The 229663-nt window shown below is 66.7% G+C and carries 220 protein-coding genes, 1 tRNA gene, 1 other RNA gene and 4 pseudogenes (2 of these 226 cut by a window edge); 136 read left to right on the forward strand and 90 right to left on the reverse strand.

Features of this window, described 5'->3' with window-relative positions; all coding sequences use genetic code 11:
* Positions 1-115, reverse strand: partial view of a hypothetical protein gene (locus QNM97_RS06075; RefSeq protein ID WP_283822001.1) — the 5' portion only. The gene continues 629 nt to the left of window position 1, outside the view; the window shows 115 of its 744 coding nt (coding positions 1-115); its start codon is at positions 113-115; its stop codon lies beyond the left edge, outside the window.
* 70 nt (positions 116-185) lie between these two features.
* Between QNM97_RS06075 and QNM97_RS06080 the strand changes: the two genes are divergently transcribed.
* The gene (locus QNM97_RS06080; protein WP_283822002.1) at positions 186-1493 is read left to right on the forward strand and encodes an MFS transporter; all 1308 of its coding nucleotides are present in this window, start codon (positions 186-188) and stop codon (positions 1491-1493) included.
* A 138-nt stretch (positions 1494-1631) separates the two neighbouring features.
* Here the strand turns inward: QNM97_RS06080 and QNM97_RS06085 are convergent, their stop codons facing one another.
* Together QNM97_RS06085 and QNM97_RS06090 are read right to left on the reverse strand one after the other, a co-directional pair.
* Entirely contained in the window at positions 1632-2852 is a 1221-nt protein-coding gene (locus tag QNM97_RS06085; RefSeq protein WP_283822003.1) for an acyl-CoA dehydrogenase family protein, read from the reverse strand.
* 27 nt (positions 2853-2879) lie between these two features.
* Positions 2880-4259, reverse strand: coding sequence for an acyl-CoA dehydrogenase family protein (locus tag QNM97_RS06090; protein WP_208791987.1), 1380 nt, complete (start codon positions 4257-4259; stop codon positions 2880-2882).
* 208 nt (positions 4260-4467) lie between these two features.
* Here QNM97_RS06090 and QNM97_RS06095 point away from each other — a divergent pair, with 208 nt between their 5' ends.
* Entirely contained in the window at positions 4468-5127 is a 660-nt protein-coding gene (locus QNM97_RS06095; protein WP_283822004.1) for an MBL fold metallo-hydrolase, read from the forward strand.
* A 504-nt stretch (positions 5128-5631) separates the two neighbouring features.
* A pseudogene (locus QNM97_RS06100) lies at positions 5632-7324 on the forward strand (HNH endonuclease signature motif containing protein).
* 450 nt (positions 7325-7774) lie between these two features.
* On the opposite strand, the gene QNM97_RS06105 reads toward QNM97_RS06100, so the two are convergent.
* Together QNM97_RS06105 and hisN are read right to left on the reverse strand one after the other, a co-directional pair.
* Positions 7775-8173 carry a VOC family protein gene (locus QNM97_RS06105; protein ID WP_283822005.1) on the reverse strand — a complete coding sequence of 133 codons (399 nt, stop codon included), beginning with the start codon at positions 8171-8173 and terminating at the stop codon, positions 7775-7777.
* A gap of 122 nt (positions 8174-8295) precedes the next feature.
* Entirely contained in the window at positions 8296-9099 is an 804-nt protein-coding gene (gene hisN, locus QNM97_RS06110; RefSeq protein ID WP_283822006.1) for a histidinol-phosphatase, read from the reverse strand.
* Between the two features lie 45 nt (positions 9100-9144).
* Here hisN and QNM97_RS06115 point away from each other — a divergent pair, with 45 nt between their 5' ends.
* The 9 genes from QNM97_RS06115 (at position 9145) to ssrA (ending at position 16542) form a co-directional block, all read left to right on the forward strand.
* Entirely contained in the window at positions 9145-9543 is a 399-nt protein-coding gene (locus tag QNM97_RS06115; protein ID WP_208791983.1) for a hypothetical protein, read from the forward strand.
* A 31-nt stretch (positions 9544-9574) separates the two neighbouring features.
* Entirely contained in the window at positions 9575-10690 is a 1116-nt protein-coding gene (gene prfB / locus QNM97_RS06120; protein ID WP_283822007.1) for a peptide chain release factor 2, read from the forward strand.
* Positions 10677-11687 (forward strand): mechanosensitive ion channel family protein, encoded by a 1011-nt coding sequence (locus QNM97_RS06125; RefSeq protein ID WP_283822008.1) that lies wholly within the window; start codon positions 10677-10679, stop codon positions 11685-11687. The genes prfB and QNM97_RS06125 overlap by 14 nt, the downstream gene beginning before the upstream one ends.
* Positions 11687-12451 carry a hypothetical protein gene (locus QNM97_RS06130; RefSeq protein ID WP_283822009.1) on the forward strand — a complete coding sequence of 255 codons (765 nt, stop codon included), beginning with the start codon at positions 11687-11689 and terminating at the stop codon, positions 12449-12451. The genes QNM97_RS06125 and QNM97_RS06130 overlap by 1 nt, the downstream gene beginning before the upstream one ends.
* 91 nt (positions 12452-12542) lie before the next feature.
* The gene (gene ftsE / locus QNM97_RS06135) at positions 12543-13229 is read left to right on the forward strand and encodes a cell division ATP-binding protein FtsE (protein ID WP_079930502.1); all 687 of its coding nucleotides are present in this window, start codon (positions 12543-12545) and stop codon (positions 13227-13229) included.
* A 97-nt stretch (positions 13230-13326) separates the two neighbouring features.
* Positions 13327-14241: a permease-like cell division protein FtsX gene (gene ftsX, locus QNM97_RS06140; RefSeq protein WP_283822010.1), complete on the forward strand. Its 915-nt coding sequence runs from the start codon at positions 13327-13329 to the stop codon at positions 14239-14241.
* Positions 14242-14260: 19 nt separating this feature from the next.
* On the forward strand, positions 14261-14734 hold the full coding sequence (smpB, locus tag QNM97_RS06145) for an SsrA-binding protein SmpB (RefSeq protein WP_283822011.1): 474 nt from the start codon (positions 14261-14263) through the stop codon (positions 14732-14734).
* 37 nt (positions 14735-14771) lie between these two features.
* The gene (locus QNM97_RS06150) at positions 14772-16049 is read left to right on the forward strand and encodes a glycoside hydrolase family 27 protein (protein WP_283822013.1); all 1278 of its coding nucleotides are present in this window, start codon (positions 14772-14774) and stop codon (positions 16047-16049) included.
* Between the two features lie 118 nt (positions 16050-16167).
* Positions 16168-16542: a transfer-messenger RNA gene (gene ssrA / locus QNM97_RS06155) on the forward strand.
* 68 nt (positions 16543-16610) lie between these two features.
* On the opposite strand, the gene eccA is transcribed toward ssrA, so the two are convergent.
* Both eccA and QNM97_RS06165 read right to left on the reverse strand, forming a co-directional pair.
* Positions 16611-18485 carry a type VII secretion AAA-ATPase EccA gene (gene eccA / locus QNM97_RS06160; protein WP_283822014.1) on the reverse strand — a complete coding sequence of 625 codons (1875 nt, stop codon included), beginning with the start codon at positions 18483-18485 and terminating at the stop codon, positions 16611-16613.
* On the reverse strand, positions 18482-21058 hold the full coding sequence (locus tag QNM97_RS06165; protein ID WP_283822015.1) for a MinD/ParA family ATP-binding protein: 2577 nt from the start codon (positions 21056-21058) through the stop codon (positions 18482-18484). Before QNM97_RS06165 ends, eccA begins: the two co-directional genes overlap by 4 nt.
* Positions 21059-21173: 115 nt before the next feature.
* Between QNM97_RS06165 and QNM97_RS06170 the strand changes: the two genes are divergently transcribed.
* The 9 genes from QNM97_RS06170 (at position 21174) to QNM97_RS06210 (ending at position 26841) form a co-directional block, all read left to right on the forward strand.
* Positions 21174-21512, forward strand: coding sequence for a DUF2694 family protein (locus tag QNM97_RS06170; RefSeq protein WP_079930498.1), 339 nt, complete (start codon positions 21174-21176; stop codon positions 21510-21512).
* On the forward strand, positions 21494-21925 hold the full coding sequence (locus tag QNM97_RS06175) for a YbaB/EbfC family nucleoid-associated protein (RefSeq protein ID WP_283822016.1): 432 nt from the start codon (positions 21494-21496) through the stop codon (positions 21923-21925). The genes QNM97_RS06170 and QNM97_RS06175 overlap by 19 nt, the downstream gene beginning before the upstream one ends.
* Positions 21926-22091: 166 nt before the next feature.
* Entirely contained in the window at positions 22092-22385 is a 294-nt protein-coding gene (locus QNM97_RS06180) for a hypothetical protein (protein ID WP_006372865.1), read from the forward strand.
* Between the two features lie 4 nt (positions 22386-22389).
* Complete coding sequence (locus QNM97_RS06185; RefSeq protein ID WP_283822017.1) at positions 22390-23793, forward strand: hypothetical protein; 1404 nt, start codon at positions 22390-22392, stop codon at positions 23791-23793.
* 50 nt (positions 23794-23843) lie between these two features.
* Positions 23844-24140, forward strand: a complete 297-nt coding sequence (locus tag QNM97_RS06190; protein WP_020170620.1) for a PE family protein — start codon at positions 23844-23846, stop codon at positions 24138-24140.
* A 94-nt stretch (positions 24141-24234) separates the two neighbouring features.
* A complete protein-coding gene (locus tag QNM97_RS06195) occupies positions 24235-25308 on the forward strand; it encodes a PPE domain-containing protein (protein ID WP_283822018.1) in 1074 nt (357 codons plus the stop codon).
* The gene (locus QNM97_RS06200) at positions 25305-26108 is read left to right on the forward strand and encodes an ESX secretion-associated protein EspG (protein WP_283822019.1); all 804 of its coding nucleotides are present in this window, start codon (positions 25305-25307) and stop codon (positions 26106-26108) included. The genes QNM97_RS06195 and QNM97_RS06200 overlap by 4 nt, the downstream gene beginning before the upstream one ends.
* A gap of 124 nt (positions 26109-26232) precedes the next feature.
* Entirely contained in the window at positions 26233-26502 is a 270-nt protein-coding gene (locus QNM97_RS06205; protein WP_006372860.1) for a hypothetical protein, read from the forward strand.
* A 48-nt stretch (positions 26503-26550) separates the two neighbouring features.
* Complete coding sequence (locus QNM97_RS06210) at positions 26551-26841, forward strand: hypothetical protein (protein WP_006372859.1); 291 nt, start codon at positions 26551-26553, stop codon at positions 26839-26841.
* 108 nt (positions 26842-26949) lie between these two features.
* On the opposite strand, the gene eccE (QNM97_RS06215) is transcribed toward QNM97_RS06210, so the two are convergent.
* Positions 26950-28674, reverse strand: coding sequence for a type VII secretion protein EccE (gene eccE / locus QNM97_RS06215; protein ID WP_283822020.1), 1725 nt, complete (start codon positions 28672-28674; stop codon positions 26950-26952).
* A gap of 134 nt (positions 28675-28808) precedes the next feature.
* Here eccE (QNM97_RS06215) and eccB (QNM97_RS06220) point away from each other — a divergent pair, with 134 nt between their 5' ends.
* Positions 28809-30314 (forward strand): type VII secretion protein EccB, encoded by a 1506-nt coding sequence (eccB, locus tag QNM97_RS06220; protein ID WP_283822021.1) that lies wholly within the window; start codon positions 28809-28811, stop codon positions 30312-30314.
* A 4-nt stretch (positions 30315-30318) separates the two neighbouring features.
* On the opposite strand, the gene eccD (QNM97_RS06225) is transcribed toward eccB (QNM97_RS06220), so the two are convergent.
* Positions 30319-31836 (reverse strand): type VII secretion integral membrane protein EccD, encoded by a 1518-nt coding sequence (eccD, locus tag QNM97_RS06225; protein ID WP_283822022.1) that lies wholly within the window; start codon positions 31834-31836, stop codon positions 30319-30321.
* Positions 31837-31959: 123 nt separating this feature from the next.
* Between eccD (QNM97_RS06225) and eccCa the strand changes: the two genes are divergently transcribed.
* From eccCa to QNM97_RS06245, 4 genes are read left to right on the forward strand one after another with little or no spacing between them, the layout of a single operon-like run.
* On the forward strand, positions 31960-36012 hold the full coding sequence (eccCa, locus tag QNM97_RS06230) for a type VII secretion protein EccCa (protein ID WP_283822023.1): 4053 nt from the start codon (positions 31960-31962) through the stop codon (positions 36010-36012).
* Between the two features lie 19 nt (positions 36013-36031).
* Positions 36032-36349, forward strand: coding sequence for a hypothetical protein (locus QNM97_RS06235; protein ID WP_014360752.1), 318 nt, complete (start codon positions 36032-36034; stop codon positions 36347-36349).
* A complete protein-coding gene (locus QNM97_RS06240) occupies positions 36349-37884 on the forward strand; it encodes a PPE domain-containing protein (RefSeq protein ID WP_283822024.1) in 1536 nt (511 codons plus the stop codon). The genes QNM97_RS06235 and QNM97_RS06240 overlap by 1 nt, the downstream gene beginning before the upstream one ends.
* Before the next feature lie 20 nt (positions 37885-37904).
* A complete protein-coding gene (locus QNM97_RS06245) occupies positions 37905-38606 on the forward strand; it encodes an ESX secretion-associated protein EspG (protein ID WP_253194027.1) in 702 nt (233 codons plus the stop codon).
* Between the two features lie 6 nt (positions 38607-38612).
* On the opposite strand, the gene QNM97_RS06250 is transcribed toward QNM97_RS06245, so the two are convergent.
* From QNM97_RS06250 to QNM97_RS06275, 6 genes are all read right to left on the reverse strand, one after another.
* Positions 38613-38942, reverse strand: coding sequence for a DUF4333 domain-containing protein (locus QNM97_RS06250; protein ID WP_231386633.1), 330 nt, complete (start codon positions 38940-38942; stop codon positions 38613-38615).
* Positions 38943-39262: 320 nt separating this feature from the next.
* Positions 39263-40306 carry a hypothetical protein gene (locus QNM97_RS06255; protein ID WP_079930485.1) on the reverse strand — a complete coding sequence of 348 codons (1044 nt, stop codon included), beginning with the start codon at positions 40304-40306 and terminating at the stop codon, positions 39263-39265.
* Positions 40303-40752: a hypothetical protein gene (locus QNM97_RS06260; RefSeq protein WP_283822025.1), complete on the reverse strand. Its 450-nt coding sequence runs from the start codon at positions 40750-40752 to the stop codon at positions 40303-40305. The genes QNM97_RS06255 and QNM97_RS06260 overlap by 4 nt, the downstream gene beginning before the upstream one ends.
* A 1-nt stretch (position 40753) precedes the next feature.
* Complete coding sequence (locus QNM97_RS06265) at positions 40754-41959, reverse strand: hypothetical protein (protein ID WP_283822026.1); 1206 nt, start codon at positions 41957-41959, stop codon at positions 40754-40756.
* Positions 41959-42399 (reverse strand): hypothetical protein, encoded by a 441-nt coding sequence (locus QNM97_RS06270; RefSeq protein WP_283822027.1) that lies wholly within the window; start codon positions 42397-42399, stop codon positions 41959-41961. The genes QNM97_RS06265 and QNM97_RS06270 overlap by 1 nt, the downstream gene beginning before the upstream one ends.
* 42 nt (positions 42400-42441) lie before the next feature.
* Positions 42442-43629: a hypothetical protein gene (locus tag QNM97_RS06275; RefSeq protein WP_283822028.1), complete on the reverse strand. Its 1188-nt coding sequence runs from the start codon at positions 43627-43629 to the stop codon at positions 42442-42444.
* 137 nt (positions 43630-43766) lie between these two features.
* On the opposite strand from QNM97_RS06275, the gene QNM97_RS06280 reads away from it, so the two are divergent.
* The 6 genes from QNM97_RS06280 (at position 43767) to QNM97_RS06305 (ending at position 52093) form a co-directional block, all read left to right on the forward strand.
* Positions 43767-44312: a YbaB/EbfC family nucleoid-associated protein gene (locus tag QNM97_RS06280; RefSeq protein WP_283822029.1), complete on the forward strand. Its 546-nt coding sequence runs from the start codon at positions 43767-43769 to the stop codon at positions 44310-44312.
* The gene (locus QNM97_RS06285) at positions 44300-44605 is read left to right on the forward strand and encodes a hypothetical protein (protein WP_283822030.1); all 306 of its coding nucleotides are present in this window, start codon (positions 44300-44302) and stop codon (positions 44603-44605) included. Before QNM97_RS06280 ends, QNM97_RS06285 begins: the two co-directional genes overlap by 13 nt.
* A 55-nt stretch (positions 44606-44660) precedes the next feature.
* On the forward strand, positions 44661-49343 hold the full coding sequence (locus QNM97_RS06290) for a WXG100-like domain-containing protein (protein WP_283822031.1): 4683 nt from the start codon (positions 44661-44663) through the stop codon (positions 49341-49343).
* Between the two features lie 236 nt (positions 49344-49579).
* Positions 49580-50224 (forward strand): immunity 49 family protein, encoded by a 645-nt coding sequence (locus tag QNM97_RS06295; protein WP_283822032.1) that lies wholly within the window; start codon positions 49580-49582, stop codon positions 50222-50224.
* Between the two features lie 238 nt (positions 50225-50462).
* Positions 50463-51188, forward strand: coding sequence for a hypothetical protein (locus QNM97_RS06300; RefSeq protein WP_283822033.1), 726 nt, complete (start codon positions 50463-50465; stop codon positions 51186-51188).
* Positions 51189-51208: 20 nt separating this feature from the next.
* Positions 51209-52093 carry an immunity 49 family protein gene (locus QNM97_RS06305; RefSeq protein WP_283822034.1) on the forward strand — a complete coding sequence of 295 codons (885 nt, stop codon included), beginning with the start codon at positions 51209-51211 and terminating at the stop codon, positions 52091-52093.
* Positions 52094-52397: 304 nt separating this feature from the next.
* Here QNM97_RS06305 and QNM97_RS06310 read toward each other — a convergent pair whose 3' ends face one another.
* Complete coding sequence (locus QNM97_RS06310) at positions 52398-53276, reverse strand: IS3 family transposase (protein WP_283822035.1); 879 nt, start codon at positions 53274-53276, stop codon at positions 52398-52400.
* Positions 53273-53566, reverse strand: a complete 294-nt coding sequence (locus QNM97_RS06315; RefSeq protein ID WP_283822036.1) for a transposase — start codon at positions 53564-53566, stop codon at positions 53273-53275. The genes QNM97_RS06310 and QNM97_RS06315 overlap by 4 nt, the downstream gene beginning before the upstream one ends.
* Before the next feature lie 117 nt (positions 53567-53683).
* On the opposite strand from QNM97_RS06315, the gene QNM97_RS06320 reads away from it, so the two are divergent.
* The 3 genes from QNM97_RS06320 to mycP all read left to right on the forward strand — a co-directional run bounded on the left by QNM97_RS06320 (position 53684) and on the right by mycP (position 57279).
* Positions 53684-54274 carry an immunity 49 family protein gene (locus QNM97_RS06320; protein WP_283823112.1) on the forward strand — a complete coding sequence of 197 codons (591 nt, stop codon included), beginning with the start codon at positions 53684-53686 and terminating at the stop codon, positions 54272-54274.
* A 141-nt stretch (positions 54275-54415) separates the two neighbouring features.
* The gene (eccD, locus tag QNM97_RS06325) at positions 54416-55876 is read left to right on the forward strand and encodes a type VII secretion integral membrane protein EccD (RefSeq protein ID WP_283822037.1); all 1461 of its coding nucleotides are present in this window, start codon (positions 54416-54418) and stop codon (positions 55874-55876) included.
* Positions 55873-57279: a type VII secretion-associated serine protease mycosin gene (mycP, locus tag QNM97_RS06330; protein WP_283822038.1), complete on the forward strand. Its 1407-nt coding sequence runs from the start codon at positions 55873-55875 to the stop codon at positions 57277-57279. The genes eccD (QNM97_RS06325) and mycP overlap by 4 nt, the downstream gene beginning before the upstream one ends.
* A 48-nt stretch (positions 57280-57327) precedes the next feature.
* Here mycP and QNM97_RS06335 read toward each other — a convergent pair whose 3' ends face one another.
* Positions 57328-58233: a hydroxymethylglutaryl-CoA lyase gene (locus tag QNM97_RS06335; RefSeq protein ID WP_283822039.1), complete on the reverse strand. Its 906-nt coding sequence runs from the start codon at positions 58231-58233 to the stop codon at positions 57328-57330.
* Complete coding sequence (locus tag QNM97_RS06340; RefSeq protein ID WP_283822040.1) at positions 58233-59477, reverse strand: CaiB/BaiF CoA transferase family protein; 1245 nt, start codon at positions 59475-59477, stop codon at positions 58233-58235. The genes QNM97_RS06335 and QNM97_RS06340 overlap by 1 nt, the downstream gene beginning before the upstream one ends.
* Before the next feature lie 162 nt (positions 59478-59639).
* Here QNM97_RS06340 and QNM97_RS06345 point away from each other — a divergent pair, with 162 nt between their 5' ends.
* From QNM97_RS06345 to QNM97_RS06390, 10 genes are all read left to right on the forward strand, one after another.
* Positions 59640-60503, forward strand: a complete 864-nt coding sequence (locus QNM97_RS06345) for an ABC transporter permease (RefSeq protein WP_283822041.1) — start codon at positions 59640-59642, stop codon at positions 60501-60503.
* Positions 60504-60509: 6 nt separating this feature from the next.
* Positions 60510-61376, forward strand: coding sequence for an MlaE family ABC transporter permease (locus QNM97_RS06350; RefSeq protein WP_283822042.1), 867 nt, complete (start codon positions 60510-60512; stop codon positions 61374-61376).
* Positions 61373-62425 (forward strand): MlaD family protein, encoded by a 1053-nt coding sequence (locus QNM97_RS06355; RefSeq protein ID WP_283822044.1) that lies wholly within the window; start codon positions 61373-61375, stop codon positions 62423-62425. Before QNM97_RS06350 ends, QNM97_RS06355 begins: the two co-directional genes overlap by 4 nt.
* Positions 62422-63456 (forward strand): MlaD family protein, encoded by a 1035-nt coding sequence (locus QNM97_RS06360; protein WP_283822045.1) that lies wholly within the window; start codon positions 62422-62424, stop codon positions 63454-63456. The genes QNM97_RS06355 and QNM97_RS06360 overlap by 4 nt, the downstream gene beginning before the upstream one ends.
* A complete protein-coding gene (locus QNM97_RS06365) occupies positions 63453-64487 on the forward strand; it encodes an MlaD family protein (RefSeq protein ID WP_283822046.1) in 1035 nt (344 codons plus the stop codon). Before QNM97_RS06360 ends, QNM97_RS06365 begins: the two co-directional genes overlap by 4 nt.
* Before the next feature lies 1 nt (position 64488).
* Entirely contained in the window at positions 64489-65595 is a 1107-nt protein-coding gene (locus QNM97_RS06370) for an MlaD family protein (RefSeq protein WP_283822047.1), read from the forward strand.
* A complete protein-coding gene (locus QNM97_RS06375; RefSeq protein WP_283822048.1) occupies positions 65595-66647 on the forward strand; it encodes an MlaD family protein in 1053 nt (350 codons plus the stop codon). The genes QNM97_RS06370 and QNM97_RS06375 overlap by 1 nt, the downstream gene beginning before the upstream one ends.
* The gene (locus QNM97_RS06380) at positions 66644-67603 is read left to right on the forward strand and encodes an MlaD family protein (protein ID WP_283822049.1); all 960 of its coding nucleotides are present in this window, start codon (positions 66644-66646) and stop codon (positions 67601-67603) included. Before QNM97_RS06375 ends, QNM97_RS06380 begins: the two co-directional genes overlap by 4 nt.
* A 92-nt stretch (positions 67604-67695) precedes the next feature.
* Complete coding sequence (locus QNM97_RS06385) at positions 67696-68412, forward strand: hypothetical protein (RefSeq protein ID WP_283822050.1); 717 nt, start codon at positions 67696-67698, stop codon at positions 68410-68412.
* Positions 68413-68447: 35 nt separating this feature from the next.
* Positions 68448-70235 carry a long-chain-acyl-CoA synthetase gene (locus QNM97_RS06390; protein WP_283822051.1) on the forward strand — a complete coding sequence of 596 codons (1788 nt, stop codon included), beginning with the start codon at positions 68448-68450 and terminating at the stop codon, positions 70233-70235.
* A 9-nt stretch (positions 70236-70244) separates the two neighbouring features.
* Here QNM97_RS06390 and QNM97_RS06395 read toward each other — a convergent pair whose 3' ends face one another.
* Entirely contained in the window at positions 70245-70865 is a 621-nt protein-coding gene (locus QNM97_RS06395) for an alpha/beta hydrolase (RefSeq protein WP_283822052.1), read from the reverse strand.
* A 98-nt stretch (positions 70866-70963) separates the two neighbouring features.
* Here QNM97_RS06395 and pgm point away from each other — a divergent pair, with 98 nt between their 5' ends.
* A complete protein-coding gene (gene pgm, locus QNM97_RS06400; protein WP_283822053.1) occupies positions 70964-72604 on the forward strand; it encodes a phosphoglucomutase (alpha-D-glucose-1,6-bisphosphate-dependent) in 1641 nt (546 codons plus the stop codon).
* Between the two features lie 10 nt (positions 72605-72614).
* Complete coding sequence (locus tag QNM97_RS06405) at positions 72615-73688, forward strand: PHP domain-containing protein (protein WP_283822054.1); 1074 nt, start codon at positions 72615-72617, stop codon at positions 73686-73688.
* 11 nt (positions 73689-73699) lie between these two features.
* On the opposite strand, the gene QNM97_RS06410 is transcribed toward QNM97_RS06405, so the two are convergent.
* On the reverse strand, positions 73700-74614 hold the full coding sequence (locus QNM97_RS06410; protein ID WP_123932044.1) for an alpha/beta hydrolase: 915 nt from the start codon (positions 74612-74614) through the stop codon (positions 73700-73702).
* Between the two features lie 104 nt (positions 74615-74718).
* On the opposite strand from QNM97_RS06410, the gene QNM97_RS06415 reads away from it, so the two are divergent.
* Positions 74719-75249: a methylated-DNA--[protein]-cysteine S-methyltransferase gene (locus QNM97_RS06415; protein WP_123932042.1), complete on the forward strand. Its 531-nt coding sequence runs from the start codon at positions 74719-74721 to the stop codon at positions 75247-75249.
* A 186-nt stretch (positions 75250-75435) separates the two neighbouring features.
* On the opposite strand, the pseudogene QNM97_RS06420 reads toward QNM97_RS06415, so the two are convergent.
* The 6 genes and pseudogenes from QNM97_RS06420 to QNM97_RS06445 all read right to left on the reverse strand — a co-directional run bounded on the left by QNM97_RS06420 (position 75436) and on the right by QNM97_RS06445 (position 82701).
* Positions 75436-77023: pseudogene (locus QNM97_RS06420) on the reverse strand (HNH endonuclease signature motif containing protein).
* A 491-nt stretch (positions 77024-77514) separates the two neighbouring features.
* Entirely contained in the window at positions 77515-78171 is a 657-nt protein-coding gene (locus tag QNM97_RS06425) for an NUDIX hydrolase (RefSeq protein ID WP_283822055.1), read from the reverse strand.
* The gene (locus QNM97_RS06430; RefSeq protein ID WP_283822056.1) at positions 78144-79544 is read right to left on the reverse strand and encodes an adenylosuccinate synthetase; all 1401 of its coding nucleotides are present in this window, start codon (positions 79542-79544) and stop codon (positions 78144-78146) included. The genes QNM97_RS06425 and QNM97_RS06430 overlap by 28 nt, the downstream gene beginning before the upstream one ends.
* Positions 79541-80494, reverse strand: coding sequence for a hypothetical protein (locus tag QNM97_RS06435; RefSeq protein WP_283822057.1), 954 nt, complete (start codon positions 80492-80494; stop codon positions 79541-79543). The genes QNM97_RS06430 and QNM97_RS06435 overlap by 4 nt, the downstream gene beginning before the upstream one ends.
* A gap of 40 nt (positions 80495-80534) precedes the next feature.
* Entirely contained in the window at positions 80535-81479 is a 945-nt protein-coding gene (locus QNM97_RS06440) for a hypothetical protein (protein WP_283822058.1), read from the reverse strand.
* A gap of 67 nt (positions 81480-81546) precedes the next feature.
* On the reverse strand, positions 81547-82701 hold the full coding sequence (locus QNM97_RS06445) for an aminotransferase-like domain-containing protein (protein WP_283822059.1): 1155 nt from the start codon (positions 82699-82701) through the stop codon (positions 81547-81549).
* Positions 82702-82912: 211 nt separating this feature from the next.
* On the opposite strand from QNM97_RS06445, the gene QNM97_RS06450 reads away from it, so the two are divergent.
* Positions 82913-83701: an alpha/beta fold hydrolase gene (locus QNM97_RS06450; protein WP_283822060.1), complete on the forward strand. Its 789-nt coding sequence runs from the start codon at positions 82913-82915 to the stop codon at positions 83699-83701.
* A gap of 42 nt (positions 83702-83743) precedes the next feature.
* Here QNM97_RS06450 and QNM97_RS06455 read toward each other — a convergent pair whose 3' ends face one another.
* Positions 83744-84328: a DUF1707 SHOCT-like domain-containing protein gene (locus QNM97_RS06455; RefSeq protein WP_283822061.1), complete on the reverse strand. Its 585-nt coding sequence runs from the start codon at positions 84326-84328 to the stop codon at positions 83744-83746.
* A 317-nt stretch (positions 84329-84645) separates the two neighbouring features.
* Between QNM97_RS06455 and erm the strand changes: the two genes are divergently transcribed.
* The 3 genes from erm to QNM97_RS06470 all read left to right on the forward strand — a co-directional run bounded on the left by erm (position 84646) and on the right by QNM97_RS06470 (position 87579).
* On the forward strand, positions 84646-85401 hold the full coding sequence (gene erm / locus QNM97_RS06460) for a 23S ribosomal RNA methyltransferase Erm (protein WP_283823113.1): 756 nt from the start codon (positions 84646-84648) through the stop codon (positions 85399-85401).
* Between the two features lie 216 nt (positions 85402-85617).
* The gene (locus QNM97_RS06465) at positions 85618-87054 is read left to right on the forward strand and encodes an LLM class flavin-dependent oxidoreductase (RefSeq protein ID WP_283822062.1); all 1437 of its coding nucleotides are present in this window, start codon (positions 85618-85620) and stop codon (positions 87052-87054) included.
* 69 nt (positions 87055-87123) lie between these two features.
* Positions 87124-87579 carry an SRPBCC family protein gene (locus QNM97_RS06470; RefSeq protein ID WP_283822063.1) on the forward strand — a complete coding sequence of 152 codons (456 nt, stop codon included), beginning with the start codon at positions 87124-87126 and terminating at the stop codon, positions 87577-87579.
* An 877-nt stretch (positions 87580-88456) separates the two neighbouring features.
* On the opposite strand, the gene QNM97_RS06475 is transcribed toward QNM97_RS06470, so the two are convergent.
* From QNM97_RS06475 to QNM97_RS06525, 11 genes are all read right to left on the reverse strand, one after another.
* A complete protein-coding gene (locus QNM97_RS06475) occupies positions 88457-88945 on the reverse strand; it encodes a hypothetical protein (RefSeq protein WP_283822064.1) in 489 nt (162 codons plus the stop codon).
* Positions 88946-89546: 601 nt separating this feature from the next.
* Complete coding sequence (locus QNM97_RS06480) at positions 89547-90077, reverse strand: hypothetical protein (RefSeq protein WP_283822065.1); 531 nt, start codon at positions 90075-90077, stop codon at positions 89547-89549.
* Positions 90078-90177: 100 nt separating this feature from the next.
* The gene (locus tag QNM97_RS06485; RefSeq protein WP_283822066.1) at positions 90178-90750 is read right to left on the reverse strand and encodes a hypothetical protein; all 573 of its coding nucleotides are present in this window, start codon (positions 90748-90750) and stop codon (positions 90178-90180) included.
* Positions 90747-91466 carry a hypothetical protein gene (locus tag QNM97_RS06490; RefSeq protein WP_283822067.1) on the reverse strand — a complete coding sequence of 240 codons (720 nt, stop codon included), beginning with the start codon at positions 91464-91466 and terminating at the stop codon, positions 90747-90749. Before QNM97_RS06490 ends, QNM97_RS06485 begins: the two co-directional genes overlap by 4 nt.
* 166 nt (positions 91467-91632) lie before the next feature.
* Positions 91633-91986 (reverse strand): Imm8 family immunity protein, encoded by a 354-nt coding sequence (locus QNM97_RS06495; RefSeq protein WP_283822068.1) that lies wholly within the window; start codon positions 91984-91986, stop codon positions 91633-91635.
* Between the two features lie 591 nt (positions 91987-92577).
* On the reverse strand, positions 92578-92949 hold the full coding sequence (locus QNM97_RS06500) for an SCO4402 family protein (protein WP_283822069.1): 372 nt from the start codon (positions 92947-92949) through the stop codon (positions 92578-92580).
* Between the two features lie 169 nt (positions 92950-93118).
* Positions 93119-93835 (reverse strand): hypothetical protein, encoded by a 717-nt coding sequence (locus QNM97_RS06505; RefSeq protein ID WP_283822070.1) that lies wholly within the window; start codon positions 93833-93835, stop codon positions 93119-93121.
* 788 nt (positions 93836-94623) lie between these two features.
* Positions 94624-94696, reverse strand: a tRNA-Ala gene (locus QNM97_RS06510).
* 106 nt (positions 94697-94802) lie between these two features.
* Entirely contained in the window at positions 94803-95603 is an 801-nt protein-coding gene (locus QNM97_RS06515; RefSeq protein ID WP_502874995.1) for a DsbA family protein, read from the reverse strand.
* A 101-nt stretch (positions 95604-95704) separates the two neighbouring features.
* Positions 95705-96049 carry a histone-like nucleoid-structuring protein Lsr2 gene (locus QNM97_RS06520; RefSeq protein ID WP_283823115.1) on the reverse strand — a complete coding sequence of 115 codons (345 nt, stop codon included), beginning with the start codon at positions 96047-96049 and terminating at the stop codon, positions 95705-95707.
* A gap of 185 nt (positions 96050-96234) precedes the next feature.
* On the reverse strand, positions 96235-96993 hold the full coding sequence (locus QNM97_RS06525) for a hypothetical protein (protein ID WP_283822071.1): 759 nt from the start codon (positions 96991-96993) through the stop codon (positions 96235-96237).
* A 34-nt stretch (positions 96994-97027) separates the two neighbouring features.
* Here QNM97_RS06525 and trhO point away from each other — a divergent pair, with 34 nt between their 5' ends.
* The 6 genes from trhO to QNM97_RS06555 all read left to right on the forward strand — a co-directional run bounded on the left by trhO (position 97028) and on the right by QNM97_RS06555 (position 102740).
* Entirely contained in the window at positions 97028-97924 is an 897-nt protein-coding gene (gene trhO, locus QNM97_RS06530; RefSeq protein WP_283822072.1) for an oxygen-dependent tRNA uridine(34) hydroxylase TrhO, read from the forward strand.
* Positions 97921-99063, forward strand: a complete 1143-nt coding sequence (locus QNM97_RS06535) for a CobW family GTP-binding protein (RefSeq protein ID WP_283822073.1) — start codon at positions 97921-97923, stop codon at positions 99061-99063. Before trhO ends, QNM97_RS06535 begins: the two co-directional genes overlap by 4 nt.
* Positions 99064-99286: 223 nt before the next feature.
* Complete coding sequence (locus QNM97_RS06540) at positions 99287-100393, forward strand: N-acetylmuramoyl-L-alanine amidase (protein ID WP_283822074.1); 1107 nt, start codon at positions 99287-99289, stop codon at positions 100391-100393.
* Between the two features lie 32 nt (positions 100394-100425).
* The gene (locus tag QNM97_RS06545; protein ID WP_283822075.1) at positions 100426-101358 is read left to right on the forward strand and encodes an SDR family oxidoreductase; all 933 of its coding nucleotides are present in this window, start codon (positions 100426-100428) and stop codon (positions 101356-101358) included.
* Between the two features lie 4 nt (positions 101359-101362).
* Entirely contained in the window at positions 101363-102130 is a 768-nt protein-coding gene (locus tag QNM97_RS06550) for a fructosamine kinase family protein (protein ID WP_283822076.1), read from the forward strand.
* A gap of 22 nt (positions 102131-102152) precedes the next feature.
* Positions 102153-102740 (forward strand): nucleosidase, encoded by a 588-nt coding sequence (locus QNM97_RS06555; protein WP_283822077.1) that lies wholly within the window; start codon positions 102153-102155, stop codon positions 102738-102740.
* Positions 102741-102768: 28 nt separating this feature from the next.
* Here the strand turns inward: QNM97_RS06555 and QNM97_RS06560 are convergent, their stop codons facing one another.
* The 4 genes from QNM97_RS06560 to QNM97_RS06575 form a co-directional block, all read right to left on the reverse strand.
* Positions 102769-103779, reverse strand: a complete 1011-nt coding sequence (locus QNM97_RS06560) for a DUF6542 domain-containing protein (protein ID WP_283822078.1) — start codon at positions 103777-103779, stop codon at positions 102769-102771.
* Between the two features lie 76 nt (positions 103780-103855).
* Complete coding sequence (locus tag QNM97_RS06565) at positions 103856-105091, reverse strand: DNA recombination protein RmuC (protein WP_283823116.1); 1236 nt, start codon at positions 105089-105091, stop codon at positions 103856-103858.
* Between the two features lie 59 nt (positions 105092-105150).
* Positions 105151-105750, reverse strand: coding sequence for a methylated-DNA--[protein]-cysteine S-methyltransferase (locus QNM97_RS06570; protein WP_283822079.1), 600 nt, complete (start codon positions 105748-105750; stop codon positions 105151-105153).
* Positions 105747-107399, reverse strand: coding sequence for a DNA-3-methyladenine glycosylase 2 family protein (locus QNM97_RS06575; RefSeq protein ID WP_283822080.1), 1653 nt, complete (start codon positions 107397-107399; stop codon positions 105747-105749). Before QNM97_RS06575 ends, QNM97_RS06570 begins: the two co-directional genes overlap by 4 nt.
* Positions 107400-107530: 131 nt before the next feature.
* On the opposite strand from QNM97_RS06575, the gene QNM97_RS06580 reads away from it, so the two are divergent.
* The 9 genes from QNM97_RS06580 (at position 107531) to QNM97_RS06620 (ending at position 115264) form a co-directional block, all read left to right on the forward strand.
* Positions 107531-107809 (forward strand): hypothetical protein, encoded by a 279-nt coding sequence (locus tag QNM97_RS06580; protein ID WP_014360687.1) that lies wholly within the window; start codon positions 107531-107533, stop codon positions 107807-107809.
* Positions 107810-107893: 84 nt separating this feature from the next.
* A complete protein-coding gene (locus QNM97_RS06585; RefSeq protein WP_502875047.1) occupies positions 107894-109171 on the forward strand; it encodes an AI-2E family transporter in 1278 nt (425 codons plus the stop codon).
* Between the two features lie 51 nt (positions 109172-109222).
* Entirely contained in the window at positions 109223-110323 is a 1101-nt protein-coding gene (ychF, locus tag QNM97_RS06590; RefSeq protein WP_283822082.1) for a redox-regulated ATPase YchF, read from the forward strand.
* 12 nt (positions 110324-110335) lie between these two features.
* Positions 110336-111106, forward strand: coding sequence for a TIGR02391 family protein (locus QNM97_RS06595; RefSeq protein WP_283822083.1), 771 nt, complete (start codon positions 110336-110338; stop codon positions 111104-111106).
* Positions 111107-111309: 203 nt separating this feature from the next.
* A complete protein-coding gene (locus QNM97_RS06600; RefSeq protein ID WP_283822084.1) occupies positions 111310-111894 on the forward strand; it encodes a hypothetical protein in 585 nt (194 codons plus the stop codon).
* A gap of 284 nt (positions 111895-112178) precedes the next feature.
* A complete protein-coding gene (locus QNM97_RS06605) occupies positions 112179-112952 on the forward strand; it encodes a hypothetical protein (RefSeq protein ID WP_283822085.1) in 774 nt (257 codons plus the stop codon).
* A gap of 151 nt (positions 112953-113103) precedes the next feature.
* Positions 113104-113364, forward strand: coding sequence for a hypothetical protein (locus tag QNM97_RS06610; RefSeq protein WP_283822086.1), 261 nt, complete (start codon positions 113104-113106; stop codon positions 113362-113364).
* The gene (locus QNM97_RS06615) at positions 113361-114899 is read left to right on the forward strand and encodes a terminase large subunit domain-containing protein (protein ID WP_283822087.1); all 1539 of its coding nucleotides are present in this window, start codon (positions 113361-113363) and stop codon (positions 114897-114899) included. The genes QNM97_RS06610 and QNM97_RS06615 overlap by 4 nt, the downstream gene beginning before the upstream one ends.
* A complete protein-coding gene (locus QNM97_RS06620) occupies positions 114896-115264 on the forward strand; it encodes a hypothetical protein (protein WP_283822088.1) in 369 nt (122 codons plus the stop codon). Before QNM97_RS06615 ends, QNM97_RS06620 begins: the two co-directional genes overlap by 4 nt.
* A gap of 434 nt (positions 115265-115698) precedes the next feature.
* Here the strand turns inward: QNM97_RS06620 and QNM97_RS06625 are convergent, their stop codons facing one another.
* From QNM97_RS06625 to QNM97_RS06655, 7 genes are all read right to left on the reverse strand, one after another.
* Positions 115699-116184, reverse strand: coding sequence for a hypothetical protein (locus QNM97_RS06625; protein WP_283822089.1), 486 nt, complete (start codon positions 116182-116184; stop codon positions 115699-115701).
* Positions 116185-116346: 162 nt separating this feature from the next.
* Positions 116347-117048, reverse strand: coding sequence for a hypothetical protein (locus tag QNM97_RS06630; protein WP_283822090.1), 702 nt, complete (start codon positions 117046-117048; stop codon positions 116347-116349).
* On the reverse strand, positions 117045-117287 hold the full coding sequence (locus QNM97_RS06635; protein ID WP_283822091.1) for a hypothetical protein: 243 nt from the start codon (positions 117285-117287) through the stop codon (positions 117045-117047). Before QNM97_RS06635 ends, QNM97_RS06630 begins: the two co-directional genes overlap by 4 nt.
* A 192-nt stretch (positions 117288-117479) precedes the next feature.
* Positions 117480-117674 (reverse strand): hypothetical protein, encoded by a 195-nt coding sequence (locus tag QNM97_RS06640; protein WP_283822092.1) that lies wholly within the window; start codon positions 117672-117674, stop codon positions 117480-117482.
* Positions 117671-118264 carry a recombinase family protein gene (locus tag QNM97_RS06645; RefSeq protein ID WP_283822093.1) on the reverse strand — a complete coding sequence of 198 codons (594 nt, stop codon included), beginning with the start codon at positions 118262-118264 and terminating at the stop codon, positions 117671-117673. The genes QNM97_RS06640 and QNM97_RS06645 overlap by 4 nt, the downstream gene beginning before the upstream one ends.
* Positions 118265-118386: 122 nt before the next feature.
* Complete coding sequence (locus QNM97_RS06650; protein WP_283822094.1) at positions 118387-118716, reverse strand: flagellar hook-length control protein; 330 nt, start codon at positions 118714-118716, stop codon at positions 118387-118389.
* Positions 118713-119174: a hypothetical protein gene (locus QNM97_RS06655; protein WP_283822095.1), complete on the reverse strand. Its 462-nt coding sequence runs from the start codon at positions 119172-119174 to the stop codon at positions 118713-118715. The genes QNM97_RS06650 and QNM97_RS06655 overlap by 4 nt, the downstream gene beginning before the upstream one ends.
* 1058 nt (positions 119175-120232) lie before the next feature.
* On the opposite strand from QNM97_RS06655, the gene QNM97_RS06660 reads away from it, so the two are divergent.
* Genes QNM97_RS06660 through QNM97_RS06670 form a run of 3 tightly spaced genes read left to right on the forward strand, consistent with a single transcriptional unit; the run spans position 120233 to position 122798 of the window.
* Positions 120233-120499 carry a helix-turn-helix domain-containing protein gene (locus QNM97_RS06660; protein ID WP_283822096.1) on the forward strand — a complete coding sequence of 89 codons (267 nt, stop codon included), beginning with the start codon at positions 120233-120235 and terminating at the stop codon, positions 120497-120499.
* 4 nt (positions 120500-120503) lie between these two features.
* Positions 120504-122438, forward strand: coding sequence for a DUF3987 domain-containing protein (locus QNM97_RS06665; RefSeq protein ID WP_283822097.1), 1935 nt, complete (start codon positions 120504-120506; stop codon positions 122436-122438).
* Positions 122439-122489: 51 nt separating this feature from the next.
* Positions 122490-122798 carry a hypothetical protein gene (locus tag QNM97_RS06670; protein WP_283822098.1) on the forward strand — a complete coding sequence of 103 codons (309 nt, stop codon included), beginning with the start codon at positions 122490-122492 and terminating at the stop codon, positions 122796-122798.
* Positions 122799-122803: 5 nt separating this feature from the next.
* Here QNM97_RS06670 and QNM97_RS06675 read toward each other — a convergent pair whose 3' ends face one another.
* A complete protein-coding gene (locus QNM97_RS06675) occupies positions 122804-124204 on the reverse strand; it encodes a recombinase family protein (protein WP_283822099.1) in 1401 nt (466 codons plus the stop codon).
* 231 nt (positions 124205-124435) lie between these two features.
* Here QNM97_RS06675 and QNM97_RS06680 point away from each other — a divergent pair, with 231 nt between their 5' ends.
* A complete protein-coding gene (locus QNM97_RS06680; protein WP_283822100.1) occupies positions 124436-125923 on the forward strand; it encodes an MFS transporter in 1488 nt (495 codons plus the stop codon).
* 39 nt (positions 125924-125962) lie between these two features.
* Here QNM97_RS06680 and QNM97_RS06685 read toward each other — a convergent pair whose 3' ends face one another.
* Positions 125963-126796: an RCC1 domain-containing protein gene (locus tag QNM97_RS06685; protein WP_283822101.1), complete on the reverse strand. Its 834-nt coding sequence runs from the start codon at positions 126794-126796 to the stop codon at positions 125963-125965.
* Between the two features lie 8 nt (positions 126797-126804).
* A complete protein-coding gene (locus QNM97_RS06690) occupies positions 126805-127383 on the reverse strand; it encodes a TetR/AcrR family transcriptional regulator (protein ID WP_283822102.1) in 579 nt (192 codons plus the stop codon).
* 85 nt (positions 127384-127468) lie between these two features.
* Here QNM97_RS06690 and QNM97_RS06695 point away from each other — a divergent pair.
* The 3 genes and pseudogenes from QNM97_RS06695 to QNM97_RS06705 all read left to right on the forward strand — a co-directional run bounded on the left by QNM97_RS06695 (position 127469) and on the right by QNM97_RS06705 (position 129957).
* A pseudogene (locus tag QNM97_RS06695) lies at positions 127469-128349 on the forward strand (SDR family oxidoreductase).
* 63 nt (positions 128350-128412) lie between these two features.
* Positions 128413-128928 carry a GNAT family N-acetyltransferase gene (locus QNM97_RS06700; RefSeq protein WP_283822103.1) on the forward strand — a complete coding sequence of 172 codons (516 nt, stop codon included), beginning with the start codon at positions 128413-128415 and terminating at the stop codon, positions 128926-128928.
* Positions 128929-129012: 84 nt separating this feature from the next.
* Positions 129013-129957 (forward strand): glycoside hydrolase family 43 protein, encoded by a 945-nt coding sequence (locus QNM97_RS06705; protein WP_283823117.1) that lies wholly within the window; start codon positions 129013-129015, stop codon positions 129955-129957.
* 10 nt (positions 129958-129967) lie between these two features.
* Here QNM97_RS06705 and QNM97_RS06710 read toward each other — a convergent pair whose 3' ends face one another.
* Positions 129968-130819 (reverse strand): LysR family transcriptional regulator, encoded by an 852-nt coding sequence (locus QNM97_RS06710; protein ID WP_502874996.1) that lies wholly within the window; start codon positions 130817-130819, stop codon positions 129968-129970.
* A 72-nt stretch (positions 130820-130891) separates the two neighbouring features.
* On the opposite strand from QNM97_RS06710, the gene QNM97_RS06715 reads away from it, so the two are divergent.
* From QNM97_RS06715 to QNM97_RS06730, 4 genes are all read left to right on the forward strand, one after another.
* Complete coding sequence (locus QNM97_RS06715; RefSeq protein WP_283822105.1) at positions 130892-131917, forward strand: bile acid:sodium symporter family protein; 1026 nt, start codon at positions 130892-130894, stop codon at positions 131915-131917.
* A 40-nt stretch (positions 131918-131957) separates the two neighbouring features.
* Positions 131958-132521 carry a dihydrofolate reductase family protein gene (locus tag QNM97_RS06720; protein ID WP_283822106.1) on the forward strand — a complete coding sequence of 188 codons (564 nt, stop codon included), beginning with the start codon at positions 131958-131960 and terminating at the stop codon, positions 132519-132521.
* A 338-nt stretch (positions 132522-132859) separates the two neighbouring features.
* Positions 132860-134434: an HNH endonuclease signature motif containing protein gene (locus QNM97_RS06725; protein ID WP_283822107.1), complete on the forward strand. Its 1575-nt coding sequence runs from the start codon at positions 132860-132862 to the stop codon at positions 134432-134434.
* Positions 134435-134681: 247 nt separating this feature from the next.
* On the forward strand, positions 134682-135191 hold the full coding sequence (locus tag QNM97_RS06730; RefSeq protein WP_283822108.1) for an HIT family protein: 510 nt from the start codon (positions 134682-134684) through the stop codon (positions 135189-135191).
* A 3-nt stretch (positions 135192-135194) separates the two neighbouring features.
* Here the strand turns inward: QNM97_RS06730 and QNM97_RS06735 are convergent, their stop codons facing one another.
* Genes QNM97_RS06735 through QNM97_RS06750 form a run of 4 tightly spaced genes read right to left on the reverse strand, consistent with a single transcriptional unit; the run spans position 135195 to position 139219 of the window.
* Complete coding sequence (locus QNM97_RS06735; protein WP_283822109.1) at positions 135195-136523, reverse strand: diacylglycerol/lipid kinase family protein; 1329 nt, start codon at positions 136521-136523, stop codon at positions 135195-135197.
* Entirely contained in the window at positions 136520-136876 is a 357-nt protein-coding gene (locus tag QNM97_RS06740; protein WP_283822110.1) for an HNH endonuclease, read from the reverse strand. The genes QNM97_RS06735 and QNM97_RS06740 overlap by 4 nt, the downstream gene beginning before the upstream one ends.
* Positions 136877-136904: 28 nt before the next feature.
* Entirely contained in the window at positions 136905-137969 is a 1065-nt protein-coding gene (locus QNM97_RS06745) for a 2Fe-2S iron-sulfur cluster-binding protein (protein ID WP_283822111.1), read from the reverse strand.
* Between the two features lie 5 nt (positions 137970-137974).
* A complete protein-coding gene (locus QNM97_RS06750; RefSeq protein ID WP_283822112.1) occupies positions 137975-139219 on the reverse strand; it encodes a cytochrome P450 in 1245 nt (414 codons plus the stop codon).
* 215 nt (positions 139220-139434) lie between these two features.
* On the opposite strand from QNM97_RS06750, the gene QNM97_RS06755 reads away from it, so the two are divergent.
* The 3 genes from QNM97_RS06755 (at position 139435) to QNM97_RS06765 (ending at position 142935) form a co-directional block, all read left to right on the forward strand.
* Positions 139435-140412 carry an AraC family transcriptional regulator gene (locus QNM97_RS06755; RefSeq protein ID WP_283822113.1) on the forward strand — a complete coding sequence of 326 codons (978 nt, stop codon included), beginning with the start codon at positions 139435-139437 and terminating at the stop codon, positions 140410-140412.
* 115 nt (positions 140413-140527) lie between these two features.
* Positions 140528-141769: an acyl-CoA dehydrogenase family protein gene (locus QNM97_RS06760; protein ID WP_283822114.1), complete on the forward strand. Its 1242-nt coding sequence runs from the start codon at positions 140528-140530 to the stop codon at positions 141767-141769.
* A 20-nt stretch (positions 141770-141789) separates the two neighbouring features.
* Positions 141790-142935: an acyl-CoA dehydrogenase family protein gene (locus tag QNM97_RS06765; RefSeq protein WP_283822115.1), complete on the forward strand. Its 1146-nt coding sequence runs from the start codon at positions 141790-141792 to the stop codon at positions 142933-142935.
* Here the strand turns inward: QNM97_RS06765 and QNM97_RS06770 are convergent.
* Both QNM97_RS06770 and QNM97_RS06775 read right to left on the reverse strand, forming a co-directional pair.
* Positions 142899-144006 (reverse strand): annotated as a pseudogene (locus tag QNM97_RS06770) (oxygenase MpaB family protein). The gene QNM97_RS06765 and the pseudogene QNM97_RS06770 sit on opposite strands and share 37 nt — an antisense overlap.
* A gap of 472 nt (positions 144007-144478) precedes the next feature.
* Positions 144479-145644 (reverse strand): IS3 family transposase gene (locus tag QNM97_RS06775; protein ID WP_283823118.1). Its coding sequence is split into 2 segments (ribosomal slippage): positions 144479-145357 and positions 145360-145644, totalling 1164 coding nucleotides; the frame shifts between segments, so codons are not numbered across the junction.
* A 1464-nt stretch (positions 145645-147108) separates the two neighbouring features.
* Between QNM97_RS06775 and QNM97_RS06780 the strand changes: the two genes are divergently transcribed.
* From QNM97_RS06780 to QNM97_RS06795, 4 genes are all read left to right on the forward strand, one after another.
* A complete protein-coding gene (locus QNM97_RS06780; RefSeq protein WP_283822116.1) occupies positions 147109-148809 on the forward strand; it encodes an ATP-dependent nuclease in 1701 nt (566 codons plus the stop codon).
* A gap of 80 nt (positions 148810-148889) precedes the next feature.
* A complete protein-coding gene (locus QNM97_RS06785; protein ID WP_283822117.1) occupies positions 148890-150557 on the forward strand; it encodes an ATP-dependent helicase in 1668 nt (555 codons plus the stop codon).
* Between the two features lie 142 nt (positions 150558-150699).
* Positions 150700-151527, forward strand: coding sequence for an abortive infection family protein (locus tag QNM97_RS06790; protein ID WP_283822118.1), 828 nt, complete (start codon positions 150700-150702; stop codon positions 151525-151527).
* A gap of 385 nt (positions 151528-151912) precedes the next feature.
* Entirely contained in the window at positions 151913-152545 is a 633-nt protein-coding gene (locus tag QNM97_RS06795) for a TetR/AcrR family transcriptional regulator (protein WP_283822119.1), read from the forward strand.
* Here QNM97_RS06795 and QNM97_RS06800 read toward each other — a convergent pair.
* From QNM97_RS06800 to QNM97_RS06815, 4 genes are all read right to left on the reverse strand, one after another.
* Entirely contained in the window at positions 152467-153216 is a 750-nt protein-coding gene (locus QNM97_RS06800; protein ID WP_283822120.1) for a hypothetical protein, read from the reverse strand. The two genes, QNM97_RS06795 and QNM97_RS06800, sit on opposite strands and share 79 nt — an antisense overlap.
* Positions 153217-153602: 386 nt before the next feature.
* The gene (locus tag QNM97_RS06805; RefSeq protein WP_283822121.1) at positions 153603-155105 is read right to left on the reverse strand and encodes a S1C family serine protease; all 1503 of its coding nucleotides are present in this window, start codon (positions 155103-155105) and stop codon (positions 153603-153605) included.
* Positions 155106-155251: 146 nt separating this feature from the next.
* Positions 155252-156052, reverse strand: a complete 801-nt coding sequence (locus QNM97_RS06810) for an ABC transporter permease (RefSeq protein ID WP_283822122.1) — start codon at positions 156050-156052, stop codon at positions 155252-155254.
* Positions 156052-156972, reverse strand: coding sequence for an ABC transporter ATP-binding protein (locus QNM97_RS06815; RefSeq protein ID WP_283822123.1), 921 nt, complete (start codon positions 156970-156972; stop codon positions 156052-156054). Before QNM97_RS06815 ends, QNM97_RS06810 begins: the two co-directional genes overlap by 1 nt.
* Positions 156973-157096: 124 nt before the next feature.
* Between QNM97_RS06815 and QNM97_RS06820 the strand changes: the two genes are divergently transcribed.
* Positions 157097-158302 (forward strand): sensor histidine kinase, encoded by a 1206-nt coding sequence (locus QNM97_RS06820; protein WP_283822124.1) that lies wholly within the window; start codon positions 157097-157099, stop codon positions 158300-158302.
* A gap of 27 nt (positions 158303-158329) precedes the next feature.
* The gene (locus QNM97_RS06825; RefSeq protein WP_283822125.1) at positions 158330-158983 is read left to right on the forward strand and encodes a response regulator; all 654 of its coding nucleotides are present in this window, start codon (positions 158330-158332) and stop codon (positions 158981-158983) included.
* Positions 158984-158991: 8 nt separating this feature from the next.
* Here QNM97_RS06825 and QNM97_RS06830 read toward each other — a convergent pair whose 3' ends face one another.
* The gene (locus QNM97_RS06830; RefSeq protein ID WP_283822126.1) at positions 158992-160239 is read right to left on the reverse strand and encodes a multidrug effflux MFS transporter; all 1248 of its coding nucleotides are present in this window, start codon (positions 160237-160239) and stop codon (positions 158992-158994) included.
* 22 nt (positions 160240-160261) lie between these two features.
* On the opposite strand from QNM97_RS06830, the gene QNM97_RS06835 reads away from it, so the two are divergent.
* Positions 160262-160750, forward strand: a complete 489-nt coding sequence (locus QNM97_RS06835) for a MarR family winged helix-turn-helix transcriptional regulator (RefSeq protein ID WP_283822127.1) — start codon at positions 160262-160264, stop codon at positions 160748-160750.
* Between the two features lie 113 nt (positions 160751-160863).
* The gene (locus QNM97_RS06840; protein WP_283822128.1) at positions 160864-161304 is read left to right on the forward strand and encodes an Rv0313 family protein; all 441 of its coding nucleotides are present in this window, start codon (positions 160864-160866) and stop codon (positions 161302-161304) included.
* An 8-nt stretch (positions 161305-161312) separates the two neighbouring features.
* On the opposite strand, the gene QNM97_RS06845 is transcribed toward QNM97_RS06840, so the two are convergent.
* On the reverse strand, positions 161313-161813 hold the full coding sequence (locus QNM97_RS06845; RefSeq protein ID WP_283822129.1) for an acyl-CoA thioesterase: 501 nt from the start codon (positions 161811-161813) through the stop codon (positions 161313-161315).
* 103 nt (positions 161814-161916) lie between these two features.
* Between QNM97_RS06845 and QNM97_RS06850 the strand changes: the two genes are divergently transcribed.
* On the forward strand, positions 161917-163134 hold the full coding sequence (locus QNM97_RS06850; RefSeq protein ID WP_283822130.1) for a cation:proton antiporter: 1218 nt from the start codon (positions 161917-161919) through the stop codon (positions 163132-163134).
* Positions 163135-163264: 130 nt separating this feature from the next.
* On the opposite strand, the gene QNM97_RS06855 is transcribed toward QNM97_RS06850, so the two are convergent.
* The gene (locus QNM97_RS06855; RefSeq protein ID WP_208791901.1) at positions 163265-163594 is read right to left on the reverse strand and encodes a transglycosylase family protein; all 330 of its coding nucleotides are present in this window, start codon (positions 163592-163594) and stop codon (positions 163265-163267) included.
* Between the two features lie 462 nt (positions 163595-164056).
* Between QNM97_RS06855 and QNM97_RS06860 the strand changes: the two genes are divergently transcribed.
* Both QNM97_RS06860 and QNM97_RS06865 read left to right on the forward strand, forming a co-directional pair.
* Positions 164057-165652 carry an LCP family protein gene (locus tag QNM97_RS06860; protein WP_283822131.1) on the forward strand — a complete coding sequence of 532 codons (1596 nt, stop codon included), beginning with the start codon at positions 164057-164059 and terminating at the stop codon, positions 165650-165652.
* Positions 165653-165780: 128 nt separating this feature from the next.
* On the forward strand, positions 165781-166602 hold the full coding sequence (locus tag QNM97_RS06865; protein ID WP_283822132.1) for an enoyl-CoA hydratase: 822 nt from the start codon (positions 165781-165783) through the stop codon (positions 166600-166602).
* A 17-nt stretch (positions 166603-166619) separates the two neighbouring features.
* Here QNM97_RS06865 and QNM97_RS06870 read toward each other — a convergent pair whose 3' ends face one another.
* A complete protein-coding gene (locus QNM97_RS06870) occupies positions 166620-167792 on the reverse strand; it encodes an AI-2E family transporter (RefSeq protein ID WP_502874997.1) in 1173 nt (390 codons plus the stop codon).
* A gap of 369 nt (positions 167793-168161) precedes the next feature.
* On the opposite strand from QNM97_RS06870, the gene QNM97_RS06875 reads away from it, so the two are divergent.
* A complete protein-coding gene (locus QNM97_RS06875; protein WP_283822133.1) occupies positions 168162-169439 on the forward strand; it encodes an acyl-CoA dehydrogenase family protein in 1278 nt (425 codons plus the stop codon).
* A 54-nt stretch (positions 169440-169493) separates the two neighbouring features.
* Here the strand turns inward: QNM97_RS06875 and QNM97_RS06880 are convergent, their stop codons facing one another.
* The gene (locus tag QNM97_RS06880; RefSeq protein ID WP_283822134.1) at positions 169494-169961 is read right to left on the reverse strand and encodes a hypothetical protein; all 468 of its coding nucleotides are present in this window, start codon (positions 169959-169961) and stop codon (positions 169494-169496) included.
* A complete protein-coding gene (locus QNM97_RS06885; protein WP_283822135.1) occupies positions 169958-170626 on the reverse strand; it encodes an RNA polymerase sigma factor in 669 nt (222 codons plus the stop codon). The genes QNM97_RS06880 and QNM97_RS06885 overlap by 4 nt, the downstream gene beginning before the upstream one ends.
* 163 nt (positions 170627-170789) lie before the next feature.
* Here QNM97_RS06885 and QNM97_RS06890 point away from each other — a divergent pair, with 163 nt between their 5' ends.
* From QNM97_RS06890 to QNM97_RS06925, 8 genes are all read left to right on the forward strand, one after another.
* Positions 170790-171290: an Asp23/Gls24 family envelope stress response protein gene (locus QNM97_RS06890; RefSeq protein ID WP_283822136.1), complete on the forward strand. Its 501-nt coding sequence runs from the start codon at positions 170790-170792 to the stop codon at positions 171288-171290.
* Positions 171291-171295: 5 nt separating this feature from the next.
* Positions 171296-171721, forward strand: a complete 426-nt coding sequence (locus tag QNM97_RS06895) for a hypothetical protein (protein ID WP_283822137.1) — start codon at positions 171296-171298, stop codon at positions 171719-171721.
* The gene (locus QNM97_RS06900) at positions 171714-171896 is read left to right on the forward strand and encodes a hypothetical protein (protein WP_006367671.1); all 183 of its coding nucleotides are present in this window, start codon (positions 171714-171716) and stop codon (positions 171894-171896) included. The genes QNM97_RS06895 and QNM97_RS06900 overlap by 8 nt, the downstream gene beginning before the upstream one ends.
* Complete coding sequence (locus tag QNM97_RS06905) at positions 171889-172482, forward strand: Asp23/Gls24 family envelope stress response protein (RefSeq protein WP_283822138.1); 594 nt, start codon at positions 171889-171891, stop codon at positions 172480-172482. Before QNM97_RS06900 ends, QNM97_RS06905 begins: the two co-directional genes overlap by 8 nt.
* Positions 172479-173087 (forward strand): DUF6286 domain-containing protein, encoded by a 609-nt coding sequence (locus QNM97_RS06910; RefSeq protein ID WP_283822139.1) that lies wholly within the window; start codon positions 172479-172481, stop codon positions 173085-173087. Before QNM97_RS06905 ends, QNM97_RS06910 begins: the two co-directional genes overlap by 4 nt.
* Positions 173084-173641, forward strand: a complete 558-nt coding sequence (locus tag QNM97_RS06915) for an Asp23/Gls24 family envelope stress response protein (RefSeq protein ID WP_283822140.1) — start codon at positions 173084-173086, stop codon at positions 173639-173641. The genes QNM97_RS06910 and QNM97_RS06915 overlap by 4 nt, the downstream gene beginning before the upstream one ends.
* 130 nt (positions 173642-173771) lie before the next feature.
* Positions 173772-173969 carry a CsbD family protein gene (locus QNM97_RS06920; RefSeq protein WP_006367667.1) on the forward strand — a complete coding sequence of 66 codons (198 nt, stop codon included), beginning with the start codon at positions 173772-173774 and terminating at the stop codon, positions 173967-173969.
* Positions 173970-174054: 85 nt separating this feature from the next.
* A complete protein-coding gene (locus QNM97_RS06925; RefSeq protein ID WP_283822141.1) occupies positions 174055-175413 on the forward strand; it encodes a hypothetical protein in 1359 nt (452 codons plus the stop codon).
* Between the two features lie 19 nt (positions 175414-175432).
* Here the strand turns inward: QNM97_RS06925 and QNM97_RS06930 are convergent, their stop codons facing one another.
* Both QNM97_RS06930 and QNM97_RS06935 read right to left on the reverse strand, forming a co-directional pair.
* Positions 175433-176395: a hypothetical protein gene (locus QNM97_RS06930; protein WP_006367665.1), complete on the reverse strand. Its 963-nt coding sequence runs from the start codon at positions 176393-176395 to the stop codon at positions 175433-175435.
* A 19-nt stretch (positions 176396-176414) separates the two neighbouring features.
* Entirely contained in the window at positions 176415-176993 is a 579-nt protein-coding gene (locus QNM97_RS06935; protein ID WP_283822142.1) for an HhH-GPD-type base excision DNA repair protein, read from the reverse strand.
* Between the two features lie 155 nt (positions 176994-177148).
* Between QNM97_RS06935 and QNM97_RS06940 the strand changes: the two genes are divergently transcribed.
* A complete protein-coding gene (locus tag QNM97_RS06940; protein ID WP_283823120.1) occupies positions 177149-177622 on the forward strand; it encodes a hypothetical protein in 474 nt (157 codons plus the stop codon).
* A gap of 195 nt (positions 177623-177817) precedes the next feature.
* Positions 177818-179305, forward strand: coding sequence for a sugar porter family MFS transporter (locus tag QNM97_RS06945; protein WP_283822143.1), 1488 nt, complete (start codon positions 177818-177820; stop codon positions 179303-179305).
* A 9-nt stretch (positions 179306-179314) separates the two neighbouring features.
* On the opposite strand, the gene QNM97_RS06950 is transcribed toward QNM97_RS06945, so the two are convergent.
* The 4 genes from QNM97_RS06950 to QNM97_RS06965 form a co-directional block, all read right to left on the reverse strand.
* Entirely contained in the window at positions 179315-180004 is a 690-nt protein-coding gene (locus tag QNM97_RS06950) for a lysoplasmalogenase family protein (protein WP_283822144.1), read from the reverse strand.
* Positions 180001-181272 (reverse strand): alpha/beta hydrolase family protein, encoded by a 1272-nt coding sequence (locus QNM97_RS06955; RefSeq protein WP_283822145.1) that lies wholly within the window; start codon positions 181270-181272, stop codon positions 180001-180003. Before QNM97_RS06955 ends, QNM97_RS06950 begins: the two co-directional genes overlap by 4 nt.
* Positions 181269-182276 carry a hypothetical protein gene (locus QNM97_RS06960; protein ID WP_283822146.1) on the reverse strand — a complete coding sequence of 336 codons (1008 nt, stop codon included), beginning with the start codon at positions 182274-182276 and terminating at the stop codon, positions 181269-181271. The genes QNM97_RS06955 and QNM97_RS06960 overlap by 4 nt, the downstream gene beginning before the upstream one ends.
* 202 nt (positions 182277-182478) lie before the next feature.
* Positions 182479-183294 (reverse strand): Rv1157c family protein, encoded by an 816-nt coding sequence (locus tag QNM97_RS06965; RefSeq protein ID WP_283823121.1) that lies wholly within the window; start codon positions 183292-183294, stop codon positions 182479-182481.
* Positions 183295-183739: 445 nt separating this feature from the next.
* On the opposite strand from QNM97_RS06965, the gene QNM97_RS06970 reads away from it, so the two are divergent.
* The 4 genes from QNM97_RS06970 to QNM97_RS06985 are packed head-to-tail and all read left to right on the forward strand — an operon-like array spanning position 183740 to position 187933.
* The gene (locus QNM97_RS06970) at positions 183740-184789 is read left to right on the forward strand and encodes a thiamine ABC transporter substrate-binding protein (protein WP_502874998.1); all 1050 of its coding nucleotides are present in this window, start codon (positions 183740-183742) and stop codon (positions 184787-184789) included.
* Positions 184765-186483: an ABC transporter permease gene (locus QNM97_RS06975; RefSeq protein WP_283823123.1), complete on the forward strand. Its 1719-nt coding sequence runs from the start codon at positions 184765-184767 to the stop codon at positions 186481-186483. The genes QNM97_RS06970 and QNM97_RS06975 overlap by 25 nt, the downstream gene beginning before the upstream one ends.
* Complete coding sequence (locus QNM97_RS06980) at positions 186483-187526, forward strand: ABC transporter ATP-binding protein (RefSeq protein ID WP_283822147.1); 1044 nt, start codon at positions 186483-186485, stop codon at positions 187524-187526. Before QNM97_RS06975 ends, QNM97_RS06980 begins: the two co-directional genes overlap by 1 nt.
* Complete coding sequence (locus tag QNM97_RS06985) at positions 187523-187933, forward strand: (deoxy)nucleoside triphosphate pyrophosphohydrolase (RefSeq protein ID WP_283822148.1); 411 nt, start codon at positions 187523-187525, stop codon at positions 187931-187933. Before QNM97_RS06980 ends, QNM97_RS06985 begins: the two co-directional genes overlap by 4 nt.
* Before the next feature lie 279 nt (positions 187934-188212).
* Here QNM97_RS06985 and QNM97_RS06990 read toward each other — a convergent pair whose 3' ends face one another.
* On the reverse strand, positions 188213-188389 hold the full coding sequence (locus tag QNM97_RS06990) for a hypothetical protein (protein ID WP_208791880.1): 177 nt from the start codon (positions 188387-188389) through the stop codon (positions 188213-188215).
* Between the two features lie 152 nt (positions 188390-188541).
* Between QNM97_RS06990 and typA the strand changes: the two genes are divergently transcribed.
* From typA to cofG, 7 genes are all read left to right on the forward strand, one after another.
* Positions 188542-190467: a translational GTPase TypA gene (gene typA, locus QNM97_RS06995; RefSeq protein ID WP_283822149.1), complete on the forward strand. Its 1926-nt coding sequence runs from the start codon at positions 188542-188544 to the stop codon at positions 190465-190467.
* A 91-nt stretch (positions 190468-190558) separates the two neighbouring features.
* Complete coding sequence (locus QNM97_RS07000) at positions 190559-192442, forward strand: ABC transporter family substrate-binding protein (protein ID WP_283822150.1); 1884 nt, start codon at positions 190559-190561, stop codon at positions 192440-192442.
* Positions 192439-193368 (forward strand): N-acetyl-1-D-myo-inositol-2-amino-2-deoxy-alpha-D-glucopyranoside deacetylase, encoded by a 930-nt coding sequence (gene mshB, locus QNM97_RS07005; RefSeq protein ID WP_283822151.1) that lies wholly within the window; start codon positions 192439-192441, stop codon positions 193366-193368. Before QNM97_RS07000 ends, mshB begins: the two co-directional genes overlap by 4 nt.
* Positions 193365-193739, forward strand: coding sequence for a facilitated glucose transporter (locus QNM97_RS07010; protein WP_208791876.1), 375 nt, complete (start codon positions 193365-193367; stop codon positions 193737-193739). The genes mshB and QNM97_RS07010 overlap by 4 nt, the downstream gene beginning before the upstream one ends.
* Positions 193740-193789: 50 nt before the next feature.
* Positions 193790-194917, forward strand: coding sequence for an FO synthase (locus QNM97_RS07015; protein WP_283822152.1), 1128 nt, complete (start codon positions 193790-193792; stop codon positions 194915-194917).
* Positions 194914-196419, forward strand: a complete 1506-nt coding sequence (locus tag QNM97_RS07020) for a flavin-containing monooxygenase (RefSeq protein ID WP_283822153.1) — start codon at positions 194914-194916, stop codon at positions 196417-196419. Before QNM97_RS07015 ends, QNM97_RS07020 begins: the two co-directional genes overlap by 4 nt.
* 6 nt (positions 196420-196425) lie before the next feature.
* Positions 196426-197670 carry a 7,8-didemethyl-8-hydroxy-5-deazariboflavin synthase CofG gene (gene cofG, locus QNM97_RS07025; RefSeq protein ID WP_502874999.1) on the forward strand — a complete coding sequence of 415 codons (1245 nt, stop codon included), beginning with the start codon at positions 196426-196428 and terminating at the stop codon, positions 197668-197670.
* 67 nt (positions 197671-197737) lie between these two features.
* On the opposite strand, the gene QNM97_RS07030 is transcribed toward cofG, so the two are convergent.
* The gene (locus QNM97_RS07030; RefSeq protein ID WP_208791872.1) at positions 197738-198112 is read right to left on the reverse strand and encodes a rhodanese-like domain-containing protein; all 375 of its coding nucleotides are present in this window, start codon (positions 198110-198112) and stop codon (positions 197738-197740) included.
* 18 nt (positions 198113-198130) lie between these two features.
* Complete coding sequence (locus QNM97_RS07035) at positions 198131-198736, reverse strand: cysteine dioxygenase (protein ID WP_283822154.1); 606 nt, start codon at positions 198734-198736, stop codon at positions 198131-198133.
* A 355-nt stretch (positions 198737-199091) separates the two neighbouring features.
* Between QNM97_RS07035 and fdxA the strand changes: the two genes are divergently transcribed.
* The 3 genes from fdxA to QNM97_RS07050 are packed head-to-tail and all read left to right on the forward strand — an operon-like array spanning position 199092 to position 201256.
* Positions 199092-199424, forward strand: coding sequence for a ferredoxin (gene fdxA / locus QNM97_RS07040; RefSeq protein WP_014360612.1), 333 nt, complete (start codon positions 199092-199094; stop codon positions 199422-199424).
* A 7-nt stretch (positions 199425-199431) separates the two neighbouring features.
* Positions 199432-200547 (forward strand): succinyldiaminopimelate transaminase, encoded by a 1116-nt coding sequence (gene dapC, locus QNM97_RS07045; protein ID WP_283822155.1) that lies wholly within the window; start codon positions 199432-199434, stop codon positions 200545-200547.
* A 13-nt stretch (positions 200548-200560) separates the two neighbouring features.
* Positions 200561-201256 carry a helix-turn-helix domain-containing protein gene (locus QNM97_RS07050; protein ID WP_283822156.1) on the forward strand — a complete coding sequence of 232 codons (696 nt, stop codon included), beginning with the start codon at positions 200561-200563 and terminating at the stop codon, positions 201254-201256.
* Here the strand turns inward: QNM97_RS07050 and QNM97_RS07055 are convergent.
* The 3 genes from QNM97_RS07055 to QNM97_RS07065 form a co-directional block, all read right to left on the reverse strand.
* Positions 201238-201648 (reverse strand): VOC family protein, encoded by a 411-nt coding sequence (locus QNM97_RS07055; RefSeq protein WP_283822157.1) that lies wholly within the window; start codon positions 201646-201648, stop codon positions 201238-201240. The genes QNM97_RS07050 and QNM97_RS07055 overlap by 19 nt on opposite strands.
* Positions 201649-201724: 76 nt before the next feature.
* Complete coding sequence (gene dapD, locus QNM97_RS07060; RefSeq protein WP_208791867.1) at positions 201725-202690, reverse strand: 2,3,4,5-tetrahydropyridine-2,6-dicarboxylate N-succinyltransferase; 966 nt, start codon at positions 202688-202690, stop codon at positions 201725-201727.
* A gap of 106 nt (positions 202691-202796) precedes the next feature.
* Positions 202797-203099, reverse strand: a complete 303-nt coding sequence (locus QNM97_RS07065) for a hypothetical protein (RefSeq protein WP_283822158.1) — start codon at positions 203097-203099, stop codon at positions 202797-202799.
* A gap of 250 nt (positions 203100-203349) precedes the next feature.
* Here QNM97_RS07065 and QNM97_RS07070 point away from each other — a divergent pair, with 250 nt between their 5' ends.
* The 10 genes from QNM97_RS07070 (at position 203350) to QNM97_RS07115 (ending at position 212296) form a co-directional block, all read left to right on the forward strand.
* Entirely contained in the window at positions 203350-203856 is a 507-nt protein-coding gene (locus tag QNM97_RS07070; protein ID WP_283823125.1) for a DM13 domain-containing protein, read from the forward strand.
* An 85-nt stretch (positions 203857-203941) separates the two neighbouring features.
* Positions 203942-205036, forward strand: a complete 1095-nt coding sequence (dapE, locus tag QNM97_RS07075; protein ID WP_283822159.1) for a succinyl-diaminopimelate desuccinylase — start codon at positions 203942-203944, stop codon at positions 205034-205036.
* A 66-nt stretch (positions 205037-205102) separates the two neighbouring features.
* Positions 205103-205951, forward strand: a complete 849-nt coding sequence (locus tag QNM97_RS07080; protein WP_283822160.1) for an LOG family protein — start codon at positions 205103-205105, stop codon at positions 205949-205951.
* A 123-nt stretch (positions 205952-206074) separates the two neighbouring features.
* Positions 206075-206614 (forward strand): LOG family protein, encoded by a 540-nt coding sequence (locus QNM97_RS07085; RefSeq protein WP_283823126.1) that lies wholly within the window; start codon positions 206075-206077, stop codon positions 206612-206614.
* Between the two features lie 80 nt (positions 206615-206694).
* The gene (locus tag QNM97_RS07090) at positions 206695-208464 is read left to right on the forward strand and encodes a long-chain-acyl-CoA synthetase (protein ID WP_283822161.1); all 1770 of its coding nucleotides are present in this window, start codon (positions 206695-206697) and stop codon (positions 208462-208464) included.
* A 31-nt stretch (positions 208465-208495) separates the two neighbouring features.
* A complete protein-coding gene (gene folP / locus QNM97_RS07095; RefSeq protein ID WP_283823127.1) occupies positions 208496-209395 on the forward strand; it encodes a dihydropteroate synthase in 900 nt (299 codons plus the stop codon).
* Complete coding sequence (locus tag QNM97_RS07100; protein WP_208791864.1) at positions 209392-210453, forward strand: glucosyl-3-phosphoglycerate synthase; 1062 nt, start codon at positions 209392-209394, stop codon at positions 210451-210453. The genes folP and QNM97_RS07100 overlap by 4 nt, the downstream gene beginning before the upstream one ends.
* Positions 210454-210553: 100 nt before the next feature.
* On the forward strand, positions 210554-211057 hold the full coding sequence (locus QNM97_RS07105; protein WP_283822162.1) for a DivIVA domain-containing protein: 504 nt from the start codon (positions 210554-210556) through the stop codon (positions 211055-211057).
* Positions 211058-211229: 172 nt separating this feature from the next.
* On the forward strand, positions 211230-211397 hold the full coding sequence (locus tag QNM97_RS07110) for a DUF3117 domain-containing protein (protein ID WP_007320197.1): 168 nt from the start codon (positions 211230-211232) through the stop codon (positions 211395-211397).
* A gap of 71 nt (positions 211398-211468) precedes the next feature.
* Entirely contained in the window at positions 211469-212296 is an 828-nt protein-coding gene (locus tag QNM97_RS07115; protein WP_338837848.1) for a putative RNA methyltransferase, read from the forward strand.
* A gap of 25 nt (positions 212297-212321) precedes the next feature.
* Here QNM97_RS07115 and glgA read toward each other — a convergent pair whose 3' ends face one another.
* Positions 212322-213488 carry a glycogen synthase gene (glgA, locus tag QNM97_RS07120; RefSeq protein ID WP_283822163.1) on the reverse strand — a complete coding sequence of 389 codons (1167 nt, stop codon included), beginning with the start codon at positions 213486-213488 and terminating at the stop codon, positions 212322-212324.
* Positions 213489-213644: 156 nt separating this feature from the next.
* On the opposite strand from glgA, the gene glgC reads away from it, so the two are divergent.
* Positions 213645-214859, forward strand: coding sequence for a glucose-1-phosphate adenylyltransferase (gene glgC, locus QNM97_RS07125; protein WP_283822164.1), 1215 nt, complete (start codon positions 213645-213647; stop codon positions 214857-214859).
* Positions 214860-214895: 36 nt separating this feature from the next.
* Here glgC and QNM97_RS07130 read toward each other — a convergent pair whose 3' ends face one another.
* Genes QNM97_RS07130 through cofD form a run of 3 tightly spaced genes read right to left on the reverse strand, consistent with a single transcriptional unit; the run spans position 214896 to position 217875 of the window.
* Entirely contained in the window at positions 214896-215477 is a 582-nt protein-coding gene (locus QNM97_RS07130; RefSeq protein ID WP_208791860.1) for an NUDIX hydrolase, read from the reverse strand.
* The gene (locus tag QNM97_RS07135; protein WP_208791859.1) at positions 215474-216838 is read right to left on the reverse strand and encodes a coenzyme F420-0:L-glutamate ligase; all 1365 of its coding nucleotides are present in this window, start codon (positions 216836-216838) and stop codon (positions 215474-215476) included. Before QNM97_RS07135 ends, QNM97_RS07130 begins: the two co-directional genes overlap by 4 nt.
* Positions 216835-217875 carry a 2-phospho-L-lactate transferase gene (gene cofD / locus QNM97_RS07140; protein ID WP_283822165.1) on the reverse strand — a complete coding sequence of 347 codons (1041 nt, stop codon included), beginning with the start codon at positions 217873-217875 and terminating at the stop codon, positions 216835-216837. Before cofD ends, QNM97_RS07135 begins: the two co-directional genes overlap by 4 nt.
* Before the next feature lie 760 nt (positions 217876-218635).
* Between cofD and QNM97_RS07145 the strand changes: the two genes are divergently transcribed.
* A complete protein-coding gene (locus QNM97_RS07145) occupies positions 218636-218857 on the forward strand; it encodes a WhiB family transcriptional regulator (RefSeq protein WP_208796232.1) in 222 nt (73 codons plus the stop codon).
* A 59-nt stretch (positions 218858-218916) separates the two neighbouring features.
* On the opposite strand, the gene QNM97_RS07150 is transcribed toward QNM97_RS07145, so the two are convergent.
* Entirely contained in the window at positions 218917-219420 is a 504-nt protein-coding gene (locus tag QNM97_RS07150; RefSeq protein WP_283822166.1) for a metallopeptidase family protein, read from the reverse strand.
* A gap of 162 nt (positions 219421-219582) precedes the next feature.
* Between QNM97_RS07150 and QNM97_RS07155 the strand changes: the two genes are divergently transcribed.
* From QNM97_RS07155 to manA, 3 genes are all read left to right on the forward strand, one after another.
* On the forward strand, positions 219583-220050 hold the full coding sequence (locus tag QNM97_RS07155) for a DUF3499 domain-containing protein (RefSeq protein WP_208791857.1): 468 nt from the start codon (positions 219583-219585) through the stop codon (positions 220048-220050).
* A gap of 124 nt (positions 220051-220174) precedes the next feature.
* Entirely contained in the window at positions 220175-221296 is a 1122-nt protein-coding gene (locus QNM97_RS07160; RefSeq protein ID WP_283822167.1) for a hypothetical protein, read from the forward strand.
* On the forward strand, positions 221293-222540 hold the full coding sequence (gene manA / locus QNM97_RS07165; protein WP_283822168.1) for a mannose-6-phosphate isomerase, class I: 1248 nt from the start codon (positions 221293-221295) through the stop codon (positions 222538-222540). Before QNM97_RS07160 ends, manA begins: the two co-directional genes overlap by 4 nt.
* A 5-nt stretch (positions 222541-222545) precedes the next feature.
* Here the strand turns inward: manA and eccE (QNM97_RS07170) are convergent, their stop codons facing one another.
* Positions 222546-224273, reverse strand: a complete 1728-nt coding sequence (gene eccE, locus QNM97_RS07170; protein ID WP_283822169.1) for a type VII secretion protein EccE — start codon at positions 224271-224273, stop codon at positions 222546-222548.
* A gap of 355 nt (positions 224274-224628) precedes the next feature.
* Between eccE (QNM97_RS07170) and eccB (QNM97_RS07175) the strand changes: the two genes are divergently transcribed.
* Positions 224629-226134 (forward strand): type VII secretion protein EccB, encoded by a 1506-nt coding sequence (gene eccB / locus QNM97_RS07175; RefSeq protein ID WP_283822170.1) that lies wholly within the window; start codon positions 224629-224631, stop codon positions 226132-226134.
* Positions 226135-226193: 59 nt separating this feature from the next.
* Here eccB (QNM97_RS07175) and hpxO read toward each other — a convergent pair whose 3' ends face one another.
* Complete coding sequence (hpxO, locus tag QNM97_RS07180) at positions 226194-227357, reverse strand: FAD-dependent urate hydroxylase HpxO (RefSeq protein WP_208791853.1); 1164 nt, start codon at positions 227355-227357, stop codon at positions 226194-226196.
* A 115-nt stretch (positions 227358-227472) separates the two neighbouring features.
* On the reverse strand, positions 227473-228099 hold the full coding sequence (locus QNM97_RS07185) for a TetR/AcrR family transcriptional regulator (RefSeq protein ID WP_283822171.1): 627 nt from the start codon (positions 228097-228099) through the stop codon (positions 227473-227475).
* Positions 228100-228193: 94 nt separating this feature from the next.
* On the opposite strand from QNM97_RS07185, the gene QNM97_RS07190 reads away from it, so the two are divergent.
* The 3 genes from QNM97_RS07190 to nrdI all read left to right on the forward strand — a co-directional run.
* Positions 228194-228763 carry an NAD(P)H-dependent oxidoreductase gene (locus tag QNM97_RS07190; RefSeq protein ID WP_283822172.1) on the forward strand — a complete coding sequence of 190 codons (570 nt, stop codon included), beginning with the start codon at positions 228194-228196 and terminating at the stop codon, positions 228761-228763.
* A 381-nt stretch (positions 228764-229144) separates the two neighbouring features.
* Positions 229145-229378 (forward strand): redoxin NrdH, encoded by a 234-nt coding sequence (locus QNM97_RS07195; protein ID WP_208791850.1) that lies wholly within the window; start codon positions 229145-229147, stop codon positions 229376-229378.
* Positions 229379-229599: 221 nt separating this feature from the next.
* Positions 229600-229663, forward strand: partial view of a class Ib ribonucleoside-diphosphate reductase assembly flavoprotein NrdI gene (nrdI, locus tag QNM97_RS07200; RefSeq protein ID WP_283822173.1) — the beginning only. 422 nt of this gene lie beyond the right edge of the window; 64 of the gene's 486 nt are visible here — the first part of the coding sequence; it begins with the start codon at positions 229600-229602; its stop codon lies beyond the right edge, outside the window.

Genomic DNA, 229663 nt, shown 5'->3' on the forward strand with positions numbered 1-229663 from the left:
CGATCGGGCGACGCCATCGTGACCTGCCGGCCGTCCTCGGTGTCCGCATCACCATCCCCCATTCCGGCGACACGGTCAGCGAATTCGGAGGTCGGGCGTCGTCGGTTCTCGACATCGTAGTGGTGGTCTGTCCCGGTCTGCGGCGATGTAGCACGATGTAGGCGCGACGAGAGGAGATCGGTCCGGTGAGCGCACCCGCCCGTGTCGGGCACCCGATGGTGGTGTGGACGGTCGCGGTGACCGTCTACTTCATCGCCGTTCTGCATCGGTCGTCGATGGCGGTCGCCGGTCTGCTCGCCGCCGACCGATTTCACATCTCGGCGTCGGCGTTGTCGACGTTCGTGGTGTTGCAGTTGCTGGTGTACGCGCTGATGCAGATCCCGGTCGGGCTCCTCGTCGACCGGTTCGGCCCGCGCCGGGTGCTGCTCACCGGCACCCTGATCCTGACGCTGGCGCAGCTGAGTTTCGCCTTCGCCGACACCTACGTGTGGGCGCTCGGCTCACGGTTCTTCGTCGGGGTCGGCGACGCCATGACCTTCGTGTGCGTGCTGCGGTTGGTGACCTCGTGGTTCCCGGTGCGGCGCATCCCGCTGATGACGCAGTTGACCGGAGTGCTCGGCCAACTCGGCGCGGTGGCGGCCGCGGTCCCGATGACCTGGGCGCTGTCGAATCTCGGGTGGACGCACGCCTACCTGGTGACCGCCGCCTGCGGTGCCGCGCTGCTGGTGATCGCGGCGATCGTGGTGCGCGACTCCCCACAGGCGCGCACCACCTCCGGGCCATTGCTCGGGTTCTCCGGCATCCGTGCCACCCTCGCCGCGGCCTGGGGTCATCCGGGTACCCGGCTGGGATTCTGGATGCACTTCTCCACGCAATTCAGTGCCACCGTTCTCGGATTGCTGTGGGGATTCCCGTTTTTCGTCGAGGGCGAGGGGCAGGGCGCGGGCGCGGCGGGCACCCTGTTGACGATCATGGTGTGCTCGATCATCGGCTTCGGACCGATCTTCGCCGCGCTGATCACGCGGCATCCCTGGCACCGGTCGACCCTGGTGCTGAGCGTCGTCGGCGCCATCGCCGGAATGTGGACGATCGTGCTCGCGTGGCCCGGTGCTGCGCCGTTCTGGCTGCTGATGCTGCTGGTCATCGTGTGCGGGATGGGTGGTCCGGCATCGATGATCGGCTTCGATCTCGGCCGCACCTCCAACCCCGTCTCACGCGTCGGCAGCGCGACCGGGATCATCAACCAGGGCGGCTTCTTCGCGAGCCTGCTGCTGATGGCGATGATCGGCATCATCCTCGACTGGCGCACCCCCGACGGCGCGTCCGGCTATCCGCCCGAGGCGTTCACCGCGGCGATGTCGGCGCAGTACCTGCTGTGGGGCGTCGGCGCCCTGCAGATCTGGCGATATCGCCGCAAGGGTCGGGCGCATCTGCTGCGCGAGGATCCGGTGGTGTGGTCGGAGCAATCCGGGCGGCCGCTGCCGGAGGCGTGAGCCGGGTCGCGTCCTCCCGGACCGACACCGCGACGGACACCGACAGATCCGCACCGACGGGAATCGCCCCGCGGACCTGGTGTCCGCGGGGCGATCTCGTGTTCAATGCCGGCCGGGGAGATCATCGGCCGGTGCGACTCACTTCAGTTCGGCGCTGCTCTTGCCGAGCACCCGGCGGGCGATGATGAGTTGCTGGATCTGCTGGGTGCCCTCGAAGATGTCGAGGATCTTCGAGTCGCGGGCCCACTTCTCGAGCAGCAGACGCTCGGAATAGCCTGGCGTACCGGCCAATTCGACGGCCTTGTTGGTGACGTCGGTACCCGTGCGGCCGGCCTTGGCCTTGGCCATCGAGGCCTCCAGCGAATTGGGCTGCTTGTTGTCGGCCATCCAGCACGCCCGCATGGTCAGCAGATACGCTGCTTCCCAATCGGATTCCATTCGGATGAATTCGGCTGCGGCGGCATGCTGATCGGCGGCGGGACGATCGTAATCGATCTCGATGCCCGCGTCTTCGAGGATGCGACGCAGCTCTTCGAGTGCGGCCCGCGCCACCCCGACGGCCATTCCCGCGACGAGGGGCCGCGTGTTGTCGAAGGTCTGCATGACCCCGCCGAAGCCCTTCTTGGTGTCGACCTCGGGGCTGCCGAGCAGGTTCTCCTTGGGGATGCGGCAGTTCTCGAACCGGATCACCGCGGTGTCGGAGACGCGGATGCCGAGCTTGTGCTCCAACCGGACCACCTCGACACCGGGATGCTCGCGCGGCACCACGAAGCTCTTGATCGCGGCGCGGCCGAGGCTCTTGTCGACGGTCGCCCACACCACGATGTGACTCGCGCGTGAGCCCGCGGTGACGAAGATCTTCTCGCCGTTGATGACGTACTCGTCGCCGTCGAGGGTGGCGGTGGTGGTGACCGCGGCCGAGTCCGAGCCGAAGCTGGGCTCGGTGATGGCCATCGCCGCCCACACCTTGCCGAAGCGCTCGAGCTGCTCGTCGGTCGCGACCGCGGCGATCGCCGAATTTCCCAGTCCCTGATAGGGAATCGACAACATGAGGCCGACGTCGCCCCAGGAGGTCTCCATCACGTTGACCACCGACTGCATGTTGCCGCCGTTGACCACGACGCCCTCGGGACGCTCCTTGCCCATGTCCTTGCTCCGGCCGGCATCGGCGCCTGCACCGGCCTGGCCGGTCTCGGCCAGACCGTCGTACAGGCTCGCCAGGGTGTCGAGCTCGACCGGGTAATCATGTTCGCGCAGATCGTATTTGCGCGAGATGGGACGGAAGATCTCCGCCGCGGCCTGATGGGCCTGATCGATGGTGACGCCGAGTTTCTTCGGCAGTTCCAGATTGATGCTCATGACTGTGTCCTCGATTCCCGGGTCGCCTTACAGGACGACGATGCCCTCGCCGATACCCGCGCCACGCAGGTCGCGGTACCAACGCTCGACCGGATGTTCCTTGGTGAAGCCGTGGCCGCCGAGCAGCTGGATGCCGTCGAGACCGATCTGTAGGCCCTTGTCGATGGTGAGCTTGCGCGCCAGGGCGGCCTCGCGGGCGAACGACAGGCCCTGTTCGGCGCGCGAGGCGCCGCGCAGGGTGACCAGACGGATGCCGTCGAGCTCGGTGGCGATGGTGGCGACCATGAAGGCCACCGCCTGGCGGTTGGAGATCGGCTCGCCGAACGCCTCACGCTCGTTGACGTAGGGGATGACGTAGTCGAGGACGGCCCGACCGGTTCCGGCGGCAAGTGCCGACCAGCCCAGCCGCGACAACCGCACCACGTCGCGATACGCCGCGAAGGCGGCATCGGAGGCTTCGGGCGAGCTTTCGCCGAGCAGCGCCGACTCCGGCACCGCGACGTCCTGCAGCAGCAGTCGACCCATGCCTGCGGCGCGCACACCCATGCCGGGGTCGGCCTCGACGATCAGGCCCTTGGAGTCCGATTCCACGATGAACAGTGCAGGGCGGCCGTCGAGTTGCGCGCCGACGATGAACAGTTCGGACGACCCCGCGGCCGGTACGAACGACTTCACGCCGTTGAGCCGGTAGCCGCTGGGCACGCGGGTTGCCTTGGTCTGCAACGAGAATGCGTCGAACAGCGGGCGCGGTTCGGCGATCACGACCGCCGACTGCGGGACGTTCTCACCGGCGAAGTCGGGCAGGTAGGTCTTCTGCTGGCCGTCGCTGCCGAAGTTCGTCAGCGTGGTGGCCACACCGCTCGGGGCGAGCAGCGGCAGCGCGAGACCCATGTCGCCGTAGGCCATCGCCTCGGCGACCAACGCGTTGGTCACGACCCCGCGCTCGGTGGCCGCGCCGTCGAGTTCCTCGGGGACGTTGATCATGGTGATGCCGAGTTCCGCGGAGCGCTTGACGATGCTCTCCGGCGCGGTGGCCGCGGCGTCGGCGTCGTAGGCTGCCGGACGCAGGATCTCGGTGGCGAACTCCTTGACCGTCTCGGCGATCATCTGCTGTTCGTCGTCGGGCGTGAGATTGAAGTAGCCCTTGGGTGTGGTCGTCAGCCGTTTGGCCGGAGCCGACCCGCCCTGCACCTTCGAGAAGGCGCGGTTGGCGGCGCCGAGGGTCTGGAACCCGGTCTTGGTCGCCTGGTACGCGATCCGGTTGATGGGTTCACGGATCTGGTACTTCTCGGCGAACTCCGAGCCCGTGACCGTGGTCAGCACGCGCATCGCGGTACCGATGAAGTTGCGGGGATGACGGGTCTTCCCGACGGCGGAGGTGTCGCGGGGTTCGGTGTGAGTAGACATGTTCACCATTTCTCGCAGTGGTTGACTGGGTGGGGCGGTACGGCTCCGGGATACCTTACCCGGCGGTAAGAACCGATCTTACTCATGGGTAAGAAGAATGTCACGTGTTTGTTCGCCGGGACTCGTTCGCCGGCCGTGCGTGCCGGGGCGACCAGGGGTTATGAAGCGGTTCGCTGACACATGAGGCCGCCGGGAGCACAGTGGAGGCATGCAACTCACGCACTTCGGTCATTCGTGTCTGCTGGTCGAACTCGATGGGGCGAAGATCCTGTTCGATCCGGGAAACTTCTCCCACGGTTTCGAGGGCATCACCGGACTCGACGCGATCCTGATCACCCACCAACATCCCGATCACTGTGACCCCGCGCGGCTGCCGGATCTCATCGCGGCCAATCCGCAGGCCCTCCGATACGCCGATCCGCAGACCGCCCGGCAACTCAATGACGCCGACTCGTCGGGGGAGTGGACCCCGGCGCACCCCGGGCAGCAGGTGGACATCGGCGCGGTCACCGCCCGGATGACCGGCGGCCGGCATGCGGTGATCCATCCGGAGATCCCGGTCATCGACAACGTCGCCTACGTCCTCGACTCGTCGCAGGGCGCCGGGCGGTTCATGCACCCGGGCGACTCGTTCTACATTCCGTTCGAGAATGTCGACGTCCTCGCGCTGCCGTCGGCGGCGCCGTGGATGAAACTCAGTGAGTCCGTGGATTACCTGCGTGCCATGGCGCCACGCGTCGCGGTGCCCATCCATCAGGCCATCCTGTCCGACGCGGGGACCGGCATCCACTACTCACGATTGAGCGAGATGAAGGACGCGGCAACCGAATTCGCCGTACTCGATCAGGAGTCCGCGGCCGACTTCTGAAAGATGTGCAGTTGACGGCACATCGTCGCGTTTCAGCCGGTCCCGCATGTCGGCGACCGACACCGCGGGGAAGTCGAGCCCCAAGGCGATCGTGGCGGCAAAGCGGGATGCACGGGCAACGCCCCGAGGGCGGCTGCAGCGCCGCTGCTGTAGCCTCCACCGAGAACGTAGCCGGAATCTGTTGCGCGAGAGGGTATTCGGTGCATCCCCGAGCGCATCCTCAACTGGCACAACCGGTGGGAGGCCGGTCTGGATCGGTGGTCGAGGCGCTTCCCGATCGGTGGTCGAGGTGCGAGGCGCCCAAGGTCCTTCACCGATCGATGGTCGAGGTGCGAGGCGCCCAAGGCGCCGAGCCTCGAGACCGAGCCGAACCCACGCTGAAACCCCACCACCAAACCCGTACGAAAAAACTTTCGACAACCCCTTGCCAACCCGACAAACCCGGCACATGCTCGAACACAACAGCACACAAACAGATGTGAGCTTATCGCCGGGGGGTGACAAATGATGGTCGACACCACACTCCCCGCTGACGCGTTACCGGATGTGTCGGGGTTGTCGACCGCGCAGAAACTTGCCCTCGCCCACTCGCTGATGGACGAGTTGGCATCGGATGATGTGACCGGTCTGTCCAACGATGACCTGGTTGCGGTTGCTCAGTCCACCGAGCGGTTGATCACCCGTGTCACCGTCCAGGGGGATCGGCAGATCGTCGAGTTCTCCGACCGTCATTTGGCGCGGGAGTACGGGTTCGGGTCGATCATCGACGCCATGATCGGCTTGTTGCGTGTGTCGGAACCGTGGCGGCGGTGGAAACAACTCACAGCGACCGCCACCTTCCACACCTTCACCGGCGAGGTCGCCGCCCCGAAATATCCGGCGTTGGCCGAAGCGATGGCCTCCGGGGCGGCCGGCCCTTCGCATGCGGCGGTGGTGATCGATGTGTTGGACCGTGTCCCGGCGACAGTGCCGTTCGACGAGAAAATGTCGGCCGACGCCGCGATGGCCGGGTTCGCCCGCACCCACACCCCGTCTGATCTTCGGATCTTGGGGGCACGGGTGTTGGCGCACCTCGACCCCGACGGTGAGTTGACCGACGATGCTGATCGGCAACGGCACCGCCAGATTCGCATCGGGCGTCAAGACGCCCAAAAAATGAGTGGCCTGACCGGACAAATGACCCCCACCTTGACCGCACACCTCGAAGCAGTACTCGCCGCGTGGGCAGCCCCCGGAATGAACAACCCCACCGACCCCGACTCCCCCGACCGGCAGTCGCGACGACGCCGACCCCGACGCGTTGACGGCCGCCGCAGCCCGCGATCACCGCGATCAGGTGCAACGCAACCATGATGCGTTGGAAGCAGTCCTACGCGCCGGACTGGATGTGGGACTCGGCCCGCAATCGCATCGCGGGCTGCCGCCGCACCTGATCATCAAAGCATCGCTGTCCGACCTGATCGCCCAAACCGGGATGGGCGTCACGGCGACCGGCACCCTGCTGCCGATCACCGATGTCATCGCATTGGCGGCCCACAGCCAGCCGTGGTTGGCGGTGTTCGACGACCACACCCGCCTGCCGCTGTATTTGGGTCGGGCGCGGTTGGCGAGTCAAGGCGAACGGATCGCGTTGTTCGCCAAAGACGGTGGCGAGTACTGCTCGTTTCCCGGGTGTACCCAACCTGCCGCGCACGTGGAAATTCATCACGCCACGAAAGATCATGCGAAAGGTGGGCTCACCAACATCGGTGACCTCGCCCCCGCCTGCGGCAAACACAACCGGATGGTCGGTGACAAACCCGGACAATTCACGACCGGGATTTATCGGGACGGGCCGTGGGCCGGACGCTGCTGGTGGCGCAACAACACCCCCATCGGGGCGGCTGAACCGAACCCGAAACGCACCAACGCGTTTCCGGATGTCGGGGCCACCTTCCGCGCCACCCTCGACACAGTGCGCGCGGAATTGCATCCACCACCCGACCCACCACCACGTGCGGCCGCTGCCAGTGCTGATACCGATCTCGCCGAGCGCGACGACCGGGGATCAGTGCTGCCCACCAACCGAATCCGCCGCAGCCGAGTCCCGGTCGGGCACGGGTATTACGACCTCGTCGAAATCCTCCACCCTGACCCTGGCTCGGACTCGCCGGTCGAGAACCGACTCGCCCAACTACTCGGCAGTCGCCGGCATTAGACCGTCACGTGCTCGGTCCTGGATCGGAAACCAGCAGCGGTGCAACAGGTCTCGAGGCTCGTCGCTAACGCTCCTCGGCACCTCGACCACCGAGAGGAAAGTGTTCCTCGGCAACTCGACCACCGAGAGGAAAGCGTTCCTCGGCAACTCGACCAACGGGATGAAAGCGCTCCTCCGCAAATCCATCGCAGAGGAATTGGGAGACACGCCCTGCGGGCTGGGTACTGCTGACCGGTGTTCGGCACGGAACGCCGATAGCCCGCCCATCCACAGTGATCCTCGATGTGCACGGCGTCTTTAGCATCTGTGTTCACTCGATCATTCACGGGCCGTTAGAGTTTCGACGGTGCTGCGACGGCGCACGCCATTCCGCGGCGACGATCGCCCGGTATAACCCGAAACGGCCGGCCCGGCTTCGTCACCGAACTCGACCGGGCCGACCAACGCGATCTACGCCGGCGGGGCGAAGAACTCCAGAGCGATGTTGTCGGGGTCGCGGAAGGAGATGCCCGACCCGTACGCCGCGTGCTTGATGTCGCCGTGGGCGATGCCGAGCTCGTCGAGCCGGGTGCGCCACCGCTCGAGGTCGTCCTGTCCGACCGCGAACGCTACGTGGTCGAGTCCGGTGCGCTTCTCGCTGAACACCTCCGACGGCGTCGAGTCGGTGTGGGTGTGCAGACCGAACAGCGTACCGCCGTCGAGGGCGTACACGGCGTGGTGGAACGCGCCGGACTCCTCGTCCTCTTCGAGGACGGGCTCGGCGCCGAACAGGCGGCTGTACCAGGACCGGCTGATCTCGAGGTCGGCGACGGTGATCGCAACGTGGGTGAGGGCGGGGAAGCCGGGCATGGAGAACTCCTGACGTCGGTGCGGGTCTCCTGTCGACGCTAGGTCGAACAGAGGAGTCCCCGAAGCACTTTCGTCGGCAACTCGTCGACTGGACAGGTGCGTCCGACCCGCCCGGGTCCGGCTCAGTCCGTGGCGAGCGCGGTGAGTACCGCGTCGTGCAGCAGTCCGTTGCTGGCTACCGCGTTGCCACCCCGGGGGCCGGGCGTCCCGTCGAGCGCGGTGAAGCGTCCACCGGCCTCTCGGACGAGGATGTCGAGGGCCGCGAGATCCCACAGTGAGACCTCGGGCTCGGCGGTGATGTCGACAGCACCTTCGGCGACGAGACAGTAGTTGTAGAAGTCGCCGTATCCGCGCACCCGCCACACCTCGTCGGTGAGTGCGATGAACTTGTCGCGGATGCCTGCCTGCGCCCACCCGGACAGACTGGAGAACGCCAGGCTCGCCGAGGCCACGTCGGCGACGCCCGACACCGACAACGACCGGGTGCGGCCGTCGAACTCCGCGAACGCGCCCTGGCCCTGCGCTGCCCACCAACGCCGACGCAGCGCGGGCGCCGAGACTACACCGACCGTCGGAACGCCGTCGACGAGCAGCGCGATCAACGTTGCCCACACCGGAACACCGCGCACGAAGTTCTTGGTCCCGTCGATCGGGTCGATCACCCACTGGCGTCCCGATCTCGTCGCCTCGCCACCGAACTCCTCGCCGAGTACGACGTCGTCGGGACGCCGACGCGACAGGTGCTCGCGGATCATCTCCTCGCAGGCCAGATCGGCGTCGGAGACCGGTGTGAGGTCGGGTTTCTGCGACACCTGTAGGTCCAGCGCCCCGAAACGCGCCATGGTGAGATCGTCGGCGGCGATCGCCAGCGACAGCGCGATACCGAGGTCGGAATCGTCGGATTCGGGAACGGGGTGGGAGGTCACGCGCGAAAGCCTAACGCGGAGGCCGGGCCCGGTAGGGTGGCCGTCATGTGGATCACCGTCACGATCGCCATCCTCCTGGCGGTCATGGCCGTCGCGATGATCATGCAGATGCGTGGCCGCCGGGTCGGCGGCATCGGAGGCAGCGCCCGCGGCGGTACCGGCCTGGTGCAGGGAACGATGACCCTCACCGGGGTCAGCGAGCGTCCCGAGGCTGACAGCAAGGGCGAGGCGTTCTGCACCGTGTCGGGCACCATTGTCGGTCCGGGCACCCGACCGGCCGAGGTCTACGGGACGATGGTGCTCGAACAAGGCCAACCGTGGCCGCAGATCGGCTCCGAACACCCGGTGGTCTACAAGCCGGGCAAGGCCGAGACCAGTTGGCATTTCGGTGAACTCCCGCCGCAGCCGCAGGTCCCGGGGGAGATGCCGCCGCCGACGTCCTGACGGCGCGTCCCAGCCGGTACCCTGAATAACCGTGCATCCCGACGCGACCGCAGATCTCGAATCCCTCGACACCACCCTCACCACCGTGGAGAAGGTGCTCGACGTCGACGAATTGCGCCGTCGGATCGAAGAGCTCGAGATGCAGGCTTCCGACCCCGAGTTGTGGAACGACCAGGAGCACGCGCAGAAGGTCACCAGCGAGCTCTCCCACGCCCAGTCGGAGTTGCGACGGGTCACCGAATTGCGTCAACGGCTCGAGGACATGCCGGTGCTCTACGAGCTCGCCGAGTCCGAGGAGGGTGAGGAACGGACCAGCGCGCTGGCCGACGCCGACGCCGAACGGGCCTCGCTACGGACCGACATCGCCGCGATGGAGGTCAAGACCATGCTCGCCGGCGAGTACGACGCGCGTGACGCACTGGTCAACATCCGATCCGGTGCCGGTGGCGTCGACGCCGCGGACTGGGCCCAGATGTTGATGCGGATGTACGTGCGGTGGGCCGAGCAGCACGGCTACGGCGTCGAGGTCTACGACACGTCCTACGCCGAGGAAGCGGGCCTGAAGTCGGCGACCTTCGCCGTCAAGGCCCCCTACATGTACGGCACCCTCTCGGTCGAGCAGGGCACCCATCGACTCGTCCGGATCAGCCCGTTCGACAACCAGGGTCGCAGGCAGACCTCCTTCGCCGAGGTCGAGGTGCTGCCCGTGGTGGAGACCACCGACCACATCGACATCGACGAGAACGAACTGAAGGTCGACGTCTACCGCTCCTCGGGCCCCGGCGGCCAGTCGGTCAACACCACCGACTCCGCGGTGCGTCTGACGCACCTGCCCACCGGCATCGTCGTCACCTGCCAGAACGAGAAGAGTCAGTTGCAGAACAAGGCGTCGGCGATGCGGGTGCTGCAGGCCAAACTCCTCGAACGCAAGCGTCAGGAGGAGCGCGCCGAACTCGATGCGCTCAAGGGCGACGGCGGATCGAGCTGGGGCAACCAGATGCGTTCCTACGTCCTGCACCCGTACCAGATGGTGAAGGACCTGCGGACCAACGTCGAGAGCAACAACCCGACCGCCATCCTCGACGGCGACATCGACCAGTTCATCGAGGCGGGCATCCGCTGGCGAATGGCCGATGTCGAGGCCTGAGTTGCTCGCGGCGGCGAGTCCGCATCACGTCCTTGCTGCGACCAGTCCGCAGAACGCCACCGAGCAGCTCATCGGGTCCATCTACGTCTGGCTGGTCACCAACGGGCTGCAGATGGTCACGTGGGTCCTCGGCGGCCTCATCGTCATCCGTCTCATCCGATGGTCGGCGGCCAAGTACGCCGCGCGCGTCGACAGCAGCTTCCACAACAGCGACCTGATCGTCCAGACCGAGGACACCAAACATCGTCGGGCCCTGGTCGACGTCGTCGCGTGGGTGCTGATCGTCCTGGTCATCGCGATCGTGTTGATCCGCTTCCTGGTGATCCTCAACGTGCCCATCACCGGTCTGACCGGCCCGGGTGCGGTTATCGGTGCGGCCCTCGGCTTCGGTGCGCAGCGCGTGGTGCAAGACATCCTGGCCGGGTTCTTCGTGGTCGCCGAGAAGCAGTACGGGTACGGCGACGTGGTGAGTCTGATGGTCACCGGCGGCCAGAACGCCGACGGCACCGTCGAGGACGTCACCCTGCGCGTGACCAAACTGCGCACCAGCGAGGGCGAGGTCATCACCGTGCCCAACGGCCAGATCATCAAGGCCACCAACCTGTCCAAGGACTGGGCGCGAGCGGTGGTGGACGTCCCGGTGCCGGCCAAGGCCGACATCGGACTCGTCAACGACACCCTCGACCGGGTGGGCCGCGAGTTCTACGCGACCGCGCGCTGGCACGACCTGCTCCTCGACACACCGTCGTCACTCGGGGTCACCGACCTCGAACTGGACGCGATCACCGTCCGCATCGTCGCGCGGACGCTGCCCGGCAAACAGTTCGAGGTGAGTCGGGCGCTGCGCGTGTCGATCGTGCGCGCTCTCGCCGCCGAGGGCATCACCGTCGCCGCCGGGCACGACGCCCAGTCCGGTGCGGCCCCGCCGGCGACACTCGCCGACACCGTGAGCGCGCCTGGCACCGACGGCCGTACCGGCCGGGACGGGGGAGCGTGATGGCCGATCGAGAACTGCCCGGCGACAAGCCGCCCGAGAACACGCCACCAGGTAAGACGCCTGATGACCCGACGCTCGCCCGTGAGGGCGAGCCCCGCCACCTGTTGCCGGACGACGCCGCGCGGCCCGCGGTGACGCCACCGCCCGCCACACCACCGCCCGCCACGACACCACCCGCCACGACACCACCCGCCACGACACCGCCCGCCACGACACCACCCGCCACACCGACTGCGACCAGGCGCACCCATGCCCCCGTCGACCCCATCGTCGACACCGACCAGATCCCGATCGTCACCGACGACGACGCCGAGTCCGACACCGGTGCCCGCCCGGCCACCGATCCCACACCCGCGACGTCGCAGCGCCGTGGCTGGCGCGACCGGAACTGGAAGCACATCAAGGGCACTCGCGTGCGCTCCGGCACGGCGATCCTGGTGGTCCTGTTCGTGGCGTGCTGGGTGATGTACGGGTACACCTCGCAGCGCTACTCCCCGCCGGAGCAGCCGTCCACCGGCCGGCAGGTGGTGCGCACGAGCGAGCCGACCTATCAGGAACCGACGACCAGCTATTCGTCGACGACCTCGTCGTCGGTGTCCTCGTCGGACTCGGGCGAGTCGTCGGTGCAGTCCGGCGCGCCCGGTGCGCCCGGTGCCGGGGAGGAGTCGTCGACAGGTCAGTCCTCGGCGCCGAGCGGTGGTCTCATCCCCGGCTTCCGGCTGCCCTGGGAGACGACGACCACCACCACCGTGCCGACGCGCTGAGACGTGCGACCGAGGGCCGCAGGAGCGAGGTCAACGCGCCGCACGTCCGCCTGAACGGGACTCTCAGGCGTCGTCGTTACACTGGCTCCCTGTGATCACGCTGGACAACGTCACGATGAAATACAAGGCCTCCTCGCGGCCGGCTCTGTCCGAGCTGTCCCTCGAGGTCGACAAGGGCGAGTTCGCGTTCCTCATCGGGCCCTCCGGATCGGGGAAGTCGACCTTCTTCCGGTTGTTGCTCAAAGAGGACAAGCCGACCTCCGGCCAGGTCTACGTCGGCGACTTCCACGTCAACACCCTCAAGGGCCGTCTGGTACCCAAACTGCGCCAGTCGATCGGCTGCGTCTTCCAGGATTTCCGGCTGCTGCAACAGAAGTCGGTCGCCGACAACGTCGCGTTCGCCTTGGAGGTGATCGGCAAACCGCCGTCGATGATCCGCAAGGTGGTGCCCGAGGTCCTCGACTACGTGGGTCTGGAGGGCAAGCTCGACCGCATGCCCTACGAGCTGTCGGGCGGTGAGATGCAGCGTGTGGCGATCGCCCGCGCGATCGCCAACCGGCCGCTGGTGCTGCTGGCCGACGAGCCCACCGGAAACCTCGACCCGGAGACCAGCGAGGAGATCGTCGACGTCCTCGATCGGGTGAACCGGCGCGGCACGACGGTGGTGATGGCCACCCATGACCGGCACATCGTCGACGCGATGCGCCGTCGGGTCCTCGAATTCGACAACGGGCGGCTGGTCCGCAACGACGAGCAAGGCGTCTACGGCATCGGCTGAGCGACCAGTGCCGATCTCGGCATCGCGTGCACGCGATGCCGAGAACCGTCGGCGCATCCGCGCGAGCCCCCACGACCAGAAGGACATCCGAGCAGCCATGCGAGCTCAATTCATCTTCAGCGAGGTCTTCAACGGCTTCCGCCGCAACCTGACCATGACGGTCGCGATGATCATCACCACCGCGATCACCCTGGGCATGTTCGGCGGCGGGCTGTTGGTGATCCAGATGGCCGACAAGAGCCAGAAGATCTTCCTCGACCGCGTCGAGATGCAGTTCTTCCTCAACGAGGACGTCTCCAAGGCCGACGCCAACTGCCGCAACGCCCCGTGCACCACGCTGCGCGCCGACCTCGAGAAGCAACCCGGCGTCGGATCGGTCACCTACGTCAGCCCCGAAGAGGGCTATCAGCAGGCCAAGGAGATGTTCGAGGAGACCTCGCCGGAGATCGCCGACCAGATCACCCAGGACACCTTCTCGCAGGCGTCGTTCAAGGTCCGGATGTCGGATCCGGATCGTTTCGACAACGTCTACAACGCCTTCTCGGGCCGCCAGGACCTCGGCGTCGAGGGCGCCCTCGATCAACGTGAACTCGTCAAACGGATCTTCGGGGTGCTCGACGGGGTGCGCAACGCCGCGTTCTCGGTGGCCGCGATCCTCGCGGTGGCCGCGATCCTGCTGATCGTCAACACGGTGCAGATCGCGGCGTTCACCCGGCGGACCGAGGTGTCGATCATGCGATTGGTCGGCGCGACCCGGTGGTACACCCAGCTGCCGTTCCTCCTCGAGGCGATGCTGGCCGCGTTCATCGGGTCGTTGCTCGCGATCGGTGGGTTGTTCCTGGCCAAGATCTTCTTCTTCGACAGAGCCCTGGCCGGTTTGTACGGGGTCAACATCGTGCCCCGGGTGACGATCGGCGACGTGTTGTTCGTCTCGCCGTGGCTCGTCATCGGCGGAATTGTGTTGGCAGCGGTGACCGGATATGTCACGCTGCGTGTCTACGTTCGCGAGTGAAGGAGGTGAGACGGCCGACATGGTCAAGGAGAAGGGGCGCACTCTGATCGCGTCCAATCGCAAAGCGCGACACAATTACACGATCCTCGACACCTACGAGGCCGGCATCGCCCTGCTCGGCACCGAGGTCAAGAGTCTGCGGGAGGGCAAGGCCTCCTTGGTCGACGCGTTCGCGACCATCGACGACGGTGAGGTCTGGCTGCGTGGACTGCACATCGCCGAATACGGCAGTGGGTCCTGGACCAATCACGCGCCGCGACGGAATCGCAAGCTGCTGATGCATCGTCGTGAGATCGACAACCTCGTCGGCAAGATCCGCGACGGCAACCTGACCCTGGTGCCGCTGTCGATGTACTTCAGCGACGGGCGGGCCAAGGTCGAACTCGCACTGGCCCGCGGTAAGCAGGCACACGACAAGCGCCAGGATATCGCGCGGCGCACCGCGCAACGCGAGGTCGCCCGCGAGATCGGCCGCCGCGTCAAGGGCATGTGATTGCGTGAGGCCGACCTCGACGCACTCGCGCCGGAGGATGTCGCACCGGTGGCCGCGAGCAGCTGTCGTGATCGTGACCCTGGTTGTGCTCGTGCTCGGTTGCACGCCCGAGGGCGACGACACCGTGCGCATCGGCGGTGACGGTCCGGCGATCAGTGGACTGCCGGCCACCCCGCCGATGGGGTGGAACAGTTGGAACAGCTTCGGCTGCACCATCACCGAGCAGATCGTGCGCGCGCAGGCCGACGCCCTGGTGTCCTCGGGCCTGGCGGCCAGGGGATATCGCTACGTCGTCGTCGACGACTGTTGGATGGCGCCCGATCGCAACGCCGGCGGGCAACTCGTCGCCGACCCCGTGCGCTTTCCGTCCGGGATGGCAGCCCTCGCCGACTACGTGCACGCTCGCGGGTTGAAGTTCGGGATCTACGCCGGTGCACGCGAGAAGACGTGCGCGCAGTTCGGCGGAACCTATCCGGGTACCGCCGGCAGTGGGGGTCACGAGCTCACCGACGCGCGCGCCTTCGCCTCGTGGGGCGTCGATTTCGTCAAATACGATTGGTGCTCCGGTGACTCGGCGCACGACGACCAGGTCGCCTCGTTCACCGCGATGCGTGACGCGATCCGATCCACCGGGCGCCCCATGGTGTTCAGCATCAATCCCAACAGCGGAATCGCCGGATCGGTGCCCGGAGCCCAATTCGATTGGGGCGGTGTGGCAACCATGACACGTGCCACCAACGACATCTCGCCGGTGTGGACCACTCGGCCGGCCGGTGCCGATGCGACACCGGCCTCGGGGTATCAGGGGGTCCGCGACATCATCGACGCCGTGGCCCCGATCGGCGCACGGGTTGCCGACGGCAGCTTCGTCGACATGGACATGCTCGTCGTCGGTGTCGGCAACGCGTTGACCCCGGCGATGGAGCGCACCCAGATGTCGATGTGGGCGATGATGGCCGCCCCGCTGATGGCCGGCAACGACCTCACCGCGATGAGCACCCGCACCCGCGACATCCTCGCCAACGAGGCCATCATCGGCATCGATCAGGACGAGCGCGTGCGCGCCGGCGCCATGGTCGGCGACAACCCGGAGATCTGGAGCCGCGCTCTGGGTTCCAAGGGCCTCGTCGTCTCGTTGACCAACCGTGCCGACCATCCCCGCACATTGACGGTGAGCTTGTCGAGCCTCGGTCTGACCGGTGACTCGTCGGTGTCGGGGGTCGACGCATGGACCGGGCGCCGGTATCAGGCGGAGGGCGGCGAGTTGTCGGTGCCCGTGGGCGTCGACGACACCGCCGTGCTGTCGATCCAGTGACGCCGATCTCGCGGGCGAATGCACACACCGAGCGAGCTCCGATGGAAATGGGAATGAACCACGCGCGTCGGGTTGTTACAATGAACTGCTCGCCGAGAAATCGGAGGGCACCTGTCTCGGGGCTGATCGGTTTCGACTCTGTACGCCGAGGCGGGGGAAGCGTGTCGGTGCAGGCCAGAGACCACCGTATAAGCGTCGCGGCAACCAATTAAGCGCCGATAAGAATCAGCGCGACTACGCCCTCGCTGCCTGACAGCGGGCCCGTAGTCTGTCGGCCCGGACTCTGCTCCCAAGTCCGGTGCCGGCATCATCTTTGGGAGCTCACCGTTCGCACCGGTCGCGGGTGCGAAGGGGACAACCAACAGCGACTGGGATCGTCATCTCGGCTTGTTCACGTGACCGGGAGATCCGAGTAGAGACCCAGTGAACTGCACACGGAGAAGCCCCGCCAACCCGACGGAGGACCCGGGTTCAATTCCCGGCAGCTCCACGGTCGACAGCGCCCCACCTGCTCGCAGGTGGGGCGCTGTCGTTTCTCGACGGTGTTGTCGCCGGGGCGGTTCAGACCTGGGAGCCGGTGTCGACGCGCCCCAGACCCAGGTTCCCCAGGCCCAGGTTCCCCAGGCCCAGGTTGCCCAACACGGTGTTGATGGCCGCACGCATGTCGGTGGCCTCCACCTGCATCAGGTGCTCGGCGTCGAGGTCGTCGAAGTCGATGCCGGGGTCCTCGGACAGTCGGTACTCGCGTTCTTCTTCGGCGGCTTCGACGATGTTGCGCACGAATCTGCCGTTGCCCGCCCGGTCGATGGTGCGGCGGGGTAGCCCACTCTGATCGACCGACTCCGAGTTGAACAGCGGCTCGCATGCGGCGATCAGATCGTCGAGTGCCTCGTCGGTGATGACCGAGTCCCGGTTCTTGGCGATGACCCGGGCGATCTGGCCGAGTTCGGACGGGGTGTAGGACGGGAAGCGGATTCGTTTGGCGAACCGCGATGCCAGGCCGTCGTTGGCTGCGAGAAAGCGATCGATCTCGCCGTCGTATCCGGCGATGATGACGACGAGGCGGTCCCTGTCGTTCTCCATCCGTGCCAGCAACGTGTCCACGGCCTCCCGGCCGAACGCGTCGCCGCCGGACAGCCCGCTCTGGATGAGGGTGTACGCCTCGTCGATGAACAGCACCCCGTCCATCGCGGTGTCGATCAGTGCCGACGTCTTCAGTGCCGTGCTGCCCAGATGCTGACCGACGAAGTCCTCCCGTTTGGCCTCGATGACCGTGGGCGTCTTGAGAATGCCGAGCCCACAATAGATCTTGGCGACCACACGTGCGATGGTCGTCTTGCCGGTGCCGGGTGGACCGGTGAACGCAAGGTGGTTGCTGCGCGAGGTGGTTGCCAGCCCCTTCTCGGCGCGAACCTTGGCGATCTTGGCAGACGACTGCAGCTTGGCGACCTGGATCTTGACCTCATCGAGCCCGATCTGGGCGGCGAGCTCCTCCTGGGCCTCGGCGAGAAGCTTCGCGCTGCGATCGGCCTGTTCGGCCGACACCCGTAGCTTCGGATCGGGGGCGGAGTTCGGATCCCAACGGTCCGTGCGGGACTCGATCGTCGCGCGGTCGGTGATCACCAGCCGGTACTTGGGGTCGTTGAGCGCAGCGGCATTGGCCTCGAAGTCGGGCTTCTCGGAGTAGATGCGTTCGAAGATGGCGCGGGCGTCCTCTTCGCGACCCATCTCGCGCAACGTCAATCCGCGGCAGAACTCGGCGTCGGTGACGGCGGCCGGGATCGGGCCCTCCGCAGCGGACTCCAGTCGGCGGATACCCTCGCCGAAGAGACCGAGCTGGGCGCAGGCAGAACCGACCATCAGATCGGCTCCGCACTTGATGTACTCGTCGCCGAACGAGGCCGACTTATCCAGGGCGGCAAGCACATCGGGCCATCGCTGGGTGGTGAAATGCAGGATGCCGCGCAGGTAGGCGCAGATCTCGTCGGAATACCGGTCGCGTTCGGGCATGTTCGGCCGATACCGGGCCAGGGTGTCCAGCGCGCCCTCGGCCTCGCCGTACTCGCCGTCGTCGATCAGCCCGGCGGCGTAGGCCAGCCAGATCTCGGTGAAACCCGCGAGCGGATAGTCGATGTAGAGCCCGGTCTGGAAGCGTCCGCCCAATTCCCGTGGTGCCAGACCGAGTCGGCGCTGCTCACGGAACAGCGTGGTGGTGGAGGTCCGATAGAGGTTGTAGCGCACCTCCGAGGTGACCTCGCCGCATGCGGCGCGCCCCAGCCATGCATCGCACATGTCGGGGTCCCGTTCGGTGGCGCGGGTGAAGGCCCGAAGGGCGTAGGTCACGTCCCGTTCGGTCTGCAGCCCGTCGATCGCTATCCCCAGGGACAGCACCCCGGCGTCGAAGACCCGCTGCGCATCGCGTGTGTTCTGGCTCATACTTCCATCCGTCGGTATCGGATCTCGGGGTGGCGACGCACCATCCCGAAGCTGTTGGACACATTTCCGGCCAGCTCGAGAAACGCCTGCTGAGTGGGTGCCCGCAGGTGTGTGAAGTCGATCGCCGCACCCTCGGCGAGGTGCTGGTCGAAGGGGATCAGGTGAATCGAATTGCAACGTGCGGCAAAGTGATCGACGATCTTGTCGACCTTCACCTGGCCGGTTTGCGGGCGGGACGAGCTGAGGACGACGTGCGCCTCGTGCACCAGGCGCCCGTACCCGTGGGAATTGAGCCAGTCGAGGGTGGCCGAGGCACTGCGCGCGGCGTCCATCGCCGGGGTGGTCACGAGGACGATGGCGTGGGCGAGGTCGAGGACCCCACCCATCACCGAATGCATGATCCCGGTGCCGCAGTCGGTCAGGATGATGTTGTAGTAACGCTGCAGTGTGTCGATCGTGCGCCGGTAGTCGGCCTCGTCGTAGGCGGTGGCGGCAGCTGGGTCTTGTTCGGAGGCAAGGACTTCCAGGCGACTCGGAGAGGTGGAGGTGAGGTTGGACACCGCGGCGTAATGGTCGATGGGGCCCATGTTCAGCAGGTCGCGGACGTTGGCCGAGGTCCGGCCCGGAATCCGGTCGGCGAGAGTGCCGCGGTCGGGGTTGGCGTCCACCGCGATCACCCGATCTCCGCGCACCGCGGCCAACGCCGAGCCGAGCCCCACCGTGGTGGTGGTCTTGCCCACCCCACCTTTCATCGACAGCATGGCGATCCGGAAGTCGCCGTTGATCGGTCGCCGGATCTGATCGATCAGCTGCTGACGCCGCCGGGCCGCCCGTGACTCGCCGGGATTGACGTGCCCCGAGGACACCGTGAACACGGCGCGGCGCCAACCGGCCTGCGGGGCTTCGCTTCTGCGATCACGCTGGTGCGCCTCGTCCAACGACGGTACCGCGGCTGGCGGCCGCAACGGATTCGATGGATGCGCAGGTGCAGGCCCCGGGCCAAATGGTGGCGCAGGGGCATACGGTGAGGCCGGAGCATACTGGGGCGCCGGGTATTGCCCGGAAAAGTGTTGCGCGGGTGGCGGCGCGGGGGCCTGGTGAGCGGGTGGACGATGTCCGGGCCACGGCGATGGTGGTGGTTGGTGGGTGGGAGCAGGCGGCGAGGACGGTGCCTGCGGAATGGGCTCGGCGTGGCGCGGAAGAGGCGCGATGGGATCGGTGGTCGGCGGCGCGGGGTGCGGCGGCGGAGGTGGTTGTGATGCAGAGGGTTGTGGCGCAGCGGGATACGGCACCGGGGTGACCGGCATCTGCTCGGCCCGCGGTTCAACCGCGGGAGCACGTGGTGGCGCGGGTGGTGTCGGACGCTGGTCCACGGGCTCAGGGTTCGTCGGCCCACTGTTCGCAGGTCCGTACTCCATAGGCCCGTACTCCATGGGCACGTGCTGTATCGGCGCCTGTGCCGTGTGGCCCGGTGGTATCGAGCCGGGGGGTATCGAGCCCGGTGGTATCGAGCCCAAAGCTGTTGGGTCCGAAGGTGGTGCGGCCATTCCCATGGGGTCTTGCTGCCACGGCGGTCGTGCGGGCCGACGACGACGCCGCGGTTCGGGCGTCGGTGCAGGTACGGGCTGGGGCTGCGGGGGCGGTGACGTGATCGGATGACGCACCGTCATCGCATCGGCGACATGCGGATCGGTGGCATCTGCGTCGTCCGGCGAGGCGTCACCCCGCGTGTCCTCGGGTGGTGTCGGCAGCCCGGTGTCGATAGGGGTCGGGCTGCCGGCGGCGGGTATCTCGTCGTCCGTGAGATAGCTACTGCCTGTGGAGGTTTCGTCGTACGCGGAGACCTCGCCGTCTGTGATGTCGCTGTTCATGGGGATCGGCGGGTCGTCCACGCCGATTGGGACATCGTGTGACGGCTCGTCGATGGACTCGTCGGACAGCGTCGGGATGGTGAACTCCGGGTGGGGTTCCGGTTCCGGCTGGGTACGTCCGAGTCGTGAGAGGAGTTGTGCTGCACGGGTTTCGATCTCGTCGAGATCATCCGAGTCGGCCGCGGCGTCATCCGGGCCGTCCGCCGCATGACGCGGGCCGTCGGTTTGCGGATCATCGGTCTCGGCAGTTTCGCCGGCGGGCGAGGCCAACGGCATCCACATGGCGCCCAAGCCGAGGTCGTCCTCGGACGGCAGTGGGGCCTGGCGCGACGAGCTCTCGGAGGGTGCGGGTTCCTCGGTGACGGCGGTGCCACCCGGCTGGGCGCCGAACACCGCCAACAGCGGGTTGTCCTCGTCGTCGACGTCGTCGGTAGAACCCGGACCCGCCGATGTCAGCGGGCTCGCGCCACCGAGAATCCCCGCGAAGGGATTGAAGTCGGCGCTGGTGGGGTCGTCTCGAGAACTGACGGCGCCGACCGTCGGACTCACGGTCTCGCCCGGCGTGGCGTCGGTCTCGGACGCGGCGTCGCTGGTGGCCGCTCTTGTGTGGGATCGCTTGTTGCCAAGGGTATTTGCGTCGTCGTCCGGGGAGCCCGACAGCCACGAAGGGGTCTGTGACTCCCCGTGATCGTCTGCAAACATCTGTACCCCGTTCGACGCATCGCACCTTCGGCGGCGCGTGTCCTGACCTCAGCCGACTGTATCGTGAGCCGTGCGCAAGGGTGTTGTTGCGTCATGTTAGTGAATGGGAGGATTGATGGCTCTGCCACCGCCGATGATGTCGGCAGCACAGTCCCGTTCGGGTGCCGTCGCGGTGCGGACAACCCAGGTGGGACTGCCGGTTGCACTCCGCATCGACCCGCGCAAGCTTCAGGGCGACCCCCAGGCGCTCGCCGACGAGATCCTGCGACTGAGCAGGCTTGCGGCGATGCGCGCGCAGGTCGAGATCCGGCGGCAACTCGTCGAGCAGGGCACTGATCCGCAGGTCATCCGGTATGCGCAACTGCCCACCGAGGACGATTTGCACGATTTCGAAGAACTCAACGAGCGTGCCCAGGACGAACAGTCCGGTGACGGATGGCTGAGGCCGGTATGAGAACGCTGGCGAATTCGGTGCTCGCGCGCATCGAGAAACAACGCGACCTGATGGAGTCGCTGCAGGCACAGACCGCCGGCATTCGCGTCAGGGTGTCGAGCCCGGACAAGGTCGTCACCGTCGAGGTCGACGGCGTCGGCGCGATGACGGGGCTGTGGCTGGGGCCCGGCATCACACGGCATACCGATTCGTCGCTTTCTGCGTTGATCGTCGAGACCGCACAGCACGCCGCGCGCGCCTCACTACACCGCCGCAACACCCTGATTCAAGAGTTCACCGATCAATTCGGCCGCCATCAGAACGAGCCACTCGAGCGGTGGGACGGGACAACGGCGACCCCTCGGCGACCTTTGTCGGAATTGCCCGATCCGCAACCGCGGACATCTCCGGAAAGCCTGCGCGACAAGGGCTGAGGACGCATCGTCGGCCACGAATACACCGTAGTATCCGACGCGGCGACGAGTCCGAGTCATTCATGGTGACGACATACCCGCGTTGAGGTTGCACGTGTGGTGATCCATTGATTGACTTGGTTCAAGTTGCTAACGATCGGTTTCACAGGGTGGGGGTCCACGAAACATGTCCAACGGAGTTCTGGCGGTGACGCCGGGGGTGATCGAGACCTTCGCGGCGGCCAATATGTCGGCGAGTGATCTGATCGCACTGGCCTCGAGTGCGGATGCCGAGGCCATGGTCGCGGCGGTCGCGCTGGCGGTGGGTCCGATCGGCGTCGAGTACCTCCTCGGCTATGCGCCCGCGCAGGCATCCAATCTGGCCGCCTCCTTCCTGGTGTCGGCGGGGCACGCAATGATGTCGGCGGGCGCCACGGGCGCGGCCGCCGGTACCTACTTCGCCGACGGCATGCAGGCCTGAGGGCGTGGCGAGTCCCACCGAGGCCGTCGCCGCTGCCGCGACGCAGATGCCGGGGTACGACCCCGGCCCGGTGATCGGTGCCATCGAAAGCCGCCTCGACGAGTACCTGAACACCCCGACCGGTGAGATCCTGAGTCGCCTGGGTCTGCCCGTGCCACCTGGAATCCCCACGCCCGGCCCGATTCCGGGGCTCCCGGCGTTGCCCGGTCTGCCCACAGGTGGTAACACCCTGGCATCGATCGACGGCGGTGCACTGATCCAGCCAGTGCTCGATGCGCTCGGCACGTTGGGTAGCGGGGTGTTCGAGGCTCTCGACCCGACCAAGATCTTCGAATCCATCACCAGCGCCTTCTCCTCGGTGGCGTCGTCACTGCCGACGGTGATCTCCGCGATGCAGCAGGGCTGGCAGGGCGAAGGCGCCGACGCGGCGGCGATGAAGACGGCCCAACTGGGCAAGGACGGCACCGAGGTTGGAGTCCAGTCCGGCAAGATCAAAGGCAACGTGGTGCAGGCCGGGGTGGACACCAAGACCACCGAAGCGCATCTGCTGGAGATCATCTCGCAGTTCGAGGCCACCATGGCCGTCGCGCTTCCGCAGATCGTCACACCGTGGGGACAGGCGATGGCCGTGGCGGCCGCCACCGACGCGATCACCCGTACCACCGCGGTCATGGGCGTCCACAAGGGACTGATGGCCGTCAACACCGCCGAAGTGGCCGCCGACGGTGCGCCGGTGTCGGTGACCAACGCCCCGCAGGTTCCCACCGAGATGCTCTCCTCGATGGTGCAGATGGGAACCGGGTTGATACAACCCGCATTTGGCGTCGTCGAGCAGGTGTTCTCCGCCGGGGAGAAGATCGTGCAGTCGTCGGTGCAGGCCGGGACCAAGATCGGCGAGGCGATCGACAAGGCCCAGCACAAGACGTCCACCGACACGGATACCAGTACGTCGACGACGGCAACCCCCGTCGGGCTCGGTGCCGGCGGTCCGGCCGGAATGGGTGGTGGCGGTGGTGGTTCGAAGCCCACAGGTGCCGGTGGCGGCGGGGGCGGAGGTGTCGGGGTTTCGCCGGTCTCCGCACCACCGAGCAGCCGAACCGCACCGTCGGGCACCCCGCCGACCGAGGAATCAACGAATTCGGGCCAACAGCGCACGGCCGCGGCGACCACCGCGTCGGCCACGACCACCGGCAACGGTGGTTACGCGCCGATGAGCGGAATGGGTTCGGCCGGAGCGGGAGCCGGGGCGGGCAAGGGTGCGGGCAGTGGCCACACCGCCGCCGACTTCCTGCACACCTCCGAATCCGGGAGCGAGATCGTCGGGGACTTCGCCGATGTGGCGCCGGCCGTGATCGGCGAAATGGACGACGACACCGAGGCCCGCCCCGACATCGACCTGAGAATCTGACGTCTCGCGAGGCGCGATCTCACCAGAACACCCACAACACAGGAGGATTCATGACCGAACTGAGTGCAGACACCGCCAAGATCTCCGAGGTCGCCGGGCAACTGGGCAAACTCGCCGATCGACTGAATGGCGTGCTGAACACCGCTGATGCCTCACTGACGCCGCAGCCTGCGGGCAGTGACGAGGTGTCGGTACGCGCGGCGACCACCATGGGGCAGGTGCACCAGGCGTTCCGGAAGGCCGGCGACGGTGGTGTCGCCGAACTGCGAGAGATCTCTGACGCCGTCGCAACGGTGTCCTCCTCGCTTGCCGATACCGACACCGACCAGGGGTTCATCACCACCTGATCGCTCGTGTTGTGGACGAAAAGCCATCGGTCACAACACTGTTCATTCACTGTTCGCACATTGTTCATGGACCGACCGACGGGGAGGGGACGACGTGGGCTTCACGGGGGTTGTCTGGGCCTCGCGTGACCTGAGACGGCTGGCGCATGACCTGGTCAACGGTGCCGGTGCGGGTCCGATGGGGGAGGCGGGTGAGACCTGGTCACGGCTTGCCCGCGAGCTCGCCGACATCGCCAAGGACTACCGCGCGTTGCTCGCGAAGCTCGACGAGGCCTGGCGCTCGGAGCAATCGGAGGCCGTGCACGCCAAACTCGAGGAGTTCGCCCACTGGCTCGACACCGTCGCGCTCGACGCCGCTGCCAACGCGCGGCGTGCCGAATCCGCCGCGGTGGCGCACGGCGTGGCGGTGCTGGCCATGCCCACGGTGCCCGAAGCGGTGAAACTGCAGGAGGCCTTCGCGATCGGGAGTTCCCTGCAGGGCTACCCGAACGGGCTCGTGGTCGGTGCACTCGGAGCCGGTGACGCCGCGGTGCAGGCGGCCACCGCGAACGCGGTCGCGATCATGAACAGCTACGAGCACACCGTCACCCCGCTGGCTGCGCCGTGGGACACCCAGGCCACACCGAATATCGCAAAGTCCGCCGCCGAGCGAGCCGCCGGAGACGGTGACACCACCCAGGGCACGGGTGCCGGCGCCCCGGCCGGTGGTGCGGGTGGCGTCGGGGCCGGTGGCGGGATGCCCGCGATGCCCTTGGGCGCCTTCGGCACGCCGACGATCAATTCCGATACCTCGCAACGTGGTTCGCGGGTTGTCGCCGCGTCTGCAACCTCGGCGGGCGCCACGACATCCGGGCCGATGGGACCCATGGGGGCGATGGGTCGCGCCGGCGGGGACGACAAGGAGTTCGACTCCGCCCGACCTGCGGCCTCGCTCTCCGATGCCGGCGAGTCGCGGCCCGCGAGCTGGTCGCCGGTCGTGGCGTCGAGCGCGGGCGGATTCTCGGTCGACAGTGTCAGCTGGGGTCCGGACGCCTCGACCTTCGGAGGTACGGCGGCACCGCCGATCGCGGACGACGAGGTCGACATCGACGGCAGCCGGCTCGAACAGGCCTCGTCCAACGATTGGGTGTCGCCGTCGGTCATCGGTGAACGGGGAGGACGCGGATGAGTATGGCAACCCTCGACGTCGATGACGCGCTGAGCGTCGACGAGATCCTCACCTTGGCCGATCGGCTCGGCGTCGACACACTGCCGGATACGCTGGCGCTGTGGCCGACCCAACCGACGGTGGGCGAGCTGCAACGTGTCCGGGATCGGTGCGTCGGGCAGTTGTCGGATCGAGAGCTCATCGTCGACGGCGAGATCGATCCCGACCTCGCCCACGTCCTGACCACGATGCGCCGCGCCGAGCGGGAACTCTCGATCCGGATCATCACCTCCGACGGGTTGCTCCGCGCATCGGTGCTGCGAGTCAAGCGATCTCACGTGGTCGCCACCCGCCGCGGCGACACCGTCCGCGTGCGCGGTTTCGAGGCCGAGGGCAGCGAGCGGGTGGTCGCCGAGGTCGCCCGATTGTTGCCGAAGGCGATCGACGTCGACTGCGGCTCGGTGAGCGCACCGTCGGTCGACGTCGCCGAGCACCTCGCCGGCCTGCGCGCCGCGACTCCGATCGCCGACGAACTACACGCGCTCGGCGCCGATTCGCGGACCGCGCTCGTGCTCGGCGCCGTGCTCGCCGATTACCGTGCGGCCGTGGAGATGCGGGTTGCCGCACTCGATCCGCACGTCGACCGCAGCATCGTCGCCGGCGGCGCCCTCGCGGTGTTCTACGCGGCGCGCGGGTGTGTGCTGAGTGCGCCGAGCACGTCACCGGACGGGCAACTGTGGTGCAGTCTCAAAGGTGGTTCCGACCACCGGATCGCACAGGCGGTTGCGCAGTTGATGTCCCTGCTGCCGGAAGGGTGGTGAGGGACGACCAGCCGAACAGTCACTGATGTCGGGAGTCGGGACACCGACGTCACGACAACGAAGACCACAACAGGGGGTGGCCCGCCCGGGCACCCATCGACGTACACCATCGAAGGGAAATGACATGGGACTCAAGATCTCTCCGCAAGAGGCCAAGGCCAAGCTGTCCGACATCAAGGACAAGCGCGATCATGCCAAGCAACTTCTGCAGAAGTTTCAGGACGCCGACGTCGAGATGACCGGCGGTGCATGGCAGGGCGATGCCTCGCACGTGCATCTCCAGAAGACCCACGCCAATCAAGAAGAGTTCGGCCAGATCATCGCGCTGCTCGACCGCACCGTCGATGCCGCAGAGACCGGTATCAACAACGCGGTTGCCGGCGACTCGCACTGACCCGCAGCCGTATTCCCATTCGCAGGCACCCACGACCAGGAGACCATCATGGCACAACAGATCACCTACAATCACGGCTCGATTGACACCACGCTCGGCGATCAGGCGTCATACCTGAAGGCGGCCAACGAAGTTCGTGACGACATCAATGCGGTGTTCAACTCGCTCCTCGAGATCTACGAAGGCGAGGCGGCCACCACGCTGCAGCACGTCAAGTCGCAGATCGACCAGCAGCTCATCGACGCGTTCAACAACATGAACGACTCGACCAAGCATGCGGGTGAGCAGAACCAGATGATGCAGGCGCTCGACGCGAAGAACGCCTCGCTGTTCAGCTGAGACCCACACATCGACGAATCAGGGCGTCCGACACCACGGTGTCGGACGCCCGTGTCGGCGGTGCCACCCTGCGGCTGTCTCACCATGCGGCTGGAGGCCGTGCGGTGCTCAGTCCAGATCGTATGAGGCGCCGACGTAAGCCATTTCGTCATCGCCGGCCACCATCTCCACCACGACCGCCCCACTGCGCGTGGTGACACGAACCGTGTCGGATTCCCGATGGAGTTGGGCCAGCGTGACATCGGCAGAGTCCGACAGCGGCGCCCCGATCGGCTGCACGACCAGTGCGGTGACACCGGAGTTGACCGGCCGCGTGCGGGTGCCGTCGAAGACGATCACCGAGTAGTTGGCCTCGGCCCCGGCATGCATGGCGCCACGGTCGAATTCGGCGACCCACAGCAGGTGGTTGTTGCCCACCGCAGCCACCATCTGCTGCCAGTGCGCAGGGCGTCGCGTCGACACGAGCACGCGCGCACCGAGCGCGATGGCGCGCAAGACCACCTGCTGGGCCAGGTGCAGGCTTCCCGCGATCTCCACGCGATCGATGGTCGGACCGAAGATCGGCAGGGCGACGGCCCGTCCGTGAGGATCGGCGCCGATGAGTTGGCCGCACCCCGATGCCGGGAGCCGCAGCTCACCGAAATCGGCAGGGCTGCCGTAGGTTGCGCGGACACCCACCGACTGCGGGCGCGGAAGTGGCAGTGAGCCGATCAGCGCGTCGAACTGATGTCCGCCCAGCGGGGAAAGCCCGTCGAGATCGACCCGGGCGGGCTGTGCGATCGTGTCGAAGCGGACCAGGCCCGTGGCCTCGATGAGGTCGGTGTCCTCGGTGGCCTGCAACGACAGCGCGAGAGTCGTGGTGTGGGTGGGAACCGTCCACAGCCGATCGAGACCGGCGGAGGTCAGGATCGGTTGCTCGAGACCGTAACTGCGCAGATGCATCTGGCCGGACCGGCAGTTCTCCCAGGTCTCCTCGACGGTCTCCGGTGCGATGCCGTCGGACAGATGTGTGATGGACCGGGTGATCTCGGCCGCGGTCAGCGATCGCACGTCGAATCCGTGCTCGCGTAGGCGATTGGCCACCCGTCGCGTACCGGTGACGGCGGTTTTGAGGATGCCCGTCGATCCGCCGCCGCGTCGTGCGACGGCCTCGGGACACAATGTGGGATCCAGGCGGACGGTGAGCCATACCGACCGGTGCGCGATGGCCGGCAGTGGGCCGAGTACCTCGTCGTAGACCGCGGCCACCCGACTGTTGCCGCGGGACCGGGAGCCGTTGATGTGCACATCGATGGCCGCCAACGTGATGTCGAACTGTCGGAGGCTCTCGGCGAGAACCCGCACCGGGATGCAGACGGCGTCGACGGTGGCGCCCGGTTCCAGAATGGTCAGTGCTTCCGGGGATTCGGCGATCTCGAGCATCGACACCAGAGCGTCACCGTCCCAGCGCAGGCCGAACTGTGAGCCGTCGGAGGTGGTGATGTCGAAGGGCTCGGAGACCGCCTGGGCGCGGCGTCGCCTGCGGTCGTGCGACATTCGGAAGGACACCCGCTCGCGCACCCGCTGCGCCACCGGGTGCCCGGCCACGGGAATGAACCACACCGCGATCAGCACAGCGACGAGAGCGGCGATCCACCAGGGGATGCCGGTGGTGGCGATGACGACGAGCGTGCCCAGCGCGATCAGCTCGACGACGAGGACGCACCAGGTCGGTGCGATGCGTCGCACCGCGCTCTGCGACGAGGACCGCAACCTCGAGTGCCCGGGCGCGGGCGCGATCTGTGAGCGCGGATCGGCCTGTGCGACGGGCGCAGTGGTCGATGGCGTTGTCACCACGAGATCCTCCCCCCAAACGACGACGGGGCGCCTCAACCGGCCCACGACACCCGACTTCGGGCTACGGTACCCTGGCCACTCGATTGTGGGTGCATCGTGTACGCGAATACGGTTGTTCGGATGGGGGTCTCATGCCGGCGCGCTTGACGACGCGGGCGCAGGTCAACGGATACCGTTTCCTGCTTCGGCGGCTCGAACACGCATTGATCCGTCGGGATTCACGGATGATCCACGACCCCATGCGCAGTCAGGTACGGGCCATGCTCGTCGGATTCGTGATCTGCGTGCTGGTGGTGGGCGCCTGCGCCGCGTTGGCGATCTTCAAACCGTCACCGTCACTGGGCAACTCCACGATCATCACCTCGCAGTCCTCGGGAGCGCTGTACGTCCGGTTCAACAACGAGTTGCATCCCGTGCTCAACCTCGCCTCCGCCCGCCTGATTGCGGGCAAACCCGACAATCCCACCAAGGTCAAGGATTCCGACCTCGGATCGCTGCCCGCGGGCCCCACCCTCGGGATCATCGGCGCGCCTGCCTCGATCGCCAAGGCCGACGATCTGAGTCGTTCGGACTGGTCGGTGTGTGATTCGCAGACCCGATCCGGTGACGACACCTCACCGTTTCGCACCGAGACCGTCGTGCTGTCCTCGGTGCCGGCCCTCAACGCCGACATCGGCGTCGCCCCGGCCGGTTCGGCTGCCATCGCCGAGGACTCCGACGGTCACCACTTCCTGCTCTACGACGGCAAGCGCGCGCCGATCGATCCGACCGATCCGGTACTGATCAACGCTCTCAAGATCACCGACGCGTCGATGATCCACGCCTCGGCGGGGCTGCTTCAATCCTTCCGCCCGGTGGCACCGATCAGTCCTATCGTCATTCCCGACGCCGGTCGCCGGTCGTCGTTGTCGTTTCCCGAGCCCGTCGAGATCGGGTCGATCGTCAAGTCGGTCGAATCCGGCGGCACACGACAGTACGTGGTGCTCTCCGACGGTGTAGCCCCCGTCTCCGACGCCACGGCCGACATCATCCGTTACAGCAACGCAGGCCTGCTCGGCGATGCCATCGAGATGCCGCCTGCCGCACTGAATTCGCTACCGCAGTCCGCTGCGCTGCCCGTCGACACCACCGACTATCCGTCCCGGGTGCCCCAGTACACGTTGGGCGGCTACTCGACGATCTGCACCCACTGGTCGGCGCCGAGCCTCTCGCAGAGCCCCACGGTGGAGATACTGGTCGGCAACCGGCTGCCCATCGGCGAGAACGCGCAGCCCAGTGCTCTCGTCAGCGCCGACGGCGACGGTCCGGCCGTTGACGCCGCCTACATTCCCCCGGGCACCGGCGAATACGTGCAGGCCGCGGGTGAGGGACGGGTCGCCGGTCAACTGTTCTACATCTCCGACACCGGATTGCGCTACCCGATCCCGGATCCGAAAACCGCCGATGCACTCGGCGTTTCCGGTGTCCGCAGTGCCGACGGCAAGCAAACGCTGCCGCAGCTCGCGCCGTGGAATGTGGTGTCGCTCCTGCCCGCCGGACCGACCCTGTCGACCGACGCGGCACTCATCGCGCACGGCGGGTATGACGGGGACACCGGCGCGGTACCGACGAGCCCGTCGGCCGCGGCCGGCGGGTGAGCACTCAGATGTCGAGTCCGCGCACCCAGCCGTAGATGCCCATGATCCAGGCGGCGAACGGGATGATCAGCCCGATCAGCAGATACTCCAGTAGTTCGACGTAGCGTCGGGCGATCGGCGAGAACTCGAATCGAGGGGCGACGACGCCGGCCGCGAAGACCAGTATCCCCAGCCCGACGGTCAGCAGGAACCCGTACTCGGCCCAATCCTCGAGCAGCAGCATGGATTTGACGATGATGGTCAGTGCGGCGAGCAGGCCGAGACCGACCATCGTCGCAGCCTGGCGCAGATCGTGATGGGTGCGTCCGCGCAGGCACAGTACTGCTGCCGCAAGGGCTGCGAACACCGTTGCCTGCCAATAGAAGTGACCCGTGGAGGTGTCCACGCTGAGATACACCCCGACGACCACGGTGATCGCCGAGCCGACGAGGATTCCGGTCAGATAGGCGTTGGCCCGATCGATCCGTTCGTTGAGGCCGTCGGCGGTCGGTACCGATCGTGAGGTCACCGCGTCGACCCCGTGCACCGTGGGCTCGCCCCGGGTGTCGATGTCGTCGATGGGTTCACCGGCGGTGGGGACCGGGGGGACCGGCAGCTTGGCCAGCGTGATGGTCAGCCTGGGCGCGATCGACACCGCGATCACCGCGACCACCGTCAGCACCGCACCGACCTGACGTTGTGTGACGTCGAAGAGGTTCCAGCACACCGAGGCGACGCCGAGGAACACGGTCAGCGTGATCACCGTGGCGTGTAGCGAGCGATTGACCCCGCTGATCTGGAACGCCAGGAACGAGATCAGTGCCGTGATGCCGAATGCCATCGGTAAGGTCACCGACCCCACCGCACCGGGTAACAGCCGTAACGAGCCGGCGAACACCAGCGGCAGCGCGCATGCGACGGTAGCGCCGGTGGCGTACTCGTCGGACAGGCCGCGCGCGGTGTAGGCGGAGAAGATGATGAGCCCCGCGGCGAACGCCGTGGCCGCAACGGGCACATACACCGGCGGATTCCCACCGGCGAGAAGCAGTACCAGCAGGCCGATGGTCGCGATGCCCGCGACGCCGAAGGCGGCGACCCGTCGTCGTGCCGTACCCCATTCGGGCATTCGTGTGCGCAGGTGTGCCGCGTTGCTCACGGCCTCGTCCTCGACGTCGTCGAAAAGCATCGTCGGCGGATGGTCGCCGACTCTGCGCACCGACAGGACATCGCCCTCGCGGAACCCGACCTCGTCGAGCGAGTGTGTGTCGTCCACGCCGGGGCGCCCGAGTGCCGCCAGGGTCCACAGGCCCGGGGTGTCGTCGAAGAGTTCGAGGCGTTCACCGTCGATGGGGGCGGCGGCGATGAGACGATCGTTGATCAGCCGCAGGACATCGGGCATGAATGCCCGGATGTCGACATTTCCCGGAACGCCGACATCCAGGGTCAACGACCCCACGAGCAAGGTCACCCGGGTCAGTTCCGGTTCACTCGCGGACTCCGCTTCGAGGTCGTCGAGTGGCTGCAGCGACGGGGGAAGTGTCATCTGGACGAGTGGTCCTTTCGGCTGATGGCCCTGAGCTTCGCTAACGTCATAGATTACTGGCAGGTACCGATGGGGAGGACCTCAGTTCGGTCAGAGAATCGACACCTGGGTAGCGAGGGGTACGTGGGAACAGAAGGATTTGTGCGGCGGCCACGGATCGCCGCGCCCAAGACACCGGGCGGCGAGGTCGATCTGCAGGCGCCACCGGAGGTCCCGCGTGTCATCCCGGGCAATCTGCTGATGAAGCTGTTGCCGCTGGTGATGGTCGTCGCGGTGGTGGGGATGATCGCGTTGATGTTCACCGTCGGCGGTCGCAGCCTTGCGACCAACCCGATGATGATGATGTTCCCGATGATGATGGTCATGTCGATGGTGGGCATGTTCGTCGGCGGCGGCAGTCAGCGGGCCGGAAAGGCGGCCGCGGAACTCGACGAGGAACGCAAGGACTACTTCCGATACCTGGGCAATCTCCGTGAGGACGTCGACGCCACCGGCGAGGAGCAGCGCGCGGCACTCGAGTGGACGCACCCGGACCCGCGGATTCTGATCGACTTGGCCGGATCGCGGCGCATGTGGGAACGGCGTCCCGACGACGCCGACTTCTGTCATGCCCGGGTCGGGGTGGGCACCCAGCGACTCGCCACCCGACTGCTGGCACCGGAGACCGGCCCCACCGAGGACCTCGAACCGGTCTCGACGGTGGCGTTGCGCCGATTCGTGCGGACCCATGCGGTGGTGCATTCGTTGCCGACCGCGGTCAGCCTGCGGCGATTCCCGGCGATCAACATCGAGGGTGATCGGGCGATGACGCGGTCGTTGGTGCGCGCAATGGTGGTGGAGCTGTGTCTGTTCCACAGTCCCGACCACCTGCAGATCGCGGTGGTCACCGCCAATCCCGATGGCGCGGTGTGGCAGTGGCTCAAATGGCTGCCCCAGGCCCAGAATCCCGCCCACGTCGACGGCATCGGTCCGATGCGGATGGTGTTCTCGTCGCTGTCGAAGTTCGAGGCGGTGATGGGTGCCGAGCTCAGTGAGCGGGGACGATTCTCGCGCAACGCATCTCCGAATCAGACGGTCAAACAGATGATCGTGGTGCTCGACGACGGTTACGTCTCCGGTGACGAGCGTCTGGTCACCGAGGCCGGTCTGGAGTCGGTCACCGTGCTCGACCTCAACGCGCCCAAGGACGGACTCGCGGCGCGACGCGGCCTGCAGTTGCTCGTCGACGCCGACACGATCGCAGCGCGCGGGCCGGCCGGGGTGGAGAAGTTTGGGGTGCCCGATGCGCTCAGCGTCGCCGAGGCCGAGGCGGCCGCCCGGCGGATCGGGCGGTACCGGCCTGCCAACGCCGCCCAGCACATCGTCAGCCTGGAGGCCGAGGTCCGAGGCAACGCGATCGATCCCGGCTTGATGGCGATGCTCAAGATCCCCGACGCCGCCCAGATCATCCCCGAAGAGATCTGGCGGCCGCGTTCGCCGCGCGAACGCCTGCGCGTTCCGATCGGTATCACCCCCAACGGTCAGCCCATGGAACTCGACATCAAGGAGGCCGCCGAGTACGGCATGGGCCCACACGGCTTGTGCATCGGCGCAACGGGTTCGGGCAAATCGGAATTCTTGCGCACGTTGGTGTTGTCGATGATCACCTCGCACTCACCGGAGGCGCTCAACCTGGTTCTCGTCGACTTCAAGGGTGGAGCCACCTTCCTCGGATTGGATCAGGCGCCGCACGTTGCGGCAGTGATCACCAACCTCGAAGAAGAGATCACCATGGTCGACCGCATGCGTGATGCGCTTTCCGGAGAGATGAATCGACGTCAGGAACTGCTGCGTCGCGCCGGGAACTACGCCAACGTCGGCGATTACGAACGGGCCCGGGCCAACGGAGCACCCCTGGACCCGCTGCCCGCATTGTTCATCGTGGTCGACGAGTTCTCCGAGCTCCTGTCCCAAAAGCCGGATTTCGCCGAATTGTTCGTGATGATCGGCCGATTGGGCCGTTCGCTGCACATGCATCTGCTGCTGGCTTCTCAGCGCCTCGAGGAGGGCAAACTTCGCGGGCTGGACTCACACCTCTCATATCGGATCGGTCTGAAGACGTTCTCCGCAGGCGAATCCCGGCAGGTACTCGGGGTGCCTGACGCCTATCACCTGCCGTCGGTGCCGGGCTCGGCATTCCTCAAGTCCGACGCCGACGAACCCAAGCGATTCAACACCTCGTACGTGTCGGGGCCGTATGTGAAGCCCCGCGCGCAGCTCGGCGGTGCTCGGCATTCGGAGTTGGGAGCGCTTGCGCCCAAACTGTTCACGGTCGGTCACGTGGACAAACCGGCGGTGCCCGAGGCTTCTTCGACGCTCACCGCCGCCGAGCAGGCCGACCTCGACCGCTACGAGTCCGAACTCAAGGCAGCCGAAACCGGCAACACGCCCTCGCTGCTCGATGTAGTGGTCGCGCGGCTGAAGGGACATGGACGGCCCGCACACGAGGTGTGGTTGCCGCCGTTGGACGACAGTCCAGCGGTCAACGAGTTGCTGCCCGGCCCCGACTGGCGCGATCCGGCGAACATCAACGGGGCCCTGTGGATGCCGATCGGCATCCTCGACCGCCCCTACGATCAGCGCCGCGACGTGTTGAGTATCGATTTGTCCGGTGCTGCAGGCAATGTGGCGATCGTCGGCGGACCGCAGTCCGGCAAGTCCACCGCGCTGCGCACGATGATCGCCGCGGGCGCACTGACCCACACACCCGAGCAACTCCAGTTCTACTGCCTGGACTTCGGTGGTGGCACGTTGGTGAGTTTGCAGAATCTCCCGCACGTCGGCGGTGTCGCCGGGCGAATGGACCGCGACAAGGTCAACCGCACGGTCGCCGAGGTCTCCACGGTGCTGCGCGAGCGCGAAGAACGTTTCCGCGAGTTGGGTATCGAATCGATGCGCGACTTCCGGCAACGCAAGGCGCGCCTGGCCGCCCTGTCGCCGGCCGAGCGTGCCGCGGACCCGCTCAGCGCCGATCTACACGGAGACGTCGTCCTCGTCGTCGACGGATGGGCGTCGGTCCGCAGCGACTTCGAGGCGCTGGAATCCCAACTTGTCGACATCGCTCTGCAGGGTCTGTCCTACGGTGTGCACCTTGCCGTTTCGGCGTCGCGATGGATGGAGATCCGTGCGAACGTGAAAGACATGCTCGGTACCCGCATCGAGCTCAAACTCGGTGATTCGTCCGACTCGGAGATGGGACGCAAAGCACAGGAGGCCATTCCGGAGAATCGGCCGGGACGGGGGATCGGGCGTGAGCGTCTGCACCTGCTGATCGGCTTGCCGCGCATCGACTCCGACTCTTCGGTGGACTCCCTGCCCGAGGGGGTGCAGACCATGGTCGCCCAGATGACCGAATTCTACGGCGCCCGACGCGCACCGCAGGTCCGCACGCTACCCGATCGACTCGACCCGGTAGCGGTGCTCGCGCGCGCGGAGCGGGAGGGCTCGCTCTCCAAGTCGCGCATCGTGATCGGCATCGACGAGGCGGCACTCGCACCGGTCGTCGTGGACTTCGAGGCGCAGGCGCACCTCGTCGTGTTCGCCGAGGCCGAGGCGGGTAAGACAACCCTGTTGCGCAACATCGCCGAAGGTGTTGTGCGCAACGCCACGCCGGACGAGGCGAAGGTCATCATGATCGACTACCGCCGTGGACTGCTCGGTGTGATGGAGGGTGAGCAGCTCGGCGGTTACGCCACCGCCGAGGACTCGGCGAGCAAGATGATGGCCAATCTCGCCGGCCTGCTCAAACTCCGCCTACCACCCGACGACGTCACCCAGCAGCAACTCAAGGAGCGCTCATGGTGGTCGGGCCCCGATGTCTACCTGCTCATCGACGACTACGACCTGATCGTCACCGCCACCAACAACCCGTTGGCGCCCGTGGTGCCCTACCTGCCGCAGGCCCGCGACATCGGCCTGCGGGTGGTGGTGACGCGCCGGGTCGGCGGAGCCGGCCGCGCCCTGTACGACCCGTTTGTCGGACGCCTGAAGGACTTGTCCTGCAACGGCCTGATCATGGGTGGTACAAAAGACGAAGGTCCGTTGCTGGGCAACTTCCGGCCGCATCCCATGCCGCCGGGACGAGGCATGTTCATTTCGCGGACGCAGAGTTCGGGGATGATCCAGTTGATGATGTGACGACGGGGAGGGGTTAGCTGTGACCGAGAACCAGATGGGCAAGATGGCCAACGACAAAGGCCTGGGGCTTCATTTGTCCCCAGCCGTCGAAGGCCAAGTCGATCAAGCGCTTTCAGATATCAAGAACTTCTTCGGAAAAAGCATGTCGACGTTGGTCCCCGATCTCGGTGATGCGCTCGGTAAGGCATTGGACGGACAGAGCGCCAAGGGACGCCTGCAGGGTTTGTTGACCGATCTGGATACACAACGGCACCACCAGTCGGACATGGTGGATGACACCAAGCTGCTGATCGACAGCGCGCTCAAACACGTGCGCGATGCCGACGGGCCGAGGTAGTGGGCGAGGAGACCCGGACGTCGATCAGTGTGCCGTCGGTTCCGACGGCCGTCCGTAACACCCTCGACACCCTGATTTCGCTGCAGAACGCGACGCAGCGAAAGCCGGGGACGGACACGCAATCGTTGGCGGTCAATCATGAGAATTGGGACTCCAAGACGTTCTTGCAGATGCGTGATGTCAAGGACAGCCTCAATGCGGGCACGGTGCGCGCCGTTGCAGCCGGCTGGAAGACCCTCGGTTCAGAATGGGCCGACGCGATGGAATCGTACAAGAAGAACATCGCAGATGTGACCAGTGGTGATTGGACGGGTGATGCGGCATCTGCCGCCAACGGCGCCGTGAGTTCTTTCGTCGGTGAGTTCCCGCAGAGCATTCGGGAGTTCGGCGGTTCGTTGTCCGACAGGCTGACCCATCTCGCGGAGAATTTCGACCTCGTGGTGTCGAACTTTCCGGAAACACCGGAGTCGCGCTATCAACACCACGAGTTCAACAACGAATCGATGGCGGAAGTTCGCAACTACTATTCCTACGACGAAGTGGTGACAGAAAATACTTATACCGGAGGCTATACCTGGAAGTTCGCCGATATGGACGGCGACGAGAACTCGCCTTTTGATGATTTGAAGAAGATACTCGACGATTCGTATGCGGCCGCGACGAAGGCCAAAGAATTGTTGACCACCAACTACTCGCAAGCGCTCGATGCCGTCCTACAGAATATGCCGACCATGGCCCCAGCCAGTGGTAACCCGACAGGCGGGTTCGACAGTGGGCCCATGGGCGGTGGTGCAGGTGGTGCAGGTGGCGGGGGAGGCGGTGGAGCAGGTGGCGGGGGAGGCGGGGCCCCGCACCCGGACGTCTCCAAAGCTGTGAACCGAGCACTCGACGACATCAAACGCCAGCAGGTAACCCCTGCGTCGGGTTCGGAGAATCCGATGCAACAGGTTGCGAACACCGCGGGCCAGGCATTGAGTTCATTGGGTTCGCAGGCAGCGCAAGGCGTCCAGCAAGCGCTCTCCCAAGCCGAACAGACCGCGCAACAGGCGGTACAACAAGCAGCGCAGCAGGTTTCGGCGACAGCACCAACCGGCGAGGCATCGGGGTTCTCCGGAATGGTGAGTCCGGCGGCACTGCGCTCCGGCGCCGGGGGCGGTGGCGCAGGCAAAGGTGGCGGTGGAGCTGGTAAAGGCGCCGGAGGCGGCGGTGGCGCGCCCGGCGGAGGGACCCCGGAGAAGCCCACGGAACGCACCACCAAAGCCGGAACCACTTCATCTGAGCAAACGACGACTGCGCGTCCAGCCGCAGGCATCGCACAAACATCACAGGGGACGGGGACCTCGGGTGCAGGAGCGCCCGGCGCGGGAGGACGAGGAGCGGGTGGTGGCGGAGACAAAGTCCACAAGGTACTCAAGGCGTTGCGTACACGTGTCAATGGAGAGGCGATCGTCGGTGTCGCCAAAGACGACGCAGCGCCCGTAACCACGGGCGACAACGGCGAGAATCCCGGTCCGGACGGAGGGGTACGCGCCTGATGGTCTCGGCGGTGTGGCGGATGAGTCCGGTTGCGTTCAAAGAAATGTGGGAGCAGTTCCACTACGACCGGCTTCCCTATCCGATGCAGGTTCGATCGACGTCGACCACACTGGGCGAATACGCCGACGAACGAATTGTTGCGCTCCAAGAGGCGCACAGAACACTGACCGAATGGTACGAACCCGCGCTCACGGCCCTGACCAATCCCGAGGTTCGTATAGAGATCTTCGGCTCGCGGAGCAGGATTCCGATTCGCCTACACGTCGGTGTCCGTGGTGAGATCGCCTGCATCGCAGCTCAACAGCCGGGAGTCGATGAAGACGCTGGTGGTGAAGTGGGGTTGCGTGCCGTTCGTTCGTCGGACGTCGGTCGAGCGCTCGCGGCCACTCTGGCGGTCGTACCCGGCCAACCGCAGCGTGAGTGGCGGTTCACGGGAGGCCGCGCGACGGCAGACGAGCAGGCCAAAGAGCGTGAATTGGCCACAATGTTCGCCGGCGGATTGGATGCCGTCATTCCGGTGGGTATTCTCGCCGGCCCGGCCATTGATTGGCGTAGCGACGACAGTTCTCACACCTTCGACATCGTGAGCGTTCGCGACCATGGCGACCTGATCGTCAACCGGGCTGCCAGACAAGTGGTCTCAGCGACTCCGGAGCGCACGGCGAAGGCATTCGACACCTACGTCGCCGCCGTCAGGAAGATCTACGAAGGTCGCCGTTGAGGTGACTCAGTTCGACGGCAACGTCATGCTGGGGTAGGTGATGTGAGGGCGTAGCGGCCGCATGGACACGGTCCACCCGCCGTCGGTCACCTGAACCTTGATGGTTTGCGCGGACTCACCGACCACCTCGGCGGTGCAGGTGAAGCTCGCCCCGACCGTGGTGGGTGGTTGTTGCGGGCAGGTGATGGAGCTGACGTTGCCTGCGCCGTAGACGGACTTCGCATCCATCGTGACCTCGCTCATCAACTCGGCGCGATCGTGACTGCTGGATTGGTCGCCGCCACTTCCGATCAGCAGCACCACCACCGTCACCACCACTGCGGTGATCACTGCCACCGCAACCACGATGCCTCCGATGATGAGCGGCTTCCGGTTCTTCTTAGGATGTTGCGGCGCAGGCCACGCAGAACCACCCGGCCCGGTGTGAGGTCCCCAGCCCGGACCGCCCTGTGGAGGTTGGGGAGCGGGCCCGAATCCGGTCGACGGTCCTGCGGCGTGACCTTGTTCGTGGTACGGACCAGTCATGACATTCCCCCAAGCACGTCGGCATTCTGTGGTCTCGGGTGTCCAACGCACCTCTCCGACCGGCGCCGAAATTACCAGCGTCCCAAGCATTCAGCGCCGCGAGGTCCACAAGCCGTCCGCGGGTCCGACATCTACGGCATTTCCGACGTCTCGCCGGTATCGGTGACGTGAACGACGTGACTGTCGAGCCCGGCGCGGGCGTGCACGCGATATCCGGCGGCCACCCGCTCGATCATCAGATGTCGGGGGTCGGCCTCGATGTTCCGACAGGCCAACCAGATCAGGGCCGCATCGGTAGCGGCGGCCGGTGCGAGTACGGGTGCGGTGGCGGGAGGAACGACGCCGGTGGCGCAGAACCGGACTGCCCACGGCGGCAAGTCGATTCCGTTGACCTCTGCGTCGGCACGATAATCGCTGGGACGCATCAGGTCCACCGGCGGTGGTGCGATCTCGGGCGATGTCGTGAGGAACGTGCCGCCGTCGTGGGTGATGCAGACTTCGGCTCGCCACCAGGGCATTCCGTTGCCGGCGTCGAGGGTGCGGAGCCGGTGCAGCGCGGGTATCCGCACCGGGGCGCAGATGCCGACGTCGCCTCCGGCGCGCGTGACCCGCAACGTGGCGCGGGCTGCTCCGGCTGCGGCGCACAGGGTTCCGGTGATCGACGTCCAGCCGGGCGGTGCGGCGCGGATGAGGCTGTCGAGTATCGCTTGTCGAAGTGCCGATGCCGACTCGGTGATGTCGACGCGCTGGGTGCGCAGCCAGTCGACGACGAAGCAACCTCGGAGCTCTTCGTGATCGGCTGGCATCCCGATGGTCGCCAGCAGCCACGGAAGATGTTGGGCATCAAGGGTTCCTATGGTGTGACCGGCTCCGGGAAGGCAGCCGGCGAGAAGCGATCCGGTGCGTGCCGGGTCGTCGAGCCCGACCCGATTCATGCTCATGGCCGCGATACCCAGAACGCCCTCGACGGTGGGCCGGCCATCGAGTAGTTCGTCGATGCGCACGCGCACCGCGCGGATCGCGACTTGCAGCATCTCATCGATATCTGTGGGGGAGTGGCGGTCTCGGATGGTGTTCCACCGCGCGTTGCGCTCGCCCGGGGCGCAGCCCGCCGCCAGTACGGCCAGCTCTCGCAACCATCGGTCGGCGACCACCGGATCGATGACGGCACTCACCGCACGTGGTCTTCGATCGCGGCGGACCATGCCGGCTCGGCGCGGAGCCGGAAGTCGAGGAAGTCGGCGTCGTCGACGGGGGCGAGGAATCCGCAGAAGAACATCATCGTCTGTGCGCGAGAAGCCCATTCGGGACAATCACGCAGACGCAGACCGGTCCGGATGAGGTCGGCGGCGTGCTCGGGTTCGAGGGTGGGTGCGCCGAGAAAGTGCCGCAGATGCGGGGCGAGGGTCGCTGCCGCGCCGGCCAGCGTGGCCGCCGCCGGGTCGTCACCGAGCGCGACGCGCAGCAGTGTCTCACCGATCATCGTCACCTGCACCGCCACTTCGGGGTCGAGGCGTTGCGCGATCGCGCCGAAGCCGTCGGCATCGTCGGAGTTGACCGCAGACCGGATGCGGTACACCGCATCCCATCCTCGCTCGGAGAACACACCGACCCCGCTCACCTCAGTCCGGCTTTCGGGGGCCGATGATCGCGGCGGGCCGAACCCACGGGTCGCCGGTGGTGGAGTCGTAGCCATGACGCTGTTCGAAGGCGACGCGGAACTCTTCGTCGGAATGTGCCGGGAGCCCTGCGCGCGTGGGATAGATCCGACAGTCGTCGCCGACGTAGAACCGTGGTGAACCGACGATCAATTGATCGAACGGGGTGTCCGGTGGCTGGTACATGAACACCCGATAGCCGACCGGCAGCCGCACCGCGACGAGCATGCGGGTGTTGAACCGGGGTCCGAGACCTCGTTCGGCTGCCTTGCGCCGAACGATGTCGAGTGCCTCGGCGGGCCCGGCGACCGGCCGTTGCCCCGAGCCGTAATCGATGGTGCCCTCGGTCAGATAGCTGTGGAGCCAGCCGGGGGTGTCCTCGGCCAACGGTCCGGGCGGTAGCTCTGCATAGAAGTCGCTGATACGCAACAACTGTGAGGGGTGCGGCGTCGTGTTGCGGTTCATCACTGCCAACTCGGCACCGGTGTCGGAGGCTTCAATGTGCCCAAGCCATGACAGTCCATGCGCCTCGCGGTATCCGATGAGGTCGGGCATGAGGATGAGTGTGGTGAAAACCGCCTCGGATTCGGCCGGCGTCGTGACGGACAAGTTGGCCAATAGCTGACCCGTCGCCATGGTCACCGTGCCCTCGAAGCTGATCCAGTCCTCGGGGCATGCCCGGTCCAGGGAGCCGAGGATCAGCATCACGAAGTCTTCGCCGGTGAAGTCCGCGCCGGAAGTGATGTTGTCGTGGCGCCACCTGCGCAGTGACTGTTCTCGGGCTCCTTCCGGATCGGCCGGGAGTTTGAGCCCCCACACCAGCTCGAGGAGCGCGACGACATCCGGGCTGGTCACGGCGGCCTCGTCGTGCGAGGCGATCGCCGTGAGCAGTCGGTAGAGGTGTGCGCGCGTGTAGCCCTCCGGTAGGAGCAGTTGGTGCTCGAGCAACCCGGCGATGAGCCATAGCTGGTTCTCCGTCGGGTTGCCGTCGCACATGCGTTGCAGGCGGACCTGCAGAGCGGTCATCGCGACGGCAATCATCACCTCGCCGTCACCGTCGGGCAGGGTCAGCAAGTCCTCTTCGATCGGCCACCGATCTCGTTGCCCCCGAGCCGAACTCACGAGTGTCAAGACCGACCATGCCCTGTCGAAGCTCAGCGGTGAGGGCATCATGACTCCATCGCCCTGGCCCACACCGGCTCGAGGTCGTCGCGTAGCCGGTCCTCGGCGGCGCCGTCGGGCATCAGGAATCCGACCAGCGTCGCGAGGACCACCGGTCGGTCCACCCAGTCGGGCAAGGGATTTCCGGCCAGTAGGGGCGCGAGGATGTCGACGACGTGATTGACGGTCAACGCATGACGGGTGTCGAAGCGCGCGAGGTGACGGTGCAGGGTGCGCGCGGTCAGTCGTATCGTCTCCGGCGACGGATGGGCACCCGTGTACTGCGCGAGCAGGGTGGGTGCCATCATGCCCAACTGTCGAGCCTGCTCGACGTCGACCTGCCCGACCAGCGCGGAGACCGCGTCGACGTCACCGTCCCGGACCGCGGCGCGCAGGTCGTAGACCATCTCCCATCCCGCGTGCGGGAATACCGAGTGGGCGGTGCTCATGCGGTCACCCTATCCAGTTCTGCTGCTGGGTGGCGCAACGCGTCACCATGATTGGGCGAGATCGAGGACGGTGAATCCCTCCGCCGACGAGGCCGGGGGATGCGGCAGCGAGGCCAGCAACTCGGGGCGGATGTCGCCGGAGCCGACCTGCCCGACGTAGTCGATTGCGGCCTGCGCGCTCACCTCGATGCCGGCCTGGGCCAAGGTCGAGCGGACCAACTCTGCGGTCGTCGTGGAGGTCCAGACCCCGGGGACGGCAGGCGTGAGCTCGGCGATCGGGGTCCATTCCGGAGGGCCGGTCAGGTGCGCTCGGGACCACCGGCCCTCGGACCACCAGTAGCAGAAGGTCAGCATCCCGGCGGCCGCGCGCTCGTCGAGGACGATGTTGCTGACCCAGGCGGGCGCGCCGCGATAGAGGTCGGGTGGTTCGAGATATCCGAGGTACGCGGCGGTCATCAGCGCCGAATGATCGGAGCCGCCGGAGAGCACGGCTCGACCGCGGGGCAGTCGGGTGAGCGTGCAACCGCCGAGTTCGCCGCGGAAGATCCCGACCGAGCTCGTCATGCGCGGCCCGTCGAAGGCATCGACCGCGGCGAAGATCGCCGACAGCGCGGCAAATCGCGGCCACAACAGGGGCAGCGGCGGCAATTCATCGGCAGGGTGCACGCACTCTGCCGGCGGTGCTTCGGCGGCCACCGACGCCGCACGCAGCTGGGCGCCGGTGGCGTGGACATGTGCGAGTAACCACAACGGGGTGGCAACCCCGGCGGACATGCTGACGTCGGTCAGGTAGCTGGCCGGTGGGAACAGCAGATGGTCGGGCGGGGCGCCGACGAAGCCGTCGAATGCCGCGATCTGTGGTTGCTGTCCGCGATGCTCGGTGATCCGCAGCCACATCCACGGCGCGTCGCCGGCGGTGAGTTCGCGGTGTGCCGCGGCGGCACGCAGCACCGCCGGATCAACGGTGAGCGGCAGCAGTCGTCCGTCGGGCATTTCGACGGCCGCTCGGGTGCGGTGCTCGTTGGCGGCGATGGCGATCTCGGCGATATAGAACGACCAGGCCGGCGGCAGCGTGTCATGCATTCCACCGACAACCTCACCGAGGAGCATCTCGGGGCTGCGGTCGGCCCCCGCGCGGGCGGCCGGTGGCTCGGCGTCGCCGCCCATGTCACGGAAACCCCAGTCCAGCGACACGTCGTCGGCGGATTCGGGGGTCGGCGATGAGGTCATGGGTCTCCCTCGGGACGCGTGTTCGGTGGTGGTCGGACGTCGTGATCGTAGGGTCTGGCGTGTCGGGCGGCTAGCGGCGGTCATTCGCCTGTGAAAGTATTGCGGCCAACTGTGCAGAGCACCTACTTGGGGGACGTGTGACGACGGCGGACGACGGACTCGGGTTCGATTTCCACGAGCTGATGGCCAGCGCACAAGAGCAACTCACCGCGATTCGGGAGGTGCAGCGGCGCCGGGCCCAGCTGATGGCACATGCCACCGTCGCCGACCGGACGGTCACGGTGCACGTCAACGCCCAAGGCGTGGTGATCAAGACCGAGATCGACCCCGACTTCCTCGACGATCACGATCTCGAGGATCTGTCGGGGTTTGTCACCCAGGCGGCCCAACAGGCCGCCGCAAAGGTCGCCCGTGAAGGTGAAGCCCTGATGGAATCGGTGCGACGAGCGGGCGCGGCACTTCCGTCGCTGTCCGAAGTCATCGACGGCGCACCCGATTTGCGTGATTTCGCGATCACTCCCGAACAGATCTCGACGGCGCCACCGGGCTCGGCCGAGCGGTCGACGGCCCGACATCCGGTCGCTGGACGTGACCCGACGACGAACACCCCATCCGCCCGCGGCCGGCGCACAGTGATGTCCACCGGCATCGACACCCCGAAGGAACGACCATGGCTGACCTAGAAGTCACACCCGCGGCATTGCGTGCCGCCGCTGCGCATCTCGCCGCCACGAGCAGTAATCTCGGCGAGGTGTTGTCGAGTCTCGAGTCCAGTCTGGCCGGCGAAGGCGCGCCGTGGGGCGACGATGAACCCGGCACCCAGTTCGCCACCGGCGGTGCGGGCGGCGGCTATCTGGGGCAGAAGCAGAGTGTGTCCGAAGCGATCTCGGCGAAGGTCGATCTGCTCACCACCTACTCCGAGGGATTGCGGAACACCGCTGACAACCTCGAGGGCGGCGACACGGCCGGGACGTGAACCTTAGCGCTGACCACCGCCGCGAGACCGGGACCGCCCTACCGGTGAGCGCACCGTGACCATCGGGATTCCCGGATGGTTGCAATGGGTGTCGTATCTGGCCGGTGAGAAGTGGCCCCAGGGCGACGAGGACGCCATGTGGCGTATCGCCGACACCTGGCGTACCCACGCCGACCAATTGCGGGATCTGATTCCCGATCTCGACTCCGTCACCCAGGAGACGCTGTCGGTCATCGAGGGCGCCTCTGCGCAGGCGATCGCAGACGAGTTCACGAAGATGTTCTCCGGCGACTACGCCGTGGACAAACTGGCCGAGGGTATGGACGGTTTGGGAGATCTGGCCTCGGCCACGGGAACCCAGATCCAATACACCAAGCTCAACATCCTGGCCTCCCTGGGCATCGCGGCTATCCAGATTGCCATCGCGCTCGCCAACGCCTGGGAGACGTTCGGCGGGTCGCTGGCCGGGATCCCGATCATCGAGGCCATCACCCGCGCTGCGATCGCCGTCATGGAGCGCACGCTCCTCAAAGAGATCGTGGAGAAGATCGGCGAGACCGTTGCGGCGACCACGATCAAGAAGCTGATCGAAACCACCGTAGGGCGTATCGCATTCGAGACCCTCAAGTGGACCGCCCTCGGGGCGGCACAAGAACTCGGTATCCAGGGCTATCAGATCTCGCAGGGCCACCGGTCGGGAATCGACGTGCGACAACTCGGCTCGGTGGTCGAGTCCTACGCACTCGGCGGTGCGATCGGTGGCGCCTCGAGTGTGGGGATGAGCAAGTTCGCCGACCGGGCGTTCGGGCAGGTCACCGAGAGTACCTCGAAGGGTGCCATCCTCGCTCGCGGCGGGGTGATCGGTTACGTCAGTGGTGCAGCGGGCAACAGTGGCGCGATGCTGTTGACCGGTGGTCATTTCAATGCCGCAGGCTTTTTCGGGTCGTCGCTGATGGGGGCGCTGCCCGGGAAATCCGAGGGTGCCGGACTCGCCGCGGATGGTGCCGGGCGCGAAACGATCACCGGTACGGTCGGCGGTTCTCCGACGCCCGGCGCCGCAGACGGCCTGGGTGAGCACGGAACTGCCGGACACCCCGACGGCGCGATCACCGACGCCACCACCACTAAGGCGACTGCGGGGCAGGGTGCCCCGGTGCTCGCCGACACCTCGCATCCCGGCGGAGGCGACACTTCTGCAGGATCGACGGCGCCGCAGGCAAACACACATGTCGACGGATCCTCCTCACCCGCCGACGGAGTTGCCGGCTCAGCCGATCGCTCTCACGATGGCGCGGGAAGTGTTGGGCTGCAACCGGAGCCGAGTGTCGCGGCCGATACCGGGGGAGTGCCCGTCGGCGGTGCGCATCCAGAGTCGGTGTCACCCTCGACGGCTGCCGATGCGCCCGCGACGACCGCGGCCACCGCAGCGGGACCCTCGGCAGCGGCCTCGGCGCCGGGTAGTCCCGTTGCCGCAGCCGGACATTCGGCGGCACCGACGGCGAGCACGGCTTCGTCGACGGGCGCCGCAACCGCGGCCGCGGCCGGTGGCAGGCCGACGGTCTCGGCGATCGCCGAGCACCCCGCCGCGTCGGGTGCGTCGGTGACCGCGCGACCCGAAGGCGCTGGCACACCAAGGACATTGACCGCGGCCACCGCGGTGCGCGCAGAAGCCGCGGCACCGGCCGGGGGTGCGGAGCGCATCGGCGCGGAGCGCGGTGTCACCGCGCGGGCTACGGTGGCAACCGCGGACGCGACCCGGTCGGCTGGGCCCGACGGGGTATCGCGGCCTGCCGCCGACGCCGGATCGTCGGGTCGTTCCACCGGCGGCAGCGAGGGCGAGTCCGGTGAGCGTGGCGGACCGCCGCCGGCCCAGCGTCCCACGACCGACGCCTCTCGATCCGGGGATTCGGCGCGCACGGCTGAACCCGCGCGCGCAACGGATTCGAGCCCAGCCGGTCGAGAGGGCGGGTCTACCCGCCCGACAGACGGGGATGCTCACACGCGAGAGTCCGCACCGCATCAGCACGGTGGCGGGGACGAGCCGCGGCGGTTCACCGCACACGACGGCGGCGACGAGCAGACGGGCGGGCGTCACGGTCGCGAGCCGGCCGACCCCGAGGTCTCCCACGTACCGGATTCGGCAGCCGACATTGCCTCGGCGGAAGCCGCGCGAGTGGTGACCGCACGGTTCGGCGATCTGCCGGTCCGGATGGAAATCGTTGCCGTTGACGGACTTCCGCATGACGCCGCGCACCTACCGCATCTGATCGACCGTGACGGGGCCGGTCACATCTCGTCGGAGCCTCCGGCGGAGAGCTCGCGCCCGGTGCGTACCGAGGGTGACGGCGACGGGGACGTGGTGCCCGATCGCGACCCCGACGATGCGGCACAGCCGCCCACGTCGCACGACGGCGGCCGCACAGAGAAGACCGAAGAACTCGCCACCGCGCGCAGGGTGGCCGATGACGCGGCTACCCAGCGGATGGAACGGGAGTCGCGTGAGGCCCCCGCGCGGGTGCTGAAGAGCTTCGATGACGCGGCGCAGAAGGTGATGTCGTCGATGACGACGCGCGCGGAGGGGCTGCCGCCCGGCGTCGGCGGTGACGTGCACCCGGCGCCGGACGCGGTCACGATGCTGGCGGTGTCGGGGTCGTTGTTGGGTGCGGTGTCGGTGAAGGCGGCCTTTCACGGCGCGGCGCGGCTGACCGATGCGGTGCGAGCACGTCTGGGAGGCGCACGCACCGAACATCCTGCTGTCGCTCACGATCCCGAACCGAATGCACCCGAGGGCATTCGGCCCGAGGGGATCGACGATGCCGCGGAGGTCGGCGTCATCGACGCCGCTTCCGGGGTGCCGGACCGGGTGGCGCTGTCATCGTCGATGACGCGGGAAGAACCCGACCGTGCTCTCGGGGTTCTGGACCAATCCAATGTGTCCGGTCAGCAATGCGGCGACCAGGCGATCGCGGTGCGTGATGGGTTGTTGTCGGGCGAGGCGGTGGCACCGGAAAACCGAGGCAGTGACTTCGCGGGGCTCAGTACCTCCGAGTTGGCAGATCGGTTGGGGGTGGACGGATTCGACCGCGCATCGGTCGATTCGGTCGCCGGTTCGCTACACGGCTTGGGCGAGCACGCATCGGCCACAGTGGTGGGGCGCACGGAGGCCGGTGGCGATCTGCATGCGGTGACCGTGGCACGTCTCGACGGCGAGCACGTGGTCTTGGACCCCTCGGCGCCCGCCGGTGAGCGGGTGATGAGCTTGGCCGACGGACTGGGTCATTTCACGGAATTCGGCGCCGCCTACCACGACGGTCGTGGACCAGTCGGAATCGAAGACGCGCGACTGACGCATCCCAGAGCCGAGTTGGGCGGCCGCAAGGTATTTGGCGATCACGAGTTGGTCGGGACCCGGCGCGGGGGGCCGCGCGAGGGCGAATTCCGCGACGAGCGCACTGAACACGACGAGCGCACTGAACACGACGAGCGCAATGAACAGGACGACGGCGAGCGGAGTGGGACTCGCCGGGCCGGAGACGACGGTGGCGGGTCGCGCGCGAGGCGAGCACCAGCGGATGAGGCCGACGCCGACCTCAACGGTCATGCAGGGCGTTCTCGCGAGCGCGATGACGCGGGCGTGCCACTCTCGTCGGAAAGGCTCGCGCGTGATGGCGAGTCGGACGTACCGACGGAGCGCGTGGACGGAGATCGACCTGCCGAGAATGCGCGGGCGGGAGGTGTAGACGGTCCGCACCGCGATACCGGTCAGCCTCGCGACGGCGAGCACGACCCGGGCACGGAGCAACCGGACCCGACCGATGCTCCGGGCAGGGGAAAAACAGATCCCAGGGAGCCGATCAATGGCCTGGAGCACTCGGGTAAGTCGGTTGTCGACAAGGTTGCCGATCATCGGTACCTGGAGAAGTACTACCACCGGACCCGTCACGACGGGAGGCCGCGGTGGGATCGAAACATCAAGGGGGCGTTGGACGCGGACGGTGATCGGATTCCGCTGCTTGATGAGCACGATGAGATCACGACCGAGAACATGGTCAAGGTCGAGGAAGCCGTATACGGGGCCTACGACGAGAGTGTGACCTATGGGGCTCACCGGGTGGCGGACGAATTGCGCCGCTTGCGGGATTGGGCGCGCGCTCAGTTGAAGCACGTGCTGAACAAGCTGGACGCGACAGATGCTGAGCGAAAGAGCGCCCACCGGATGATGACAGATGCCGGCGAACTAGCGGGTCTGCATGCGACGGCGGAGGCAATCCCAAATCGATACCGCGCCAGTCAGTTTGAGGTCGATACCTTGCTGCCTCTCGGTTCCCGGGGCGCCGGAGGCGTCGATGGAGTGTTCCGGGTTACTCCGCGGGAAGGCGTGAAGAACGAGGAAGGAATCACCGGCCCGATCCTGGTCGTGGTGGAGGCAAAGGGGCCGCATGCGGAATTGGGGAGTAGGCGCGGGGTCGGAGACGATTCGCGCGATCAGTTTCAACAGGGGTGCCGAGAGTATCTTGAGTCAGTCCTAGTCGCGATGAAGAAGAGTGGCGACGCAGACCAGTTCGAATTAGCGGAAATGGTTAGAATATCGATCAAGACTGGGGAATTGCGTTACGAACTTGTTCGGGCGAAAGTGGACGGAAATGGGTCATATTCGGGGTACCGTCACAGAGAGTTTGACATAAGATCGATAGCGAACGGCAAGAATTTAAGTTCAATGGATGGAGTTTTTGGCTGATGATGGATGTCGAGCGGTGGCATGAGTGGGATCCCGATTATGTGCAGATGAGGATTGGCGGTGCGCGTCGGGGGCTTGAGTTTTCTTTGGAGTTGGATCGGCCGTGGAATAGTGATCGTATTCATGATCTTCAGGTCGAGTTGATTGAGTTGTGTGTGTGGTCGTTGGTGGGTTCGGGTGGTGTGGTGGGTGAGGAGGTGTGGTCGTTGTTGGATGCGGCGTGTGAGGTGAGTCGGGTGCAGTTTGTGCGGGCGTCGTTGCCGAAGGGTGAGCGCCGGTTGTCGTTTGAGGTGTTGGGGAGGTCGTTGGAGACGGGATCGTCGGGTCCGAATCCGCGGACAACGGCATCAAGGTGGTTGGGGGCGTTGTGGTTGGGGTTGGTGGCGCGGGATCGGGGGTTGTTGGATGCGTTGCGGGATTTCAAACCGGAGTGGCGGGAGGCGTCGAGGTCGGAGGGGATGCGGTCGGACCCTTATGGGGAGCAGTGGGCGCGGGCGTGGCAGATGTTGTTGCGGGGTGAGCGGGGTGAGCCGGTGGCGCAGCAGGTGGTGGAGGTGATGCGGTTGACGGATCCGGAGTTGGCGCCGTTGGCGGGTGCGGAACTGGTGTTGCAGGTGGATTCGCCGTCGGTGCGGTTGTTGTGGGATGTGGTGTCGGGGAGTCGTAGTGAGTTTCCGGCGGATGTGCGGGTGGCGTTGGAGGGGAATAAGGAGTATTACACGCGGCCGGTGGAGGATCGGGTGCGTGCCGAGGAGGGGTTTGTGCCGTGGCAGATTGTGGGTCCGGTGTGTGCGGCGGTGGATTCAGGGTTTGAGGTGGGAGTGGCGTCGCAGTATTTGCCGGCGGCGTTTCTGTATGACCGGCGTGATCGGTTGCGGTAGTGGCCGGTTCGTCGGCTGCGGGGTGATGGTCGGTCGCGGTGGCGGGGTGATCGGTTCAGGGTGCGTCTCCGGCGGCGGAGTTGGGTGGGCGCACGGTCTTCGGGGATCACGAGTTGGTGGGGACGCGGCGTGTGGGGCCGCGGGAGGGTGTGGTCGGCGACGGGGGCAGGGATCCGGTAGTACCACCAGGACCCGTCACGACGGGAGGCCGCGGTGGGATCGAAACATCAAGGGGGCGTTGGACGCGGACGGTGATCGGATTCCGCTGCTTGATGAGCACGATGAGATCACGACCGAGAACATGGTCAAGGTCGAGGAAGCCGTATACGGGGCCTACGACGAGAGTGTGACCTATGGGGCTCACCGGGTGGCGGACGAATTGCGCCGCTTGCGGGATTGGGCGCGCGCTCAGTTGAAGCACGTGCTGAACAAGCTGGACGCGACAGATGCTGAGCGAAAGAGCGCCCACCGGATGATGACAGATGCCGGCGAACTAGCGGGTCTGCATGCGACGGCGGAGGCAATCCCACATCGATACCGCGCCAGTCAGTTCGAGATCGAGACCTTGCTGCCTCTCAGTTCCCGGGGCGCCGGGGGTTTCGATGGAGCGTTCAGGGTTACTCCACGGAAAGGTGTCGAGAACGGGGAGAAAATCACCGGCCCGATCCTGGTCGTGGTGGAGGCAAAGGGAGCGCATGCGGAACTGGGGCATCGGCGCGGATTAGACGACCTGCATTATCAGCAAGGGCGAAGGGAGTATCTGGAGTCTGTGCTTGCAGCCATGGGAAAAAGTGCCGACCCTGAGGCATCAGCGCATCTGGCCGATATGCAAGAGGCATTCGATAGCAAAAAGCTTCGCTACGAGTTGGTTCGCGCAACCGTCGACAAAAATGGATCGTACTCTGGGTTCTGGCATCGAGAGTTCGATATTCAATCGTCGACGGATGGTAACGAGGCGGATTAAATGGATGGAGGATCTGACTGATGGTGGATATTGCAGTTTGGCATGATTGCGAGATTGAGGGCTATGTGCAGCGTCGATGGGATGCTGCTGAGCGCGGGGTGGAACGCATGTTTGGGCTGGATTTTCCGTGGAACAGCCATCGTATTCATGATCTTCAGGACTATCTGGTGGACCAGTGTGTGTGGTCGTTGGTGGGTTCGGATGGTGTGGTGGGTGAAGAGGTGTGGGGATTGTTGGATGCGGCGTGTGAGGTTGCTCGGGTGCAGTTTGTGCGGGCGTCGTTGCCGAAGGGTGAGCACAGGTTGTGGTTTGAGGTATTGGGGAATGAGTTGACGACGAAGTCGTCGGGCCCGAATCCGTACACGATGGCGCCGCATTGGTTGGGGGCGTTGTGGTTGGGGTTGGTGGCTCGGGATCGGGGGTTGTTGGATGTGTTGCGGGATTTCAAACCGGAGTGGCGGGAGGCGTCGAGAGAGGAGGGGGTGTGGTTTGACCCGTATCAGGAGCAGTGGGCGCGGGCGTGGCAGATGTTGTTGCGGGGTGAGCGGGGTGAGCCGGTGGCGCAGCAGGTGGTGGAGGTGATGCGGTTGGCGGATCCGGAGTTGGCGCCGTACGCGGGTGCGGAGAGTGTGTTGCAGCGGGTGTTTCCGTCGGTGCGGTTGTTGTGGGATGTGGTGTCGGGCAGTCGTAGTGAGTTCCCACGGGATGTGCGGGTGGCGTTGGAGGGGAATAAGGAGTTCTTTACGCGGCCGGTGGAGGATCGGGTGCGTGCCGAGGAGGGGTTTGTGCCGTGGCGGATTTTGGGTCCGGTGTGTGCGGCGGTGGATTCAGGGTTTGAGGTGGGAGTGGCGTCGCAGTATTTGCCGGCGGCGTTTCTGTATGACCGGCGTGACCGCTTGCGGTAGGGAGATTCTGGCTGATGGTGGATGTCGAGGGCTGGCATGAGTGGGATCCCGATTATGTGCAGATGAGGATTGGTAGTGCGCGCCGGGGGCTTGAGTTTTCTTTGGAGTTGGATCGGCCGTGGAATAGTGATCGTATTCATGATCTTCAGGTCGAGTTGATCGAGTTGTGTGTGTGGTCGTTGGTGGGTTCGGGTGGGGTGGTGGGTGAGGAGGTGTGGGGGTTGTTGGATGCGGCGTGTGAGGTTGCTCGGGTGCAGTTTGACGTGCCCGGCGAGTCGTGGACGGTGGGATCTCCACTATGTGATCACGCAGCCCGGTTATGTTCGAGCCACGCAGCTTCAACTTCGTCAGGAGTTTGATAACCCAACGCGGAATGAAGCCGAATCCGATTGTATCGCAATTCAATCCATGATGTCACATCATTGATGGCGTGTCTTCTGGTGGGATAGGCGTTACGATTGACGAGTTCATTCTTCAGCGACCCGTTGAACGACTCGGCCCACGCATTGTCCCAACACACACCCGTGCGTCCAACCGACCGCAGCACTCTCAGGCCCCGACACGTATCCATGAAGTGACCAGACATATATTGACTTCCGCGGTCGGAATGAAATATGGTCACGTCGGGAATAAAGTCAACATTTTTCGATGCATTTTTCAATGCGTCACACACCAAATCTGCTGTCATTCGAGACGACATCGAATAACCAACAACCTTCTTCGAGAAACAGTCGAGCACCGTCGCCAAATACACCCAGCCCTGCCACGTCGCGATGTAGGTGATGTCGCCGACGAGCTTGTGACCTGGGCGATCGGCGGTGAAGTCACGCCGCAGTAGATCCGGCAGGCCGGCACACTCGACCGGGATCGTCGTGCGTGGGCCCTTCCTGCGTGGTTGACAGGTCACCAGGCCCTCATCGACCATGATCTGGCGCACCGTATCGTCATCGACCATCACGCCCTCACGCATCAACTGGGCATGGATACGGCGGTACCCGTAGGTGGAGTCCGAGTCATCGAACACCGTGCGGATCCGGTCTGTCACTACGATCCGCGCCGCCGCCCGCGCACTGACACCCCGCTTCTTCCATTCGTAATATCCCGAGGTCGATACCCGCAAACAACGGCACAATGCCGCCACACTGTGATTGCCTTCTTCGCGCGCGATGAACTGGAACTTCACCGATGCTTCTTCGCGAAGAAGGCCGTCGCTTTTCCCAGAATCTCGTTTTCTTCCCGCAATTCGCGAACTTCTTTTTCTAATTCACGAAGACGCTGGCGTTCCGATATCTCTACCGGCTCCCCGGTAATCTCCGGGTACCGTCTCCGATATGCCTTCACCCAACGAGACACCGAATTCTCAGATACCCCATTCTTTTTCGCCACATCCACAATCGTGTGTGACATCTCCACAACTTCACGCGCTACCGAATCACGAAACTCATCCGTGAAACGCCCACGATCCCGTGCCACAGCCAACTCCTTCAGTCATCCCCACCGTAGTGGTAGGGACCACCGTCCGGGACACGCCGGTCAGGTCAGTTTGTGCGGGCGTCGTTGCCGAAGGGTGAGCACAGGTTGTCGTTTGAGGTGTTGGGGAATGAGTTGGAGACGGGGTCGTCGGGTCCGAATCCGTACACGATGGCGCCGCATTGGTTGGCTGGGTTGTGGTTGGGGTTGGTGGCTCGGGATCGGGGGTTGTTGGATGTGTTGCGGGATTTCAAACCGGAGTGGCGGGAGGCGTCGAGAGAGGAGGGGGTGTGGTTTGACCCGTATCAGGAGCAGTGGGCGCGGGCGTGGCAGATGTTGTTGCGGGGTGAGCGGGGTGAGCCGGTGGCGCAGCAGGTGGTGGAGGTGATGCGGTTGGCGGATCCGGAGTTGGCGCCGTACGCGGGTGCAGAGAGTGTGTTGCAGCGGGTGTTTCCGTCGGTGCGGTTGTTGTGGGATGTGGTGTCGGGCAGTCGTAGTGAGTTCCCGCGGGATGTGCGGGTGGCGTTGGAGGGCAATAAGGAGTTCTTTACGCGGCCGGTGGAGAATCGGGTGCGTGCCGAGGAGGGGTTTGTGCCGTGGCGGATTTTGGGTCCGGTGTGTGCGGCGGTGGATTCAGGGTTTGAGGTGGGAGTGGCGTCGCAGTATTTGCCGGATGCGTTGGTGTTTGATCGTCGAGATCGGTTGCAGTAGGAGCTTTGCACGGTTGTATCGGACATCCGGATGACCACGGGTCACACGCGAGTATCCGGTCGGTTAGATTGGAGCGCTGTGACGGGGATAGGGGAGCTTCGGCAGACAGTGATGGTCGCGGCCGCGCCGCGGACCATACGAGTGTCGGTGTTCGGCGGACGTACCCAACTCGATATCGAATTGCCGATAGATGTTCCCGTCGTCAACATCGTGCCCGAACTCGCCGAGCTGATTGCCTCGCGGGATGTCAGGCGTGAGGACGAGCCCAATGGAATTCCCAACAAGCGGGACCGGTGGGTGCTGACCCGGCTCGCGAGCGGTCGCGAGGTGCGAGGAGACCAGACCCTGGCCATGGCAGGGTCGCAGGACGGCGACCAGTTCAGTCTGAGTGCCGAACGGGCGCTGACCCCGCCCGAACTGTTCGATGACGTCGTCGATGCGGTGGCCCGACTCAATCGGGAGGGATACCCGGCGTGGAGTTCCGGCGCCGCCCGCGTGATGGCATTTGTTGGCTTGGCATTGGCCGTTGCGGTGTGTGACCTGCTCCTGCTCGGCGACTTCGCCTTGTCGCGGCGTACCGCGGTCGCCTATCAGACTGTCGGCGTGATCGTGGCCCTCGTCATCGGCGCCGTCGTCGCGCGCCGCTACTACGCCGAGCCGCCGATCGCCGCCGCACTGGGATGGGCGGCCCTGCCACTGGTATTCGGGGTGGCATGGGTGGGCGGCGCGCACCTGCCCGCCGGCGTGAACGCCTGGGCGCCGGCCATCGTGTGCGGCGTCATGGTTCTCGCCGCGATCGGTGGGCAGGTCATCGTCCGCGCCGGACACGTCGGATTCGTCGGGGTGGCGGTCGGGTTCACCCTGTGCGCGGTCGTGGCCGTGGCGCAGGCGGCTGTCCACTGGGCCGACCAACTGTCGGGTACCGTCCTGGCCACTTGCGGTCTGCTTGTCGCGGTGGGAGCCGACCCACTCATCATGAACCGTCGTCGGCTCCGTCCACTCACCAATCATCGTGAACCCTCCCGCGACGTGCGGGCAGGCACCACTGAGCTGTTCACCAACCCGTTCGACCGCGCCGAGCGCCGCGAGCGGCAGCGCCGGATGGCGGCCGGTGCCCGCGCACAGGTCCCTTCTGCTCAGGCCGTCGCCGAATCCGTGGAGCGTGCCCGCGCCACGCGGTCAGCGGTCTATCTGGCAGCCGCGGCAACCGTGATCGCCGGCACGGCGATCGCAGCCCTCGGCACCGATCCCACACCGTGGGCGGTCATCACGTTCAACGCCATCATCGCGGCCGCGATGATGCTGCGCAGCGCACGCAAGCTGCCGTTCGTGCCGTCGGCGTCATTGCTGTTCGGTGGTGTCACGATTCTGGTGATCACCGCCCTGGCACTCCGGACGGCGCCGTCGGCGATGTATGCGGTCGCCGCTCTCGCCCTCCTCGCGCTGGTGGTCGTCGGAGTGGGCATCGCGGTGTTCGCCACCGACCGTAGGTCGCCACGGTGGGCGCGACTCGGCGACCACCTTGATTACCTCGCCCTCGCTGCGGTCCTCCCCGCGCTGGCGTGGACAACCGGCCTGTACGCCCAGGTCGTGGGGGGATGACACTCCCGATCAGGGTACGACGCACGATTGTCGTCATCGCCCATCTGGCCACGGTGCTGGTATTGGTACTCGTCGGCACAGGGCCCGCCGCAGCCCTGACCCCACCGCGGATCGCTGCGGGCGGTGCACCGAGCGGTCCGGTGGGGCCCACCGACAAGACCAAACAGCAACAGCAGTGCGCCACACCGGTACTCGCCGCCGGCACCGATCTGTCCCAGGTCGACCCGACAGGCTTCGCCGTGAACTATCGCGCTGCCTGGACATACAGCACGGGGGCCGGGCAAACGGTCGCGGTCATCGACACCGGTGTGCATCCGCAACCCCGGCTCCGCAAGGTGATCGGTGGTGGCGATTACGTCGGCAGCGGAGACGGGCTCACCGACTGCGACTCACACGGCACGCTGGTCGCTGGGCTCATCGCCGCGCGTCCCTCGACCGCCGACAGCTTCAGTGGCATCGCCCCCGACGCGACGATCCTGTCGATCCGGCAGAACAGCGACTCCTACCAGGTCGACGGCAACAACGGCGACGACAGCGATGCCGTCTCCTCCGGATACGGCAACACCACCACGCTGGCATATGCGATCACCCGTGCGGTGTCCCTGGGCGCCACAGTCATCAACATCTCTGCCGCAGCCTGCGGCACAACGGGATCCCCGGTTGACGACGACCTGCTCGGCCGCGCCGTGCGCGCCGCTTACCAACGCAACGTGGTGGTGGTGGCAGCCGCAGGCAACGCCGACAAGGATCGCTGCCCTCAGAATCCCGGCGTCGACCCGAACGTACCCCGCTCCACCGAATGGTCGAGGATGACCACCTACGCCAGTCCCGCGTGGTTCTCCGACTATGTGCTGTCGGTGGGAAATGTGACCGCCGACGACGAGCCGGCGTCGACCTCACTGACCGGTCCGTGGGTCTCGGTCGCCGCCCCCGGCGAAAACGTCGTCTCATTGAGCAGCACCGGCTCCGGGCTGGTCAACCGGCAGGTCATCAAAGGTGCCCAATCATCGTTCAACGGAACGAGCTTCGCCGCCGCAGTGGTGTCCGGGGTGGTCGCCCTCGTCCGCGCCGAGCACCCCACCATGTCTGCCGGTGAGGTGATCGAACTGATCAAGCGCACCGCCCACACAGGTGGACGGGGGCCCGACATGGCGACCGGGTACGGTCTGGTCGACCCGATCGCCGCCGTCGACCCCGACCAGCCTCACGCGTCGAACACCGTGCTGCAGAAGCAGATCGCCGGGCCGGTCCCGCCCGACCGGGCCGCCACCCGGACACGCGACATCGCGCTCGTCGTCGGCGGGATCAGTGTCTTCCTCATCGCCGCCGCCTGGGCGTTGTTCACACCGCTGCGGCGCATGCGTGACGAGAAGACCGCCTACCGCGACATCGACGAGCACTGACCGTACACCTCCCACCGCGCACCGATATTGCGGCGAGAGGTGGCCGGTCTAGCGTGGCTCGCCGGTGGCGAGCTTCCGATCGCCCGCGCGCATCAGCGCGCTCCCGTCACCGCCACCGACCGCACCGATGGCGACGCGTCCGGCGCGGATGGCGGCATCGAGATCGACGCCGGTGTCGATGCCGCAGTCGCGCAACAGATAGACGAGATCCTCGGTGGCGATATTGCCGCTCGCACCGGGTGCGAAGGGGCATCCGCCGAGTCCGCCGACCGAGGCATCGAGCCGGGTGATGCCGGCCTGCACGGCGGCGTAGGCACTCGCCAACCCGGTACCCCGCGTGTTGTGGAAGTGTGCGCCCAGCGGCAGATCACCGATCAACGGGAACACCTGTGCGGCAAGATCAGTCACCCGTCTCGGGGTCGTCGTGCCGATGGTGTCGGCGATACTGATGCGGTCGGCGCCCGCCGTCACCGCGTGGGCGACGATCGTGGTGACCCGCTCCGGTGGCGTCGGGCCGTCGAACGGGCAGTCCCAGGCGGTCGCAATGATCACCTCGAGTGTGGCTCCCGCGTCGTGGGCGATACCGACGATCTCGTCGATCAGTGCCGTCGACGCGTCGGTGTCGCGTCCGACATTGGCCCGGCTGTGTGAATCAGAGGCCGAGACAACATATTCCAGATTGCTCACACCGGAGTCGAGAGCACGGCGGGTGCCGTTGACCGAGGCGATCAACGCCGAGAACCGCACGTCGGGAAACTCGCCGAGGTGCGTGCAGAGCTCGGCGGCATCGGCGAGTGCGGGTACCTTGCTGGGTGAGACGAACGCGGTCACCTCGACCTCGGTCACCCCGGTATCGCAGATGGCTTGCAACAGTTCCATTTTGGAGTCGAGTGAGATCGGCTCCTCGATCTGCAATCCGTCTCGCATGGCGACGTCGCGGAGGGTGACGTTCATCAGATCACGCCCTGTTCGTGGAGTTCGTCGATCTCGGAGTCCGTCAATCCCAACAGATCGGTGAACACCGCCTGATTGTCGTGACCGGGCACCGGTGGCCCGGCATTGCGGATTCGACCCGGGGTGTCGCCGAAGCGGGGCACCACACCGGGCCCGTGGACCACCCGGCCCACCCGGGCGTCGTAATGCTCGGCAATCATCCCGCGCGCCTGCAGATGGGGGTCGGCGACGACCTGTTCGATCGTGTTCACCGGCCCGACCACGACTCCCGCCGCCGAGAGCACCTCGGTGAGTTTGTCGGCCCCGTGCTGCGCCGACCACTCGCCGATGAGGGCGTCGAGCTCATCCTGATTGCGTCCTCGGGTAGCGTGGTCGGCGAAACGCGGATCGGTGGCGAGTTCGGGCTGTCCCATCGCCACGCACAGCCGGGCGAACACCGAATCCTGGTTGGCGGCGATGATCACGTGGGTTCCGTCGGCAGTCGGATACAGATTCGACGGGGCGATCCCGTCGAGACGGGTGCCCGACGGCCCCCGCACGATGCCGCCCATGTCGTAGTCGGCCATCGTCGACTCCTGTACCGCCACACATGATTCCAGCAATGAGGTGTCGACGACCTGCCCCTTGCCGGTGACGGTCCGGCGGTAGAGTGCCGCGAGTGCGCCCTGCGCGGCGTACATTCCGGCGAGGGTGTCGCCCAGCGACAGCGACAGTCTCGGCGGGAGTTGCCCGGGGTAGCCGTTGATGTGGCGCAGCCCGCTGGCGGCCTCGGCGACCGAGGCATATCCCGCGCGCGCCGCGTCGGGCCCGGTCTGGCCGTACCCCGACACCCGCACCACGACCAGTCCCGCGTTGTGCTGCCACAACACCTCGGGCCCGATCCCGAGCCGTTCGAGCGTTCCGGGCCGAAAATTCTCGACGACGATGTCGGCGCGCTGGGCCAATCGCAGGAACAATTCGCGTCCGCGGTCGTCGCGCAGATCGAGGGTGATCGCCCGCTTGTTGCGGGCGTGCACCGTCCAGTAGAAGCGCTGGCCCTCGACCTCGGCCTGCCCCCAGGTGCGGATCGGGTCCGGCCGATCGGGTGGCTCGACCTTGATGACCTCGGCGCCCATGTCGCCGAGCAGGCGAGCGGCATGGGGGCCCGCGATCAGGGTGCCCAGTTCGAGCACGGTGATGCCGTCGAGTGGTCCCGTCGGTTCCGTGTCCGGGGTGATGGTCGGCGGGGAGTCGGGGTCGTCCATGCCACCAGTGTGTAACCAATCACGGTCCAGAAGCAATCCCAGCCGAGCTCGCCTCAGGCCGTTGACGTGCCGCGATGCCCGGCCAGCCGCAAAAAACTGAAAATGAACCCAGAATTTGTTTTTCGTGTCACACTGGCACGACGCGCCCTTCGGGTGGCGTGAGTGTCGGGAGTGGACGAGGACCCGGATCGGGTCGGCGGGGACACCGGAGTGGCGATGCGTGTGAGCGAGCGGGGCCGAGTGGCGGGCATGCTGGGCTCCTCGGTGTCGACCCTCGGGCGCCTACTCGATCTCTTCGCGACCTCGGTGGGGTTCGGCGTCGCAGACGTGGTTCGGGGCCGGTTCCCGGTGCGTGAGGCCTACCGGCAGATGGTGTTCTTCGCGGGGGTCGCCGCGATCCCCGCCGCGTTGGTGGCGATCCCGTTCGGCGTGATCATCTCGGTGCAGGTGGGCAGCCTGACCTCGCAGATCGGGGCGTCCTCGATGGCCGGCGCGGCCGGTGCGCTCGGGGTGCTGCGGCAGGGTGCCCCGATTGCCACCGCGCTGCTGCTGGGCGGGGCGGTCGGCTCGGCGGTTGCCGCCGACCTGGGGTCGCGGACGGTTCGTGAGGAGATCGACGCCCTGCACACGATGGGTATCGACCCGGCGCGGCGGGTGATCGCCCCCCGCCTTGCGGCCGTGGCCGTGATCGCACCCCTGATCTGTGTGGAGATCGTCTTCGTCGGTGTGGCCACCGGATATTTCGTCAACGTCGCGTTCCAGGGCGGTGCGGCCGGCAGCTATCTCGGGTCGTTCGGCGAGTTCGCGGGCCTCGTCGATCTGTGGGCGGCGCTGGGCAAGGCCGAGATCTTCGGTCTGGTCGTCGTCGCCATCGCCTGTCAGCGTGGGATGGAGGCGCGCGGCGGTCCGCGCGGGGTCGCCGACGCGGTCAACGCCGCCGTCGTACTCAGCGTGGTCGCCAGCTTTGTGCTCAATCTCCTTGCCACCCAGCTGCTGTCGATGTTCGTGCAGACGAAGGTCGGGTGATTGCCGATGCTGGGACTCGAGGTGTACCTCGCCGCCCACCCGCGGGTGCGCCGGCTCGGCGCGATCACCGGCGCGCCCGCGCGACTGCTGGCGCAGCTCGGCCATCAGTTGCGCTTCACCGCACAGGTGCTCGGCGCCATGCCGCACGCGCTGCGTCACTACCGTCGCCAGACGTTGGCCGTCCTCGGCGACATGATGTGGGGCAACGGCACGGTCATCGTGGGCGGTGGGACCGTCGCGGTGCTGGTGGTTCTCGGGGCGTCGGTGGGTGGCTCCATCGGGGTCGAGGCCTTCGGTTCACTGGACATGTTCGGCATGGGTCCGCTCACCGGTTTTCTCTCGGCGTATGCCACCACCCGCGAGATCGCACCCATCGTCGTGGCGATCGGGTTCGCCGCGCAGGCCGGTTGCCGGATGACCGCCGAGATCGGGTCGATGCGGATCGCCGAGGAGATCGACGCACTCGAAGCGCAAGCCGTGCAACCGATCCCGTTTGTCGTCAGCACACGTGCCATCGCCGGGGTCATCACCATCATCCCGTTGTTCCTGATCACCCTGATCCTCGCCTACCTCACCTGTGCGCTGGTGGTCACCGGCATGCACGGTCAATCCAGCGGCACCTACGACCACTACTTCACCGCCTTCCTGCGTCCGGTCGACGTCATCTACTCGCTGATCAAGGCGCTGGTGTTCATCGTCGCCGTGGTCCTCGTCCACGGATATCAGGGCTACTACGCCCGCGGCGGACCCGAAGGGGTCGGGACGGCCACCGGCCGCGCCATCAAATTCAGCTTCATCCTCATCGTGGTGCTCGACATGATCTTGACCCTCGTGTTCTGGGGCTCCGACGTCGGATTCAGGTTCTCCGGATGATCGGGCCACCGATCGACGTGTCCGGGCGTGGTCCGTCCACCGGTGTGCTGACCCGGTGGGGCCTCGCGGCGATCGCGGTGCTCGCCGCCATCGCCATACCCGTGACCCTCTACGCGCGCGGAGTCTTCGACGACACCGTCGAGGTGACCGTGACCTCCGATCGCATCTCCGAAGGACTCTCGGCAGGCGCCGACGTCAAATACCAGGGATTGCTCGTCGGGCACGTCGAGTCGATCACCATCGACGATCAGGGGCATCAGCGGATGCGCCTGGCCGTCGACGCCACCCAGGCCGACCACATCGGCGGCCACCTCACCGCGACATTCGCGCCGTCGAACATCTTCGGCGTGACCGGGATCGAATTGACCCCCACCGCACCGGGACCGGCGCTGCGCAACGGACAGATCATTGCGGCGCAGGATGATTCGTCGGACGTATCGACGGTGAGCGTCCTGCGTGACATCGGATCGATCAGCTCCACCCTCACCGGCTCCGAGGTCACCGCGATGATCAACCGGCTCGACGAGGTCGTCACTCAGATCTCGCCGCTGATGCGGTCGGGCTTCGATTTGTTCGCACTCGCGCATCAGCACCAACAGATGCCGTTCGCCCAGATGCTGCGTATCGCCGACGACACCCTACGCGGTGCAGCCGCGTTGTCGGACCCCTTCGTCAACCTCTTCACCACCCTGGTGGAGAAGACCGCGATGTATGCCGACCCGCAGGAGACGGCCAAGGTCACCGGTGCGCTGACCGGCCTCGTGCAGACCTTCATCACCCTGGGCCAGGTCGTCGGCACCGATCCGGGTGACCTGGCCACCGTTCTCGACGCCTCACTCACTCTCGGGGCCCCGCTCGGCTACACCCTGTCCACCGTGCCCGCAGCAGCCGACGATGCACACGAGCTGATCGGCCGGCTCGACAAGATGCTGCCGCGCGTGGACGGCACCGTGCGGTTACGCCTCGGGCTCACGCTGGAGTCGTTGCCCGCGATCACCTCGGCCTTGCCGGCCGCAGGTGCCGTCCGTACCGGGGGTGGCGGCCGATGAACCGGGTGCGGCCCACGGCCACTGCGGGTTTCGTCCTGTTCGTCGTCGCCATGCTGCTCGCCGGATGGGTGATCGTCCAGGCGCTCGATCCCTCGGTGCCCGGCGCCGGGCGGACGTTCACCGCGCGCTTCACCGACGTGTCGGGATTGACCGTCGGCAACGACGTCCGCGAACTCGGTGTGCGGGTGGGCAAGGTCGAATCCCTCTCGCTGCTCGACGATTCCGGCGACCAGGCCCAGGCGCAGGTGCGCTTCACCGTGAACACCACCACCACGGTCTACGACGACACCCAGATCGCCATCCGCTACCTGAATCTCGTCGGACAGCGGTACCTGGACCTGCAGACCCCCGCAGGTGACGCCACCGCCCCGCAACACGAACTCGCCACCACCGCGGTCATCCCGGCCTCGCGCACCATCGGTTCCTTCGACATCACCGAGATGTTCAACGGGCTCCGGCCGCTGTTCGGCACGCTGCAACCCGACCAACTCAATTCGCTGATGAACAACATCCTGGCGGTGATCGAGGGCCGCGGCCCCGACGTCGGCTCGGTGCTGAACCAACTGCGTCAGCTCGCCGACGTCGTCTCCGATCGTTCGACGCTCATCGCGACCGTCATCACCCAATTGGGCCGTGTCGCCGGTGAGATCCGGTACAAGTCACCGCAACTCAACGATCTGATCTCCCGGATGGGAGACGCCTTCGGGGTGCTTGCGGCGTCGGCGGACAAGACCCAGGAGTCGATGCGATTGGCCGCGCGCAGTCTCGGGCCCGTACGGCAACTCCTCGAGAGCCTCGATGAGAGGTACTACGGCAACTACGCCACCGTCGATCACCTGGTGCGCACCTGGGTGCCGGCCGTCAACACCGCGACCGCCGCCCTCGGACGGCTGCCCGCGCTGATCGACGCGCTCGATGCCACGGCGCACGCCGCGGGTCAGGGTGGTTATCAGTGCGGCTCGGGACAGGCGATCCCCACGCCGCTGACGCGGGTTCTGCTCGCGGGTGTCCCGGTGGTGGTGTGCCGATGACCCGGCGACGCGACGAAGCATCGGTGCGGCGCAGGCAATTCCGGCTGGGCATGATCGGCCTCGGGGTGGCGGTCGTGCTCGCCGCGGTGTGCGGGGTCATCTACCTCGACCCGTTCGGCCACCGCGATGTCCTCGTGGCGTTGAGTACCAGCGGCGGCCTGCGATCCGGTGATGAGGTCCGCATCGCCGGTGTGCGGGTTGGTGAGGTGTCGGCGATCGCCCTGCACCCCGATCGCGTCGAGGTCACCATGCACGTGGATTCCGATGTCGCACTGGGTGATCAGACGTCGGCCGATGTCCGGCTGACCACCGCCATCGGGGGCCACTACGTCGCGTTGTCGCCGGCCGGCCGGACAGCGCTGGGCCACAACATCATCCCGATGGAACGTACGTCGGTGCCGTACACGCTCAGTGACGTTCTCGCCGACTCCGGAGCGGTCGTGTCGAAGGTGAACGGACAGACCATCGCCGACACGCTGCGCAAGGTCGATGCCGCGCTGGCCGGACAACCCGACGCGATCCGACAGATCATCGCCGACACCGAACAACTGACCACCGCGGTCGGGGCGCGATCCGACGACCTCGACGCCGCGGTCGCCCTGAGCGACGAGTACATTTCCGGACTCAACAGCGGGCGCGCCGATCTGGTCGAACTGCTGCGCCTGATCGGCTATGTCGGGGCCAAGGCCTATCAGGTCAAGGCCGAAGGGGTGGAGACCGTGCGGTCGATCGGCGCGCTGTTTGCCTTCATCGCCAAGCCGGTCGATGCCTTCACCGGCACCATCGAACCACCGTTCCGGCAGGTTCTCGACGTCCTCAACACCCTGCGCGCCCAGCCCGCCCGCATCGACGACCTCCTCGGCACACTGACCGCGATCGTCGATCAGATCGGAGATGCCATGGGCGTCACCAACTCCTCGGGTCGGGTGGATCTGTCGTCGGTGGTCGTCAACGCACCGCAGGTGCAGATCACCCCCGATCAGGTGACGGCCGGTGGGCTGTGCGTCCCGAGCCCGGATCGGCGGTGCTGAGATGTCTCGGTCACCGAAGATATGGCGCCGGATCATCGTCGGGGTGCTCACGATCGCGGTGATCGTCGGTGCGACGCTGGTCATCGTCGAACGGCGAGCCGGCCACGTGTCGGGATGCGCGGACATGGCCGACGCCGTCGGCCTCTACCCGGGCAACGACGTCACGATGCGCGGCGTAAGGATCGGCTCCGTCACCGCCGTGTCCCCGCAGGCCGGGCACGTGGTCGTGCGGTTCACCCTCGACACGCCCGTCGACTTTCCGGCCGACGTGTCGGCGGTGACCACCTCGGATTCGATCGTCACCGACCGGCACCTGGAGATCCCGTCGGGTCGGACCACCGGCGCCGCGTGGGACATGAGGCGATGTATTCCGTTGGCGCGCACGCACACCCCGACCAGTGTCAGTGCCGCCTACGCCGCCTTCGACAAGCTCGCCTCCCAGGTCACCGCTGCCGCTTCGGAGTCCGGCGAGCGCCGTGAACTGGTGCGCGACAGTATGAATCGCGTCGATGCGACCTTGCACGGCACCGGTGCGGATTTCAACGCCGCGATCGCCGGGCTCGCCGCGGCGCTCGGCGACCCGGGGCTGCGGGATCAACAGTTGCGTTCGCTGTTGACCAACGTGGGGGAGCTGACCGATTTCTTCGTTCAGCGCTGGCCGGATCTGCAACTCGGACTGACCAAACTCGGTGAATTCGCCGAGACCTTCGATGCCTGGTTCTCGGTGCTCAATCCGGCCGTCGTCCAGACCACCCAACTGACCCCGTCGCTGTTGCGTCTCATCCGTACCTACTCGCCGCCGGTGTTCGCCGTCCTCGACGCTCTCATGCCGTTACTCGATCGCGTCCCGATGGATCAGATCCTCGCCCTGCTGCGGCGGTTGCCCCTGGTGTCGACAGGAGTCCAACGCATCCTCGCCCGTGGCGCGGCAGTCGGTGGAATCGAGACGGCTCCGCCGGCGGTGCGGGTCACCGCGTCGTCGAGCTCGGCGGTCTGCGCGGCGGTCAACGCGGTCATGGCACAGGCCTGCCGGCCGTCGCCCGGAGCCACCGGACACGTCGACCTCGCGCTGGTCCAACTCGTACTCGCGTCCGCAGGGGGCCGGTGATGATCCGATCCCGATGGTGCGCAGCGTGGGCGGCAGTGCTGGCGAGTCTCACGGTTCTCGTGGCCGCGTGCGGCGTTGCGCCGACCGATCTGCCGTTACCCGGTACCCGCGTCGACGGTGACAGCTACCCGCTACACATCGAATTCGCCTCGGTACTCAACCTTCCCGCACGCAGCAAGGTGGTCTACAACGGCTCACGGATCGGGGTACTGCGCGGGGTGGGTCTGGCCGAACACGACGGTCGCCGGGTGGCGGTCGCGACCGTCGATCTCTCCGCCGACGTCCGGCTGCCGGCCGGCACGACCGCCGAACTCGTGCAGGCGACCCTGCTCGGCGACTTCTTCATCGCGCTGTCACCACCGGCCGGCGCCACCACCGCGACCATCGCCGCCGGCCAGACGATCCCGCTGTCGAGGACCACGGTGTCACCACAGGTCGAAGATCTTCTCGGAGGTGTGGCCGCACTCGCCAACGGAGGCACCATCGCCACCCTTCAACGCATCATCACCAACGCCAACAAGGCTTTTCCGTCCGACACCACCGAACGTGACGTCGGCATCGAGGTGCTGCGCGCGCTGATCGCGCGCAGCGCGGGTCAGGGCGACGACATCCGGTCGATGATCGATTCGATCGAGACGGTCTCGCACACCCTCGACGTCAACCGGTCCCGATTGGCGTTCGCCTTCCAATTCGGGCCGCGACGGGTCAGCGGCGCGGTCTCGGCATTCCTCGGACTGTCGAACGTTTTGAATGCCTTGGGGCCCAACGTCGTCCCCATCGGCAACCTGATCATCCCGCGCTATGCGACTCTTCAGGGCCTCATCGGGGTCGTCGACCCATTGGTCGCCACGGCCGTACGGCTCGACACACAGGCACCCGCCGACATCCGCCGTCTCGATGACTTGCTCGGCGACCGACTCGTCGCCTGGGCGGGTAACCCGTCGATCGACATCGTCGACGTCACCGAACCCGATGGCCGCGGAATCGGCGGGTCGGCGACCGACACCCGGACCGTCGCCGCGGTTCTCCGGATGATCGGGGCCATGCGATGACCGCACGCCGCACGATCGGGAGCCTGGTGATGCTGGTGGTGGTGTCGATCGCGCTCAGCGCCTACCTCGTCGTCGGCGTCCTGCATCTGCACCCGTTCTCCCGATACGACACCGTATCGCTGGACCTCACCGAATCCGGTGGCCTGCAGAATAATTCGTCGGTGCTCTACAACGGCATCCAGGTCGGCACGGTGACCGATCTGCGGACCGGACCCGACGGGCTGCAGGCCACCCTCCGGATCAGGCCCGGTGCGGACGTGCCGGCCGACGCGACGGTCAGCATCGCGAATCTGTCCATGGTCGGCGAGCAGTACGTCGAATTCACCTCGACCACCGGATCGGGCCCGTACCTCACCGACGGTGCCGTGATCGGCAACGGCATCGACCCGGGCGTCTCGGTGGCCGACATGCTGACCTCCATGCACGGACTCACCAGCCAATTCGATCCGGCCACCCTCGAGGAGATCGCGCGGACCATCTCCGAGGGCTGGCAGGGCCGCGACGCCGATCTGGCGACCATCGGCCGATTCTCCTCGCTGACCGCCAGCACGATCGGCACCTATCGATCCGAGTTCTCCGGCCTGTTCGACCACGCACAGGAACTGTTGACGCGCCTCGACGGTGCCCGGATCGGCGCCGTGATGCGCGCCACCGCACCGAAGTTGGCGCACATGAACATTCCGTTCTCCACCTTGTGGAGCCTGCTGCCCGGACTCGCGCAGGCCACCGAGGGCGCCACCGGCTGGTACGACGTGATCATCCCGTTCAGCCAGAAGATCGGCGAGTACCTCAACAAGACCATGCCCGACGTCGCCGCGATCATGCGGGTGCTCCAGCCCACCCTGACCGCAGTCGCACCGGCCGGTCGGGTGAATCTGGCGACCCTGGTCGAGCAAGGATTGCGGATCGTCGACGAGAACGGCGTCCTGCGACTGACCGTGGCGGACCCGCCATGACGGCACCACCCAGCCCATCGGCCACCACCGAGCCGCATCGGCCGCCACGAGCCCGAGAATCCCCACCGCCCACCGACACGAACCGAGATGACATGAGTGACACCGACGTTGCCGATACGTACACTGCCGAGGAGCAGGCTGACACGGAGCAGGCCAACACAGCATCGGCCGACACAGCACCGGCCGACAGAACACCGGCCGATACCGGATCACCGCACGGGGCAACAGAATCAGACGAGAAGGTGGCAGAAGCCGACCAGCCTCCGGGACGCCGGGCGTCGCTGACGGCCCGGCTGCGTTCGCGGCCGTTCGTGGTGTCGATGATCGTCGCGGTGATCCTGGCGTTGGCGGTGGCGACGGGCGTCTTCGGGTGGCAAGCGCACCAGCGTGGCGACGAGCTCGATGCGTTGCGCGCACAGTCGGCCGACGAGGCGCACGCACGACAACTCGCCTCCGACTATGCGGTGGCCGCCGCGCGGATCGACTACCGCAATTTCGACCCGTGGTTCGCGGCGTTGCGTTCACACGTCAACCAGCCGCTGGCACAGCAGTTCCAGACCAGCGAACCCGCGTTGCGTGATCTTCTCGGGCAACTGCAGTGGGTCTCCACCGGCACGCTCGTCGGCAGCGACATCGCCACCCACAACGACGGCACGTACCACATTCAGGTCTTCCTCGACGTGACCACCAGTAACGTCCAATCACCGGACGGGGTGAAGACGACTGCGCTATACCCGATAACGGTGGACGGCAAGAACTGGCAGATCACCGACATCAGCGGCGGCATCTCGCCCCTGCCGGGCAAGTGACGGGCATCGAGGTGGATGCCCGGGGAAAGGACGTGATGACAACTCTGCATTCGGCAGATACGGGACTTCTTCCCGATATCACCCTGCGAGACATCCTGTCGGGGCTCGCGTCTCTGCGCCCGGACCTCGGGGGAGTACTGCGGTCGTTGCCGGCGCTGATCCCGCGCCCGCCCGGTCGGCAGATGTCCATCGGGAAGCGTTTCGTCCAGTCCGTCGAGGCCTATCCCGATTGCGATTTCCTGCGCTTCGAGGGGCGGTCGATCACCTACCGGGACGCCAACGCGCACGCCAACCGGATCGCGGACTTCCTGAGTCGGCAGGGGATCTCACGCGGCGACGTCGTGGCCATCGAATCGCGCAACCATCCCGACGTGGTGATCACCATGCTGGCAATCGTGAAACTCGGGGCGATTGCGGGGATGCTCAACTTTCACCAGCGCGGCGCGGTCCTCGAACACAGCCTGGGGCTCATCGGCGCAAAGGTCCTGATCTACCAACCCGATCTCGCCGAGGTGCTCGAGTCCGTACCGGAGTCGGCGCTGCCCGAGGTTCGCCTCGACTTCGCCGAGTTACACCGCGGCGCGGCGCGGTGTTCCCCGCGAAATCCCGCCGTCACCGACTCGATCCCGCTGTCGGACACCGCGTTCTACATCTTCACCTCCGGAACGACGGGATTTCCCAAGGCCAGCAAGATGAGCCACTACCGGTGGCTCGCGGCGATGTCGGGCATCGGCGGACTCGGCATCCGGTTGCGCCGCGACGACGTCATGTACACCGCGCTGCCCTTCTACCACAACAACGCACTGACGATCTCGGTGTCGTCTGTGCTCGCCTCGGGTGCGTGCCTGGCGATCGGCCGACAGTTCTCCGCGTCGGGATTCATCGACGAGATCATCGAGAACGACGCGACGGCGTTCTGTTACATCGGCGAACTCTGCCGATACCTGCTCGCGCAACCGGAGCGGCCCACCGATCGCGCCCACCGATTGCGGGTGGCGGTGGGCAACGGCTTGCGCCCCGACATCTGGGATGCGTTCACCGAACGGTTCGGCATCGACCGCATCGTCGAACTCTATGCCGCGAGTGAGGCCAACATCGGCTTCATCAACGTCCTCGGCATCCCCAAGACGGCCGGCTGGTCGCCCCTGAAATATGCCATCGTCGAGTACGACGAGGACACCGGGCAACCGCGGCGAGGACCCGATGGCAAGGTCGTCAAGGTGCCCCGGCATGGGACCGGCCTACTCCTGGCCGAGATCAACCGGCGCGTCCCGTTCGACGGCTACACCGACCCGTCGGCATCGGAGAAGAAGGTCGTCACCGGAGCGTTCAAAGCCGGCGACAGGTGGTTCAACAGTGGCGATGTGGTACGCGACCAAGGGCTTTCGCACATCGGATTCGTCGACCGGATCGGCGACACGTTCCGGTGGAAGGGTGAGAACGTGGCGACCACCGAGGTCGAGGCCGTCCTCGATGCCCACCCGGCCGTCGAGGAGGCGGTGGTGTTCGGGGTGCAGGTGCCCGGGGTCGACGGCAAGGCCGGTATGGCCGCGATCAGCCTCACGTCCGGCGCCACGTTCGACCCGGTCGCCTTCGCCGAGCATGTCCGCTCCGGACTGCCCGGATACGCGGTGCCACTGTTCGTCCGGCTCACCGACCATCTCGAGCACACCTCGACCTTCAAGAACATGCGGACACAGTTGCGTACCGAGTCGTTCGGCGACACCGGCGACGATCCCGTGTACGTCCTGGACGGCGACGAATACGTCGAGTTCTACGACGGGTTCGTCACCGCACTCGCCGGACCCCGCGCTGCCGTCTGACCGTCGTGGTCAGCTCTGGGGCAGGCGTTCTGATCGGCGCGCCAATTCCTCGCGGACGAACGCGAGCGCGGATCCTTGCCACAGGCCCAGATGGTCGAGCATCGGATGGTGCCCACCGGGCACCGACACATAGGTGGCGTCGACGCCACGGTCGCGCAACTCGGCGATGCCCTTGGCGGTCTTGCGGGCCAGGGTGATGGTGTCGGCGTCACCGTGGACGGCGACCACCCGGGCGTCGTCGTTGATCATCCGCCAGTCGGCGAACTGCCACCATGGGGCCAGCACGAGCACCCCGGTGACCGCGGGGTCGGCGGCCAGCTGCGCCGCGATGCGTCCACCCATCGAGTGCCCGATGAGCACCACCGGGGTGTCGGGATGTGCACGACGCGCACGGGCCAGCGCGGCTCGCGCGTACGGCATGGGCGAGGCTTGTTCGCCGTTCCAGCCGTAGACGCGGTAGCGCACCTGGCGGACGTCGACGGCCCGACCGAAGCGCGCGCGGATCGACCAGGTGAACGGATACATGCGCAGCGCCGAGGCCTGCCACGGTGAGAACGGACGGTAACTCGAATCGGTCCCACCGGGCAGGACGAGGACGACGAGCCGAGGATCGGCGCTGCGCACGGGCATCGAGAGTGCTCCTTGCTGGCGGACGTGCGGGTGGTTCACAGTAACTGTTCGGTTCGCATCGCCCTGCGGACCGCTCGATCGGTGGCAGAATTCGTCACATGGCACACCCTCGAGCCGGTACCCCGGCACTGCCCGAAGACCTCATCGACGTGGCCGCAGTGGAAATGGCCTACTACGACCGCACTCCTGACCCCGATGATCCGTTGCAGCAGGTCGTGTTCGGCACGTCCGGCCATCGCGGATCGAGTCTGGACTCCTCGTTCAACGAGGCGCACATCCTCGCGACGACCCAGGCGATCGTCGAGTACCGGACAGGCGCCGGGATCGGTGGACCGTTGTTCATCGGATTCGACACGCATGCGCTGTCGATCCCCGCATGGCGTACCGCACTCGAGGTCCTCGCCGCCAACGGCGTCACCACGCTCACCGCCGAGGGGGACTCCTTCACCCCGACGCCCGCGGTGAGTCGCGCGATCCTGCAGTTCAATGCCGAGAATCCGGGTGTGGAGTCCGACGGCATCGTCGTCACCCCGTCGCACAATCCGCCCCGTGACGGCGGGTTCAAATACAACCCGCCGTCGGGTGGACCGGCCGACACGTCGATCACCTCGTGGGTGGCCGCGCGCGCCAACGAACTGCTGCGCGCCAAACTCGTCGGCGTCAAGCGGATTCCGTTCGAGCAGGCCCGGACCGGCGAGTTCGTCACCGACTACCCGTTCATGATGCGGTATTGCGACGGGCTGGCCGACGTGGTCGACATGGCCGCGATCCGCTCCGCGGGCTTCCGCATCGGCGCCGACCCGCTCGGCGGTGCCTCGGTCGGATACTGGGCGGCCATCGGATTCCGCTACAATCTCGAGACGCTCACCGTGGTCAATCCGACCGTCGATCCGACGTTCTCGTTCATGACCCTCGACACCGACGGCAAGATCCGGATGGACTGCAGTTCGCCGAATGCCATGGCCTCGCTGATCGGTGCACGCGATCACTACGACATCGCCACCGGCAACGACGCCGACGCCGACCGGCACGGGATCGTGACCCCGGATGCAGGCCTGATGAACCCGAATCATTATCTGGCCGTGGTGATCGACTACCTGTTCACCCATCGGCCCGGATGGTCGGAGCAGGCCGGGGTCGGCAAGACTCTGGTCTCCTCGTCGTTGATCGATCGGGTGGTCGGCGCCATCGGGCGACGTCTCGTCGAGGTACCGGTCGGGTTCAAGTGGTTCGTCGACGGACTCCTCGACGGCTCGATCGCCTTCGGCGGCGAAGAGAGTGCGGGAGCGTCGTTCCTGACCTTCGACGGCAAGCCGTGGACCACCGACAAGGATGGGATCATCCTGGATCTGCTGGCCTCGGAGATCCTCGCGGTGACCGGCAAGACGCCCTCGCAGCGTTACCGTGAACTCGCCGACGCTTTCGGCGAATCCGCTTACGCGCGTATCGATGCGCCGGCGTCGCGGGAGCAGAAGGCGGTTCTGGCGAAGTTGTCGGCCGACCAGATCTCCGCGACCGAACTGGCCGGGGAGAAGATCACCGCGATCATGACCGAGGCACCCGGCAATGGTGCGGCGATCGGCGGACTGAAGGTCACCACCGAGAACGCATGGTTCGCAGCACGGCCGTCGGGCACCGAGGACGTCTACAAGATCTACGCCGAATCCTTCAAGGGGCCTGAGCATTTGGCCCAAGTCCAGGTGCAGGCACAAGAGGTGGTCGACGCGGCACTGGCGTGAGCGTGCCCCGATGAGAACGTTGGAGCCGTTGAGCGCACCCGTCGAGCCGATCGTCGCGTTGCAGCGGATCGCGTGGTTGCTCGAGCGGCAGCGGGAGAGCACCTATCGGGTGGAGGCGTTCCGCAAGGCGGCCCGGGCCGCGGCCCGACTCGACCCAGATGATCTCGAGAGTCGTTCGCGGGAAGGCACTCTGACGTTGATCACGGGTATCGGCAAGACCACCGCCACGGTCATCGCCGAGGCCCTCGACGGAGATCTGCCGGAGTATCTGGCGCGTCTGCAGTCGACGGAGTCGCCGTATCCGCCCGGCGCCGTCGCCGATCTCGTCGCCGCTGCGCGCGGGGACTGCCACAGCCACACCGACGCCAGCGACGGCGGTGCCCCGCTCACGGAGATGGCAGCGGCGGCAACCGCATTCGGACTCGAGTGGCTCGCGGTCACCGACCACTCGCCGAGGTTGACCGTGGCACACGGTCTCAGTGCAGAACGGCTCGCCGATCAGATCGATCAGATCGAGGCCTACAACCGCGGGGCGAACATGACCGGGAGGCGGCTGCCCGACACGCAGGTTCGATTGCTGGCGGGAATCGAGGTCGACATCCTCGACGACGGTGCACTCGATCAGACCGATGCGCTCCTCGACCGGCTCGACATCGTCACCGCCTCGGTGCATTCGGCCCTGCGGATGGAGCACGACGCCATGACGCGGCGATTGGTGGCAGCCGCGACCGACCCGCGGGTCGACGTGCTGGGACATTGCACCGGACGGCGCGTACTCACCGGTCGCGGACACCGGCCACCGTCGAGTTTTGACGCCCGGGAAGTGTTCGAGGCGTGCGCAACCCATCAGACCGCGGTCGAGATCAATTCCCGCCCCGAACGTGTCGACCCGCCCGACGAACTCGTGACCATGGCGATCGAGGCGGGCTGCCTGTTCGCGATCGACTCCGATGCGCACGCACCGGGGCAACTCGAATTCACGGTGCTCGGAGCGCAGCGTGCCCACGAGCACGGCATCGACCCGGATCGCATCATCACCACCTGGCCGGTGGACCGGTTGCTGGCGTGGGCCGGTCATCGGTGAGCGTGGGTGCGTCAGCGGGCGAGCCGTGCGCGCAGCCACGTGTCGACATCATCGACCGCCCGCCGGCCGATGGGTGTGTCATGCATCGTGAAACCATGCGGTGCAGCCGGATACAGCCGTAGATCGACGTCGTTTCCCGCGGCGATGAGCCGGGCGAGCATGGAGAGGTTGTCGGCCAGCACCACATCGTCCTCCCCGATGACGACGAGCACCGGCGGCAGGCCCCGTAGATCGCCGAAGATCGGTGAGATGTCGGCAACGGTGCGGTCGGTGACATGACCGACGTACGCCTCGATGAAGTACTCGTCGGCAATTGTTGCACCGGAGGGGGTGTGGGCACTGAGGTCGTAGCTTCCGGCCTCGAGGACCACGCCGTCAACCTCGGAAACCACGCCGGCATCGCGCAGGCGGAGAAGTGTCGTCATCGCCAACGTGGCGCCGGCCGACATGCCACCGAGGGTCAGGGCGGTGGTGCCGAATCGTTCGGTGCCCGTCGCGATCAGCCACGATGCCACCGCCGCACAGTCGTCGGGGGCTGCCGGCCACGGCGACTCGGGGGCGAGGCGGTAGTCGACGCCGATCACCACCGCGTCGAGGGCGTCGGCGCGGCGTGCGTTCTGCGCGTCGTGCCGGGCGGCGGAATCCATGTAGAACCCGCCACCGTGCAGGTGGAGGTGAATGCCCGTGGGGTGCCCGGAATCGGGCAGGAGAATGCGGATCGGGATTCGGTGGCCGTCGACCTCGATGATCTCGGAGCGGGCTCGGGTCGGTGCCTGCGGGTCGACGGCTCGCGCGGCCCTGACGGCGGCGAGCTCGGTCGCCGAGCGCGGTCCGACACCGCCGACCCGGGTGGCATAGAACGCGCGGGTGTCGGCGAGATCCGCCGCCGACACCGGTTGCCGCAGATCGGCCAGGCCCAGCTTCACCACGGTTCCGTCATCGTCACGGCACCCACGATAGCGATCGGGGTCGCCGGGTGCCGCGGACCCTGCGGGGGTAGCGTCGGTGGTACACGCGAGAGGGAGCGGGCGTGAAGGCGACACACGGAACCAGTAGTGCATTCCGTCGGTATCGGTCGGTACCGACGCCCGTCGACGATGTTCTCCTGCTCGCAGAGGGGGAGTCGCTGATCGGACTGTACTTCGCCAATCACCTTGTTCCTGAGTCGGAATGGGGATCGGTGGCCGGTGACGACGACCCAGTACTGAGCCCGGCGGTCGCTCAGCTCGACGAGTACTTCGCCGGACTCCGGCAGGACTTCGATCTGCCGCTTCTACCGCGAGGGGGAGCCCTGGCCGAATCGATATGGCGACTCCTGCTCGACATCCCGTACGGCACGACGACGAGCTACGGTGCCATCGCGACGCAGCTCGGCGACCGATCACTGGCGCAGCAGGTAGGCCAGGCGGTGGGCCGGAATCCGATCGCGATCATCATTCCGTGCCATCGGGTGATCGGCGCCGACGGTTCACTCACCGGATTCGGTGGTGGGCTCGAGCGCAAACGTATCCTGCTGAGTCTGGAGGAACCGTCCGCCGAGGACGCCGGACGGTTGTTCTGAAGCCCTGCCCTTTCCGGTGCTCGAGACGCCTTTTCTCGGTGGTCGAGGTTCCCTTTTTCTGGTGGTCGAGAGTCCTTTCCTGGTTGTCGAGGTGCTCTTTTCCTGGTGGTCGAGGTGCGACGAGCGCCAGCGAGGAGCCTCGAGACCCGTTGAGCCACAGCTGGTTCCACCCCCATCAAAACCCCGTCACCGCGGGTAGGTGACGATCACCTGCCCCGTCCGTCGGTTCCGCCACTCCACCCGCCGATCGGTGTAGAGCGTTGGTACCCACCCGGCGAGATGCTTGCGTTGGTGATCGGCCCGACACAGTGGAATGAGGTCGCCGAGCACCGTCCATCCTCCGGCTTCGGGGTCGGTGTGGTTGAAGGGTCGCCAGTGGTCGAGGTCGCACCGATGTGACGGCATCCCACAGTAGGGGTATCGGCACCAGGCGTCGTTGGCGAGCACCTCAGCGCGCAAGGTCGCGCTGGGTGCATAGGTCAGTGCCCCAGGTGGTGGCACGGTGTGACCGCCGTGTCCGGTCGGATCTGCTGGTGGGGCTTGGGGTCGGTCGGAGATCTGCGGGATGAGTGGTCCAGCAGCACGGGCGGTTTCGGGGTAGTGGATTGTTTTCGCTATCTCGGCGAGGGTGGTGGCGTAGTCGGGGTCGATGGGTCCGTATCCCTGCAATCGGGGTACGAGGATCCCGTCGGGGTCCTTCAGGACCGTCAATACGGGTGCGCCGGGTACCACCAGGGCCCGCCCGAACGCCATCGGAACCTCATCCGGCGTCGGCTCATCCAGGGGGTCAGGGACGTCGGGTTCGGCGACCGGCTCCACCAACTCAACCAACTCGACTTCCGGAGCGTCGGCGTCGGCGGGTTCGGGGAGCAGGTCATCCCACGCTTGTGCATCCTCAGCGTCGGCGGGTGTTTCCGCCGACTCGTGCCGGGCAGCAATGCCTTTCGCGCAATTCTCCTGTCCGCATTCGCAGGTGAGGTGCGCTCCCGGGACGCGGGTGATCTCCCCGAGTGCGATGACCCGCAGTGATCCCACGCGGCGGGGGTCTTTGTGGCAGGTGCGTTCATCGAGGAGCGCGTTGATCTGGGTGGTGAGGAACACCCCGTAATGCGCGGGGACGACCGCGTCGAGAGCGGAGTGTCCGGCAACGTCGGGGGTGATGGTGACGTTTCCCACCAGGTCGGTGATGGTGTCGCGGTCCTCGATGACACTGTCGGGATTCATCGAGATCAGCGCGGCGTCGAGTTGTTGCGACAGTACCGGGTCGGTGGTGGCGCGGGACCCGTAGTCCAGGACGATCTCTTCGAACGACATCTCGGACTCGTCACCGGTATCGACGCTGTCGCTGGCGCTATCTGTGGTGCCGGTATCGCTGCCACGTTGGGCGGCGCGCCATGATCGAGGCCCGGTTCGTGGACAGTTCACCGTTCAAATACGCAGCGGGGATCAGGGGGAGTTCTTTGAGGAGGTCAGCCAGTGCTATCCAGCTGCCGGCTTTGCTGCGGGAGATCTTGAATTGTAGGGAGACTTCGGCTCGGGCGAGTTTGTCGGCGTGCTCGATCACTGAGCCCCATACCTCGACCTCGGACTGGCCTGCCAGACGCTCGCGATACACGCGATCGGCCAGCGCGGCGGCTGTCAGGACTGCGCGGGCTTCGTGTTTGCGGGATTGGCGTAGCAGGTCCGGGCCGGTTTCGGTGAGCTCGTCGCGGGACATCGACTCGATGGCGGTGGCGTCGGCATCCGGATCGGTGAATGTGAACGTGGTCGACATCCGGATGCCCCCTTCCGCGATCGGTGATCGAACTTATGGGTACAAGTGTAGGAAGGGGTACCGACAAAACCGGTCCGGCGAACGCCAGACCGGAGAAATCTGTGGACAACTATTTTCGTCCGCGTCCAGTGGGCGTCGATGTGGTTGCGATACTTGTCATCTCGCCGAGCCTCTCGACCATCGGAGGAAGGGGCAAGCGTCGGTCAGGAAATGCGCCGTCGTTCTACTCCGGCCCTTTCCATCCGATGGTCGAGGTGTCGAGGAGCGCCAGCGACGAGGCCTCGAGACCCCGCTCGCCGACAGGTATCCGCACCACCAGCCGAGCTGCAACCAGCACCGGCACAGGCGGTCTCGAGGCTCGCCGCATGCGGCTCGCACCTCGACCACCGGGGATAGGGGCGATCGTCGGGTGATGGAAACGCTCGACCATCGGGGAAGGGGCGGGCGTCGAATGATGGAAGTGCTCGACCATCGGGGGAAGGAACTCTCGATCAAGGGGAGTCGGTCGGGATCGGGGACCACCGCCAGATCTTGGGTGGACGACCGCCGGCGGCGGGCGCGACACCTGCTTCGGTGAGCATGGTGATCCGGGCGAGGTCGCGATTGAGGTTGGCGCGGTGCACCTCTGCGCCGGTGAGTGAGCGGGTGATCGTGACGGCGTCGGTGGCGGTGAACTGCGGGCCGGTCAGGCCACGCGTGAAAGTGAGGTCACGCCACAGTTTCTCGGCAAGGATGGACCGGGTGGCGGTGATCATCTCTGCGTGATCGAACGCGGGCGGGCGGTCGCTGTCTATGGGTGTCCACACCGCCTGCTCCGTCCGGATGTCTGCCGAGTCCCAGAAGGTTGCCCACATGGCCACCGACAGTGACGGTCCGCGTGGATCTCGACTGGGCTCGTCGAAGGTCTGTAGTTGACCGATCGCCGATGGCTGCTCGTTGATGCCGAGTTTTCTAAGAGCTCGTGTGGCCGCATCGGTGAGGCGCTCACCGCTATACACGACGACGCCGGGGAGGGCTCGTTCGCCGAGATGCGGTTCGGTCGTGCGGCGATGGGTGGCGACGAGCACCGCGCGGGCCTGGGGGTCGTAGGTCAGCGCGACCACGTCGACGCTGACGACACTCAGAATGCCGGGCTCGGGCTGGGCCACGTGATACTCCTGTCGGTCCGGGCAGGCCCGGTCGCGCGGATCACGACGGGCGCCCCCGTCGCCTGCGAGATCAACTGTGCCACCCCATCGGCGTCAGCCGGAAGCTGTCGGAGATCCGGCGTGGCGTGCGCGGCGATCTCGGTCAGCCGCGCGAGTGCGGTGAGGTCGCTCCCGCGCGTGGCTGCCAGCGGAGTCGGATCACCGTCCCAGGTGTCTGCGACGCAAAGGCCTGCGGTGCCGAGGACATCGAGGTGCGAGACCGCAACACCGTCGAGCACACCCGCCACGGCCGCGGCATAGCGGAGCGCGGGAATGTCGAGATGTCCTGTCCGCCAGGCACCCTGGTAGCGTCCCTCACGATTGTGGACGTCGGGTAACACGACATCGTCGCTCTCGGTGGGCATCGGACCGTACCCGTGACGTGTTGCGTAACACCGCGTCGTACCCAGAACGTACGGACGGTGGCCGGTGCTTCGCAGCCACTGCACGAGCGGCCCGGGCACGACCGTGGACCACGTGGTGTGCGGGTGAAAGCCGTGCCATTCGTCGAGGAGCGCTCCCTGCGATCCCTCGAAAATGGTGGTACCGGCATCGATCGTCGCGTTCAGGTAGGCGGGCATGTCGTCGACGACGCGAATCGAATCGGCGATCTCACACAGCGTGTCGGCGATGTCGGTAACCGACTCGACGGGCGCCTCGGCTTCGGGTGCGGCCGCCAACAGCGGCCGTGCGTAGGCCGCCAGCGCGTCGAGGGCACGGATCGTTGCTCGGCGATCACGGAGCAGGCCGAGAGTGGGCACAGCTGCATCCGGAGCGTCGGCATGCATCACGAAGTTGCCGACCCGCTGCCCCCGCCGGGCACCGGACTCCACTGCCAATGCGTAGGCGGTGGTCTCACCGATACCCTCACCGGTGGAACCATGACGAGCGTTGCCACGCAGCGCTTCTCGGGCGCGATTCATGGCGATGTGCAGCGGTGTGGTGACCTGGCAGCGGGCGTCGGCGGTGAGCAATCCGAACGGGTTGCGGATACCGGCGTCGGCCAGTTCCGCCGCCTCCTGCGCCAACCGCAGGGGATTGACCATCATCGGGGCGGCGAGCAGGGTACGCACGTCGAGGAAACTCGCCGACCCGAACTGCCGGAAGGTGTGGTGCCGGCTGCCGTGGCACACGTTGTGGGCGGCCTGTGCGCCACCGGAAAACCGCACCACCGCAGTGGTGTCGGGGATCATCGACGCCAAGAAGTCCACGGTCGCTCCCTTGGCCTCATCGCCGTACCCGAGACCGACGACGATGACGGGAGCGCCGGGCGCGCGCCCGGGCAGGATCTCTGCACCGGGCGCGGCCGTGGTCGACGCCGTCGTGGTTCTCACAGGTCCGCCGGCAACGTGCCGGTCCCGGTGATCGGACGGGGAGTCACCTGCGCCAATGCCTTCCCGACCGCGGGTGCCGCGGCAGCACCGGCATCACGCAGATCGGCCATGCCCTCCTCGACGGTGATGGCGTTCTCCATCACCCCGATGGTCAGCGCGATCAGATCGGCGACCCCGTCGGGATCGTCGAGCTTGAGGAATCGCTCGCCGACGATGGCCCGCCAGTGGTCCTCGATCTGCGGATCGTCGTAGTAGCTGGTCAGATTCGGCAGGATGTAGTGAATGTGGAAGCGCTGAGCCAATTCTCGATAGACGTCGGCGACGTCACGATCCTCACCGATGTCGTCGCCGATGAACCGGCGTACGGAATCCGCGTAGAGCACATCCTTGTTCATCTCGTCGCCGATGAAGAACACGTGGCCCTTGCGGCCGCGCCGGTCCCAGGCATCGGTGACGACCCGAGTGGCCAGGAAGTACGCGGCCAGTGCGTACCCCTCACGCTTGTCGCCTCCGCCGCCGCCCTCGAGGTAGATGTCGCGCAGCTGTTCGTCGATGCGGTTGTCGGACTCGAATTGGCCGATCTGTAGTGGCACGACATCGAATTGGTCGTCGCCGATGGCTCCGACCATGATCTGGGGATCGTCGACGTAGCCGCCGCGGGTCAGCAGACCGAGCAGATCGCCGAGACGTTTCTGGACGGTGATCGGCACGCGGCCCATCGAGCCCGTGACATCGAAGAGGACGACGATCGGGGTCGACCGGGGGTGGTCGATGCTGTCACGTGACTCGCGTGTGGTGACGCCGTAGGCGTTGAGTGAGGGCGCCGCGACGCGCAGGTGACGTGGCGTCTCACGCATCCGGGCCGAGTAACCGAAGTCGTCGGCGCCGGCTGCCCGGCGGGCGGCCGCGGCGCTGCGAAATGCGCTGGTGTCCCAATATCCCTGTCCCATGATGGATTCCTTTCTGGTGGTGAAGATGTGGAGGTGGCTGTCACGCCGTCATCGGCTGTGGTCTCGGCAGCGTGAACGGCCGGAATCGGCGCGGACCGTAGAGCGCCGACAACAACAGGTCGTATTCGTGTAGCCAGGTTTCCGGGTCGAGAGTCTCGGCAGCACAGGCGAATGCTCGCTGTCGAGGACAGCAGTCGCCCAGCATGACGCCGAACAGCCGTGCCACGGCGTTCCCGTCGCGTGCCGGCAGGCTGCCGTTCCCGGTGGTGTCGGGGCCGGTCCACCCTGTCAACACGACACCGTGTTCGTCGGGATGGATCAGAACGGAGTGGACGCCGAGGTTGCCGTGCGGACGGCCGGCAGCGGCAAGGGTCATGACGATGCGGCGCACCATCCACGCCCAGTCGCGGCCGTCGAGTCCGGCGGGATACGACGCGTGCACCTCGTCCAGGCAGACCATTCCGGCGGGTACCCGGTAGGCGACCCAGGGATGGCCGTCGGTGACGGCGGTGTCGATGACGCTCGGCGCGAAAGCCCGCATACCGTGGCCGGCCAGATGGGCGGCGACCGTCGGCAGCGCAATCACACTCGCGACGCCGGCGATGCGCCCGATCTCGACACGGATATCGGGGTCGTCGGTGCGATACGCGCTCATCTGGTCGGTGACCCAGAGGCGTTCGCGCAGAACGTGGGTGGTCGCCCCGGTCACGAATGCCGTGGTGTCACCGGTGCCCGACGCAGCCGTCACCGTCTCGCACCAGGCGCAATACAGCGCGTTGAGGGTCAGTGCGGCGTCGCGGGCAACCTCTGGCGACAGTCCGAGGATCGTCGCGCGGTCGGGGTGTACCGCGGCGAGTAAGGCGCGGTGACGGCGGCGTGCCGCGCGCTGGGCGGACGGATCGGTCGGTGTTCCCGCGAACACGTCGCCGGGTCGGCGGGCGTTCTCGATCAGCCGGACGATCTCGAAGGGGTCGTACTCGTTCATGTCTTTTACTCTAAACGAGTAATAACCAGGACGCAACGGTGTCGGTCGAACAGCCGACCATAGACGGTCAGAGGTGGTCCAGCGCCGCCGCGAGTCGTCGGACGCCCTCGTCGAGTTCCGCCGGTGGCAGCGTCGCGAAACTCAGTCGCAGGTACTCGCCGAGATCGTCGGAGACGGCGAACGCACGTCCCGGCACGAAGGCGACGCCCTGGTCGACGGCGGCAGGCAGGAGGTTGGAGGTATCGACATCGTGCAGGCGCGCCCAGCAGAACATCCCGCCCTCCGGTGGGCGCCAGTCGATCCGGCCCCCGAGATGGCGGTCGAGTGCATCGGTCAGCGCGGTTGCCCGAACCCGGTACTGCGCGCACAGGCGATCCACGTGGTCGGCGAGCCACCCGGTGTCGCTGAGCAGGTCGGCGGTCATCAGTTGACTGAACGCCGAGCCGCAGAGGTCGGCACTCTGACGCAGGCGCTCGACCATGCCGACGATCGACGGCGTTGCCTGCATCCAGCCCACCCGCAACGCCGGTGCGAGGATCTTCGACGCGCTGCCGAGTCGGATGACCCGATCGCCGGGGATCGGGGCGATCGGGTCGCCGGTGAATCGTAACGCACCATAGGGGTCGTCCTCGATCACGAGAAAACCGTACTGATCGGCGAGTTCAGCGAGTCGTATGCGGGTATGCGCGCTCGCGGTGACGCCTGACGGATTGTGAAAGTTGCTGACCGTGTGCACAATCCGGGGCCGTAGCCCGGACCGAAGCCGTGTCTCGAGCTCGGCGACGTCGGTGCCGGCGCCGGTGATGGGTAGGGCGACAATCCGGGCGCACACGGCTTGAAAGCTTTGCAGTGCACCCACATACACCGGATCGTCGACGACGACCGTTGATCCGGGATCGACGAGCGCCTGTGCCAGCAGCGAGAGTGCCTGCTGTGAACCATGGGTGATGAGGATCTGCTCGGGAGCGGCGCACTGCAGGTGGGCGATGGCCTCGCGGCACCGCGCAACGCCGGTGCTCGCCGTGTATTGGAGCGCCGAAGCGTCGGCGATCGCGCGCTGCGCCGCAACCGCGATCCGTGCGGTGGGGATGAGGTCGGTGGCAGGCAAACCGCCCGCGAGGCTGAGCACACCGGGCCGTTCGGTGACCGCGAGGAGATCTCGGATGGCCGACCCGCGGATCGACTCGAGGGCGCGCGATGGGGGAATGGTCAAGGCAGACATGGGACATCACTTCCGGAGGGCGGATGGGGAAGTGATGCGGGTGGTCACCGAATCGGCATCCAGGGTTCGATGCCTGACCAGACGGTAGCGCGTGGAATCCAAATGATGAAATACATATTCCAACATATGGGAAGCGCCAGTGTCCGTCGCGGTCTCGGCTCGAAGCAACCTCACAGCGCACGCGAACCTTCGAGGCCTATTGTCATCTGTCATGGCCTCCTTCACCAGAGAACTCATCGGTCAGTATCCCGCCGCCGTCATCGGCTCGGGCCCACCGCTGGTGGTACTCACCGGACTGACCCCGTCCACGGGGATCACCGGCGATGGCTTTGTCCGGGGCTCGTGTGCGCCGCTACGCGAGGTCACCGGTCGACAGTTGATCGTCATCAACCGTCGTCCCGGCCTCCGGTCGCCGATGACGATGAGTGAGATGGCCGACGACCTCGCCGAGTCGCTACGCGATCACCTCGATGGGCCGGCGGAGGTCTTGGGCGAATCAACCGGCGGCAGCATCGCGCAGCAACTCGCCGCCGACCACCCCGATCTCGTTGACCGGCTGATCCTCGTCAGCACCGGCTGCCGGCTCAGCGCATCGACGCGAGAGTTCCAGGCAACTGTCGGCGACCTCGTCGAACGTGGCGAGAATCGGCGGGCGATGGCGATGACGGTCGCCGATCTGGTGCCGCGCGGCACGCGGACGCTGGCCTATGGCGCGGGATGGCTGGGGGCGCACCGCATGATGGACGACGCGGCCGCTGCGGATCTCGTGACCACGATTCGCGCCGAGGACGGCTTCGACCTCGCGAAGGCGCCGACGATCAAGGCCCGCACCCTCATCGTCGGTGGCCGTCGAGACCGCTTCTACGACGCCGAATTGTTCTCCGAGACAGCGCGACTCATTCCGCACAGCACGTTGCTGATGGTCCCGCGCTGCGGCCACGTCACCGTGATGAGTTCGCCACGCGCGCGGATGGCCGTCGCTGGGTTCCTCGGCGCCTGAGTGGGACTTCGACGCCTCTTTTCGCAGGCAGGCCTGGCGAATTCACGCACGCTTGACGTAGAGGCCGGACATCCCCGAGATCGATCCGGACACGGTGATGATCGGTCCGCCAAGCTGCGACGGTGATCCGGCCTTGTCCTTGATCGACGACCATCCCGACCTCGATAGGTCCGGATAGCGGATCTCTTGATTGCGCCCCAGCTTGAGCTTCACGTTCGTGGCCGACACCTGCACCTCCAGGTCGAGGGCCGGCCCAAGGAAGACGGCGCTGGTGAAATCGAGATCGGCCGTACCCATCGACCCGGTGACGAGGATGCGTGGCGGTACCTCCCAGACGCCCTTGCGGCGCACGGTCTCCCAGTTCGCGTCGAGCTGCATCGGAGCAGTCATCGCGAATGACTCCGGGGCGGTCGTCTGCTCGTCGGGGAACAGCACCGCCGCAGTGGGCAGCCCGTCGACGGTCGCACGGAGCTCGCCGCGGTTGCGTGCCGAATACACCGCGCCCGAGCGTTCCTCGAAGGCTGCGACGTCGAGATACCCCGACGAGAAGGCGTCGTTGAGGAGGCCGATAGCCCGCTCTCGCTCGGGATGGCCCACCAAGATATCGTCTTTGTCGGTTTCGCCCATGGTCACATGGTAGGGGTGGCGGGCACTGGCCTGCCGGTACATCCGGCCCATGCCGCGGCACAAACCTGTCGCGGGCGGTGCCCGTAGGCGACTATCATCGCCGCCATGGGAACGCTGAACAGCGCGCCGTCGTCGGCGCTCAACACGAACATGGGTCGGCTGCGTCTCGCCTGACGGCGCGACGACTCATCATCTTTTTCTCGCGCCGTCGACCGAGATGTCCATGCACCTCGGCCGCGAGATCATCGTCGTGTGCGGCTCATCCGCCGCTGCCGGGGTGCTTCACGTCACGATCCACGCTGGAGCGCACCGTGCCCATCTCCTCATCTCATGGCGGACGCCATGAACTCGGAAAAAACTTCCTCGTCCACCAGCCAACCATTCAACGCATCGTCGGTCTCGTCGACATCACCCACGGGCCCATCCTCGAAATCGGCTCAGGCGGTGGCGCGCTCACCGCTCATCTGGCCGCCCTCGACCGGCCGCTGACCGCCATCGACATCGACGCCCACCTCATACAGTCTCTGCAGCAACGGTTTCCGCACATCCGCGCGCAGCATGCCGATGTGCTCAGCCACGTCATCGACGCGCCGGTGGTCGTGGGCAACATTCCGTTCCATCTGACCACCGCCATCCTGCGCAGACTTCTCGGCAACAACACCTGGACCGACGCCGTTCTGTTGGTGCAGTGGGAGGTGGCACGACGCCGCGCGGGCATCGGGGGTGCCTCCATGATGACGGCGCAGGCGGCGCCGTGGTTCGACTTCGCGCTGCACGGCCGTGTTCTGGCCCGCGCTTTTCGTCCGGCACGCACCGTCGACGGCGGAATCCTCACCATCGCACGCCGCCGCCGGCCGCTGATCGATCCCAGCGACCGACGTCGTTACGAACGGTTCGTTGGTGACGTCCTCACCGGCCGGGGTCGTGGCCTTGCGGCCATTCTGCGCCGCCGCGGCGGTGGTCGCGAGGTTGCCGGCGAGCTGCGCGCAGCGTTGATCCCCCCGAACGCTTTGCCGCGGGACCTCGATGTCGCGCAGTGGGTTTCGCTATGGAACTCGGTCGGCAGGCGTTGATCCGGGCTTCGCCGGTACGCGCGTTGAGGTGTTGGACAGGCGCCGCCGCCGTCGGTGACTCCTCGGTGGCGAGCCTCCATCTTGTCGTCTCGCAGGTACGACCCGCAGGTGCAGCCAGGTTGGTCGATGCGATCACTTAGATCGCAAACCTGGGCGCAGTCGGGGCTGATCGATTGACTGGGGCGCGTAATCGCTTTCGACGCACAAGGACTCCCCATGACCCGACAGCTGCATCTCGGCGGCTTCCTGATCGCCTCGCCCGTCACCCATTCGCATGCGGCGTGGCGTCATCCCGGTTCGGAGACCGACTATTTCGGACCCGAGCACTACCATCGGGTGGGGCGCATCCTGGAGCGCGGTAAGTTCGACTTCGCGTTTTTCGCCGATCTCCTGGCCGCGCCGGACCGCTTCGGCGGTGATCAGTCCGAACCGTTCCGTCGCGGTACGCAGGCTGCTGCGACGATCGATCCCAGCCTTGTCGCTGCGTCGCTGGCCGCGGTCACCAGCCGACTTGGGATCGCGGTTACCAAGTCCGCCACGTACTTTCACCCGTATGAGCTGGCGCGAGTCTTCGGCTCGCTCGATCATCTGACGCGGGGCCGGATCGCGTGGAACATCGTCACATCGTTGACGCAGGCAGAGGCCCGCAACTTCGGTCATGACGCGCACGTCGACCATGAGGAGCGCTACGCACGAGCCGAGGAGTTCGTCTCGACGGCCATCAAACTGTGGTCGAGCTGGGACGCCGACGCGGTGACCGCCGACAAGGCGACCGGCGTGTGGGCGGACCCGACCAAGATCCATCCCGTCGACCACATCGGCGAGCACTACCGCACCCGCGGACCGCTCAATCAGCCGCGCTCGCCGCAACATCGACCGGTCTTGATCCAGGCGGGATCGTCGGAGACGGGTAAGAACTTCGCCGCCCGGTGGGCCGAGGCGATCTTCGAGATCGATCCGACCCCGGAGGGTCGGCGCGCCTACTACGACGACGTGAAATCGCGCGTCGTGAACTTCGGGCGCAATCCCGACCACGTGAAGGTGTTCCCGTCGTTCATCCCGTTCATCGGCGAGACCGAGTCGATCGCCCGCGAGAAGCAGGCATTCCACAACGAGCTCGCCGACCCGATCTCCGGTCTGATCACGCTGTCGGTGCACACCGACCACGACTTCTCGGAGTACGATCTCGACGCACCCGTCGAGGACGTGAGGGTGAGCGGCACGCAGGGCCTGTTCGAGGTTGCACGCAGGCTCAGCCACCGCGACAGCCTGACGCTGCGCGATATCGGCAAGCTCTACGCCCTGGGCGTGCTGCTGCCGCAGTTCGTGGGTACCGCCACCGATGTGGCCGACCAGATCGAGGCGTCCTTCACCGGGGGAGAGGCCGACGGGTTCATCGTGTCCAGTGCTCAGACACCGGGAACGTTCAACGACTTCGTCGACTACGTGGTGCCCGAATTGCAGCGCCGCGGACTGTTCCGACGCGCATACGAGGGAGCGACCCTGCGCGAGCATCTCGGGCTCGGCGACGCCCACGAGGATCTCCCGGCCGATATCGGGGGGGGGGGGGGGGGGGGGGGGAGGAGAGGGTGTTGGTCGGCTGACGGTTACGAGCGCCGGCTGGTCTGGGGCCGCAACCCGATGCACCACTGAAGTAGGCGCACGCTATTCGCTGATTCGGGGACCTGGCGCCGACCGGGCCGAGGCACCTACGGTTGTGTCGTGTTCGATGTTTCGGAGCCGGACCCGTCGATGATCGACCTCGGCGTGTTCGTCGAGCGTTCTCCCGAGGTTGCCTGGCGCGTCCTGACACGGCCGGACCTCATCGGCGAGTGGCTGGCGCCCACAATCGGCTTTGAGCCGGTGGCCGGGACAACCTTCATTGTTCAAGTGGCGGTTCCGGACAAACCGGATGCCGAGATGGCTTGCCAGGTCGTCATGGCTGACGAACCTCACCACCTTGCGTACAGCTGGACCGACCTCCGTGGGAAGCCGCCGCTGCGATGGATGATGGACTACCGACTGGTGGCCCATGGCCGCGGCGCTCGATTGTTCTGGCAGATGAGCGGTTTCGATACCGAGGACCGTTATCAGAGGTTTGCGCGCAACGGAATCGAACGGTCTTGGAACCGGACGCTGCTGCCCAAGTTCGCCGAGATCGTGAATGCGCAACGTTGACACAGGGGCCAATTGATCCGATCGCGCCCGAGTTCGCACTGAATACGAGCAAGCCCCGACCGAAGTCGGAGGGGCTTGTCCGGAGGTGGAGCTCCGGGGGTGCTACTCCATGTATCGAGTATTTTCGTGAACCCGGTTGTTCCGTCCGCGAGACGACTCCGGGCGCTGAAATATCGCAATCGGGGTCAGAACTCCGGCCAGTCGAGATCAAGGTTGTGCAGCCACGGCTGGCGGGATTGTCTGGTCAGGGGGACTCAGTGCCCCGTTAGCTGTGCACCGCCATATGACATGCTGCAGTGACTACACCGATGACGGGAGGACCGGCAGCGTCGTATCGAACGTACGTCGCCGTTCCTGCTGCCCTCACTGAGACATCGTCGCCTAGTTTCGATTACGCGCCTTGACTGCCTAGGTAATCACCGTGTAGTCCTTCGAGACCGTCAAACGGATCTAGCAAACACCATGCGCAGCCCAGAATTAGAGCGAGTCGCCGTTGATCGCGACCGCCGTTATGATGAGTGTCAAGGCTGCCTGAAAACAATTCTAGTACAAAATCGTCAACTTGACCTCTAGTGAGAAATTCGCTAAACAGCCTCAAACGAGGCCACATTGCCTCCACAATTGTTTGAGCAACGTCGAGCTCGTCCGCCCTCGAACGAGGAAAACTGTCGTCCGCAAAGTAGCTTACGTAGTCGACTATCGTTGCAAATCGCCTGCCTAATATGAAGCTAAGAGCCTCCACGGCGCCTTCGTCATGCCTGAGTATCGACTCGGTCTGCTTGAGCACATGATCGAGAGCACCCTTGCGCCGTATTGATTCTGTAGCTAAGTTCACGCATGATAATGCTGCCTCCCAACTCTCGGCCCTAGTCAAGATTCATTCTCCACTCTGATCGTTCACAACTTGCTGAACCAGGCCCTCAAGCTCCCCCCACAGTGCCTCGTCTTCAGGATTTGCCAAAAGGAATAGCATTGAGACTGGAATTAGAATATCGTACTCCGGACGTCTATCTCCACCTCCGTCCACCGAAGGAGGCTGCACACCTTCTATCTTAAGGAGCTGGCACAACCGATCATATAGATAGTCGTTAGTGCATCCGGTAATCTGCTTAACTCGCGGGTAGCAGACTCCGCAGATAGCTGCAATCTTGACCGCGGAGGGTGTGTTATTGAGACGAATGTGCATCACGCTTATCCCCATGGTGGCGGCTGCCACGAGTAGCTGAGGTCGATCGGCCCGGTCAGCGAATTCTGCGAGTCCCCGCTGTATTTGTTTGTAATCACCAACTTGAAAAACTTCACACATTGCCCTGAGGAAGCGGATAGCATCTTGACCTGGAATATTCTTCAGCACTCCCGTCGCCATGACTTGCTAACCTCCCGACATCTGTCTAATTCGCTGAATTATGATTGAAATTGCCACAATAAGTAGCGACGTCGACATTCGTGATATATCAACTCTCTATTTTAGCTTTCAATTGTCATCCTCCGTTGACATTCGGGTGCTCTTTTCTCTCCGGAAGTTCTAGCTGGTACCTGATCTCCCACGAATTGACCGCGCTCTGACGGTTGTGTGGGCGTTCGTCGTCAGTAGGACAAGACGCAGTGTCTGCAAGGATCAAGTACAACGATACGTCGAACTCATCTTCCTCGAAGGGGTCTCGGGGACTGCAGGCATGCTCCACTTCATGGCATGCTGGAGCGACCGCACCGACGACGGGGGGACCATGCCTGAGCAGTGTCGTAGCGCACGCACGGCGCCAGTTCCTGCTACCGGTGGATCGCGCTTCGAACGTGGGCACCGCGTCTGGTCGGCGCCGGACAGTGGGGCAGAGTTTTCTGGCGGCATGGGCGATCTGGTGTCAGTGGACTTCCCCGACGGGGACCGCCTGCTCATTGCAGAGGGGAGCCTTGAACATCTCAATTAAGCTATATCCGGCACAATGTCTACCCGGTGACGTTCACGTTTAGTCTCTCCGGAACTGGCTCTGCCAGTCACTCGACTTACCCAGCGAATCACGATATGCCTCCAAGAACGTCGACAGGTCCTCTCCCAAATGCGGCCAGTAGCGTCGAGGATCGTACGGATCTGATACAACCCAGCCTCGACCCGGCGAATAGACAAGCGCTTCGTCTAGCGATTGAAACTTGCCGACAATCACATCACCCGGCTCGTAGTAGTCATCCGGCGCGTCCTCGTTCTCCGCCGCGAACGCCGAACTCACATCATAGCTTTCGGAAGGCGAAAATATGATCAAGCCCGCATTCCATTCGGCGTAATAAAGGCGTATCCATTCAGCGGTCAGCCAAAGGTCCCGTACCGCCTTCGGCAAATCGGTTCCCGACCAGACCGCGTCGATCAACTCCTCGGTGGCGGGCGGCCCATAGTCCGTGACCGAATCGTAGGAGTACGCCGGATCGTGGCGGCGTCGTTCACCGCCGAGCCTTGTAGTGATTGGCGTCTGATAGGAATCAACTATATTGAGGATATTCTCCATCGTAGTGAATCGGTTCCGTTCTCGATAGAGCGTTTCCGTGGCCCGTCTGTTCCGTCAGCGAGACGATTCCCGGTGCTGGAGTACTGCACTCGGGATAAGGTCAGAATTCCGGCCAGTCGAGATCGAGGTTGTGCAGCCACGGCAGGAACGGGTCGGCGATGTAGCCGATGCCGTCCGTGATCGGAGTGGGGTCAGCATCGAGCGTTCGGACCGGATCCGGGTCCACGCTGAACAGCTCAGCCAGTCTGGTAGCAGCCGTTGGACCCGTCACCACCCGGCCGGCTGCCTGCTCGTCGACCGCGCCGTCGTCGGCCGGCAGGTAGGCCCAGTAAACACATTCAGCCTCACCGTCGGTCAATCGCCAGCCCGATACCGTGACCCCCCATTCGTCGCCGTCCTCGCACATCACCGCCCGCCCAGCGCCCACACCCGTGAACACCTCCGCGGCATCGCCTGCCGCGACCGCCCCGTTGACCAGCAGCGTCACCCGAACCGACGAGTCACCGGCCTCCACCTCGACCTCGGTGTCATCGAGCGGGTTACGCATCGGGAACGGCAGATGAGTACGCCGAGTGAACGCACGGCCCAACACCTCGCGGAACTGATCGGATAGCTGCTGCGCCGCATCCTGATCCGGGACATCGGCGATGACGACGGTGCCGTAGGTACTCATAGCGACACCTGCGGTTCCGGGAACACCACATCACCGATCGCCGCATCCGGAACTCCCAGCAACCGCAAGCTATCGGTGCGGGCCTCCCGGACCACCGACTCAACCGCACCTCGATCACCACTGGCCACCGCACCCCGCAGAGCGGTGAAGTACTCCTGATAGGTACGCGGATTCTTTCGCGTGGACGCGTACGGCTTACTCGCCTCGAGGAAAGGATCAGCTAATACCGCATCGATATCGTCGATCAAGTCGTCACGAGAACGCGAACCGCACACCACCCGCATCGACACCAGCCATTGCAGCGCCGCACCTTCAAAGGGGTCGATGTCCGAAGATTCCCAAGAAACTCGGACGTCCTCCAGCTCGTTCATTTGCACCGGCAGGTCATTAGTGCGCCGCGAAAAGCACTCATGCGTCACAGCCGTGACCCATTCGGCAACCATCTGAGGGGTCTGCATATCTTCAAACGATCGCGGGTAACTGTCGTTCGGCATGATGAAGTGATCGCTAATCGTGGGCGGCCCGTCACCCGATTGCGAGGCCTGCGGCGGCCGCCCGAGGAATGTGTTATATGCGATGAGTCTGCCCAGACGAGTGTCTTCGTAGCCGACGAACTGCAGCCACCAGCCAACGGGCGCCCGGACCAACCGCGTCGAGGCGCCCTTGCCCGCGAGCACCCACTCCTCACCCAGAATCTCCGCAGCGCCGGAAGCCAACTCCCGCCAGCCTCTCGCTCCTACACCCGGCATAAGTCATCCTCGGTATCCACTTTCTCTCAGTCCCTTCGCAATTGACGCTCCCAGTCTTCTAGTGACCAAGTGAGCAACTGTACTCAGCGGCGAACGCCAGATAGCCGGTCGCCCGCCGAAGCTCCCGAATTGCCTAAGCGCGGTAGTCCTCGAACTCCCACTTGCCGACGCGGGCAATCATTTCGGCCACTTCAGTCCAGGTTTCCCCTTCGACGCCACCGACGTACTCATCGACGAACTTGTACGCGGCAGCGAGGTCGAGCCGACTCTGCAGCAGGATATGTCGGCCAATCAGTGGGCGGTCGGTCTCAAGCTCCGGCTTCAGCGAGTCGGGAGTGCACACGAGGATGTCGAAAGACTCCTCGCCGGGCTCGCCAGACGGGCCGCACAGAATCCGCACCCAAACGGCATCTCTATCGGGTTCTTGGGACTGATAAGTAGTGACGTCGACATCCGTGCTATACCAACCCTTTATTTCTGCCTTCAACCGTCATCCTCCGTTGAAATTTAGGCGCACTTTCTCTCCGGAACTTCTAGATCATCTGGATAATTCATCGACTAGCTAGTGCAAGTCCTTCTCAAATACAGCTCCACTCCTGGAACACGCGTCCATGAGTCTCTTGATGTTGTGTCCGGCGAGTTCCCGTACTTTCCGGCCTCGTTCGTTTGATGCTCTCGGAAGGCTCTCAACTAAACCCATGCCGATCAGAGCGCGGATCGTGAGGTTGTTTCTGAATACGCAGAGTCGAAAGCAGAGAGTACTTCGGATACACCTGCCGGATCAGTCTCCACGTTCCTATCGATCCAGGATGCAGTGTCTGCAAGGATCATGTAAACCGGTACGTCGAGAGCATCTTCTTCGAACTCTTCCTTTCGATTGAGAAATGCGTCATGAATCGGTCTAAACCGGCGAGCCATTTGTTGAATAAAGTCTAGCTGCTCGGCGTGGTCGGGATTGTCCGTCATCGAGGAGCCCCTGATCAGTTTGCTTGATTACCAGTTGCCGGCTCGGTAGAGCGAGGAATTGTCGACCGAACGGTGGTGTTGTGATCGTGCTTTTCCCTGTCGAGAATCGTATTCATGGCGTTCGCTTTCTGTCGTTCATTGACATTTGTCGAAGTACGTCCCGGGCCGCTACCTCGACTGCCGGCCACCGCGGGTCGCGAACGTGTCCAGCGCCGTCGTTTGCATCGTAGGCCTCCACCACCGGATCGTATTCTAGGAGTAGATGTTTAAAGGCTGTCACTTCGTCACCGTAAATGGCAGCGCCAACCAAGTATTCCGGGTCTGGAAATACTACGTCTACATCGTAGAGTATTTCAATACACAACGAAGGAGGATACGACGTGTAGTGCTTCTCGTGGCGCCAGTAGTCGGTATCGCAGGCGTACGCAATCATCTCCACCGCATCTCGCACGCGGCCCCGCATTTCTGGGTAGCGCACTGTCATGGAGTGTCCCATCGCTTCCGTTGACTGCCGACGGCGACCGGCAGCTCGCGTCACCTATCGTAATTGGGCAGTTGGATTTATCCGATATATCGGGGTATCTCGTCGTCCGTCATGAGTTCGCGGAGTAGATGATTCCGCAACGCAAAATTCGAGTATTCCTACCCAAGTTCTATTCCAGGTCAAAATGGGCGCGGGCTTCCGCCAAAGTCATGGAGTATGCACTGGCTTTGGCTTCTAGTCGGGTTCTCAACAATACGCCCTGTTGACTGTAGGACTGTTCGTCCATGGGATACTGTCCGAGGTTCGCAGAAAAATCCACGAGCATGTCCTCGGTGAAACGATCCTTCACCCTGCGCCTCTGATACGCAGACACATCTTCGAAGGGCAACGGGTCGCCTTGCTGCTCGAAGGACCAACGGTTGCCATCCTGCCCCACCCAAACAGATCGGACGTAGTTCAACCAGTCCGTCTGATGATCAGCCATCAGCACAATCGAACGCCCCCCATTCGGGCGGCGACTTGGGTCCGAAGGCTTGCACTCCGGAACGAGATGCACCATAACCGCCTCGCAGGGAATTTCACGAGCGAGAACGCCGATCGGCGCCTCGTCGGCGCCGCTGAAGCCTCCGGCGAAGTATGCTGTCCATTCGGTGTTGCGAGTGGGTACGAGAAGTTCGGGGGGAGTGTATCCCCGGACGAGGGGTTCCACTTGAGTGAGCATGGCACTTAGACCGCCGCCGACGACAACGGACTCCACGTTGCGTCTTCCGTAGAGTTCGACTCGCCAGTCTTCAAGTGCATGGGCTACCGTGGCAGTAGGCGCTTTGAAGAAGCCGATCGTCCACGTTATCGGGGCGAACCGGCCGTCAAGCAGGTAGTGGGTCATCGCGGTGTCACCTCTCGTCACGGTGGCACCTTTCCGTCATGGTCGCCAGTCTCTGGGAAGTGGCAGAGCGGCTTGTCGCCTGATCGGCAAAGAAATCTCGGCGCGGCACCAGACTCCCGCTCCGATCATCGACGCTGCCACCGCGAGTGCCGAGCACGCCGGCGCCACCGCACGACGTCGACCGGTAGTCCCCGTGTCGACGCACTCGAATGCTGTCGTCCACCCTGACCCCTGACCACATAAGTGCATCTCAACAAAACGGTGATGCCGGATTCTGAACTGCTCTCGAATACCCAAACACGACTCACGGGATTCGGCAACCTAAAGATCGTCATCGGCTTCTTTGATCCTGCAAGTGTGCTGGTCGCAGCGACACACGAGAATTCCGGACCGGAAACAATCCCCAAGAATGGGGACACCGGAATCGGTCAGGCAAGGGTGGCAGGAGCCACGGAGAGCCCGCTGGCCGCCGATCACCTGGGAGCCGCCTACGATCGGCCCGCCACGAGCCGTATGGAGTAGACAGCCCGCATCGCGGAACACGTCGACCCAGCATCCTCGCCGGCGACCTCAACGGCACTCCGCTCGACATCGACGAGGTCGATCCCGCCGGCCGGCCCAGATACAAGCCGCAGAATCACCCCACCGAAGCCCGCTCGAACCTCGACGTCATCGAGAAGGGCGCAACCCTCTTCAGGCGAAGCCACGGGGGCACATCTGATCGCGCCCGAGCTCACCCCTGAAACGAAGAAACCTCTCCGACCGAAGTCGGAGAGGCTTCTCTCGAGTGGAGCTAAGGGGACTCGAACCCCTGACCCCCACACTGCCAGTGTGGTGCGCTACCAGCTGCGCCATAGCCCCGTATTCTGTTCTCTCGCCCCTCGAAATGGGCACTGGCGAAGTTACACCATCGCGTGAACGGTAAACAAATCGCCTTGTCAGCGTCGCGGTCTCGGAGGGCAGTGGTTCACTCGGTCTCCTTGGTCAGAATGGCCGTCAGCCACCCCGGTCCGTCGGTGATCCCGTTGACCGGCTCTCCGTTCAGCAACACCGTCGGGGTGCCCACTGCCGTGGTTTCCATGGCCTTCTCGAGTTGAGTGCGCGACTGTGCTGCAGCCTGCTTTGCCTCGGCGAGCTTGGCGCCGGTGGCGATGCACTGTTGCGTCGGGGGAGCGGCTCCCTGCGCGGCGGCGATTTGCGCCAGCTGGGTGTTGGAGTGGTCGGAGTCGCCGTTCTCCTTGGGCTGATCGACGAACAGCGTGGTGTGGAATCGGAAGAACAGCGCCGGGTCCTTGGCGTCACCGACGCATTGCAGGGCGCCCGCGGCGCGTTCGGAGTAGTCACCCGACGCCGACCTCGAGTTGAGGAACGTCAGCATGTGATAGCGCACCCGGAGCTTGCCGGAATTGACGGCATCGATGATCGGCTGGCCGGACTGCTTCTCGAACTGCTGGCACACCGGACAGAGGAAGTCCTCGAAAACATCGATGGTGGTCGGCGCGGCGGGTTCACCCACGATCAGCGCGGCGTTCTCGTTGAGCACGGTGTCGCTGACCGGCCCCAGGTCCTTCTTGTTCGCGTTCCAGACGAAGCCGAGGATGACCAGCGCCGCCACTGCCACCACAGCGACGCCGACAAGCACATAGGTCGCCTTGCTGGAGGTCGACCGGGGCTGATGGCCGGACGGCGTCGAGGTGGCGGATTTCCGCGACGACGCGGCCGAGGGCTTCGCGCGCGAGGCGTTCGAGGTCTTGCGCCGCTCAGTCACGCACTCGACTGTAACGGGTGGTCACCAACGAGCGAGCCGAGCGTTCGGCCAGGGCCGCGTCGAGCGTCGGCAGGCGTCGCTGCACGGTGGCAGAGGGTGGGTCAGTGAGCCGCTTCGAAGGCCTCGAGCACGTTGGCCGGGATACGGCCCCGGTCGCTGACCTCGAACCCGTTCTTGGTTGCCCACTTGCGGATGGCCTGCGTCTGCTCTTTGCTGCGGGTGCCCGCGCTGCTCGTGGCGCGCTTGGCGGCCGGCTTGCGGGCCGAACCAGCGGTGCGCGACACCTCGATGTATCGGGCCACCGCGTCGCGGAATTGCTGAGCGTGGCGTGCCGAGGTGTCGAACTCGTAATCCTTGCCGTCGATCGACCAACGAACGGTCTCGTATTCGTCGAGAATCTTGCCGTCGATGTCGTCGACGATCTCGACCGATTGAACCTTTGCCATGTGGACCTCCAGAGCCTTCACTTCTGCCCGCCCTGAATGACGGCTGCCGGGCGTCACCGAAATGTCGGCACTGCCCAGAATGTGGGGGGGCGTAGCCGTATGGTAGCCGGAATCGAATAAGAGAAACCTGAAAGAATCACTCACTCAACAGACCCCGAAAATCGGCGAAAAACGTGAAGGAATCCTCAGCTTGGTGGTGCGGGATTCGACGGCTCATCAGTGTCGGACGGAGTGCCGCCGGCGTCGGTGGAGTCAGTGTCGTCGAGCCCGAGCAGCGACTGCGGTGCGCGCTCGTTCGCGTAGATCTTGCGATAACCCGTTGAGGTGACCGCGAATCCGGTATCGGAGGTCGACTCGAGGCAATACGTGCCCGACGGGGAGACCAGACACTGGAATCGACCGACGGCAATCGTCGTCCCGAAGTCGACAATCGAACTGCGATACAGCACCGGATACTCGTTGGAGCAGGCGCCGTGAGTGGGGCCGTCGGCGCTCAGGGTGATCAGGTTTGCTGCCCATTGACAGCTCGATGGCTCCGATGCCGGGGGAGTGCCGTTCGCAGCTGCGTTGTTGATGCGGCATGCCAAGGTGGCCCGCCCATTGGTGCCGGTGGAACAACTGAGGTTGCGGTCGGGGGTGGAGAAGTGAAATCCCGACGTTTCTTGCAGCGGATCCGTCGAGCCGGTGGCACCGTCGTGATAATTGGAACTATCGGCGCGTGGTGCGAGCGAGACCACTCGGCCGATACTCCAATCCGGTAATTCGGTGGCGGTGTTGGTGATCGAGGCGGTCGTCGTCGACGTGCTCGGAACATCGGACTCGGTGGTCAGCTGATCGGTCGGCGGCAGCACGATCTGGGACGGACCGTTGCCGCCCGACAGCGAGCATGCTGTCACTCCGGCGCCGAGGAGGACGATCCCGATCGCGGCCAGTGATATCGACACGCGGCGCGACCATCGCGATCCGTACCCTTGCACTGTGTCGACCCCCAAGATCGTCCTGTTCTACGTGTTCACCCCGTTGCCCGACCCTGAGTCGATCCGGCTGTGGCAGCAGGCCGTGTGTTCCTCTCTCGGGTTGCGCGGCAGGATCATCCTGTCACGGCACGGCATCAACAGCACCGTCGGCGGAGACCTCGCCGCAGTGAAACGGTACGTCAGGGCCACCCGCGAATACCCCCCGTTCGCCCAAGCCGACATCAAGTGGTCGGAGGGCGCCGGCGACGACTTCCCGCGGTTGTCGGTGCGCGTGCGACCGGAGATCGTCACCTTCGGCGCGCCTGAGGAACTGAAGGTCGACGAGTCCGGCGTGATCGGTGGCGGAGACCGGCTGACCCCCCGCGATCTGCATCAACTCGTCGAGCAGCGTGGCGACGACGTCGTCTTCCTCGACGGCCGCAACCGCATCGAATCGGAAATCGGCAGATTCGCCGGCGCGCTCACCCCGCCGGTGGAGACCACCCGCGACTTCGTGCCGCTGCTCGACAGCGGCGCCTACGACCACCTCAAGAACCGTCCGGTGGTCACCTACTGCACCGGCGGGGTGCGGTGCGAGGTGCTCACCGCGCTCATGCGCAACCGCGGATTCGAGGAGGTCTATCAGCTCGATGGCGGGATCGTTCGCTACGGCGAGGAGTTCGGTGACGACGGACTCTGGCAGGGCTCGCTCTACGTGTTCGACAACCGGATGAACGTCGCGTTCTCCGACCATCCCGACGTGATCGCGGCCTGCGTCGAATGCGGATCGGCGACAAGCAATGTGGCCAACCATCCCGATCGGCTCGGTCGGGACCTCGCGGTCATCTGCGCCGACTGTCTCGCCGCCGCGGGTGTCACCGGGTCGGGTGATCCCTCACCGTCGGTGACGCCGCGATGAGTCGGGTAGGCGTTCCCGTCGTCGTGGTCGCCGGATTCCTCGGGTCGGGCAAGACAACGCTGCTCAATCACCTGCTGCGGGAGGGCGGTCGCGATGGTTCCGTCGGCGCGCGAATCGGGGTGTTGGTCAACGACTTCGGAGCGGTGAACATCGACGCCATGTTGGTCGCCGGGCAGGCCGACGGTGCGGTGAGTCTCGCCAACGGGTGCATGTGCTGCTCGGTCGACCGAGACGGACTCGACGCCGCGCTGTCGACTCTTCTGCGGCCGTCGGCCCGTATCGACGCCATCGTCATCGAGGCCAGCGGCATCGCCGAACCACGAGCACTGATCCGCATGGTCACCGGCTCCAACGATCCCCGGATGCGGTACGGGGGACTGGTCTACGTCGTCGATGCGGCGATGTTCGCCCGCACCCGACACGAGCACCCGGAGATCGACCTGCACATCGCCGTCGCCGATCTGGTGGTGATCAACAAGATCGACCTCGTCGAGCCCGACGCACTCGACGACATCAGGATGGTTCTGCGTGAGCTCAATCCGACTGCGGCACAGATCTCGGTGATCGACGCCCGGGTCGACCCGGCGATGCTGTTCGATCCGGTCGTCGCGCCGGATGCCGACGCATCGGACAGTGCCGGCGACGACGCAGGACCGGTGCAGCTCACCCTCGATGCGCTGTTTCATGATCCCGGACCCCGTGACTCCGAACCCCTGGATTGCGGCACCGCTGATGAGCACGACCATGACCACGAGCACGGGCCGGGGGAACACTGTCACCGACACCTGCATGACGAGTTCACCTCGGTCGAGTTCACCTCGACCGCGCCGATGGACCCGCGCCGGCTCGCGCGATTCCTCGAGCGGCCGCCGGTCGGTTGCTATCGGATCAAAGGAGTCGCGCACTTCGACCTGCCGGGGCATCGGCAGCGCCACATCGTGCACGGGGTCGGCGGCTTCGTCGAGGTGCGTCGCGACTCGTGGGCCGGCCAGGTCAGGCAGACCAGCATCGTCGCGATCGGAACGGGGATCGACCGTGACGAGGTCCTCAGCGTCTTGACCGCGGCCGTCGCCGACGACGCCACCGCCGACGACGAGCACGGCATCCTGCACATCACCCGACACCTGCCCGCGCGCTGACCTGCGCCGACCCCGGGTCGCCCAGGCTGGGCTGACCTCCGTGTCTCGATCCCGTGCCCGTCACGTCACAGCTGGCTAACGAATCCGATCTGCCCAGGTCACCGATTTCCGCATCTCATCCGCGACTGTTTGACTGTGTGAAAGCTGTGGCTATTGTGGCCAGTGTTGCTGCTTTGACTTGGGGTGGCGACGACCGAAACGACGACGCTGAGGATGTGCGAACATGTCGATCGCCCGGAGACGAGGATCGCGAGCGCGACTCGCGATCACGGCTGCGGCCGTCGCCCTGCTGACGGGGTCGGCGGTGCTCACCGCCACCACCGGAAGTGCACCCGCATCGGCCGCACCGCCCACGGGCACCAGCCTTGCGGGCAAGACGATCTTCCTCGACCCCGGCCATCAGGGCGGCGCGGCCGGCCACGACCTGGCCAAGCAGGTTCCCGACGGACGCGGCGGCACCAAGGACTGCCAGACGACCGGCGCGACCGGAGTGAACGGCGTGGCCGAGCACACCGTCAACTGGGACGTCGCGCAGCTGGTGAAGGCCGGACTCGAGAGTCAGGGTGCGCGGGTGGTGCTGAGCCGACCCGACGACACCGGCTGGGGCGGATGCGTCGACGAGCGCGCTGCCGCGGCGAGCCGGTCGGGAGCGGCCATCGCGGTCAGCCTGCACGCGGATTCGACCACCACCGGTACGGATACGACCAAAAAGGGCTTCCACATGATCGTGCCGACGCTGCCGATCCCGGATGCGACGGTCAATCAGGTACAGGGCGGCGAAGGCCGCAAGGCGTCGACGATCATGCGTGACGCCTTCCTCAAGGCGGGCTTCCCGGCCGCCAATTACGCCGGGGTGAACGACGGAATCCAGACCCGCTCGGATATCGCGGCAGTGAACCTCACCAAGGTCCCGGCCGTCTTCATCGAAATGGGCAACCTCTCCAACCCGCAGGAGGCCGCGGCGCTGGCCGCCCGTGACGGTCAGGTCAAGTACTCGATGGCCATCACCGACGGGATCATCAACTACGTCAAGGGCTCTGCGGCCGCCACGATCCCCGGCGTCAGCAACCCCGGTGCCACCACACCTGGCACGACTCCCGGTACGACGACCCCGGGTGCCACGACGCCGGGAACGACGACCCCGCAGTCCGGTGATGACGCCGAACTGTCGGCGGTCCTGCCGTTCATCCAGCAACTGCTCGGCACCAAGGATCCCGCGGAGATCATGCGGTTGATGCTGACCGAGGGGCAGGACGCGTCGGCGCAGGTGCTCAACGCGATGCTCGAGATCGTCTACGGCCTGTTCGACGGAAAGCTACCGATCGGCTGAGTGTCCTCGACAGTCGGATTAGGGTCGAGGTCATGTCTTTACGCGACCTGATCAGAATGGACCCGCCGGTTCCCACCTTGCGCGGCCGCCGGGTGTTGATCACCGGGGCGGCCAGCGGAATCGGCCTGGCCACGGCGCTCGCCGCGGCACGTGATGGCGCCGAACTCGTGCTCACCGACCTGCATACCGACAAGCTCGACGAGGCGGTGACCACCGTCGCCGAGGCCGGCGGGCACGTCGCCTTCCATTCCGCGGGCGACGTCTCCGACTACGAGTGGGTCCGCAGCTTTGCCCATGAGGTCGACTCCGAGGTCGGCGTGATGGACGTGGTGATGAACATCGCCGGTATCTCGGTCTGGGGCACCGTGGAGAACCTCGAGCACCGGCATTGGCGATCGGCCGTCGACGTCAACCTGATGGGTCCCATTCACGTCATCGAATGCTTTGTGCCACAGATGGTTCGGCGAGCGCGCGGCGGACATCTGGTGAATGTGTCGTCGGCTGCAGGACTGCTCGCCTTCCCCTGGCATGCCGCATACAGTGCATCGAAGTTCGGCATTCGCGGGGTCTCGGAAGTACTGCGATTCGACTTGCGTCGTCATCACATCGGGGTGTCACTGGTCTGCCCGGGTGCGGTCGCCACCCCCTTGGTCAACAGCGTCGAGATCGTCGGTATCGATCGCACGGACCCGCGGGTCGCCAAGCAGATCGACGCATTCCATCGAGTCTCGGTCACCCCCGACGCCGCCGCCGCCGCGATCATCAAGGGGGTCAAGAAGAATCGGTTCATGGTCTACACCTCCTTCGACATCCGGTTCGGGTACTGGTGGGCGCGCAAGTTCGCGTTGCCCTACGAGATCGTCATGCGGATCGCCAACGATCGATTCGCGCACCTCGCCCGGATCAGCGCGGTGTCGCGAACTGATACCGTGCCGGCCGACCCGGACGCCGCGCGAGAGCGGTAACTCTTTGGACAAGAACGTCTTCCGCAAGACCCGACGTGACGCCGACCCGGATTTCTTCGCGGCCGAGGCCGCCGGTCTACGGTGGCTGGCAGAGGCCGGAGCACCCGTCGTCGACGTCATCGCGGTGTGGGACAGCGGAATCGAGTTGCAGCGCTTGGACTCCGCCTTCCCCGACGCCGACGCCGCACGTGAGTTCGGCGCCGCTCTGGCGCGAATGCATGACGCGGGTGCCGACTCGTTCGGGGCGCCGCCCGCGGGATACCACGGACGGCAGTTCATCGGCGAACGGCCGCTCAGTTCCCGCACCCACGCGAGTTGGGGCGCCTTCTACGCCGCCGAACGCGTCGAGCCCTACCTCGAACCCGCGCGCCGCGCCGGATATCTCACCGCCGACGACGAGGAACTGACCCGCTCGGCCTGTGCGGCCATCGCCGACGGAGTCTTCGACGACGACGAGCCACCGAGCCGGCTGCACGGGGACCTGTGGAGCGGCAACGTGATGTGGACACCCGACGGTGTGGTGATGATCGATCCGGCCGCCCACGGCGGTCACCGCGAGACCGACCTGGCGATGCTCGCGCTGTTCGGCTGTCCGCAACTCGACGCCATCGTCTCCGCCTACGACCAGACCCACCCATTGGCGGCCAAGTGGCGCGACCGAATCCCGCTGCACCAACTGCATCCGCTGGCCGTCCACGCCGCGGGCCACGGACCCTCCTACGGGTCGGCGTTGGGGCGGGCGGCGCAGGCAACCCTCGCGCTCACCCGCTGAGAGGCTGACGGACAATCATCGGATGCACGCAGATTCCTCGTCGTCCGATACCGGGGTACTGGTCGTCTCCGCGACCCGGTCGGAGGCACGCCACATCCCCGACGGCACCCGGCTTCTGGTCACCGGCATCGGAAAGGTCGCCGCGTCGGTCGCGCTGACCCGAGAACTGAGCACCGGGCCCGCGGTGACACGCATCGTCAACATCGGGACCGCCGGCGCGCTGCACGACCACCATCTGCCGGTCGGTCACGAGGGGCTGTTCGTACCGTCGGCTGTCATCGAACACGACATCAGCAGCACCGAGCTGCGGGCGATGGGTTATCCGATCATTGACCGATGGGAGCTGCCGGACGGCGACGGCACCGTGCTTGCCAGCGGCGACACCTTCGTCGCCGACCCTGTCCGCCGGGCCGAACTGGCCGCCGACGCCGATCTCGTCGACATGGAGGGTGCGGCGATTGCCCATGTGGCGGCGGCGTTCGGGGTGCCCTGCCGGCTGGTGAAGGTGGTCACCGACGGCGCCGACGAGGGGGCGATGGACTGGCCGTCCCTCGTCGACGAGGCGGCCCGCACGCTCGGGCGGTGGGTGTCCGAGCACCTTATTGCGTAGGAGGTACGTTGGCGTACCGAGGCGCCGGTCAGGAGCGGTTGCGTGAGCGCGTCGACTGATAGGCGGCGGCAGCGCCGGACTCATACCGGTCGAGATCCGCGGCCGCCGAGCGGGCGCGCGGGCGCGGTCGGTCGGCCTGATCCGCGGGGATGCGCGTGGTCTCCTCGGAGGAGACGGGGACCGGTCGTGCAGTGGGTCGGCCGGCATCGCCGGCACGACGACGCGGTGCCTCCGACGACTCGGTGGTCTTGCGGGCCGCGTCGCCGGCACGTGGCCGCCGCGGACGTGCCCGACCGGAGTCGTCGGCGGCGGTGGCTGCGGCGCCGACCATCGATGCGCTCGGGCGGGGCTTCGATGCGGTGCTGCGGGCGTCGGCGTCTTTCTGCCGGGCGGCGCGGCTGCTCGACGAGGTGCTCGTGGCACCACTGGCACCGCGCGACGAACCCGATCGAGTGGTCGCCGCGCGGCTGCTCGACGAAGTGGCGGTCTCGGTCCGCCGAGTGCGCGTGGCTTTGTCGCCCTCGCTGCGTGCGCCGGAGGCGCGTGTGCCCGCAGCGCGAGTGCTCTTGTTCGCGCGTCGTTTGGCCGGCGGCCGGTTGTTGCTCTTGCCGCCCCAGAGTTTCGCGTTCCAGCCCTCGGGCCGGGTCAGCACCCAACGGAGCAGAACCAGCACGAGCGTCACCACAAAGGTGATGGCCATCCACGGGAAGTTGGCGGCGATCGGTAGCAGCACCTTGAGTACCAAGGACTTGAGACCGGATGCATTGCCGGCGTTGAGGCTGTAGAGCGCCAGCACGCCGACGCAGAATGCGATCAGCGGTGGCTGGGCGGCCGCGGTGAACAATGCCCGGCGACGTACGGCGAGCGCGGCCAGGCAGCACCCGACCAGCAGGCAGAAATTGAACACCGCGCCGAGGTTGCCGTGATTCTTGGCGTCCATGATCGCGCCGATCGCGGTCAGCGCTGTCGCGATGAGGACGGCACCCCACCAGGGCACCCCACGGACGGTCGGCAGCACCGACTGCTGGTCCAGTGGCACCGCGGAAGAGCTTCGTTGCGGAAAGGGCACATGTAGACGGTACCGGGTGAAGCGCGATTTTCCGCCAACCGCCGGGTCATGTTGGCCGATCCGGCGACCCGATCGGGGCGCCATGTCCGTTCTGTGTGATGTGCGCGTCGAACTGCGCGATCGGGCTCGACCCAGCCCCGTGATCAGCAGTGCGGGTCTCGCGGACGGTGTCGTGAATCGTGCGGACCGTGGTGGGTTCGTCGAGATCGCCGAGCGCCTCCAGTGATGCCAGCCGGCGGGCGGTCACCCCGACCCGGGAATCCAGTGCTCCCACAGTGGAGTTGTAGGCATCGACCGCCCTCCGCAGCGACGAACCGACCCGATCGAGATGGCCGAGTACCGAGTCGAGCCGATGATGCAGCTCGACGCCGAGCTCGTGGATCACCGCCGCGTCACGTGCCATCGCGTCGTGGCGCCAACCGAGTGCGACGGTGCGCAACAACGACACCAGACTCGACGGCGTGGTGAGGACCACATTCTTGGTGATGCCGAACTCGATGAGCGTGGGGTCGGCGCGCACCGCCCACTCGAGCACCGCGTCGGCGGGTAAGAACAGCACGACCATCTCGGGGGTGTCGTCGAAGGCCGACCAATACGACTTCGCCGAGAGCGCGGTGATGTGCGCGCGCACCGCCCGGGCATGGTCGGAGAGCAGGTCGCGCCGCATCTGCGGGTCCTCGCAGTCCGCGGCCTGCAGATACGCCTGCAGGGGCACCTTGGCATCGACGACGATGTCGCGGCCACCGGCCAGGTGCACCACCATGTCGGGGCGGACCGACCCGGCCTCCGAACTCGCCGACACCTGGGTGCTGAAGTCGCAGTGGCGCGTCATCCCGGCGAGTTCGACGACCCGCTCGAGCTGGACCTCACCCCACCGGCCCCGCAGATGCGGGGTGTGCAGTGCGTTGGTCAGCGCCCGGGTCTGATCGGAGAGCCGCGTCGACATCATCTGCATGCCCCGCACCTGCTCGGACAGGCCGGCGTAGGCACTCGTGCGGTCGCGTTCCACACGCCGTAGTTCGTCGGCCATCTGTCCGACCAGCGTGTGCAGTGGATCGACGATGTGACTGAGCTCGGCGCCGATCGCGTTCGACTGCCGCCGCGCCGCGTCCTCGGAGGCCGCGGCGAGCGACCGTCCGACCAGGTCCTGGGAGGACCGCAGCGCCGCGGTCTCGGCGCGTGCGGCGGCGACGGCGCCGGCTGATCGGCTCGTGCACGCGAGCCAACCGATTGCGACGCCGAGCACGATGCCGACGGTGAATGCGAGCACGATGCCGATCATGTTGGTGATCTTGCCCGCGGCCACCGACAGAATCGGTGCGCCGCCCGCGATGCCGCAGCTCAGCCGGCGTCGGGGAGCGGTGCTTCCAGGTCGGGCGTCTCCCGGTCGAGCAGCGACCGCTTGATGTCCAGTCCGTAACGGAATCCGCCAAGGCTGCCGTCGCGTCGCCGCACACGGTGGCACGGCACGAACAGTGCCGCGGCGTTGCGCGCGCAGGCCGAGGCTGCGGCCCGGATGGCGGCCGGTTCGCCGGCACGCTCGGCCAATTCGGTGTAGGTCACCGCGGTGCCCGCGGTGACCCCACGCAGAGCGGCCCAAGCCTTTTCGATGAACGGACCCGACCGTTGAACGACCGGTTGGGCCGCGGCCGGACCGAAGTCGTCGGCGTAGTAGGCCTCGACGGCCTCGGTGATCGTGGTCAATTCCGGTGTGCGGCCGAGCTCTGCGGGACCGCGCAGATCGTGTGGCCGCAGGTCGCGGTGCACGAGTGCGACCAGATACTCGGGGGTGTCGGTCCATCCCGATGCCAGGACGACTCCGTCGGTGTCGGCGACGACGGTGAATGCGCCGTCCGGCGTCGAGACCGTCGTCCACAGGCCGGAGCCGTCCTTGGGGGTGGAAATGGTTGGGGTGGAGGGTGTTTCGAGGGTGTCGGTCATGGGGTTGCTCCTTGGGTGGTCGTGTCTGCGGTAGTGGTGGGCGGGGTACCGGCGTCTGAGGGAAAGAGCCGATGGCGCCACAGGTGCATCGAGGCGTAGGACCGCCACGGTGCCCACGGGGCGGTGTCGTCGAGGTCGATGGCGAGATCGCGGGCGGCGTGGCGAACAACGAGGTCGTGCCGGAGGAGGACGTCGGGGTCACCGGTCACCTGCATCGTGACGTAGTCGGCGGTCCACGGCCCCACTCCGGGTAGGGCGAGCAATTGTGCATGAAGATCGGACGCATCGACCCCCATGTGTGGTTCCACCGAATGTTCGGCAATCGCCTGTGCCGCTCCGACGATCGCCGAGATCCGACGGGCGGGCCCGGTCAGGATCGTGCTGCCGCGTTCGGCGATGGCGGCGGCCGTCGGGAACTGTCGCCACGATCGCGCACCGTCGCCGCCCCCGTCATCGCCGGCCGTCGCCGGCCAGTCCGTCGGCTCTCCGAGGGCGTCGACCAGCCGCGTCACGTGCCGCCGTGCGGCGGCGACGCTGATCTGCTGGCCGATCATGGTGCGGATGAGGGATTCGCCGCCGTCGATGCTTCCGGGTACCCGAACCCCCGGCGCTGCGGCGACGACCGTGCCCAGGGTCGGGTCGGTGGACAGGGCATCGGTTGCAGCCACGATGTCGGCGTCGAGGTCGAACAACCGTCGCAGTCGATTCACCGCGGCACTCAGGTCCCGGAGGTCCAGATGCTCGAGTCGCACGCGCAGGAATCCGTCGCCGGGCGTCGTCTCCGCCAGCGCCGGCCCGTGCGGGAGGGTCAACACGCGCTGATGAATCCACTGCCGATCGGCGTCCGGTCGATACCGCTCGACGCCGTCGACCGAGTGCGCGGCGAGATACCACCCGAACCAGGAGGTGTCGAACGGTTCGCGGTATGCCAGGCGCAGCGTGATCGCCGACGATCGCTTGCCTCTACCGGTGGCCGCGGATGCTGCGGGCGGGGTGTCGATGTCGCTGCGGGAGTTGGCCCGCCGCAGCGAGCGCAACGCGCGCGGGGTCAGACCGAACACCTCGCGGATGGTGTCGTTGTACTGACGCACGCTGGTGAACCCCGCCGCGAAGGCGATGTCGGACATCGGTAAATCGGTGCACTGGATGAGGATTCGTGCGCTGGTCGCGCGATGCGCCCGGGCCAGGGCGAGCGGGCCGGCACCGAGTTCGGTGGTCAGCACGCGTGTCAGATGCCGCGTCGAGTACCCGAGTTGCCCGGCGAGTCCACCGACCCCCTCGCGTTCGATGACCCCGTCGGCGATGAGTCGCATCGCCCGCGAGGAGAGATCCTTGTTGAGATTCCAACGCGGGGAACCGGGCACCGCGTCCGGCAGGCAGCGTCGGCAGGCGCGGAATCCGCCCGCCTGCGCGCCGGCCGCGGTCGCGACGAAGGCGACGTTCTCGGGTCGCGGGGTCTGCGCCGGGCACGACGGCCGGCAATAGATTCCGGTGGTGCGCACGGTGGCGAAGAATTGGCCGTCGAAGCGCGCGTCCCGTGCCTGCAGCGCGCGGTAACACCCCTCGAAATCGAGCCCCGTCGACGCCGGGACCGGGTCGGCGCCTGCCGTCGTCGAGGACGGGGGTCGCGCGTCGGTGGAAGCGGTCATGGCTCCACCCTCTCACCGACCGGCGGGCTTTTCTGGCGGGAATCGGCCATCGCTACACCTGCCGACGACGCGCCGTCGGCCAGGTTGGGCAATTGAGTGACGTAGCTAACACGTCATGCCACGATGTGTGCATGAGCACGCAGTTCGACGGTCCTCGACAGCGAGGTCAGGAGCCGGAGACCCCGCTTGCAGAGTTACCCGACTGGGGACTCGACATCATGCGCGGGCTGTACGGACCGGACACCATCGATGCCGAATGCGCCCGTCAGCGCAGGACACGGACACATCTCGCGGGCGCCGACTCGATCGAGACCGACGATCCGGTGCGTCCGCTGTCACCTCTGGAGGCGGAGTTGGTCGCGGCCGATGCGCTCGGTGCGCTGGTGCTGCGCTTCCTGCGTCGTCGCTGACCCGATTCGCTCGGGGTCACTGATCCGTGGCCTCGAGACGTGCGAGCGCTCGCCGCGCCGCCCTCGCTCGGGGGTCTCGTCGCAGTGGTGTGTGAGGATCGTGGCGTGACCGATTCTGACGATTCGTCGCCGCGGCCCGTCCCCGCTGCGGACGGCCCGGCAGATGGGGGCATCGCCGCCCCCGCTGCCCCCTCGCGAATGCAGGTGTTCTTGAGTGGCCTGCGGTCGACCTCGATTGTCGGGTTGCAGTTCATCCTGGTGGTCGCCGCCCTGTGGGTGGTGATGTGGGTGGTCGGCCAGGTCTGGGTGATCCTGCTGCCGGTGCTTCTGGCGATCATCGTGTGCACGCTGCTGTGGCCGCCGGTGCGGTGGCTACGGGGACACGGCGTTCCGCCGGCCGGGGCTTCTCTGCTGATGATGCTCGTCGCGGTGGGCCTGCTCGGCGGGGTGATCGGGCTGATCGTGCCCTCGATCGTCGATCAATCCCCGGAACTCGCCGACCGCACCGTCAGCGGTGTCCACAAACTCCAGGACTGGGTGCAGGGTCCGCCGCTGAATCTCGGCGACGATCAGATCGACGGTCTGGTGTCGGCGATCACCCAACGTGTGCAGTCCAGTGCGAGCACCATCGCGGCCGGGGTCTTCAACGGGATCGGCACCGCGACATCGGTGCTGATCACCCTGTTCACGACGCTCATCCTGGTGTTCTTCTTCCTCAAGGACGGCCCGCGCTTTGTTCCGTGGCTGCAGCGCACGATCGGGCATCCGGCGGGTGCACACCTCGGCGAGGTGCTGTCACGGATGTGGAACTCGTTGGGCGGCTTCATCCGGACGCAGGCGATCGTCAGCTTCGTCGACGCCTCGCTCATCGGCGCCGGACTGTTCATCCTGCAGGTCCCCCTCGCGGGGGTGTTGGTGGTGATCACCTTCCTCGGCGGCTTCATCCCGATCGTCGGTGCCTTCGTCGCGGGTGCGCTCGCGGTGCTCATCGCGCTGGTGTCCAACGGACTCACCACGGCGCTGATCGTCCTCGGCATCATTCTCGCCGTACAGCAGCTCGAGGGAAATGTGTTGCAGCCGTGGCTGCAGTCCAAGTCGATGGACCTGCATGCGGCGATCGTGTTGCTCGCGGTCACCCTCGGCGGCTCCCTGTTCGGGATCATCGGCGCATTCCTCGCGGTGCCTGCCGCGGCGACCATCGCCGTCATCCTGCGGTACCTCAACGAGCAGATCGCGATCCGGGTGGGGGAGAAGCCGCCGCCCCTCGACGAGGCATCCGACGACGGCGGGCCGGGTGTGGGAGCCAACGAGGGCTCGGAGGACGCCGAGGACACCGGCGGGGCGGTGCCGGGCACCGCCTGAGTCCGTCACCGGCCTCGGTGTGCTGAGAGCTGCCCGATAGACTGGGCGCCCGTGAGTCTCACCCTCGGTATCGTCGGACTGCCCAACGTCGGCAAGTCCACCCTGTTCAACGCGTTGACCCGCAACGATGTGCTCGCCGCGAACTACCCGTTCGCCACCATCGAGCCCAACATCGGGGTCGTCGAGCTCCCGGACACACGGCTCGACCGTCTCGCCGAGATCTTCGGCAGTGAGCGCATCCTGCCTGCGACCGTGTCGTTCGTCGACATCGCCGGGATCGTCAAGGGCGCGTCGGAGGGTGAGGGCATGGGCAACCAGTTCCTGGCCAACATCCGCGAGGCCGACGCGATCTGCCAGGTGGTGCGCGTGTTCGCCGACGACGACGTCGTGCACGTCGACGGTCGGGTCGATCCGCTCGCCGACATCGGGGTCATCGAGACCGAGCTGATCCTCGCCGACCTCCAGACCTTGGAGAAGGCGATTCCGCGGCTGGAGAAGGAAGCCCGCAAGAACAAGGACACCGCCGAGGTGCTCGCCGCCGCGCAGAAGGCGCAGGAGATCCTGAACCGTGGCACAACACTGTTCGCGCAGAATGATTCGTTCGATCTGTCGTCGGTGCGCGAACTACATCTGATGACCGCCAAGCCGTTCCTCTATGTCTTCAACGCCGACGAGTCGGTGCTGACCGACGACGCGCGCAAGGCGGAGCTGAAAGCCGCTGTGGCGCCGGCGGATGCGGTCTTCCTCGACGCCAAGGTGGAAAGCGAACTCCTCGAACTCGACGAGTCCGATGCGCAGGAACTCCTCGATTCCATCGGGCAGGACGAGCCCGGCCTGCGGTCGTTGGCGCGTGCCGGATTCCACACCCTGGGCCTGCAGACCTACCTCACCGCCGGCCCGAAAGAGTCGCGCGCGTGGACGATTCACAAGGGCGACACCGCGCCGCAGGCCGCCGGCGTGATCCACACCGACTTCCAGAAGGGCTTCATCAAAGCCGAGATCGTCTCCTTCGACGACCTCGACGCCGCCGGCTCGATGGCCGCAGCCAAAGCCGCGGGCAAGGTGCGCATGGAGGGCAAGGACTACGTGATGGCCGACGGGGATGTGGTCGAGTTCCGTTTCGCGCCAACGTCTGGGAGCGCTAAGAAATAGGAGGTCGCAGCCGTGAGCGGTGACGATGCTGCGGGACGCAACACCGGAGCGCCTCAGGGCCTCGACTCGGAATGGGCGGTCGAGCAGTGCAACGAGTGGCTTCGGCTGCATGAGCGCGTCGCAATCCCGGAAGCTGAGCGCGAGCCACGCGGAGCAAAGCAGCGACTGAAGGGCTCGACCGCGGAGCGAGCAAAGATCACGAACCGTGTTCTCCGCGTAGCCGAGGCTGTATGGGCGGACTGGAATGACCGCTACTTCCGAAACATGAATGCCACCACGGTCCGTGAGTTGATCTTCGAACTGGAAGAGGGCATCGAGGTTCGCGAGCGTTTGGGGTTGTCACATTCTGGACCGGCTCTGGCGGCCGACGCACTTCACCCGTGGGTATGGGAGGCGGCGAGGCCTCATTGGAATGCGGACAACTATGACGCCGCCGTTTGGGCTGCAGCAATCAACGTCAACTCCCAGTTGAAGGCCAAGGCCAAGCGCCCCGACCTTGGCGAGTCGAACTTGGTCGAGGCCGCGTTTGGCATATCTCCTCCTGATGAGGGGAAAGTGCGCTTGCGTTTGTGCGACGAGACCAACCCCGCTCTATTCAAGGACCGGCACCTGGGTGCGCTGTCGTTGGGGCGAGGTCTCTTCGCGGGGGTTCGGAACCCGCTGAATCATATTGGAGCCGAAGACTTGACCGAACAAGAGGCGCTGGAAACGCTGGCCGCGTGGAGCCTCTTTGCGCGGTGGGTCGATCGGGCAGATGTAGTGACGAACGAGGCGACAGCTTGATGCTGTTCGCGGGACCGGGCCCGTAAACGCTCACCACCTCGCAGGCGCAGGACTAATCTCATTCTCGAGACAGATCGAGGAGTAGCACATTGCCTAGTCCGTTCCCGCCGCTGGAGGCGTCGCGGGTGGAAGCCGAGTCGTTAGTTTGGGCGGCGCAGCGGTACCTTGCGAGTGCATACGACTCAGTTCAGAGCCTCATCGAGGTGACCTATCCAGCGTTGCGTGCAACGCGACCGGCTGGCCGTGGCCGTCTGACCCATGCTGAGCATGATCTGTTCCGGGCGGCTGTGGTATTTGCGGGTGCGGGTGTCGACTCTGTCCTCAAGCAGGCCGTTCGATCTTGCATCCCAATCCAAGTTGAGAAGTCGGACGGCGCACGGGAGAAATACATCGACTTCGCGGCGGCGTACCTGCAAAATCAGGGGACTCTCAACGCCAGGCAGGTCGCGAAACTTCTCGTCACCAATGAACCAGAGCAGACGTTGCGGGCTGCATACGTCGATAGTCTCACCGGGTCGAGTCTGCAATCACAGTCCCAGGTCACGGCTACGCTTGCGGCGCTTGGCCTTGCCGAACAGCGGGAGCTATTCAAGGATGCGAGAGGCCTAAACCCGCTGTTCAAGGCACGGAATGAGATCGCGCACGAAATGGATATGACTCCATCAGCAGTCAAAGGGCGGGGTAAGCGGACTCGCCACGAGCGAGCCATGAGTACCTATGTGGCCATGTGCCACACGGGCCTCGACTATTGCCAGCGCGTCCTGAATGCCCTCGCGGACGAGCTGTAACAGTCGCACGGGAAACACAGTTATCCACAAGCGTGCTCGATGGTGTCGGGGCTTGCACTTACCATGGTGAACGGCGGATTCATCAGAGTCCGTCGCCAGAGACGCCGAGGCCCTGCCAGAGCGGACTCCGACAGGGCTCGACGCGTATTTGGCGATACGGCTACAGCCTAGAGGGTCCACGTTCCCCGCATCTCGGGGACGCCCATATTCGGAGTCGATCGGGTCTGGTCGCGGCAACGCACCAGGAGGGCTACCCCTTGTCTGACGATCAACCGCTCGTGCCCATGTCAGTGCGCGACTTCCAGAATTACTACGGGGTCAAGCGACGCCGGTTCCTGGAAATTCGCACGAAGGCCAACGTCAAACCGAAGGCCTACACCTCTATGTTGTCGGTCAAGGACCTGAGGGCGCTGCTGCGCTACGTCAGCGCTGATCGGCGGGAAGCCGAGCAGCATCGAGCACACGCCCGACAGATGGCGACGACTCCCGTTCGCCCCATCAAGCCCGCGACTCCACCAAAGCCACCTATCGACTTCGAGGCCCAGATTGAGGAGGCGTTGTCGAAGCTGGCCAAGACGAGACGTGCGCTCGTCGAGCTGACCAAGGACCATCTCGACGACGACGACGGCAGTGGCCGGTGTCGCGAGTGCAATCAGCCCGCTCCATGTTTGACCAAGCGGGAGATGACGCGCCTTGGTAACGACCTGCTCGACGAGGTCGCGGTGTGGGGATCGGGTGGTGGGTCCGACAGTGAGCTGACGTCGACGCCCGACCCAGAACGTCGTCTGAGGAAGATCTATGCCTCACGAGACCGCTGGCTGGAAGTGCTGGTGATGCTCACCAAGGACCACATGAACGAGGATCACCACAAGAGGTGCGGCGTCTGCAAGGTCGATGACCCATGCGGGATGAAGGCTGCCTTCCTTCGGATCAACCGTGGTATCGCGTGGCGCGTCGCCAACGAGTTCTACGTCATGGACGACGAGGAGCTGCGCGCCGTGTTCCACCGTCGCCCGCGATACGACTACGCCGCAGACTACGAGGAGCGGAACGCGTAATTGGTTCTGTCCCTGCGTCGTTACGGCGCTGCTGCGTCGCTGCGCCGGTGCTGTGCACCCTCGACCTTTACCGTGGTGCTCGACGCTGGCGGGAGGTGCCTCGACCCGTTGCGTGTCAGCTGACGGTGCACGAGATCGAGGAGACGACGCTATGTCCGACTACGACGAGAACGAGGCCGCGATCTTGGCGGCGCTCGCGCACACACCGCCCGGGAAGCTGGTGCCGTGGTCGCGGGTCCGCGACACACTGCCCGGGGGATTCTGGCCGCGACTGAGTGCGCTTGTCGCGCTCGTCGAGCGTGGCGAGGTCGAGACGGTCAAGGTTCGGGGCCGTAACTACATCACGCCCGCCGACTCGTTCAGCCGAGCGGCGTACGCAGCTGTGGGCAGCAACCCGTTGGTGCTCGTATGAGCACGGTGATGGCCGAGTCGGTCGCGTCGCTGGTCGGTGTGCGAGCACTGTGCACGCAGCGAGAGGGTCATTGTCCGGCGACGCCTGCGGGTTTGGCGCGGCGAATCGTCCCCGGGTATCGGGTGACGCCTGCTATCGCGCTCATCTCTGACGTTCTGCGAGAAGCGATTACACAGCCCGGGGGCCGTTACATCATCACGATGCCCCCGCGTGAGGGGAAGTCGACGCTGGTGTCTCAGGTCGGGCCGCTGTGCGCGCTCGCCGACGACCCCGACGCCCGGGTGATCCTCGCGTCCTATGGCGACGACCTCGCCCGGGAGCACAGCCACGAGGCGCGGGCGCTGGTGTCGGAGTTCGCGCAGCTGCTCGGGTTCACGCTGGCCTCTGACAAGACCGCTGTTGGTCGGTGGCGGGTGGAGGGTGCGCGGGGTGGACTGCTGGCGGCTGGCATCCTGTCGGGCATCACTGGGTTTGGTGCCGACCTGCTCATCGTCGATGACCCGGTGAAGAACGCGCAGGAGGCCGACAGCGCCGCGCACCGACGCCGTGTGATCTATGAGTTCCGCTCCACGCTGATGACTCGGTTGTCGCCGGATGCGAGTGTGGTGCTGATCCAGACGCGGTGGCATCCCGAGGACTTGGCGGGCACGCTGCTCGCTGAGGAGCCCGACCGCTGGACCCATATCAATATCCCGGCGATAGCGGCTGCTGGCGTGTCCGACGCGCTGAGCCGTGCGCCCGGGGTGGCGATGACGAGTGCTCGTGGACGGACGCTGGCGCACTTCGACGATCTGCGGGCGAGTGTGGGCGAGCGGACGTGGCACGCGCTGTTCCAGGGCGTCCCCGCACCTCCCGAGGGCGGGTTGGTGCAGCGGGCATGGTTCGACCGCTGGCGACTCGCACACGCTCCCGAGTCGCCGGTGATGACGGTGGTTGGCGTCGATCCGTCTGATAGCGGTCGGGGTGACAGCTGTGGGCTCATCGCGGCGTCGATCACGACTGAGGGAGTCGTGGCTGTGATCGCGGACCGTTCGGCACCGATGACGAGTGACGAGTGGGCGCGGGCAGCAACCCAGCTTGCGCACGAGGTCGGCGCGTCAGAGATCGCGGTGGAGGGCTTCGCGGCGCGAGAGACCTACACGCGGGTGGTCTCGGATGCGCTCGACCGTTACCAGCGCGCACACCCTCACACAGCACACCGGCCCCGGGTGACGTCGTGGCCTCCTCGTGGGTCGGGTCGTGGGGGTGGGGATGCCATCGCGAGGTCGAGTGCACTGCTGCAGGCCATCGAGACGGGCACCTGCCGGATCGCCGGCCAATTGCATGGCCTGGAAGATGTGGCGGTGCTGTGGCAGGCGGGCCAGCATCAGCCCGACCAGCTCGCCGCGCTCGTCGTCGCTCATGACGTCCTCGTGCACACAGCTGGGCGACCCGTCGAGTTCGCGGTTCCCCGGGGACGGCTGGGAGACCCTGCGCCCGTGACGTCGATGGGTGCGTACTTGCGTCAGCGTGTCGACCGGGGGAGGCCCGCGTGAGGCGTCGATCGCAACGTCGGCTCGTAGCGCTTGGCCGCGAGATGCTGGCGCGCGAGATGGCGCAGCCTGTCGCGCCCAACGAGTGCGGGTGCGCCAAGTGTGTTGCTCGGGCAACCCCGTTCAGCGAGAACGAGATTACGGCGACGCTCGCACAGCTCGACGACCGAGACGCAGCCCGCTATGCGATCGGCGCTCAGCGGCTTCTGGGGTTCCAGTGGGTCGACGACTCGCAGGCGTGGGTCCCGAGCTTCATCAACTCCGTCTGGGTCGACGAGCATGCCGACGGGGCCGAGGGTGCAAGGGTGCTGCGGATGCCGCTGCCGTCCGACGTCGGGAGCGGTGTGTCGGCTGCTGGGCAGCTGTGAGCGTGGCGACCGCTCCCGGTCCAGTTGAGTCCTTCGATTGGCCTCTCGGGACTCGGGCGGCGGGCCGGGAGCGGCCTTGGGAGTTGAGAAACCCTGAGGTTTCCCGCGCCACTCCGTGACGCGCTCCATGCGCGTCGGCATCGACGGTAGCGGGCAGCGGTGCAGGGTCGCGCTCGACGAGTCGAGTTCTGCAGACGATACCGCCCAGGCGGTACCGATTCTGGGGACGCTACCGGCCAGCCGGTAGCACTTCCGGCGAGGTGCCCGAGTCGACTCCTGCAAATGACGCCCCCGTTGGGGCGTCACTTTCGGCCCCGTTGCCCACCGACGCCCAGATCACTCCCGAGAGCGGCCCTCAGCAGGTGGAGACGCCCGACGAGGGTTGGAAGCTCGACGAGAAAGTGATGCCACCGACGTGGCATCACTTGACCGCTTCACCGCCGCAGCGAGTGCAGACCCGTGCGGAGTCCTGAGATGTAGGAGTCACACTGCCGCCCACGTGGAACGCGGAGGGCGGCGAGCACTGTGCCTGGACCGACTTCGCGGCGCGCCGAAAGCTCGTGGGCGACGTCGAGCACGGCGGGCCACACGCGTTCAAGGGTCAGTGCGACGACGTCGGTCGGGATCGGTCGACCGCTTGCGGTGAGCGTCGCGTAGTCGAGGTGACCGTAACCGTCGAACGCCCTGAACAGGTCAGACGTGGTCGGTCGATGGCCTGCCGTGTGCATGGCTTCCGCGACGGGGCCAGCGGTGATGACCTCAGCGCGCAGCTCGAAGTCGTCGTTGTCGTACTCGGTTAGCCCTGCATGGTGGCTGTTACCCGCCACCAATGCTGAGCGGCTGACCGTGGGACCGTCCCACAGCATCGACGCAACCGCGTGTCCAGCCTCGTGAACCGCGACGATGTCCAGCTCACTCATGACGTTTGGTGTCCTCTCGTGGTGTCAGATCGCGGGGGAGTAGTGCGGCGATGTCGGGTGACGTTCGAGGGTGACGCGGCCCGAAGCCAGACCATCACCCTCGAACGCACCTCGCGAGACGGCGGAACTCCCATCACGCCGCCCGCGTATCGCAGCGGGTAGTCAGGTAGCGATGCCCAGACCGTCGAGCAGCGCTCGCGCGTCTCGCTGCTCAGCATCCGAGCGTGTCGAGGTCAGGGTGCGGGCGCTGGCAGCGGTCAGGGACTCACCGCTGTCGATGCGCTTGCTGAGTTCACTTGCTGCGCCGTCCAGCTCGCGCACCAGGTCCTCGACGCGCTCGGAGATGCTGGGTCGACCGCGCAGCGCGGACGCGGACGGCGGGTGCGCACGGCCAAGAAGGTCGCTCAGCCGCTCGTCGTAGGTGCGGGCGTGCTCGACGAGGACCCCGACCCACTGCCCGCTTGCGACGTCGGTCGTCGTCAGCTCAGGGTCGGCGGGACGGCCAGCGAGGGTGACCAGGGCATGCTGCGCACCGCCACGCTGCTCGACGGGCAGACCACGCGTCCGCGCTGCGGCGTCGCGCTGCGCGATGAGCTTGGCGATACCGGCGACGACCGAGCCCACCGCTGCGCCCAGCTCGCGGACGGCGGGGGTCATGCGCTGCGCTGTCGAGCTGTCGCCAGAGCTGATGCGGTGCGCGAGAGGGTCACACAGCGCCGCGACCTCGCCACTGAGCGAGAACGATGCTCGGTAGACGTTGGGCAGGCTCTTGCGTCGGCGGGCGCGCAGCTCGTCCTGGGAGTGCTCGGGCGGGGGCGAGAACTCGAACTCTCGTCGGGAGCGGCGAGTCGTGGTGTTCCTCATGCGGTCGCCACCGCCTCGCGCAGGTGCTCGACGAGGTCGTCGAGGTGTGCGGGCGCGATCTGTCCGCGCTCGGCGTCGAGGACACGGCGACAGCGCCAGTAGGCGAGCGCGGCGCGGCACTGCTCGACGCGCGAGTCGGTGTCGGGCACGCCCCGGGACGCGAACGCGGCCAGTCGTGCCTGCCATTGGGGAGGCGTCAGCGACGCCGGGTCGGTGGGGAGTGCGTTAGCTGAGGTCATGTCGCAGACGGTAGCGAGCGGGGGTGCATCGCACCCGGGCTCTGGGGCCGCGCTCGACGAGTCGACAGCACGGGAGGGATTGGGTCAGAACACAACACAGCCCCGGGGATCGAGGAGAAACCCGGGGCTGTGCCAGCTGATCCAACCGCCCGTTGGGTAGAGAACCTGATGAGCGGGGAACCAGGGCCGAGACTACCGAGCAGGGGTGCGCTGCTCCTGCCGCAAGTCGTGCGGGTGGACCGTCTCGGGCGGCGCGTCGCCAAAGCGCACCACGACGCAGTCGCGACGGAACCGCACGATGCGGCACGGCAGGTTCTTGGTGCCGTGGATGCCGACGTAGGTTGCGGGACCCGTCCGCAGCCCCCAGTGTTCGACGCTGCCGCTCATGCCGACACCGCCTCACCCGTCGAGCCGAGCACGCGGTCTCGCGCGTTGTAGATCGTCGAGCGGTTCACGCTGTACTCCCGTGCCAGCGCAGCTGCCGACTCGCCCTCGTCGAGACGTCGGGCTACCTCTGTGGCCTGCTCGTCGCTCAGCGAGGGCTTGCGGCCCTTGTACTTGCCTGCGGCCTTGGCGACGGCGATGCCCTCGCGCTGGCGCTCGACGATCAGCGAGCGCTCGAACTGGGCCACCGCTCCCATGACCTGCATCATGAGCACCGCGCACGGGTCTGCCTCGTCGCCCGTGAAGGTGATGCCCTCCTTGATGAACTGGACGGTCACGCCGCGCTCGGTGAGGTCGTCGACGACCTGCAGCAGATCGCGCAGCGAGCGCGCGAGACGGTCCATCGAATGCACCACGAGCGTGTCGCCCTCGCGGACGTAGTCGAGGCACGCGCTCAGCTGAGGCCGCTTGGTGTCCTTGCCCGACGCGTGGTCGGTGAACGTCCTGTCGAGTGTCAGCCCGTCGAGCTGTCGTGCTGTGTTCTGGTCGAGCGTGCTCACTCGCACGTAGCCGACTGTCTGTCCGTTGCCCATATCCGTTGCCTCCGTGTCGCTTTAGGGTCTAAGACTCAGACTACGAAGGGGTCGAACAAAGGGCTACCGGCTCTAGGTCGACGCACAACGGCGACCGTGGAGGGGTTGTGTTGGGGCGTAACCTACTTCGACACATCGGGCTCGGGCGGCTGTGTCTCGCTGCCGGTCTCACTGCTCACAGCCTCTCGACGTCGCGCGACCGCGAGCCATTCGCTCAGCTCGTCTGCGGGCACGCCGCCTGCCGCGAGCATCTGACGCGTCACGTCGAGCTGTAGGGGCCACAGCGGGTCATGGGGTCCAACTACTGCACCGAACAGCGTTCGCGCCTCAGCGTTGAGCTGAGCGGTCAATTCCGCAGGGTCGAGACGGTTCTCGGCGACGTCGGCGGCGAGGTCCATTGCGGCGGTGATCACTGCCTTGCGCGCTGCCTTGGTGTCGGGGGTCGCGGTCACGGCACTACCTCGCCTTCCAGGATGGGTTGGGCGTCGCCGTCGACGAGCGCGAGCAACTGGTCTCGGGTGCTGGCGATCATCTCCTGCGCTGGCCGCACCTCGACCTCGACGCGCTGGGGAGCGGGTGGCGCGTACAGGCCGTTCAGCTTCGAGGTCTCGGCGGTGAGGCTGCGCAGCTCCTTGGACAGCTTCACCAGCTCGTCGGTGTCGCCCCGCGCGTTGGCGGCGGCGAGACGAGAGAACAGGGTCGACTGCAGCAGGCGCAGCGACTCACTGCTCACAGCTCGCTCGGTCTCGGGGTCGGGGTGGTGGGAGGCCAGCAGTCGCTTCACGGCCAGCTGAGGAGCCTGACGGCTGCGGTAGCCGACCGTCTTCGCGATGCTGTCCCACGTCTGGCCCATAGCGCGCAGCTGTAGCGCTCGCTGTGCGCGCTCGCGGGTCGCGGCGTGTGACGTCATGTCAACACTCTGTCAACAGGACAGGTGCCGGCAAAAGCACCTTTGCTAGTCGTTGTGCTGTTCAGCGCCAACGAGACTCGTCAGCTGCCGAGCGACAGCGAGCGCGCCTGCGACGTCGACGGTCGGGGTTACACAGCTACTCAGTGCCGCCATGTTCGGTGTCGTGGTGTGGCACCTGTAGCAAGGTGTGGCCCCGGTGTAGCCCGGGGTGTAGCCCCATCGTTGTAGTAGGCGACACGGGACGTTTCCGCAGGCAGACGAGAGATTCGGCTCTCACCAGCGGTGAACTGTAGCCCCTGTAGCCCCGATACCCGGGTCTCCGCGAAAAGTGGCACCTGCAGGCCCAAAACTGCTGGTAGACAGATAGATTAATGAGTCTGTGTGTACCTCTTGAGACGCTGCAGTAGCTACAGCGAGAGCCCGACACCCAGGACTCGGGGCTACAGGGGCTACACATGGACCCGCTGGTGAGGCGAAAAGCATGCCTGACCACGAGCAATGAGACGATGGCGACTCTGACCGAGACGGGGCTACACCGGGGCTACAGCGGGGCTACAGGGGCTACACATCTTCCCCGACTACCGGGGCTACACGTTGCCGACTGCGTCTCGCTGTCCGACGTCGGTGTCGAGGAGCTGTGTGACCGCGAAGGCGACCGGGGCTGTGTGACCGTTGTCGGTCAGATACGCTGCAGCACAACGACTAACAATGTCGTCGTTGTCGACACGCCACGCCCGTCGAGTCGGCTGACCGTGGCCGTTGACTGCTAGTGTTGCTGTTACGCGCTCGCAATGACCCCCAGCACGAGCGAGCGCGGGTGATCTGCCGACGAGTACCGCGACCGACCTAGACGTCGCGGTGACGACACAGACACAGCAGCGGCGGTGCAATAGGTCTGGCAACAGGCCTCACGCACACCAAACCCGAGGGCGAGCGCTGGTGAGCCCGTACTACGGGGAGGTGCGTGGAACGAGACCGAGTCATCGGAGTTCCGCGCAATGTCCACCTCTGTACCCACTCTCACGCCCCCCGACTCGATTCCGGTGTCGACTCCCGACATGGATTCCGCCGACGTCGCGGAGTTCCTGGGCGTCACGACGCAGACCGTGCGCCGTCTCATCACCGAGAAGGGTCTGCCCGCCTACCGCATCACCCACCGCTTCCGCTTCGTGCGAGCAGAGGTCGAGCAGTGGGCTCGGGTTCGTATGGCCAACGCGGGAGTCGACCCCTACCGCGCAGCTGTGCGTCGGTTGGTCGATGAAGCTCCGCAGATCACGCCCGCGCAGGCCGACCGCATCCGCGCGGTGCTGACCGGGGGTCAGTGAGTCGATGCCCCCGACAACGAAAGATGGGCGCGGTTCCAGCAACCACGCCCATCACACAGCCGACGAGTACGACTACGACGAGAATACCACCGAACGGAGCGATCTCGGCGACGACGGTCGCGCTGTGTGGTGGCCTGCTCAGCAGTGGGCCGACGAGGTCGACTGCGCTGCAGACGAACCCATCTTCGACCACCTTGGCATCGCGCTGTGGCGCGAGGTGGTGTCGGCGTTCCGGGACCTCACGGGTGAAGCGCCCGAATCGGGTGCCGTCGTCGGCAACCTCGGGGTGATGCCTGCAGCCGTCGCGAGCAAGCACGCAGCCCGGGTACTGACGCGCGAGGAGGTCGCCGCCTACGCAGCTGCGCACGGCCTCGACGACCCGCACGTCATCGCCGAACGGATGGCCCACGAGGGCGGCTTGCGCGCAGAGGAACATCGCCGCAAGGTTCGTGACCTGTTCAGCTCCGCACCGCTGCCGCTCGACGTTGGTCGCGCGGCTGCGTTCCCGTTCGGCGCGCTGCCCTCGGTCCTGGCCGATATGGCGAAAGCGGTCGCAGAAGAACTCGACTCCGACCCGGCGCTGTGCGCACCGATGGCGCTCGGCGCGGTGTCTGCGGCGCTGTGTGGCCGCGTCGATGTGCTCGTCAACGATGGCGACTGGGTCGAGTGCGGCGTGTCCTACATCGTGCCGGTGTGCGACACGGGAACCGGCAAGAGTCCTGTACTGGCAGCGATGTTCACCAAGCCCATCGCTGATGCTGAGCGCGAGCTGGTCGCTCGATGGATGGACGCGCCCGAGAGCACCGTCGACCTCACGCCGCCTACGTCGACCAGCGAGCCCGAACCCGCCGACGACCATGAGTCGGAGGAAGAGGGCGACAAGGTCACGGCTTCTGTCGTTGGTGAACCCGATCCCAAGGGGCCGCGTCCCAGTCTCACGGCCTCAGACATCACGCCTGAACGACTCGTCATGAAGATGGGCGCACAGGGCGACAGGATGGCGATTGCCGATGCTGAGGGTGAGGTCTTCGAGATTCTGCTTGGGCGGTACGGAGACAACCCGTCGCTGGGCGTGTTTCTGCGTGCGTACAACCGCGAGCCGTTCTCCTACGAACGGGTCAAGAGTGGGTCGGTGTACCTCGGCCAACCGGCGCTCACGATCTGCTCGGCTACCCAGGTCAGTGAAGCGATGAAGGTGCTCAGCGACTCGCGGCTCAACAGCAAGGGGCTCGTGCCGCGCACCGAGTTCTCGTTTCCCGAGTCGAACCGGTCGCGATGGCGTCGCGGGGAGCGCAGCAGCGGCGCGCCAGTTCCCTCCGGTGTTCGCTCGGCGTACAACGCGCTGATCTTGGACCTCGTCGTCGAAATGTGGGATTCGCCGCTTCGCACTGCGGAGCTGAGTCCGCGAGCGAAGTCGAGGATGCGGCGAGTCACCGACGAGTTCAAGAGCCGCCGATTTGATGACGGCGGCGATCTGTCGGGCAATCACGCCTTGGATTCGTGGGCGGCGAAGTCGGCTGGCCGCGTGGCTCGGCGAGCGCTGCATCTGCACGTGGCAGAGCACGGGCCCAAGGGGGTCGGCCTCCTGATCGAGCCCGAGACGGTCGACCGTGCGAAGGAGATCGAGGAATGGTGCATCGCCAACGCCAAACAGGCGTTCGGGATCGCGTCGACGGAGAGCACCGACAAGCGCAAGGCCCCCGTGAAGGTCGACGACGCGCTCGCACTCGTCGACTTCCTGGCCCGACAGCACGCTGACGCACCTCACGCACCGGTCCGCATCCGCAAGCTCACCGAGACAGGTCCCAAGCGTCTGCGCCAGGCGTCGACCCGCAACGACGTGATCGACCTGCTCATCGATCTCAGTTACGTGGTGCGCACCAAGGACGGGAAGGCAGACGCGCTCTACCTCAACCCCGATGCCAAGGAACTGCGGTGATGTCCGACCGAGTCAGTAGCCTGGTCGCTGGACTGACGAGAGGACCACACGATGTCGAAGTTCCGGACGTTGACAGTCGACGAGTTCGCGAAGCTGCCCTCGGCGTGGCTCGACACCATCGAGTTCGCCAAGGGCGTGCTGATCGCACGTATCGACCCCAGCAACAACCGCGCTCAGGGCGACGAGACGGTGCTGGCTCGCGCGCTCGTATGGACACCGGCTGACGAGGCTGGACCCGCGGAGCTGCGGCGTCTGACGATCCGTACGGAGAACCTGAGGCATGAGCACGTGGGCGAAGGGAACGCGCAGCTGCTCAAGGAAGTCCTCGACCTTCCGACGATTCGCCTTCGGCAGGCGTGATCGACCTAGGATCGCCACTCGATCTGGACCGTTTCGGGGTTGAACGTCCGCGATCCACGAGTTCCCTTGTGCAGCTTGATAACGCACAGTGCGTCGATCACTGACCGCTGAGCCATGAGCGGCGCAGTCAGGAACGCCTCAGCGGGATCATCAGCAGCCACGACATCGCCCAGGGCGCTCGACGACGGGTGTGCGGCGATCTTGCGCTCGACAGCTGAGAGGTCGTCCTTGATCCGGTTGGTGCGGGCGCGGTAGAGCGCGCCGTCGATGTACCCGGCTGCGTAGTCCTCCTGTGCGTCGTCGAGCTTGGCGCGCAGCACCCGCATCTGGTCGATGAGCGGTGCGAGCGCGTCGGCGGTCGGTGCGAGCAGCTGCGCGACGTCGTCTCGGCTCAGCCTCTCGGTGATGACGTCGCGCACGAACTGGTCGACGGGGCCACGGGCGCGGTTCACGTGCGCGTCACGACAGCGGTACCGACCCCCAGACCACCCGCTGACCGGCTCGCCACAGTCGGCGCAGCGGTAGAGCCCCGAGCCGACGTGCACGCGGTCTGTGTTCACCTGAGTACGTCGTCGGGGGTCGGCGAGCTTGGCGGCGACGATGTCGAACGTCTCGTCATCGACCAAGGGCTCCCACGCTCCCTTGACACCGGGCACCACCTCGCCGCAGTAGACGACGCGGCCCGCGTAGCGGGGGTTGGTCAGAATCTCGCGGATGCTGCTCGGGTTCCACGGCTTGCCATGCCTCGTCGACACCCCGTCCTCGCTGAGGGACTTCGCGATGCGGCGCAGCGTCTCGCCTCGCTGGAAGGCGTCGAATACACGGCGCACGACGTCGGCCTCGCTCGCGATGGTCTCGCCCTTGGCGGTGTACCCGGTGAGGCGAACACCGAGCGGGGGACGGCCAAGGTTGGCGCGCTGTTCTGCTGCTGCGCGCTGTCGGGCCGACTTCCGCTCGATCTCGCTGCGCGCGACCGCTGCCTTGATTCGCGCGAACAGGCGTCCCGCGTCGGTCGTCAGGTCGGCCTCACCGTTCAACGTGACGAGCGCGAGGCCTCGGCCTTCGGCTGCGTCGATCCAGTCCTCAAGCTGTCGGGGCTGGCGCGTCAGCCGGTCGAGGTCGTAGCAGACTAGCGCGTCGAACTGCCCTGCCGCATACGCGGCCACCAGTGCCTCGTACCCGGGGCGCTTCTTGCTCGCGTCGCTCGCGCTGATCGAGTTGTCCGACCAGACACCCGCGACGTCCCAGCCGCGATCGTCGATCAGTTTGCGCGCGTTCTCCTCCTGCCGAGCTACCGCCAGACCCTCGCCGGTCGCGTCGAGCGAGACACGCGTGTAGATCGCTGCGCGCCTGGTCAGGGTTGCCGTGGATGCGGGGGAGGGACTGCGTCGAGTGCGTGAGGCCATGCCACAAGTTTATAGGCAACGTGACGTTGTGGAGTTCCGGTTCAACGTTTAGCGCTGGACATGGTGCGTCCTGGTTCGTCCCGCGATCAAGTCCATCGGCGACATGAACTCGCCGATCGGCCGAAGTGAATCGCTTCGTTCATCGGAATCCTCTCTCCATGTAGGGCATCAGCTCCGATGATTCGGCGAGTCCCACGCCGGAGAGCCTGATGATGGGCACAATGGCTGATCGTGAACAGTGCAGGCGCAGTGCGCATTCGTCGGCCGGCCATGAAGTTGCCCCGGCGACCGGAATGGGTCGAGCGGTCCTCGCGGTCCCACTGGTACACCATCGCCGGAATCAGCTTCGGCGCGTTCATGATTCAGCTGGACTCGAGCATCGTCACACTGGCACTGCCGTCATTGCAGCGGTCCTTCGACGCGTCGCTCGCGTCGGCACAGTGGGTGTCGGTGGCCTACGTGCTGACGGTGGTGGCGCTGGTCGCGCCATGCGCGCGACTCGGTGACGGCTGGGGACGCAAGAACCTGTATCTCTACGGGTATGCGATGTTCACGGTCGGTTCGATTCTCTGCAGCATCGCGCCGGACCTCGCCTCGTTGATCGCGTTTCGGGTGCTGCAGGGCACCGGTGGAGCCGCGATTGCCGGCAACGCCATCGCAATGGTCACCGAGAACATTCCCAAGGAAAGATTGCGCGACGGGCTCGCCGTCCAAGCCGCCGTGCAGTCTCTGGGCCTGGCGCTCGGGCCGATGAGCGGTGGCTTCCTGGTCGACGCTTTCGGATGGAGGTCGATCTTCTGGGTGAACGTTCCGATCGGTGTCGTCGCGGTGGTCTCGGCGCTCGTGCTCCTGCCCGACGCGACACAACGGCGTTCGATGCCCCGATTCGACTGGCCCGGAACCACTCTGCTCGCGCTGGCCGCCATCGGGCTGCTGGTCGGTCTGTCCGGGCTCTCCGGCTTGCCGCTGGGGTTGGTCGGGTCACTCATCCTGCTCGTGAGTCCCGCACTTATTCTCCCGGTGTTCTGGCGGAGAGAAAAGCGTGCGGGCGCACCGCTGATCGATCCGCCGACGCTGCGCACCCCACAGATCGCGATCGGCGCGCTGGGCGCCATGGTGAGTTATCTCTTGCTGATCGCGCCGACCGTGCTCATCCCGCAACTTCTCGTCCCACTGGGCTGGTCGGTGTCGGCGACCGGCGTGATCCTGTTCGCGATGCCCGCCGGATTCCTCACGGCGACCGTTGCCTCCACCGCGTGGCTGCACTCCTGGGCCGGAAACTCCATGCGCACCGATGTGGGATGTGTGGCGATTCTCGGAGCGATTGTGGCGCTCGCGTCCCGGCCGACCGAGATTGCGTGGATTGTCCCTGCATTGGCGGTCCTCGGCATCGGCCTCGGGGTGTACGTACCTGCCAACAACGCCTCGGTGATGGCCGCGGCCACAGCTCGCGGAACCGGTACCGCCGGATCGTTGATCGCATTGTCCCGCAATGTTGGAGTGGCCATCGGCGTTGCCGTTGTCACCTTGACCCTGCACGTTGCCGGACACGACAGCAGACGCGACGCATCCGATCCGGCCGGCGCGGCACACAATGCACTGGTGGGGGCGGCGCACTGGGCCTGGCTGGTGCTGCTCGGCTTCGCTGCTCTCGCAGCACTGGCTGCCCTCGCGTCGGCCGTCGCTGCAGGCCGTAGCGCCTCCGCGGCGAGTACCTGACTTGCCACGCGGGGGCGCGCCGCTCGGGTGAGCGGCAGGTCATCGATGCAGGCGCCAGGGCCTCACGTCGCACTGACCATGCGAATTCTCCCCGGTCGCGATGACGGTTCCGTCGTCGAGAAGTCCGAGCGTGTGCGCCGATCCGGCCGCGACGGCAGTAACGCCACGCCACTCTGCGACCTCGCACTGTCGGTGGTGATTGTCGCCGACCGCCCGCACGGTTCCGTCAGCGAGGAGCGCCACCGTGTGGTGGCTGCCCGCCGACACCGCGACGACGGTGCGCCATCGGGTGACGTCGCACTCGCCCGCGGTGTTGTCGCCGGTGGCCAGTGCGGTGCCGTCGACGCGCAAGCCGACGGTGTGTAGATAGCCGGCGCCGATGCCGATCAGGTCGTGCCAGCCGCCGACCGCACCCTGCCCGCACCGATTGCTGCCGGTGGATAGTGCTGTGCCGTCGGCCAATACGGCGACCGAATGCCAGTCTCCGCACGCGATCGAGACGGCGTCTTTCCAGGCCGCCACATCACACTGACCCTCCGCGGTGCGACCGGTCGCGACCACGGTGCCATCCGCGCGGAGGCCGAGAGTGGTTCTCCATCCGGCTGCCACGCCGACGATCTCACGCCATCGGCCGACGTCGGTCTGTCCGTCACCGTTCCACCCTGCGGCGAGAACCGTTCCGTCGCTGCGCAACCCGACGCTGTGGGATCGGCCGGTATTGCGCGCGGCATGCACGTTGCCGGCGGCCGCGGCACAGATACCCGACCACGACGAGACGTCACATTCGCCGGCGCGACCGTTGCCGGTCGCCACTGCCGTCCCGTCCTCCCGGCATGCGACCGAGTGTCGTCGGCCTGCGGCCAGCGTGTTCATGTGCGGGATCAGCCCAGTGACCCTGCGGCCGAGCGTAATTCGCTGAGCGCTTCGAGTACGAACGACACGAGCGGCGCGCCGTCGTCCTTCTCGCCCTCGGTCCATTTCGCGTATCCCTGTTTGAAGGCGAGCACACCGAGTTCGGCGGCGACCCGCGCGGTCGCATCCGCGACGCCGCGGGTGATGAGGGCGTCGGTCATCGCGGCGGCGAGCCCGACGCTCTTGAGGGCGTCACGTTCCTGGAGTTCGGTGCTGGCGGCGATCGCCGCGCTGAGTCTCGGTCCGAGTTCCCGGTTCATCGGCCCCATCTCGCCGGCGGCACGCTCGAGACCTGCGGCGACCATGCCGAGTGGTGTCGTGTCGGCGGACGCCTCGGCGATTCCCTCCGCCATCAGACGGCTGAGCGTTTCCTGGCCGGCCACCAGCACCTCGCGCTTGTCCGAGAAGTGCCGGAAGAACGTGCTGCGGGTGACGCCGGCACGGTCGGCGATCTGCGCGACTGTCGTCGCGTCGTGGCGGTGTTCGTTGAACAGGTCCACCGCGGCGAGGACGAGGCGCTCGCGTGCGCCGGGTTCCCATCGAGCCATGTGGTCATCATAGTGATGCGACATGTGTCCCGTCATCGCGCTGCAGTGATGAGACAACAGTCGCATCACTCGTCAGGAGAGATCCATGCACGTCTTCGTCACCGGCGGTACCGGCACCATCGGCTCCGCCGTCGTCTCAGAGTTGCTCGACAACGACCACACCGTGCTTGCCCTCGCTCGCTCCGACCGGTCCGTGCAGGTACTCGCCGACGCCGGTGCGCAGGTCTTGCGCGGTGGGTTGTCTGATCTCGACGTCCTGCGCTCCGGCGTCGCGCAGTCCGAGGGCGTGATCAGCCTCGCCTTCGATCACGGCGACCACGGAGCCGACGCGTTGGCCGCGGCGATCACCTAGGAAACCGCCGCGTTGTCGGCCACCGGGGAGGAACTCATCGGCACCGACCGTCCGATCGTCACCGTGTCGGGCACGCCGTGGATTCCGGGGCGCGCGTCCACCGAGGCCGATCCGTTGCCCACCGACGGTCCCGTCGGCGGCCGGGCCCGATCGGTGCTGGCGTTACTCGACCTCGCATCGAAAGGCGTGCGCCCCAGTGCGATTCGTCTGCCTCGGACGGTTCACAACCATGGTGAGGGTGGGTTCGCCGGCCTGTTGACCCAACAGGCACGACGCAGCGGCGTAGCGGGATACCCGGGCGACGGCACGCAGCGCTGGCCGGCCGTGCACGCCCGCGACGCCGCGACACTGTTCCGCCTCGCGCTGGAATCGGCGCCGGCCGGGACAGCGTGGCACGCGGTCGCCGACGAGGGAAACACCGTCGCCGACATCATTTCGGTCATCGGCAGGCGGCTGCGACTGCCGGTACAGCAGATACCACCGAGAGCTTCGGTTCGTTCGGTCCGATCTTCGCGGTGGATCAACCCTCGACGAGCACGCACACCCGCGAGGCACTCGGTTGGACGCCGACGCATCCGAGCCTGCTCGAGGATCTGGAGAACATCGAACCGTGAGACCTAGGATTGGCGTCCGAGTTCGGTGCCGAAGCCGGGCCTCAGCGTCAGAAAGGCGAACCGATGACGACCGACGTCGACGGGTCCGACCGCGACTTCGGTGACGTCCACCGGATCGGTGTCGAGCGGGCCGGTGAGATTCTGACCCTGCAACGGGCTGCGTATGTCACCGAGGCGAAGCTGCACAACGACCTGCAGCTGCCCCCGCTGGATCAGACCGCCGACGAGATCGTCGACGAATTGCAGAGCCCGGAGGTGATCGCCCTGGGAATCACCTCCGGAGCACGTCTGGTCGCCGCAGTACGACTCACGGTGCACGGTGACACCGCTGAACTCGGTCGTCTCACGGTCGCGCCCGACCTGCAGGGGAGGGGTTTGGGCAGTCGTCTGCTCGGCGCGGTCGACACATGGTTACCCAGAGCTGTCACCAGACTCGAACTGTTCACCGGTGAGCACAGTCTCGCGAACATTCGGCTGTATCACCGTTTCGGTTTTCGAGAGTTCCGTCGCCGGAATGTCGGGACCTACGACCTGGTCTTCCTTGCGAGAAACGTCATCTCAGGCGAAACCGGGGGATAACGATGTGGTACCCGTGTGAGCCGAGGTGTTTCTGAATTGTCGCCCATCACCGATACTGCTTCGGTGACGAAGTGGACGATATGCGTGGTGATATCGGCGGTCCTGGCTGTCGCGGGGTTGCTGTTTGCCGTTCCCGGGACGGCCGGAGCCGCACCACAATCCGGGTGGCGATACACGATGGTGGCATTCAGCAACGCCAGCGATCGTGACATGGACGCCTACCAGTCCGGCGACGGCACTCATTTCGACGTCCTCCAGAAGGCGGCGTATCGTCCGCCGTCCGGGTTGGTGCGCGATCCGCGGATCTTCCGCAATACCGATGGGTCGTACTACCTCACCTACACCACGGCCGCGGGCGCCAGTATCGGGTTCGCGCGCAGCACCGACCTCACCCACTGGACGTTCATGCAGAACCTGGCAGTCCCGTTCTGCTGCTTCCTTCTTCCCGGTACCGGCGACGGCAAGGGATCGTTGGGCGCGCTGGGTTCGTCGGGTTCGGCCGGGTCGAGCGACCTGCCCTCACTGTCGCCGTTCACCACCAAGGCGTGGGCGCCGGACTGGTTCGTCGACAACGGTCGCGTCAACATCATCCTGTCGATGTCGACGGGCGGCGGTTTCATCCCGTATCTGATGACGGCGACGGACTCCTCGCTGCGGAATTGGGGGCCGCCGGTGCCGCTCGTGGGTATCGGCGCCGACCACATCGACACCACCATCGTGAAGGTGGGCTCGACCTACCACGCATTTACCAAGAACGAGACCAAGAAGGTCATCGAGCACGCCGTCGCCCCCACCCTGGCGGGGCCCTACACCTTTGTCGCACCGGGCAATTGGGGCACTTTCGTGGAAGGGCCGTCGGTCATCCAACTGCCCGGCGGGGCGTGGCGGATGTACTTCGACGCCTACACCAGGGGCAAATACCTCTTCTCCGACAGTGGCGACGGCCTGCGAACGTGGACGGCGCCCAAGGAACTGCCGGGGCTGTCCGGAACGGTGCGACACGCGGGAGTGATCCGCGAGCCGGCGTGACGCGGTGAACTCACCACGTCGCCGAACGCAGTACCGCGAGCAGCGCTGCCTCGGCCCGCGTCGCCGGCCGCCGCCGGGTGATCACCACGACCTCGGTGAGTCCCGGGTCGGGCAGGCCGTCGAGTTCGACGACGTCGGCGGGCAGGAGCCGACGCGCATGCACCATCACACCGAGCCCGGCCAGCACCGCGGCGCGCAACCCCTGCTGGTTGTTGGAGACACAGGTGATCCGGTGATCGAGCCCCGCGTCGGCGAGTGCGGCGAGCGCCGCGGTGCGCGAGATGCTCGGTTCGGGAAAGGTCACGAGTGGAATCGGCTCACCGGGTCGCAGGACGGTGTCCGGCGCGCCTGCCCAAACCAACGGTTCGGTGAAGATCAGCTGTCCGTGCCGCTGGCCCGGATTGCGCTTGGCCAGAACCAGATCCAGTGAACCCGCACGCAGGCTCGTGTGGAGGTCCTCGCTGAGTCCGATGGTCAGCTCGATATCGACTCGCGGGTGGTCGGCCCGGAAGCGGCGCAGGATCTCCGGCGTTCCCGTGGCCACGAGGTCCTCCGACACCCCGAAGCGGATGCGTCCGGTGATGCCGTCGTCGGTGAAATAACTCAGCGCGCGATCGCACTCGTCGAGGATGGAGCGGGCGAAGCCGGCCATCGCCGAGCCGTCCGCGGTCAGCTCGACCGAGTGCGTGTCGCGTCGCAACAGCGTTCTGCCGACCTGTTTCTCCAGGCGGGCGATGTGGCCGGACACAGTGGATTGCCCGACGTCGAGCTGGCGTGCCGCGGCTGAGAACCCGCCGGTGTGGACGACGGTGAGGAAGGTGCGCAGCGCGGTGGGATCGAGCACACATCTCAGGCTAGTCATCGGAGAACTCGATCACAATAATCGTGGTCAACGTGTTTCCGAATGGCTCCGTCAGGCGTTGACTTATGTCTCATGCGACTGCTCAGAAAGCTCCCCATCGACGGATTCGTCGTATCGATCCTCGCGACGGTGGCGCTCGCATCGGTGTTTCCGGTCGCGGGTGCAGCAGCGACGATCCTCGACGGAATCGTGAAAGCGGCCATCGCGCTTCTGTTCTTCCTCTACGGCACGCGGCTCTCGCCTGCCGAGGCGATGGCCGGGGCACGCCACTGGCGACTGCATCTGACGGTTCTGGCGGTCACCTTCGTCGTGTTCCCGCTGATCGGTCTCGCGCTGCGGGTGCTGACCCCACACGTGCTGAGCAGTGCGCTCTACACCGGTGTGCTGTTCGCGTGCCTCGTGCCCTCCACGGTGCAGTCGTCGATCGCGTTCACCTCGGTTGCCCGCGGAAACGTCCCGGCGGCCATCGTGTCGGCGTCGTTGTCGAACCTTCTCGGAGTCGTGCTGACCCCATTGCTCGTCGTCGCCCTCATGACCACCACCGGCGGAGTCCACGTGAGTGCGGAATCCTTCGGCGAGATCATTCTTCAGTTGCTGCTTCCGTTCATTGCCGGCCAACTGTGTCGGCCACTGGTCGCCGGACCGCTCGGACGACACCCCTTGCTGACCAAGACCGTCGACCGCGGCTCGGTGCTGCTGGTCGTGTACTCCGCGTTCAGCGCCGGTATGGCCGAGCGCATCTGGTCGTCGGTCAGCGTCGGATCGATCGCCGTCGTGATGGCGGTGTGCGCAGGCGTCCTCGGAGTGGTGTTGATGTTGTCGCGATGGGCTGCAAAGACTTTGGGCTTCGCTCGCGACGACGCCATCGTCATCCAGTTCTGCGGATCGAAGAAGAGTCTGGCCGCCGGGCTGCCCATGGCCGCGGTACTCTTCGCCGGAGCGCCGGTGGGGCTGATCATCCTGCCCTTGATGATCTTTCATCAGATCCAATTGCTGGTGTGCTCGATGCTCGCCGCCCACCACGGCCGTGTGGCATCTGAGCGCGCAGGTGCCCCCAGCGATGACCCGACTCTGGATTTCGTGGTCCGTTCTCCGTAGGGTGTGCGCCACGGAGATTCCGCCACGAGGAGGTCGGCGCATGGGACAACTGATGTACACCACCAGCATGTCCCTCGACGGTTACGTCGCCGACGCCAACGGCGATTTCGGTTGGGGTGCTCCGGATGCGGAGATCTTCGACATGCATGTTGATCGGATGGCGGAGACCTCCGCGGAGGTGTTGGGCCGCAAGACCTATGACCTGATGCGGTATTGGGAGAGCCCTCCGGAGGACGGGAGCTGGACGGCTGCAGAACATGAGTTCGCCCGCCGATGGCGGACGATCGACAAGGTGGTCGTGTCGACGACGATGAGTCCCGACGATCTGTCGTCCGATCGCTCGCGGTTGGTACGAGAGCTCGATACCGCAGAACTTCGGCAGATCACCGAGAGCGCTCCTGGCTACGTCGAGATTTTCGGGCCGACCACCGCGGCTGCTGCGATCCGCGCCGGAATGGTCTCCGGTTTCCGGCTGTTCGTCGTCCCCGTGATCGTCGGAGGGGGACTCCGTGCCCTGCCCGCCGACGCTGCGCTCGACCTTCGGCTCATCGAGCAGCGGACCTTCGCCAACGGCACCGTCTATCTGCATTACGCCCCGAAGTGAGGGTGCGCTGGGCATCGCCTCCTGCCGCTGATTCTTCTTATCGAATTGCTCGCTCCTTCCCCCGGATGTTCGGCCCGTCCCCCTGATGGTCGAGCGCTTCCACCGCCGATGCTCGACCGTTCCCCCCGGTGGTCGAGGTGCGAGCCGCGTGCGGCGAGCCTCGAGACCCGGTGAGATGACAAGTATCGCAACCACATCGACGCCCTCTCGACGAGTGGAAAAATGGTTGTCCACAGATTTCCCCGGTCTGGCGTTCGTCGGACCGTTTTTGTCGGTACCTCTTCGTACACTTGTGCCCATAGGTTGGATCACCGATCGCGGGAAGGGAGGGTGTTCGGATGTCGAGTGTGTTGTTGTTCACCGATCCGGATGCCGATGCTGCCGCGATCGCAGCCATGTCACGCGATGAGCTCACCGAGACCGGCCCGTACCTGCTCCGCGAGTCCCGCAAATACGAGGCCCGGACGGTGCTGGCTGCTGCCGCGTTGGCGGAGCGGGTGTTTCGTGAGCATCTGGCGGGGCGGCCCGAGACCGGTGTGTGGGGGCCGGTGATCGAACATGCCGAGAGACTCGGCCGCGCCGAGGTGTCGTTGCAGTTCACGGTCTCCCGCAGCAAAGCCGGGAGTTGGATTGCGTTGGCGGATCTGTTGGAGAAGTTCCCGCTGATCCGTGCCGCCTATTTGAATGGGGAACTGTCGACGAATCGGGTCTCGATCATGGCGCGGGCCGCCCAACGCGGCGAGGACACCGACAGCGACAGCGACAGCAACGGCGGTGACGAGTCCGGGATGTCGTTCGAGGAGATCGTCCTGGACTACGGGTCCCGGGCCACCACCGATCCGGTGCTCTCGCAGCAACTCGACGCCGCGCTGATTTCGATGAACCCCGACAGTGTGATCGAGGACCGCGACACCATCACCGACCTGGTGGGAAACGTCACCATCACCCCCGATGTCGCGGGGCACTCCGCTCTGGATGCAGTCGTTCCCGCGCATTACGGGGTGTTCCTCACCACCCAGATCAACGCGCTGGTCGATGAACGGACCTGCCGCAAAGACCCGCGCCGCGTGGGGTCGCTGCGGGTGATCGCCCTCGGGGAGATCACTGGCGTCCCCGGCGCCCGGCTCGACTGCGAATGCGGGCAAGATGATTGCCCGAAGCGAGGTGGCGGCACCGACAGCAACGGGTCGGCCGAAACACCCGCCGACGCCGACGACGCCGCAGCGTGGGACGACCTGCTCCCCGAACCTATCGACGCCGACGCTCCCGACGTCGAGTTGGTGGAGCCGGTCGTCGAACCCGGGATCGCCGACCCGATGAATCCACCGACGCCGGATGAGGTGCCGGTGGCGTTCGGACGGGCCTTGGTGGTACCTGGCGCACCTGTGTTGACGGTGTTGACGGACCCGGACGGGATTCTCGTGCCGCGGTTGCAGGGATACGGGCCGATCGACCCCGACTACGCCACCACCCTCGCCGACGTAGCGAAGACGATCCACTACCCCGAATCCGTACGTTCGGCTGGGCCGTTGATCCCGCAGATCTCCGACCGCGCACAGGCCCCGCCCGCGGATCCGACCGGACACGGCGGGTTTACCGTGCCACCCCCTGGGGCATTGACGTATGCACCCAGCGCCGCCTTGCGCGCTGAGGTGTTGGCGAACGATGTGTGGTGCCGATACCCGTACTGTGGGATGCCGTCGCACCTGTGCGACCTTGATCATTGGCGACCGTTCAACCATGCCGACCCCGAGGCCGGTGGCTGGACGGTGCTCGGTGATCTGATCCCGTTGTGTCGGGCTGATCACCAACGCAAACACCTCGCCGAGTGGCTGCCGACGCTCCTCCTGGATCGGCGGGTGGAGTGGCGGAACCGACGGACGGGGCAGGTCATCGTTACTTTCCCGCGGTGACGGGGTTTTGCTGTGGGGTGGAACCAGCTGTGGTGCAAGAGGTCTCGAGGCTCGGCGCACGCGCCTCGCACCTCGACCATCGGGAGGAAAGTCCTCGACCATCGGGGGGACGCCTCGACCATTGGGGGAAGGGTTTTCGATCGTCGGGGGGAAGGGTCCTCGACCAGCGGGACGAAGGAGCGACTGCGACCCGTAGGTCGTCGGCGAACGCCGACCGACGATCACCCGACGTAGGTACCGTCGGGGTATGGCCGACGACTGGCGCGCCGATCGTGTGCGATCTGCGATCGAAGGACGCAACCCCACCGTGCTCGCCGAACTCGATGCGGCGTTCGCGGTCATCGGCGACCTACAGTTCCTGCCGGGATACTCGCTGGCGTTGACGAAGTCTCCTGGGGTCGAACGACTTTCCTCTCTGCCGCGATCCGAGCGTCTTCGATTCCTGGCCGACGTGGATCTGATCGCCACCGCCGTCGAGACCGTATGCGCGGCACATGATCCGGGGTTTCGGCGGATGAACATCGAAATCCTCGGCAACACCCACCCAATCCTGCACGCACACATCTGGCCGCGCTACACCTGGGAGCCGGCGGATCGGGTGGGGATGCCGGTGTGGTGCTATCCGCAGGAGCGTTGGCATGAACCCGCCAGCGCCCTGTCGGCTGCGCACGATGAGCTGAAATCCGCCCTCAGTGCCGAGATCAACCGGCTGCATCACCTCGAGGGGAATCGCAGCGGTCGATCGATCGACGGGTGATGATCAGCCGGGCGGCCGTCCCGCCGCGATCTGCACGAGCGCCCGGACACTGACGTCGCGGGCGCGGCGGCGGGATTCGGCGAGCGGATTGTCGGAGGGCACGAGTAGACGTAAACCCTTGTGGTGGCTGCGGAAGCGCAGCGGCGTGGTGAGTTCGAGGGCTTCTCCGTCGACGCCCGCATAGGCGGTACCGCCAGCCGAGGAGACCTCGAAGGTCGGGGTGGTGAACTCGTGCCAGTGCGGGCTGGTCTTGCGCAGACCGACGGCCGACAGGGCGACCAGTGTGGCCGCTTCGGCGCCGGTGCGCGGCGACACGGCGACGACGCCGAGGAGGCCGGTATCCATCCGTCGTCGTTCACCGGCGTCGAGAAGGGCACCGGAATAGGGGTTGTTGGACACCAGGATCAGGAATGCGCCGTCAACCGCAGTGCCGTTGGCCGCGGTGAATTGCAGGTCGAAGGGTTCTGCGGTGTTGCCGAGGAGTTCGGGCAGCAGCGCCGCGGTGGTTTGAGCCTTGTCGTCGCGGTAGGAGTCCTGCTGCACGATTGTCGCGTACACCCCGAGCGAGACGTTGTTGACGAACAGGCGTCCGTTGACGGTGGCGTAATCGACTCGGCGGATCACACCGTCGGAGAAGGCCTGGACGTTGCGTCGTGGGTCGGACCGGTCGAGCCCGAGATCCAGGGCGAAATGGTTGCGGGTACCCGCGCTGACGCAGACGAACGGCAGGTCGTGTTCGATAGCGATGGCGGCGACGAGCGCTTGCGAACCGTCCCCGCCGGCCATCCCCAGACAGTCCGCACCACGCGCCACCGCGTCACGTGCGAGTTGTTCGAGATCGTCGTCGGGCCCCAGGACGACGGTCTCGACACCGATCCGGTGTGCTGTCTCGACGAGTTCGAACCGATCGACCTTGCCGCCACCGGATTTCGGGTTGCAGATCAGAACCGGATGTCGGGGCCGCCACGGCGCGTGCATCAGATCCAACTCGTGTAGATGCGGCGTCAAGGCGTGACGGGCCGAGGCGACGGCGATCACCCCGAGCGCGACGGCGACGATCAGGTGCACGACGAAAGCGCCGGAATCAACGACGGCCAGCACCAGCGCACTGACGAGCGCCGCGACCCCGAGCACCCCGACGGCGATACCGACGCCACGTCGTACCCCGCGTTCGGTGATCGCCCACCACGCGCCGAGCGCGGCGACGGCCAGACCCGCCACGCCGAGCACGAAGTGCAGACCGCTGTTGACCAGGAACACCAGAATCGCCACGAGGAGTCCGGCCGCGGCCAGCAACGCGACGACGGCACTGATCCGTCGCTGGCTCGTCACCTCGAGTCGGGGTCGGTGGTGATCAGAGCGCAGATCTCGGCGTAGCGCAGCAGAAAGCGCTTCTCGTCGAGACGTTTGCGGCGCATCCACGAGGTGACCTCGGTATTGCACTTACCCGCGTTGCACGACCGGCAACTCGGCACCACGTTACCGGCGGTGTACCGGCCGCCCCGGGAAATGGCGAGAACGCAATCCTTCTGTAGCGCAACGCCATCAGCCTCGCAGTAGGCGCATCCACCCCACAGTGAGATCAACTGCTCCCATTGCTCGGGGGTGAGGTCATGGGTGACCGCGTCCATTCGGCGCCGACGACGTTTCGCGTAGCGGCGGGCACGGGTGCGGTTGGCGGGCACGACGATCAGGGTAGGCCATCACCCGGTCTCATGCGCTGAGGCCGGCCGGCACGATCCCGCTCGGTGTGTACTTCTCGCGCCGGATGTTGCGCGCGGGCATGCGCCGGCGTTTGCAGGCCTTCACCCCGGCGTCGACCATCGCCGGCGGCCCACACAGGTAGGCGACGTACCCGCGCAGCGATGCGAAGTCGTCGAGCACCGCGTCACCCACGTAGCCGGTACGCCCGTCCCACGCCGACTGACTCAGACACGGGACGTAGGTGAGCCCGCGGTGGCGCTCGGCCAGCTCTTGCCAGAACTGCTGATGGTAGAGGTCGGACTCGTGGCGGACCCCGTGGTACAGATGGATCTCGCGGTGGGGATCGTCGGTGAGAGCCTGCACCGCAATCGATGTCAGTGGTGCCAGACCGGTGCCGCCCGCGAGCAACAGCATCGGTGCCTCGGGCTCGTCGGCCTCGGGTGCGTAGGCGAAGTCACCCCACGGACCGCGCATCTCGAGTTCGTGGCCGACATCGAGACCGCCGAAGATCCACCCGTCGGTCGCCATACCGCCGGGCACCCGGCGGATCTGGAACTCCAGCCTGCTCGTCGACGTCGGTGGATTTGCCATCGAGTACTGACGCCACTCGCCGGTGCCCGGAACCGCGATCTCCATGTACTGGCCGGCCGAGAAGTCCAGTGGCTCATCGATATCCACGAGCACGGTCACCGTGTCGTGAGCCACGGTCTCGATGCCGTGGACGGTCCCGACCACATCGCGGAGTCGGTGCCGGGGGCCGGTCTGTTCGGGCGCGTCCACCTCGATCGTGGTGTCCGATCGCGGACGCGACTGACACGCCAGGACGAATCCACGCGCCTGATCGTCGGCGCCGAGCACCGTCTCCGGGATCTCGGGGGTGTCGACGGTGCCCGAACACAAGCGCACCTTGCATGTTCCGCACGTCCCCTGATTGCAGGAATTGGGCAGATACACGCCGTTGCGCAGGAAGGCGTCGAGCAGCGGCTGGTCTTCGGTGCAGGTCACGCTCGCCGACGCGGCGCCCACGACGTCGATGCGATGGGCCTGCGAGCCGGTCGTATCGGAAGCAGCCATCGCCCTCACGCCTCCCACGTGACGTGCAGCGAGGTCGGTCCGCGGAACCCCCAACCCCAGAACTCGACGTCGGAATCGGTGTCGCGCTCCAGATTCGGAATCGATTCGAAGAGTTCCTCCAGACCGATCCGGCACACTTGATTGGCGAAATAGATCCCCGCGCACGCGTGATTTCCGGCCCCGAAAGCCAAGTGCGGCAACGGTGGACGGGTGATGTCGTACTCCGAGGGCGCGGTGTACACAGCGGTGTCGTGGTTGGCCGAGCCGTAGGACATGAGCACGACGGTGCCCGCGGGCAGCGCCACCCCGGCGACCTCGACGTCGGCGGTGCTGATGCGGGCGGTGGCCGACCAGATCGGCGAGGTCCAACGCATCCCCTCGGAGATGGCCCGGGGGATCAGTCCGGGTTCGTCGACGACCTGCTCCATCTGATCCGGTCGGGTGAACAATCCGACCAGCGTGGAAGCCATCGCGTGACCGGGCTCCTGCATGGCGCCGAGCAGGTAGACGAACAGGGTCGGGTAGATGTAGTCGCGGTCGCGGGTCTGCCCGTCGGGCATGCCGTCGTGCAACCAGTGGGAGATGGCGCTGTCGTCGGGGTGGGTGATCCAGCGGTCGATCATCGGGTCGACGATCGCGCGGATCTCGGCCTTGGCCTCATCACCCTCGTCGAAACCTTCGGGATTGGTGAACTCGCCGTTCTCGTCGACGCCGGCATTGGTGAATGACCGGGACAGCTTGTGGAACCACTCGCGCAGTGTGTCCGAGCCGACCTCGCGCAGTCCGAGGAGGTCGCCGAGCGCCCGCACACTGACCGGTTCGCAGTATTGCGCGACGAGTTCGGCGTGGCCATCGTCCTCGAACGTCTCGAGGAACCGGCGTGCGATCGGCCGGACCAGATCATCGATCCACCGATCGACCTCTTGCGGCTGCAACGCCGGGTCGACCATCGACCGCAGGTCGTCGTGGATGTCCCCGTTGACTCCGATGACCGCCGGGTGCCCGAAGGTCCGCCCGCCGGCCTTGGTGATGATCGCCTCGAAGTGCTCGCTGGTGGCGATCTCCCGGCAGATGTCGGTCGTGGTGGCCACGTACGAGCCGAGGACGGGGATGTAGGCCAACGGGCGCTCGGCACGTAGCCGCTCGTACACCGGGTACGGGTTGCGCTCGAGCTCGGTCATGGTGATCTCGTCGATCCAGCTCGGTGCCGGAGTGGGGTTGGACGGGGTGGGTGTCTCGGTGATCGTCATGGAGTACTCCTCTGGTCGGTGGCAGGCGATCGGAACTGCTCTGGCCCGAGACGGTAGGGCCGATCGGGACCGGCCTCGACACCGATTGCGCGGGGGAGACACCGAATGCGCGATGGAGTTGTGATCGATATCGCATCAGCCGGTCGATGTGAGGTAGACAAGACCTCAGGCCGGCGCAGCCCGCCGGCCGGGCCGACGAAAGAACCGCCACCCGCATGTTCACCGAACACACGTCCACCGGGCACTCGTCAACCGGGCACGGGGCACCGGACGGGGAGACCCGGGACTGGGACGCCGCGCACCGTGCCGTCGCCGATGCGTACTTCCCGCACGAACTCACCGACCTCGACGGCACCGGAGACGTCGCGCTGTCACTGCGGACCGTCGAACTCGGCGGCGTGACGATCGGTCGACTGACCTGGGGTACCGACGTCGCGATCACCTGCGCCTATCCGGGGGCCTACGAGGTCAACATCCCGATGTCGGGACGACTGCACTCGCGCCACGAAACGCGTGAGGTGGTCTCGACGCCCGGACGAGCGACGGTCTTCGCCGCCGACCGCGAGTCGCAGATCACTCGGTGGACCGCTGATTGCGACGTGATCGGCGTCAAGTTCGATGCCGATCACCTCGAACGCGAAGCCGACCGCATCCACGTCGGTGCCGTGCGCCGACGCCTCGTGCTGCCCGATCAGATCGACGTCGCGACCGCCGCGGGGCGGTCGTGGCTCGACCTGGTCTCGGCGTTGTCCGCGCAACACCGCGAGCCCGTCGACCTGCTCGCCAATCCATTGGTCGGCCCGCAACTGGCGGGCGCGGTGACCGCGGCATTCCTGCTCACGGTCGCGCCCGATCCCGTCGACGCGGCACATCCACTGCGACCGCGCACCGTCAAAAGGGTCCTCGACGCCCTGCACGCCGACCCGGCGCGACCGTGGACACTGGCCGAGATGGCAGCGCTCGCACAGACCAGCGTGCGTCGTCTGCAGGAGGCCTTCGCCGAATACGTCGGTGCGACGCCCACGGTGGCCCTGCGTGACATCCGATTGGCGCACGCGCACAACGACATCGAGCGCGGAGCGGGCACGATCTCCGACATTGCGGCGCGGTGGGGTTTCAGCAGCGCGAGCCGCTTCGCCGCGGCCTATCGGCGGCGGTACGGTGCTCGGCCGTCGGAAGTGCTGCGCAGGTGATCGCGCTCCGACAGCAACGGGGCAACGATCAGCGAGCCCCCGATGTGTAAACACAGTGACCTGTGTCGTACATTGAAGCAGATCATATATTTGATACAGACAGAGGTGCACACCGATGGACATGACCTGGTCGGATGACGACATCGCCTTTCGCGACGAGGTGCGTGAGTTCCTCGACGCCGAACTGACCCCGGAGCTGCGCGCCGCCGGCCGACTGCGCACCAGCGTGTACACCGACCACGAGGCGTCGATGGAGTGGCAGGCGGTCCTGCACAAGCGTGGATGGGCCGCGCCGGTGTGGCCGGTCGAGCACGGCGGCTGCGACTGGTCGCTGACCCAGCACTACATCTTCAGCCGCGAATCGGTGCTGGCCGGTGCGCCCGCGCTGTCCCCCATGGGGATCCGCATGGTCGCCCACGCGATCATCGCCTTCGGTACCCCCGAACAGAAGGCGTTCTACCTGCCCGGCATCCTCACCGGCGACGTCTTCTTCTGTCAGGGTTACTCCGAACCGGAATCCGGCAGTGATCTCGCCTCGCTGTCGATGTCGGCGGTCTCCGACGGGGACGATCTGGTGTGCACCGGCAGCAAGATCTGGACAACCCATGCCGCCGAGGCCAATTGGATGTTCTGCCTGGTCCGTACCTCACGCACCGGCAAGAAGCAGGAGGGCATCACCTTCCTGCTGATCGACATGAACTCCCCGGGCATCGAGGTGCAGCCGCTGGTGATGGCCTCGGGTGAGCAGGTGCAGGCGCAGGTGTTCTTCGACGAGGTGCGGGTGCCGAAGAAGAACGTGCTCGGCGCGATCGACGACGGCTGGACGGTCGCGAAGTATCTGCTGGTGTTCGAGCGCGGCGGCGGCGCGGCCGCGCCGGGATTGCAGGTGATGGTGGAAAACCTCACCGATCATGCGTCGACGGTCACCGGGCCGTCGGGGGTGCCGCTGGCCGACGAGCCGGCGTTCGCCGCCAAGCTCGCCGATCTGCGCACGCGCGCAAAGGTTCTCGAGGTTCTCGAATATCGCGCGCTCGCGGAGATGAGTGCCGGACGCAATCCGGGCGCGATCTCTTCGATGCTCAAGATCCTCTCGACCGAGCTGAGCCAGCAGATCACCACCCTCGGCGTGGAGGCGGCAGGCCCCCGCGGACGGGCGTACCAGCCGCACGCCGCCGCGCCGGGTGGGCCGATCGCCGACTTCGTGCCGCCGGCCGACGGATATGTCAGTGGGCAGGCGTGGCAGGCGGTGGCGCCGCTGCTCTACCTCAACGACCGTGCCGGCTCGATCTACGCGGGCAGCAACGAGATCCAACGCAACATCCTCGCCAAGGCCGCCCTGGGCCTGCCCCAGTACTGACCGGAAAGGTTTCTTCCTCCATGGATTTCGATCTCACCGCCGAACAGCAACTGCTCTCCGACGGGCTCACCCGCTTTCTCGATTCCCGCTATGACCTCACCGAGAGCCGCAAGGTCGCCAAGGTCGGCGACGGATGGCAACCACAGATCTGGCGCGCCTTTGCCGACGAACTCGGCGTCATCGGTGCGTGCCTGCCCTCGACGGTCGGCGGTGACGACGGCGGCCCCGAGGAGCTGATGGTTGTCACCGAGGCGCTCGGCCGCGCCCTCGTCGTCGAACCGTTCGTCGACACGGTGGTCCTCGGCGCCGGTCTGCTCGCGCGTACCGGACACGACGGTGCACTCGAGGTCGCGCGGTCGGTGACCGCGGGCGAGACCCTCGTGGCCACCGCCGCGCTCGAGGACACCTCGGGCGGACGGCTGCACCACGTGACCACCCGCGCCGAGGAATCCGACGGCGGCTGGGTTCTCCACGGCGCCAAGGCTGTTGTCACCACCGCCCCGATCGCCGATCAGCTGATCCTCACCGCGCGGATCTCCGGCGGCGACGACGACCGCGACGGCATCGGCCTGTTCCTGATCCCGCTCGGCGACGCCACGCCGGCCGGGTTGACCCAGCACGGGTTCCGCACCGTCGACGACCGCCGCGCCGCGGACCTCGCCCTCGACGGCGTGCAGTTGAGCGGCGACGCACTGATCGCCCGCGGTGCCGACGCGCTCGCGCTACTCGAACGCGCATGGGACACGGCCACCGCCGCGGTGGTCTCCGAAGCGGTCGGCCTGATGCGCAAGGTGTTGGCCGACACCATCGCCTACACCACCCAGCGTCAGCAGTTCGGGCGCCCACTCGCCGGCTTCCAGGCATTGGCGCACCGCATGGTCGACATGTACATCGAGCTCGAACAGGCCGTTGCCGCACAATATCTGGCGATCCTGTCGCTCGACGCGGAACCCGCCGAGCGGGCTGCGGCGGTGTCGGCGGCCAAGGCCACGATCAGCCGGGCCGCACGATTCATCGGCCAGAACTCGGTGCAATTGCACGGCGGAATGGGCATGACCGAGGAACTCGCGATCGGACACTACTTCCGGCGACTCACCGTCATCGAATACGAATTCGGTTCGGCCGACGCTCATCTGGCGAGGGTCGAGAAACTCGCCCGAGCCTGAGCGAACTCGGCCTCGATCTCGGCCCGACCCAGCACCGGGTCGGTGCCGGGCACATGTGTCGGCTCGGTGTGGGCCGCGTTTGTCCCGCCGGCCACCCGGCGGCGGGCAGCCGCGAACTCCGGAAGCTCGCCGATGCCGGCGTGCGCGGCGTTGAGCAGCGACCACACGGCGCTGCGCCGGGCGCGGCGCTCGACGGGATGAGGCGGGGAATACATGACGAGTTGTCCGGCCCACCGGGGCAGGGTGTCGCGGATTGCCCAGTCGACTGCAGCCGCAGCGGGATTGGGCACGTTGGCGCCGGTCGCCATCGCCGCCCCGTAGGTCAACGCCAGACGCGGCAGATACGACCGCAGGCATTCGAGGGTCTCGGCCTTGGTGGTCGGGAGGTCGGTGCCCCCGAGCGCATGACCGACCCGGACGAACTCGCCGTAATAGCGATCGAGGTCGGCACCGCGCAGCGGGCGCGGATGATAGATCTCGAGCGCCGTCGCCAACCCCCACACCACGGTGGCGTAATTCCAGCGCAACCACTCGGGATCGTCGGCGTCGTAGGTGGCGCCGTCGGGACGAGTGCCCTTGATCGTGTGGTGCATGGCGGACCGTGCGCGCCACTCGTTCGGCGGTCTCGGTGCTGCCGTAGGCGGTACCGATGAAGAAGGCGACCGAGTGTCCCAGGCGAATGGATGCACCGTCGGGATCGATCCGGGGCAGTGCGGCCGGGTCGTCGGAGCGTTGCACCAGCCGCGAGTGGTGCATGCCCATCCAGTAGATGCTCGGGTCGAGGCGCTCCAGATAAGACGCGCACTGCAAGCCGAAGACGAGGGCAGGCGTGTGTGAATGGACATACCAGGTGGCGCTGTCCGGACCGAACCATCCCGGATCGCCGGCGGGGTTCTCGAACTCCATGCCGCGGAAGAACTTTGCGCGGATGTTTGCGTCGAAGAAGCCGGTCAGCCAGTCGCCGACCCACTGGTGCGGCATGGCGAACGGCAGAGTCGGCACTGGCAGGGTCGGCAACGGCAGTGATCCCAGGTCGATCCGGGGCAGCTTGATCGCGGACGGAGTCTTCATCGTCTCTCCCTGCGCTCGTGGTGGTGCGCGACCGGACCGATTTTGGCCACGCATGTGCCGCGCTCGCTCGAAGTCTGGACTGGAGAACGCAAAGTCTGGATTCCTGGACTAAAGCGCCCCATCGGTCACAGACTCTGGACGGCACACACATGAGACATCAGTATGGCGCCGGTTGTGACGAGGCTTGGCCATGACGCAGGTATCAACTCAATGTCGACTCTCGCTCCCCAACCGCGCCACCGAGGGTGAAGAGCGAACATGAGTGTCGCCAGTTCCAGGTGCGGCTTCCCGAGGATCTGCTACGTGAGCTCGCAATCCATCGTGCCGGTGCGGGAGAGACCCGCCAGTCGGTCGCGGAGAGCGCTCGCCGAGTACCTGGAGCGGCATAGGTCTCTTTGATATCAAGGCGTCGCCACAACTAGACGGTATGAGGAGGTTGGGACTGCTGCACGGATAGGTGACAGTTGGGGTGTCATGCCGCTGAGGCGGCTGTGTTGATGATGGTCTCGTATTCGATGGGCGTCAACCGACCGAGGCGGGCTTGTCGGCGTCGGCGGTGGTAGGTCCGTTCGATCCAGGTGACGATCGCGATCCGCAGTTCCTCGCGGGTGGCCCACCGTTGCCGGTCGAGGACGTTTCGTTGGAGCAGTGCGAAGAATGATTCCATGGCGGCGTTGTCACCCGCGGCACCGACCCGCCCCATCGACCCGACTAGACCGTGCCGGTTGAGCGCCGACACGAACTTCCTTGATCGGAATTGAGATCCTCTGTCCGAGTGAACAATACAACCCGCAACATCGTCTTCTCGGCGGGCGACCGCGTTGTTGAGCGCTGTCACAGCGAGACGGGACTTCATCCTCGAGTCGATGCTGTAGCCGACGATCCGCCCCGAGCAGGCGTCCTTGATCGCGCAGAGGTAGAGCTTGCCCTCGTCGGTCCAGTGCTCGGTGATATCGGTCAGCCACAACTCATTCGGACTGTCGGCGGTGAAGTCCCGTTCGACCAGGTCGTCGTGCACCGGCGGACCAGGCTTCATACCGTTCTTCCCACGCCTTTTACCGAAGCTCGACCACCAGCCGTTGGCGCAGCAGATCCGCCACACCGTCCTTCCACTCATCGCCTGACCGGCGACTTCTGCTTCGTCGGCAAGGAACCGATACCCGAACTCCGGGTCGTCACGATGGGCATCGAACAGGGAATTCGCTCGGTGCGCTTCGACCCATTCGGCGGTAGTGACTGGCTCTGTGAGCCAGCGGTAGTAGGGCTGGCGGGAGAGCTTGAGGACCCGGCACGACACCGCCACGGGAATCCCGTCGGCGGCGAGCTCCTTCACGAGCGGGTAGAACCTTTTCCCGGCAGATTCGCCTGCGACAGATACGCAGCCGCCCGCCGCAGCACCTCATTCTCCTGCTCCAACAACCGGATTCGCTTGTTCGCCTCCCGCAGCTCCGCGGACTGCCCGCTCGTCATGCCGGGCTTGGTGCCGTCGTCGACGTCGGCGCGGCGCATCCACTTCTGCAAGGTCATCGGGTGCACCCCGAAATCCTTCGCGATCTGCTCGATCGTCACACCCGACTCGCGCTCGCGGGCAACCCGGACCACGTCATCACGGAACTCTTTCGGATACGGCTTGGGCACGATAGCCATCCTTCCAGGCCCACCCCCTCGGGCAAGCCAGATCAGATGTCACCTATCGATGCAGCAGTCCCCTTGGTATCCGCGTGACACTGGGCGATAACGCGTATCGCTCGCTCGCGACCGACCGCGCCACCGCCTGTCAGTTCCGCCAGCCATCTGAGTGTTTCCGGTTTGCTGCGTTCGACCGTCGGCCACCACGCCGCGCCAACCACAGGGTGCTTCCACCGACGCATTGCGAGAACACCGAGATTGGTCCGACGCTGACGCCCCATGTCGGTGAACACCTCGTAGTTGACACTGAACATGGTGCACGTTCGGCGCATAAGTCGATCGGCGACCAAGCCTGAGTAGGTGGACATACCAGACGTGTACTTCATGTCTGCGAACCACCGAGTTCCGTCGCGATCCTGACCCGCAACGTCAGGAATGTGAACAATCGTCCTCGACCCGTATTGCCAACGCACAGCGCATGGTTGGCCGATGTACCCCCAGTGTTGTGGCCTGCGGTCGAACTGACGCATCCAGGCGACCTCCAACAGCGACTCAGCCAGCACCGAGTGCAGATGATCGCCAAATCGCGTTGTGTGATAACCGAATTTCGAGCGCGCTTTGTTGTGTGTTCCGATCCTGCGGGCCGGTTGAGAACCGAGAGATCCACGGAATCATGCTCGGCCATGGTCGTCTCCAGGACGCATTTGCCGTCCCAGAAGAACAGTCTGGCCGTCTGCGCGATCTCTCCGACCGAGTCATTGTCCGCGAGCACGCGTTTCCCATCCGCACGTGTCATCTGCCGACCAAACAGGGCTGTCAGGTCCTTGCTGATTCGACGAGTTCCTCGTCGAGCGGGGACCCTTGGTGGCTGAGGTTGGCCGGTCATCGGACTCGCCTCTGAGCCAAATTGAGGCGGGCGAACTGAATTTTGGGCGCGCGAAAGCGCTGAAATGTACTCACCTGAGTGTATCCTTCGAAATGGAATAGGAGTCCACGTTGACGACGTGAGGCGCTGACAGGAGCCGGGCCGCCACCCGGCTTTCTGTGTGTCTGGGCAGTTCAGGGCATAGTTCTTGCCGCTGCTGCGCTCAGAAGAAGCGCCGGCGGCGCACGTGCGAGACAGCCGAGCACCAAGCCCCGAGTCGATCGGGAAGGCGCAACAGCGCCAGCACCGCTGGAGACGGAAACTTCGAGGCGATCACCTTGCCTCGGCTCTGCAGCTAGGCCACACACGCGCTGACGCACCCTTCAACGTTTGGAACGCGGGCGCCTGCGTGTGTGGTGACAGGCGTGTTCGATACAACCCTAGTCCAGCGCTCGTCACTGAGGCGTTGAACGACACGATCGAACTGCGGGGTCCAAGGCTCGTCACGATCTGCGCTAGCTGCAGTCCCCAGCCAGCTCGGCAGCCGTTCCTCGGACTTGTCCCCTGAAATGGCCCGGGTTCCAGCACCCGTTGACTATTGTGTCTCCGTGAGATTGAGCCGAATCGTTGTGAAGAACTTCCGCAATCTTGTCGACATCGACGTGCCTCTGTCACGTCACACTGTGATCGTCGGCGAGAATAGGTCAGGGAAGAGTAATCTGTTGCACGCCATGCGCCTGGTTCTCGACAACACGCTCTCAGGCGACCAACGACGGTTGCGGCCCGAGGACTTCTGGGACGGACTCGCAACCGCGCAGGACGATCCGATGAACAGCGGTGAGACAGTCGAAGTATCGCTTGAAGTCACAGAATTCGAGAAGGAGCCACCCGTGGTCGCAGCACTGGGCGACGCGCTCATCTCCGGAACCCCAATGACGGCAAGGCTCACGTACCGATGGGAGCCCGATCCACTCGTTACCGACGGCGGTGTTTACCGAGCCCGTTTGTACGGTGGCGCAGACGACAACCCCATATCCTCCTCAGACGTTCGGGACAGACTGATCACCGTCTTCATGCATGCGCTACGCGACGTCGAGAACGATGTGAAGAGTTGGCGCCGATCTCCGCTTCGCGCACTTCTCGAAGGTGCGGCCCAAAGCGCTGATGCCGCCGACCTCGACAAAGTGCAGGAGGCCATGAAAGCTGCAAATGAATCGCTGAACACTCTCGACCCCCTGATCACACTCAGCCAGCGCATCTCGGCGAGCACGACAGCGACAGTCGGCACGAACCAGGGACTCGAAGCCACCCTCGCAGCGGTACCGCCAGACCCTCGACGACTGATTCGGGCAATGCAACTTCTTGTCGATGGCTCCGCCCAACGACAGCTTTCGAGTGCAAGCCTCGGTGCGATGAATGTCTTGTACTTCTCGCTCTTGGAGTTACAGTTGCAGCAGCGTTTGCAGACGTCCGAGGTCGCGCACGTGTTGCTTGCGATCGAAGAGCCTGAGGCACACCTACATCCGCATCTGCAGCGGCTCCTCTTCCAGCATCTGCAGGCGGGCGACAGCGATCGGTCGACAGTCGTCACAACGCATTCGCCGCACATCGCGAGTGTGACCTCGGTGCGAAACCTGATCATGTTGCGCACTACACCCGACGGCACGGTTGCGCATGCCGCCAGCCGAGCTGACCTATCGGAGGCTGAGTGGAATGATATTGACCGGTACATGGATGCGACTCGATCGGAATTGGTCTTCGCCCGACGGGTGCTCTTAGTCGAAGGGGTAGCCGAGCAACTCTTGGTTCCAACCCTGGCGCGCAGAATTCCGATCGACCTCGACAAAGCAGGCATTTCAGTGTGCGCTATCGGGGGTACTCATTTCTCTGCGTATATCAAGCTGTGCAACGCATTGGGAATCCCATGGGCGGTCCTGACTGACGGCGATCCCGACATCAAGGTGACGGGTAATAGACGGAAAGAGCTGCTGGAGAAACAGATTGACGCCGACCCAGATGCCATCTTCGTCGGTTCAACCACCTTCGAGCACGACATCGTCGCGCAGTCAGATGCCAACCGATCCACCATCCTGGGAGTGCTCAAGGATCTCCTCGATGATCCTGACGACGACGACATCGCAAGTCTCGCGGCGTGGGATGAAGAGACTCCGGAGGTGAAGGCTTTCCTCAAAATGATCACAGATAGCGGGGGCAAAGGTCGATTCGCCCAAAGACTTTCGAGTACTGATCTCGATCCTCCGCAACACCTCGCTGACGCGCTCACGTGGCTCCTGGCGCCGCAGAAGTGAGCCGGCTACAGCACGAAGTAGACGAACTACGGACGAATTCAGACCAGTGGGAAGCATTTCAGCAAACGGGTCACTGCGCCGTGCTCGCTCCGCCCGGAAGCGGAAAAACCAAACTGTTGGTAACAAAGGCCGTTTGGCTGGCGAATAACGCTCTCGATCCAGGGCGCCGTCTTGCCTGTATCACCCTGACGAACCCCGCTGCAGCCGAGCTCCGCTCTCGAGCGCGCTCGTTGGGGCAGCCGGTCGGACGAACGGTCGTTGTCGCGACCGTGCACTCATACGCGTGGTCGCAGATCGTGCGACCGCTCGCACCAGCAGCTGGCTTCCCAGAGTGGTCAGAGTTCGAGCTCGCACCACGCAACGAGACCAACGCGGCAATGCGAGAAGCCATCCGTTACGTGTTCGGACCTCAAAGCGACACCCGCTTCGTGGACGCAACGGTCAAACGAAACCGTAAACTACTTTCCGAAGACTCATGGGAGGCGACGGGCGACAAAATTCGGGCAGTTGCACTGAGATACGAAAGCTTGTTGCGAGCCAACGGCTACGTCGACTTTGACGGTGTCATCGCCATGGCGGTGCGGCTTGTAGAGCAATACCAGTTCGTGAGAACTGTGCTTCACGCGCGGTACCCGTACCTGATGGTTGACGAATATCAGGACCTCGCACCGGGCCTCCATCGCATAGTCACCGCGCTTTCGTTCGACGATGGCGAAACAACTCTCTTCGCCGTTGGTGATCCAGATCAGGCCATCTACGGCTGGACTGGCACCCGGCCTGAATTGCTACTTGAGTTGGCGAATTTGCCATCCGTGCATCGGGTTGATCTGAAGACCAACTACCGGTGTGGTGCACGGATCGCGGAGGCGGGCCGCCGAATCCTCGGGCGTGAACCTTCAGCAGCCGTGACGACCCGAGCAGGCGGCACTGTGACCGTTCGGTGTGAAAGCCGCGGATTGACCGCCCAAGCGGGCTACATCGCAGGTCGAATCCTGGAGCTGCAGTCGAGTGGAACATTACTACACGAGATTGCTGTTCTTGCACCAACCCACGACGACTGCAACGAGCTCGTCTCGGTTCTCAACGACCACGGGATCACTGTGGCTTGGCGTGCGGATGCCTACGCCTCCACCCCGCTGACGCTCGTTCTGGAAGCGTTCGCGGCTTGGGCCGCATGCGGCCGGGAAAACAGCGGTTACGGGCTCGGCGGACTGCTTGACGCCTGGCGCCAACTCGCCGATTGGGACACCATGTCCGCAAGTGTCGATGATGTGGTGGCAGTACTCCTCACCACCTCTGCGGATAGGCCCGCGACCGACTTCGTCGAGCCGATCGTCGCTATTCTCGAGTCCAGTGAAGCAATGAGCGTGCTCCGATCAGACGACGCTGACGAGCTCACGCGGATGCGGGGAGCACTGGCGTCTGACGGAGCGATGGCGGCCTTCTCTGCGGCCGACTTAGGCCGCATTCGCATGCGCGATGGGCGCGTTGAGGTTTCGACGATGTCGGCGAGCAAGGGCCTGGAATTCGACCATGTGTTCATCGCGGCACTGGAACAGGGGAAGCTTCCGTATTACAAATCGCAGCGCGGCACGCCCGAGTGGGAGGAAGACCGACGCAAGTTCTATGTCTCGTTCACCCGCGCTAGGCACGCGGTGGAGGTCCTGTACTCCGGATGGTATTCGACGAGTTGGGCCCGAAAGAGCAACGGGCCGAGTATTTTTCTCCGTGAAGCCGGCCTTATCTAGCACGCGGCGGATACCCAATTCTCAAGCCACCAGTCATGGTCGTCGATGTTATCGCAAGGAGTCGACCAAACAAGTTTTCGCAGGGCTAGTCCAGGACATTAGGCTGGAGTGAACTTCCTGACCCAGACAAGGAGTTAAAGACATGAGCCGTCCGCCCATCAGCGCCGACATTGCGGTGCGGTTTGCACAGATCTACAAGTACGATCCCGCCGTCGAACGACCCACGCATCGTCAACTCACTGCTGTGTTCAACCGATATGGGTTCGACGACGTCGCGCCATACGATCCGTCTGCAGAATCTAACCCCAACAAGGAGATACGAGTACGGCGGGTCCTTGAGGCCGTTCGGCGCCAACCACGGCATGCCCGCGACGTCGTAGATGCACTACTTGTCGATCTCCGAGCGCTTGATTGTTTCACGAATGGGAGCATCGGCGCCGATGTCATGACGCGTCTCCAGACGGCATTCAAGGCCGAGGGGTTTGAGCTTACCGAGATCGGTGAGCTCCGGACTGCTGGACCGATCGACCTGTCGACCGGCGGCCGCGCAGCACTCGATGAGCAGCTCGCTCGGCTGCTCAAAGCTGACGACGACCCTGCACTGGCACTCGGCGCGGCCAAGGATTTGTTGGAGGCTGTCGCTAAGTTTGTGCTCGATGAAATTGGCTGGCCATACGACTCGAAGGACGACTTCAGCAAGCTTTGGCACTTCGCGCGGGAGCGGCTCGGGCTGCTGCCACAGCAGGCCGCATCCGGGCCCGCACAAAAGCAGGTGCAGCAGATTCTGCAATCCGCATGGGCCATTGCGTCGAAAGTCAGCGAGATCCGCAATGCGCACGGCACTGGGCACGGACGTACGTTGCCAACCGGTGTCACGTCGGAAATAGCTGAGATGGTGGTTCGCGAGGCATGCAGTGTCGCTGAGCTGGTGCTGACAACGCTTGACCGGCAGCTCGGGCGTCGCCCCTGAGCGCTGGCCGTTACCACGAGTTTCACTCGGTCGTTGAAAGATCGCGGGCAGGTCCTCACCGCTGCGGTCGGCTTCTACCTCACTTACGAGGTCGTCCAAGAACTGTTTGTTCGGCGCGCTCGATCGCAGAAGCGGGTGAGTTTGACCGGTGCTGCCCACCCAATGGTCTGTGTTCAACCCGCCAACCGCCGGCCATTCTTGCAGGTCAGCGCGATGTTTCGAGCGAGTCCAGACTTTCCATCAAATCAGAGTCCAGGAATTCACCGTTTTCCCAGCTAGCCAGTCCAGACTTTCGGCGAGCGCGGCAGCATGTAGCCAGACTGCGGTCTGGTCACACCTGTGACCAGACCTTTCGTGACTTCACCACGCGCCGTACGGTGAGACGATGTCGAACACGACCCGATGGGCCGGGGTGTCGTTGAGCGATCGGCGTACCGAACGACGGGCGTTGCTGATCGCGGCGGCCTACGACCTGCTGGGTACCGATCTGCTCGGTCACGACCCGTCGGCGCTGTCGGTGCGGGCGCTGTGCCGCGCGAGCGGCCTCAACTCCCGCTACTTCTACGAGAGTTTCGCCGACCTCGACGAGTTACTCGGCGAGCTCTACGACGAGGTGGCCGCCGACCTCGCGGGTGTGGTCGCCGCGGCGATCGAGTGCGCCGGCCCTTCCGTACGATCGCGTACCGCGGCGGGTATCCGCGCTGTGCTCGGTCATGCCGGCGACGATCCACGGCGCGGCGCGATCCTGTTCACCCACGCCCGCGCCAACCCGGTGCTCGCCGCCCGTCGTGTGGCGACCGAGGAACTCCTCATGTCCTCGGTCCTGGCCGAAACCGTTCGACAACAAGGGGATCGGACGTCACGCCCGATGGCCGATCAGGTCGGGGCGGTGATGTTCGCCGGCGCGATGGCCGAGCTGGCACGGCAGTGGCTGGGCGGTCATCTGGGGTCGGATCTCGACGTCGTCGTCGATGCGGCGACCGCCTTCGTCCTGCGATCGGCACCCGCACGTACCTGATCGGTGGTGGGGGTCGCGAGCACCTCGCGCAGCAGCATCACGCGCACCGGTGCGAGGCCGGCCACCGACACCGCGATCACGGTCAACGAAATCCACAGCAGCGCACCGCTGGCCAGCAGCAACAACTGCAGTGTCCAGGACGGGGCGGTCAGCGATTCCGACGCCAGCTGGCGTGCCCACAGGCGCCAATAGATCATCAGATTCACCGTGAGCCCGACGACGTAGGAGACGCCGAAGGACACCAGATACGGACGCCACGTCCCGTCGCGAAGCCGCGCCGAGAGCGATTCGTGTCGCAGCGGCGCCACCACGGAGAGCACGTTGCCCACGCCGAGCCAGACGAGCACCATGACGACGAGTTGATCGATCATCGCCGCGAGGTCGAGGTCGGTGGTGACCGCGAGGTAGGCGAGGATGGGGGTGGCGGCGATCGCCACCCCCATCAGGATCATCAGGTTCTTGGCGACCAGGATCCGCCACAGACGTTCACCGGCCCGGATGTCGGTCCACACCCGTGCGGCGTCGAAGCACAACGCGTTGGTGCACACCACACTCCCGACGACACCACCGAAGACATACAGGGTAAGCGACCCGGCCTTCTCGTAGGTCGCCCACCCCACGGATCGATAGACGACGACCAGCGACAGGCTGATCGCGAGGGTGATGACCACGCGGATCAGCACCGCGTGCGGTCGGGAGCGCAGCGCGCGCCACCTCGTCCGCGGTGCGCTGCAGCAGCGCTCGGGTGGCGGTGACGATGAGTCGGATGGTCTCCCGACGACCACTGGAGCGGGCGGGTGAGGAGTCGCCGAGCGCGGCGTCGGCGTAGGTGAGATCCAGACGTGCGCGGCGTATCGCGTCGTCGGCGAGTTGAAGCCGCAGTGCGTCATCGGGTTCCGAGACGGCGGCCAACTGCTCGGCCAAGCGCGCCGCGTCGGTGGCCAGAGCGGCGATCTCGGAGGACAGTGAGTCCCCGGTGGCGCTGGTGTTCATGCCGACCATCTGATCACCCGGACCCGCCGGGGTGCACGGCAGGCCGTCGAATCGGACGTGGGGATCAGGGGAAGGGTAAGCCTCCGGTGCCGCCGTTTCCGTTGCCGTTGCTGGGCACCGTGGTCTGCGTATTGTCCACGGCACTGCCGAGTTTCACGGTGACGGTGTGCTCCTGGCCGCCGCTGGACACGGTGATGGGCACCGTTGAACCGGGCTCGTGGGTGAGGATCTGCGCCATCAGGTCGGCGTAGTTGGTGACGCGCTGATCGCCGACCTTGGTGATCATGTCACCGGGCTTGATGCCTGCGGCCGCGGCTGCTCCGTCACCCGAGACATTGGTGATCTGGGCGCCTTCGACGCCGGAGGTGCCGGACTCCGACAACGAACCCGTCACCCCCAGAACAGGTTTGGTCGCATGACCGTCGGCGAGCAGTTCGTTGGCGACCCGACGTGCGGTGTTGATCGGGATGGCAAAGCCCAACCCGTACGCCTGCACGCCGCCCTGCGACGCCTGGCCGGTATCGACCGCGGAGTTGACGCCGATCACCTGCCCGGAGAGGTTCACCAGCGGGCCGCCGGAGTTACCGGGGTTGATGGGTGTGTCGGTCTGCAATCCGTTGTAGACCGCGACCGCCGAGCCCTGTTCGTCACCGGCGGTGACGGTGCGCGAGAGATTGCTGATGATTCCGGAGGTGACGGTGTTCGACAGGCTCTCAGGACTGCCGACCGCGACGACCTGCTGGCCGACCTGGAGCCCGTCGGAATTGCCCAGCGACGCCGGCGTCAGTCCGGCGGCGTTCTGCAGCTTGATCACGGCGAGATCGTAGGACGGCGACGTCCCGACCACCGAGGCTCGATAGGTCTTCTGGTCGGTAGTGGTGACCTGAATTGCTGACGTGTTCCCGACTCCGGACACCACGTGATTGTTGGTCAGCACGTAGCCGTCGGGGGACAGCACGATTCCGCTGCCGACCGCCGTGCCCTGGGCACCGGCGACCTCGATGTCTGCGGTGAACTTCGACGCGGCTTGTGCGGCGTAGGTGACCGACCCGGGGTGCACATCGGCTGCGGTGGTCGCGGGCGGAGCCGCGAGTTGCGGCACGGTCGCCGTGGTGTGATCCACCAGCGCATTGCCGCCGAGTGCGACAGCGCCACCGATCAGGCCGGCGATGAGCGCCGTGGCGATGATCGGTTTCATCGACGGCCGCCGCGTCGCGAGGGGGCCTGCGGGCCCCGGCGGTGGTGTGGCCGGCCCATCCGGGTAGGGCTCAGCGGCGTACTGCCCGGCGGGCGGGTACCCGGCGGCGGGGTGGTGTCCGGTGGCGTAGGGCCCCGAGAGAGGCGAAGTGAAGCCGCCACCTGAGCCGTGCGCCGGTCCCCACGTGCCCGGCTGCTGCCCGTACGGGTGGGTTCCCACGGCGGTTGGCGGCGGCGGACTCACCGGCGGGGTCGGCGTTTCGGGAGTGATTGGATACTGGTGCGAATCCTGCTGGGTGCCCGAGATTTCCGCTCCGTCGGGAGTGCTCTCGCCCAGAACGTGGTTGTCGGGATGGCGATCTGTGGTCACCAGACCACGTTGCCCACGGTCGCTGAGAGCAATCCGAGAGGATTGTGTGGAATTGGCTGTCAGTTCGCCTCGAGGCGCCCACCATTGTCGGTGGGCGCCTCGACGTGCCGATGTCCGTGATGTGCCGATGTTGTGACCGCCCCCGGCTACTTCACCTCACCGCGCAGGATGCGCAGCACGCCGAAGAACAGCGGGATGCCGATCCACACGATGGCGGAGACAACGAGCTTGGCCCATTCGCCGCCGCTCGCCCACTGCTCGGATTGGAAGGGCGCGTTGGTCATTCCGGTGTCGACCCAGGCCCCGAGATGGTCATGGAACCATGGCACCAGCTGGCTGACGAGGGTCAGCGCGGTCGGCAGCACGAAGTAGGCGACGATCGCGCCGGGAGTGTTCAGGATCAGCGCGGCGAAGCCGAATCCGAGGAGCAGCCCGAACAGTTGCAGCACAAAGGAGTTCACCAGTCCCGCGGCGGTGAACGACCATGCTCCGGCCGGATCGGCGAAGGCGAGACCGGCGATCACGTTGCCCACCGCCCCGAGCACGAGGGCGAGGCCGACGGCGATCACCGAGGCGATCAGAGCGGTCAACAGTTTCGCGACGATGATCCGTTCGCGACGCGGTTCCATCGTGAACGTTGTCAACGCCGATCGCTGACTCCATTCACCGGTGACCAACAGGATCGCCATCACCGGCAGGATGATGCCCAGTGGGATGTTCATCATGCCGAAGAACTGGCCGAAGGTGAGGTTGGTGAGACTGTTGCGGTTGGCGATCAGCATCGCCACCACGACGACGACCGACAGCACGCCGATGGATGCGGCCAACCAGAATCCGGCGCGGGTGTCGACGAGTTTGCGGAGTTCGACCCGGACCAGGCGGGTCATCGGAATGCCGGCGGTGCGCGTCGGCGCGGACGCGGCCGGGGCAACGGTGAGGGTGGTCATCAGAATGCTCCTGCGGTCATCGGTTGTTCGCGTTGGGTGGAGGCGGTCAGTTCGAGGAACATCTCCTCGAGTTTGGCGCCGTCGCCGGCGCGCAATTCGGTGAGCACGATGGCGTTCGCCGCGGCGACCCGCCCCACTTCCTCGGGGGCGGCGTCGGTGGACAGTCCGCCGCCGGACTGCGGCTGCGCGCTGATGCCCGAGGCGTCGAGCGCGTCGGTGAGGGCCCGGTCGTCGAGCGAGCGCACCGTGGTTCCGGTGCCCGCGAGCAACTCGGCCTTGGTGCCCCGGGCGACGATGCGTCCGTTGCCGATGACGACGAGGTCGTCAGCGACGATCTCGATCTCGTGCAGCAGATGCGAAGACAGCAGCACGGTGCCGCCACGATCGGCGTAGCCGCGCAGCAGGCTGCGCATCCAGTGGATGCCCGCCGGGTCGAGGCCATTGGCTGGTTCGTCGAGGATCAACACCCGCGGATCGCCCATGAGCGCGTTGGCGATTCCGAGTCGCTGCCGCATACCGAGGGAATAGTTGCGGACCCGCCGGCCGGCTTCCTGCGGTGTCAGGCTGACCAGTTCGAGCATCTCGTCGACCCGGGTGCGGGGCACCCCGATGGTCATCGCGGTCAGGCGCAGGATCTCCTCGCCGGTGCGTCCGGCGTGCTGTGCGGACGCGTCGAGGAGTACGCCGACCTCGGTGGCGGGATTGGGGATGTCGCGATAGGCCTGCCCGTCGATCGTCACCGAGCCTGACGTCGCCGGGCACAGTCCGGTCATCACCCGCATGGTGGTGGACTTGCCCGCTCCGTTCGGTCCGAGGAAGCCGGTTACCTGCCCCGGGCGGCACGCGAACGACACGTTGTCGACGGCGACGTACTCGCCGTAGCGCTTGCTGAGGTTCTCCACTGTGATCATGGACATCATCGTTGCCGCACCGGGCGTGTGCGCACATCGGGCGCGAGGATGGACCCGATCTACGACGAAAGTCTGATACCGCCTGGCCGTCGGGTGCAGGCGGCTGGGGGATCACCCCTACTACGGTGAGGGGGTGCGTCCCGAGGATTATCAGCCGCCGCTGAATTGGTGGAGCCATACATGGCGTCTGCTGCTGATGCTGGCGATCTCCGCGGTGGCGATGATCGGACGCACCGATCACGTGGGCGCTCATGTGATCTGGTGGCTGATCCTCGATCTGGCCCTCGGGGTGGTGTGCTTCGTCGCGACCTGGTGGCGCCGATCCCATCCGGTTCTGGTGTGTACGTTGACCAACCTGGCCGCGATGGTGTCGGTCAGCTCCTCGGGAGCCGGGGCACTGGCGATGGTCTCGTTGTCCACTCGACGGCGGTGGCGTGAGATCGCGCCGCAGATCGTGCTGGGAATCGTGTGCAGCGCGGTCGCCGACGAGTTCGTCTATCGACCCGATCCGAGTGAATCACCGCTGGTGCGATACTCGTTCATCGTCGCGATCACCGCGGTACTGGTGGCGTGGGGCATGTACATCGGGTCGCGGCGCGAACTGCTGGCGAGTTGGCGCTCGCGGGCCATGCTGGCCGAGCAGGAGCAGCAGGCGAAGGTCGCACAGGCGCGATCGGTCGAGCGGGCACGAATCGCACGGGAGATGCATGACGTTCTGGCGCATCGTATCTCGACGGTGAGCATGTATGCCGGGGCGTTGGCCTACCGTGCCGACCTGACGCCGGAGCAGGTGCACGACACCGCGTCGACGATCGAGGAGAACTCGCGACTGGCCCTCACCGAACTCCGCGAGGTACTCGGGGTGCTGCGTGAGGGCCCCGGGGATGCCGACCCGGAACAGCCGCAGGCCGGCCGCGACGACGTGGACGACCTCGTCGAGCAGAGCCGGGCGGCGGGTATGCGGGTGAGCTATGTGCGCACCGACGACCTGCAGACGATCGCGGCCACCACCGCACGGACCCTGTATCGCTGTCTGCAAGAGGGTTTGACCAACGCGCGCAAGCACGCACCGGCGTCGGCGGTGACCGTGCGCATCGAACCCGGACGCTCGGGTGGGATCGACCTGCTCGTGGCCAATCCGCTGCCGATCGGTGACCGGTCACCGACGCTGCCGCCGTCGGGTCTGGGGCTGATCGGATTGGGCGAACGTGTGGAGTTGAGCGGTGGACGGTACTCGACGACCCGCACCGACGACGGGATGTTCCTCCTGCACGTCTGGCTGCCGCCGGCCGTGACGCCCGGCGCCGATCCGAGCGGAGCCGATCCGAGAGCACGATGACCAGGTGACGAGACGAGGAGGTATCCGATGGTCGCGCGCGTGATGATCGTCGACGACGACCCACTGGTGCGGTCGGGACTGAAGTTGCTGCTCGGCGGCGAACCGGGCTTGACGATAGCCGCGGAGGCGGCCAACGGCAGTGCGGCGCTCGACGCGCACCGCAGCGACCCGGTCGATCTGGTGTTGATGGATCTGCGGATGCCGGTGATGGACGGGATCGCGGCCACCACCGCCTTGAAGGCCGCCGACCCGGCGCCCGCGGTCATCGTGCTGACGACCTTCGACGCCGACGACTACGTGGTACGGGCATTGGCGGTCGGTGCGGACGGATTCCTGTTGAAGGACACACCACCGCAGGAGATCGTGGCGGCCATCGGCAACGTCCTCGACGGACAACCCGCGCTGAGTCCCTCGGTGACCGCGGCGCTGATCAAACAGGTCGTCGACTCCGGGCAGCGGTCGGGGTCGGTCGAGGCGCGCGAGGGCATCGCGCGCCTGACCGAGCGGGAACGCGAAGTGGCGATCGCGTTGGCCAGGGGAGCGTCGAATGCCGAGATCGGCGCCGAGCTCTACATGAGTGTGGCCACCGTCAAGGCGCACATCTCACACATCTTCGCCAAACTCGGGGCGGCCAATCGTGTACAGGTGGCGATCGCCGTCCACGACGCCGGACTGGTCTGAACCTCTTCTCACACAGCCTGTTCGACCACGTGCGGCGGCTCGGCGGCGCCGGCGGCGAGGAACGCACACACCGCGATCGCCGCGCAGACCAGCATGACGATTGCGAGAGGGCCGGCGGTCTCGGGTCCGGCGACGCTCACCAAGGGTGACACCAGCGCACCGAGCCCGAACTGCAGGGCGCCCAGTACCGCCGATGCGGCGCCGGCGTTGGTGCCGACCGACGACATGGCCAGGGCGGTGGCGTTGCCGAAGACCAGGCCCAGGCTCGAGACCATCACGAACAACGGCACCGCCAGCCAGGCCGGCCGTGCGTCGGTCACCACCAGCAGCGCGAAACTGATGGTGGCCGTGGACATCACGGTGATCCCGACGGCGACGAGCCCGCGGACAGCGCGGGTGGCGACCAACCGTGCGGCCAGCGCGCTGACGGCCATCAGGCCCGCCGCGTTGACCCCGAACGCCAGCCCGTACACGCCGCTGGAGAGTCCCATCATGTCCTGATAGACGAACGGCGACGCCGAGATGTAGGCCATCATCACCGCGAAGGAGAACGCGAAAGTGCCGCTGTAGCCGAGGAATCCGAGCCGACGCAACTCGCGGGTCGATCCCGGGTGGTCGGCGCGGCGGCGCGCGAGCCGGCGATCTCGGGGCAGGGTCTCGGTGATGACGCAGGCGATCGAGACGAGCATGACGACCGAGATCGCGAGGACCACCCCGAGGATTCCGCGCCACCCGACCGGATCGACGAGGAACCCGCCGAGCAGCGGCGCGAGCACCGGCGCCACCCCGCCGACGATCATCATCAGCGAGAACGCCCGGGCGGCTGCGCGTCCGGTCGCGAGGTCGGAGATGATCGCGCGGCCGATCACCATGCCCGCAGCTCCACCGAATCCCTGCAGGAACCGGGCGGCGACGAGCACACCGACCGTGGGGGCGAGCGCGGCGAGCACGCCGGAGGCCACACACAGCAGTGCCCCGGCCAGCAATGGACCCCGACGGCCGAACCGATCCGAAAGCGGACCGAAGGCGAGTTGGCCGGCGGTGATGCCGATCAGGAAGGCGGTGAGCGTCAACTGGATTGCGGTCGCCCCGGTGCCCAGGTCGTCGGTCATCTCCGGGAAGGCCGGCAGGTACAGGTCGGTGGCGAACGGAGCCACCGCCGACAGCAGGGCCAGAACGAGCAGGACCGGTCGGGTGACGCCGGAGCGGGTGACATCGCCGTGTTCGGCTGCGATCCCGGGTGTTGTCGACGGCATGTGGTTATGGGAACATATCTTTATGGCGCGTGTCGAACGCACACCGAGGTCACGGGCAGCACTCCTCATCGAGATCGCCGACGTGGTGCTGCGCGTGGCACGCGAGGTCGAGCCGCACGGACCGCACGGTCCGTCCGGCGTGGTGCCACTCAACGGCAGCGAGGCCGCGGTGATGCGGTGGGTGCACCGCCACCCCGGCGGCACCCCGGCTCACGGCGCCACCGCAACGAGGCTGCAGCGCAGCAACTTCAGCGTCGTCATGCGCTCCCTCGAGGACAAGGCGATGATCGTTCGGGAACCCGATCCCGGCGATGGCCGCTCGGTGCGGCTGTATCCGACCGAGCTCGCCCTCGACAGCATCGCCCGGCTCCACGAGTTCTGGGTTCACACGATGTCGGCGGCGCTGCAGGCGCAGACGGCGGCCGGGGCCGAGTCGGTCGAGCTCGACCAGCTGCGCACCACCCTTGACGTGCTCCGCGAACTCGACGAGGGATTGCCCCGGACGCGGTAATCGGACCGATCGCTGTCATCGGATCGATCGCGGTGGCGAAGTCGCGACCCGCTCGCCACACTGGAGACCACAGCGCCTGACGCCGACGACAGGCCACGACGGAAGGCCCAACGATGGCTGGTCACAACGAGAACTTCGGATTCGATCCCGAGGACTTCGATCGCTTCGCCCGGGAGGCCGCCGACGGCTTGCGTCAGGTCTTCGGGCGCTTCGTCTCCGAACCGGCGGCGTCGAGTGTGTTCTCGACCTTCGTCGACGCCACGTCGGGCCGCCGCACCAAGCCGGAACCGCCCACCGCGGGCGAGGTCGGGGCAGGCGTCTGGGCGGTGTTCGACGTCGACGATCGCGGCGATGCCCGGGTGGAGCAGGTCTTCGCCACCGAGATCGACGCCCTGCGCGCCAACCAGCACAACACCGACCCCCGACGCCGGGTGCGGTTCCTGCCCTACGGCATTGCGGTCAGCGCGCTCGGCGGTTCGGCGATCGCCGCCGACGACAGCGGCGGCGAGGACGAGAATCGTGGCGGTGCGGCAGGGGAATCCGCGCAGAGCTGACGGCCGACTCACTTGGCCGAGCGCAGCGCCTCGCGTCGTTGCTGCGCCTCGGTGAACCGTCGGCGTTGCACGTCGTTGTCCGGGACCAGCTGCGGCACCGCACACGGTCGGCCCTCGTCGTCCATCGCGACCATCGTGAAATAGCAGCTGTTGGTGTGCCGGCGCTCGCCGGTCTGGATCGACTCGGTCTCGACCCGGATGCCGACCTCCATCGACGTCCGACCGGTGTAATTGATGGACGCCGACAGGATCAGTAGTTCACCGACCCGGATCGGCTCCCGGAAGATGACGCGGTCCACCGACAGGGTGACCGCATAGTGGCGCGAGTAGCGGCTCGCGCACGCGTAGGCGACCTGATCGAGCAGTTTGAGCAGGGCGCCGCCGTGCACGTTGCCGGCGAAGTTCGCGAGGTCGGGCGTCATCAGCAGCGACATGTACAGCGTCGACCGGTCGGTTCCCGGATGGATGTGCGCGTCGGGCGGCGACGGCACCTGCGCGGGCGGGGTCATCGGTGCGCTCCTCGCGATCGGGGCCGGCGCTCACGGGCGACATGGCGGGCCGGGGGTCGCGTCATGATAGGCACGTCGAGGGCGATGCGGCAGGATAACGCGGGTGAGCGTGCTTGCCGAGGCGGCCTCGGATCCCGACCGCACCACCGCGGTGACCCTGTTCTGGATCGCGGTGGCGGCGGTGGCCGCGCCGCTGGTCGCCCGCCTCACCCGCCGCTACGTCCCCGAGGTCGTGGTGCTGTTGATTCTCGGCATGGTGTTCGGGCCGCACGTCCTCGCCGTGGGTGATCCGGACTCGGTGGCCGCGGTCAGCCAGCTCGGCCTCGGCATGCTCTTCCTGCTCGCCGGATTCGAACTCGATCCGACGATCTTGCGCGGCAAGCCCGGCGCGGTCGCGGGCGGGATCTGGTTGCTGAGTCTGCTCATCTCGACGATCGCGGTGGCGCTGTTGGTGGCGCCGGGCGATTTCACCGCACACGTGGCGATCGCGATCGCGATGACCTCGACGGCATTGGGGACGTTGCTGCCGATCATCAAGGCCGACGGGCTGCTCGAGCAACCGTTGGGGCGCGCGGTGATGGCCCACGGGGCGGTCGGTGAACTCGGTCCGATCCTGGCGATGTCGTTGCTGTTGACCAGTCGCAACATCGGCGGCGCGGCGATCGTGCTCGCCCTGTTCGGCATTGCGGCCCTGATCCTGTTCGCGCTGCCGCGGCGAGCCGGCCGGATTCCCGCCCTGCGCGCCGCGCTCGTCGAGATGGAGGGCGGCACCTTCCAGTTGCCCGTCCGTGTCGTCGTGGTGCTGCTCGCGGCGTTCATGGCGGTGGCCGCGGTCTTCGATCTCGACGTGGTGCTCGGTGCCTTCGCCGCCGGCATCGCCCTTCGGCGCCTGCTGCCCGAGGACACCCGGGTGGTCGAGAGTCTCGAGGTCATCGGTTTCGGCCTGCTCATCCCGGTCTTCTTCGTGACCTCGGGCATGAACATCGATCCGTCGGCGGTGGCGTCGGCGCCGATGCTGTGGGTGATCCTGGTCGTCGGCATCGGTGTGGCCCGCGGCGTCCCGGTGTGGGTGGGTGAGCGGCTGGTGACCCACGACGCGAGCCTGCGCGTCGGACGCGAACGCATCTCGCTGGCGCTGTATGCGGCCACCGGTCTGCCGATCATCGTTGCCGTCACCCAGGTCGCGATGAGCAGTGATCTGATGTCACCGACGCTGGCCTCCACGCTCGTCGCCGCGGGCGCCACGACGGTGCTGGTGTTCCCGCTGGCAGCTCGATTGATCGCTCGTGAGGACGCAGCGGCGCCATCCGCGGCGTCGTGATGCCGGAGGACACGCGTGGGCGTCCGTCAGGCGAGCAAGCCCGCCAGACGAGCAAGGGGACGACCCACGGAATGGATCGTCCCCTCGGCCGGACCCGGGACACACCGGATCCATGCTGCGTCGTTGTCGATCAGAGGTACTGACCGCAGACGGGCCAGGCGCCCGGTCCCTGGGTGGCCAGCACGTTCTCGGCGACGCGGATCTGCTCTTCGCGCGAGGCGTAGGCCGGGTTGCCGGTGCCGCCGTTGGCTTCCCAGGTGGACTGGGTGAACTGCAGGCCGCCGTAGTAGCCGTTACCGGTGCTGATGCCCCAGTTGCCGCCGCTCTCGCACTGCGCGACGGCGTCCCAGTTGTGGCCGGTGTCGGCCGATGCGGTCGCGGTTGCCACGCCGAACGGGGCCACCGCCAGGGCACCGATCACTCCGGCGCGCACAGCAAGCTTCTTCATGGTGGTCGTCATCCATTCCTCTTCTCATCCGCCCGGTGGTGGGCAGGTGATTCTCGGACCGGGGGCGACCCTACGGGCTCGGTAACGGTCAGGTCACGCCCACGCTTGCGACCTGCGGGAAAATCATCACGGTGAGATAACGCTGTGAAGTCACCATGAAATGCCTGCGCATCGCGGCGTGTCGCCTTCCCCGGCCAGGGGTCGGGGAGACCCTGGGAATGTGACCAAGCGCACAGCGATTTTGTGGTTCGTGTCACGTGTTTTTGGTTGTGTCGCTGTCCGTTTCGCGGCATTGATGTCGAAAGTTGCTCGCGGAATGCGCAATTCGTCGTCTACGTCGGACCGGGCGGGCGAGCGCGTGCTCAGCCCCCTCACAGTCCGCGGGGTTAGCCTTGCGCGGTTTACGTGCCGACGCTGCCGGCCCCAGGGGACGACGCGGCGCGCAACGGCGCCCTGACGATGAGTGGAGAACGGATGGCCAGCGAGTTCGATCGACGTCGGTCGCGTGCGTCCTCCGGACGTCACCGCGCCGCACGGCCCGATCGGCCGACTGCGGGCGAGGTGTATCGCCGGGCGGCGCAGCGCGGAGCCGACGAGGACACCTCCGTCTGGACGCCGGTCGGGGGCTTCCCCGCGGAACCGGACGTATCCGATCCCCCCGATCTCGCCGGCTCCGGACCTACCGGGCCGCGGCCGAGCCGCCGATCGGTCTCCGAGGATCCGACCCGGCCCATTCCGGCTCGTCGTGGTGGCTCACGGGTCCGCCCGGCCGGCCGCGATTCCGCGCGTCCCGCGCGTCCCGCGCCTCCCGCGCCTCCCGCGCGCCGGCGGACCGCGATCGGACTGGCGCGCGCGGCGGTCGTGGTGTGCTCGGTCGTGGCGTTCGTCGTCTGCGGGGCGATGTGGATGGGGGCCAGCACTTTTCGTGGTGGGCTCGGCTACTCGAACGCGCTGCAGGGTGCGCCGCGGTCGACCGATGGCGCCCAGAACATCCTGCTGATCGGGCTCGACACCCGAAAAGACAAGAACGGCAACGACCTTCCCGACGATGTGATGCGACAGCTGCACGCCGGTGACGGCGACTCGGGTGGCTACAACACCAATACGCTGATCCTGATGCACATCCCGGCCGACCGGAAGAACATCGTCGCCTACTCCATCCCGCGCGACGACCTCGTCGAGACGCCCGATCTCGACGTGTCGCAGGCCAAGATCAAAGAGGTGTACGGTCGCACCAAGGCGGCCACCGAGGACCAGCTGGCCAACGAGGGCATCAGCGATCCGGCCACCCTCGAGGCCAAGGGCCGTGACGCCGGCCGTACCGCGACGATCAAGGCGGTGCGCACCTTGACCGGGGTGCCCATCGACAGGTTCGCCGAGGTCAGCCTGATCGGTTTCTACGACGTCGCCAAGGCGCTCGGCGGTGTCGAGGTGTGCCTCAATCATGCGGTGTCCGACGACTATTCGGGCGCCAACTTCAGTGCGGGCATGCATCGGCTGTCGGCGTCGCAGGCGCTGGCCTTCGTGCGCCAGCGTCATGGGCTGACCCGTGGCGACCTCGACCGCACCCACCGCCAGCAGGCCTTCCTGCTCTCCGCCCTACATCAGGTGCAGAGCGCCGGGACGCTCACCGACGTCGGCAAGCTGAATCGCCTGATGAGCGTCGTCGACGACGACGTCGTCTTCTCCCAGGGCTGGGACGTGGTGTCCTGGGCGCAGGACATGATCGGCGTGCCCGATCAGAAGATCAGCTTCCAGACCCTGCCCGTCGTGCGGTATGCGACCGTCGACGATCAGGACGTCAACATCATCGATCCCGTCGCGATCCGCGCCGAGGTCCAGCGTGCCTTCGGGGTACCGGTCACCGCACCGGCGCCGTCCTCCTCCGGTACCTCCCAGTCCGGCGGTTCGCAGTCCGGTGGTTCGGCGTCGGACTCCGGGTCGGAGGCGACCCCGACCACCGACGACTCCTCCGACGGGGCCCAGGACGCCAGTGCCGACGACTCCGGACCGGCGCCCGACAGCGGTCCGGCCGTGGTCAACACGGGCACCATTCCCTGCGTCGACTGACCGGGCTGCCACCTGCCCAGACGGACGGGCCGTGGCGGGTTCGTCGGGAAATGCCGATGCCGGGTCGAGGTGATCGGCACACTGGACCCGGGTACAGCGCTACGCGGAGTGGGAGCGAGGAGAAGACAGTGACGCACACAGCACAGTCGGCAGCAGGGGTCGGCACCGCCTCGTCGGATTCGGATCCGGTCGAGGTGGTCGTCGAGGCGCCACTGGGGATCGTGACGTTGACCCGGCCGCGGCGGCGCAACCCGCTGTCGACGGAGACGATGCGGGCCGTCACCGCGGCCCTGCGAGCGTTGGGGTCTGACGACGCCGTCCGGGTGGTCGTGATCCGTGCGCACGGGCCGACGTTCTCCGCCGGACATGACCTGTCCGAACTCGTCGACCGCACCCTCGACGACGAGCGCGCGGTCTTCGACACGTGTGTGGAGATGATGGCCGCGGTCCACGAACTCGATCGACCGGTCATCGCCGAGGTTGCCGGGGCGGCCTTCGCCGCCGGCTGTCAGCTCGTCGCGACCTGCGATCTCGCCGTGGCCGCCACGACCGCGACGTTCTCGACCCCGGGCGTGCGCATCGGATTGTTCTGCTCGACGCCGATGGTGGCGCTCACGCGCGCGATCGGGCGCAAGCGGGCGATGAAGATGCTGCTCACCGGTGACGCCATCGACGCCGACACCGCCGCCGACTGGGGACTGGTCAACGACGTCGTGTCACCCGACGAACTCGCGACGACGGTGCGCGAACTCGCGCTGCGCATCGCCGGGTCGAGCGCCTCCACCCTGGCCATCGGCAAACGTGCCTTCTATCAGCAGATCGACGAAACCGAAACGCACGCATACGAACTCATGGCCGAGACGATGGCGACCAACGCGATGACCTGCGATGCGCAGGAGGGAATGTCGGCGTTCCTGGCCAAACGCGCTCCGGTGTGGACCGACCGGTGAGGTGTGTGCGGGCCTTCCTAGTACTTGTCGGCAGCTGAACCGGCCGGGCCCGGGTCGTCCTGCGGCGGCGTTGCCGGATCGGGATCGTCGGCATTGTCGTCGCTCTCGACGTGTTCGTCGGACGGCGGCGTCGTTCGTTGCGGGACCGAGGAATTGAGCAGGACGTCGACCCATCGGGTGGACGGATCGATGTCGAGCAGCAGCACCTTGCACATGATGGTCAACGGCACCGCCAGGATCGCCCCGAGCGGACCGAGGACCCACGCCCAGAACAGCAACGACACGAACGTCAGGGTCGTCGAGAGTCCGACGGCGTCGCCGACGAACTTCGGTTGGATCACCGACTGGATGACGACGTTGATCACGCTGTAGACGACGATGACCACCAGCATCGTCGGCACACCGCCGTCGAGGAGCCCGAGCAGCGCGGGAGGGATGACGCCGATGACGAATCCGATGTTCGGGATGTAGTTGGTGATGAACGACAACAGGCCCCACAAGATGGGCAGCGGAATTCCGATGATCGCGAGCGCCACGCTGTCGAATACCGCCACGATCAGACCGAACAGCGTCGAGACCCACAGATAGCTGCGGGTGGCCTGCGCAAAGGAGGAGAAGGCCGACGCGATGTCGGGGCGTTCGGCGCGCAGATACTCCATCCGATCGCCGAAACCGACCGAGTCGGCGGCCATGAACAACAGCAGCGCCAGGATCAGGACCAACGACGAGGCGACCCCGGCGGTCGACTGCAGGATGTCGGTGGCCGCGCCGATGATCTTGCTGGAGTCGATGTTGTGCAGCATGTCGTGCACCTTTTGTTCACTGACCCCGTGCGAGGTCAGGAACCGCTGGAACGAGGCGACGAGATCGTTGAACTTGTCGCTGTAGTTCGGCAAGATCGTCGCCAGGCGCGCCACGGAGTAGGCCAGCGAGGCGAACAGGCCCACCAGGATTCCGTACACCAGCACCAGGACCGTGACGAAGGCCAGCCAGGCCGGTAAACCCTTGCGTCGCATCCACCCCGCTGCCGGGGCCACCGCCACCGTCAGCATCAACGCCAAGAAGATCGGTGCCACCAGCGAGGAGACCGATCGGATACCCGCGACGGCCACCACGATGCCGGCGATCGAGACCAGCACGATGGCACCGCGCGGCATCGACCACGCCGGTGGGTTCGCGCGCGGCGACATGGGTGCGTGGCCTTTGGCCATATCGGGGGTGCCCCTTCTCCGGCGGGGCGCGCGGAGACCGTCGAGCGCCCAGTGGTGACGTGCTCTCCGCAAAGACTAGGTCCGGTGATGCCCGTTGTGGGCGCTTCCGCCACCGCGAGCGCGGACAAATCACCCGGGAGGGATGAGTCACGCCGATCCGCACGCCTTCTGCGCGCGCTGCGTAGAAGTGTGGGCGGCAGCGGAGCGGCGGAGGAGACTGTCGGGGCCTCGTGTCGCGATGCCGCCAGCGGCTCCGACAGGACAGACGACATGACAGACCGCTGACCCCAGACGACTCCTGCCCCCGCGCTCGTACACCGCGGCGGCCGGAGTCATGGAAGGACCACCGTGACCGCGACCACCACCTCGAGCGCCGCAACAGCCCCGAGCGCCGCAAGCACCCCCGCAGGCGGCGAGTACACCGACGCCGACCTCGATGCCGTCTTCGGGCCGGTGTTCGCCCGGATCGCCGAGGGGGCCGTCGCGCGAGAGGAGGACCGCCGCCTCGCCCACGACGAGATCTCATGGCTCAAACAGGTCCGTTTCGGTGCGCTGCGTGTGCCCGTCGAATTCGGTGGGTACGGAGCATCGGTGCAGACCCTGTTCCGGCTGCTGATCGACCTCGCGGCGGCAGAATCCAATCTGCCCCAGGCGCTTCGGGTGCACTGGTCGTTCGTCGAGGATCAACTGCTCGCCGACGACTCGCCCGCCCGACAGCGGTGGCTGCAGGCCGTGGCCGACGGCACCCTGGTCGGCAACGCCATCACCGAGCCCGGAGTGGGCGCCGTGGACCGCTATCGCACCACGGTGACCGACACCGAGGGCGGATATCGCGTCGACGGCACCAAGTACTACAGCACCGGCAGTCTCTACGCCGACCACATCCTCGTCGCCGGTGATCATGGGGGAGAACGTGTTTCGGTTCTCGTCGATGCCGATGCCGACGGGGTCGTCCAGCACGACGACTGGGACGGCTTCGGTCAGCGGCTGACCGCGAGCGGCACCACGGAGTTCTCCGGTGTCGAGGTGCCTGCCGATCGGCTGCTCGGCGCCGGATACGGAGCCCCCGGCCGGACGTATGCGACCTCGTATCTGCAGCTGGTGCAGTTGGCGGTGCTCGCGGGTATCGCGCAACGCGCGCTGGACGACACGTCCGAATGGGTGCGGGCCCGCACCCGCACCTTCACCCACGCCGCGGCGGATCTGCCCCGCGAGGATCCGTTGGTGCAGCAGGTCATCGGACGCCTGGCTGCTGCCGCATACACCGCGCGCACCCTGGTCCTCGACATCGCGGGCAAGCTCGATCTGCTCCTCGACGGGGGTGCCACCGACGAAACGCTGCTCGACGAGGTCGAATTCGACGTCGCCCGCGCCCAGCATGCGGTCATCACGACGGTGCTCGACGCCACCTCAGCCCTGTTCGAGGTCGGCGGCGCGTCGATCACCTCCGAGCGGCTGCGCCTGGACCGGCACTGGCGCAACGCGCGGGTGATCTCGGTGCACAACCCGCTCATCTTCAAGCTGCGCGCCATCGGTGATCACGTCCTCAACGGCGCCGATCTGCCCTACGCGTGGAGCGCAGGCGACCGCCGGTCGGGCAAAGAAGCGGCAGCACAAGCAGAGTAAAAGCCCACGCGCCCGACTCGGGCCGGGTGGAAGTGACGACGAGTGGTCGGCGGTTCACGCCGACCACTCGTGCGTTTCCAGATCCTGCCAGCGGACATCGAGATGACAGGCGGCCACCGCCGCGTGCTCGGGCCCGAGCAACTCGGTCAGCACCTCGGTCATGATGTCGCGCACCTGCTCCGAATCCGACGGCAGGACATCGTGGTAACGGGCGATCAGGCCGATCCGGATGCGGTCGACGCGTCCGTCCTCGTCGTCGACGAGCAGATGCACCACCAAGCGACCCACCGTGCGGCGGATTCGCACCGCGAGGACCTGCTTGAGTACGCGGTCGGAGACCTGAACCCCGGGGGTGTCGGTGTCGAGGGGTCGGCCCGGTCGGCGCACCCGCCCGAGGTTCGCGGTGATCGCGGTGACGAGGCGATTGGCGTCCTCGCTGAGACGGTCGGTGGCACCGTCGAGTTCACGTCCGGCAGCAACGAGCCAGGCGTCGGTCTGTTCGTCGTCGAGTTGGCTACTCACTCCTGGGCTCCTTCCTGCGGTGTGGTGTCGGTATCGGCTCCGCGGTCGTCGGGTGGGTCCGACGATCGGCCACCGGGCCGCCAGGGTTCCAGCCGGGTGGCGAGGTAGCGGCGACTGCGCTGCAGATGTCCGCGGACCGATCCGGTGCTGATCTGTAGGATTCGCGAGATCTCGGCCAGCGACAATCCCTCGACCTCGCGGAGCCACCACACCGCCCGGGAATTCTGCGGCAGGGTGAGCAACTCGGTACCCAGCGCCTCGACCAGGGTCTGCCGCATCGCCTCATCCGACGGTAGCGGTTCGGCGGCGGCCAGGTCGGCGAATTGGACGTCGTCGGTCGGAATATCGCGGCGGCGGCGTCGATAATCGATCGTCTTGCGGTGCGCGATCGCGAACACCCACGTCTTCACACTGCTGCGAAAAGCGAAGTCCGGCAGCCCCCGCCAGGCGTCGAGCAAGGTGTCCTGGGCCAGGTCCTCCGCGGTCTGGGAATCGGGCACCATACGTCGCAGATACCGCAGCAAGGGCGGGGTCAGCCGGGCGACCAGCTCCGAGAACGCCTCGGTGTCGCCGACGGCAGCGGCCGCGGCCAACTCGTCGTCGGACAGATTGCCCAGCGCCAGACCCGGAGCCGGGGAGCTGTGACCGGACTCACTCGAATTCACGCGTGCATATTTCGGTTCCACTACGACTGACCTTATACCGGCATCGCGCACCGCAATCCGGGACGACGATGAGACGCACCGAGGTCTTCTCGCCGCGCCCTGTGCGGCGGATGCCGCGAGCAGTGTCCACCGTGTGTAGTCGAGTGAGTACAGAGGAGTTCTCGTGACCGATTCAACTGTGACCGAAAAGACCAAGACCACCGCCGCCGCAGCGACGGACACCAGCGAGCCCACCGGGAAGGGCCTGGCTCTGGCCCGCGAGAGCGGCGCGCCCGGTGACCGCGGCAGGACCGTCATCGCCGATGCGGTTGTCGCGAAGATCGCCGGCATCGCGACCCGCGAGATCGACGGCGTCCACGATGTCGGTGGTGCCGCCGAGCGTGTCGTCGGAAAAGTGCGTGAGGTCCTCCCGGGAACCTCGGTGAGCACCACCCAGGGCATCAACGTCGAGGTCGGCGAGAAGCAAGCTGCCGTCGACGTATCGATCGTCGCCGACTTCGGCGTCGCCATTCATCAACTGGCCGCGGCGATCCGGCGCAACGTGATCAACGCGATCGAATCCATGACCGGGCTCGAGGTCACCGAGGTCAACGTCACCGTGCACGACATCAACTTCGGCGATGACGACGACGACCAGACCGACACCCCGCCTCGGGTCCAGTGATCGCTGTGCAGGCCGAATCCGGAAGTGACCGGCTCCCCACACGTTCCGGGGAGCCGGGCGCCGACCTTGCGCAGCGGGTCGCGGACGCGGTGACCGCGGTCGACGGGGTCACCGGTCTGCACGGCGGCGTGTTCGGCGAGATCGCCACCTATCTCCCCGGCGGCCGGGTCAGCGGGGTGCAACTCGACGACGACCGCGGCGGAGTGCACGTGATCGTCGACATCTCCCACGACCTGCGTACCGTCGCCGCGCACGCGGTGGCTGTTGCCACGGAGGTCGCCGGGGTGCCGGTCGATGTGACCGTCGAGGACATCAGCTTCCCGGGACAACGGGCGGAACAAGTTTCGGAACAACAGAATTCGGGTACCCGACGCGGAACCCCCGCCGGCGGTGACACACCCGGCGCGACAGACGGGAAACACAATGGGTAACAACGCAACCATCGGCCTGATCGTCGGACTGTTACTTGCACTCGCGGTCACCACCGGTGGATTCGGCGGCTTCGTCCTCGCGCTGGTCCTCGGTGGTATCGGGCTGGCACTGGGTCTACAACGCGACGGCGCCATCGATCTCGGTGCGCTGCTGCGAAGCCGGAACCGTGGCTGAGTCGTCGAACCCGACGCGCACCGGCGCCACCGTGACGCGAGGCGTCGACAACGTGCGTCCGGACGCGGTCGGGACCGCGGCACCGGCCACCGGGGATGCCAAGGGGGCGTTAATCATCGCCGACCGTGTGGGCGCCAAGATCGCCCGCCGGGCAGCACTCGACATCGACGGGGTCACCCGGTACAGCAACACGATCGGATCACTGCTCGGACCGGGAGCACTGGGCGCGGCATACCCCGCGGTGCGCGTCGACATGTCCGACACAGCGCCGCTGGTGGAGGTCACGGTTGCGCTGACCTGGCCGTGCGCGGTGGCGCAGGTGTGCCGGGACGTGCGCGCCCACGTCGCCGACGAACTGGCACGGCTCACCGGGATTCGGCCCTCTCGGGTCGATGTGACGGTGGGAACGATCACCACCGACAACGGGAACTCGACCACCCGCGACGGCTACGTGGAACTACCGGCCCCCTCGGAGATCGAGAATCGCGATTCCGCGCCGGATGACAGCCCGTCGGATGGCACCGACACCGACATGGTCACCGACACCGACGATACCGAGACAGTGCAGGGGAGGGTTCACTCATGACCACATCGACGACACCCGAATCCGCATCGCGGCCACGGGCCGAGATCGTCGCCGAGAACCAGGATCTCGCCGGCGGCAAGGTCTTCGCCCCGGCCGCCTACCCGGGCGCGGCGATCGTCGGGTCGCTGATCGGGCTCCTGCTCCTCGGCTTGGCGTGCGTCGGGATCCGAGATCTCATCGTGTACGCCGGATGGATCGACGGAACCAGATGGACGACGAACACCGCCGACTGGATCACGAGAAGTACGTGGCAGGACTGGATGTGGCCGGTCGCGGTGATCTGCGTGATCGTCGGACTGTGGTTGGTGTGGTTGGCCGTCAAGCCCCGGCGCCGCACCCACGTCCCACTCGGAGACTTCGAGGTGATGTGGACCCGCCGCGGCGACATGGCACGCCGCGCGAGTGCCGCACTGCTCACCGTTCCCGGGGTCGAGCACGCCACGACCGTGGTCACCCGACGACGGGCAAAGGTCACCGTCACCGTGTCGGGCGGTGTGGACGAGCAGACCATGCGCGACCGCGTTGCCGAGGCGCTGGCCCCGGTGAAACACCCTCCACGCGTGGTGATCCGGCGCGTGGTCCGCAGTAAGGAGGCACGCTCGTGAACCGGCGTCCAGCGATCCTGCACCGACTCACCGTTGCGGTGATCGGGCTGGCACTGCTGGTGGTGGGTGTCGGCGCCATCGGATGGCAACTCGACATCACCCCCATCCACGGCTGGGTCGATCATCTCGATCCCACCTGGGCGAGCCGCATCACAGCGGAGAATTGGTGGTGGGCTGTGCTTCTCGGGGTCGTCGTCATCGCGGTGATCTGGGGGTTCGCGCTGCTCGGTGCGGCGTCGCGTCCCGGCCGGGTGGACGACCTGACCCTGACCGGCAGTGGTGCCGAGGGCATCCTGACGGTTCCGCCCAAGCTGATCGCCGCCGCCGTCGCCGACGAACTGTCCGAGCGGACGATGTTCGACAAGGCGACCGTGCGTGCCCTCGACGATCGTGGACGCAGCATCATCCGCATCGACGTCACCGCGCCGCCGCGCTACTCCTACGACGAGATCGCCGAGGTGCTCGGGCCCGCCGTGGAGAACATCCGTCGCGCGGTCGACGGGGCCGACATCCACGTCCAGGCGTTGGTCCACCTACAGAATCCGAGTCGCTGAGCCCGCACCCGAGCGCAGAACTCACGAATATCCGACACGACACCGCATCTCGGTGTCGCCACGAACTCGCCGGGACCCCCGGCAGACCCGAGCGCACTGCGCGCCGGGACCATCAAGAGAAGGAGCTGTCATGGCACTCGAGGACAAGATCTCGAACAAGGTCGAAGACGCCAAGGGCAAGGCCAAGGAAGTCGGCGGCGACGTCACCGGCGACGACAGCCTCAAGAGCGAGGGCAAGGCCGATCAGGCCTCGGCCGCGGTCAAGGACGGCATCGAGAGCGTCAAGGACGCCGCAGGCAAGGTCAAGGACAAGCTGACCGGCAACTGAGCCGCGCGGTAACACCGGGGCGGGCATCGTCATCGACGATGTCCGCCCCGGCGCATCCGGCGGTAGGGTGAGCCCGGTGCAGCGGATGAGTGCCGTCGACGCGATGTGGTACTGGATGTCGTCGGCGATGCCCAGTGACCAGTTCCTGGTCTACGGGTTCACCTCGCCGCGAACGTCTCTCGACGTCATCGCCGGGTACCTGCGGCGGCGGGCCGCGACGATCGACGATCTGGGACTGCGTGTCGCCGACGTCCCGGCACATCTCGACCGGCCGTACTGGCGGCGCGCTCCGGTCTCCGCGGATCAGGTGCGGGTGACCCAGGGTCCCATGACGTGGCAGGCGTGTCTCGATCACATCGCGCAGTCGATGGACTATCAACTCGATGCGCGGCAACAGATGTGGCGGTTACATCTCTACGGGGCGGTCACCCCCGCCCCGGGCGTGGCCGAGGGCAGCGATCTCGTCGTCGCGGTTCTGCAGGTCGCACACGCGCTCGGCGACGGCCGACGATCGTCGGCCATTGCGCGACAACTGTTCTCCGAGAAGGAGATCGAGGTACAGGCGCGTTGCCCGGCCGAACGGGGGCCGACGACGGTGATGCACGTCCCGGCCGCTGCGGCACTCGGCGTGGCCCGCGTGCCCATCGACGTCGCACGCATGCTCTTCTGGGGCGGTCTCGCGTTTCACCACCACCGTCAGCGCTCGCGGACAACGGGTTCGGGGACAACAGGTTCGGGTACAACGGATTCGGGACAGACGACCTCAAGTGTCGCGCCGACATCGATCAACGGGTCACCCGGTCGCGGACGCGAACTGCGCACCCTGACCGTCTCCGCCGATGTGCTCACCGCCCGTGGCGGCACCGTCACCGTCGGGGCCCTCACCGCGATCTCCGACGCACTTCCGCGCTTCCTCGGTGACCCGTCGATGCCGGTGACGATCACCCTCACCGTCGCCCGGCGACGGGCCGCCACGGACCCGAATACCGGTTCCCGCAACGACTTCCGGACCGTCGGCATCGATCTGCACACCGACATCGCCGACCTCGACGGTCGAGCCTCGGCGATCGCCGCCGAGATCGCCCGCGCCCGTGACGAACACATGACCCCCGAACGCGCAGCCGCCCGTCGGGCCGAACACGCCACACCGGCCCCGCTCCGAATCCTCGGCGCCCGCCAGGCGGGGGCGGCGCAGCTCCCGGAGCGCATCGACGGCATCAGCGTGGTCTCCTCCGTCGATCGGGGACCGGCCGATCTCACGCTCGGTGGGGGCAGCAGATCCGTGATCACCGCAGGCTTCCCGGCACTGTCCCCGGTGCACGGACTCAACCACGGCGTGCACGGTCTCGGTGCGCGCGTGACGCTTTCGGTGATCGCTGCACCGTGCCGATGCCCCGATATCGACCGTTACCTCGCGTTGCTGACCGAAGCCCTCCGACGGTGAGCTGCCCGGAACGAGTCGGTCAGGACGTGATCTGGGGAGGGCCGTCGTCCGGCTCCGACCCACGCGTCGACGTCGGAGAATCGTTGCCGCCCCGATGGCCTCGCGTCAGGCGCTTCGGCAGCCGCTCGGCGAGCCCGCCGAGCGGGGCCACCGTCTGATTGAGCAGATCGACCGTCTCGGCCAACTCGTGCACCGTGTCCTGCATGGCGAGCAGGTTGGGTGCGAGCTGACCGATCACCTCGGTGAGCTCGGTGATGCGGTCGAGCGGGCCGTCCGGCGCGATGGCACGCTCGACCGCGCCGTTCTCACCGACGAGCTGATCGAGCAGACCGCCGTCCTCGGCGAGGCGATCGAGGATTCCGCCGTCGGCGGTGACCTTCTCCAGGACGCCGTCGGGTGCGGTCAACTTGTCGATGATGCCGCCCTCCGACGTCAGGCGTTCGAGAATGCCCTCGTTCTCGGTGAACTGGTCGATCACCCCGCCGGTGCGGGTGAGGCGGTCCAGCGGACCGTCCTTGGCGGTCAACCGCGTCAGGATGCCGCCGTCCTCCGACATCTGATCGAGGATTCCGCCGGGCGCCGTGAGCTTTTCGAGCAATCCGTCCTTGGCGGTCAGGCGGTCGATGACGCCACCGGGATTGAGAAGGCGTTCGAGTGGTCCGCCCGCGGCGACGATCCGGCCGAAAGGACGATCGGGACCGAGGAGATCGGCCAGCTGACCGAGTAACGCCAGCGGCGCGCGGGCCCCGCTGAGCTCGTCACCGGAGATGCCCAGAGCGTGATTGAGCTCGTGCTGCACGCTGTCGGCGGTGATGCGGGCGATGTTCACCGCCGACTCCGCGGCGGTGAGCGTGACACCGGTGACCGCGAAACCCAACTGGAACGGGAACTCGATCAGGGACCGGACGTCGATCGGACCAGGGGACTGTCGGCGAGGTACCGACCCACTCGCGCCGGCGTCGCCGGTGTCGGGGGAGTTCATGCGGGAACGATAGCGCGCGTCAGCGCTGAGCGGACTCGGCCTTGGCCGCCGCCTTGGCGGCCTTCTTGAACTCGCGCACACGAAGCAGCGAATCCGCGTCGGTCACATCGGCGACCGAGCGGAAACCCTTCTTGCCGTAGTCGCCGACCACCTTCGTCCACCCGGCCGGCTTCACGTCGAGTTGTTTGGCCAGCAACGCGGTGAAGATCTTGGCCTTCTGCTCACCGAAGCCGGGGAGCTTGCGCAGCCGCGCGAACAGGTCGGCGCCGGTGGTGGCCTCGGTCCAGATCCGTTCGGTCTCACCGTCGTACTCCGCCACCACGGTTCGGGCGAGCTCCTGAACCCGCCCGGCCATCGAGCGACCGTAGCGGTGAATCGCCGGCGGGGTGGCGCAGAGGTCGGCGAATTCGGTGGGCTCGGCGGCGGCGATCGCCTCGGGATCGAGCGAGCCGAAGCGGTCCTTGATCTTCGCCGGCCCGGCGAAAGCGCGCTCCATCGGGAACTGCTGATCCAGGAGCATCCCGGTGAGCAGCGCGAACGGATCGGTCGACAACAATTCGTCGGCGGTGGGATCCTGGGCAATCTGCAGTTTCGCCATGGGACCAGGGTAGTGCCCCTACACTGAGCCCCATGCTGCGTGGGTCCGTGGATTCTCGGCGCTCGGGGGAGACGCCGGCAACAACAACATCGTTGACAACAACACCGTCGACGTCTGCGTCGCGCGGCCGATGCGGTCGGCGCCTGCGCACGGTGGTGATCGCGGTCGTCTCGGCGGCGACGGTGGTGCTCGGGCTGACCGCGCAGGCCGTGGGCACGGCGTCGGCGTTACCCGACCCGCAACCGAATTACGTGACCACGCTGCGCTGCGACAGCGCCAATCCGTGGCCCGCACCACGCATTCCGGTGTGGGTGGATGTCTACAACCAGATCGCCTTCCCCTCCGACGGATTGCCCGGGCCGGCGATCTCGCTCGTCGGGTCCTCTCGAGCCAAGCCCGGCGTACTCGAATTCACCGTCGAGGTGACGGTGGCGTGGCGCAATCTGCGCACCGGACGCACCGGCACGGTGCGCGTCCCGACCCGCACCCAGGTGGTGGGCTGGGAAGTGGTGTTGCACCCCGGAAGCGGTCCGGTGAGCTTCACGATCAACCAGAAGATCGGTGCGCTGGCGTTCGTGCCGATGGTGAACCCGCAGTACTCCAGCTGCCGGGGCCGGGCCACCGCCTAGGCCCAGCACTGTGTTGGCACAGCACCGGGTTCGCCCGGTGCACCGCCTTTCTCGAGTGCCCGAGGCCGATAACACTTCGGCCATGGCGACATGCGGGTGCGCGAAACCATGGGGGCGCGCGAATTCGCGGGGTAGCGTAATTTCGCGGTAGCCCGATTCCCTCCGATATCGGGCCCGGACGAAGGGGTTCGGATCATGTCAGAAGCGCACAACGCCGAGATCGCCGAACAACACACGGCCAAGGTCATCGGTGTCTCCATCGCCGCCGCGGTCGGCGGCTTCCTGTTCGGGTTCGACAGTTCGGTCATCAATGGCGCCGTCGACTCCATCCAGCACACCTTTGACCTGAGCTTCCTCGTCAACGGATTCGCGGTGGCCGTCGCGCTTCTCGGGTGCGCGGTCGGTGCGTGGTTCGCCGGTCGCCTCGCCGACTCCTGGGGCCGCAAACGTGTGATGCTGCTCGGATCGGTGCTGTTCGTCATCTCGGCCATCGGTACCGCCTACACCCAGACGCTGTGGGATCTGTTGTTGTGGCGCATCCTGGGCGGTCTCGGCATCGGTATCGCGTCGGTCATTGCGCCCGCCTACATCTCCGAGATCGCGCCCGCACGCTACCGTGGCGCTCTGGCGTCGATGCAGCAGTTGGCGATCACGCTGGGTATCTTCGCCGCGTTGCTCTCGGACACGTTGCTGCAGAATCAGGCCGGCGGCCCGGGTAACGACCTCTGGTGGGGCCTCGAGGCGTGGCGGTGGATGTTCCTCGTCGGCGTCGTACCGGCGGTCATTTACGGCCTACTGGCGCTGTCGATCCCAGAATCCCCGCGCTACCTCGTCGGACGCAACCGTGACGAGGAAGCCGCGCGGATCCTGCAGGAGATCACGGGTGAAACACACCCGCTCGAACGGGTCAAAGAGATCCGGCTGACCGTCAAGCGCGAACGCAACAGTTCGCTCGCCGACATCCGTGGGCCCTCATTCGGTCTGCATCCCTTGGTGTGGGTGGGTATCTGGCTGGCGATCTTCCAACAGTTCGTGGGGATCAACGCGATCTTCTACTACTCGACGACGCTGTGGAAGTCGGTGGGCTTCTCCACCGACGACGCGTTCACCACGTCGGTCATCACCTCGGCGATCAACGTGGGTATGACGTTCGTGGCGATCCTGTTCGTCGACCGGATCGGGCGTCGGGTGCTGTTGCTGTGGGGTTCGGTGGGGATGTTCATCGGACTGGTCATGGCGTGTGTGGCCTTCACCCAGGCGGTCACCACGGTCGTCGACGGTGAACCCACGACCTCGCTCGACGATCCCTGGGGGCCGCTGGCCCTCGTCGGTGCCAATCTGTTCGTCGTGGCCTTTGCCTCGACGTGGGGCCCGGTGATGTGGGTGATGCTCGGCGAGATGTTCCCCAACCGCATCCGCGGCGTCGCGCTCGGTGTGTGCACCGCGTTCAACTGGGTCGCCAACTTCATCATCTCGATGCTGTTCCCGCAGATGAGCAAGGTCGTCGGATTGGGGTGGATCTACGGGTTCTTCGCCTTCTGCGCGGCGGCGTCGTACTTCTTCGTGCGATTCAAGGTCCGCGAGACCAAGGGCATGGAACTCGAGGACATGGATGCGATGGCCGACTCCGAATTGTCGGCGCTACAAAGCAAATACGCGGCCAAGTCCGCGCGCGCCAAGTAGCTCCTGCGCCTATTCGGCGAGTGTCCCGACGAGCAATGCCTGCGCGGCGAAGTACGAGGCGAGCACCCACACCTCGACGGCTCGTCGCCGCGCCGGGTCGCTCATCAGATGACGGCGGTTGAGGATGCTCAGATCCGAAGCGAGGAACAACAATCCGCCGACGCGTAGTGCGGGTTGCCCGGTGGGTGCGGAAGCGGCCAGCGCCGACATGCTCGCCAGCGTGTTGCCGTAGGGCCCGAGGACCGACAGCAGTCGGGGTCGGTGGTAGCCGATGACCGCCGCCGACTCGGCGAGTGCGAGCATCCGCGGGGCGACGTCGCGTGCCCGTGGTCGGGCTCCGCGGCGCCACAGCAGCGCGCAGTACGACAGTTGCGCGCCGGCGAACAGTGTGGCCCCCAGCGCCAGCCGGGAATCCTTGGTACTCAACGGATGTGCGAGAGGCAGCCGGGTGCGGTGATCCTCCGGGGCGGTCGGCGCGAACTCCTCGGCGAGCATCGCGCGATCACCGGCGGCCGAGAACGCGACCGCGGCGCCGAGCAACGCGGTCTCGACCGGTGCCCGTGTGCGCCGCCCACGACCGACCTCGACCGCCAGCAACGCCAGCGGCACCGGTTTGGTGAGTGCGGCGACACGTCGGGAGCCGTAGGCGCCCGCCACTGCGGCGACACCCGCGGCGAGTGCGTAGGGTAAGCGCCTCACCGCATTAGGCCGGCGACGAAATCGCGGGTGTCGTTGTCCGACATCGAGGTTGCCTGGCGCTCGTCGAGGGTCAGGTAGGTGCGACCGGAGACACGCTGGTCGGCGGTGCGGGCGTCGTTGATGTACTTGAGGGTCAGCGGCACAACCACATTCGGGTCCTGCAGGGTCTGTGTCATCAGCACCGGTCGGGTGAACCCGCTCGACGGCAGGGTCGATGCCGACGACAGGATGGTGGTCAGCGTCGAGTTCTGGGCCAACGGCCTGCTGAACAGCGACCCGAGCGAGAGCCCGGCGACCTCGCGCGTCAGATCGCCGACGCACAGGTTCTGCGCCTTGGTCATCCACGCACGCCCGGTGTCGGTGAGGTAGCCGTCGAGGCCGACCTCGGGGTGTGCGGTGCGGATCGCGGCGAGGGTGTACAGCGCATCGGACACCCATCCGGGCGGCACGGTCAAGGTCGTCGTGGGGCCGAGATTGCTGAGCAGAGAAGCGAAGTCGGCGGGAATCGACGTCGCGGCGCTGCCACGGTAATCGAGCTTCGGGCCTTGCAGTTTCGGCGCCGAACGGGCCAGGGCGATCGCCGCCGACGCGCCCTGCCCTTCACCGACGACGGCCCACCGGGCGGAGAGCTCATCGGAGATGTCGCGACCGGCGCGGACCGCGTCGACGATGTTCCGGGCGGTCGCGTCGACGTCGTAATACTGTGGCGTGCCGGTGGTTCCGAGGCCGGCGTAGTCGGTGCCGACGACGGCATAGCCACGGCGCAACCAGGTGCGCAACGCGTCGAGATCGGTGTCGGTCGGGTGGACGGATGGGGCGCAGGCGTCGGCGAGACCGCGAGAACCGTGCGCCCACAGCACGATCGGGTACCCCCCGACCGGTGCCGCCTGCGGTGGCAGGTAGAGCGATCCGGTGCTCAGATGCGGGGCACCGTCGGCGCCGACGCTCCAATAGGTGAACTGGTTGCCCTGACGTGCCCCGGCGAACAGGGTCGACCCGGGGATCTGTCGGTTGGCGTAGACGGTTCCGGCCTGCTGTCCCGCACTCGCCGACGGCATGCCCGTCGAGGTGGTGGCTCCGGCGGAGGGATCCGCCGACGGGGTGGTCGAGGTGGCCTCGGCGGTGGGGTCGGCGTCCGGCGCGGCATGTGCCAGGCCGATTACCGAGCCGGTGATGCCCGCGGACACCACCACTGCGGTGGTCGCTACGGCGGTGCCGAGTCGGGTGCGTCTGGCGACCCAGCGGGGCCGACGTCGCAGGGTGATCATGATGTCGCGTCGACGATGCCGACGGCGGGCAGGAAGAAGCAGGACTGCGATCCGTTGCGAGCCGTGCCGTATACCGCGGACAGGATGGTGCCCTTGCCGGTGTCCACCGGCGCCAGTCGAATGGCGCCGAGTGCCGGGAGCATCTTGGTCAGCAGTGCGGCCTGCGGGTTGTCGGTCAGTGACTGCAGGTCGGCGAAACCGCCCTGCAGGGTGCTGGTGTTGAACCAGGCGACCTGGATCTTGCCGTCGGTGACCGGAGAGGCCGGCACGAACGCGTATCCGGTCTGACCGTCGCGGACGAGATTGATCGGGGCCAGCGGCGGGACCTTGACACCCGGGATCATCTGCAGGATCTGGTTGATCGGGGTCGTCGGCTCGGACGTCATCGGCCATGGCCCGGCCACGGCGCCCGCTCCGGCGGTGACCAGCCCGAGTGGGTTGTCGGCAGTCGGTGGGGCGCAGAACGGTGCGATCGACGGGGTGAAGGTCTGGACGCCTGCGGCGCGCAGGACGGCCAGCGGGTCGGCGACCGCGTCGACATCGCGGCGCGCGGCGACCTGGGAGGTTCCCGAGGAGAGTCCGCCGAGCGGCAGTTGGCCCAGCAGGCCGGTGATCTGGTCGGGGGAGATCTGGCCGAGGCTGCTCTTGACGGCCTCGGCGGCCTTGAGCGCCATCTGATCCACGCCTGCGGCCTTCAGTTTGCGGACGGCGTCGGCGAGTTCGCTGTCGAGCGGGACCGCGCCGAGTTCGATCTGGTAGATCAGGTCACCGAGCTGGTCGGTGGGGGAGGCGGTGGCCGTTGCGCGCGCGGTCGGGGCATGGGTGGTCGGAGCATGCGGCGCCGGTGCGGCGTGTGCGAGCCCGGCACCGCCGGCCAGGGTTATCGCGGTCGCCAGGGCGATACCGCTCACGCCGAGACCCCATCGCCGGCGCCGGTGTCGTACCGACGGCGTCGGGTGCGGAGACTGCGACGACGATGCCGTCATTCGTGGCGCGATGGACATGGCTCTCCTCAGGCGGCAACTCGCCCCTCAACCAGTGGGACGAATGTGACAGATGGTGCTCAAGTTAAAAGAAAGCATGAGGGTTGCCGGATCGACAAGTCGCGAGTCCGAGTTGTGATACGCCCGCGACCGCGGGGATATGCCCGTCAGAACACGAACGCCCCGGCCACGAGGCCGGGGCGTTCGTGTGACTGCTCAGTGCTCAGATGATCGCGATGCCGATCGTCGGTGCGATCGTGCACGAGAGGACCCGGCCCTTGGTCTTGGTGGTGACGTCTCCGTAGATGGTGGAGATGATCCGGCCCTTGCCGGTGGCCGCGATCCCGGTGAACGTGCCCGGTCCCGCGGTGGCGTTGATCTTGTCGTTGCGCTTGAGCTGCAACTGGCCGGTGCGGCCGTTGTCGATGTTGAGCCAGCTCACCCAGAGCTTGCGAACCGGGCTGTTGACAGCCGGGCCGGTGCCGAGGCTGGTGTAGACGTAACCGGCCTCGCCCCTCTTGGGTCCGGGCGCGGGCGCGGCCTGCGGGCCCGCGGTCACCAGCGCCCGACCCAAGGAGTTGCCGTTACCCGGCATACAGCCGAAGCCGAGCGTCGGGTACAGGAACTCCTGAATACGCGGAGCGTTCGGGCCGTGCGGGATCACCGGGTCACCGGGCTTGGCCACGCGGGTCTCGGCGGCCCGCTGGGCGGCGAGTTGCTGACGCCCCGGATCGCCGAGGAAGTCGGTGATCTGCTTCCAGATGTCCTTGATCTGCGGCGGCAGCGCGGGATTGTCGGCGAGTGTCTGTGCCTGGGCCAGCAGGTCGGCGTTGACCTTGCCGTCCGGGCCCGGCGTGGTGACCGCACCGATGATGGCCGGTGCGAAGGCGCCGAGGGAGTCGAGTGTGCGCTGATCCGGTGTCGGCGTCTGCGAGGTCGGCGCCGGGCTGGTCGGTGCCGCCATGGCGACGGCGGGGATGGCGAGCGACGTGGCGATGGCCACCGCGGTGGCGGCGATCAGGCGTCGGGATCGGCTCATCGGTGCTTGCAGACGCACGAGGCGAGGTCCTATCAAAGTCGATGTGCGCCGAGATCATTCACGGCCCACGCTGGCATTCTCTGGCTCCGACGTCCCCCCGACACCCTCGAGCACTGCGGCGTGCCGAGTAATCGGACCCGGCGCTCAGTGAGCACACCGCGGACGTCGCCGGTCATTCTAAGCCCCTCGGGTGGGGCGGTGTCCAGGCAGCCTAACGCCGATCCGCTGTGACAGGTGGGGCAATTGATGCAATTGTTACTGTTGGTGTGTCGCGGGCTGGGCTCGTGTGGGCACTGATCACCTGGTTAGATCAACGCGGACGTACGAACGCGGTGCCGCGCGTCGGACATCGGCCGAACCGGTGGCCGGTGGTGCCTCCGCCGAGTCCGTCCACCCGTTGCCGCGTCACCGTCCAGGGGAGCCCGTGAGTCACTACAGCGAGTCCGTGCGCAGATCCGTCCGAGCCGGCGCGTCGTCGTTGCGGCGCGTGGGGATCGCTGCCGTCGTCCTCGCCGCAGGCGCCACCCTGGTGACCGCATGTGGTGACGATGCGTCGTCGTCGGCCGATGTCGTGATGCTGACCCATGATTCGTTCAGCCTGCCGCAGTCGGTACTCGACAGTTTCCGCACCGACACCGGGCTGAATCTGAAGATCGTGAAGTCCGGCGATGCCGGCACACTTGCCTCGACGGTGTCGCTGACCCCCGGATCACCGAAGGCCGACGTCGTGTACGGCATCGACAACACCTTCGCCTCACGTCCGATCGACGCCGGTGCCCTCGAGTCCTACAATCCGCCCGCCGCCGCCGACGGAGCCGTCCAGTTCGCGGTGCCGGATTCGAACAACGAACTGACCGCCGTCGACCGTGGCGACGTCTGCCTCAACATCGATGACAAGTGGTATGCGAGTCACTACCAGCAGCCGCCGACCAGCGTGCGCGATCTGCGCAACCCGACCTACGCCGCGCAGGCCGCGCTCATCGACCCGAGCACCTCCTCACCCGGAATGGCCTTCCTGCTCACCACGATCGGGATGTTCGGCAATGACTGGAAGTCGTACTGGCAGGACGTGACCAAGGGCGGAGCCGCCATCGACTCCGGATGGGAGATCGCCTACAACCAGCAGTTCAGCGCCGGAGAGGGCAAGGGGCCCAAGCCGATCGTGTTGTCCTACGCGTCCTCGCCCGCGGCGACACCGGGAACCAGCGCGCTTCTCGACGGGTGCTTCCGTCAGGTCGAGTACGTCGGAATCCTCAAGGGCACCAAGAACATCACCGGTGCACGCAAGGCCGTCGACTTCATGCTCAGCCCCGCCGTGCAGAAGGCGCTGCCGTCGTCGATGTATGTCTATCCGGTGCAGAAGAACACGCCCTTGCCCGACGGTTGGGCCCAGCGCGCTCCGCTGCCGCAGTGGACGGTCAGCATGCCGCCGAAATACGTTGCCGAGAACCGGGAGTCATGGCTCGAGCAATGGCGCGCCGCGGTCGGTCGTTGATCGATCCGTCCACCGAGGCGACCCGCGGGGAACCGTCCCCGCCGGGGCCGCAGCGCGACCGTGACCGACCACGACATCAGCCTTCGACAGGGTCGGCGCGCTTTGCCATCGCGGCGCTGCAGGCGATCCCGATGGTGTTCCTCGGGGTGTTCTTCTTGTGGCCGGTGGCGGCCCTGGTGCGGCGGGCGATCGAGGTCGGTTCCGCCGGTGATTCGCCGGTCGTGTTGCTCGAACGCACCCATGCGTTGCACCTACTCTGGGTCACCCTCGGCCAGGCTGCTGCGTCCACCGTGGTCGCAGCCATCGTCGCCGCACCGATCGTGTGGCTCTACGCCCGGCTACCGGGATCGGGGTCGGTGGTCCTCACGGTGATCGTCACCGTGCCCTTCGTCCTGCCGACGGTCGTGGTGGGGGTTGCATTCCGAGCACTGCTGAACGGTCCGCTCGCCGGACTCGGGATGGGCAGCGGCTGGCCCGCAGTGCTCGCCGCCCACGCATTTCTCAACGTCGCCGTCATGGTGCGGGTGGTGGGTGCGGCCTGGCGTTCGCTCGACACCCGCACCGAGGAGGCGGCCCGTGTGCTCGGTGCGACCCGGACCCGGGCCTGGTGGTCGGTGGTCGCGCCGCGGCTGGCCCCGGCCGCCGGTGGCGCCGCGGCCCTCGTGTTCTTGTTCTGCTCCACCAGTTTCGGGGTGATCATCATCCTCGGCGGAGGCGCCCTGCGGACTCTGGAGACCGAGATCTACACACAGGCGATCGGCTACTTCCGGCTGCCGGAGGCGGTGATGCTGTCGCTGCTGCAGATCGTCGTGGTCGTCGCGGTGTTGCTGTGCACCAGGATCGTCGCCCCGGGCGGCGCGTCCGGCGGCGCAGGCGCGCGGCGTCGGCCGTCGGCGATCACCGGCATCCGATGGATACCGGTGGTGCTGGCCTGGGCGTGGACGGTACTGGTTCTGGTGGGACCGATTGCGGTACTGGCGATCCGGTCGGTGCGTCCGACCGTCGGTGGATCGTGGACGCTCGCCGGGTATCGGGCGCTGTCCGAGCCGGTGAACGGCGTGACGCCGCTGGACACGTTGCGGTACTCGCTGCTCAGCGCGATCCTGGCCACGGTCATCGCGCTGGTCGTCGGTGGTCTCGCGGCGATCACCCTGCATCGGTCACGGGGTGTTGCCGGCGCAGTGGGGAACACCATCGCCATGATCCCCTTGGGGATCAGTGCGGTCACACTGGGATTCGGATACCTGATCGTGTTGGCCGCCCTGCCGGCTGAGATCGCCGGCTCACCGTTGGTGATCCCGTGCGTACAGGCGCTGATCGCGATTCCTGTCGTCATCCGCATCGTCATCCCAGCCCTGGAATCGGTACCCGAGCGGTTGCGTCAGGCCGCGGCGGTCCTCGGTGCCGGGCCGTGGCGGGTATTCCGCACCGTCGATCTCCCACTGATCGGTCGATCACTCTGTGCCGCAGGCGGTTTCGCTTTCGTCATGGCGCTCGGGGAGTTCGGTGCGACGAGCTTTCTCGCGCGCGCCGACACCACCACCCTGCCGGTCCTGATCGGATCGGCCCTCAACCGTCCGGGCGCCACCGAACTCGCCACGGCGATGGCCGCATCGATGGTGTTGGTGGTCGTGACCACCGTCGCGGTGCTTGCCGTGGAGATCTTCCGGCCTCGCTCGGGGACACTGATCTGATGCTGCAGATCGAGAAGCTGAGCGTCGCCTACGGGGCCGAAGCGGTCGTCAAGGGGCTCGATTGGTCTGTGGGCGGCCAGGATTCACTTGTCACCGCACTGCTCGGGCCGTCCGGATGCGGCAAGTCGACGTTGATTCGCGCCGTAGCCGGGCTGGAACGACCAACCGCCGGGACGATTCGTTTCGACGGGGACGATCTCGCCGAGATCGCCACCCACCGGCGGGATTTCGGGGTCGTCTTCCAAGACGGCCAGCTCTTCCCGGGACGCACGGTGGCCGCGAACATCGGCTACGGACTGCGCGTGCGGGGGTGGTCGAGAGCCGACATCGCCGCACGAGTCGGCCAGATGCTCGAACTGGTACGACTTCCCGGCGTTGAGAAACGCCGCGTCGAGTCGCTCTCGGGTGGACAGGCACAGCGGGTGGCGCTGGCGCGGGCGCTGGCTCCCCGGCCGCGGCTGCTGCTCCTCGACGAGCCGCTGGCCGCCCTGGACCGTCGACTCCGCGACAGCCTGGCCGTGGAGATCGCCGAAATCGTCCGTGCTGCAGGGACTCCGACTATCGTCGTCACCCATGACCACACGGAAGCGGCGTTGATGGCCGACTCCGTCGCGGTGATGCGGGAGGGTGAGATCGTTCAGTCGGCGCGACCGGCCGGTCTGTGGTCGGCGCCCGCGGACGAGTGGACGGCGCGATTCCTCGGGTGTACCACCATCATCGATGCGCATAAGAAGCGAGAAGGGCTGGCCGACACCGTCTTCGGGGCGGTTGTCGTCGACTTGGCGGACTCGCGCGCACGGCTGGGTTTGCGGGCCGAGTCGGTGCTCGCCGAGCCGGCCACAGATGGTGACACGGAGGAGAGCGACACGACATCGGGTGCAGTCGGCACGGCGATGGTTGTCGCCGACCTTCCCGGAGGTCCTCGCGTACGGGTGGCCACCGATCACGGTGAGATCGACGCCATCGGCGCCGGAGCGATCGCGGTCGGCGACCGGGTCCTGGTGCGATTGATTCCCGACCGGATCGCGGTGATCGGACGATGAGCCGTCGGCACGTGCTGGCCGGCGCCATCCTCGATTCCTCGGGCACGCGGATATTGCTGGCGCGCCGCGCGCGGCCGGTCGAATTGGAAGGCCTCTGGGAACTGCCCGGCGGAAAGGCCGAGGCGGGGGAGAGCGACGAGGAAGCCCTGCGTCGTGAACTCGCAGAGGAGCTGGGTATCGACGTCGGCGTCGAGTCCGAGCTAGGTGAACAGGTGACGCTCTCCGACCAACTGGTGTTGATCGCCCGCTGGGCGCGAGTGATCGCCGGCGAACCCGCCGCGCGTGAACATCAAGCGGTGCGGTGGGTCGATGCGGAGGAACTGTCGACGCTGTGCAGTGAGGGGAGTCTCGTCCCCGCCGACACCGTGTGGGTTCCGGAACTGCTGGCGCGGCTACGCCGCCCCTGATCCGCGCCGACAGCGCTCTTCATTTCGTCGACGGCGCTCTCTATCTCGCCGACAGCGCTCTCTATCTCGCCGACAGCGCTCTCCACGTCGGCGACGGCGCCCTCCACCTCGTCGACGGCGCTCTACGGTTCGGCAGGGGCGCGCTCTGGTCGCGGTGGTGATCGATCAGATCGGCGTAGAGGTGGCGTCGCCGGGCGCTGTCGGGGTTGGGACGGGCGCTGTCGGCGGAACAGAGGGCGCTGTCGGCGGTGGGGAGGGCGCTGTCGGCGAGGACTCGGGTCAGGCGGCCCGTGCCTTCTTGAGGGCCTTGCCGAGTTCCTTCTTGCTCATCGAGTCGACGTCGAGTTTGCGCATCCGTGCGATGACGACCGGGCACCGTACGCAGCGGGTCTTGGAGCGACAACACTTCTTCTTGGGCGTGAGGTCGGCGACCTTTGCCGGGTTTTTCTTGCCCATGCGCCGACGCTAGCACCGGCTGTTCACCCGCTGACACTCCGCTGTGATCGCGGTCTCTCCCGTGGACCCGATACGCTGTTAGCCGTCGTCAGTCTGCCGGCGCCGGTTCCGCGTGCGCCGAGTGACCGTCCCCGTACACGAAAGAGATCTCAGTGAGCCCTGCTCCCAACTTCCGCAACGTCGCGATCGTCGCGCACGTCGACCACGGCAAGACCACGTTGGTCGATGCGATGCTCCGACAGTCCGGGGTGTTCGGCGAGCGCGCCGAGCTCGTCGACCGCGTGATGGATTCCGGTGACCTGGAGCGCGAGAAGGGCATCACCATTCTCGCCAAGAACACCGCGGTCCACCGTCGCCAGCCCGACGGCACCGAGGTCGTCATCAACGTCATCGACACCCCTGGTCACGCCGATTTCGGCGGCGAGGTGGAGCGCGGTCTGTCGATGGTCGACGGCGTGGTGCTGCTCGTCGACGCCTCCGAGGGCCCGCTGCCCCAGACCCGTTTCGTATTGCGCAAGGCGCTGTCGGCATCGCTGCCGGTCATCCTGTTGGTCAACAAGACCGACCGGCCCGACGCGCGTATCGCCGAGGTCGTCGAGGAGACCCACGACCTGCTCCTCGATCTCGCGTCCGACCTTCCCGAAGAGGCCGCCGCGGCCGCCGAACAGGTCCTCGACCTTCCGGTGCTCTACGCCTCGGGGCGCGCGGGCATCGCGAGCACCGTGCAGCCCGCCAACGGTGAGGTGCCCGAGGGTGAGAACCTCGATCCGTTCTTCGACGTGCTGCTCGAGCACGTCCCGGCCCCCAAGGGCGATCCGGAAGCGCCCCTGCAGGCCCACGTCACCAACCTCGACGCGTCGCCGTTCCTCGGCCGCCTCGGGCTGGTCCGCATCCACAACGGGACCCTGAAGAAGGGACAAACCGTCGCATGGCTGCGTGAGGTCACGAAGGAAGACGGAACAGCGGAGCCCGTTGTCGAACGCGCCAAGATCACCGAACTGCTCGTCACCGTCGGCGTCGAGCGCAGCCCGGCCGAGTCGGCTGTCGCGGGCGACATCGTCGCGGTCGCCGGAATGTCGGAGATCATGATCGGCGACACCCTCGCCGACGCCGAGAACCCTGTCGCGTTGCCGCGCATCACCGTCGACGAACCGGCCATCGCGGTATTCATCGGCACCAACACCTCGCCGCTGGCCGGCCGGGTCAAGGGCCACAAGCTGACCGCGCGCATGGTCAAGGATCGCCTCGACTCCGAGCTGATCGGCAACGTGTCGCTGCGTGTCCTCGACATCGGGCGTCCCGACGCCTGGGAGGTCCAGGGTCGTGGCGAGCTGGCACTGGCGATCCTCGTCGAGCAGATGCGCCGCGAGGGCTTCGAGCTGACCGTCGGCAAGCCGCAGGTGGTCACGCGTCGGGTCGACGGCAAGGTGCACGAGCCGTTCGAGCACCTCACCATCGACGTGCCCGAGGAGTACCTCGGCGCGGTGACCCAGTTGCTCGCGGCCCGCAAGGGGCGGATGGACCAGATGAACAACCACGGCTCGGGCTGGGTGCGGATGGAGTTCACCGTGCCCTCGCGCGGACTGATCGGCTTCCGCACCGACTTCCTCACCGAGACCCGCGGCACCGGTATCGCCAACGCGGTCTTCGACGGGTACGCGGCGTGGGCCGGCGAGATCCGCGCCCGGCACACCGGATCACTGGTCAGTGACCGCGCGGGTACCGTCACGCCGTTCGCGATGATCCAGCTCGCCGACCGCGGCACGTTCTTCGTCAATCCCGGTGACGACACCTACGAGGGACACGTCGTGGGCATCAACCCGCGTGCCGAGGACCTCGACATCAACGTGACCCGCGAGAAGAAGCTGACCAACATGCGGCAGTCGTCGGCCGACGTGATGGAAACCCTCGCCAAGCCGATGCATCTCGAGCTCGAGGGCGCGATGGAGTTCTGTGCCGCCGACGAATGTGTCGAGGCGACTCCCGAGGTGGTGCGGGTGCGTAAGGTGCATCTGGATGCCACCACCCGAGCCCGCGAGCGTTCGCGCGCCAAGACGCGGGATGCCGCGGCGGGCTGAGCCCCGTACGCGCTCGGGTGAACGTGGTCGTGGTCTGGGGGTGAGTGGATTCGTGATGGACGTGGGATGTGGGCGGTCGAGGCGGCGTCGCGTGACGCATTCGGCCGGGCGATCACTCCTGCTCGTCCTCACGGTCCTGGTGGCGGTGCTCGGGGTGGCGGCGTGTACCGCCAACCCGCCGCCGCCGGTGCGAGACACCGCGACCCCACAGACGCCGACCGAGTATCCCGACGGCAAGACGATCTACGTTGCCACCGACTCGATCGGTACCGGTTTCAATCCGCACCTGGGCGCCGACCAGAATCCGGTGACCACGGCCATCGCCGCGATGACCCTGCCCAGTGCGTTCCTGCCGGTGCAGACGCCCGACGGCGTTGTCTGGCAGCGCAACGACGCGCTGGTGACCTCGGCGGAGGTCACCTCGACCCAGCCGTTCACGGTCACCTACCGCATCCACACCAATGCGCAATGGTCCGACGGTCTGCCGGTCACCGGCGACGATTTCAACTATCTGTGGCAGCAGATGTCGCGACAGCCGAATGTGGTGGCGCCGGCCGGTTATCGGCTGATCGACTCGGTCACCTCCAGTGCGGGGAGCAAGGTCGTCGAGGTCCGCTTCGCACAGCCCTATCCGCGGTGGCGCGAGTTGTTCACCAACCTGCTGCCCAGCCACGTGCTGCGTGGCACCCCGGCCGGCTTCCAGACCGGCATGGACTCGGGGAAACCGGTGTCGGCCGGTCCTTTTCAGATCTTCTCTCTCGATCCCACCCGGGACGAGGTGCGGTTGATTCGCAACGACCGCTACTGGATGACGCCGTCGAAGCTCGACCAGGTGGTGTTGCGCCGGGCCGGTACCGACTCGCAGATGATCGATTCGATTCGTTCGGGTGGCTCGGCGCTGGCGACGGTCGGCGCGGGCCCGGCGACGACCGCCGAGCTCACCGCGGTTCCCGGGTTGACCGATCAGCGCGGGCCGACCTCGCGGGCCCTCACGGTCAGCGTCAACGCGCGAACCCCGGTGATGAATCGGGTGGAGGTGCGGCGCGCGATCCTGTCGATGATCGACACCAACCTCGCGACGCTGGCCGGTGCGGGCGAATGGGTGGTGCAGCAGTACGCCAACACCGTGTACGCGCCGTCGGACCCGGGGTACTTCCCGGTGAGCCGCCCCCGGCCCGCGCCGCAGGCGATCGACGATCTGCTCGCGTCCGCGGGATACAGGCGCACACCACCCGCTCCGGACACCCCGACATCCGGCTCGCCGAGCCCATCGGGTTCGACCGGCCCGTCGAGTTCGGCGAGCCCGAGCAGTTCGTCGGCTCCGAGCAGCACGCCGACGTCCGAGGCGCCCAGCGTTGCCCCGGTACCCGACGGCGTCATCCCGTTCGAGAAGGACGGGCAGGATCTGACGGTCCGGGTCGGCGCGATCAGCGGTGACCCCCGGTCGACGTCGGCCGCGGCGAACATCGTCGATCAATTGCGTTCCGCCGGTGTACGAGCCGGGGTGGTGTCGCTGCCCAACAGCGACCTCTACGGCGTCGCGCTGACCGATTCACGCGTCGATCTCGTCGTCGGATGGACGGGGCTCGGTGTGCCCCCGGCGGCCGCGCTGGCCTCCCAGGTCGACTGCGACCAGCCCAAGCCCGGCACCGCGCCGTCGCTGTCGACACCCCCGACCCCCACCAGCGTCGCACCCAGCCAGGACGCGTCCGGCGCGACCACCGTCTACGCCAGCAACATCTCCGGGGTGTGCGATCCCGCGCTGATCTCCCTGGCCCGTGATGCGCTGTCGGCCGACGATCCGACGCCGATGCTCGCCGAGGCGGAGCCGTTGCTGGCCGATCAGGCGATCTACCTGCCGCTCTACCAGGACAGCATGCTCGTGGGGGTGACGCCGGCGGTGACCGGTGTGCCGCTGTCCGGGCCGATCCAGACCTCCATCTACGGCACCGCCGCCACCTGGGACATCAAATGACCGCATCGTTCGAGTCGGCAGGACGCCGACTGCTGCTGCTGCACGCCCACCCCGACGACGAGACCATCATGACCGGCGGCACCATCGCCCGGTATCTCGACGAGGGTGTCGACGTGCGCGTGGTGACCTTCACCCTGGGTGAGGAGGGTGAGGTGATCGGCGACCGCTGGGCGCAGCTGGTCGCCGACGGCGGTGCCGATCAGCTCGGCGGCTACCGCATCCTCGAACTGACCCGGGCGCTCGAGGCCCTCACCCCGCCCGGTCGGCCGCCGCTGGCCACGCGATTCCTCGGTGGTGCCGGACGCTGGCGCGACTCCGGGATGGCCGGGACGCCGTCGGCGGAGCATCCGCGCGCGCTGGCGCAGGGCCCGTTCGACGCGGTCGTCGCGGCGCTGGCCGACGAGATCGCCGAGTTCGATCCGCAGGTGGTCGTCACCTACGACACCGCGGGCACCTACGGACATCCCGACCACATGACGGTGCACGAGGCCTCGGTGGCCGCGGTGCCGATCGCGTCGGAGCGGACCGGAACCGAGTACCTGGTGTACGAGTCGGTCACCGAGGCGAGTGCACTGCGTGCCGGTCTCGCGGCGGCGGCCGACCGCGTTCCCGACGGCTGGCGGATGCCGCTCGAGGACGAACTGCCCAGCTACCCCGACGACCGGATCACCACCGCCATCGACGTCGGCGGGGTGTATCAGCGCAAGGTCGACGCCCTGGCCGCACACGCGACCCAGGTGACGGTGGCGCCGTCGCGGACCGAATACGCCTTGTCCAACAACATCCTTCAGCCGATCTTCGACGTCGAGCACTTCATCCTGCGCAGCCCGGCACGGGAGGGGTCCTCGACCCCCGCACCGGAGGCGTCGCGACGCAACGACGATCTGTTCACCCCGCAACGCCGTCCCGCGCAGGCGCACCCGTGACCCGCGCGCTCGACCGCTTCCTCCTCGCGATGCTGATCGTCGACGGGGTCGTGGTCGGGCTGGGATCGGTGGCGTTCTGCTACCTGCGGTTCTGGGGGCAGCCCGTTCCGGTCGTCGCCCTTGTCGCCGGGCTGGTCAACGCGATATTGCTGTGGCTGGCGGCGCGCACGACCGAGTCGCCGCTGCGGTTCGCGCCGTTGGCCGCGTGGGTTCTGGTCCTTCTGGTCGCGGCGTTCACCGGTCCGGGTGGCGACGTGGTGCTCTATCTCGGCGGCACGACCGTTCCCGCGACGCTGATGCTGGTCTTGTTCGGTCTCGGGATCCCGGTGGCGCTCATCTGGTCGGGACGGCTGCCGCGCCCGGACGCCTGAGCATCCCGAGCCACCCCGAACGCCCGGGACCCTGCGGTTAGAGTGGGTCCATGGTTTTGCGCGCGTGGGCGACCGATCATCGGGCGCCCGTCGAGCGGGTCGCCGCGGCGCTTGAGCGGTTGTCCGCCGCCCCGGTGGGAACGCCGGCCGACCTCTCCGACGACGAGTGGATCGCGCTGCTCGGCGCCGACGGTGATCTCCTCGAGGAGCTGTGCGCGCACGCCGACGCGGCCCGCCGCGCGGTCACCGATCCCGAGGCCCTCACCTTCGTGGTGAATCGCAATCTCGACACCGCCGTGGCCGCAGGCCTGACCACTGACCCGGCACTGGAGGATCTGGTCGTCGAGGCCCACGAGCTCGGGGCGACCGAGATCTGCATGCAGGGGCCACTACCCGCCGATGCCCCGGCCGAGGGGTACCTGAACCTGATCGAGCGGATCACCGCTGCGGCGCCGGTCCATCTGCACGCCTTCCGCCCGCCGGAGATCCGCGACGCCGCCGCCCGGCTGGGCGTCGACGTCGAGGAGTTCCTCCGCCGAGCACGTGCTGCCGGACTCGGCTCGGTGCCGGGCACCGCGGCGCAGATCCTCGACGACGAGGTCCGTGCAGTCCTCGCACCACCCGGGGCCGACCACGCCCGCGACCGATGGATCGAGGACATCACCGCAGCGCACGAGGCGGGACTGTTTTCGACGGCGACGGTGTTGTACGGGCATGTCGAAACGCCGGGCCACGTCGTTGCCCATCTGCGGACGCTGTCCGGGATCCAGTCGCGTACAGGCGGGTTCAGTGAGCTCATCCTGATGCCGATGGTCGCCGACAACACCCCACCCCACCTGCGGTCGGCCGCGGTGGCCGGCGCCTCACGCCGTGAGACCCGCGCGATTCACGCCGTGGCGAGGCTGTTCACCCTGGGCCGGTTCGACCACATCCAGGTCGCCTGGACCAAGCTCGACGCCGGCGTCGTCGACGAGGTGTTGCGGGGCGGGGTCGACGACATCGGCGGGATGCTGCTCGACGGCACGGTGATGCCGTCGGCCGGTCCGGAGGCCGGTCGCGTCCTCGACGCCGAGCGCCTCGCCGGATTCGCCGAACGCGCCGGCCGCACTCCGGTCCAACGGACCACCGCCTATCGGCAGCCCGGCGTCCAGCCGATCCTGCACCGGGCAGGCCGGTGACCGCGGCCGCACCCCAGGTCGACGTCGCGATCGTCGGGGCGGGATTCGCCGGGCTGGGCATGGCCACGCATCTGGCGCGGCGCGCGAGGGAATCGTTCGTGGTCCTCGAACGCGCCGACGCCGTCGGCGGCACCTGGCGTGACAACATCTATCCAGGCATCGCCTGCGACATCCCCGGTCACCTCTATTCGTTCTCGTTCCGTCCCCCCGCCGACTGGTCGGCGATCTATCCCGCCGGCGCCGAGATCCGCGCCTATCTCGACCGGCTCGTACACGACGAAGGACTGGCCGACCACATCCGCCTCGGCCGCGAACTCACCTGTGCCACCTGGGATGCCGAGAACGATCGATGGCATCTGGTCACCGAAGGCGTCGACGGTGCGCAGTCGCTGACCGCCCGGATCCTGCTGCTGGCCGTCGGCCGGTTGTCGGAGCCGAGAATCCCCGACGTCGAGGGCCTTGACGATTTCTCGGGGACCGTGGTCCACACGGCCGCCTGGGAGCCCGATCTCGAACTGACGGGCGCCCGGGTCGGGGTGGTCGGCACCGGGGCGTCGGCGATCCAGATCGTGCCGCATGTGGCCGCGCGGGCCGCCGAGCTCGTCATCTTCAGCCGCACCCCGCCCTACATCGTGCCGCGCGAGGATCGTCGCCTTGACGCTGCCGAGCGGGCCGAGCTCGTCGACCCGCAGCGGGCGGCCGCGCATCGCGACGAACTGTTGCGCAATGCCGACGCCGCGTTCGCGCAACGGCTGCGCCGCCGTCCCGACATCGACGAGATCCGGGCGCGGGCCCTGACGCACCTGCGCGCCCAGATCCCCGATCCGGTGCTGCGGGCCGAACTCACCCCCGATTACGAGATCGGTTGTAAACGAATACTTCTCAGTGACGATTTCTATCCGACGCTGTTGCGCGAGAACGTCGTCTTCGAGCCCGGCGCCCTCGAGTCGGTGGTCGAATCGAAGGCGCGGGCGGCCAGTGGCGGCAGCCACGATCTCGACATCCTGGTGATGGCAACAGGTTTCGAGGCGGCGCGACCGCCGGTCGCCACGCGCGTGCACGGCCGGGACGGCGAGTTGCTCGCCGACCACTGGCGACACGGCATGGTCTCCTACGCCTCGACCGTGGTCGCCGGTTTCCCGAACATGTTCGTGCTCGACGGCCCGAATGCGGCTCTCGGCCACAATTCGGCGATCTACATGATCGAGACGCAACTCGACTACGTCGTCGGCGCTCTCGATCACATGGCCGAGGCGGGGGTGGCCGCACTGGAGGTCACCGCCGACGCCGAGGCCGCCTACACCCGGGAGATCGACGACCGGAGTTCCGATACGGTGTGGTTGACCGGTTGTGACAGTTGGTATGTCGATCCCGAGAGTGGTCGGCTGACACTGCTCTGGCCGGGGACGGCGTTGTCGTTCCGAGAGCGCAACGGCGCGTTCGAGCCGGAGCCGTTCCTCACCCGATTGTCAGCGGCCACCACCAGCGAACGAGGGGAGTGAGCACCCATGGCATCCATGAGCATGGCCGCGGCACTCGATGCCGCGACGAGCGCCGAGGTCACCGACGACGAGGTGGTGAGCACACTGTTGTCGGCGTCCGGCTCCGATCTGCATGCGCTGCAACGGATCGCCGCCGATCTCCGCGACGAGGGCCTCGCGGCCGCCGGACGAACCGGGCAGGTCACCTACTCGCGCAAGGTGTTCATCCCGCTGACCACACTGTGCCGCGACCGCTGCCACTACTGCACCTTCGTGACGATCCCGGGAAAGCTCGCGCGCGCCGGTGCGGGGATGTACCTCGAACTCGACGAGGTCGTCGACATCGCCCGCAAGGGTGCCGAACTCGGTTGTAAGGAAGCGCTGTTCACCCTCGGCGATCGCCCGGAGGATCGATGGCCGCAGGCCGCGCAATGGCTGGCCGAGCGTGGTTACACCTCCACGCTGGACTACGTCCGCGCCGCCGCGATCGCGGTCCTGTCACAAACGGGACTGTTGCCGCACCTGAATCCGGGGGTGATGAGCGCCGAGGAGATGACCGCCCTGCGTCCGGTCGCCCCGTCGATGGGCATGATGCTCGAAACCACCTCGCGCCGGCTGTTCACCGAGAAGGGTATGCCTCACTACGGCAGCCCCGACAAGGACCCGCTGGTACGGCTGCAGGTGTTGCGCGATGCGGGTGCGGTCGGGATTCCGTTCACCACCGGAATACTCGTGGGCATCGGCGAAAGTCTCACCGAGAGAGCGCAATCGCTGCTCGCGATGGCCGAGATCGCTGCGGCGGGCGGGCACATCCAGGAAGTGATCGTGCAGAACTTCCGGGCCAAGCCGGACACCGCGATGCGCGGCACCCCCGACGCCGAGATGACCGAATTCCTCGCCGCGGTCGCGACCGCGCGGATCGTACTCGGTCCGCACATGCGAATCCAGGCGCCGCCGAACCTGGTGTCGGCAGCCGAGTGCGAGGCACTCATCGCCTCCGGCGTCGACGACTGGGGCGGGGTGTCGCCGTTGACACCCGATCACGTCAATCCCGAACGTCCCTGGCCCAACCTCGACGTGCTCGCCGATCTCACCGCCGGCGCCGGATTCACCCTGACCGAACGTCTCACCGCGCAGCCGCCGTACATCCTCGACGCGTCGTCGTGGATCGATCCGGCACTGCATGATCACGTGGCGGCCCTGAGCGATCCGGACAGCGGTCTGGCCGCCGACCGGATTCCGTCACCCCGGACGTGGCCGGCGGTGGCGTGAGCGGTCTGGCGGCCGACCGGATTCCGTCACCCCGGGTGTGGCCGGCGGTGGCGTGAGCCCCGCGACATCACCGGCGATCGTGGTGCGCCGCGAGGGCCCGGTAGCCCCCGACGACGTCGGTGGCCCGGTGCAATCCCAACTGCTGCAACGATGCCGCCGCCAGGCTCGAGGTGTATCCCTCCGAGCACAGGATGATCCACCGTACGTCGTGGTCGACGGCTTGTGTGATGCGCGCGTCGCTGGCCGGATCGCATCGCCATTCCAGGACGTTGCGTTCGATGACGAGTGCCTCGGGAACCTCCCCTTCGGCGGCGCGTTGCGCGGCGGGCCGGATGTCGACGAGCACGGCACCGGCGGCGAGTTCGGCGTCGAGATCCTCGGCGGGCAGTCGTTGCAGGGACTCCCGCGCGACGAGGAGCATGTCGTCGATGGTCATCGGCATGGGTTCACGATAGGTGTTCTATTCCGGTTCGTCGGTCAGTTCGGTCCGGGTCCGGCGGAGCGCGCCGCCGTCGGTGACCTCGTAGAACGACATCGCGGTCAGCGGCGGGGAGTAGGCGTGGACGCTGAGCGTCGGACCGCTCGGAGCGGCCACGGAGGTGTCGCCCGTCGGGGCGGTGAGCCCACGCGCGGGCGGGATGCTGCCGTGGTGCTGCACGTCGTGGACCCAGCCGAGAGGAAATGCGGCCTGATCGCCGGCCGAGAGGATGCGCAGCGCGAGATCGTCTCCGGTCCAGCGGTATTCGCGCAGCGCGCCGCTCAGGACGGTCAGGGCGCCGAGCGATCCGGCGTGGTCGTGCAGGTCGGTGGAGCGGTCCGGCGTCCAGCTGATCAGCCACAGGTCGAGGTCGTCGTCGGATTCCAGACGGGTCGACCACCGTTCCACCGGGTCCCAGGTTGCGGGCAGCAGGCGGTCATATCGTCCGTCGAGGACGTCGGCGACGCCCTGGTCGGTGATCCGCAGCAGGTCGGCCGGACGCAGCCGGGTCGGTAGGTGGGCGGCGGTGTGGCGGGCGGAGCGGTACGTACGGGTTGGCTGGGTACGGGAGGGCAGGGTCGAGGTCATGAGTTCTCCTGTGAACGAGGTGCGAGGGGAGTGCGCCGGATACGGTGACGGCCGCGACATCGCCTCGATGGAGTGCTCACGCGACCAGGGTGGCCGGGCATCGGCGCGAGCGGGAGGGTTCTCCTCACCCTGGGTGCAACCGGGTCTCGGTGTGATTTGTGACTCAACGACCGCCGGCGAGCAGGGGCGGGTGTGGGAGGGCCTGCTGGTGGGCGGATACTCTAGGACGACACGTGTGTGCGGTGTGGAGCTGCGGATTGCCGCTGCATGCGTGTTCGGCGCGACCAGCCCTCGCGTACATCTCGGTCGGCCGGACGACGGCGGCCGACCCGAAGTGCTTGCAGCAAAGGAGTGTGTGGTGACCTACATCATCGCGGAACCCTGCGTGGATGTGATGGACAAGGCATGTGTTGAGGAATGCCCGGTCGATTGCATCTACGAAGGTGGTCGCAGTCTCTACATCCAGCCGGATGAATGTGTGGACTGTGGTGCCTGCGAGCCGGTGTGTCCGGTGGAGGCCATCTTCTACGAGGATGACGTCCCCGACGAATGGGATCCGTACGTCAGTGCCAACGCCGACTTCTTCGACGAGCTCGGGTCGCCGGGCGGTGCCAGCAAGGTCGGCAAGACCGATTTCGATCCGCCTTTCATCAAGCAACTGCCCCCGATGAACGAGGACGAGGACTGAGCTCGAGGTGACCGGTGACCGTCCGGCCCGACGCCGGGTCAGTGCCGCCCTCCCCGATTTCCCGTGGGACACCCTCGCCGAGGCGAAGGCCACGGCGAACTCCCATCCCGGCGGCATCGTCGATCTCTCGGTCGGTACCCCGGTCGATCCGGTCGATCCGGTCATCCGTGAGGCCCTCGCGGAGGCCTCGGGGTTCCCGGGCTATCCGACGACGATCGGGACCGAGGCCCTGCGCGCCGCCGCGGCTGCGGCGCTGAGCCGTCGCTACGGAGCCGTCGGCGTGGACGAGTCGAGCATCCTCCCGGTGATCGGCACCAAGGAAGCCATCGCCGGGGTGGTCTCGACGCTGGGTGTCGGTGCCGGCGAGATGGTCGTCATCCCGGAGGTTGCCTACCCGACCTATGAGGTCAGTGCCCTGCTGGCCGGTGCGACACCGGTGCGTGCCGATTCGACGGTGGCACTCGGACCGGCAGGCCCGGCCGTGCTGTTCCTGAACTCACCGTCCAATCCGACCGGCAAGGTGCTCGGGGTCGACCACCTGCGCAAGGTGATCGAGTGGGCGCGCGAGCGTGGGACCGTCGTCATCTCCGACGAGTGTTATCACGGTTTGTCGTGGGATGCCGAGGCCGTCTCGGTGCTCGACCCGCGTGTCTCCGACGGCGACCACACCGGTCTGCTCGCGGTCCACTCGTTGTCGAAGATCTCCAACCTGGCGTCCTATCGCGCGGGTTTCTTCGCCGGTGACCGCGACCTGATCGCCGAGCTGCTGGCCGTGCGCAAACATGCCGGGCTGATGGTTCCGTACCCGATCCAGGCGGCGATGACAGCAGCGCTCACCGACGATGCGCACGTCGAGGTCCAGCGCGCCCGCTATGCCGAGCGCCGAACCGAGCTGGCCGCGGCGGTCCGCGCAGCGGGCTTCACCATCGACCACTCCGAAGCCGGTCTGTACCTGTGGGCCACCCGCGGCGAACCGTGCCGGGAGACCGTCGATTGGCTCGCGCAGCGAGGCATCCTCGCCGCACCGGGCGACTTCTACGGGCCCGCAGGCGTCGACCACGTGCGGATCGCGTTGACGGCGACCGACGAGCGGATCGCCACCGCGGTGCAGCGGCTCGGCTGAGACGCGGTCGCCGGTGACATTCGCGGAGTGTCCTGCGAGGCCGGCGACGTGCTGGCGCGCCGATACCGCACCCGGCGAGTCGATCATCCTGCCGGACGGATGCATGGATCTGATCTGGACCGGTGAGGAACTGCTGGTTGCGGGTCCCGACACCGGACCGTACGTCTTCCGTACCGACCGACACCGGGACATGACCGGACTGCGCTTCGCGCCGGGGTACGCGCCCGGACTCCTCGGTGCCCCCGCGTCGGAGTTCCGGGACTCGCGGGTGTCGCTGAGCGATCTCTGGCCGGCGTCGGGCGTGCGCCGCTGGGAGGAGACACTCGCGGCTGCCGACGATGTGGGCGCGGTCCTGTCCGCGCTGTGCGACGCGGTGCCGGGTGAGCCACTCCCGCCGTGGATCGGCACGCTGGCCTCGATGCTCGTCCGTGGCGTCCCGGTCTCCGCTTGTGCCGACACGGTGTCGGTGTCGGTGCGCGCCCTGCACCGGATCTCGTTGCAGTACTTCGGTTATGGCCCCAAGACTCTCGCCCGGATCCTGCGGATGCAGGCCGCGCTGGCGCTACTCGACGACGCCGGGGAGGATCTGAGCGGCATCGCTGCGCGGGCGGGATACGCCGACCATGCGCACATGTGCCGCGACTTCGCCGAACTCGCCGGCGGGCCGCCGACGGCGTGGACCGGTGGCGGTCAGGCCAGCGGGCTGTAGAGGTCGACGGGGTTGCCGTCGGGGTCGGCGATGACGGCATAGCGCTGACCCCAGAAGGCGTCGAACGGTTCGAGTATCGACCGGTGTCCGGCGGCGACGAGCGCGGTGTGCTCGGCGTCGACATCGGCGGGGGTTGCGCAGGCGAAGGCGAGCGCCATCCGGTGGCCGCCCGCGGGTTCGGTCCACCCCGGCATGAACGATTCGACGACGGCGCGGGTGTCGAAGAGAATCCTCATCGGGCCCACCGAACTCTCCGCGTGCGGGGCGTAGGCGGCGCCGGGATCGAATCGCAGACCCAGATGGGTGTAGAAGTCGACGGTGGCCGCCATGTCGGCGACGACGATGGACAGGGCGTCGAGGATCGGTCCCGTGGTGCGTGTTGTGTCGGTCATACGCTCAACGCATGGCCACCGCACCCCGGGCGTCTTGAACGTTTCGGACAGATCCCGGCAGTCGGCTGTGTCGGTGTCAGTTCTTGTGCAGGGCCTCGTTGAGGGCGATGCCGTCGCCCTTCCACGGGACCACCTCGACGGCGCCGTTGAGGCTGTTGCGACGGAACAGCAGATTGGACTGGCCGGAGAGGTCGCGGGCCTTGACGGTGGTCCCGTCGGGCCCGGTCACCTTGGTGCCCGCGGTGACGTAGAGGCCGGCCTCGATGACGCAGTCGTCGCCGAGCGGGATGCCGCAGCCGGAGTTCGCGCCCAGCAGGCAGCGCTTGCCGAGCACGATGCGCTCCTTGCCGCCCCCGGACAGCGTGCCCATCGTGGACGCGCCGCCGCCGATGTCGGAGCCGTCGCCGACGACGACACCCGCCGAGATGCGGCCCTCGACCATCGACTCGCCGAGGGTGCCGGCGTTGAAGTTCACGAAGCCCTCGTGCATGACCGTGGTGCCGGGCGCGAGGTGCGCGCCGAGTCGGACGCGGTCGGCGTCACCGATGCGTACACCACCGGGCGCGACGTAATCGACCATGCGGGGGAACTTGTCGATGCTGTAGACGGTCACCGCGCCGCGGGCGCGCAGCCCGGCGCGGATCTTCTCGAATCCCTCGACGGGGCACGGGCCGTGATTGGTCCACACGACGTTGGCGAGTAGGCCGAAGATGCCGTCGAGGTTGGCGCCGTGCGGCGCGACGAGGCGATGCGAGAGCAGGTGCAGACGCAGGTAGACGTCGTAGGCGTCGACCGGCGGCGCCGACAGATCGGCAATCGTGGTCGACACGGCGACGGTCTTGACCCGGCGGACGGCGTCGACGCCGACGAGGTCACGGAGGTCGCCAGGGGTCGCGGTGTCGTCCAGGATCGTCGTGCCGCTCTGCTCACTCGTACCGAGCTGCGGCTCGGGGAACCAGACGTCGAGGATGACGCCGGGATCGGCGGAACCCCCGTTGGTCACCGTGGCGATTCCGACTGCGTGTGCACCATTGTTCGTCACGGCACCCGAGCTTACCGGTGGGGCGTCGTGTGGTCGGCAGCCGGATCAGACCGCCGGGTCACGCCGCGGCGGAGCCGCCAAGTCAGGCCGCGGCGGAGCCGCCAGGTCAATCACTGTGTCGATAGTCGCGCAGGTAGTGCTCCGTCTCGGTGTCGGTGTAGTCGGGAATCAGTGCGCTGTGATGCAGCTTCCGGCCCAGCATGGTCATCGTCGTGGCGGCGACACCGAAGGCGAGCAGTCCGACGACGGCGGCGGTGACGGCCAGCGCGGTGTTGCCGACCACCACCGACACGAGCAGCACGGCCAGGCTCGCGAAACCGACGATGAGCAGGAAGAACGCCAGCACCCCCGCAGGATGCTGACCGTGGGAATCATGAGAACGGTGGAAATCGTGAGAACGAGCGGACATGGCGATCATCTCCTCGGTTCGAACACTCCGCTACACCTCCACGCTACGACGGTCACGACAGTCGAGTAGACGTTTCGCCGATCATCTCCGGACACGATCGAGCTCATCTCCGGACACGATCGAGCCATCATCCGAACGGCCGAACGCGCTGGTCGTGGCCGTGTGATGTCCGTATTGTCGCATCATGGTCGAACGTGGACACCGGACTCCGCACCAGGGCGGGCCGCCCCGACGCCGGCGTTGGCCCTGGGTGCTCGCCGGACTCGGTGTGGTGGTCATCGTCGCGGCGGTGGTCGGCGGCGTGATCTTCAAGCCGTGGTTGGTGTTCGTCGACACCGAGATCGCCGACGAGATCCCGGTCGCCGCGAGCGGCGCGCCGGCGTCGGGTACCTCATCGGCCACGCCCGTGGTGCTCTCGTCGGGGACCTTCATCAGCCACGAACACGACACCACCGGTGCCGTGTCGATCATCGAGAAGCCGGACGGCTCAAGGATTCTCGCCATCGAGAACCTCGACACCACCACCGGCCCCGATGTGCACGTGTGGCTCTCGGCCGGGGAGGTGATCGGCGGCTTCGCCGGCTGGCGTACCGCAGGCGGCGCCCCGCACGTCGACCTCGGCCCGATCAAGGGCAACCGTGGCGATCAGGTGTACCCGGTGCCCGCGACCACCGACCTCGCCCGGTTCCCGGCGGTGGTGCTGTGGTGTGTGCAGTTCGACGTGTCGTTCGGCGCGGCCGAACTTCGTCCGGTATGACCCCTGTGGTGTACACAGTGCGGTGTAAACCACGCAGGTGTAACCCTTTTCGGCGCCGCGCCATCTGCTTCGTTACGGTGGGGGCGTGAATGCCCTCGACCTCCATGGCGATCCGATCGACCTAACCGCGGCGCTGGTCGACATCCACAGTGAATCCCGGGACGAAACTGCCATCGCCGACGCCGTCGAATCCGCGCTCCGGGAGCAGACCACCGGCTTCGAGATCGTGCGTCACGGCAACCGGGTGCTCGCGCGCACCGACCGGGGTCTGGGCAGCCGGGTCATCCTTGCCGGGCACCTCGACACGGTCCCGGTGGCCGGGAACCTGCCGAGCCGGCGCACCGACGACGCCACCGAGGGCGACGTCCTGCACGGGTGCGGAACGGTGGACATGAAATCCGGTGACGCGGTGTTCTTGCATCTCGCGGCAACGCTGGCCGATCCGCGCCACGACCTCACGCTCATCTTCTACGACTGCGAGGAGATCGCCGCCGAGTACAACGGCTTGGGGGTCATCGAACGTGAACTGCCGCAGTGGCTTTCCGGCGACGTGGCGATCCTCGGCGAACCCACGGCCGGGCAGATCGAGGCAGGATGCCAAGGCACCCTGCGGGTGCGGCTGACCGCGACCGGGACCCGAGCGCACTCGGCGCGAGCGTGGATGGGCGACAACGCCATTCACAAGCTGGGGGAGGTTCTCACCATCCTCGCCGGGTATTCGCCGCGCCGCGTCGACATCGATGGTTGCGAGTATCGCGAGGGACTCTCGGCCGTCGGGATCGGCGGCGGCGTGGCCGGCAACGTCGTGCCCGATGCCGCCCACGTCGACGTCAACTTCCGCTTCGCACCCGACCACAGCGTCGAGACCGCACTCGACCACGTTCGTGAGGTGTTCGCCGGGCCACTGGCCTCCGGTGCGGTGACGCTCGAACTCACCGACTCCGCCGCGGGCGCGCTGCCCGGCCTGTCGCATCCGGCGGCGGCTGCACTCGTCGACGCCGCGCAGGGACGATTCCGCGCCAAGTACGGCTGGACCGACGTGTCGCGATTCTCGGCTCTCGGCATTCCCGCGGTGAACCTCGGACCGGGGGATCCAAGCCTGGCCCACCGGGTCGACGAACGCGTCCCAGTCGCCCAGATCCGCGAGGTCACTGAGTTGTTGCGGGCCTACCTGAGCTGATCCGACGTGCACCGGGTTCCCGTCGGTGCGGCGGGGACATCGGCCGGGCGCGCTAGCGTTACGCCCATGACAACCTCTGGCAGCGAGACCACTTCAGGCAGCGAGCCCGCCGAGCGTGATCCGGTCACCGATGTCGACATCGAGGATCAGCAGGGCACCCGCTACATCGGCCCCATGCGGGTGCGTCGCACCGACACCGACGAACGCACCACCGATCGTCGACTGCTCGAGTGGGTCGATCCGCGCGACGCCGAGCGCCGGGCCGAACGCACCATGCGCGATTCCTGGCGCGTGCTGCGAATCCAGTCGGAGTTCGTGGCGGGTTTCGACGCCCTGTCCGACGTCGCCGAGGCGGTCACGGTGTTCGGGTCCGCGCGTCTGCAGCCCGGTTCACCCGATTACGAGCTCGCGGTGCGCGTGGGCAGAGCGCTCGGCGGGGCCGGCTACGCGGTGATCACCGGCGGTGGACCGGGCGTCATGGAGGCCGCGAACAAGGGTGCCCACGAGTCGTCGGCGACGTCGATCGGACTCAACATCGAGCTGCCGTTCGAGCAGCATCTGAATCCCTGGGTCGACCTGGGCATGAACTTCCGCTATTTTTTCGTCCGCAAGACGATGTTCGTGAAGTACGCGCAGGCCTTCGTCTGTCTGCCCGGCGGCCTCGGCACCCTCGACGAACTCTTCGAGGCGTTGACCCTGGTGCAGACCAAGAAGGTGGTCCGGTTCCCGATCGTGCTCGTCGGCCGCGCGCACTGGGCTGGGCTGCTCGCCTGGATGCGTGAGGTCCTCGTCGCCAAGGGGATGGTCTCGGCCGAGGATCTCGATCTGGTGACCGTTGTCGACGAACCCGACGAGGCGGTCGAGGTCATCCGGGCGGCCGCGCAGCGCCGCGCGACGCGCGGTGACGCCGACTGACGATCCGGCCCGACCGACACCGGCCCCGACTCAGGGACCGGCAGCGTCCGGCGCGATCGGGCGAGACGAACACACATCCGCCGACCACGAGGTCTGCGGACACAGCGAGAGGGCGGGGGAATGATGAGCGCGATCTGCGTATACTGCGCGTCGGGACGCAATGTGGGGCAGGAGTATCTGGATCTCGCGGCCGAACTCGGCACCGCGATCGGGGCGGGCGGACACACGCTCGTCTCCGGTGGCGGCAACGTGTCGATGATGGGCGCTGTCGCCGACGCCACGCGCGCGGCCGGTGGTATGACGGTCGGGATCATCCCGCGGGCCCTGATGCAGCGCGAGGTCGCCGACCTCGACGCCGATGAACTCGTCATCACCGACACCATGCGGGAACGCAAGAAGCTGATGGACGATCGGGCCGACGGCTTCATCACGTTGCCGGGAGGTATCGGCACGCTCGAGGAGTTGTTCGAGACGTGGACCGGCGGATTCCTCGGCATGCACAGCAAGCCCGTCGTGCTGCTCGATCCGGCGGGTTTCTACACGCCGCTGTTGTCGTGGTTGCAGGGTCTGGTGGCCCCGGGATTCGTCGCACAGAGTTCACTGGACCAGCTCGTCGTCACCGATTCGGTGGAGGGTGCGCTGCGTCATGCTACTGACCGGTAAGGTGTGGACACGAGCTGGCGCCGTGTGTTCACGGCGGACAGCGCGCGCCATCGTCGTCCAACCGGAGAGCGAGTAAGTCGATGTCGTCCCAGGACACCGTCGGAATCACAGATCTGTTCAGAGGCGTGCTCAAGATGGCGCCGCAGGCTCCCCAGATGATCAAGCACGCACCCGGTCTGATCCGCCGGCCCGCCGACGCCAAGCGCACCATCGGCCTGATCTTCCAACAGCACGCGGCCAACCATCCGGACCGGCCGTTCGTGCGGTTCGAAGGCAAGTCGACCACCTACGGCGAGGCCAACCGGACGGTGAACCGGTACGCCGCGGTACTCGCCGAGAAGGGTGTGCAGACCGGCGACGTGGTGGCGATCCTGTCGAAGAACTGCCCGACCGACCTGTTCGTGATGCTCGCGACGGTCAAACTCGGTGCGATCGCCGGGATGATCAACTACAACCAGCGGGGCAACGTCCTCGAGCACAGCATGAAACTCCTCGGGGCCCGGGTGTTCGTCCATGACCCGGATTGTGCGGAGGCCTTCGAGACGATTCCCGAGAGCGCACTGCCCGAGCACGTCCTCGATTTCGCCGCACTCGATGCCGCGGCGCAGGGACGGTCGGAGTCCGACCCGAAGGTCACCGCGACCCTGCCGGCATCCACCGAGGCGTTCTACATCTTCACCTCCGGGACCACCGGCCTGCCCAAGGCCAGCGTGATGAGCCACAACCGGTGGCTGGCCAGCCTCTCGGGTATCGGCGGACTCGCGGTGCGCCTGCGCGCCAGCGACACCATGTACGTGCCGCTGCCGCTGTACCACAACAACGCCTTGTCGGTGTCGCTGTCCTCGGTCCTCGCCTCGGGCGCCTGTATCGCCATCGGCAAGCACTTCTCGGCGTCGAAATTCTGGGACGACGTCATCCTCAATCGTGCCACCGCGTTCTGCTACATCGGTGAACTGTGCCGGTACCTCCTGGCGCAGCCGGAGAAGCCGACCGACCGCGCCCACAGCGTGCGCCTCGTGGTCGGCAACGGCATGCGCCCCGACATCTGGGACGAATTCCGCGAGCGGTTCGGCATCGATCGGATCGTCGAGTTCTACGGGGCCAGCGAACTGAACCTGGTGTTCGTCAACGCCTTCAGCGCCAGCCGCACCGCCGGGTTCTGCCCGCTGCCGTACGCGATCGTCGACTACGACGAGGACGGCAAACCCAAACGCAACGCCGACGGCCGGCTGACCAAGGTGAAGCGCGGCGGAACGGGTCTGCTCCTCTCCGGTATCAACGATCGGGTCCCGATCGACGGTTACACCGATCCGGAGGAGACCGAGAAGAAGATCGTCCGCGATGCCTTCAAGGACGGCGACGCCTGGTTCAACTCCGGTGATCTCGTCCGTGACCAGGGCTTCAGCCACATCGCCTTCGTCGACCGGCTCGGCGACACGTTCCGCTGGAAGGGTGAGAACGTGGCGACCACCGAGGTCGAGGCCGGACTCGACGGCCACCCGTCGATCGCGCAGTCGGTGGTCTTCGGCGTCGAGGTCCCGGGCACCGACGGCAAGGCCGGAATGGCGGCGGTGACGCTGCGCGAGGGTGCGAGCTTCGACGGCAAGGAAATGGCGTCGCACCTCTACGAGGCCCTGCCGTCGTATGCGATGCCGCTGTTCATCCGGATCGTCGGTCAGCTCGAGGCCACCTCCACGTTCAAGAACCGCAAGGTCGAATTGCGCGACGAGGGCTACGAGAAGGTCGGCGACGACCCGCTCTACGTGCTCGCCGGACGATCCGACGGATACGTCGAGTACTACGACTCCTATCCCGACGACGTCGCGGCGGCCAAGGCGCCCAAGAACTGAACGCTTTCGTAGTCTGGACGCCATGGACGCCATGGACGCGCGACGTGTGAAGTACGGGGGCGAGACCCTGTGCGGCCGCCCGGTCGCCGCCGACCGCGCGCTGGTGATGGCGATAGTGAACCGCACGCCCGATTCGTTCTACGACCGTGGGGCCAGTTTCACCGACGATGCGGCCAAGGACCGGGTCGACCGCGTCGTGGCCGAGGGCGCCGACATCGTCGACATCGGCGGCGTCAAGGCCGGTCCGGGTGCGGAGGTCGACGCCGCGGGCGAGATCGCGCGGGTGGTGCCGTTCATCGCGTGGATTCGTGATCGCTACCCCGATCTGCTCATCAGCGTCGACACGTGGCGCAGTGAGGTCGCCGATCGGGCGTGCGCGGTGGGCGCCGACCTCATCAACGACACCTGGGCCGGCGCCGACCCGGGATTGGTCGAGGTGGCCGCGGCGCACCGGGCCGGGATCGTGTGTTCGCACACCGGTGGCGCGGTGGTGCGGACCCGACCGCATCGGGTCTCCTACGGCGATGCGGTCACCGACGTCGTGGCCGATGTGCTCGAGGCGGTGACGTCGGCGGCCCGTCGTGCCGAGGCCGCGGGTGTCGCACGTGACTCGATCGTGATCGATCCGACGCATGATTTCGGCAAGAACACTCACCACGGGCTGACCTTGTTACGTCACGTAAAAGATCTTGTTAAGACAGGTTGGCCGGTGCTGATGGCGCTGAGCAACAAGGATTTTGTGGGGGAGACTCTGGGAGTGGACCTCGAACACCGGGTGGAGGGCACACTCGCGGCGACCGCTCTGAGCGCTGAACACGGCGCCCGGATCTTCCGCGTCCACGAGGTCGCCGCCACCCGCCGCGTGGTCGACATGGTCGCCGCGATAGCGGGCACACGGCCTCCAGCCAGAACAGTCAGGGGACTCGCATGACCAAGAAGGTACGTCGAACCCAGAACCGCCCACACGTCGCCGGACGGACACCGTCGGCATCCACCGGTCGGGACAAGGCCGCCATGTGGCCGGCGCCCGCAGACACCGTCGACCGGGGTTCGTGGTCGGCCACCCACACCTGGGAACAACCGGACTGGACGATCGACGAACTCGTCGCGGCCAAGGACGGACGCACGGTATCGGTGGTCCTGCCCGCCCTGAACGAGGAAGAAACCGTCGCCGATGTCATCGCCACCATCCGGCCGTTGGTCGGAACCCTGGTCGATGAGCTGATCGTGCTGGACTCCGGGTCCACCGACGCGACCGCCGAACGCGCGCGGGCCGCCGGCGCCGAGGTGATCAGCCGCGAGGACGCGGTCCCCGAACTCGAGCCCGTCAAGGGCAAGGGCGAAGTGCTGTGGCGCTCGATCGCCGTCGCCACCGGCGACATCATCGCCTTCGTCGACTCCGATCTGATCGACCCCGACCCGATGTTCGTGCCGAAGATGCTCGGCCCCCTGCTGGTGAATCCGGACATCCAGCTGGTCAAGGGCTACTATCGGCGTCCCCTGCGAACCGGGGGCACCCAGGACGCCAACGGTGGCGGCAGGGTCACCGAGCTCGTCGCACGACCACTGCTCGCCTCGCAGAAGCCCGAACTCACCGCGGTGCTCCAGCCCCTCGGCGGGGAGTACGCCGGTACCCGCGAGATGTTCGCGTCGGTGCCGTTCGCCCCCGGTTACGGTGTCGAGATCGGGCTGCTGATCGATACCTACGACCGCTACGGCCTCGAGGGCATCGGCCAGGTGAATCTCGGGGTGCGCACCCACCGCAACCGCCCGCTCATCGAGCTGGGTGTGATGAGCCGCCAGATCGTGGGCACCTTGATGCGCCGCTGCGGCATCGAGGATTCGGGCGTCGGGTTGACCCAGTTCACCGCGGAGCCCGACGGCACCTTCACCCCGCACACCACCGACGTCTATCTCGAGGACCGCCCGCCGATGAAGACCCTGCGCGCGGTCGACATCGCCGCCGACGACGAGGAGATCGCCTCGTAGGCCCTCGCCTGATGGGGCGCTCGCCCGCCCCTACCGTCGCGACGTGGCATCGGACGGGCCACGGCGGCGCGACCGGTCACCTGTCTGACACCATGGGATCATGCAGACACTGTTGCTGTACCTGCTGATCATGGCGGTCGTGGTGGCCGTCGTCTTCGCCGTGGTCTGGTTCGTGTTCGGTCGCGGCGAGGACCTCCCGCCGGTCGACGCAACCTCGACGCTGACCCGTCTTCCACGCAACGGGATCAATGGATACGACGTGCGCGCACTGCGGTTCGCGCTCACCGTCCGCGGGTACAAGCAGAGCGAGGTCGACTGGGCGCTGGCCCGGCTCGCCGACGAGATCGACGACCTCCGGGCGCTGATCCAGCAACTGCAGGACCGCGACGCCGCATCCGTACACCCGGTCGCCGCGGGTATCGGTCGTCACGAGGCCGACACGGTGGCCGGGGGAGTCGATGGTCCGCAGGCAAGCGCCGTCGAGTCGCACGTGACAGGAGCCGGGGACCACCACCCGGAGGGTGCCGGTGACCACCGCCCGGAGGGTATGGAGGAGGCCTCGGTCGACCCCGCTGCCGGGGCCGTGACCGAATCGCGTGACTGACTTGCGGGCGCGTGGGGCATCTGCACGTCGGTGCGCCACGTATCATTGCTCTGGCGGCAACCACCGTCACCGGCCGCATGGCCGCGATCCGGGCTTCTCCGTCTTGTCGGAATGATCGTCCGGCGACGGCCGGGAGCCCTCGGCGACGCGAGACTCTGAAGGGAGTTTGAGAATGGCGGCGATGAAGCCACGAACTGGGGATGGGCCAATGGAAGCGGCCAAGGAGGGACGTGGGATCGTCGTGCGCATTCCGATCGAGGGTGGTGGACGACTGGTGGTCGAACTGACCCCGGACGAGGCCGCAGCTCTCGGCGAAGAACTCCGCGGGGTCACCGGCTGACCGGGTCGCGGGCCCGCTCGGCGCTGACCGAGCTACTTCCCGACCTGAGGTGTCCGATCTGCTCGGATGCCCTGGATCTCACCGCCGACCACGCCGCGCTGCGGTGCGGTCGGCGACATTCCTTCGACATCGCCCGCCATGGCTACGTCGCGCTCCTCGACGGGCGCTCCGGTGCGCTCCGCGCCGACACCCCGGAGATGGTTGCCGCTCGACTCCGTGTGCACGACGCAGGCGTCCTGTCGCCGGTCGTCGAGGCCACCGCCACCGCCGTCGCCGATCTGTGCCCCGCCGACGAGCAGTCGCCCGATGCGCAGTCGCCCCTGATCGTCGATCTCGGGGGCGGCCCAGGGGTGTATCTCCGCGCGTGTCTGCGCCGGGCCCCGAACGCGCGCGGGGTGGTCATCGACCTGTCCAAGGCGTGCGCCCGGGCGGTGGTGCGCGGCGAGCCGACCGCCGCGAGTGTGGTCGCCGACGTGTGGCGGCAGATCCCGATGAGGTCCGGTTCGGCAGCGGTGGCGTTGTCGGTGTTCGCCCCGCGCAACATCGCCGAGACCGCGCGTGTCCTGCGCGCCGGTGGTCATCTCGTCATCGTGGCACCCCGTCCCGATCACCTCACCGAACTCGTCGGCCCGCTGGGCATGCTGACGGTGGCGCCGGACAAGGACGATCGGATCGAGGCCGCGTTGTCGCCGGTTTTCGACATCGTCGACCGGCACGTGGTGCAGCAGACGCGTACGGTGACCGCGCCGACGATCGCCGACCTCGTCGCCATGGGGCCCTCGGCATTTCATCACGAGCGCGCGCACATCGACGAGGTCGCCGACGGCGTGGCCGCCGCTCACGGTGGCAGCCTCGAGATCACCGTCGCGGTCACCGTCACGGTGTGCCGCATCCGCTGACCGGTCCCGCGCGTCGGGCCGCGGATCAGCGCGTGACGGCCTGATACACCGCGAGGGTCTGCTCGGCGATCGCATCCCAGGAGAATTCCGCAGCGGCCCGTTCGCGTCCGGCCTTGCCCATCGACTCGGCGGTCGCCGGATCCCGCACCACCGCATTGACGCCGTCGGCGAGGCCGCGTTCGAACGCAGCCGAGTCGGCCGGATCGTAGGGGACGAGGACACCGGTGACGGCGTCGCGGACCACCTCGGGAATGCCGCCGACCGCCGAGGCCACCACCGCCGTCCCGCAGGCCATCGCCTCGAGGTTCACGATACCCAGCGGCTCGTACACCGACGGGCAGACGAATACTGTTGCTGCGGTGAGGATTTCCCGGATGCGCGGGAGTGGGAGCATCTCCCGGACCCAGTGCACGCCATGCCGCGATGCCGACAACGCGGCGACCGCCGACTCGACCTCCGCACCGATTTCCGGGGTATCCGGCGCTCCTGCACACAGGATGAGCTGGACGTCCGGATCGAAATGGTGGGCGGCTGCGACGAGGTGGGCGACGCCCTTTTGTCTCGTGATCCGGCCGACGAAAGCCGCGATCGGCCGATCCGGGTCGACGCCGAGCGCGGTCAATGTCGAGTCCGGACCGAACGGGTCATCCACCGCGAACCACTGCGACGTATCGATCCCGTTGCGCACCACGTGAACTCGACCGGGATCGAGGCGCGGATAGGTCTCGCACACGTCGTTGGCCATCCCGGAGCTGACCGCGATCACCGCGTCGGCGTACTCGGCGGCGTTGCGCTCCACCCAGCTCGACACACGATAGCCGCCGCCGAGTTGCTCGGCCTTCCACGGTCTCATCGGTTCCAGCGAGTGTGCGGTCAATACATGTGGCACGCCGTGCAACTCGGCCGCCAGGTGTCCGGCGAGACCGGTGTACCAGGTGTGCGAATGCACCAGGTCGGCGCCCGCGGCACCCACCGCCATCCGCAGATCGGCGGACAGCGTTGTGATCGCCGCGTTGGCGCCGTCGAGCCCCGGGTCGGGTGCGTACACCGTCGCGGTGTCCCGCGGTTGCCCCATGCAGTGCACGTCGACCTCGATCAGTGCGCGCAGATGTCGCACCAACTCGGTCACGTGGACTCCGGCACCACCGTAGACCTCGGGTGGATACTCCCGTGTCATCATCGCCACCCTCATGACGACGACGCTAGTGCCCGCACGCGCAGTTCGCCACGAAAGCGGGGCAAACTCGGCAAGAGCCGGATGTCGTCGAGGCGAGAACATCGCGAACATCAGTGGATCGAGGTGTGTGTTCGTCTGGCCCGTGCACAGATTGGCGGTTAAGTTGTGAGTGTGAGATCACAGCCGCACGTGCTCGGTATCGTCCTTGCGGGCGGTGAGGGTAAACGCCTGTACCCGCTGACGATGGACCGCGCGAAACCGGCGGTCCCATTCGGTGGCGCCTACCGGCTGATCGACTTCGTCCTGTCCAATCTGGTCAACGCCGGTTACGAACGCATCTGCGTTCTGACGCAATACAAGTCGCATTCACTCGACCGCCACATCTCGCAGACCTGGTGGTCGTCGGGATTCCACGGGGAGTACATCACCCCGGTGCCCGCGCAGCAGCGCCTGGGACCGCGGTGGTACACCGGCAGCGCCGATGCGATCTTCCAGTCGATGAACCTCATCGAGGACGAACAGCCGGAGTACATCGTCGTTTTCGGTGCCGACCACGTGTACCGGATGGACCCGTCACAGATGGTCGAGGCGCATATCGACTCGGGAGCCGACGTCACCGTCGCGGGTATCCGGGTGCCGCGCGCGGAGGCCAGTGCGTTCGGGTGCATCGATGCCGACGAGTCGGGTCAGATCACCCGGTTCCTGGAGAAGCCCGCCGATCCGCCGGGTACTCCCGACGACCCCGACGTGACCTTCGCCTCGATGGGCAATTACGTGTTCACCACCGAGGCGCTGGTGGAGGCGATCCGCGCCGACGCGGCCGACTCCGACTCCGACCACGACATGGGTGGCGACATCATCCCGGCCTTCGTGAACCAGCAGCGGGCGTTCGTCTACGACTTCGCCGACAACGAGGTGCCCGGTGCCACCGAACGCGACCGTGGGTATTGGCGTGACGTGGGGACGCTCGACGCGTTCTACGACGCGCACATGGACCTCGTGTCGGTGCACCCGGTGTTCAACCTCTACAACCGCCGCTGGCCGATTCGTGGCGAGACACTGCATCTGCCGCCCGCGAAGTTCGTGCAGGGCGGTCACGCCCAGGATTCGGTGGTCGGCGCCGGCTGCATCGTGTCGGCCGGGTCGGTGAGTACCTCGGTGCTCTCGGCGAACGTGATGATCGAGGACGGCGCCGTCGTGGAGGGCAGTGTGTTGATGCCCGGCGTGCGGGTCGGCAAGGGTGCGGTGGTCCGACGCGCCATCCTCGATAAGAACGTCGTCGTCGGTGAGGGTGAACAGCTCGGTACCGACCTCGAGTCCGATCGTCAGCGGTTCGCGGTCAGTGCCGGTGGCGTGGTGACCGTCGGCAAGAACATCCGCGTCTGAGCGCTCGCATCCGAGCGCTCTGGGGCGTCGGTCTGCTCAGCGTTGCGGTGCCTCGCTCACGAGGCGGCGTCCGAGGGCGACGAGGGACACGATGTCGGTGCCCTCGGTGTCGGCGGGCAACGCCTCGACCGGCCACCACCGCAGATCGAGTGACTCGTCGCTGATGGTGATCGGCGGTAGGCCGCCGTCGGACGTCGGCGGGGCCACCGCGACGAAGCGCACGTCGAGGTGGCGGGTCGGCACGCCGAGCGAGCAGGTGATCGGGTGGGTGTGCAATTGCGCGAGCCCGGCCAACGCCAGGCCGTCGATGCCGGATTCCTCGCGGGCCTCACGCAGCGCGGCGTCGGCGATGGACGCGTCGTCGGGTTCGCAATGCCCCCCGAGCTGAATCCATTTGCCCACCCGCGGATGCAGCGTCAGCAGTACGTGATCGGCGCCGGCGTCGAAGACGATCGCCGACGCGGTCAGGTGACCGGGCGCGTGAGCGCGCAGACAGGCCTGCTCGGCGGCGTCGAGGAAGGCGCGATAGGTGTGGCGCAGTGAGTCCTGTTCCGGTGACGGCGCCGTCCAGGTCTCGAGAGTCGCCACCGCCGAATCGTGCAGGGATTCGGCGCTCACCGCAGGATCAGCCAGTCGTCGGTGGGCGCACTCGCACGCAGCCCGGACTCCTGCGCCGGGTGGCCGATGGCGATGGCGCCCAACGGTTCCCAGTCGGCGGGGACCTCGAGGTGGGAGGTCACCACGGGTGCGGCGAAGATGGTCGACCCGACCCAGCAGGAGCCCAGTCCGCGGACCGAGAGGGCCACGAGCAGGGCCGTGACGGCGCCACCGGCGGCAACGGTGAACATGGTGTGCTCGGCGGCATTGCGACGATCGTCGGGATAGGTGTGGGCGCCGTCGGGGATCAGGAACGGAATCACCAATTCCGGGGCGTCGTAGAGGATTCGCCCCCGCGCGACGCGTTTTTCGATCGACTCGGCGGTCTTCTCGTCGGAGCCGAGATCGGCGCGCCACGCCTCGCCCATGGCATCGAGGAGTCGTGTGCGGCGTGCGGCGTCGCGGACCCACACGAATCGCACCGGGTGGGTGTGGTGCGGAGCGGGTGCGGTGAGTGCGTCGGCGCATGCCGCGGTGATTGCCTCCGGGTCGACCGGGGCGTCGGCGAAGGCGCGCACCGATCGCCGCGTCAGCAGCGCCTCCCGGCGGCCCTGCTCGATCGCCTCGGCGGTGCCGAGGTGGAACAGGTCCTCGTCGGTGGGCCGGATCAGATCGGCCGCCCGTGACCCGTCGTCGGTGGGCTGCAACCCGCGCACCACGGCCACCGGCACGCCCGCGAGCTTGCCCTTGACCAGGTCGGCCGCGGCCGCGATCTCGTCGGCGACGGCGATGTCGGTGACCACCAACGGATTTCCGTGGCTGTCGACGCCGCCCTCGTAGGGATGGGTGACCGCGATCCCCGCCGCGCCGATCGCCACGTCGATCTGTCCGGTCCGCCATGCGCGTCCCATGGTGTCGGTGACGATCACCGCCACCTCGATGCCGGCGGCCGCGGCGAGGGACGCGCGCAGTTCGGCGGCGCTGCGGTCGGGGTTCTCCGGCAGCAGCGCGAGCGCGTCGACGGGAACATTCGACCCGTCGATACCGGAGGCGGCCTGCACGAGGCCGAGCCGGTTCTCGGTGATCAGTGTGCGGTTGCGGCGCGCGAGTACCCGCACCGATTCCTGCACGACGAGCCGTCGGCGCAGGGCGTCGCGTTCGTCGGGGTCGGTGGGGGCGGCCACCATGCGCCCCTCGGTCTTGGAGAAGACCTTGCTGGTCACCACCACTACGTCACCTGATGCCAACCACGGTGCGGCCCTGAGGATTTCGCTGGTGAGGTCGGTGGTCGTGTCGAATTCCGGCAACCCGGTCACCGGGCGCACCTCGATGATGCCCGGGGCGCGGTGATCGGTGATCGGGGAGGTGTCGCCGGCGGTCATCGATCGGCCCCGGGGGTGTCGACGCCGACCAGAGCGCACGCCGCGCGCACCATGTGCGCGGTGGCGACCGGGTCGGTCATCAGCAGGGGAGCGGCACCGATGGAGATGCCCTCGACCGCCGCCTCGTCGCCGTCGGCGATGAGCCACCCGTCGAGGATTCCGTTGCCGCTGCGCGCACCGTAGTGTGCGGCGATCGCCTCGGCGGTGGTCTCGACGCCGATCACCGACAGGCACTCGTCGGCCATACCGCGCAGTGGCCGGTTGTCGATCACGGGACTGACGCCGACGACACGTGCCCCGGTGGTGCGCAACGCGCTGCGCACGCCCGGCACGCTGATCACCGCACCGATGCTCACCACCGGGTTGCTGGGCGCGAGCAGGACGACGTCGGCCTCGGCGATCGCCTCGATCACCCCCGGCGCGGCGTGCGTGTCGTCGGAACCGACCTGGGCGAAACCGAACGTCGGGATCTTGGCCCGATGCCGAACCCACCACTCCTGGAAGTGGATCGCCACCCGCGCGCCGTCCTCGCCACCCGGAGCGGACACCACGACGTGGGTCTCGTGGCGGTCGTCGGTGGCCGGTAACAGCCGCACACCGGGCTGCCAGCGCTTGCACAGTGCGGCGGTGACGTCGGAGAGCCGGTAACCCGCGTCGAGCATCTGGGTACGGATGAGATGGGTGGCGAGATCGCGATCACCCAGCCCGAACCAGTCCGGATCGGCGCCGTAGGCCGCGAGTTCCTCCTTGGCGTGCCAGGTTTCACCCTTGCGCCCCCACCCGCGCTCGGTGTCGATGCCCCCGCCGAGGGTGTACATGCAGGTGTCGAGGTCGGGGCAGATCCGCACACCGTGCATCCACGCATCGTCTCCGACGTTGACGATCGCAGTGATCTCATGGGGGCCCGGGGCGGTTGCGGCCTCGTCGATCGCCGCGCCCTCGGCGGGCGCGGGAAACGGGGTCGACCCGAACAATTCGCGCACACCCTGCAGGAATCGGGCGCCACCGACGCCACCGACGAGAACGGTCACCTTCACAGCGATCCACTGTAGTGACCCGACTGTGGTGACCGGACCGCGGTGACCCCACGCCCGCGGCCCGACCGCGGGACGGACACCGACCCGAGTGGCGCAGCGCCCGCGCATCCGGTAGACCGTACGGGTCGGTGTCCTGGTGCGGTTCGATGTCCTGTGCGGTTCGGTCGCAACCCGGACATCCGGCAGCGCAGGCGATGTGAGATTCCTGACGAATCGGCTTCCCCACGTGTCGCGACTCCGGTTTTCCTCGGCCAGTGGTATTAAGAAGATTTCTCTCTCGGCTTGACCTGAGTGGTCGCCAGCGTGTGTAATCACATCAGTGTCATTTTCGGTTCGAGATCGAGAATCACTGAGAGCTAAGTGTTTTCGATAGGATGTTCGACCGGATGTCGCTTCGGGTCGATGTGTTGCTCGCGTGGTGTGAGTGCGACTCGAAACGCCGGGCACTGGTGAAGATCGAACGACAACAGGTGGACGGGGTGACGCGGCAGTGACGCCGTGGCGCGAGACAGCAGCAGTACAACGACTTCCCAGGCAGGAGGGGCCGGCGATGGCATTCGACAACCCGATCGGCAATCCCCTTGAACCACAAGACCCTTCACGCACCACTGGCTCCGACGACGCGTTGTATCACGGTCTCGGACCGGTCAACGAGACATTCCTGACCTCACCGCAGGTTGGGCTCGCCGACGCCGAGTCCGATGCCCCGCGACGGCATTTGTCGTTGGTGCCCAACGAGTTCGACGATCTGTTCGACGCGATGGAGGAGCAGTGGCAGGACCGGGCGCTGTGCGCCCAAACCGATCCCGAGGCGTTCTTCCCGGAAAAGGGCGGATCGACGCGCGAGGCCAAACGCATCTGCTCCGGATGCGAGGTCAAGGCGGAGTGCCTCGAATACGCGCTCGCCAACGACGAGCGCTTCGGTATCTGGGGCGGCCTCTCCGAGCGGGAGCGCCGTCGCCTCAAGCGCGGCATCATCTGAGCCGCTGACGGCGAACGGCCGTCCAGGTGACCGTCGGCCACCGCATCACCGTGCTGGGGTCAGTCGAGTCCTCGGTCGATCGTGTCCTCGTCGACGCCGAGGTGGGTGGCGACCTGCTGCACGAGCACCTCGTGGATCAGCTCGATCAGTTCGGTGTCGCGACGCGCACGGCTCTCCAGCGGTCTGCGGAACAAGATGATCTTCGCGCGGGTCGGCTGTCCGTGGACGTCGACGCCCGCCGGGATCAGTCGCGCGAGCGGGATCGCGCCGTCGGCGGTCACCTCGTCGGGCCATTGGATGGTCTCCGGATCCCGCGGCAGCATGCGGGGGATCTCGTCGACGGCGATGTCGAGTCCGGCGAGTTCGTCGTGCCACCGCGCATCGATCTCGGCGAAGGCCTCGATGGCCACCGCGTCGAATTCGTCCGATTTGCTCCGCCATGCGGGCACGCTCGGCGGCAGCAATGGTGTCCGCAGTCCACGCCCGCGACGCTCACGACGCCGGGCGGAGCGCGCGGGTCCGGTGCGACCGGCGCGCGGTGGCCGAAAACCATCGAATCGCATGGCGCGAGTGTAGGAGGGCGTCCACCGAATGTCTCGTGCCGGTGCCGGTCTCGTGTCGGTTGCCTGTCGGTGGGTGTCGGCCGCCGGTCTGCGTGTCCGGTGTCCATGGTTCACGCGTGTCGGGATCGCCGGATCGATCCGGGCCGGGCTAACCTCAATGACGTGAAGCTTCCCCGCCAGTGCTGCAGGCCCGGCTGCACCCGTTCCGCGGTGGCTACCCTGACCTTTGTCTACGCGGAGTCGACGGCCGTGATCGGACCGCTCGCCAGCTCGGCCGAACCGCATTCCTGGGATCTGTGCGACGAGCATGCGCGCCGGATCACCGTGCCCCGTGGCTGGGAGATGCTGCGCAGCGAGCGGGGGTTCTCGGCGCCGTTGGCCGAGGACTACGAGCTGACCGCCCTTGCCGAGGCCGTGCGCGAGGCCAGTTCCGGTGGACGTGCCGGACGGGTCGCCGCAGACATGTCGCATCCCGATCCGATCGATGCCTTCGACGACATGCGTCCGGGTCGCCACCGGGCGCCCAACCGTGACGTGCATCCCGCCGATCCCGGTCCCCGCGGCGGTGCCACCAAGCCGCGCCCGGGCCGCCGCGGCCATCTCCGGGTCCTGCCCGACCCGGTCGACTGAACTGCGCGCCTCGAGAGCCCGCCGTCGGCTTGCGCCCTCCGGCGCGCCGGAGCGGCAGGGCCGGGGATCATCGGGTCGCGCGGTGTGTGGGCACCGTGCCGAATGCCTGACTACTGTAGGGGCCATGCGAACCGGTGCCCCCGATCTCGACGACGTCGACGACCTGATCGCGGCCGACACCGAGGGACTGCTGCATGCGGCCGCACTCGCCGGGGCGCAGGTGCGCTCGGTCGCCGAGGCCGTGCGTGAGGGTGTCGCAGAGCCGCTCTCGGAGTTGCGGCCGCGCAGTGTGGTCATCGTGTGCGCTCCGGGCGGTCCGGCCGCCGGCGCCACTGCGATGGTGTGCGCGATGCTCGCCACCCGGGTCGATGTCCCCATCGTGTGCAGCTCGGCGTTGCCCGGCTGGATCGGTCCGCTCGACGTCGTCGTTCTCGCCGGCATCGATGGTGGTGACATGCGTCTCGCCGACGCCGCGGCGCGGTCGTTGCGTCGCCGCGCCGAGGTGGTGATCAGTGCGCCCATCGAGGGTCCGCTTCGGGATGCCTTGGGGGGCAACGGAATAGACTTCTCGCCTCGGGTGGACGTCGACCCCCGTTTTCGCTTTCCGGGATTCGTGGCGGTGCTGCTCGCGGTGTTCACCGCGCTCACCCAGGTCCGGTTCACCGGATCCGCACCCACGGTGGCCGACCTCGCCGACGCACTCGACTCCGAGGCGGCCGCCGACCATCCCGCGCGTGAGACCTTCCACAACCAGGCCAAGATCCTCGCCGCTCGCCTCGGTGAGGGACCGGTGATGTGGACCGGCGACTCGCCCGCGACACTCGCGGTGGCCGATCGCGCCGCTGCGGTGGTGTTCGCGGTCTCCGGAAGTCGGGGCGCCACAGCTGATCTGGCCGACATCTCGCGTGTCTCACGCGACATCTGGTCGGACGCGGATGCCGGCTCGGTCGCCGATTCCCTGTTCTACGACCCGCAGATCGACGGGCCGCGCGGCGATGCCCCGCCACGGGTGCTGGTGGCCACCACCGCCGCCCGGGAGTGGGACACACGCCGTCGTATCGGTGCCCTGGCGTCCACGGAGGTCCTCGTCGGAGCCGACGCCGACGCGCAGGCCCCGCCCGTGGTCGGTGGGGACGCGGCCGAGCCGGCCGATGCCCCCGGCGATCTCACGTCCCTGTTGGTGTTGATGTTGCGTATCGAAATGGCAGCGGTGTACCTGCGACTGATCGGAGCCGAGCAAGGATGAAGGTCATCGAGGGAGTCGTCCGCACGTATGCGTGGGGGTCGCGCACCGCGATCGCCTCCCTGCGTGGCAAACCGGTACCGTCACCGCACCCCGAGGCCGAGTTGTGGTTCGGCGCGCACAGTGCCGGTCCGGCATGTCTCGTCGAGGAGGACGGGACGACGATCGGCGCAGATCTGCTCTCGGTGATCGAGTCCGATCCGACCGCCGCCCTCGGTGCGCCGACCGTCGAGCGGTTCTCCGGGCGGCTGCCGTTCCTGCTCAAGGTCCTCGCCGCCGACGAGCCGCTGTCGCTGCAGGCGCATCCGTCGTCCGAACAGGCCAGTGAGGGCTTCGCGCGGGAGAACGCCCAAGGGCTCGCCATCGACGCGCGTGATCGCAACTACCGCGATCCGTGGCACAAACCGGAGTTGGTGGTCGCGCTCACCGAGTTCGATGCCCTCGCGGGTTTCCGCGACCCGGCCGTCACCGTCGAGTTGCTGCGCCACCTGCAGGTCAGTGAACTCGACCCGTTCCTGGGAATGCTGGTGGGCCAACCGGATTCACACGGTCTGCGCGCCTTGTTCACCACCTGGCTCACGCTGCCGGAGGCCACGATCCAACGCGTGACGCCCGCCGTGCTCTCCGCTGCGGTACGAGTGCTCGAATCAGGTGAGAGCGCATTCGGCGACGAACTGCGCACCCTGCTCGAACTCGGCGAGATGTACCCGAACGATCCCGGAGTGCTCGGTTCGCTCCTGCTCAACCGGGTGCGACTGCAGCCCGGTGAGGGTCTGTACCTGCCGGCCGGCAACCTGCATGCCTACCTCGACGGGACCGGGGTGGAGATCATGGCCAACTCCGACAACGTGCTGCGTGGCGGGCTGACCTCGAAACACATCGATGTGCCCGAACTGCTGCGGGTGCTCGATTTCACGCCGGTCAACGTACCGGACCTGATCCCGGCGATCCGCACCGTGGGCGCCGAACGCATCTATCTCACCCCGGCACCCGAATTCCGTTTGTCCCGTGTGGAACTCGACGGGACCGGGATGACGCAGCCGTCGTCGATCAGTTTCGACATGCCGGGTCCGCAGATCCTCGCGGTGCTGTCGGGGACCATCGAGGTCCGTCCGGCCGGGGGTGCACCATTGGCGGTCACGGCGGGCCGGGCGGCCTGGCTGACCGACGCCGATCCCGACGTGGTGGTCCGTGCCGCGTCGGCGCGTGCGGTATTCTTCCGTGCGCTGGTGCCGACCCACGGGTGATCCGGCTATACCCGCCCGACGGGTGCCGGCTCACTCCGGGCGGCGGCCCCATTTCGGGCAGCGGCCTCTCCGATCATCGCCCACTCCTCGGGTAGTGCGACCATGGTCACCGTGGTCCGGCTATTCGGGGTGAGCACCGAGATCTGTTGGGGTACATGCGGATTCTGGATGAGTGAGATCGTGGCGACCGATCCGAGGCGGCGTGTGCCGTCGTCGATGACGAAACGGGTGGTGCCCGGCGGCGGGGGACCGGCCGGTGGGTCGACCCCGTCGTAGAGATCCACCCGCATTCCGCGGGGCGCGTTGTCGGACAGTGCGATGTGCAACATGGGGGGATCGGCGACCGCCGCGACGAGGTGGTGCCAGCGTTGCGGGGCGGACGTGTGCAGCACCACCGGAGCCCCGATCGCGACCGTCCGCAAGACGGTTTGGGCGATCATCGCATACGTGCCCGAGAGAATGACCATCTCGATGCCCGGACCGACGAGGGGCACCGCGACCGCGTGACCGCTCGGATCGGCGCCGAGGAGTTGTCCGCAGCCGCCGGCGGGCAGCGCGAGGTGCTCGACGAGCCGTGTGGCCCGCGCACCTTCGGCTGCGGGCAGCGCCCGGGCCAGTCGCGGCGGGGATGCCACCGGAAGTGACGTGGTAAACGCATCGAACTGGCGGCCGCGCAGCGGCACGGTGCCGGTCGGGTCACCGCTGTTCGGACCACTGCCGTTCGGACCACCATCGGCGGGACCACCGTCGAGACGGACCAGCGCGGCGACCCGCAGACGACCATCGGTGCCGCGTCCGAGACGCACGGTCAGCGTCGTCGCCGCGCTCGGCTGTGCCCAGATGTCGGCAGCCACCCGCGGGAGTTCGTCGGGATCGACGGCGAGCGACCGAGTACTCAGTCGCGAGCTGCGCAACCCGTCCCACTCCTCGGTCAGCTCGTCGAGTTCGTGTCCGGCGGCGAGATGGTCGGTGACCGCGGTCATCTCGGCCGCCGAGAGTGCGGCGACGGTGAGCCCCCGCTCGGTCAGCCGGCGCGCGACCCGTTTGGTGGTGATCGTCGCGGCCCGGAGTGCACCTTCGGCGCCCCCGCCGCGCCGAGCGACGGCGTCGGGGCAGTCGCGGGGATCGAGACGCAGGATTACGAACACGTTGCGGTGTGCGGTGGCGGTCAAACGTCCCAGGGTCCGCAGATAGGTCGACGCCGCGGTGCCACGACCGCGGATGCGTGTTCCCTGGCTCACCACGTCGATCGAGGCGAGCGGGATGTCGAACGGGTCGATGCACTCGACGAGAACATCAAGGGGGACATGCGCGTCGGCGGCATCCGAGCGGTCGCTTCCCGGTACGCCGAGCCGGGTCAGCACAGGTGTGCCGGGGCGGACCCGGAGGGCGGTGATCAGGGTGTCGCCGGCCCATCGGGCGCCGATCGGGGGCTCCTCGACATCGGCGCCACGGGATCTCACGACCGCGCGGGTCGGGATGTCGAACGGCGCGGGCGTGACCTCGTCGGTGCGCCGACGGACACGCGCCCACCCGAAGGCGCATCGGCGGCCGATGCGCTGCAGGGGTGAGGTGTGCTCGCGCCACGGGATCATCAGAAGCGCCACCGCCGCGGCGATCGCCAGCGCCGCAACGCCGAGGTGGGCGCCACCCACGGCCCAGATCGTCAGACCGAGGGCCAGCAACACCTCGACGAGTACCACGCCGCGTACCAGGGGTGTACCTGCGGCCACCCGGTGCGCCCGCGGGCGTGCGCCCGTCGCGCTCTGCCCAGAACCGTGTTGTCCCGGCCTGTTCGATGCCACCCGTGCCCCCCGTTCGATCTGTCACCCCCGACGTATCGGTACCCGGCCCCACTTGCCACGGTCGAGGTCCACCAGCAGGCCGAGCCGATCCACGCGTATCGGTTAGGGTACTACCCAAACCGCCCAAATCGCCGAGGAGATGGATCGGTGAATCGGTAGTCCACAGGGGGAACCGAATGGACGTGGGGTGCGTCCAAACGGGGTAATGACCAAGCGGTATCGACCACGTGGGTTTCGACCAAAGTGGGTATCGACACCGACGTGTGCGCAGGGAGGGGATCGCGTGGCGCGGCAACTCACCACGAAGGCTCAGGTCAACGGCTACCGGTTTCTGCTGAGCAGACTCGAGCACGCCCTGGTCCGCCGTGATGCCCGGATGCTGCACGATCCGATGCGCTCGCAGATGCGGGCACTGGTACTCGGAACGGTGTTGGCATTGCTGGCGTTGGCCGGCTTCGGGATCTGGGGGCTGGTGAAACCACAGGGCAGCGTGGGCAAGTCGGCGATCCTGGTGAGCAAGAACAGCGGCGGTCTGTTCGTGGTGATCGACGAGACCTTGCATCCTGTGCTGAATCTCGCCTCGGCGCGCCTGATCGTCGGCGACGACGCCGCGCCGACCTCGGTCAGCGACCGCAAGTTGTCGGGCTATCCGCGTGGTGCCCTCCTGGGCATCCCGGGTGCGCCCGCCGGGCTGCCGGGATCGGCACACCCCGGGACGTCGACGTGGAGTGTGTGCGACCGGATCGCCGACCGACAACCGGCCGGTCGGACGGATGGGCCGCATTCGGTGCGGCTGGCGGTGATCGGGGAGAGGCCGGCGCTCGGTGACCGATTCCGCTCGGCCGCACCGGACGATGCGGTACTCGCCTCCGACGGCCGTTCGACCTTCCTGCTGTACACGTTCCGGCGCGGGGACCGGTCGATGCCGGTGCGCGCCGAGGTCGACACCGCGGACCCGGCGGTCATGCGGGCATTCGGACTCGAGGGGGCCTCGACGCGTTCGGTCAGTACCGGACTGCTCAACTCGGTGCCGGAGGTGGCGCCGCTGCGAGTACCCGATCTGGCCACCACTGGTGTGCCGGTGATCTCGGCGCCGGGTGTGCGGACCGGTTCGGTGGTGCGCACCGTCGGGATCGATGGTGCCGCACACTATTACGCGGTGCTCTCCGATGCGGTTCAGCCCGTCGGGGCGGCCACCGCGGAGATGCTGCGTCTCGCCGAGGACGGCGGTGCCGCGGAGGTGATGACGGTGGCGCCGGCCGTCGTCAATGCGGTGCCGCACACCGCCACCACCTTGCCGGTCGGCGAGTTCCCCTCTCGTCCACCGCATCTGGTGGACGTGTCGGCGGCGCCGACGCTGTGTACGACGTGGGACCGAGGTGCCGACGACCCGCACGCAGCCACCGCGATGTTGTTCGGCCGCGGATTACCGATCGCCTCGTCGCAGCGTCCGGTCGTGCTGGCCAGTGCCGATGGCAGCGGCCCCGGCATCGACGAGGTCTTCCTCCGCCCGGGATCGGGTGAGTACCTCCGTGTCACCGGCAACGAGCCGGACAGTAACCGGTCCGAATCGCTGTTCTACCTGAATGATTCGGGCATTCGGTTCGGCGTCGCGGATGTGGCCACCGGTCGGATCCTGGGTCTCGGTGACACTCCGGCGCTGGCACCGTGGTCGGTGGTCTCACTGCTCACGCCGGGGCCGACGCTGTCGCGCCACGATGCGCTCGTCGCCCACGATGCCATCGCCGCCGACCCGGCCGGCGCACCGGTCGCCGTGCCGGCCGGTTAGGGCCTGCCGTCCGAGCAGGATCCGAGGCGGTCGATCGGGATCGTTACCCCCGGCGGCGTTCAGACCGGGGTGACCGGACCGCCCATGATGTTGCCGACGATCCCGCGGATGACGTTGGTGCCGTCCTCTTCCCGCAGTTCGCGATACCACTGCGCGGTCTTCTCCGGGTCCTTGGCATGGGTGACGTCGCAGCGTTTGCGGGCCCGCAACACGAGTTCGCCCGCGCGTTCGGTGCGCGCCTCCTGGTAGGCGGCGAGCGCTGCGGATACGTCGTCGGGATGGTCGCGGAACGCGTACTGCAGTGCGACGGCGTCCTCCATCGCCGAGCACCCGCCCTGTCCGATGTCGGGGGTGGTGTTGTGTGCGGCGTCGCCGAGGACCGCGACCCGGCCCTTGACCCAGGTGTGGAAGGGGTCGAGGTCGAGGATCTCGACGCGATTGGTCGTCGCCGGGTCGAGGGCGGCGATCAGCGTCTGTACCCCGGGCGCCCAGTCGGCGAACTCGGCGGCGAGAATCTCTCGGGCGCTGCCCCGTTCGTACGGCACGCCCTCGGGCATCGGGACATCGAAGAAGAAGTAGAACCGGTCACCGGCCACCGGCATCACCGATACCCGGCGGCCGTCGCCGACATAGGTGGTCCACTCGGTGGCGGGTCCGATCTTCTCATCGATCGCAACGAGTCCGTTGAAGTTCACATATCCCGCGTAGCGGCGGGTGACCGGTCCGCCGAGAACATATTCGCGGGTCAACGATTTGGCGCCGTCGGCACCGATGACCAGGTCCGCGGAAACCGTGGTGCCGTCGGCGAATTCGACTGTGGCACTGTCTGAGCCGCCGCTGACCGAGGTCATCTTCTTGCCGAAACGGATGTCGTCGATCCCGTAGGCCGTCATCAGCATCAGTTGGAGTTCGGCGCGTGCCACCGGGTAGGGGCGTTGCCCGACCTCGTCGATGAGTGGCTGCATCGAGAAGCGACACATGGTGTCGCCGGTCTTGGCCTCGACATAGCTCATCGTCTCGACGATGCCGCCGAGCTCTGCAACCTCCCGCTCGAGTCCGAGGTGATTGAGGCATTTGACACCGTTGGACCACACCGAGATCGCCGCTCCGACCGGCTTGTTCTCGGTGACCTGCTCGAATACCTCGACCTCGATACCGAGTTGTTTGAGCGCGATCGCCGCGCTGAGTCCACCCATACCGGCACCGATGATGACAGCCTTCACGACACTTCCTTCCCGCAGAACCACTACAGGCTAAGGGGATCAGGGCGCTCGCGCGCGTCGAGGATTCTTCCCGTCGATGCCGTCGGCGAACAATCCGCGGTCGTCACCGGCGCGGTCAGTTGGTGGTGCAGCCGGCGGCGAGGGTGCGCACCATGCGTTCCCACTGATCGGTGATGGTGGCGATGTCGTGTCCCACGGTGTCGGTGAGATGTTGCACCGACGACGCCGCCAGCGGTGCCTGTACCGCGATGGCCACGGTGTGGACGTCATCTCCGAAACCCAACTGGCGCAGCAGGATCTGCACATGCTGGGTGGAGGCACGCCAGACGGGGTGTTTCATGAACTCACCGCTGTCGGCGCCGGCTTCGAGAAGGACGTCGAGATGGTCCACGGTCATCTTCAGCCGTGCCCGCCCGTAGGCGAGCAGGCGGTCGAGTGGTGGCGCCCCGGGGCCGAGGGGCTCGGGACCGGAGAGGTAGGCCTGCTGGAGCTCGGATTCGGAGTGGTCGAGCAACGCGTGCATCAACCCGGTACGACTGCCGAATCGACGGAACACCGTTCCCTTGCCGACGCCTGCGGCCGCCGCGACGGCATCCATCGTCACTGCCGCGGCGCCGCGGGTGTCGATGAGCGTCTGTGCGGCGGCGAGCAGTAGGCGGCGATTGCGCGCGGCGTCGGCGCGTTCGGGTTCGCCGGTGCCGGATAGGCGCAGAGACAGTGCGTTGTGCTCCGGCTCGGACACGTGATGTACCTAACTCTCCGCGTTGTGACAGAAATATTCGGACCGTGGTCCGGTTGATTCTATCAACTGATACTCGAGTGTAGGAGGAGATGTCGTGTCCGATTCGACCGTTCATGTGGTGGCGCTGGTGGGGAGTCTGCGTCGGGATTCGATCAATCGCCGGTTGGCGCGGGCCGCGGTCGACAGTGCGCCCGAGGGCGTGGCGGTGACCCTGATCGACGGCCTTGACCAGCTGCCGTTCTACAACGAAGACCTCGATCCCGCGACCGGATCGGAGGCCGGTGATCTCGATCCCGCCGTGGCGCGACTGCGCGCGCAGGTCGGAGCGGCCGACGCGGTTCTGCTGGCCACACCCGAGTACAACGGCTCCACCCCGGCCGTGTTGAAGAACGCCATCGACTGGCTGTCGCGGCCGTATGGAGATGGCGCGCTCAAGGACAAGCCGGTCGGCGTCATCGGTGCCGCGCTGGGACGGTACGCCGGGACCTGGTCGCGCGAGGACACCCGCAAATCGGTCGGCATCGCCGGCGGTCGTGTCGTCGAAGAAGTGGACTTCGGAATCCGAACGGCCGGGCTCGATGATGGTGCGCTCCCCGCCGACGTCGTCGACGGAGTGGGTGCGGCCGTGCGCGTCCTGGCCGAGCAGGTGCCTGCCCGCGTGTGATCGTCGCGTGTCCGCTCGCGGTGGGCGGTGGGCGGTGGGGGTGTCGGTGGTCTGTGGGAGTGAGTAGGTGATCGGAGGGACGCGCAAACGCGACACGCCCGGCTGCAACGCAACACGCCGGGATTCGCGATTCTGCATGCATCGCGACCTGCGAGTTTCATGAATGTGATTCACAACTTCTTGGGGTGCTCTGAAATGTCAGGCACTAGGTGTAGTGTTCTCACCACCAGCAGGGCCAAGATGCACAGAGGCGTCAGAGGCCGCGGGTGAGGGCAAGATGCGGTGATCTGCGTCACGTTCTTCACGCTGGAAAACCGAACCCACCGCCACCGTTCAGACGAGCATCTGCCGATCATCACGTGACCCGAGGAGCGTTCATCAATGGCCATCACCGTCTACACCAAGCCGGCATGCGTGCAGTGCAATGCGACCTACAAGGCGCTCGACAAGCACGGGCTGTCCTATGAGGTCGTCGACATCAGCGCCGACGACGAGGCCCGCGACTACGTGATGGCCCTGGGCTACCTGCAGGCGCCGGTGGTCGTGGTCGGCGATGACCACTGGTCGGGATTCCGCCCCGACCGCATCAAGGCGCTCGCCGCCAACGCTGCCTGAGCCGGCCGCGCTCGTTCGATCCGGAGGGGAAGTCGGGATCGAACCGCAGGCGGGCCGACATGCAGCCATGTGCGCGGTTGCCTGCCCCGTGCGACCCACCGGGGCAGGCAACCGGACCACCGAAATTCTTCGTGTGATCGCGGCGTTCAGCAGAGACAGCGTTCAACAGGCATAGCGTCAAACAGGCACAGCGTTCATCGGACTCGGTAGGGGTGAGACAGATGACGGGCACCGCGCCACTGGTCGTCTACTTTTCCTCCGTGTCGGAGAACACCCACCGCTTCG

It is taken from the genome of Gordonia sp. L191 (assembly GCF_030077625.1).
GTDB classification, from domain to species: domain Bacteria; phylum Actinomycetota; class Actinomycetes; order Mycobacteriales; family Mycobacteriaceae; genus Gordonia; species Gordonia polyisoprenivorans_A.

What these genes read in the sequence shown, in the direction of transcription:
- QNM97_RS06085 (WP_283822003.1), bottom strand. Translation starts at nt 2,852, where the DNA reads ATGAGCATCAATCTGGAACTGCCGAAGAAACTCGGCGTCACCATCGAT.
- QNM97_RS06090 (WP_208791987.1), bottom strand. Translation starts at nt 4,259, where the DNA reads ATGTCTACTCACACCGAACCCCGCGACACCTCCGCCGTCGGGAAGACC.
- QNM97_RS06095 (WP_283822004.1), top strand. Translation starts at nt 4,468, where the DNA reads ATGCAACTCACGCACTTCGGTCATTCGTGTCTGCTGGTCGAACTCGAT.
- QNM97_RS06105 (WP_283822005.1), bottom strand. Translation starts at nt 8,173, where the DNA reads ATGCCCGGCTTCCCCGCCCTCACCCACGTTGCGATCACCGTCGCCGAC.
- QNM97_RS06115 (WP_208791983.1), top strand. Translation starts at nt 9,145, where the DNA reads ATGTGGATCACCGTCACGATCGCCATCCTCCTGGCGGTCATGGCCGTC.
- QNM97_RS06125 (WP_283822008.1), top strand. Translation starts at nt 10,677, where the DNA reads ATGTCGAGGCCTGAGTTGCTCGCGGCGGCGAGTCCGCATCACGTCCTT.
- QNM97_RS06130 (WP_283822009.1), top strand. Translation starts at nt 11,687, where the DNA reads ATGGCCGATCGAGAACTGCCCGGCGACAAGCCGCCCGAGAACACGCCA.
- ftsX (WP_283822010.1), top strand. Translation starts at nt 13,327, where the DNA reads ATGCGAGCTCAATTCATCTTCAGCGAGGTCTTCAACGGCTTCCGCCGC.
- smpB (WP_283822011.1), top strand. Translation starts at nt 14,261, where the DNA reads ATGGTCAAGGAGAAGGGGCGCACTCTGATCGCGTCCAATCGCAAAGCG.
- QNM97_RS06150 (WP_283822013.1), top strand. Translation starts at nt 14,772, where the DNA reads ATGTCGCACCGGTGGCCGCGAGCAGCTGTCGTGATCGTGACCCTGGTT.
- eccA (WP_283822014.1), bottom strand. Translation starts at nt 18,485, where the DNA reads ATGAGCCAGAACACACGCGATGCGCAGCGGGTCTTCGACGCCGGGGTG.
- QNM97_RS06165 (WP_283822015.1), bottom strand. Translation starts at nt 21,058, where the DNA reads ATGTTTGCAGACGATCACGGGGAGTCACAGACCCCTTCGTGGCTGTCG.
- QNM97_RS06170 (WP_079930498.1), top strand. Translation starts at nt 21,174, where the DNA reads ATGGCTCTGCCACCGCCGATGATGTCGGCAGCACAGTCCCGTTCGGGT.
- QNM97_RS06175 (WP_283822016.1), top strand. Translation starts at nt 21,494, where the DNA reads ATGGCTGAGGCCGGTATGAGAACGCTGGCGAATTCGGTGCTCGCGCGC.
- QNM97_RS06180 (WP_006372865.1), top strand. Translation starts at nt 22,092, where the DNA reads ATGTCCAACGGAGTTCTGGCGGTGACGCCGGGGGTGATCGAGACCTTC.
- QNM97_RS06190 (WP_020170620.1), top strand. Translation starts at nt 23,844, where the DNA reads ATGACCGAACTGAGTGCAGACACCGCCAAGATCTCCGAGGTCGCCGGG.
- QNM97_RS06200 (WP_283822019.1), top strand. Translation starts at nt 25,305, where the DNA reads ATGAGTATGGCAACCCTCGACGTCGATGACGCGCTGAGCGTCGACGAG.
- QNM97_RS06205 (WP_006372860.1), top strand. Translation starts at nt 26,233, where the DNA reads ATGGGACTCAAGATCTCTCCGCAAGAGGCCAAGGCCAAGCTGTCCGAC.
- QNM97_RS06210 (WP_006372859.1), top strand. Translation starts at nt 26,551, where the DNA reads ATGGCACAACAGATCACCTACAATCACGGCTCGATTGACACCACGCTC.
- eccB (WP_283822021.1), top strand. Translation starts at nt 28,809, where the DNA reads ATGCCGGCGCGCTTGACGACGCGGGCGCAGGTCAACGGATACCGTTTC.
- eccD (WP_283822022.1), bottom strand. Translation starts at nt 31,836, where the DNA reads ATGACACTTCCCCCGTCGCTGCAGCCACTCGACGACCTCGAAGCGGAG.
- QNM97_RS06245 (WP_253194027.1), top strand. Translation starts at nt 37,905, where the DNA reads ATGAGTCCGGTTGCGTTCAAAGAAATGTGGGAGCAGTTCCACTACGAC.
- QNM97_RS06265 (WP_283822026.1), bottom strand. Translation starts at nt 41,959, where the DNA reads ATGCCCTCACCGCTGAGCTTCGACAGGGCATGGTCGGTCTTGACACTC.
- QNM97_RS06270 (WP_283822027.1), bottom strand. Translation starts at nt 42,399, where the DNA reads ATGAGCACCGCCCACTCGGTATTCCCGCACGCGGGATGGGAGATGGTC.
- QNM97_RS06275 (WP_283822028.1), bottom strand. Translation starts at nt 43,629, where the DNA reads ATGACCTCATCGCCGACCCCCGAATCCGCCGACGACGTGTCGCTGGAC.
- QNM97_RS06285 (WP_283822030.1), top strand. Translation starts at nt 44,300, where the DNA reads ATGGCTGACCTAGAAGTCACACCCGCGGCATTGCGTGCCGCCGCTGCG.
- QNM97_RS06305 (WP_283822034.1), top strand. Translation starts at nt 51,209, where the DNA reads ATGGTGGATATTGCAGTTTGGCATGATTGCGAGATTGAGGGCTATGTG.
- mycP (WP_283822038.1), top strand. Translation starts at nt 55,873, where the DNA reads ATGACACTCCCGATCAGGGTACGACGCACGATTGTCGTCATCGCCCAT.
- QNM97_RS06335 (WP_283822039.1), bottom strand. Translation starts at nt 58,233, where the DNA reads ATGAACGTCACCCTCCGCGACGTCGCCATGCGAGACGGATTGCAGATC.
- QNM97_RS06340 (WP_283822040.1), bottom strand. Translation starts at nt 59,477, where the DNA reads ATGGACGACCCCGACTCCCCGCCGACCATCACCCCGGACACGGAACCG.
- QNM97_RS06350 (WP_283822042.1), top strand. Translation starts at nt 60,510, where the DNA reads ATGCTGGGACTCGAGGTGTACCTCGCCGCCCACCCGCGGGTGCGCCGG.
- QNM97_RS06355 (WP_283822044.1), top strand. Translation starts at nt 61,373, where the DNA reads ATGATCGGGCCACCGATCGACGTGTCCGGGCGTGGTCCGTCCACCGGT.
- QNM97_RS06360 (WP_283822045.1), top strand. Translation starts at nt 62,422, where the DNA reads ATGAACCGGGTGCGGCCCACGGCCACTGCGGGTTTCGTCCTGTTCGTC.
- QNM97_RS06365 (WP_283822046.1), top strand. Translation starts at nt 63,453, where the DNA reads ATGACCCGGCGACGCGACGAAGCATCGGTGCGGCGCAGGCAATTCCGG.
- QNM97_RS06370 (WP_283822047.1), top strand. Translation starts at nt 64,489, where the DNA reads ATGTCTCGGTCACCGAAGATATGGCGCCGGATCATCGTCGGGGTGCTC.
- QNM97_RS06375 (WP_283822048.1), top strand. Translation starts at nt 65,595, where the DNA reads ATGATCCGATCCCGATGGTGCGCAGCGTGGGCGGCAGTGCTGGCGAGT.
- QNM97_RS06380 (WP_283822049.1), top strand. Translation starts at nt 66,644, where the DNA reads ATGACCGCACGCCGCACGATCGGGAGCCTGGTGATGCTGGTGGTGGTG.
- QNM97_RS06385 (WP_283822050.1), top strand. Translation starts at nt 67,696, where the DNA reads ATGAGTGACACCGACGTTGCCGATACGTACACTGCCGAGGAGCAGGCT.
- QNM97_RS06390 (WP_283822051.1), top strand. Translation starts at nt 68,448, where the DNA reads ATGACAACTCTGCATTCGGCAGATACGGGACTTCTTCCCGATATCACC.
- QNM97_RS06395 (WP_283822052.1), bottom strand. Translation starts at nt 70,865, where the DNA reads ATGCCCGTGCGCAGCGCCGATCCTCGGCTCGTCGTCCTCGTCCTGCCC.
- pgm (WP_283822053.1), top strand. Translation starts at nt 70,964, where the DNA reads ATGGCACACCCTCGAGCCGGTACCCCGGCACTGCCCGAAGACCTCATC.
- QNM97_RS06405 (WP_283822054.1), top strand. Translation starts at nt 72,615, where the DNA reads ATGAGAACGTTGGAGCCGTTGAGCGCACCCGTCGAGCCGATCGTCGCG.
- QNM97_RS06435 (WP_283822057.1), bottom strand. Translation starts at nt 80,494, where the DNA reads ATGGGACAGGGATATTGGGACACCAGCGCATTTCGCAGCGCCGCGGCC.
- QNM97_RS06440 (WP_283822058.1), bottom strand. Translation starts at nt 81,479, where the DNA reads ATGAACGAGTACGACCCCTTCGAGATCGTCCGGCTGATCGAGAACGCC.
- QNM97_RS06445 (WP_283822059.1), bottom strand. Translation starts at nt 82,701, where the DNA reads ATGTCTGCCTTGACCATTCCCCCATCGCGCGCCCTCGAGTCGATCCGC.
- QNM97_RS06450 (WP_283822060.1), top strand. Translation starts at nt 82,913, where the DNA reads ATGGCCTCCTTCACCAGAGAACTCATCGGTCAGTATCCCGCCGCCGTC.
- QNM97_RS06455 (WP_283822061.1), bottom strand. Translation starts at nt 84,328, where the DNA reads ATGGGCGAAACCGACAAAGACGATATCTTGGTGGGCCATCCCGAGCGA.
- QNM97_RS06465 (WP_283822062.1), top strand. Translation starts at nt 85,618, where the DNA reads ATGACCCGACAGCTGCATCTCGGCGGCTTCCTGATCGCCTCGCCCGTC.
- QNM97_RS06475 (WP_283822064.1), bottom strand. Translation starts at nt 88,945, where the DNA reads ATGGCGACGGGAGTGCTGAAGAATATTCCAGGTCAAGATGCTATCCGC.
- QNM97_RS06480 (WP_283822065.1), bottom strand. Translation starts at nt 90,077, where the DNA reads ATGGAGAATATCCTCAATATAGTTGATTCCTATCAGACGCCAATCACT.
- QNM97_RS06485 (WP_283822066.1), bottom strand. Translation starts at nt 90,750, where the DNA reads ATGAGTACCTACGGCACCGTCGTCATCGCCGATGTCCCGGATCAGGAT.
- QNM97_RS06500 (WP_283822069.1), bottom strand. Translation starts at nt 92,949, where the DNA reads ATGACAGTGCGCTACCCAGAAATGCGGGGCCGCGTGCGAGATGCGGTG.
- QNM97_RS06505 (WP_283822070.1), bottom strand. Translation starts at nt 93,835, where the DNA reads ATGACCCACTACCTGCTTGACGGCCGGTTCGCCCCGATAACGTGGACG.
- QNM97_RS06520 (WP_283823115.1), bottom strand. Translation starts at nt 96,049, where the DNA reads ATGGCAAAGGTTCAATCGGTCGAGATCGTCGACGACATCGACGGCAAG.
- QNM97_RS06535 (WP_283822073.1), top strand. Translation starts at nt 97,921, where the DNA reads ATGAGTCGGGTAGGCGTTCCCGTCGTCGTGGTCGCCGGATTCCTCGGG.
- QNM97_RS06540 (WP_283822074.1), top strand. Translation starts at nt 99,287, where the DNA reads ATGTCGATCGCCCGGAGACGAGGATCGCGAGCGCGACTCGCGATCACG.
- QNM97_RS06545 (WP_283822075.1), top strand. Translation starts at nt 100,426, where the DNA reads ATGTCTTTACGCGACCTGATCAGAATGGACCCGCCGGTTCCCACCTTG.
- QNM97_RS06555 (WP_283822077.1), top strand. Translation starts at nt 102,153, where the DNA reads ATGCACGCAGATTCCTCGTCGTCCGATACCGGGGTACTGGTCGTCTCC.
- QNM97_RS06565 (WP_283823116.1), bottom strand. Translation starts at nt 105,091, where the DNA reads ATGATCGGCATCGTGCTCGCATTCACCGTCGGCATCGTGCTCGGCGTC.
- QNM97_RS06570 (WP_283822079.1), bottom strand. Translation starts at nt 105,750, where the DNA reads ATGACCGACACCCTCGAAACACCCTCCACCCCAACCATTTCCACCCCC.
- QNM97_RS06575 (WP_283822080.1), bottom strand. Translation starts at nt 107,399, where the DNA reads ATGACCGCTTCCACCGACGCGCGACCCCCGTCCTCGACGACGGCAGGC.
- QNM97_RS06580 (WP_014360687.1), top strand. Translation starts at nt 107,531, where the DNA reads ATGAGCACGCAGTTCGACGGTCCTCGACAGCGAGGTCAGGAGCCGGAG.
- QNM97_RS06605 (WP_283822085.1), top strand. Translation starts at nt 112,179, where the DNA reads ATGTCAGTGCGCGACTTCCAGAATTACTACGGGGTCAAGCGACGCCGG.
- QNM97_RS06610 (WP_283822086.1), top strand. Translation starts at nt 113,104, where the DNA reads ATGTCCGACTACGACGAGAACGAGGCCGCGATCTTGGCGGCGCTCGCG.
- QNM97_RS06615 (WP_283822087.1), top strand. Translation starts at nt 113,361, where the DNA reads ATGAGCACGGTGATGGCCGAGTCGGTCGCGTCGCTGGTCGGTGTGCGA.
- QNM97_RS06625 (WP_283822089.1), bottom strand. Translation starts at nt 116,184, where the DNA reads ATGAGTGAGCTGGACATCGTCGCGGTTCACGAGGCTGGACACGCGGTT.
- QNM97_RS06630 (WP_283822090.1), bottom strand. Translation starts at nt 117,048, where the DNA reads ATGAGGAACACCACGACTCGCCGCTCCCGACGAGAGTTCGAGTTCTCG.
- QNM97_RS06635 (WP_283822091.1), bottom strand. Translation starts at nt 117,287, where the DNA reads ATGACCTCAGCTAACGCACTCCCCACCGACCCGGCGTCGCTGACGCCT.
- QNM97_RS06640 (WP_283822092.1), bottom strand. Translation starts at nt 117,674, where the DNA reads ATGAGCGGCAGCGTCGAACACTGGGGGCTGCGGACGGGTCCCGCAACC.
- QNM97_RS06645 (WP_283822093.1), bottom strand. Translation starts at nt 118,264, where the DNA reads ATGGGCAACGGACAGACAGTCGGCTACGTGCGAGTGAGCACGCTCGAC.
- QNM97_RS06655 (WP_283822095.1), bottom strand. Translation starts at nt 119,174, where the DNA reads ATGACGTCACACGCCGCGACCCGCGAGCGCGCACAGCGAGCGCTACAG.
- QNM97_RS06660 (WP_283822096.1), top strand. Translation starts at nt 120,233, where the DNA reads ATGGATTCCGCCGACGTCGCGGAGTTCCTGGGCGTCACGACGCAGACC.
- QNM97_RS06665 (WP_283822097.1), top strand. Translation starts at nt 120,504, where the DNA reads ATGCCCCCGACAACGAAAGATGGGCGCGGTTCCAGCAACCACGCCCAT.
- QNM97_RS06670 (WP_283822098.1), top strand. Translation starts at nt 122,490, where the DNA reads ATGTCGAAGTTCCGGACGTTGACAGTCGACGAGTTCGCGAAGCTGCCC.
- QNM97_RS06675 (WP_283822099.1), bottom strand. Translation starts at nt 124,204, where the DNA reads ATGGCCTCACGCACTCGACGCAGTCCCTCCCCCGCATCCACGGCAACC.
- QNM97_RS06685 (WP_283822101.1), bottom strand. Translation starts at nt 126,796, where the DNA reads ATGAACACGCTGGCCGCAGGCCGACGACACTCGGTCGCATGCCGGGAG.
- QNM97_RS06690 (WP_283822102.1), bottom strand. Translation starts at nt 127,383, where the DNA reads ATGGCTCGATGGGAACCCGGCGCACGCGAGCGCCTCGTCCTCGCCGCG.
- QNM97_RS06700 (WP_283822103.1), top strand. Translation starts at nt 128,413, where the DNA reads ATGACGACCGACGTCGACGGGTCCGACCGCGACTTCGGTGACGTCCAC.
- QNM97_RS06710 (WP_502874996.1), bottom strand. Translation starts at nt 130,819, where the DNA reads ATGACTAGCCTGAGATGTGTGCTCGATCCCACCGCGCTGCGCACCTTC.
- QNM97_RS06715 (WP_283822105.1), top strand. Translation starts at nt 130,892, where the DNA reads ATGCGACTGCTCAGAAAGCTCCCCATCGACGGATTCGTCGTATCGATC.
- QNM97_RS06720 (WP_283822106.1), top strand. Translation starts at nt 131,958, where the DNA reads ATGGGACAACTGATGTACACCACCAGCATGTCCCTCGACGGTTACGTC.
- QNM97_RS06725 (WP_283822107.1), top strand. Translation starts at nt 132,860, where the DNA reads ATGTCGAGTGTGTTGTTGTTCACCGATCCGGATGCCGATGCTGCCGCG.
- QNM97_RS06730 (WP_283822108.1), top strand. Translation starts at nt 134,682, where the DNA reads ATGGCCGACGACTGGCGCGCCGATCGTGTGCGATCTGCGATCGAAGGA.
- QNM97_RS06745 (WP_283822111.1), bottom strand. Translation starts at nt 137,969, where the DNA reads ATGGCTGCTTCCGATACGACCGGCTCGCAGGCCCATCGCATCGACGTC.
- QNM97_RS06750 (WP_283822112.1), bottom strand. Translation starts at nt 139,219, where the DNA reads ATGACGATCACCGAGACACCCACCCCGTCCAACCCCACTCCGGCACCG.
- QNM97_RS06755 (WP_283822113.1), top strand. Translation starts at nt 139,435, where the DNA reads ATGTTCACCGAACACACGTCCACCGGGCACTCGTCAACCGGGCACGGG.
- QNM97_RS06760 (WP_283822114.1), top strand. Translation starts at nt 140,528, where the DNA reads ATGGACATGACCTGGTCGGATGACGACATCGCCTTTCGCGACGAGGTG.
- QNM97_RS06765 (WP_283822115.1), top strand. Translation starts at nt 141,790, where the DNA reads ATGGATTTCGATCTCACCGCCGAACAGCAACTGCTCTCCGACGGGCTC.
- QNM97_RS06790 (WP_283822118.1), top strand. Translation starts at nt 150,700, where the DNA reads ATGAGCCGTCCGCCCATCAGCGCCGACATTGCGGTGCGGTTTGCACAG.
- QNM97_RS06795 (WP_283822119.1), top strand. Translation starts at nt 151,913, where the DNA reads ATGTCGAACACGACCCGATGGGCCGGGGTGTCGTTGAGCGATCGGCGT.
- QNM97_RS06810 (WP_283822122.1), bottom strand. Translation starts at nt 156,052, where the DNA reads ATGACCACCCTCACCGTTGCCCCGGCCGCGTCCGCGCCGACGCGCACC.
- QNM97_RS06815 (WP_283822123.1), bottom strand. Translation starts at nt 156,972, where the DNA reads ATGATGTCCATGATCACAGTGGAGAACCTCAGCAAGCGCTACGGCGAG.
- QNM97_RS06825 (WP_283822125.1), top strand. Translation starts at nt 158,330, where the DNA reads ATGGTCGCGCGCGTGATGATCGTCGACGACGACCCACTGGTGCGGTCG.
- QNM97_RS06830 (WP_283822126.1), bottom strand. Translation starts at nt 160,239, where the DNA reads ATGCCGTCGACAACACCCGGGATCGCAGCCGAACACGGCGATGTCACC.
- QNM97_RS06835 (WP_283822127.1), top strand. Translation starts at nt 160,262, where the DNA reads ATGGCGCGTGTCGAACGCACACCGAGGTCACGGGCAGCACTCCTCATC.
- QNM97_RS06840 (WP_283822128.1), top strand. Translation starts at nt 160,864, where the DNA reads ATGGCTGGTCACAACGAGAACTTCGGATTCGATCCCGAGGACTTCGAT.
- QNM97_RS06845 (WP_283822129.1), bottom strand. Translation starts at nt 161,813, where the DNA reads ATGACCCCGCCCGCGCAGGTGCCGTCGCCGCCCGACGCGCACATCCAT.
- QNM97_RS06855 (WP_208791901.1), bottom strand. Translation starts at nt 163,594, where the DNA reads ATGACGACCACCATGAAGAAGCTTGCTGTGCGCGCCGGAGTGATCGGT.
- QNM97_RS06860 (WP_283822131.1), top strand. Translation starts at nt 164,057, where the DNA reads ATGGCCAGCGAGTTCGATCGACGTCGGTCGCGTGCGTCCTCCGGACGT.
- QNM97_RS06870 (WP_502874997.1), bottom strand. Translation starts at nt 167,792, where the DNA reads ATGTCGCCGCGCGCGAACCCACCGGCGTGGTCGATGCCGCGCGGTGCC.
- QNM97_RS06900 (WP_006367671.1), top strand. Translation starts at nt 171,714, where the DNA reads ATGGGTAACAACGCAACCATCGGCCTGATCGTCGGACTGTTACTTGCA.
- QNM97_RS06910 (WP_283822139.1), top strand. Translation starts at nt 172,479, where the DNA reads ATGACCACATCGACGACACCCGAATCCGCATCGCGGCCACGGGCCGAG.
- QNM97_RS06920 (WP_006367667.1), top strand. Translation starts at nt 173,772, where the DNA reads ATGGCACTCGAGGACAAGATCTCGAACAAGGTCGAAGACGCCAAGGGC.
- QNM97_RS06925 (WP_283822141.1), top strand. Translation starts at nt 174,055, where the DNA reads ATGAGTGCCGTCGACGCGATGTGGTACTGGATGTCGTCGGCGATGCCC.
- QNM97_RS06930 (WP_006367665.1), bottom strand. Translation starts at nt 176,395, where the DNA reads ATGAACTCCCCCGACACCGGCGACGCCGGCGCGAGTGGGTCGGTACCT.
- QNM97_RS06935 (WP_283822142.1), bottom strand. Translation starts at nt 176,993, where the DNA reads ATGGCGAAACTGCAGATTGCCCAGGATCCCACCGCCGACGAATTGTTG.
- QNM97_RS06945 (WP_283822143.1), top strand. Translation starts at nt 177,818, where the DNA reads ATGTCAGAAGCGCACAACGCCGAGATCGCCGAACAACACACGGCCAAG.
- QNM97_RS06955 (WP_283822145.1), bottom strand. Translation starts at nt 181,272, where the DNA reads ATGATCACCCTGCGACGTCGGCCCCGCTGGGTCGCCAGACGCACCCGA.
- QNM97_RS06960 (WP_283822146.1), bottom strand. Translation starts at nt 182,276, where the DNA reads ATGTCCATCGCGCCACGAATGACGGCATCGTCGTCGCAGTCTCCGCAC.
- QNM97_RS06965 (WP_283823121.1), bottom strand. Translation starts at nt 183,294, where the DNA reads ATGAGCCGATCCCGACGCCTGATCGCCGCCACCGCGGTGGCCATCGCC.
- QNM97_RS06975 (WP_283823123.1), top strand. Translation starts at nt 184,765, where the DNA reads ATGGCGCGCCGCGGTCGGTCGTTGATCGATCCGTCCACCGAGGCGACC.
- QNM97_RS06980 (WP_283822147.1), top strand. Translation starts at nt 186,483, where the DNA reads ATGCTGCAGATCGAGAAGCTGAGCGTCGCCTACGGGGCCGAAGCGGTC.
- QNM97_RS06985 (WP_283822148.1), top strand. Translation starts at nt 187,523, where the DNA reads ATGAGCCGTCGGCACGTGCTGGCCGGCGCCATCCTCGATTCCTCGGGC.
- QNM97_RS06990 (WP_208791880.1), bottom strand. Translation starts at nt 188,389, where the DNA reads ATGGGCAAGAAAAACCCGGCAAAGGTCGCCGACCTCACGCCCAAGAAG.
- mshB (WP_283822151.1), top strand. Translation starts at nt 192,439, where the DNA reads ATGACCGCATCGTTCGAGTCGGCAGGACGCCGACTGCTGCTGCTGCAC.
- QNM97_RS07015 (WP_283822152.1), top strand. Translation starts at nt 193,790, where the DNA reads ATGGTTTTGCGCGCGTGGGCGACCGATCATCGGGCGCCCGTCGAGCGG.
- cofG (WP_502874999.1), top strand. Translation starts at nt 196,426, where the DNA reads ATGGCATCCATGAGCATGGCCGCGGCACTCGATGCCGCGACGAGCGCC.
- QNM97_RS07030 (WP_208791872.1), bottom strand. Translation starts at nt 198,112, where the DNA reads ATGCCGATGACCATCGACGACATGCTCCTCGTCGCGCGGGAGTCCCTG.
- QNM97_RS07035 (WP_283822154.1), bottom strand. Translation starts at nt 198,736, where the DNA reads ATGACCTCGACCCTGCCCTCCCGTACCCAGCCAACCCGTACGTACCGC.
- QNM97_RS07055 (WP_283822157.1), bottom strand. Translation starts at nt 201,648, where the DNA reads ATGACCGACACAACACGCACCACGGGACCGATCCTCGACGCCCTGTCC.
- QNM97_RS07065 (WP_283822158.1), bottom strand. Translation starts at nt 203,099, where the DNA reads ATGTCCGCTCGTTCTCACGATTTCCACCGTTCTCATGATTCCCACGGT.
- QNM97_RS07080 (WP_283822160.1), top strand. Translation starts at nt 205,103, where the DNA reads ATGACAACCTCTGGCAGCGAGACCACTTCAGGCAGCGAGCCCGCCGAG.
- QNM97_RS07085 (WP_283823126.1), top strand. Translation starts at nt 206,075, where the DNA reads ATGAGCGCGATCTGCGTATACTGCGCGTCGGGACGCAATGTGGGGCAG.
- QNM97_RS07090 (WP_283822161.1), top strand. Translation starts at nt 206,695, where the DNA reads ATGTCGTCCCAGGACACCGTCGGAATCACAGATCTGTTCAGAGGCGTG.
- folP (WP_283823127.1), top strand. Translation starts at nt 208,496, where the DNA reads ATGGACGCGCGACGTGTGAAGTACGGGGGCGAGACCCTGTGCGGCCGC.
- QNM97_RS07100 (WP_208791864.1), top strand. Translation starts at nt 209,392, where the DNA reads ATGACCAAGAAGGTACGTCGAACCCAGAACCGCCCACACGTCGCCGGA.
- QNM97_RS07105 (WP_283822162.1), top strand. Translation starts at nt 210,554, where the DNA reads ATGCAGACACTGTTGCTGTACCTGCTGATCATGGCGGTCGTGGTGGCC.
- QNM97_RS07110 (WP_007320197.1), top strand. Translation starts at nt 211,230, where the DNA reads ATGGCGGCGATGAAGCCACGAACTGGGGATGGGCCAATGGAAGCGGCC.
- glgA (WP_283822163.1), bottom strand. Translation starts at nt 213,488, where the DNA reads ATGAGGGTGGCGATGATGACACGGGAGTATCCACCCGAGGTCTACGGT.
- QNM97_RS07135 (WP_208791859.1), bottom strand. Translation starts at nt 216,838, where the DNA reads ATGACCGCCGGCGACACCTCCCCGATCACCGATCACCGCGCCCCGGGC.
- QNM97_RS07145 (WP_208796232.1), top strand. Translation starts at nt 218,636, where the DNA reads ATGGAGGAGCAGTGGCAGGACCGGGCGCTGTGCGCCCAAACCGATCCC.
- QNM97_RS07150 (WP_283822166.1), bottom strand. Translation starts at nt 219,420, where the DNA reads ATGCGATTCGATGGTTTTCGGCCACCGCGCGCCGGTCGCACCGGACCC.
- QNM97_RS07160 (WP_283822167.1), top strand. Translation starts at nt 220,175, where the DNA reads ATGCGAACCGGTGCCCCCGATCTCGACGACGTCGACGACCTGATCGCG.
- manA (WP_283822168.1), top strand. Translation starts at nt 221,293, where the DNA reads ATGAAGGTCATCGAGGGAGTCGTCCGCACGTATGCGTGGGGGTCGCGC.
- QNM97_RS07195 (WP_208791850.1), top strand. Translation starts at nt 229,145, where the DNA reads ATGGCCATCACCGTCTACACCAAGCCGGCATGCGTGCAGTGCAATGCG.